This window comes from Cellvibrio sp. UBA7671 (assembly GCA_002483145.1).
Taxonomy (GTDB): domain Bacteria; phylum Pseudomonadota; class Gammaproteobacteria; order Pseudomonadales; family Cellvibrionaceae; genus Cellvibrio; species Cellvibrio fibrivorans.
In genome coordinates, this window is the sequence record DLHJ01000014.1 from 57,672 (window position 1) to 288,357 (window position 230,686).

General features: G+C 47.2%; 199 protein-coding genes, 3 tRNA genes, 1 pseudogene and 1 riboswitch (2 of these 204 only partly in view). Of the genes and pseudogenes, 87 read left to right on the top strand and 116 right to left on the bottom strand.

The features are described from left to right. The 11 genes from lpxK to B4E62_RS12075 form a co-directional block, all read left to right on the top strand. Positions 1-344, top strand: partial view of a tetraacyldisaccharide 4'-kinase gene (gene lpxK / locus B4E62_RS12025; RefSeq protein ID WP_331352227.1) — the end only. Its footprint begins 748 nt before the window's first position; only the last 344 of its 1,092 coding nucleotides appear in the window; its start codon lies off the left edge, out of view; it ends in the stop codon at positions 342-344. A gap of 23 nt (positions 345-367) precedes the next feature. Then, positions 368-1,129, top strand: a complete 762-nt coding sequence (gene kdsB / locus B4E62_RS12030) for a 3-deoxy-manno-octulosonate cytidylyltransferase (RefSeq protein WP_310071173.1) — start codon at positions 368-370, stop codon at positions 1,127-1,129. A gap of 16 nt (positions 1,130-1,145) precedes the next feature. Continuing rightward, on the top strand, positions 1,146-1,622 hold the full coding sequence (locus tag B4E62_RS12035; protein ID WP_310071171.1) for a low molecular weight protein-tyrosine-phosphatase: 477 nt from the start codon (positions 1,146-1,148) through the stop codon (positions 1,620-1,622). A 50-nt stretch (positions 1,623-1,672) separates the two neighbouring features. After that, entirely contained in the window at positions 1,673-2,695 is a 1,023-nt protein-coding gene (murB, locus tag B4E62_RS12040; protein WP_310071170.1) for a UDP-N-acetylmuramate dehydrogenase, read from the top strand. Positions 2,696-2,931: 236 nt separating this feature from the next. Then, entirely contained in the window at positions 2,932-3,585 is a 654-nt protein-coding gene (locus B4E62_RS12045; protein ID WP_310071165.1) for a response regulator, read from the top strand. Between the two features lie 39 nt (positions 3,586-3,624). Then, the gene (gene uvrC / locus B4E62_RS12050) at positions 3,625-5,463 is read left to right on the top strand and encodes an excinuclease ABC subunit UvrC (protein ID WP_331352228.1); all 1,839 of its coding nucleotides are present in this window, start codon (positions 3,625-3,627) and stop codon (positions 5,461-5,463) included. A gap of 109 nt (positions 5,464-5,572) precedes the next feature. Then, complete coding sequence (gene pgsA, locus B4E62_RS12055; protein WP_310071159.1) at positions 5,573-6,127, top strand: CDP-diacylglycerol--glycerol-3-phosphate 3-phosphatidyltransferase; 555 nt, start codon at positions 5,573-5,575, stop codon at positions 6,125-6,127. Between the two features lie 116 nt (positions 6,128-6,243). Further along, a tRNA-Cys gene (locus tag B4E62_RS12060) sits at positions 6,244-6,317 on the top strand. A 36-nt stretch (positions 6,318-6,353) separates the two neighbouring features. Beyond that, positions 6,354-6,440 (top strand) — tRNA-Leu (locus B4E62_RS12065). Positions 6,441-7,554: 1,114 nt separating this feature from the next. Beyond that, on the top strand, positions 7,555-12,819 hold the full coding sequence (locus B4E62_RS12070) for a discoidin domain-containing protein (RefSeq protein WP_331352229.1): 5,265 nt from the start codon (positions 7,555-7,557) through the stop codon (positions 12,817-12,819). Between the two features lie 90 nt (positions 12,820-12,909). After that, complete coding sequence (locus B4E62_RS12075) at positions 12,910-14,844, top strand: TonB-dependent receptor plug domain-containing protein (RefSeq protein ID WP_331352230.1); 1,935 nt, start codon at positions 12,910-12,912, stop codon at positions 14,842-14,844. 109 nt (positions 14,845-14,953) lie between these two features. Here B4E62_RS12075 and B4E62_RS12080 read toward each other — a convergent pair whose 3' ends face one another. The 5 genes from B4E62_RS12080 to B4E62_RS12100 all read right to left on the bottom strand — a co-directional run bounded on the left by B4E62_RS12080 (position 14,954) and on the right by B4E62_RS12100 (position 21,085). Further along, entirely contained in the window at positions 14,954-15,553 is a 600-nt protein-coding gene (locus B4E62_RS12080) for a DUF1566 domain-containing protein (RefSeq protein WP_331352231.1), read from the bottom strand. A gap of 142 nt (positions 15,554-15,695) precedes the next feature. Beyond that, a complete protein-coding gene (locus B4E62_RS12085) occupies positions 15,696-16,181 on the bottom strand; it encodes a hemerythrin domain-containing protein (protein WP_331352232.1) in 486 nt (161 codons plus the stop codon). Positions 16,182-16,340: 159 nt separating this feature from the next. Next, on the bottom strand, positions 16,341-17,507 hold the full coding sequence (locus B4E62_RS12090; RefSeq protein ID WP_331352233.1) for a zinc-dependent alcohol dehydrogenase: 1,167 nt from the start codon (positions 17,505-17,507) through the stop codon (positions 16,341-16,343). Between the two features lie 67 nt (positions 17,508-17,574). Continuing rightward, the gene (locus tag B4E62_RS12095) at positions 17,575-20,019 is read right to left on the bottom strand and encodes a catalase (RefSeq protein ID WP_331352234.1); all 2,445 of its coding nucleotides are present in this window, start codon (positions 20,017-20,019) and stop codon (positions 17,575-17,577) included. A 163-nt stretch (positions 20,020-20,182) separates the two neighbouring features. Beyond that, complete coding sequence (locus B4E62_RS12100) at positions 20,183-21,085, bottom strand: SDR family oxidoreductase (protein ID WP_331352235.1); 903 nt, start codon at positions 21,083-21,085, stop codon at positions 20,183-20,185. A 257-nt stretch (positions 21,086-21,342) separates the two neighbouring features. On the opposite strand from B4E62_RS12100, the gene B4E62_RS12105 reads away from it, so the two are divergent. Beyond that, the gene (locus B4E62_RS12105) at positions 21,343-22,236 is read left to right on the top strand and encodes an AEC family transporter (RefSeq protein WP_331352236.1); all 894 of its coding nucleotides are present in this window, start codon (positions 21,343-21,345) and stop codon (positions 22,234-22,236) included. Positions 22,237-22,305: 69 nt separating this feature from the next. Continuing rightward, the gene (locus B4E62_RS12110; RefSeq protein ID WP_331352237.1) at positions 22,306-23,691 is read left to right on the top strand and encodes an HD-GYP domain-containing protein; all 1,386 of its coding nucleotides are present in this window, start codon (positions 22,306-22,308) and stop codon (positions 23,689-23,691) included. A 31-nt stretch (positions 23,692-23,722) separates the two neighbouring features. On the opposite strand, the gene B4E62_RS12115 is transcribed toward B4E62_RS12110, so the two are convergent. The 4 genes from B4E62_RS12115 to xseA form a co-directional block, all read right to left on the bottom strand. Then, positions 23,723-24,526 (bottom strand): thiazole synthase, encoded by an 804-nt coding sequence (locus B4E62_RS12115; protein WP_331352238.1) that lies wholly within the window; start codon positions 24,524-24,526, stop codon positions 23,723-23,725. 1 nt (position 24,527) lies between these two features. After that, positions 24,528-24,734, bottom strand: coding sequence for a sulfur carrier protein ThiS (gene thiS, locus B4E62_RS12120; protein WP_310071129.1), 207 nt, complete (start codon positions 24,732-24,734; stop codon positions 24,528-24,530). Positions 24,735-24,747: 13 nt separating this feature from the next. Continuing rightward, on the bottom strand, positions 24,748-25,851 hold the full coding sequence (locus B4E62_RS12125) for an FAD-dependent oxidoreductase (protein WP_331352239.1): 1,104 nt from the start codon (positions 25,849-25,851) through the stop codon (positions 24,748-24,750). Positions 25,852-25,892: 41 nt separating this feature from the next. Then, positions 25,893-26,010, bottom strand: a riboswitch (TPP riboswitch). 45 nt (positions 26,011-26,055) lie between these two features. Further along, complete coding sequence (gene xseA, locus B4E62_RS12130; RefSeq protein WP_331352240.1) at positions 26,056-27,411, bottom strand: exodeoxyribonuclease VII large subunit; 1,356 nt, start codon at positions 27,409-27,411, stop codon at positions 26,056-26,058. A 144-nt stretch (positions 27,412-27,555) separates the two neighbouring features. Here xseA and guaB point away from each other — a divergent pair, with 144 nt between their 5' ends. Together guaB and guaA are read left to right on the top strand one after the other, a co-directional pair. Then, a complete protein-coding gene (guaB, locus tag B4E62_RS12135) occupies positions 27,556-29,034 on the top strand; it encodes an IMP dehydrogenase (RefSeq protein ID WP_331352241.1) in 1,479 nt (492 codons plus the stop codon). A gap of 122 nt (positions 29,035-29,156) precedes the next feature. Then, on the top strand, positions 29,157-30,734 hold the full coding sequence (guaA, locus tag B4E62_RS12140) for a glutamine-hydrolyzing GMP synthase (RefSeq protein ID WP_331352242.1): 1,578 nt from the start codon (positions 29,157-29,159) through the stop codon (positions 30,732-30,734). A 274-nt stretch (positions 30,735-31,008) separates the two neighbouring features. Here the strand turns inward: guaA and B4E62_RS12145 are convergent, their stop codons facing one another. Next, the gene (locus tag B4E62_RS12145; RefSeq protein WP_331352243.1) at positions 31,009-31,353 is read right to left on the bottom strand and encodes a hypothetical protein; all 345 of its coding nucleotides are present in this window, start codon (positions 31,351-31,353) and stop codon (positions 31,009-31,011) included. A 22-nt stretch (positions 31,354-31,375) separates the two neighbouring features. On the opposite strand from B4E62_RS12145, the gene B4E62_RS12150 reads away from it, so the two are divergent. Beyond that, the gene (locus B4E62_RS12150; RefSeq protein ID WP_310071113.1) at positions 31,376-32,425 is read left to right on the top strand and encodes a succinylglutamate desuccinylase/aspartoacylase family protein; all 1,050 of its coding nucleotides are present in this window, start codon (positions 31,376-31,378) and stop codon (positions 32,423-32,425) included. An 80-nt stretch (positions 32,426-32,505) separates the two neighbouring features. On the opposite strand, the gene B4E62_RS12155 is transcribed toward B4E62_RS12150, so the two are convergent. The 3 genes from B4E62_RS12155 to B4E62_RS12165 form a co-directional block, all read right to left on the bottom strand. Then, a complete protein-coding gene (locus B4E62_RS12155) occupies positions 32,506-33,045 on the bottom strand; it encodes a PEP-CTERM sorting domain-containing protein (RefSeq protein WP_310071110.1) in 540 nt (179 codons plus the stop codon). Positions 33,046-33,193: 148 nt separating this feature from the next. Continuing rightward, a complete protein-coding gene (locus B4E62_RS12160) occupies positions 33,194-33,655 on the bottom strand; it encodes an EVE domain-containing protein (protein WP_310071108.1) in 462 nt (153 codons plus the stop codon). A gap of 35 nt (positions 33,656-33,690) precedes the next feature. Continuing rightward, a complete protein-coding gene (locus tag B4E62_RS12165) occupies positions 33,691-35,688 on the bottom strand; it encodes a VacB/RNase II family 3'-5' exoribonuclease (RefSeq protein WP_331352244.1) in 1,998 nt (665 codons plus the stop codon). A gap of 209 nt (positions 35,689-35,897) precedes the next feature. On the opposite strand from B4E62_RS12165, the gene B4E62_RS12170 reads away from it, so the two are divergent. The 3 genes from B4E62_RS12170 (at position 35,898) to B4E62_RS12180 (ending at position 40,912) form a co-directional block, all read left to right on the top strand. Beyond that, positions 35,898-37,637, top strand: coding sequence for a potassium/proton antiporter (locus tag B4E62_RS12170; RefSeq protein WP_331352245.1), 1,740 nt, complete (start codon positions 35,898-35,900; stop codon positions 37,635-37,637). Between the two features lie 8 nt (positions 37,638-37,645). Continuing rightward, the gene (locus tag B4E62_RS12175) at positions 37,646-39,109 is read left to right on the top strand and encodes an NAD-dependent succinate-semialdehyde dehydrogenase (RefSeq protein WP_331352246.1); all 1,464 of its coding nucleotides are present in this window, start codon (positions 37,646-37,648) and stop codon (positions 39,107-39,109) included. Between the two features lie 147 nt (positions 39,110-39,256). Beyond that, positions 39,257-40,912 (top strand): methyl-accepting chemotaxis protein, encoded by a 1,656-nt coding sequence (locus B4E62_RS12180; protein ID WP_331352247.1) that lies wholly within the window; start codon positions 39,257-39,259, stop codon positions 40,910-40,912. Between the two features lie 80 nt (positions 40,913-40,992). On the opposite strand, the gene B4E62_RS12185 is transcribed toward B4E62_RS12180, so the two are convergent. Then, on the bottom strand, positions 40,993-41,463 hold the full coding sequence (locus B4E62_RS12185) for an Lrp/AsnC family transcriptional regulator (protein WP_310071099.1): 471 nt from the start codon (positions 41,461-41,463) through the stop codon (positions 40,993-40,995). A gap of 291 nt (positions 41,464-41,754) precedes the next feature. Between B4E62_RS12185 and adk the strand changes: the two genes are divergently transcribed. The 5 genes from adk to B4E62_RS12210 all read left to right on the top strand — a co-directional run bounded on the left by adk (position 41,755) and on the right by B4E62_RS12210 (position 46,960). Continuing rightward, positions 41,755-42,408, top strand: coding sequence for an adenylate kinase (gene adk, locus B4E62_RS12190; protein WP_310071098.1), 654 nt, complete (start codon positions 41,755-41,757; stop codon positions 42,406-42,408). Between the two features lie 93 nt (positions 42,409-42,501). Next, on the top strand, positions 42,502-43,209 hold the full coding sequence (tsaB, locus tag B4E62_RS12195) for a tRNA (adenosine(37)-N6)-threonylcarbamoyltransferase complex dimerization subunit type 1 TsaB (RefSeq protein ID WP_331352248.1): 708 nt from the start codon (positions 42,502-42,504) through the stop codon (positions 43,207-43,209). Between the two features lie 35 nt (positions 43,210-43,244). Further along, the gene (locus B4E62_RS12200; RefSeq protein ID WP_422653148.1) at positions 43,245-44,564 is read left to right on the top strand and encodes a M18 family aminopeptidase; all 1,320 of its coding nucleotides are present in this window, start codon (positions 43,245-43,247) and stop codon (positions 44,562-44,564) included. A gap of 252 nt (positions 44,565-44,816) precedes the next feature. Continuing rightward, entirely contained in the window at positions 44,817-45,845 is a 1,029-nt protein-coding gene (locus B4E62_RS12205) for a cyclic nucleotide-binding domain-containing protein (protein ID WP_331352250.1), read from the top strand. Positions 45,846-45,949: 104 nt separating this feature from the next. Next, a complete protein-coding gene (locus B4E62_RS12210) occupies positions 45,950-46,960 on the top strand; it encodes a tryptophan--tRNA ligase (RefSeq protein WP_331352251.1) in 1,011 nt (336 codons plus the stop codon). 83 nt (positions 46,961-47,043) lie between these two features. Here B4E62_RS12210 and bioA read toward each other — a convergent pair whose 3' ends face one another. From bioA to B4E62_RS12225, 4 genes and pseudogenes are all read right to left on the bottom strand, one after another. Next, positions 47,044-48,348, bottom strand: a complete 1,305-nt coding sequence (gene bioA, locus B4E62_RS12215) for an adenosylmethionine--8-amino-7-oxononanoate transaminase (RefSeq protein WP_331352252.1) — start codon at positions 48,346-48,348, stop codon at positions 47,044-47,046. Positions 48,349-48,449: 101 nt separating this feature from the next. After that, positions 48,450-49,514 carry a methyl-accepting chemotaxis protein gene (locus tag B4E62_RS12220; RefSeq protein WP_374725262.1) on the bottom strand — a complete coding sequence of 355 codons (1,065 nt, stop codon included), beginning with the start codon at positions 49,512-49,514 and terminating at the stop codon, positions 48,450-48,452. A 177-nt stretch (positions 49,515-49,691) separates the two neighbouring features. Then, positions 49,692-50,021, bottom strand: a pseudogene (locus tag B4E62_RS21410) (PAS domain-containing protein); the annotation flags it as partial. Positions 50,022-50,172: 151 nt separating this feature from the next. Then, positions 50,173-50,988: a flagellar brake protein gene (locus tag B4E62_RS12225; protein WP_310071082.1), complete on the bottom strand. Its 816-nt coding sequence runs from the start codon at positions 50,986-50,988 to the stop codon at positions 50,173-50,175. 286 nt (positions 50,989-51,274) lie between these two features. Between B4E62_RS12225 and ttcA the strand changes: the two genes are divergently transcribed. Beyond that, entirely contained in the window at positions 51,275-52,180 is a 906-nt protein-coding gene (gene ttcA / locus B4E62_RS12230; protein ID WP_331352253.1) for a tRNA 2-thiocytidine(32) synthetase TtcA, read from the top strand. A gap of 72 nt (positions 52,181-52,252) precedes the next feature. On the opposite strand, the gene B4E62_RS12235 is transcribed toward ttcA, so the two are convergent. Together B4E62_RS12235 and gloB are read right to left on the bottom strand one after the other, a co-directional pair. Next, the gene (locus B4E62_RS12235; RefSeq protein WP_331352254.1) at positions 52,253-53,803 is read right to left on the bottom strand and encodes a lytic transglycosylase; all 1,551 of its coding nucleotides are present in this window, start codon (positions 53,801-53,803) and stop codon (positions 52,253-52,255) included. Between the two features lie 289 nt (positions 53,804-54,092). Next, positions 54,093-54,881, bottom strand: coding sequence for a hydroxyacylglutathione hydrolase (gene gloB, locus B4E62_RS12240; RefSeq protein ID WP_331352674.1), 789 nt, complete (start codon positions 54,879-54,881; stop codon positions 54,093-54,095). A 146-nt stretch (positions 54,882-55,027) separates the two neighbouring features. Between gloB and B4E62_RS12245 the strand changes: the two genes are divergently transcribed. The 7 genes from B4E62_RS12245 to msrA all read left to right on the top strand — a co-directional run bounded on the left by B4E62_RS12245 (position 55,028) and on the right by msrA (position 62,023). Next, entirely contained in the window at positions 55,028-55,900 is an 873-nt protein-coding gene (locus tag B4E62_RS12245) for a methyltransferase domain-containing protein (RefSeq protein WP_331352255.1), read from the top strand. Between the two features lie 51 nt (positions 55,901-55,951). Further along, a complete protein-coding gene (gene dnaQ / locus B4E62_RS12250) occupies positions 55,952-56,665 on the top strand; it encodes a DNA polymerase III subunit epsilon (protein ID WP_310071077.1) in 714 nt (237 codons plus the stop codon). Positions 56,666-56,878: 213 nt separating this feature from the next. Then, positions 56,879-58,582, top strand: a complete 1,704-nt coding sequence (locus B4E62_RS12255) for a pilus assembly protein (protein ID WP_310071075.1) — start codon at positions 56,879-56,881, stop codon at positions 58,580-58,582. Between the two features lie 2 nt (positions 58,583-58,584). Then, positions 58,585-59,460 carry an NAD(+) diphosphatase gene (nudC, locus tag B4E62_RS12260; protein WP_310071073.1) on the top strand — a complete coding sequence of 292 codons (876 nt, stop codon included), beginning with the start codon at positions 58,585-58,587 and terminating at the stop codon, positions 59,458-59,460. A gap of 27 nt (positions 59,461-59,487) precedes the next feature. Next, a complete protein-coding gene (locus B4E62_RS12265; protein WP_310071071.1) occupies positions 59,488-60,141 on the top strand; it encodes a cation/multidrug efflux pump in 654 nt (217 codons plus the stop codon). A gap of 51 nt (positions 60,142-60,192) precedes the next feature. Next, positions 60,193-61,278, top strand: coding sequence for a protease SohB (gene sohB, locus B4E62_RS12270; protein WP_331352256.1), 1,086 nt, complete (start codon positions 60,193-60,195; stop codon positions 61,276-61,278). 103 nt (positions 61,279-61,381) lie between these two features. Continuing rightward, the gene (gene msrA / locus B4E62_RS12275) at positions 61,382-62,023 is read left to right on the top strand and encodes a peptide-methionine (S)-S-oxide reductase MsrA (protein WP_331352257.1); all 642 of its coding nucleotides are present in this window, start codon (positions 61,382-61,384) and stop codon (positions 62,021-62,023) included. 60 nt (positions 62,024-62,083) lie between these two features. Here msrA and B4E62_RS12280 read toward each other — a convergent pair whose 3' ends face one another. Together B4E62_RS12280 and B4E62_RS12285 are read right to left on the bottom strand one after the other, a co-directional pair. Then, positions 62,084-63,736 carry an electron transfer flavoprotein-ubiquinone oxidoreductase gene (locus tag B4E62_RS12280; RefSeq protein ID WP_310071063.1) on the bottom strand — a complete coding sequence of 551 codons (1,653 nt, stop codon included), beginning with the start codon at positions 63,734-63,736 and terminating at the stop codon, positions 62,084-62,086. A gap of 7 nt (positions 63,737-63,743) precedes the next feature. Continuing rightward, on the bottom strand, positions 63,744-64,682 hold the full coding sequence (locus tag B4E62_RS12285; RefSeq protein WP_310071061.1) for a LysR family transcriptional regulator: 939 nt from the start codon (positions 64,680-64,682) through the stop codon (positions 63,744-63,746). Between the two features lie 109 nt (positions 64,683-64,791). Here B4E62_RS12285 and B4E62_RS12290 point away from each other — a divergent pair, with 109 nt between their 5' ends. The 9 genes from B4E62_RS12290 (at position 64,792) to B4E62_RS12330 (ending at position 72,421) form a co-directional block, all read left to right on the top strand. Continuing rightward, positions 64,792-65,541 (top strand): electron transfer flavoprotein subunit beta/FixA family protein, encoded by a 750-nt coding sequence (locus B4E62_RS12290; RefSeq protein WP_331352258.1) that lies wholly within the window; start codon positions 64,792-64,794, stop codon positions 65,539-65,541. Then, a complete protein-coding gene (locus B4E62_RS12295; RefSeq protein ID WP_331352259.1) occupies positions 65,538-66,470 on the top strand; it encodes an FAD-binding protein in 933 nt (310 codons plus the stop codon). The genes B4E62_RS12290 and B4E62_RS12295 overlap by 4 nt, the downstream gene beginning before the upstream one ends. A gap of 24 nt (positions 66,471-66,494) precedes the next feature. Further along, entirely contained in the window at positions 66,495-67,271 is a 777-nt protein-coding gene (locus tag B4E62_RS12300; RefSeq protein WP_331352260.1) for a ferredoxin--NADP reductase, read from the top strand. Between the two features lie 468 nt (positions 67,272-67,739). Further along, a complete protein-coding gene (locus B4E62_RS12305) occupies positions 67,740-68,342 on the top strand; it encodes an energy transducer TonB (protein WP_310071050.1) in 603 nt (200 codons plus the stop codon). Positions 68,343-68,432: 90 nt separating this feature from the next. Beyond that, the gene (locus B4E62_RS12310; RefSeq protein ID WP_331352261.1) at positions 68,433-69,404 is read left to right on the top strand and encodes a MotA/TolQ/ExbB proton channel family protein; all 972 of its coding nucleotides are present in this window, start codon (positions 68,433-68,435) and stop codon (positions 69,402-69,404) included. 80 nt (positions 69,405-69,484) lie between these two features. Further along, positions 69,485-69,901 carry a biopolymer transporter ExbD gene (locus tag B4E62_RS12315; RefSeq protein ID WP_331352262.1) on the top strand — a complete coding sequence of 139 codons (417 nt, stop codon included), beginning with the start codon at positions 69,485-69,487 and terminating at the stop codon, positions 69,899-69,901. 26 nt (positions 69,902-69,927) lie between these two features. Further along, entirely contained in the window at positions 69,928-70,347 is a 420-nt protein-coding gene (locus B4E62_RS12320; protein WP_331352263.1) for a biopolymer transporter ExbD, read from the top strand. 56 nt (positions 70,348-70,403) lie between these two features. Then, positions 70,404-71,666, top strand: a complete 1,263-nt coding sequence (locus B4E62_RS12325) for a tol-pal system YbgF family protein (protein ID WP_331352264.1) — start codon at positions 70,404-70,406, stop codon at positions 71,664-71,666. 194 nt (positions 71,667-71,860) lie between these two features. Continuing rightward, entirely contained in the window at positions 71,861-72,421 is a 561-nt protein-coding gene (locus tag B4E62_RS12330) for a hypothetical protein (protein WP_331352265.1), read from the top strand. A 12-nt stretch (positions 72,422-72,433) separates the two neighbouring features. On the opposite strand, the gene B4E62_RS12335 is transcribed toward B4E62_RS12330, so the two are convergent. Further along, positions 72,434-73,159, bottom strand: coding sequence for a phosphoadenylyl-sulfate reductase (locus tag B4E62_RS12335; protein WP_331352266.1), 726 nt, complete (start codon positions 73,157-73,159; stop codon positions 72,434-72,436). Positions 73,160-73,341: 182 nt separating this feature from the next. On the opposite strand from B4E62_RS12335, the gene thrH reads away from it, so the two are divergent. Continuing rightward, positions 73,342-73,959, top strand: coding sequence for a bifunctional phosphoserine phosphatase/homoserine phosphotransferase ThrH (gene thrH / locus B4E62_RS12340; RefSeq protein WP_310071032.1), 618 nt, complete (start codon positions 73,342-73,344; stop codon positions 73,957-73,959). 97 nt (positions 73,960-74,056) lie between these two features. Here the strand turns inward: thrH and B4E62_RS12345 are convergent, their stop codons facing one another. The 3 genes from B4E62_RS12345 to pabB all read right to left on the bottom strand — a co-directional run bounded on the left by B4E62_RS12345 (position 74,057) and on the right by pabB (position 78,471). Next, positions 74,057-76,120: a M13 family metallopeptidase gene (locus B4E62_RS12345; protein ID WP_331352267.1), complete on the bottom strand. Its 2,064-nt coding sequence runs from the start codon at positions 76,118-76,120 to the stop codon at positions 74,057-74,059. Positions 76,121-76,193: 73 nt separating this feature from the next. Next, entirely contained in the window at positions 76,194-76,946 is a 753-nt protein-coding gene (locus tag B4E62_RS12350) for a dienelactone hydrolase family protein (RefSeq protein WP_331352268.1), read from the bottom strand. A gap of 85 nt (positions 76,947-77,031) precedes the next feature. Further along, the gene (gene pabB, locus B4E62_RS12355) at positions 77,032-78,471 is read right to left on the bottom strand and encodes an aminodeoxychorismate synthase component I (RefSeq protein ID WP_331352269.1); all 1,440 of its coding nucleotides are present in this window, start codon (positions 78,469-78,471) and stop codon (positions 77,032-77,034) included. 158 nt (positions 78,472-78,629) lie between these two features. Here pabB and B4E62_RS12360 point away from each other — a divergent pair, with 158 nt between their 5' ends. The 12 genes from B4E62_RS12360 (at position 78,630) to B4E62_RS12415 (ending at position 92,144) form a co-directional block, all read left to right on the top strand. Beyond that, complete coding sequence (locus B4E62_RS12360; protein WP_331352270.1) at positions 78,630-79,259, top strand: DUF4230 domain-containing protein; 630 nt, start codon at positions 78,630-78,632, stop codon at positions 79,257-79,259. Between the two features lie 10 nt (positions 79,260-79,269). After that, a complete protein-coding gene (locus B4E62_RS12365; protein ID WP_331352271.1) occupies positions 79,270-82,095 on the top strand; it encodes a DUF2339 domain-containing protein in 2,826 nt (941 codons plus the stop codon). 14 nt (positions 82,096-82,109) lie between these two features. Further along, positions 82,110-83,516 carry a DUF3999 family protein gene (locus tag B4E62_RS12370; RefSeq protein ID WP_331352272.1) on the top strand — a complete coding sequence of 469 codons (1,407 nt, stop codon included), beginning with the start codon at positions 82,110-82,112 and terminating at the stop codon, positions 83,514-83,516. Positions 83,517-83,533: 17 nt separating this feature from the next. Further along, positions 83,534-83,962, top strand: a complete 429-nt coding sequence (locus B4E62_RS12375) for a hypothetical protein (RefSeq protein WP_331352273.1) — start codon at positions 83,534-83,536, stop codon at positions 83,960-83,962. Beyond that, entirely contained in the window at positions 83,944-84,381 is a 438-nt protein-coding gene (locus tag B4E62_RS12380) for a hypothetical protein (RefSeq protein ID WP_331352274.1), read from the top strand. The genes B4E62_RS12375 and B4E62_RS12380 overlap by 19 nt, the downstream gene beginning before the upstream one ends. An 84-nt stretch (positions 84,382-84,465) precedes the next feature. Next, on the top strand, positions 84,466-85,221 hold the full coding sequence (locus B4E62_RS12385; protein WP_331352275.1) for a ribonuclease H family protein: 756 nt from the start codon (positions 84,466-84,468) through the stop codon (positions 85,219-85,221). Continuing rightward, the gene (locus B4E62_RS12390; RefSeq protein WP_331352276.1) at positions 85,221-85,802 is read left to right on the top strand and encodes a hypothetical protein; all 582 of its coding nucleotides are present in this window, start codon (positions 85,221-85,223) and stop codon (positions 85,800-85,802) included. The genes B4E62_RS12385 and B4E62_RS12390 overlap by 1 nt, the downstream gene beginning before the upstream one ends. Before the next feature lie 240 nt (positions 85,803-86,042). Then, on the top strand, positions 86,043-86,693 hold the full coding sequence (locus tag B4E62_RS12395) for a Crp/Fnr family transcriptional regulator (protein WP_331352277.1): 651 nt from the start codon (positions 86,043-86,045) through the stop codon (positions 86,691-86,693). Between the two features lie 88 nt (positions 86,694-86,781). After that, positions 86,782-88,227 (top strand): hypothetical protein, encoded by a 1,446-nt coding sequence (locus tag B4E62_RS12400; RefSeq protein WP_331352278.1) that lies wholly within the window; start codon positions 86,782-86,784, stop codon positions 88,225-88,227. A 59-nt stretch (positions 88,228-88,286) separates the two neighbouring features. Then, positions 88,287-89,132, top strand: coding sequence for a hypothetical protein (locus B4E62_RS12405; RefSeq protein WP_331352279.1), 846 nt, complete (start codon positions 88,287-88,289; stop codon positions 89,130-89,132). Between the two features lie 434 nt (positions 89,133-89,566). Further along, positions 89,567-90,856: a DASH family cryptochrome gene (locus B4E62_RS12410; protein ID WP_331352280.1), complete on the top strand. Its 1,290-nt coding sequence runs from the start codon at positions 89,567-89,569 to the stop codon at positions 90,854-90,856. A 145-nt stretch (positions 90,857-91,001) separates the two neighbouring features. Further along, on the top strand, positions 91,002-92,144 hold the full coding sequence (locus B4E62_RS12415) for an AraC family transcriptional regulator (protein WP_331352281.1): 1,143 nt from the start codon (positions 91,002-91,004) through the stop codon (positions 92,142-92,144). 70 nt (positions 92,145-92,214) lie between these two features. On the opposite strand, the gene B4E62_RS12420 is transcribed toward B4E62_RS12415, so the two are convergent. Next, positions 92,215-93,582, bottom strand: coding sequence for a family 16 glycosylhydrolase (locus B4E62_RS12420; RefSeq protein WP_331352282.1), 1,368 nt, complete (start codon positions 93,580-93,582; stop codon positions 92,215-92,217). Positions 93,583-93,855: 273 nt separating this feature from the next. Here B4E62_RS12420 and B4E62_RS12425 point away from each other — a divergent pair, with 273 nt between their 5' ends. Together B4E62_RS12425 and B4E62_RS12430 are read left to right on the top strand one after the other, a co-directional pair. Beyond that, positions 93,856-94,713: a DUF1080 domain-containing protein gene (locus tag B4E62_RS12425; RefSeq protein WP_331352283.1), complete on the top strand. Its 858-nt coding sequence runs from the start codon at positions 93,856-93,858 to the stop codon at positions 94,711-94,713. 456 nt (positions 94,714-95,169) lie between these two features. Further along, entirely contained in the window at positions 95,170-95,619 is a 450-nt protein-coding gene (locus B4E62_RS12430; RefSeq protein ID WP_310070993.1) for a hypothetical protein, read from the top strand. A gap of 152 nt (positions 95,620-95,771) precedes the next feature. Here the strand turns inward: B4E62_RS12430 and B4E62_RS12435 are convergent, their stop codons facing one another. From B4E62_RS12435 to B4E62_RS12465, 7 genes are all read right to left on the bottom strand, one after another. Continuing rightward, a complete protein-coding gene (locus B4E62_RS12435) occupies positions 95,772-99,272 on the bottom strand; it encodes a HEAT repeat domain-containing protein (RefSeq protein WP_331352284.1) in 3,501 nt (1,166 codons plus the stop codon). Between the two features lie 184 nt (positions 99,273-99,456). Then, entirely contained in the window at positions 99,457-100,812 is a 1,356-nt protein-coding gene (locus B4E62_RS12440; protein ID WP_310070987.1) for a copper oxidase, read from the bottom strand. After that, entirely contained in the window at positions 100,805-102,325 is a 1,521-nt protein-coding gene (locus B4E62_RS12445) for a TolC family protein (RefSeq protein WP_331352285.1), read from the bottom strand. Before B4E62_RS12445 ends, B4E62_RS12440 begins: the two co-directional genes overlap by 8 nt. A gap of 107 nt (positions 102,326-102,432) precedes the next feature. Beyond that, the gene (locus tag B4E62_RS12450; RefSeq protein ID WP_310070985.1) at positions 102,433-102,831 is read right to left on the bottom strand and encodes a hypothetical protein; all 399 of its coding nucleotides are present in this window, start codon (positions 102,829-102,831) and stop codon (positions 102,433-102,435) included. 13 nt (positions 102,832-102,844) lie between these two features. Beyond that, positions 102,845-103,303, bottom strand: coding sequence for a Cu(I)-responsive transcriptional regulator (gene cueR / locus B4E62_RS12455; protein WP_310070984.1), 459 nt, complete (start codon positions 103,301-103,303; stop codon positions 102,845-102,847). A 5-nt stretch (positions 103,304-103,308) separates the two neighbouring features. Next, positions 103,309-105,561, bottom strand: a complete 2,253-nt coding sequence (locus B4E62_RS12460) for a heavy metal translocating P-type ATPase (RefSeq protein ID WP_310070982.1) — start codon at positions 105,559-105,561, stop codon at positions 103,309-103,311. A gap of 11 nt (positions 105,562-105,572) precedes the next feature. Beyond that, a complete protein-coding gene (locus B4E62_RS12465) occupies positions 105,573-105,782 on the bottom strand; it encodes a heavy-metal-associated domain-containing protein (RefSeq protein WP_331352286.1) in 210 nt (69 codons plus the stop codon). A 147-nt stretch (positions 105,783-105,929) separates the two neighbouring features. On the opposite strand from B4E62_RS12465, the gene B4E62_RS12470 reads away from it, so the two are divergent. From B4E62_RS12470 to B4E62_RS12485, 4 genes are all read left to right on the top strand, one after another. After that, on the top strand, positions 105,930-106,907 hold the full coding sequence (locus B4E62_RS12470; protein ID WP_310070978.1) for an HPP family protein: 978 nt from the start codon (positions 105,930-105,932) through the stop codon (positions 106,905-106,907). Between the two features lie 150 nt (positions 106,908-107,057). Further along, positions 107,058-107,867, top strand: a complete 810-nt coding sequence (locus B4E62_RS12475) for a peptidylprolyl isomerase (RefSeq protein WP_310070976.1) — start codon at positions 107,058-107,060, stop codon at positions 107,865-107,867. A 24-nt stretch (positions 107,868-107,891) separates the two neighbouring features. Continuing rightward, positions 107,892-108,257, top strand: coding sequence for a hypothetical protein (locus tag B4E62_RS12480; RefSeq protein ID WP_310070974.1), 366 nt, complete (start codon positions 107,892-107,894; stop codon positions 108,255-108,257). A 213-nt stretch (positions 108,258-108,470) separates the two neighbouring features. After that, on the top strand, positions 108,471-109,475 hold the full coding sequence (locus B4E62_RS12485) for a right-handed parallel beta-helix repeat-containing protein (RefSeq protein ID WP_331352287.1): 1,005 nt from the start codon (positions 108,471-108,473) through the stop codon (positions 109,473-109,475). A 111-nt stretch (positions 109,476-109,586) separates the two neighbouring features. Here the strand turns inward: B4E62_RS12485 and B4E62_RS12490 are convergent, their stop codons facing one another. From B4E62_RS12490 to glgC, 8 genes are all read right to left on the bottom strand, one after another. Beyond that, positions 109,587-110,276, bottom strand: a complete 690-nt coding sequence (locus tag B4E62_RS12490) for a response regulator (RefSeq protein WP_310070969.1) — start codon at positions 110,274-110,276, stop codon at positions 109,587-109,589. Positions 110,277-110,344: 68 nt separating this feature from the next. After that, on the bottom strand, positions 110,345-111,877 hold the full coding sequence (locus tag B4E62_RS12495) for a sensor histidine kinase (RefSeq protein ID WP_331352288.1): 1,533 nt from the start codon (positions 111,875-111,877) through the stop codon (positions 110,345-110,347). Beyond that, complete coding sequence (locus tag B4E62_RS12500; protein ID WP_310070964.1) at positions 111,874-113,325, bottom strand: TrkH family potassium uptake protein; 1,452 nt, start codon at positions 113,323-113,325, stop codon at positions 111,874-111,876. The genes B4E62_RS12495 and B4E62_RS12500 overlap by 4 nt, the downstream gene beginning before the upstream one ends. A gap of 128 nt (positions 113,326-113,453) precedes the next feature. After that, a complete protein-coding gene (locus tag B4E62_RS12505) occupies positions 113,454-116,552 on the bottom strand; it encodes a glycoside hydrolase family 15 protein (protein WP_331352289.1) in 3,099 nt (1,032 codons plus the stop codon). A 206-nt stretch (positions 116,553-116,758) separates the two neighbouring features. Beyond that, positions 116,759-117,121 (bottom strand): hypothetical protein, encoded by a 363-nt coding sequence (locus B4E62_RS12510; RefSeq protein ID WP_310070959.1) that lies wholly within the window; start codon positions 117,119-117,121, stop codon positions 116,759-116,761. Positions 117,122-117,180: 59 nt separating this feature from the next. After that, the gene (gene malQ, locus B4E62_RS12515; RefSeq protein WP_310070957.1) at positions 117,181-118,695 is read right to left on the bottom strand and encodes a 4-alpha-glucanotransferase; all 1,515 of its coding nucleotides are present in this window, start codon (positions 118,693-118,695) and stop codon (positions 117,181-117,183) included. Between the two features lie 67 nt (positions 118,696-118,762). Then, positions 118,763-120,493 (bottom strand): glycoside hydrolase family 57 protein, encoded by a 1,731-nt coding sequence (locus B4E62_RS12520; protein ID WP_310070952.1) that lies wholly within the window; start codon positions 120,491-120,493, stop codon positions 118,763-118,765. Then, entirely contained in the window at positions 120,486-121,751 is a 1,266-nt protein-coding gene (glgC, locus tag B4E62_RS12525) for a glucose-1-phosphate adenylyltransferase (protein ID WP_331352290.1), read from the bottom strand. The genes B4E62_RS12520 and glgC overlap by 8 nt, the downstream gene beginning before the upstream one ends. Before the next feature lie 110 nt (positions 121,752-121,861). Between glgC and B4E62_RS12530 the strand changes: the two genes are divergently transcribed. The 3 genes from B4E62_RS12530 to glgA are packed head-to-tail and all read left to right on the top strand — an operon-like array spanning position 121,862 to position 125,808. Beyond that, the gene (locus tag B4E62_RS12530; RefSeq protein ID WP_331352291.1) at positions 121,862-122,110 is read left to right on the top strand and encodes a hypothetical protein; all 249 of its coding nucleotides are present in this window, start codon (positions 121,862-121,864) and stop codon (positions 122,108-122,110) included. Positions 122,111-122,129: 19 nt separating this feature from the next. Beyond that, positions 122,130-124,337: a 1,4-alpha-glucan branching protein GlgB gene (gene glgB, locus B4E62_RS12535; protein ID WP_331352292.1), complete on the top strand. Its 2,208-nt coding sequence runs from the start codon at positions 122,130-122,132 to the stop codon at positions 124,335-124,337. Positions 124,338-124,359: 22 nt separating this feature from the next. Continuing rightward, the gene (glgA, locus tag B4E62_RS12540; protein WP_331352293.1) at positions 124,360-125,808 is read left to right on the top strand and encodes a glycogen synthase GlgA; all 1,449 of its coding nucleotides are present in this window, start codon (positions 124,360-124,362) and stop codon (positions 125,806-125,808) included. A 45-nt stretch (positions 125,809-125,853) separates the two neighbouring features. On the opposite strand, the gene B4E62_RS12545 is transcribed toward glgA, so the two are convergent. The 4 genes from B4E62_RS12545 to B4E62_RS12560 are packed head-to-tail and all read right to left on the bottom strand — an operon-like array spanning position 125,854 to position 130,851. Next, complete coding sequence (locus B4E62_RS12545; protein WP_310070940.1) at positions 125,854-127,467, bottom strand: ABC transporter ATP-binding protein; 1,614 nt, start codon at positions 127,465-127,467, stop codon at positions 125,854-125,856. Positions 127,468-127,470: 3 nt separating this feature from the next. Further along, positions 127,471-128,361 (bottom strand): ABC transporter permease, encoded by an 891-nt coding sequence (locus tag B4E62_RS12550; RefSeq protein WP_374725259.1) that lies wholly within the window; start codon positions 128,359-128,361, stop codon positions 127,471-127,473. Between the two features lie 3 nt (positions 128,362-128,364). Beyond that, positions 128,365-129,300: an ABC transporter permease gene (locus tag B4E62_RS12555; protein ID WP_331352294.1), complete on the bottom strand. Its 936-nt coding sequence runs from the start codon at positions 129,298-129,300 to the stop codon at positions 128,365-128,367. A gap of 3 nt (positions 129,301-129,303) precedes the next feature. Continuing rightward, a complete protein-coding gene (locus tag B4E62_RS12560) occupies positions 129,304-130,851 on the bottom strand; it encodes a peptide ABC transporter substrate-binding protein (RefSeq protein ID WP_331352295.1) in 1,548 nt (515 codons plus the stop codon). Between the two features lie 341 nt (positions 130,852-131,192). On the opposite strand from B4E62_RS12560, the gene B4E62_RS12565 reads away from it, so the two are divergent. Both B4E62_RS12565 and B4E62_RS12570 read left to right on the top strand, forming a co-directional pair. Next, positions 131,193-131,810 (top strand): histidine kinase, encoded by a 618-nt coding sequence (locus B4E62_RS12565; RefSeq protein WP_310070931.1) that lies wholly within the window; start codon positions 131,193-131,195, stop codon positions 131,808-131,810. Positions 131,811-131,875: 65 nt separating this feature from the next. Then, complete coding sequence (locus B4E62_RS12570; RefSeq protein WP_310070929.1) at positions 131,876-132,790, top strand: diguanylate cyclase; 915 nt, start codon at positions 131,876-131,878, stop codon at positions 132,788-132,790. A 62-nt stretch (positions 132,791-132,852) separates the two neighbouring features. Here the strand turns inward: B4E62_RS12570 and B4E62_RS12575 are convergent, their stop codons facing one another. The 9 genes from B4E62_RS12575 to topA form a co-directional block, all read right to left on the bottom strand. Further along, entirely contained in the window at positions 132,853-134,721 is a 1,869-nt protein-coding gene (locus B4E62_RS12575) for a SurA N-terminal domain-containing protein (protein WP_310070926.1), read from the bottom strand. A 196-nt stretch (positions 134,722-134,917) separates the two neighbouring features. Beyond that, complete coding sequence (locus B4E62_RS12580; RefSeq protein ID WP_039914522.1) at positions 134,918-135,190, bottom strand: HU family DNA-binding protein; 273 nt, start codon at positions 135,188-135,190, stop codon at positions 134,918-134,920. A gap of 215 nt (positions 135,191-135,405) precedes the next feature. Further along, positions 135,406-137,826: an endopeptidase La gene (gene lon, locus B4E62_RS12585; protein WP_331352296.1), complete on the bottom strand. Its 2,421-nt coding sequence runs from the start codon at positions 137,824-137,826 to the stop codon at positions 135,406-135,408. A 159-nt stretch (positions 137,827-137,985) separates the two neighbouring features. Then, a complete protein-coding gene (gene clpX / locus B4E62_RS12590; RefSeq protein WP_310070915.1) occupies positions 137,986-139,284 on the bottom strand; it encodes an ATP-dependent Clp protease ATP-binding subunit ClpX in 1,299 nt (432 codons plus the stop codon). Between the two features lie 137 nt (positions 139,285-139,421). Then, positions 139,422-140,060: an ATP-dependent Clp endopeptidase proteolytic subunit ClpP gene (gene clpP / locus B4E62_RS12595; RefSeq protein ID WP_331352297.1), complete on the bottom strand. Its 639-nt coding sequence runs from the start codon at positions 140,058-140,060 to the stop codon at positions 139,422-139,424. 176 nt (positions 140,061-140,236) lie between these two features. Further along, positions 140,237-141,550 (bottom strand): trigger factor, encoded by a 1,314-nt coding sequence (tig, locus tag B4E62_RS12600; RefSeq protein WP_331352298.1) that lies wholly within the window; start codon positions 141,548-141,550, stop codon positions 140,237-140,239. A gap of 74 nt (positions 141,551-141,624) precedes the next feature. After that, positions 141,625-141,709 (bottom strand) — tRNA-Leu (locus B4E62_RS12605). Positions 141,710-141,857: 148 nt separating this feature from the next. After that, a complete protein-coding gene (locus B4E62_RS12610) occupies positions 141,858-142,379 on the bottom strand; it encodes a DUF6586 family protein (RefSeq protein ID WP_331352299.1) in 522 nt (173 codons plus the stop codon). A 63-nt stretch (positions 142,380-142,442) separates the two neighbouring features. Further along, complete coding sequence (topA, locus tag B4E62_RS12615; protein WP_331352300.1) at positions 142,443-145,064, bottom strand: type I DNA topoisomerase; 2,622 nt, start codon at positions 145,062-145,064, stop codon at positions 142,443-142,445. Between the two features lie 335 nt (positions 145,065-145,399). On the opposite strand from topA, the gene B4E62_RS12620 reads away from it, so the two are divergent. Further along, on the top strand, positions 145,400-146,101 hold the full coding sequence (locus B4E62_RS12620; protein WP_331352301.1) for a hypothetical protein: 702 nt from the start codon (positions 145,400-145,402) through the stop codon (positions 146,099-146,101). Here the strand turns inward: B4E62_RS12620 and B4E62_RS12625 are convergent, their stop codons facing one another. Then, the gene (locus tag B4E62_RS12625) at positions 146,102-146,605 is read right to left on the bottom strand and encodes a hypothetical protein (RefSeq protein ID WP_310070901.1); all 504 of its coding nucleotides are present in this window, start codon (positions 146,603-146,605) and stop codon (positions 146,102-146,104) included. Positions 146,606-146,680: 75 nt separating this feature from the next. On the opposite strand from B4E62_RS12625, the gene B4E62_RS12630 reads away from it, so the two are divergent. Continuing rightward, a complete protein-coding gene (locus B4E62_RS12630; protein WP_331352302.1) occupies positions 146,681-147,139 on the top strand; it encodes a universal stress protein in 459 nt (152 codons plus the stop codon). A 29-nt stretch (positions 147,140-147,168) separates the two neighbouring features. Here the strand turns inward: B4E62_RS12630 and B4E62_RS12635 are convergent, their stop codons facing one another. Beyond that, on the bottom strand, positions 147,169-149,094 hold the full coding sequence (locus B4E62_RS12635) for an ATP-binding cassette domain-containing protein (protein ID WP_331352303.1): 1,926 nt from the start codon (positions 149,092-149,094) through the stop codon (positions 147,169-147,171). A gap of 218 nt (positions 149,095-149,312) precedes the next feature. Here B4E62_RS12635 and B4E62_RS12640 point away from each other — a divergent pair, with 218 nt between their 5' ends. After that, a complete protein-coding gene (locus B4E62_RS12640) occupies positions 149,313-151,313 on the top strand; it encodes a transglycosylase SLT domain-containing protein (RefSeq protein ID WP_331352304.1) in 2,001 nt (666 codons plus the stop codon). A gap of 86 nt (positions 151,314-151,399) precedes the next feature. Here B4E62_RS12640 and B4E62_RS12645 read toward each other — a convergent pair whose 3' ends face one another. After that, positions 151,400-152,338 carry a chemotaxis protein CheV gene (locus B4E62_RS12645; protein WP_331352305.1) on the bottom strand — a complete coding sequence of 313 codons (939 nt, stop codon included), beginning with the start codon at positions 152,336-152,338 and terminating at the stop codon, positions 151,400-151,402. Positions 152,339-152,565: 227 nt separating this feature from the next. On the opposite strand from B4E62_RS12645, the gene B4E62_RS12650 reads away from it, so the two are divergent. Beyond that, positions 152,566-153,804 carry an EAL and HDOD domain-containing protein gene (locus tag B4E62_RS12650; RefSeq protein ID WP_331352306.1) on the top strand — a complete coding sequence of 413 codons (1,239 nt, stop codon included), beginning with the start codon at positions 152,566-152,568 and terminating at the stop codon, positions 153,802-153,804. Between the two features lie 8 nt (positions 153,805-153,812). Here the strand turns inward: B4E62_RS12650 and B4E62_RS12655 are convergent, their stop codons facing one another. The 6 genes from B4E62_RS12655 to B4E62_RS12680 all read right to left on the bottom strand — a co-directional run bounded on the left by B4E62_RS12655 (position 153,813) and on the right by B4E62_RS12680 (position 160,720). Beyond that, positions 153,813-154,061 carry a glutaredoxin family protein gene (locus B4E62_RS12655; RefSeq protein WP_331352307.1) on the bottom strand — a complete coding sequence of 83 codons (249 nt, stop codon included), beginning with the start codon at positions 154,059-154,061 and terminating at the stop codon, positions 153,813-153,815. 61 nt (positions 154,062-154,122) lie between these two features. After that, the gene (locus B4E62_RS12660) at positions 154,123-155,427 is read right to left on the bottom strand and encodes a DUF5610 domain-containing protein (RefSeq protein ID WP_331352308.1); all 1,305 of its coding nucleotides are present in this window, start codon (positions 155,425-155,427) and stop codon (positions 154,123-154,125) included. A gap of 74 nt (positions 155,428-155,501) precedes the next feature. Then, positions 155,502-156,383 carry an FHA domain-containing protein gene (locus tag B4E62_RS12665; RefSeq protein WP_310070878.1) on the bottom strand — a complete coding sequence of 294 codons (882 nt, stop codon included), beginning with the start codon at positions 156,381-156,383 and terminating at the stop codon, positions 155,502-155,504. Between the two features lie 88 nt (positions 156,384-156,471). Next, positions 156,472-157,194, bottom strand: a complete 723-nt coding sequence (locus B4E62_RS12670) for a HAMP domain-containing sensor histidine kinase (protein WP_331352309.1) — start codon at positions 157,192-157,194, stop codon at positions 156,472-156,474. 2 nt (positions 157,195-157,196) lie between these two features. Then, positions 157,197-158,843: a response regulator gene (locus tag B4E62_RS12675; RefSeq protein ID WP_331352310.1), complete on the bottom strand. Its 1,647-nt coding sequence runs from the start codon at positions 158,841-158,843 to the stop codon at positions 157,197-157,199. A 95-nt stretch (positions 158,844-158,938) separates the two neighbouring features. Then, positions 158,939-160,720, bottom strand: a complete 1,782-nt coding sequence (locus tag B4E62_RS12680; protein WP_331352311.1) for a bifunctional diguanylate cyclase/phosphodiesterase — start codon at positions 160,718-160,720, stop codon at positions 158,939-158,941. Positions 160,721-160,879: 159 nt separating this feature from the next. Here B4E62_RS12680 and cmoA point away from each other — a divergent pair, with 159 nt between their 5' ends. Together cmoA and cmoB are read left to right on the top strand one after the other, a co-directional pair. Beyond that, on the top strand, positions 160,880-161,614 hold the full coding sequence (gene cmoA / locus B4E62_RS12685) for a carboxy-S-adenosyl-L-methionine synthase CmoA (RefSeq protein ID WP_331352312.1): 735 nt from the start codon (positions 160,880-160,882) through the stop codon (positions 161,612-161,614). Positions 161,615-161,637: 23 nt separating this feature from the next. Further along, positions 161,638-162,606 carry a tRNA 5-methoxyuridine(34)/uridine 5-oxyacetic acid(34) synthase CmoB gene (gene cmoB, locus B4E62_RS12690; protein WP_331352675.1) on the top strand — a complete coding sequence of 323 codons (969 nt, stop codon included), beginning with the start codon at positions 161,638-161,640 and terminating at the stop codon, positions 162,604-162,606. A 54-nt stretch (positions 162,607-162,660) separates the two neighbouring features. On the opposite strand, the gene B4E62_RS12695 is transcribed toward cmoB, so the two are convergent. Beyond that, positions 162,661-163,203 carry a flavodoxin gene (locus B4E62_RS12695; protein WP_331352313.1) on the bottom strand — a complete coding sequence of 181 codons (543 nt, stop codon included), beginning with the start codon at positions 163,201-163,203 and terminating at the stop codon, positions 162,661-162,663. Between the two features lie 159 nt (positions 163,204-163,362). Continuing rightward, on the bottom strand, positions 163,363-163,866 hold the full coding sequence (locus B4E62_RS12700) for a Spy/CpxP family protein refolding chaperone (protein ID WP_331352314.1): 504 nt from the start codon (positions 163,864-163,866) through the stop codon (positions 163,363-163,365). 189 nt (positions 163,867-164,055) lie between these two features. Between B4E62_RS12700 and B4E62_RS12705 the strand changes: the two genes are divergently transcribed. The 3 genes from B4E62_RS12705 (at position 164,056) to B4E62_RS12715 (ending at position 167,391) form a co-directional block, all read left to right on the top strand. Further along, the gene (locus B4E62_RS12705) at positions 164,056-164,763 is read left to right on the top strand and encodes a response regulator transcription factor (RefSeq protein ID WP_331352315.1); all 708 of its coding nucleotides are present in this window, start codon (positions 164,056-164,058) and stop codon (positions 164,761-164,763) included. Further along, the gene (locus B4E62_RS12710; protein WP_331352316.1) at positions 164,763-166,160 is read left to right on the top strand and encodes an ATP-binding protein; all 1,398 of its coding nucleotides are present in this window, start codon (positions 164,763-164,765) and stop codon (positions 166,158-166,160) included. Before B4E62_RS12705 ends, B4E62_RS12710 begins: the two co-directional genes overlap by 1 nt. 298 nt (positions 166,161-166,458) lie before the next feature. Next, entirely contained in the window at positions 166,459-167,391 is a 933-nt protein-coding gene (locus B4E62_RS12715; protein WP_310070852.1) for a GGDEF domain-containing protein, read from the top strand. A 68-nt stretch (positions 167,392-167,459) separates the two neighbouring features. Here B4E62_RS12715 and rluB read toward each other — a convergent pair whose 3' ends face one another. The 5 genes from rluB to B4E62_RS12740 form a co-directional block, all read right to left on the bottom strand. Beyond that, complete coding sequence (gene rluB / locus B4E62_RS12720) at positions 167,460-168,377, bottom strand: 23S rRNA pseudouridine(2605) synthase RluB (protein WP_331352676.1); 918 nt, start codon at positions 168,375-168,377, stop codon at positions 167,460-167,462. A 227-nt stretch (positions 168,378-168,604) separates the two neighbouring features. Then, positions 168,605-169,540: an SMC-Scp complex subunit ScpB gene (scpB, locus tag B4E62_RS12725; RefSeq protein ID WP_331352317.1), complete on the bottom strand. Its 936-nt coding sequence runs from the start codon at positions 169,538-169,540 to the stop codon at positions 168,605-168,607. Beyond that, complete coding sequence (locus B4E62_RS12730) at positions 169,537-170,355, bottom strand: ScpA family protein (protein WP_310071346.1); 819 nt, start codon at positions 170,353-170,355, stop codon at positions 169,537-169,539. Before B4E62_RS12730 ends, scpB begins: the two co-directional genes overlap by 4 nt. A gap of 230 nt (positions 170,356-170,585) precedes the next feature. Next, positions 170,586-171,212, bottom strand: a complete 627-nt coding sequence (locus B4E62_RS12735) for an L-threonylcarbamoyladenylate synthase (protein ID WP_331352318.1) — start codon at positions 171,210-171,212, stop codon at positions 170,586-170,588. Positions 171,213-171,281: 69 nt separating this feature from the next. After that, entirely contained in the window at positions 171,282-172,118 is an 837-nt protein-coding gene (locus B4E62_RS12740) for a PHP domain-containing protein (RefSeq protein WP_331352319.1), read from the bottom strand. Between the two features lie 71 nt (positions 172,119-172,189). Between B4E62_RS12740 and B4E62_RS12745 the strand changes: the two genes are divergently transcribed. The 6 genes from B4E62_RS12745 to rlmB all read left to right on the top strand — a co-directional run bounded on the left by B4E62_RS12745 (position 172,190) and on the right by rlmB (position 176,215). After that, positions 172,190-172,927 carry a VC0807 family protein gene (locus tag B4E62_RS12745; RefSeq protein WP_331352677.1) on the top strand — a complete coding sequence of 246 codons (738 nt, stop codon included), beginning with the start codon at positions 172,190-172,192 and terminating at the stop codon, positions 172,925-172,927. Positions 172,928-172,989: 62 nt separating this feature from the next. Further along, on the top strand, positions 172,990-173,289 hold the full coding sequence (locus B4E62_RS12750) for a YciI family protein (protein ID WP_310070841.1): 300 nt from the start codon (positions 172,990-172,992) through the stop codon (positions 173,287-173,289). Between the two features lie 36 nt (positions 173,290-173,325). Then, the gene (locus tag B4E62_RS12755) at positions 173,326-173,985 is read left to right on the top strand and encodes a TIGR04211 family SH3 domain-containing protein (protein WP_331352320.1); all 660 of its coding nucleotides are present in this window, start codon (positions 173,326-173,328) and stop codon (positions 173,983-173,985) included. Between the two features lie 11 nt (positions 173,986-173,996). After that, positions 173,997-174,650, top strand: a complete 654-nt coding sequence (locus B4E62_RS12760) for a peptidylprolyl isomerase (protein ID WP_331352321.1) — start codon at positions 173,997-173,999, stop codon at positions 174,648-174,650. Beyond that, entirely contained in the window at positions 174,637-175,407 is a 771-nt protein-coding gene (locus B4E62_RS12765) for a pyridoxine 5'-phosphate synthase (protein ID WP_331352322.1), read from the top strand. Before B4E62_RS12760 ends, B4E62_RS12765 begins: the two co-directional genes overlap by 14 nt. Positions 175,408-175,441: 34 nt before the next feature. Further along, positions 175,442-176,215: a 23S rRNA (guanosine(2251)-2'-O)-methyltransferase RlmB gene (gene rlmB, locus B4E62_RS12770; RefSeq protein ID WP_331352323.1), complete on the top strand. Its 774-nt coding sequence runs from the start codon at positions 175,442-175,444 to the stop codon at positions 176,213-176,215. 81 nt (positions 176,216-176,296) lie between these two features. Here the strand turns inward: rlmB and B4E62_RS12775 are convergent, their stop codons facing one another. Beyond that, complete coding sequence (locus tag B4E62_RS12775; RefSeq protein ID WP_310070829.1) at positions 176,297-177,610, bottom strand: ammonium transporter; 1,314 nt, start codon at positions 177,608-177,610, stop codon at positions 176,297-176,299. Positions 177,611-178,021: 411 nt separating this feature from the next. Between B4E62_RS12775 and B4E62_RS12780 the strand changes: the two genes are divergently transcribed. Beyond that, positions 178,022-179,020 (top strand): glycosyl transferase, encoded by a 999-nt coding sequence (locus tag B4E62_RS12780; protein WP_331352324.1) that lies wholly within the window; start codon positions 178,022-178,024, stop codon positions 179,018-179,020. Here the strand turns inward: B4E62_RS12780 and B4E62_RS12785 are convergent, their stop codons facing one another. The 15 genes from B4E62_RS12785 to gyrA all read right to left on the bottom strand — a co-directional run bounded on the left by B4E62_RS12785 (position 179,021) and on the right by gyrA (position 198,063). Beyond that, complete coding sequence (locus B4E62_RS12785; protein ID WP_331352325.1) at positions 179,021-180,910, bottom strand: nucleoside-diphosphate sugar epimerase/dehydratase; 1,890 nt, start codon at positions 180,908-180,910, stop codon at positions 179,021-179,023. A 124-nt stretch (positions 180,911-181,034) separates the two neighbouring features. After that, positions 181,035-181,328 (bottom strand): integration host factor subunit beta, encoded by a 294-nt coding sequence (gene ihfB / locus B4E62_RS12790; RefSeq protein ID WP_310070822.1) that lies wholly within the window; start codon positions 181,326-181,328, stop codon positions 181,035-181,037. 122 nt (positions 181,329-181,450) lie between these two features. Continuing rightward, positions 181,451-183,130, bottom strand: coding sequence for a 30S ribosomal protein S1 (gene rpsA / locus B4E62_RS12795; protein WP_310071340.1), 1,680 nt, complete (start codon positions 183,128-183,130; stop codon positions 181,451-181,453). A 325-nt stretch (positions 183,131-183,455) separates the two neighbouring features. After that, positions 183,456-184,796 carry a UDP-glucose/GDP-mannose dehydrogenase family protein gene (locus B4E62_RS12800; RefSeq protein WP_331352326.1) on the bottom strand — a complete coding sequence of 447 codons (1,341 nt, stop codon included), beginning with the start codon at positions 184,794-184,796 and terminating at the stop codon, positions 183,456-183,458. A gap of 42 nt (positions 184,797-184,838) precedes the next feature. After that, positions 184,839-186,257: a mannose-1-phosphate guanylyltransferase/mannose-6-phosphate isomerase gene (locus B4E62_RS12805; protein WP_310070817.1), complete on the bottom strand. Its 1,419-nt coding sequence runs from the start codon at positions 186,255-186,257 to the stop codon at positions 184,839-184,841. A 108-nt stretch (positions 186,258-186,365) separates the two neighbouring features. Then, positions 186,366-187,259 carry a UTP--glucose-1-phosphate uridylyltransferase GalU gene (gene galU, locus B4E62_RS12810; RefSeq protein WP_310070814.1) on the bottom strand — a complete coding sequence of 298 codons (894 nt, stop codon included), beginning with the start codon at positions 187,257-187,259 and terminating at the stop codon, positions 186,366-186,368. Positions 187,260-187,284: 25 nt separating this feature from the next. Then, complete coding sequence (locus B4E62_RS12815) at positions 187,285-188,637, bottom strand: phosphomannomutase CpsG (RefSeq protein ID WP_310070812.1); 1,353 nt, start codon at positions 188,635-188,637, stop codon at positions 187,285-187,287. A 139-nt stretch (positions 188,638-188,776) separates the two neighbouring features. Beyond that, on the bottom strand, positions 188,777-189,448 hold the full coding sequence (gene cmk / locus B4E62_RS12820; protein ID WP_310070809.1) for a (d)CMP kinase: 672 nt from the start codon (positions 189,446-189,448) through the stop codon (positions 188,777-188,779). Between the two features lie 36 nt (positions 189,449-189,484). Next, entirely contained in the window at positions 189,485-190,186 is a 702-nt protein-coding gene (gene pyrF / locus B4E62_RS12825; RefSeq protein ID WP_331352327.1) for an orotidine-5'-phosphate decarboxylase, read from the bottom strand. Between the two features lie 110 nt (positions 190,187-190,296). Next, a complete protein-coding gene (locus tag B4E62_RS12830) occupies positions 190,297-190,614 on the bottom strand; it encodes a ComEA family DNA-binding protein (RefSeq protein WP_331352328.1) in 318 nt (105 codons plus the stop codon). Between the two features lie 191 nt (positions 190,615-190,805). Then, the gene (gene cysN, locus B4E62_RS12835; protein WP_310070803.1) at positions 190,806-192,224 is read right to left on the bottom strand and encodes a sulfate adenylyltransferase subunit CysN; all 1,419 of its coding nucleotides are present in this window, start codon (positions 192,222-192,224) and stop codon (positions 190,806-190,808) included. Positions 192,225-192,275: 51 nt separating this feature from the next. Further along, entirely contained in the window at positions 192,276-193,184 is a 909-nt protein-coding gene (gene cysD, locus B4E62_RS12840; protein WP_310070800.1) for a sulfate adenylyltransferase subunit CysD, read from the bottom strand. Positions 193,185-193,322: 138 nt separating this feature from the next. Next, positions 193,323-194,237, bottom strand: a complete 915-nt coding sequence (locus B4E62_RS12845) for a prephenate dehydrogenase/arogenate dehydrogenase family protein (RefSeq protein ID WP_310070797.1) — start codon at positions 194,235-194,237, stop codon at positions 193,323-193,325. A 6-nt stretch (positions 194,238-194,243) separates the two neighbouring features. Then, on the bottom strand, positions 194,244-195,353 hold the full coding sequence (gene pheA, locus B4E62_RS12850) for a prephenate dehydratase (protein WP_310070795.1): 1,110 nt from the start codon (positions 195,351-195,353) through the stop codon (positions 194,244-194,246). A gap of 43 nt (positions 195,354-195,396) precedes the next feature. Beyond that, the gene (gyrA, locus tag B4E62_RS12855) at positions 195,397-198,063 is read right to left on the bottom strand and encodes a DNA gyrase subunit A (RefSeq protein WP_331352329.1); all 2,667 of its coding nucleotides are present in this window, start codon (positions 198,061-198,063) and stop codon (positions 195,397-195,399) included. Positions 198,064-198,443: 380 nt separating this feature from the next. On the opposite strand from gyrA, the gene B4E62_RS12860 reads away from it, so the two are divergent. The 4 genes from B4E62_RS12860 to B4E62_RS12875 are packed head-to-tail and all read left to right on the top strand — an operon-like array spanning position 198,444 to position 201,951. Then, on the top strand, positions 198,444-199,781 hold the full coding sequence (locus tag B4E62_RS12860) for a TRZ/ATZ family hydrolase (RefSeq protein ID WP_331352330.1): 1,338 nt from the start codon (positions 198,444-198,446) through the stop codon (positions 199,779-199,781). A 21-nt stretch (positions 199,782-199,802) separates the two neighbouring features. Further along, positions 199,803-200,507 (top strand): bifunctional 2-polyprenyl-6-hydroxyphenol methylase/3-demethylubiquinol 3-O-methyltransferase UbiG, encoded by a 705-nt coding sequence (ubiG, locus tag B4E62_RS12865; protein ID WP_310071337.1) that lies wholly within the window; start codon positions 199,803-199,805, stop codon positions 200,505-200,507. After that, positions 200,507-201,175 (top strand): HAD-IA family hydrolase, encoded by a 669-nt coding sequence (locus B4E62_RS12870; protein ID WP_331352331.1) that lies wholly within the window; start codon positions 200,507-200,509, stop codon positions 201,173-201,175. The genes ubiG and B4E62_RS12870 overlap by 1 nt, the downstream gene beginning before the upstream one ends. Positions 201,176-201,198: 23 nt before the next feature. Continuing rightward, the gene (locus B4E62_RS12875; protein ID WP_331352332.1) at positions 201,199-201,951 is read left to right on the top strand and encodes a YciK family oxidoreductase; all 753 of its coding nucleotides are present in this window, start codon (positions 201,199-201,201) and stop codon (positions 201,949-201,951) included. Between the two features lie 91 nt (positions 201,952-202,042). Here the strand turns inward: B4E62_RS12875 and B4E62_RS12880 are convergent, their stop codons facing one another. The 15 genes from B4E62_RS12880 to flhA all read right to left on the bottom strand — a co-directional run bounded on the left by B4E62_RS12880 (position 202,043) and on the right by flhA (position 218,447). Then, positions 202,043-202,429, bottom strand: coding sequence for a DUF2802 domain-containing protein (locus B4E62_RS12880; RefSeq protein ID WP_310070780.1), 387 nt, complete (start codon positions 202,427-202,429; stop codon positions 202,043-202,045). Positions 202,430-202,491: 62 nt separating this feature from the next. Further along, a complete protein-coding gene (locus tag B4E62_RS12885) occupies positions 202,492-202,977 on the bottom strand; it encodes a chemotaxis protein CheW (RefSeq protein WP_310070777.1) in 486 nt (161 codons plus the stop codon). Between the two features lie 133 nt (positions 202,978-203,110). Then, complete coding sequence (locus tag B4E62_RS12890) at positions 203,111-204,121, bottom strand: chemotaxis protein CheW (protein WP_331352333.1); 1,011 nt, start codon at positions 204,119-204,121, stop codon at positions 203,111-203,113. Then, positions 204,118-204,954, bottom strand: coding sequence for a ParA family protein (locus tag B4E62_RS12895; RefSeq protein ID WP_331352334.1), 837 nt, complete (start codon positions 204,952-204,954; stop codon positions 204,118-204,120). The genes B4E62_RS12890 and B4E62_RS12895 overlap by 4 nt, the downstream gene beginning before the upstream one ends. Positions 204,955-205,293: 339 nt before the next feature. Next, entirely contained in the window at positions 205,294-206,133 is an 840-nt protein-coding gene (locus B4E62_RS12900; protein WP_331352335.1) for a hypothetical protein, read from the bottom strand. 109 nt (positions 206,134-206,242) lie between these two features. Beyond that, complete coding sequence (motD, locus tag B4E62_RS12905; protein WP_331352336.1) at positions 206,243-207,121, bottom strand: flagellar motor protein MotD; 879 nt, start codon at positions 207,119-207,121, stop codon at positions 206,243-206,245. A gap of 20 nt (positions 207,122-207,141) precedes the next feature. After that, positions 207,142-207,888 (bottom strand): flagellar motor protein, encoded by a 747-nt coding sequence (locus B4E62_RS12910; RefSeq protein WP_310070767.1) that lies wholly within the window; start codon positions 207,886-207,888, stop codon positions 207,142-207,144. Beyond that, positions 207,888-209,018 carry a chemotaxis response regulator protein-glutamate methylesterase gene (locus B4E62_RS12915; RefSeq protein WP_331352337.1) on the bottom strand — a complete coding sequence of 377 codons (1,131 nt, stop codon included), beginning with the start codon at positions 209,016-209,018 and terminating at the stop codon, positions 207,888-207,890. Before B4E62_RS12915 ends, B4E62_RS12910 begins: the two co-directional genes overlap by 1 nt. Positions 209,019-209,103: 85 nt before the next feature. After that, positions 209,104-211,365, bottom strand: coding sequence for a chemotaxis protein CheA (locus B4E62_RS12920; RefSeq protein ID WP_331352338.1), 2,262 nt, complete (start codon positions 211,363-211,365; stop codon positions 209,104-209,106). A gap of 27 nt (positions 211,366-211,392) precedes the next feature. Beyond that, positions 211,393-212,196 (bottom strand): protein phosphatase CheZ, encoded by an 804-nt coding sequence (locus B4E62_RS12925; protein ID WP_331352339.1) that lies wholly within the window; start codon positions 212,194-212,196, stop codon positions 211,393-211,395. A 34-nt stretch (positions 212,197-212,230) separates the two neighbouring features. After that, on the bottom strand, positions 212,231-212,614 hold the full coding sequence (gene cheY / locus B4E62_RS12930; RefSeq protein WP_039914554.1) for a chemotaxis response regulator CheY: 384 nt from the start codon (positions 212,612-212,614) through the stop codon (positions 212,231-212,233). Positions 212,615-212,814: 200 nt separating this feature from the next. Beyond that, the gene (locus tag B4E62_RS12935; RefSeq protein WP_414633269.1) at positions 212,815-213,534 is read right to left on the bottom strand and encodes an RNA polymerase sigma factor FliA; all 720 of its coding nucleotides are present in this window, start codon (positions 213,532-213,534) and stop codon (positions 212,815-212,817) included. A gap of 119 nt (positions 213,535-213,653) precedes the next feature. Next, a complete protein-coding gene (locus tag B4E62_RS12940; RefSeq protein ID WP_310070750.1) occupies positions 213,654-214,478 on the bottom strand; it encodes a MinD/ParA family protein in 825 nt (274 codons plus the stop codon). Between the two features lie 170 nt (positions 214,479-214,648). After that, on the bottom strand, positions 214,649-216,211 hold the full coding sequence (gene flhF, locus B4E62_RS12945) for a flagellar biosynthesis protein FlhF (protein WP_331352341.1): 1,563 nt from the start codon (positions 216,209-216,211) through the stop codon (positions 214,649-214,651). Positions 216,212-216,233: 22 nt separating this feature from the next. Continuing rightward, positions 216,234-218,447: a flagellar biosynthesis protein FlhA gene (gene flhA / locus B4E62_RS12950; protein ID WP_331352342.1), complete on the bottom strand. Its 2,214-nt coding sequence runs from the start codon at positions 218,445-218,447 to the stop codon at positions 216,234-216,236. Between the two features lie 155 nt (positions 218,448-218,602). Here flhA and B4E62_RS12955 point away from each other — a divergent pair, with 155 nt between their 5' ends. Further along, a complete protein-coding gene (locus B4E62_RS12955) occupies positions 218,603-218,848 on the top strand; it encodes a type II toxin-antitoxin system CcdA family antitoxin (protein WP_331352343.1) in 246 nt (81 codons plus the stop codon). Then, positions 218,848-219,162 (top strand): CcdB family protein, encoded by a 315-nt coding sequence (locus B4E62_RS12960; RefSeq protein ID WP_310070741.1) that lies wholly within the window; start codon positions 218,848-218,850, stop codon positions 219,160-219,162. Before B4E62_RS12955 ends, B4E62_RS12960 begins: the two co-directional genes overlap by 1 nt. A 2-nt stretch (positions 219,163-219,164) precedes the next feature. Here B4E62_RS12960 and flhB read toward each other — a convergent pair whose 3' ends face one another. From flhB to fliI, 14 genes are all read right to left on the bottom strand, one after another. Continuing rightward, positions 219,165-220,319 (bottom strand): flagellar biosynthesis protein FlhB, encoded by a 1,155-nt coding sequence (gene flhB / locus B4E62_RS12965; protein WP_331352344.1) that lies wholly within the window; start codon positions 220,317-220,319, stop codon positions 219,165-219,167. A gap of 9 nt (positions 220,320-220,328) precedes the next feature. Continuing rightward, positions 220,329-221,114 carry a flagellar biosynthetic protein FliR gene (gene fliR / locus B4E62_RS12970; RefSeq protein WP_310070735.1) on the bottom strand — a complete coding sequence of 262 codons (786 nt, stop codon included), beginning with the start codon at positions 221,112-221,114 and terminating at the stop codon, positions 220,329-220,331. Positions 221,115-221,143: 29 nt separating this feature from the next. Further along, entirely contained in the window at positions 221,144-221,413 is a 270-nt protein-coding gene (fliQ, locus tag B4E62_RS12975; RefSeq protein WP_133684121.1) for a flagellar biosynthesis protein FliQ, read from the bottom strand. A 16-nt stretch (positions 221,414-221,429) separates the two neighbouring features. Further along, positions 221,430-222,290 carry a flagellar type III secretion system pore protein FliP gene (gene fliP / locus B4E62_RS12980; protein WP_310070732.1) on the bottom strand — a complete coding sequence of 287 codons (861 nt, stop codon included), beginning with the start codon at positions 222,288-222,290 and terminating at the stop codon, positions 221,430-221,432. Between the two features lie 8 nt (positions 222,291-222,298). Then, positions 222,299-222,814 carry a flagellar biosynthetic protein FliO gene (fliO, locus tag B4E62_RS12985; RefSeq protein WP_331352345.1) on the bottom strand — a complete coding sequence of 172 codons (516 nt, stop codon included), beginning with the start codon at positions 222,812-222,814 and terminating at the stop codon, positions 222,299-222,301. Positions 222,815-222,824: 10 nt separating this feature from the next. Then, on the bottom strand, positions 222,825-223,229 hold the full coding sequence (gene fliN, locus B4E62_RS12990; protein WP_310070726.1) for a flagellar motor switch protein FliN: 405 nt from the start codon (positions 223,227-223,229) through the stop codon (positions 222,825-222,827). Continuing rightward, positions 223,219-224,289 carry a flagellar motor switch protein FliM gene (gene fliM, locus B4E62_RS12995; protein ID WP_310070723.1) on the bottom strand — a complete coding sequence of 357 codons (1,071 nt, stop codon included), beginning with the start codon at positions 224,287-224,289 and terminating at the stop codon, positions 223,219-223,221. Before fliM ends, fliN begins: the two co-directional genes overlap by 11 nt. Before the next feature lie 10 nt (positions 224,290-224,299). Further along, entirely contained in the window at positions 224,300-224,869 is a 570-nt protein-coding gene (locus B4E62_RS13000) for a flagellar basal body-associated FliL family protein (RefSeq protein ID WP_310070720.1), read from the bottom strand. 227 nt (positions 224,870-225,096) lie between these two features. Next, positions 225,097-226,650: a flagellar hook-length control protein FliK gene (locus tag B4E62_RS13005; protein WP_331352346.1), complete on the bottom strand. Its 1,554-nt coding sequence runs from the start codon at positions 226,648-226,650 to the stop codon at positions 225,097-225,099. A 181-nt stretch (positions 226,651-226,831) separates the two neighbouring features. Beyond that, positions 226,832-227,164, bottom strand: coding sequence for an Hpt domain-containing protein (locus B4E62_RS13010; protein ID WP_310070714.1), 333 nt, complete (start codon positions 227,162-227,164; stop codon positions 226,832-226,834). A 55-nt stretch (positions 227,165-227,219) separates the two neighbouring features. Continuing rightward, the gene (locus B4E62_RS13015; RefSeq protein ID WP_310070712.1) at positions 227,220-228,929 is read right to left on the bottom strand and encodes a fused response regulator/phosphatase; all 1,710 of its coding nucleotides are present in this window, start codon (positions 228,927-228,929) and stop codon (positions 227,220-227,222) included. A 51-nt stretch (positions 228,930-228,980) separates the two neighbouring features. After that, positions 228,981-229,286, bottom strand: coding sequence for an STAS domain-containing protein (locus tag B4E62_RS13020; RefSeq protein ID WP_310070709.1), 306 nt, complete (start codon positions 229,284-229,286; stop codon positions 228,981-228,983). A 192-nt stretch (positions 229,287-229,478) separates the two neighbouring features. Beyond that, a complete protein-coding gene (fliJ, locus tag B4E62_RS13025) occupies positions 229,479-229,934 on the bottom strand; it encodes a flagellar export protein FliJ (RefSeq protein WP_310070707.1) in 456 nt (151 codons plus the stop codon). A 67-nt stretch (positions 229,935-230,001) separates the two neighbouring features. Further along, positions 230,002-230,686 carry the 3' portion of a flagellar protein export ATPase FliI gene (fliI, locus tag B4E62_RS13030; protein WP_310070705.1) on the bottom strand. It continues 701 nt past the right edge of the window, so only the last 685 of its 1,386 coding nucleotides appear in the window; its start codon lies beyond the right edge, outside the window; it ends in the stop codon at positions 230,002-230,004.

Consider the following 230,686-nt stretch of genomic DNA (forward strand, 5'->3'; position numbering starts at 1 on the left):
GTGAAAAAATTTCTGCGGCCGAATTTAATTCAACAAGTGTTCATGCAGTTGCGGGTATTGGTAATCCACAGCGATTTCAGGATACATTAACCCAATTAGGTATAACTGCAGAGTTGCACGCGTTTCCTGACCACCACACCTACAGTGCAAACGATTTACAGTTTGCTAATAATGTCCCGGTGGTGATGACGGAAAAAGATGCGGTTAAATGCCGCGAATTTGCACAGCCCCATTGGTTTTACTTACCGATTGCGGCCAATTTGCCCGAGAGTTTTTGGCAAGCACTGCTGCAAAAACTGGAGCGGATTTGCGAGCAGAAAAAAACCATTTTTAAATCGAAATAGACTTTATTTGATGGAACCCCAGTATGAGTTTCTACGTCGTTATTCCCGCGCGTTATGCTTCAACACGCCTGCCTGCCAAACCCTTGAAGGACATTGCCGGCAAGCCGATGATCCAACACGTCTACGAGCGCGCGTGTGAAAGCGCGGCGGCACAGGTTATCATCGCCACTGACGATGCACGGATTGAGGCAGTTGCCAAATCTTTTGGTGCGCGTGTGTGTATGACATCCGCTGCGCATAACTCAGGCACTGATCGCTTGCAGGAAGTGGCAGCGCAGCTTGGTTTAACGTCGGATGATATTGTCGTGAATGTGCAAGGAGATGAACCCTTGATCCCCCCGGCAGTGATTAATCAAGTTGCCGCCAATCTCGCCGCGAATAATTACGCAAGTGTTGCGACACTGAGCGAGCCTATTCATAGCCTGGATGATTTTCGCAATCCAAATATCGTCAAGGTAGTCGCCGATCAAACAGGAAAGGCCTTGTATTTTAGTCGCGCACCCATCCCATGGCCGCGCGATCATTTTGCCAAAGCAGCTAGCAATAGCTTGCCCGATAATTTTCCGGCGCAGCGCCATATTGGTATTTATGCTTATCGCGTGGCCCTGCTCAATCGTTTTATTACTTGGCCACAAGCGCAACTTGAGCAGATTGAATCGCTTGAACAATTGCGCGTATTGGCCAATGGCGAAGCTATCCACATCGCTGAAGCCTGCGCTGCGGTACCCGGTGGTGTAGATACCGAGGCAGACCTGTTGCGTGTAAAGGCGATTTTGGAAAATTGAATCTAGTGAATGCAAAATGACGAAAGTATTATTTGTTTGTCTGGGCAATATTTGCCGCTCGCCCACCGCGGACGGCATTTTTCGCGAGCTGGTGGCGCGCGAAAAATTGGATCAAAAAATTCTGGTAGATTCGGCTGGAACCGGCGATTGGCACATCGGCAAAGCACCTGATTCGCGCACAATTGCCGCCGCGCGCCAGCGGGGTTACGACTTATCGGTATTGCGTGCCCGTCAAGTAAGTGCGCGGGATTTTGCAGAATTTGATTATGTATTGGCGATGGATAAATCCAATTTAATGAATTTGCAGCGCATGAAACCATCGACCTATACCGGACACTTGGGTTTGTTTCTGGAGTTTGGTTCGCGCGGCAATTATCTCGAAGTGCCCGATCCCTATCACGGCGATAGAGACGATTTTGAGTTGGTGTTGGATTTGGTAGAGGATGCTGCCCAAGGTTTGCTAAACCATATCTGCAATAATGCATTGCGCTAAGCTGCCATAAAAAATAGTGTAAGACTTTCAACCAATCAGGTAATTCTGCTGTGCCACTTTTTTTGCCTCATTTCAATTTGCAGAAATTCAATACGCTCGCTGTTCCTTCGCTGGCGCAGTATTTTGTCAGCGTAAAAACGGATGATGAATTGCGCGAGGCGCTGGCGTTTGCGCGTACGGAAAATTTACCGCTGCTGTTATTGGGTGGCGGTAGCAATATTGTGTTGCGTGCTGATTTTCCCGGTTTGGTGGTGCAGATAAAATCCCAGGGCAGGGAAGTGGTTGATGAAAATGAGGAGTTTGTTTGGTTGAAAGTGGCCGCCGGTGAAAACTGGCATCAGCTGGTGGTGTTTTCGCTCGATAATGCGCTTTATGGTTTGGAAAATTTATCGCTCATCCCCGGCAGTGTTGGCGCTGCACCCATCCAGAACATTGGCGCTTATGGGGTGGAGATTAAAGAGCTGGTGGCTGAATTGTCTGCGCTTAATATCCGCTCGGGTTTATCGGTGACTTTTACTAATGAAAGCTGTCAGTTTGGTTATCGCGACAGCATTTTTAAACAGTCACTTAAAGACCAGTACGTGATTACTTCGGTGACGTTTCGTCTGCGCAAACAGCCGCACCTGAATCTCACTTACCCCGCACTACGCGCGGCGCTGGCTAACACGCTTGAGGAGGACATTACACCGCAGCAGGTCAGTGCAGCAGTCATTGATATCCGCCAGACAAAATTGCCCGATCCGGCAGTTATCCCGAATGTAGGGAGTTTTTTTAAGAATCCGGTTATCAATCAACAACAATTTGATGCTTTGAAAGCTGAAAATCCGACGATTGTTTCTTATCCCGCTGCCGCTAATCAGGTCAAGTTGGCGGCGGGCTGGTTGATTGATCAGGCAGGTTGGAAGGGTAGGGAAGTCGGTGGCGCAGCTGTCCATGAGCAGCAGGCGCTCGTGCTCACTAATCCACGTAAATCCTCGGGTCAAGCGGTGTTAGCGTTGGCCGATCTGATCAAGCAATCGGTGTTTGAGCAATTTGGTGTGATGCTGGAGATGGAGCCCCGAATTTATCCCTAGTTACCCTATAAATTAGAGCTTAAATTCGACACCATTCTTATGAATTTTATGACTATTACTGAAAAGGCAATAAAAACAGCGACATAATCGATCAATGGCATTTAACCAGGCGTAATCAGCACATTAAATAGTGGTAGTTTGTGCAGAGTCTCACTACAATCATTAAAAATGTGCCAGCGGTATTGTGGTGGTTATAACAACAATGTTTTGTATCCGATTTCGGATTGGGGGCTAGTTTGACAAAGATTCTCGTAGTCGATGATCACGATCTAGTTCGCATGGGGATAGTGCGTATGCTAGCCGACATAGACGGCTATCAGGTGGTTGGGGACGCCAAGAGTGGCGAAGAGGCGGTGACAAAGGCGCGAATTTTAAAGCCTGATGTTGTCTTGATGGATGTAAAAATGCCGGGGATGGGCGGCCTTGAAGCAACTAAAAAATTATTGACCGTAAATCCGGTTATCAAAATTATTGCAGTGACCGCATGCGATGATGACTTGTATCCAACTCGCCTGATGCAAGCAGGTGCCGTTGGCTATGTCACCAAGGGCGCCGAGTTCACTGAGATTACTGATGCGATCAATAAAGTGATCCGCGGTGATCTGTACATGAGCAACAGCATTGCGCAACAGCTTGCACTCAGAACATTTTCGGGTAATAACAATCAGGAATCGCCGTTTGAGAAGTTATCCCAGCGCGAGCTGCAGACGGCAATGTTGATTGCCAATGGCCAAAAGGTAAATGATATCGCCAATACCTTTTGTGTCAGTCCAAAAACAGTTAACTCCTATCGCTATCGTATTTTTGAAAAATTGGATATCAATAGCGATGTTGAATTGACACTGTTGGCGGTGAAGCACAATCTTCTCGATCCGGAAGCAGTCGTTTAATCGACTGCTTTTGTTCCATCTACACAGATACTTTTTCTGATGACGCACGCTAGCGCTGATCTGTTTGATCATTCCCGTTTTCTCGCCAATACCACCCAGCAGCCAGGTATCTACCAAATGTTTGGTGGTGATGGGGAGATTCTCTATGTGGGTAAAGCAAAAAACCTGAAGGCGCGACTGGCGAGTTATTTTCGCAAAACCGGTTTGACCCCCAAAACGCAAGCGCTGGTGTCACGCATAGCACGCATTGAAGTGACAGTGACAGCGAGTGAAACAGAAGCGCTGATTCTTGAGCAAAATCTGATTAAATCCAATCGTCCGCCGTACAATATTTTATTGCGCGACGATAAATCCTATCCCTATATTTTTATTTCCAGCGGTGAAGATTATCCACGGATTTCGTTTCATCGCGGCGCGAAGAAAAAGCGTGGTGATTATTTTGGACCCTTCCCCAATGTGGGTGCAGTAAAAGAAAGCCTGCATTTTCTGCAAAAAACCTTTCGCGTGCGCCAGTGTGAAGACAGCGTATTTAAAAATCGTACACGTCCTTGTTTGCAATATCAAATCAAACGCTGTACTGCACCCTGCGTGGAATTTATTTCACCTGCTGATTACAAAACTGACGTGTACCACACCAGCTTGTTCCTAACTGGCAATGCGGACAAATTATTGGGCGAGTTGGCGGATAAAATGGATGTTGCCGCACAGCAATTAGCCTTTGAAAAAGCTGCTGCTTACCGCGATCAGATTACTGCATTGCGCACTGTGCAATCGCAACAAGTGATTGAGGAAGGGAATGGGGATATTGATGTAATCGCGGCAGAAATGCGCGCAGCTGCGATTTGTGTGCACGTATTGTTTATTCGGCAGGGGCGAATTCTCGGGAGCCGCAGTTTTTATCCATCGGCCACACTGGCAGAAACACCTGCAGAAATTCTCGCTGAGTTTATCCCACAATTTTATCTCGCCAGCAGCGGCCGTGAAATTCCGCGCGAGCTTATTGTAAGTAATCAATTAGAAGAGTCTGAGTTGCTCAGTGCCGCCTTGCAGCAATCGGTTGGGCGTCAGGTATTAATCAATCACCAGGTGCGCAGTCATCGCGCGCAATGGTTACAAATGGCGGCAACGGCTGCACAACAAAATTTAATTGCCCATATCAATAATAAGAAGAATTCGCTCGATCGTTTTATCGCATTGCAGGAAGCGCTTAATCTGGATGAAACACCGCAGCGTTTGGAATGTTTTGATATCAGCCACAGTAGCGGCGAACTTACCGTTGCCAGTTGTGTGGTGTTTGATACCAATGGCCCACTCAAGTCTGATTATCGCCGCTTCAATATTGATGGAATTACGCCCGGTGATGATTACGCGGCAATGGAGCAGGCGCTTACGCGGCGCTACACCCGCTTGCAAAACGGTGAAGGCAAGTTGCCTGATATTTTATTGATCGATGGTGGCAAAGGGCAGTTGGGCAAGGCGATAGAAGTGCTTGCTGAGTTGGGTGTACAAGGTGTGCAGTTAATTGGTGTCGCCAAAGGTACAACGCGCAAAGCAGGTTTTGAAACTTTGTTCGATGGTGAAACTGGTGCAGAGATAGTATTGCCCGGCGATTCACCTGCATTGCACTTGATCCAGCATATCCGCGATGAGTCGCATCGCTTTGCCATTACCGGTCACAAGCAGCGGCGCGATAAAAAGCGCAAGACGTCGACCCTGGAAGATGTCCCCGGTATTGGCGCTAACCGCCGCCGCGAGTTGTTGCGTCACTTTGGTGGTTTACAAGAGGTACAAAACGCCAGTATCAATGATTTGGCGCGCGTCAATGGCATTAGCCAGCGGCTTGCCGAAGAAATCTATGCCTTTTTCCACAATGATTAATCCTCCTCGACACATACTCCAATTGTTTCAGTAATATAACCAAAGCGTGTTAATAGCTTGTTGCTGGTGTATTATCGCGCCCGAACATACAGTCTCCCGGGAACCGCTTATGACCCTTGCCAACCAACTTACCTTGGTGCGGATTTTTTTAATCCCGCTCTTTGTAGTGGTCTTTTATTTACCCTTTGGCTGGGCTTACATAGTCTCTTCATTGATTTTCAGCGTCGCCGCCATTACTGATTGGGCGGATGGTTATGTTGCGCGCAAATACAATCAAAGCACACCTTTTGGCGCCTTTCTTGATCCCGTCGCCGATAAGTTGATGGTGGTGATTGCGCTCCTGTTGTTGGTCACGCTGCACCATGATTCAGTCTGGTTTGTGGTTGCCGCCGCAGTTATTGTTGGGCGTGAGATAGTCATATCGGCATTGCGTGAATGGATGGCCGCGGTAGGGCAGCGGGCAAGTGTGGCTGTATCGAGTATTGGCAAAATCAAAACAACGCTACAAATGACAGCCATTATTGTATTGCTAGCTAATATCCCGATACTGCTTCCTATTGGTTTTATTGCCTTGGCGGGTGCTGCAGTGCTGACACTCTGGTCAATGATTCTTTATTTGCGTGCCGCCTGGCCTTATTTGTTACCAGAGTCGCCTGAAAAATAACGCCTTTTTGATCGACCTGCACAGCATTTAGTCAACTGTCAAAAAACCTTCCTGCGACCTGGATAAAAGACTAGGATTTTCAAAATGAGTCCGCTAGAATTGCGGCCTCTCGAAATGGCGCGATAGCAAAGCGGTTATGCTCTGGATTGCAAATCCAGCTAGTCCGGTTCGACTCCGGATCGCGCCTCCATTTTTCCCCTTTTACGTACCGACGTAAAAGCACTCCGCCCGAGTGGTGAAATCGGTAGACACAACAGATTTAAAATCTGTCGATCTTTTGGTCGTGCCGGTTCAAGTCCGGCCTCGGGCACCATCTACAAATCGCAAGTTATTGCGATCACCTCAAAGCCCTGCAATTGCAGGGCTTTTTGTTTTCCATAAGCAATTTCTTATTGATTAATAATCGGTGAGCTTCTGGCTCAGAGACTTATTTCAATCCTTTGTTGGCAGTGAGCGCTGGGTTTAGCTAGCGTCAATGAGTTTTAAAATACTTGCTTTATCAGTGTTGCAGGAAATGATTTTTTAGGTGATACCAACTTCTTGAAAATTATAAGAATATTCTGTGGTGATTTGCACTTCCACTCGAATACCTCAGCCAAGTGGGAAGCAAAGTGTCTGGCGCCATAATCGGAGCTAAAATATCCTACTCCAATTTGGTCGTATTTTCTTTTGGATCTATCGATACACTATTGTTTACAGTGTCTTTTTCAGAGCGGCCTACGGAATCTATTTTGGCTGCTCGATTTCGTAGAATCATCGCTACGATACCGAAAATAATAGAGCTGAAAATACCGCTACCAACCATAAGTTATCTTCAGTAACCGACATAAATTACTCCACAGTTTCCCCTGATTGCACTCCCAAATGTGTTTGACCATAGACTTAGGCTAAAACAGTGTCGGTGCAGATGCGAACATACGGCAATCACATTCAATAAATTGCAAATGCTTGCAAAAGTGAGTAGAGATTTCCCGTTAATTTTTCGTCGCACTATTTGTGTGAGGTGCATCTCTTTATTGTGGTCGTTCTTTTGGAGCAAGCCCGTACGGTTGAATAACACCAACCGTACGAACCATTTTGGCCATTCGTATCCTCGGTAATCAATCCAATTTCGCTATCAAAAACATCTGCCTAGTGTGACCTATTTGGCTAAAAAACAGCTGTTTAATCCCATGTTTCTGCAAGTCGCCAAAGTGAGATGAGTTTTGCTCCAGTGGTTCCTATCATAGGCTGGCTCAGTGAACCCTATAACTCTCCGTTTAATCACAAGTAAGAATAATAAGTAGCAAGGTTTTCAGTGGGCAATCAACTGTGAGGTTATTCCGTAATTTCATCTCCATTTTTTAACTTCCACGCAGCACACCGTACATAGCAAGTAATGCTTTGGCGTCGCACTGCGTCATTCCGGTTCTATTGGAGGCAACTCAATGAACACCTTTATAAATATAATTAGGTGGTGCAGAAGTATTCACAAGCTGTGTTACGCGCTTGCGGTAGTTATATCTGCGCTGTTTGTCGCTGCATCAGCAACGGCGCAAGCTCCCAAGTCCACTGATTTTCAGCGGACGGTGGTAGCGGAGGGATTGGATTTACCCATGGAGTTTGAAATTTCTGCCGATGGCCGCGCATTTGTCGTGAGCAAGTGCGGCAAGTTTTACGGTTGGAAATTGGATGCGGGTATCGCTACTGTCACATCTACTGTACCGAATGTGCGCTGTGTATTTGAAGACGGATTACTGAGCGTTGCGCTTGATCCCAAATTTACCCAAAACGGATTTATTTATTTCCAATACACCTCGCCGGGGAGTAAAACCCGAGTGTCGCGTTTTACGGTGAATGCCAACAACGCGCTGATTGCCGGCTCTGAATCCATTTTGTTGGAGTGGATTACTGGTAATGAAGCGCATGGCCATATGGGCGGCAGTTTGAAGTTTGATAAAAACGGCAACCTGTTGATTACCACTGGCGATAACAACGCGGCGAGCGGTTATTTCTCCGAAGGTGCGCAAGCGACGTCAGGCAACACCAACGATTTGCGCGGTAAAGTATTGCGCATTACGCCGACAGCCGATGGCAAATACACCATTCCGGCAGGCAATTTATTTCCCGCTAGTGCAACCCATCGCGCTGAAATTTACGGAATGGGGTTCCGCAATCCCTTCCGCATTAATATCGATCCGCTGACCGGTTATGCATACCTCGGCGATATTGGCCCGGATTCTTCTGCTGCGAGTGCTGAGGGCCCCGGTGGAATGGATGAGCTGAATGAACTGCGCACGGCAGGAAATTATGGCTGGCCCTACATTGTTGGTTTCAACGAGCCTTATGCTGGCTTTAATCCGAATAACATTGTTAATAATCACGCCCGCAATACCGGTGCAAAAAATTTACCGGCGGCTAAACCGGCGCTCTGGACTATTCGCCACCAGGCGACCATGGCGGGGCCGGTGTATCGTTTTAATCCAGCGATTACCAACGAATTTAAATTGCCTGAGTATTACGATGGCCGTTTGATTTTTTGGGATTTCAACAGCAGCAAATTTTCAACGATTAATTTGGCAGCGGGTGGCAATCCACCCGTTGCTGAAGATTTTCCGTTGAACACGGCAAATTTTCAGGGTGCGATTGATGTAGAACTTGATCCTCGCACCCATCAACTTTATGTATTGCAATGGGGTTCAGGTTGCTGCGATAAGGAGCCCTTTGGCAACGGTGTTTTGTATCGTTTTGATTATATCGGCGACCGCGATAACGGCACCAATGTCGCGGTGGGTGGTGTTGCAAATGCAACGACAGAAACCGGTGGAAATCTCGCGGCCTATGCGATTGATGGCAACCCGGCAACTCGCTGGGAAAGTACCGCTGCAGATCCACAAAGCCTGACCATTGACCTGCGCACACCCACAACGATCGCGACCATTATTATTAAATGGGAAGCCGCATTCAGTTCCAAATATATTATTGAAGCTTCAGTCAACGGCACAACTTGGGAGCGCTTGGTCACTAACAATAACGGCACCGGTAATGCCGAATTGCATATGATCAATTCAACCACGGCTTACCGTTATGTGCGCTTGACCGGAACGGCGCGTGCGAGTGCCTATGGCCACTCAATCTACGAGTTTGAAGTATTCGCAGGTGCACAGCCGGAGCAACCGCTCACGCAATTTGCCTATTTGAATATGCCTAAAACGCTGGATGCCAGTTTCACCGGCGTGCCCAAGTTGTTGTCGCAAACTGGCGTATTCAGCAACACGCCGAATATGACACCGATTGCGAACCTTGTTCCCTTTGCACCTAACAGCCAGCTCTATTCCGATAACGCCACCAAGGCGCGTTGGATATCGTTGCCGGCTAATACCAAAGTGAAATGGGATGCGAAAGAAAACTGGGTTTATCCGCAAGGCACAGTAGTGGTGAAAAATTTTGAATTGCCCACTAATGCAAATAATCCTGCAACTAAAAGACGTCTCGAAACCCGTTTGTTGGTCGTCAAGGCCGATGGCAAAGTTTACGGTGTTACTTACAGATGGCGTGCTGATAATAGCGATGCGGATTTGTTGACCACCGGCGCGCAGCAAAATGTCAGCATCACCAATGCGGACGGCACAACAACAACGCAAACCTGGACTTACCCAAGCCCGACGGAATGTATTGATTGCCACAACGCGCAATCTAGCCAGGTTCTTGGTTTGAGTACGCGTCAGTTGAATGGCAATTACACTTATCCCAACGGAGTGACAGAAAACCAATTGGTGAATTGGAATAATCGCAATTTGTTTGCGCCTGCGTTTATCAATAGTCAGGTTTCCGGTTTTGACAAAATGGTCGCACTCGGTGACACCAGCGCTTCGTTGGAAACCCGGGTGAAATCCTATCTCGATGCCAACTGTGCGCATTGCCATGGTACGGGTAATGGTGGATCGCAATGGGACGCGCGCTTTAATACGCCCTTGAGCCAAATGAAAGTCGTGAACCTCGCGACTACCGGTATTCGCGATTACCTCGCGGACTACGGTATTACCAATGCAAAAATCGTTGCCGCTGGCGCGCCGCGGCAATCGGTGCTGTACATCCGCGATAAGAGCATCAACCCGAATGACCGTATGCCACCCATTGGTCGCTCGTTGGAGCATAAGGAATACATCGCGGTATTGGAGCAGTGGATCGCCAGTTTGTCGGGCACTCCGCCACAACAAGGCAAGACGTTATTGTCAAAAGGCAAGCCGGTGACTGTCTCGTCATTTGAAGGTGGTTTTGTTGGCTCCAATGCTGTTGATGGTGATGTGTTAACCCGTTGGGGCAGTCAATTCTCTGATCCGCAATGGATCGAAATCGATCTGCAATCGGCGCAAAACATCAGTGAAATTAAGCTGGTGTGGGAGGCGGCTTACGGCAAGTCTTACACCATTCAAGGATCGCTAGATCGCAACCAATGGACCCCGATAGTGACCAAAACCAATGGCACTGGCGGTGTTGAAACCCATACCAATTTGTCCGGTTCCTATCGTTATATTCGTTTGAACGGCACTGTGCGCGGAACTGGCTACGGTTACTCGCTATTTGAGTTTGAGATCTGGGGCGGTACGGGTACTCCGCCGGTTGAGCCACCTGTGGAACCGCCGGTACAAACGCCAGTGCTGATCTCGCAAAACAAAACGGTTTCAACCTCGGCAGTAATTGGCGGCAACAACGGCGCGGCAGCGGTCGATGGCAACATGGGCACGCGTTGGGAAAGCGTGTTTGCCGATAACCAATTTATCCAGATCGACCTGGGCAGCAAGATGAAGATCACCCAGGTAGTGCTGGAGTGGGAGGCGGCTTACGGCAAAGGTTACGTGATTGAAGCATCGGATACCGGAACCGGCGGCTGGACTGAATTGTTCCGCACGACTACCGGTAATGGTGGGCAAGATGCCTTGACCGTCAATGGCCAGGGGCGTTATGTCCGCTTGACCGGTATCACACGTGGCACCCAGTACGGTTTCTCGCTGTGGGAATTCCGTGTCTACGGCACTTCTCTGGATGTCGTGACCACGCCAACCATTAGCATTGCCGCACCAACAGCGGGCCAACAGTTTGTGCAAGGTAACAACGCCAGCCTGCAAGTGACGATTAGTGATGCGGCCTGGTTTAGCGCGGGCGGCAGCTATCGTTACTCGCTCAATAATGCAGCGGCAGTCAGGGTGACTAATGCAGCTCCCGTCAATCTGGGGGCTTTGCCAGTCGGTGATCACAGCGTTTCGGTCACCTTGCTGAATGCACAGAGCCAGGTCGTGGGGGTAAGTAACTCAGTCGGTTTCAGTGTTAGATCGACCGGTGTTACACCCACTACACCAAGCCCGGCAAAACTCGCGCCGACGGGATCAACCGCCTCCAGCTTCCTCGGCGGTAATACCGTGGCAAGTGCGCATGATGGCAATGTCGCGACCCGTTGGGAAAGTGCCGAAACCGACACCCAATATATCCAGCTGGATATGGGGAAAAGTGTGCACTTCACCCGCGCGGTGCTGAATTGGGAAGCCGCTTATGGCAAGAGCTATGTAATCGAGGTATCTGAAAATGGCAGCACCTGGGAAATCGTCAACACCACCACTAACGGTGACGGCGGTATCGATACTCTGATACTGGATGGCCAAAAAGGGCGCTATATCCGTATGCGCGGAATACAGCGTGCGACTGGCTACGGTTATTCCCTGTTTGAGTTTGAGGTTCACGGTGTTCCCGCTGATGCAAACCTCGCGCTCATCAGCTTCCTGTCGCCGGCAAATGATGCGGTGATCGCGCAGACTGAGGCAGTGAAATTCCGTGTTGCCATTACCGATGCCAATTGGTTTGCGAGCGGTGGTTATGTCTATTACCTGGATACCAACCAAGGGGTGCGTGTTAACAATCTCAATGAAATAAATCTGGGGCTGTTACCGACTGGCCAGCACAGTTTGCGCATCAGCTTGGTGAACAGCAGCGGTGTGGAAGTCAGTGTGCCCAAGGTGCGCAAATTCCGCGTGAGTTGCGGAACGACTTGTCCGAAAGTGTTGGTCTTCTCCAAAACCTCGGGCTTCCGCCACGACTCTATCGCGGCCGGTATTGCGATGGTGCAGCGTATCGCGCAGGACAATGGCTACATAGTCACGACCTCGGAAGATGCGAGCCTTTTCACCACTGCAAATCTCGCTCAGTACTCCACGATTGTGTTTATGAATACCACTGGCGACATCTTCACTGCTGCGCAGGAAGCTGCATTCAAAACCTATATGGAAACCGGTGGCGGTTTTGTCGGTACTCACTCGGCGGCGGATACAGAGCACGGTTGGCCCTGGTATACCGGAACCCTGTTTGCCGGTGCGGAATTTATTCATCACGGCGATGGAATCCCGCGCGCAAAAGTGAAGATCGAGAAACTGGAAAATCCGTTGGTGAAACACATCGGTGCTGAGTGGATGCTCGGTGATGAATGGTATTTTTGGAAAACCAATCCGCGCGGTGTAGGCAATGTGGAAATCCTGGGCACGCTGGACCGCACCAGTTACACCTCGAATTATCCGGTTGCCGATCATCCGGTGATTTTCACCAATACTGTCGGTACAGGCCGCATGTTCTACACCGCCATTGGCCATGTCGATGCCAATTTCTCCGATCCCAATATGGTGGAAATGATCCGCAAAGCAATTGAGTGGACGTCTGCCAATTAATTAGCAATCAATTATTAAGTTTCATCCTCGCTTCTCCGCGCTGTTAATACAGCGCGGATTTTTTCATGCAGCTTTGGTGTCGAAAACGTTATGAACAACAATAAAGTAAAAAACCGATTTAAAAATATTTCACATCTTTCAATGAATGTATTGCCGACTGCTTTGTTATTGAATGCAATGCCGCTTTTTGCACAGCAGAATGCTATCGAGCAAATTATTGTTACGGGAACATACAACCCACTCACTATGGAACAAGTGTCATCCAGCTTGAGCGTGGTTGATCGGGAAATGTTGGGGCAATTGAATAAAACCAATCTGGCCGAGGTACTGCAATCGATACCCGGCGTATTGATTGAGCGGCAGGGCGGTCCCGGTGGGTTAGCGGTGGCATCCATTCGCGGTGGAGAATCAAATTACACAGTAGTGATGATTGATGGCATCGCGATGAATGATCCAGGCAACAGCCGTGGTGGTGCATTTGATTTGGGCAGCATCAATGTGGATTCTATCGAGCGCATTGAAATAGTACGCGGCCCGCAGTCTGCTATTTACGGTGCGGATGCACTTGCCGGTGTTATTAATATTATTACGCTGCGCCCGCAACAGGGCCATCAGCAATCGATATCTGCCAGTGTTGGCGATGAAGGTTTTCAGCAAGCGGGTTTTAGTGCGCTGGGTGCCGGTGATAAAACCGATTATGCAATTCAAGCGCGCGTGCGCGACTCGGGTGAGCCGGTTGAAGGAAGCAGGGCAGAAGACAGTGAAATTAATTTACGTTTGGGATGGCGACCAACAGACGCACATTCTATAACCGCAAGCGTCCGCTATTTTGATGGTGACCGCAGCAGTTATCCAGAGCAAAGCGGTGGCCCGCAATTCGCTACATCCCCTGCATTGGACTACACCGACTACACCGATAAAAGTGCAGCTCTGGGTTGGCAATTCCAGATCGCCGAACAATGGAAAAGCCATTTGCAAGCGACACATTACGAGCGCAGTGAATTATTTGATTCGCCGGGTATTGCCCCTTACAACGCAATTCCTCCCAATGGTGCTGACACCGAATTTAAACGTCAGCAAATATCCTGGATAAACACCCTTGGCGAGCAAGGAAAGTTGTGGGCGAATGTCGGTTTGGAAAATCGTAAAGAAGAGGGCGATAGCCGCGGTTATCTGGATTTTGGTTTTGTAATTCCTACAGATTTTGCATTGGATCGCTCCACCGACAGTGGTTTTATTGATATCAATGCGCAACTGAATGAAAAACTATTATTGCAGGCCAGTGTGCGCAATGACGATACCGATGGCTTTGGTGGCGAAACATCAAACAGACTGGGGTTGCGCTATCAATTATCTGAATCTATTGCGCTACGTGCGAATCGCGGTGACGGTTATAAATTACCGAGTTTTTTTGCTCTCGGGCATCCATTAGTGGGTAATGCAAATTTAAAACCCGAAAAAGTTGATAGTTGGGATGCAGGAATTGCATGGCAATTGTCAGATCAACTCAACACCAGTATCGATTATTTTGCCAACGATTTTCGTGATCCCATTGATTTTGACAGCGAGCTTTTTACCAACGTCAATCGTGAGCAAATCAAAACCAGCGGTGTTGAGTGGCAAGCGCAATGGAGCAGCGTGGATAATCGTGTAGGGTTGCGTGGTAATGTGACCTATACAGATATTGATGTGAAAGATAGCGTTTCAGTTTTGACGGGTAGACCCCAATGGCGCGCGGGAATAGCAGCGCATTGGCAGCTCAGTGAGAGTTTGCGCACCAGCCTGGATTATCAGCAAGTGGGTGAGCAGTTCGCAACCAGTCAGCACACCGGTGATGCAACCTTACAAGTATTAGATGATTACCAACGGTTAGATGCCACTTTGTTTTGGTCGGTGAGTGATTCATTGGGTATGACTGTGTCAGTAGAAAATCTATTTGACAGTGCAGCGTCTACAGCTGTCGGTTTTCCGGCACCAGGTTTATTGTGGCGGTTTGGGTTACAGTGGAAAACGGGACAGCAATAATTATGGATACCCGCGTTCGCGGGTATGATGAAAGTGCAATCTGTTGGATGTTTCTTTATTCGTCACTCCTGCGAACGCGGGAGTCCAGCATTGTATATTTCTCACTTATTTATTTTCTATTTCCACGCACCAAACGTAAAGGTAAGCGATCACCACGAAAGCCGTTGTAATAATTCGATGCACCTGTGGCAAAATCAACCGTTTGCGCATGTTCAGGATAATTTTGATAAGTGGATACGGACCAGTAGGGGGCTTCCAAGGTTAATTGAAAAATTTCAGGATTAACTGTTGTTTTTTCGGCTGTGTTGGTTGCCAACGTCTTTAACTCATCAATAGTTGGCACTCGCCAGTCATCAAAACCACATAGCTTTTCAGTATTGGTTGCATTGAGCAGGCTATTCCAGTCATCAAAAAAAATCGATCCAGTTTTTTCTGCACCATTGCCGCCCCAACGATAAACATTGTCTTTATCGTGAGCACTGGCGTCATCGGTTTTTAGTTCCCATGTTAAACCAGAAGTGAGAATAGTGGCGCAGCGTGCATGTGCGGTGACGGTTTTGCCTTGTGCATCCAATAATGTGTACGATCTTTTGTCTGCTGAGGTTGATGCAGTCACAGGTTCAGTTGCATCGCAGTTTAAAATTAAAATATTGGTGGTAATAAAAATGGTTAGTGTTGCGGTTGATTTCAATCGTTTTATCAAATGCATGGACTATACCTCTGTGTGGGCATTTTTATTATATAGCAAGCTGGTTGCTGTGCAGAAGGTGATTTTTAAGGGTGACAATGTAGGGCTGTTGGGTAGTGCTGAGAGGAGCTTTAAGAGAATTCCTTTTCTCTTGAGGCCAATGTTACTTCTGGGCTAAAAGCTCTTCTTTGCGTTGTGTCAATTGTTCACCAAGGGCATACATGTCCAGTTTGCTCGCCTTGGCTTTTGGGAATATTTCATTTTGCTCTTCTTTCACGTGGTGCTTAACGTATTCAGAAAGTACTTTTACTTTAGCGTCATACATTTCGTCGTTCGGCTCACCTTCCTCTATTTGGGCAATTAGCTCTTTAAGCGTTGCGTGTTCCACCGTTGCTTCAGGAATTAATTCCTTGTCCTTTAAGGCTGCCTTTACTTGAGGATAGAAAATCTCTTCTTCGATTTGCGCATGCACTGTCAATTCAGTACAAATTTGGGAGACTATAGCCTTCTTTTTGGTGGATGATTTGGCGCTTTCATATTGCTCAAATAACAAATCCACTGCTTTGTGGTCTGCTTTAAGCAATGCAGTAGCTTCCTGCGCCTTAGGGGCCTTCTCTGTGCTAACTGATTTCTTTTGTGCGGTTGCCATATCAATCTCCAAGGTTTTGTTTAAGTGACAGCTCAAGTTCGAGCCTTGCTTATTTATAAGTCAATAGCGACGGCATCTCGGTGCTACACCTAACATACAGAGCGAAAAGTTTCTTACACTTATTGGTTCAATATAAATCCTGCTTTGCGCAATATTGCCTTAGGGTCGTAAGATGACTTTTCTGCAAGCATCTTCCTTCTTATCAAAAATTCGATAACCATCGGCGGCACTTTCAAGGCTTAGGCGATGGGAAATAATAACTTCCGGATGTAAATCGCCTTTCAAGATATGTTCAATAAGGGTGGGCAAATATGATTGCACATGTGTCTGACCCGTTTTAAAGCTCAGGCCTTTCTCAAATACATCACCGAAGAGAAAACCATGGATAAAACCGGCGTATACGCCGGGCACGCTGATAGTGCCTCCACGCCTTACGGCTGCTATACATTGACGCAGTGCTGCACCACTACTGCCTTCCATTTTTAAAGCAGTGAGGGCGGTTTCCAAGGTGCTTCCTTTTGCTTCAAAACCCACTGCGTCTATTGCCGCATCAACTCCACGATAGCCGGGTGTCTGTTCAATAATTGCGGATGCCGGGTCATCTATGTCATCAAAATTAATGGGAATGACACCATAATTACGCAGCGCGAAATCCAAACGGTATTGATGGTGATCAACCATAAAGATTTGCTGGGCGCCTAACAGACGAGCGCAGGCAGCGGCCATAAGTCCTACCGGGCCTGCACCATGAATAACGACACTGCTGCCGGGGACAATTCCGGCGTTAAGGGCAGCTTGATATCCAGTCGGAAGAATGTCGGAAAGAAAAAGTACTTTTTCGTCATCCATTCCTTCAGGGATTTTAAATGGCCCAACATTGGCTTTGGGCACGCGCACATACTCTGCCTGGCCACCCGGAATTCCACCGTAAAGATGACTAAAGCCAAACAATGCGGCACCTGGTGGTATTTGTTTTTTATTAAGGATTGCACCGCGCCCAGTGTTAGTTGTTTCGCATGCGGCTTGCAAATTCATCGAGCAGAAAAAGCAGTTACCGCATGCGATGACAAAAGGAATTACCACGCGGTCGCCCTTTGCGACCGCCGTTACACCACTACCGACTTCTTCAACAATACCCATAAATTCGTGACCAAAAATATCGCCATCTTTAGTCTCGGGAATTTTTCCGCGATAAAGATGTAAGTCAGAACCGCAGATAGCAGTGGCAGTTACTTTCAAAATAATATCGTCAGCTTCTTGAATAACAGGGTCGGGCATATTATCTACCCGAACATCATTACTGCCGTGATAAGTGAGCGCGCGCATAATGAATCTCCAGTCCAGTGAAATTACTTACCCTTTTTTTCGTGCTTCATGCTTGCCGCCTCAGGTTTCACACCGGGCATGGATCTTTTTCCCGTTCAAATGAACGGTGTCCGGCTAACGCGTTTTTAAATTGCGTGAGCGATGCGTCCTGGATTTTTTCCTGGTCAACGATGACAGCTGGGTCGGGAGTGCCATCAGCAAAAGTTGAAGGAACGCCTGCTACGGCTAACAATATCCCACCGCCAATTGAATATATCGGCTTACAGTGGCGATATTGTTGACGTACAAAATCGAGCGCGTCGGCGTTGTGTTGGAGTGAGCCATCGCCCTGAACAATGATCACACCATCGTAGAGTACCGAAGGGCCTGCCTCTAATGTGATTTCAATATCCAGCGCGGCGCCATCGGCAGTTGTTACTTTACCCAGACGGGTACCCACGAGCCTCGGCACGGCGCCATCTTTAAGCAAATCTTCGTAAAGAGTGGATACGCATTTTTGGTCAATACCATTACTGATTAGTAGCGCAACACGACGTGTGGCGATACCAGTAGTGCCCGGTCTGGTTAACAATGAGAGCGCAGGAGAGGGCGGATAAGTGGGAATTGGCAAATTGGATGCGAGTGGCATCGCCGGAGGAAGCTCAATACCCAAACCATCTGCAACGCTACCGGCCAATAACTCATTCACATTGACTAATAGGGAAAGGACGCGCGCGCGGATGGCCGGCGTTTGTACGCGTGTCAGTTCAAAACGAAATGCATTGATAATGTGGGTTTGCTCTGCGGGTGATTGGCTTTGCCAAAATAATCTTGCCTGCGAATAGTGATCGGAAAAAAGTTCGGGATTCCCACGCACCTTATCTTCTGCGATTGGTTCTGGATAACTTTTGTAACCCGACATTCCCGCCTGGAACGGGCATCCACCTGCAAGCGAATTTGGCTCGTAGTTAACGCGACCGCGATTGATCGCTTGGCGATGCATGCCATCACGTTGATTATTGTGCACTTGTGCTACAGGTGAATTGATTGGAATTTCGTGGAAGTTTGCGCCTCCCAAGCGACTAATTTGTGTATCAACGTAGGAGTGAATTCTGCCTTGCAATAGTGGATCATTCGAGAAATCGATTCCCGGTACAACATGCGCGGTACAAAACGCGACTTGCTCGGTTTCTGCAAAAAAATTATCCGGATTTCGATTCAATACCATTTTCCCAACCGGTGTAATCGGAACCAATTCTTCCGGCACTAATTTGGTAGGGTCGAGCACATCAAAAGGAAACGTGTTCGCGGTATCTTCTGTAAATATTTGTAGCCCTAATTCATATTCCGGAAATACACCTGCTTCAATGGCTTCCCATAAATCGCGGCGATGAAAATCCGGATCGGCGCCAATAATTTTGGCCGCTTCGTCCCACACTAATGAATGCGTCCCAGCCAAGGGTGTCCAATGGAATTTACAAAATACCGACTGACCTTCAGCGTTGACCAAACGAAAGGTATGTACACCAAACCCTTGCATAGTGCGATAACTGCGCGGAATAGCGCGATCAGACATTTGCCACAACAGCATATGTGTTGATTCCGGCATCAGCGAAACAAAATCCCAAAAGGTATCGTGTGCGCTCGAAGCTTGTGGCATAGCGTGATGCGGCTCGGGTTTAACCGAATGCACAAGATCCGGAAATTTCATCGCATCCTGAATAAAAAACACGGGAATATTATTGCCGACTAGATCCCAGTTGCCTTGATCGGTATAAAATTTCACTGCAAAACCGCGTACGTCACGTACTGTATCAGCAGAGCCACGTTCACCGGCAACCGTTGAAAAACGTGTAAACACCGGCGTGCGTTTTCCTTCTGCACTAAAAGGCGCCGCCGTAGTAAATTCTGTTAACGCGCGATAGGATTCAAAATAGCCATGCGCAGCAGAGCCTCGCGCGTGAACTACACGTTCCGGAATGCGCTCATGGTCAAAGTGAGTAATTTTTTCACGCAGAATAAAATCTTCCAGCGCTGTTGGGCCGCGTAATCCAATTTTTAATGAGTGTTGGTTGTCGGCAATTCTCACACCTTGATTCGTTGTTAACGGCTGATTACTGCTATCAACTCTCACGCGGTCCAGGGAATCCACGGTAGGGTTTGATCCTGGAAAAAGTATTCCTTCACCTGTTTTTGGTGAAGCAATAATTTCTGAAGATGTACTGCTACCGGCTGCGGGGGAGGTAGGCTCAACTATCGCTCCGGTAAGGGGAGTGCGCGAAGCTTCGCCATACTCATGTGGCTTATTAAGATTCGATGATATTTTTTCAGCCAGCTCCTGACCTCCTAGTGTTTTGTCTAACAAGCGTTGCTTAACTGGATCATCTGATCCAAGTGTTTTTGGCGGTTGGTTGGTTGAGGGTCCAGAAACGGTACTTAAGACAGAGCCTGCACCTGCTGTATCTTTATAGGTGTCACTGGATTTATCTTTTTTACTGACTTTACTGTCATTTGTTTTTGAAGAGTTGCTCATAAAAATATCCTTACAAAATATTGCATTGATCGAAAGGGATGTTTATCCACGCGGATTTATCGATATAAATCCGGTGGAATGGGTAAGGACAATGAAGCTGGAAAACAGGTAGCCTGAACAATATTGGCTGAAAATTTATCTGTTTTTTTGCCATGATTAAAACTCATGGCAAATGCGCCCCTCCAGTAACCCCGATAACTTCGGCAGTGATGTAACTGGATTCCTGGGATGCAAGAAAGACAAAGGCCGGTGCTACTTCTGCGGGTTGCCCTGCGCGACCGATGGGAACTTTGTCTCCAAAATGTTGGAGTTTTTCATCGGGTTGGCCTCCACTTTGTTGCAATGGTGTCCACACCGGACCCGGAGCAACGGCATTCACGCGAATGCCTTTTTTAATTAACATTTTTGCCAAACTTTTGGTGAACGCGGTGATTGCACCTTTGGTGGATGCGTAATCCAATAACCCGGGTGATGGCTGGTAAGACTGGATTGAGGTTGTATTGATAATGCTGGCCCCGGGGGGCATATGTGGCACAGCAGCTTTGGTGATCCAAAACATAGCAAACACATTTGTGGCATAGGTTTGTGTAAATTGTTCGGTAGTTAGATTTTCCAACTCTTCAACAAATTGTTGCTTGCCCGCATTGTTCACCAGAATATCAATTGATCCTAATGCTTCGACTGTTTGCTGAACGAGCGTTTTGCAAAAAACTTCGTCGGTAATATCACCTGGGACCGCAATGGCTTTTTGCCCTGCTTGTTGGATCATATTCAAGGTTTTCTGGCCGTCGATTTCTTCGCTGGGTAAGTAATTGATGGCGACAGCGGCACCTTCGCGTGCAAATGCAATTGCCACCGCGCGGCCGATACCAGAGTCGCCCCCGGTAATAAGTGCCTTTCTCCCCGAGAGACGATTTGCGCCACAATAACTTTCTTCGCCATGATCAGCTTGCGGTTTTAAAATGGCGTCCAATCCGGGTTCCGGTTGTCGGTCGTCGGATTTCCCTTGCGCTTTGGGGTATTGGGAGCGCGGATCTTGCATAGTGTATTGATTGAAGTTCGACATAATACCCTCCTGAAATTGCTAACAGATGCGAGGAGGTTGTTCTCAAACCAGTACATAATCTGTGCGGTGAGTAACTCAGTACAATATTTATGCGGGATTTCGCTATTTGATTTAAATCTTGCCTCAGTTATAGTCAGTAGCCTCTATCCAGTCATTTAAATCATTTAATCAGGTCAATTAGTTTTAATACTGTTCTTGCTCTCCGCTTATTTATGGGATTTGCGAGTTGGCTACCTGTCCTCTGCCGCAGAATATTCATGTCAAATATCGCCGTTGTTGTTATCGCGTTGATCATTGGATTGTTATTACAACGAGCCAAACGGTTTCCTGAAAACGCCGCATCTACCTTAAACCTTTACGTGATTTATGTTGCTTTGCCTGCGTTAATTTTGGCGGAGATTCCCAAGCTGTCGTTTAGTCATGAGGCATTGATTCCAGTTGTTGCCGCCTGGGTAATTATGTTGCTTAGTGCATTATTGACATGGTGTACGGCACGGCTGATGAAATGGTCGCGCGCGTTAACCGGTGCATTAATGTTGTTGGTGCCTTTAGGTAATACCGGATTTGTCGGCATTCCACTTATTGAGGCGCATTTAGGTTCTAAAGCAATTCCCTATGCGATTCTTTATGACCAATTGGGTACGTTTGTGGCCCTGAATACTTATGCAATTGTGGTTGCCTGTTATTACTCGTCTGGTTCTACCTCTGCAGTAAAGATTTTGCGCAGCATTCTGATTTTTCCACCGTTTATTGCACTGATTTTGGCCTTTGCAGCGAGTGCATTTGTATACCCGGAATGGTTGGCGGAGGCGCTCGCGAGAATCTCATCTACACTTGTACCTGTGGTCATGGTTGCCGTGGGTTTGCAGTGGCGTTTGACCCTTAGTCAGGAGTATTTATCGCCGCTAATAGTGGGCTTGGTGTATATCCTGTTGGTCTCGCCTGCGCTGGTCTGGTTGGGATTGTGGTTGTTGGGTATTGAAGGATTGGTTGCCCAGGTGGTGATATTGGAAGCGGCCATGCCCGCGATGATTTCGGCAGGTGTGTTAGCGATAAGCCATAATTTGGTACCGCGGTTTGCATCATCTTTAGTGGGTTACAGTTTGCTGATCGGCTTGGTCAGCGTATGGCTGTGGCGATTGGTGATTTAGTAACCGGTTAAAAAACAAAACTCTAAAAATTATTCAGTTAAAAATCAATTGCACGGATGGTTTTTATGTATGTCGCGTGATCAACAGTCATTCGTGTCAAGTGAACGTTCGCCTGTGTGGAGTCCATTGCAGGTCGGCGCTTATGCTGACTATCTTGCGCTCTTGTCTGCGACTAATCCGGTTGTAGTGGTTGAAGACATTCTAGCGCGTGATGGTGAATTACTGCTTACTCAAGCCAGTTTGCTGGATCAAAAAAGCATCGTGCGCTTAAAAAATAAAATGCTGGCCCGGCCACTGGCAGATTCCATCCGTATTGAAAAAACCATTACGGCTGGAGATTTATTACAGCACCTGCTCGACACTATTCGTTCGACCGAATATTTTCAATCGCTGGCTGAGCGGAAACACCCTTTAAGCTCGCTTGAGCCTGTTTGTGCGATGCTGTCGGATTTGCCGTTGGTGCAGCAATTTTTGACGGTGATGGCGGCGCAGATGAATGACTTGTATCACCGTACGCTTTGCGTGAGTCTTTGGTCGCTATACATCGCACAAGAAATGCGTTTGCCTGCGCATGATTCGGGCGAGATTTTTTTGGCTGCGCTTACCCATGATGTGGGCATGCTGCATCTTAATCCACAAATTCTCCATAAAGCGGATGAATTGACTGCAGATGATTGGCAACACGTGCAAAGTCATGTCGATATATCAACAAAAATCTTACGTGATATTCCCGGCGTGTCACCAGCGATTGTTACGGCTGTTATGGAGCATCACGAGCGCTGTGATGGCACAGGTTACCCGTTCGCAAAAGTCGAAAGTGAACTTTCTATACCGGGGCAGATCCTCGCCGTTGCAGATGCCATTGTCGGTATTTATTTTAATCGTTTTAAAGCGCAAGGGCGGCGCTGGCGCGAAGTAATTCCCGTGTTGGAAATGAACAGAGCCGCTTATTTGTACCGCAGCTGCGATATCGTAACCACCATGATCCTGCGCAGCGAGTTACCTCTGCCCAATCTTGTGAGTGGTAGTGGGGTGCCTGAATTTGCCGAGCGTATGCTGCAACAAAATTTGCATTTGCAAAATTGGTTCACGCAGCTGCGCGAGTGTTTGACCTCAGTGGGTTACACCCATGGTGACCGCAAGTTGCACGCATTGCAAAACGTTGTCTTGCACATTGCGACCACGTTTAAAGGTAGCCTTTTATTCAAAGAGGATTTGCGTGAATCCTTAGAATCTATGGCGAGTGAGGAGGCTGACAGCATCAGCAAAGTAGTTGCCGATGCATCGCTTGTACAACAGGAAATGGCGTTCCATTTGCAACGATTAAGTCGAATGATGCAAATGTATATTTCGTCGGGTGAGGGCAAGGATCCAAAAATCACCCAGCGGTTACAGGATGGTTTTACAAAAATCAGCGGCTATATTGGAAGTTCCACCAATACGCCGCAGTCTTGATTTGTGCCTATCTTGATTTTCTTTATATAGTTTATTGTTGATGCCAAAATGGCTGGCCGATAGTCGGTGTGCTCGGACTGGCGGTTTGGCGTTTCTGCATGAGCCCCGCTTTATAGGCTTTTCTCCCCGAATCAATTGCATCGCCAAAGGCTTCTGCCATCATCGGTGGATTCAATGCTTTGGCTACAGCGGTATTCAATAAAATTCCATCAAAACCCATTTCCATTGCTTCAGCTGCTTGAGATGGCGCACCAAGCCCTGCATCGATAATCATAGGCACATCTTTAATGCGCTCGCGCAGTGTGCGCAAGTTGTAGCGATTTAATAAGCCTTGCCCGGTACCGATAGGTGCTCCCCAAGGCATAAGTACTTCACAGCCGACATCGAGCAGCCGCTTGCACAGGATTAAATCATCAGTGCAATAAGGCAATACTTTAAAACCTTTTTTAATCAATATTTCCGATGCCTCAACCAAACCAAACGGATCGGGTTGTAAATTGTAATCATCGCCGATGACTTCCAGTTTGATCCAGTCTGTATTAAAAATTTCGCGTGACATTTCCGCTAGTGTCACTGCTTCTTTAACGGATTTACAACCGGCAGTGTTGGGCAGCAAACGACAGCCGCTTTCCTGGATAAATTGCCAAATCGCATCACCGTCGCGATTGGCCGGGTTTTGGCGGCGCAGGCCGAGAGTGACGATTTCACAGCGCGATTGGATAATGGAGTCGCGCATTAATTGTGGCGATGCGTAAAGTGCAGTGCCCAATAAAAAGCGGCTGGAAAAAGTTTCGCCGTAGAGCGTGAAATCTTTTTCGGGTTTGTTGTAATTCATATCAACCTCCACCAACCGGTTTGACGATATCGATTTGATCGCCATTCAATAATTCGCGCTCGGTGTAAGTCGAGCGGGGTACAAATTCGCCATTGATGGCCACGGCGATTTTGCTTTCGCCGTAGCCCCATTGTAGTAAGGCGTCGCTGAGTAATGTCTTGCTGGTCAGCGATATGCTTTCGTTGTTTACACTCAGTTCAATAGTCATAAGCTCGTGCTTTTTAGTGGTGATTCAGCAGTGCAGAAAAAACCGGATCAGTTTTTTTGAAGATGTGTGCCAGCACATTTTCAACTACCGCTGGCGCTAATAAATAGCCGTGGCGAAATAATCCGTTGGCGGTAATCAATCCATCGACGATGGTCACTTTTGGCAAGTTATCCATAAATGCCGGACGTAAGTTCGTATCCATTTCAATAATGCGCGCTTCCGCAAATGCCGGAGAAAGTGTGTAGAGTGCACTGCTTAATTCCAGCGATGATTGAAGCGTGACCGGCGTTCTGTCTTCGCTTTCAATTTGCGTCGCGCCAATAATAAAACGGTTATTCGGTTTGGGTACCACATAAAGTTGGTAGCGCGGGTGCATCAAGCGTACCGGGCGCCGCAAATGGATTTCTTTGGTTTCCACATGCAAGGTTTCACCGCGCACACCACGCAAATTACGCAGCTGTTTTTTTGCACCCAGCCCGCGGCAATCAATTACCAAATCAAAATGTTCTTCGCTGCTATCGGTAACAATCTTTCCTGGAAGTGCCTCGACTGAGGTGAACTCGCGGATCGTCGTACCAAGTTTCAATAATTCAACGCCAATCAAACGCAAAAACTCGCGATTATTCACATGACCTTCTTCGCGTAAAAAAATTCCGCTGTGAAAGTTGGAATGCAAATCAGGTTCGAGCTGGTGAATCTCATGTTGGTTAACATGTTGATAGCCTTTGCAGCCGGGCAATATAAATCCAAGCTCGCGCTCAAATTGGTCGAGTTCGCTTGTATCCTGTTGATGCGCGACCACGAGACTGCCATTATTAAAAAACAGCGGCGTTTCGTTCGCCGGTAATTGTGCAATCCATGTGGGCCATTGCTGCAGTGCAAAAATGCCCATGCGGTATACACCTTCGTCAGACACAACGGCTTCGCTCAGTGGCGCGACCATCCCGGCCGCAGTAAAGGCGGCGGCGCGAAGGCTTTGTGGTGCGTCCGGCGTAAAACTGCCCGCTTCAAATAGGGTGATATTGATTCCGGCGCGCTGCAATTGCCAGGCGAGCAAGCGCCCGAGTAAACCGGCACCGGCGATAGCAATTGTTTGTGGGAATTTATGGTTGGTCACATTGCCTCGGAATTGTGAGGCGGAGGGCAGGGAATAGCCGCAGCTATAAGCACCTTGTTCCCTCCGCAGGTATTAGCCTGTTCAGGTTCCACGGATTGGGCCGAACCCATCTCAGCCTTCGTGCAGACAATGTCTACCAAGGCGCTCCGACAAGAAAGTGGCCAATATACTGGCCACGAATTTACTTCGCAATCTATACGCAGGTTATTTGCTGATGGATTCCACCCGGCATACAAATTCCCCCTGTGCAACGCGCGCATTAATCACTGTGCCTATTTTGACCTGATTACTGCTAGTAATCACTTTTTTGGTGTGTGCGTCCGTAATTAATCCATATCCGCGTTCGAGTGTGCTCAGGGGATTCAACGTATTTAACATGCGCACCGTTTCACCAAGTGCTTGTTGTTTACGCTCAATCAACCGATGTTGCGCTGTTTGCAAGCGTTGGTGATGCGCTGCAACGCGCTCCCTGAGTTGTTGCAATCGCACTTGCGGATGATGTGGCTGTTGGCGGATCTCCAATTGGCGGATATGGTTTTTAAAATCGCTCAGCAGGTGTTTGATGTGGTTTTTCAAGCGCAATTCGAGGTTATCCAACCGCTGCGACTGCTGTTCCAATCGCTCACGGGGATGGCGCAAACGCTGGCGCAGGTTGAGTAAATGTTTCTGCCATTGCTGGAGCCGGCGCAGCATGGCTTCTTCAAGCAACACTTCAAAACCGATAAATTTATCGAGCCAGTCATCGGCATCGGGCACCAGCAACTCTGCCGCAGCCGAGGGCGTGGGCGCACGCAGGTCGGCAACAAAATCGGCGATGGTGAAATCCACTTCGTGGCCAACGGCGCTGACGATGGGCAGCTCGCTGTTAAAGATTGCGCGGGCGACTATCTCCTCGTTGAATGACCAGAGGTCTTCCATCGAACCGCCGCCGCGCGTAAGCAGTAGTACATCAAATAAACCGGCGCGGTTGGCGAGATCTATAGCTTTAACGATTTGCGGGGCCGATTCTTTACCTTGTACCGCAACGGGAATCACTGTTACGGGAATGCCGGGAAAGCGGCGTTCCAGCACACTCAATACATCGTGAATCGCGGCGCCTGTGGGGGAGGTGATAACGCCGATATGTTTGGGGAGGCTGGGCAACACTTTCTTGTGCGCCTCATTAAACAATCCCTCCTGGGAGAGTTTGTGCTTGAGTTCATCAAACGCGCGTTGCAGGGCGCCGCTACCGGCTTCTTCCATGTGCTCGGCGATAATTTGGTAATCACCGCGCCCCTCGTAAAGACTGACTCTTGCCCGTAATAAGACGTGTTGCCCCTGCTGCGGTTTGAACCGCACCAGCATATTGCGGTTGCGGAACATGCAGCAGCGCACTTGGGCCTGGTCGTCTTTAAGGGTGAAATACCAGTGCCCGGAGGAGGGGATGGATACGTTGGAAAGCTCACCTTCTACCCACAATAATGGCAAATGAGTCTCCAATAGCTGCCGGGCCTGGCGATTAAGCTGGCTGACACTGAAGATTTCACGCTCGGGGGTTTTGCTAAACAGATCGGTAGTCATGGGCGCATTCTAGGGGAAGCGGGCTCGAGGGTATAGCCTCAGCTTTGCCCTTAAACACTAGATATTGTGGTTTTTGGTTTACCCGAGGCGCCCAAGTCGCTATAATTTTGCGTTTATTTTTCCCCTGCTTTGAGGTTGGTTGGTATGTTGCGGATTGCTGAAGAAGCCCTCACGTTTGACGATGTTCTGCTGGTGCCCGGTTATTCCGATGTGACCCCTAAAGACGTGTCCCTGAAAACCCAATTGACACGCAAAATTCAATTGAATATCCCGCTGATCTCCGCCGCGATGGATACCGTTACCGAAGCGCGTTTGGCGATTGCTATCGCGCAAGAAGGCGGCATAGGCATCATCCATAAAAGCATGACCATTGAGCAGCAAGCTGCTGAAGTGCGCGCCGTTAAGAAATTCGAAGCCGGTGTGGTGAAGGACCCAATTACTATCGACGCTAGCGCGACCATCCGCGATTTGATCGCATTGACCCGCAAAAACAACATTTCCGGTGTGCCGGTGCTGAGCAAGGGAGATCTCGTCGGTATTGTGACTGGCCGAGACGTGCGCTTTGAAACCAATCTGGATGCCAGTGTTTCCAGCATCATGACGCCAAAAGAGCAGCTCGTAACTGTGAAAGAAGGCGTGTCTGCTGAAGAAGTGCGCAACTTGCTACACAAACACCGCATCGAAAAAGTATTGGTAGTTAATGATGCGTTTGAATTGCGCGGTCTGATTACCGTAAAAGATATTAACAAAGCTGAAAAATACCCGAGCGCATCGAAAGACCCTGAAGGTCGTTTGCGCGTTGGTGCCAGCGTTGGTACTAGCCGCGATACCGATGCCCGTGTTGATGCCTTGGTGGAAGCCGGTGTGGATGTGTTGGTAGTTGATACCGCCCACGGCCACTCCAAAAATGTATTGGATCGCGTACGAGCAATCAAATCCAAATATCCTGATGTGCAAGTGATCGGCGGCAATATCGCCACTGGCGCCGCGGCACTTGCGTTGGTTGAAGCTGGTGCGGATGCGGTAAAAGTCGGTATTGGCCCAGGTTCAATTTGTACTACCCGTATCGTTAGTGGTGTAGGTGTTCCGCAAATTTCCGCAATCGCTAATGTGGTTGCTGCGTTGAAAGGTACCGGTGTTCCAGCCATTGCTGACGGTGGTATTCGTTATTCAGGCGATATCGCGAAAGCCATCGTTGCAGGTGCGCACGCCGTCATGATGGGTTCCATGTTCGCCGGTACTGAAGAGGCTCCGGGTGAAGTGGAACTGTTCCAGGGGCGCACTTACAAAGCTTACCGCGGCATGGGTTCATTGGGTGCAATGGCGCAGACCTCTGGCTCAAGTGACCGTTACTTCCAGGATGCGAGCCAGGGTGCAGAGAAACTTGTGCCGGAAGGTATCGAAGGCCGTGTGCCATACAAAGGTTCATTGACCGCAATCGTGCATCAAATGATGGGCGGTGTGCGTTCCGCTATGGGCTACACCGGCTGTGCCGATCTGGAAACCATGCGCACCAAACCTGAATTTGTACGTGTGACCTCTGCCGGCATGGGCGAAAGCCATGTGCACGATGTGCAGATCACCAAAGAAGCGCCCAACTACCCAATAGGTGGCGGGCGTTAATCACTGACTTGTTTGGTGCTTACAAAAACTCGGGTAAAGCCCGAGTTTTTCGTTTAAACAGAATTCATTTTTCGTTTTTCTTTTTCTTGTTTTTTTATTCTACTTTTTGAGCAGGAACCAGCATGCCTCACGATATTCACGCACAGCGAATCCTTATTCTCGATTTCGGTTCACAGTACACCCAATTAATTGCGCGACGTGTGCGCGAGATTGGTGTCTTCTCTGAAATTCGCGCATGGGATATGAGCGAAGAAGAAATTCGCGCGTACAACCCCAAGGGAATTATTCTCGCTGGTAGCCCTGAATCAACCACTGAAGCAGGTTCGCCGCGCGCACCGGAAGTTGTGTTCAATTTAGGTGTTCCCGTGTTTGGTATTTGTTACGGTATGCAAACCATGGCCATGCAAATGGGTGGTTTGGTTGAAGGTTCAAACATCCGTGAATTTGGTTACGCGCAAATTAAAGTGAATGGCCAATCCTCACTGTTAAACGATATTAAAGATCACGTTGATCACGACGGTAGTGCTTTGTTGGATGTGTGGATGAGCCACGGTGACAAAGTGACCAAAATGCCGGAAGGGTTCAGCTTGATGGCATCAACTCCATCATGCCCGATTGCAGGTATGTACAACGAAGCTAAAAAATTCTACGGCGTGCAATTCCATCCTGAAGTTACTCATACATTGCAAGGCAAACGCATATTCGAGCATTTTGTTTTGCAAGCCTGTTCGTGTGAACCGCTCTGGACGCCCGCAAACATTGTTGAAGATGCATTGAAAAAAGTGCGTGAACAAGTCGGCACTGACAAAGTCTTACTGGGTCTTTCTGGCGGTGTAGATTCATCCGTCGTTGCTGCGCTGTTGCATAAAGCGATTGGCTCACAACTGACCTGCGTGTTCGTTGATAACGGTTTGCTGCGCAAAAATGAAGGCGATCAAGTAATGGATATGTTCGCCAAAAATATGGGCGTAACAGTTATCCGCGCTGATGCTCAAGATCAATTTTTAACTAAATTGAAAGGCGAAAACGACCCCGAGAAAAAACGCAAAATTATTGGTGGAACTTTTATCGATGTGTTTGATGCTGAAGCGACCAAGCTCAAGGATGTTAAATGGTTGGCACAAGGAACCATTTATCCGGATGTAATCGAATCTGCCGCTGCCAAAACTGGTAAGGCGCATGTGATTAAATCGCACCATAACGTTGGTGGCTTGCCAGACGATATGGCGTTCAAGTTGGTTGAACCGCTGCGTGAGTTGTTTAAAGACGAAGTGCGTGCGATAGGTTTGGAATTGGGGCTGCCGTATGACATGGTTTATCGTCATCCATTCCCTGGCCCAGGTTTGGGGGTACGTATTCTCGGTGAAGTGAAAAAAGAATATGCCGATATTTTGCGTGAAGCCGATGCTATCTTTTTGGAAGAGCTGCATGCGTCTGGCTGGTATCACAAAACCTCACAAGCCTTTGCGGTATTTCTGCCGGTGAAATCAGTCGGTGTAGTGGGCGATGGTCGTCGCTATGAGTGGGTGATTTCATTGCGTGCGGTGGAAACCGTAGATTTTATGACGGCACGTTGGGCGCATCTTCCTTACGAATTATTGGAAAAAGTGTCTGGCCGTATCATCAATGAAATCTCCGGCGTATCGCGCGTTTGCTACGATGTATCAAGCAAGCCGCCTGCAACGATTGAATGGGAATAAGTTTTACAGGATTTTTGCGGCACAGGGATGTGCGTGTTTGTTTGCGGTTGTGAGTTATTCTTCTAATAAGGCAACAAATACAACGAGACGCCGATCATATGCGCCACACGCCTGGAATCAACCATCAAGAATCAATCAATCATCACGAGCTAGGCAACATTAACTCATCCGTTTTGCTTTTTGTTCTCTTTTTCTTGTGCGTGTGCTCTAGCTTTGCACAAACAGAAATCCCTCCTGCAAACGAATCATTGGTTAGCAGTCTAAGTGCCAGCAGTTATCCCGCTACTATCGATGCTGCGCAATCTTCATCAACTAATAACTTGCAGGATTCAACACTTGAGGTTTCTCCTTCTGTCTCGTCCATAGCATCAGCAAGTGTGTCTGTGCTTGCGGTTGAAGAGACTTCACAAGCGCAATCGGCGATAGACACATCGTCTGCATTTTCTTCGGCCGTGGCAACAGTTTCATCTTCAACTGCAAGTGACATTTCATCTGCCAGCGGCGATTTATCAGCAGAGAATTCATCGGTCAACTCATCGCTGCATAACGAATTATCAAGCGCGGCTGATGTTGCGACCTCCGTTGAACCTTTATCGCTTTCTAAATTTATTCTGGACACGGAAGTTAAACCTGGAACGTCGGTGCGTCTGACATGGAATTCGGAAACTGCTGTTGGTGGTTTCAGTGAGGCCACTCCTATTCTTGTCGTGAATGGGGCAACCCCAGGCAAAACACTGTGTTTAACTGGCGCTGTTCATGGCGATGAATTAAATGGAATCGAAATGGTTCGCCGTGTTGTATTTGACATAGATCCGGCCAAGTTGACGGGAACAATTATCGGGGTGCCCGTCGCTAATATTATGGGCTTTCGCCGCAACTCGCGTTATCTTCCCGATCGCCGTGACTGGAACCGCTATTTCCCCGGTAATACCCATGGCAGTTCGGCATCGCGTTTGGCGCACTCATTTTTTACCAAAATAATTATGCATTGTGACTCGTTGGTAGATTTGCATACCGGCTCATTTCATCGTACTAATTTGCCGCAATTGCGTGCAGATCTTGCGGATGAAAATGTTGCGCGGCTCGCACAAAATTTTGGTGTGATTGCTGTGCTTAATGGGCGCGGCAATCCGAATTCCTTACGAGCAGCTGCAGTGCGCGCAGGTATTCCCGCCGTAACCCTTGAGGCCGGCGAGCCTATGGCTATGCAAAGTGAAGTCGTGGAGGAAGGGGTTAAGGCGATCAATACTCTGCTTGCAAAAACGGGTATGTATGGGAAACAACAGCGCTGGACGCGCATCGCTCCGGTTTATTATCGCTCGGCGTGGGTGCGTGCCAATCAAAGTGGAATTTTATTTAGTAAAGCTACGCTCGGGCAGCGTGTAAAAGAAGAAGATATCTTAGGCACAGTAACTGATCCAATTACTAACGCGCGCACCACGATTAAGTCTCCCTACAACGGCCGCATTATCGGTATGGCGCTCGATCAAGTAGTGCTCCCCGGCTTTGCCGCCTACCACATAGGTATCCAGACACCGGAAGCTATTTTGATCGAAGAAAGTCAAATGAACGAAGGCGTGTTGGAAGAAGATGAAGAAGACGGTGATGATTCCGGTGTGGATTCTTCCGATGAAATCGATGAGCCCGAAACCGGCGTGAGCAAGGCGCAAGATCGGATGGCGGATGAGTAGTTGTGTTAAGCAAAAGGAGTGATTGTTAAAAAGAAAAGGCCAGCAATTGCTGGCCTTTCTCATTAATACATTCTCTGGTATTAGATTTTAAGACGGCGGCGCATAACGCTCAGCCCTATAAGCCCTAATCCAAACAACAATAAACCTGATGGCTCGGCGACACTGGTGAATTTTCCAAACTCAGTAACATGACTAATTGTCGTATTTCCCAAATCTTTAAATTTGAATCCACTATTGAGTTGTGAAAAGTCAATCACCCCCCAACTGGCGTTGGCATTGTTTTCAAAGAGTGCCCACCACTTGGCATTTTTTACTAAAAAATAACCAGGTGTAGCTGCCAATTCAAAAGCATATACGTAGCTGGATTCCGTCGTGGCGTAAATCTCGACGCTATTGGTTTTGGTGACATAGGTAGTGTCTGGGTTTAGTAAAGAGTTGACCCAGTTAGTTTCAGAGGTGGGGTTGCTATTGCCTTGCATGAGGGTTTGCCCAAGCAAGGTATCCAAGCTGCCCACATTCGTCCCTGCATAGATTTCACCTGCTTTAATCGTATAAGCGGACGCTGGCGTGCACACCGTAATTACTGCGGTAACTAACAGTGATGAAATGAGTTTTTTCATAACAACTTCCTGTGGGGTTGTCGTGTTCGGGTGGCAAAAATTAAGCCTTAATCTTAAATTGATGTAAATTATTTCGGTCTGCTGTTTAAGGGCTTATTGACGTGTTTCTGCTGGGGTCTAATGCGTTAGCAGTTTGATCAAAAAGTGACTACAGCAAATCGTTAATGAGTTTCCACTCATCAACTGTGACCGGTTGTGTTGATAAGCGACTCTGTTTTACCAGTATCATATTTTCTAATCGCGGTTGCGCTTTGATTTCCGCTAGCGCAATCAACCGCGGGAATACTTTAGTGAGCTTAATATCCACCGAAACCCAACGCGGATTTTCTGGTGTTGATTTGGGATCGTAATAATCGCTTTCCGGATTAAATTGGGTTGGGTCGGGGTAGGCGGTTTTTACGACTTTAGCGGTGCCGACTATGCCGACATTTTTGCAACTGCTGTGATAGATAAATACTTCATCATTCAATGCGACTTGATCGCGTAAAAAATTACGGGCTTGGTAATTGCGGATGCCATCCCAGCGGCCGATTTTATCGGGCGCAGCCGCGAGATGGTCGATACCGTAGATGTGTGGTTCTGCTTTAAATAGCCAGTATTTTTTTGCCATCACTCACTCCTTAATCATCTACGGATTTATGATTGCTACAGCCATGCACTCAAACGCTGTGCTGTTTCTTCGGTTACTAATTCCAAGCTGATTTTGCGCTTCTCAACATCAACGTCGTTGATCACCACAAATACTTTTTCATCGAGTTTGTAAGTCTTGCCTTCAATTGTCAGGCTTAGGCGACGTGAATCAAATTGTGCTTTAATGTCACTCTCTTTGGGAGCTAGTAGTGCATAGCCTTCCAAACCCCAATCTTCCATTTTTACGCCGATACCAAACGAGTTAACCAAACCGATACTGGCGGGATGCACACTCCCAATGTGCTGCTTCGCATATTGGCAACCGAGCCAGGTTTCCGCATAGCGACATGCTTGGCGGCCAGTGTTGAGTTGGTTTTGTAACTGTTCGGCAAATTGTTTTTTATTGCCCACATTTTCTGCTGGCAAGCCGCGCAATATGCGTTTAATCGCAAGATGGTTAAACAGATCGTTATAGCGGCGAATAGGTGAGGTCACCATCGCATAAGCTTTAAAGCCCAAACCAAAATGCGGAATGGGATCAAAGGTTAATGAGCCAGCTTGCAGCATGCGTTGTAAGAGTGAATGCAGGCTCGCGCTTAAAGGATTACCTGTCGGGTTTGAGCGCAATTCGCTAAATAATTTTTGGAAGCTATCCAACTGAGTTAAGTCGCCAATGGTTAAATCCGGGCGGTCTTCCTGAATCAGTGCGACCGCATCATTGATACGTTCCGGGCGAAACCCGATGTGACTGGAAAAAATACCGTAGCCGGGATGCTGCAAAAATAATTCGCCTGCGCAGAGGTTAGTAACCAGCATTGCCTCTTCAATCATGCGGTGCGCGATATTACGTTCGCGTTTTTCTACGTGATCAATTTTTCTTTGGTCATTGAGAATGTAGGAATAGTCGGGGCGCTCCTCCATCACCAACGCATTCGCTTGGCGATATTGCGCACGCGCTTGCGCAAATCCTTTCAATTCGACGAGCATATCGTGGATAAACGCTGGTGCGACGAGTAGTGATTCGCCGGTACTCATCAGGGCATCGAATACACCCTGGTAACTCAATTTAAAATGCGAGCGAATTTGCGCTTCAATAAATTCAAATGTGCTGATAGTGCCATCGTGCAAAATTTGCATGCGGCATACCAGCGCAGGGCGTTTTTGCTCCGGTACTAATGAGTAAGTATCGTGCGATAAATCGACCGGCAACATAGTCACCGTTTGGCCGAGTAAATAAAGCGTACTTGCACGCGCACGCGCGGATTGTTCCAGCGGGCTATCAAAACTGATGTGTTTGCTGGGATCGGCAATAGCGGTAATTAATTCCCAGCCATTTTCGTTGGGTGCGATATAAATAGCATCATCCATATCGCGCGTATTTTCGGAATCTATAGTGACGAAGGGCAGGTGGGTTAAATCCAGTTCACCATTTTCAAACGTGAGTGGCGACCAATTAATTCCGCCTGCTTGAGTTTGCGCGGCCGGTTGCCATTCAAACGGAATCTGGAATTTGGCGATGCTGTAACGGCTTTCTACACCAGGCTCTTCCAAGGTGCCGATTCGGTTGCGAATATGAATCTGGGTTTTGCCTTCACTATTGAACGGGTGACGGGCAACTTCGCAGTGAATTAAATCGCCGACTTTATAACCTTTGCGCTCTTGCGGTGGAATAAATAACCAGCGATTAAAATTGTTTACGTCTGGCTCCACAAAATCGGTGGTGCCTTTGTTCACGTAGCGGCCAACAAATTCGGTCAGGCCGGGTTTGATCAGCTTGATTAATTTTGCTTCAAATTGGCCTTTGCTGTTGGTGGTAATTTCCGCTTCGACGCGGTCATCAGGCAGTACGCGCATCATTTGGTCGGGGTCGATAAAGGCTTCGCGGCCGTCGTCGAGAATCAAAAAACCAAAGCGTTTGGTGGTGGCGCGAACCAGGCCTTGTGCGACATCTTTGGTTACAGCGATAGCGGACTTTAATTGAGCGAGTTGCTGCAGGGCATCTTTATTGAGCATGTAATACAACTTATAGGTAAGGATTATGGCGCGATTATAGCTCGATTTAACTGCCCTGTTGCGCAAATCTGGGGCAGCTATTTTTTTGGTAAAAATAGTCTTTACTGATTGTTAACGGTAATGCTTTTGACAGTCTTGGGCGCCATCGGGTTACAATCGCCTTAATGTTAGTTATTGTTTTTATTGAATTTCTGGATAAGGGTTAGGTTTTGGACGCAGTTACCATCAACAATATTTTGCTCGTTGGCGCCCTTTTGGTCGCCGCGAGTATTCTGCTGAGCTCTATTTCTACCAGGGTAGGTGTGCCAATTCTGGTGATTTTCCTCGCGGTGGGGATGCTTGCGGGAGTGGATGGCCCCGGCGGAATTGTTTTTAATGATTACTCTACTGCTTATCTGGTGAGTAACCTCGCGCTGGCAATTATCCTTTTGGATGGTGGTATGCGCACCCGCGCAGCAACTTTCCGTGTTGCGCTTTGGCCTGCGCTGTCATTAGCGACTGTCGGTGTGATGATAACAGCAGGTTTAACGGGCTTTGCAGCCGCTTGGTTGTTCGACCTCTCCTTACTTGAAGGCTTGCTGATCGGCGCGATTGTGGGTTCGACAGATGCCGCTGTGGTATTTAATTTATTGAATGGCAAAGGCCTTAATGAGCGTGTTGGTTCAACGCTGGAGATCGAATCGGGCAGTAACGACCCCATGGCGATGTTCCTGACGGTGACCTTAATTGCCATGCTTGCCGCCGGTGAAACCAGCTTCAGCTGGGGCGTGCTGACCAGTTTGGTGCAGCAGTTTGGGATAGGTATCGCCCTGGGGTTGGGTGGCGGTTGGTTGCTATTGCAACTGATCAATCGGCTGTCGATTGCCGGTGGTTTGTACCCGCTATTAGCCGTTAGTGGCGGCATTATGCTCTACGCGATTTCTGGTGCTATCGGCGGCAGCGGTATCCTGACGGTGTATGTGTGTGGTTTGCTGATCGGTAATCGACCAATCCGAAACCGTCATGGCATCCTCCATATGTTCGATGGCCTCGCCTGGTTGAGCCAAATTGGTATGTTTTTGGTGTTGGGGTTGTTGCTTACGCCCAGTGAACTTTTGCCCATCGCGGTGCCAGCATTGTTGCTGTCGCTTTGGATGATTTTATTCGCTCGTCCTCTTTCCATTTTTGTCGGTTTATTACCCTTCCGCAGTTTTAACTTGAAAGAGCGCACATTTATATCCTGGGTTGGTTTGCGCGGTGCGGTGCCTGTTATTCTCGCGGTGTTCCCATTAATGGCGGGGCTTCCTAATGCGCAGCTTTTTTTCAATGTAGCGTTTTTTATTGTGTTGGTGTCCTTGCTGGTGCAAGGAACGACATTAAGCTGGGCCGCCAAAAAAGCCAAAGTTGTTGTCCCGGCTGTGCCTTCGCCATTTTCACGCGCTGGGTTGGAAATTCATGTCACCAGCCAGTGGGAATTGTTCATCTATAAATTGGGGGCTGAGAAATGGTGTATTGGTGCCGCATTGCGCGAGTTGCATATGCCGGAAAATACCCGCATAGCAGCATTATTTCGCGATAAAGAATTATTCCACCCATCTGGTAGTACGCGCTTGATGGCGGGTGATGTGCTCTGCGTAATCGGCCATGAGCAGGATTTACCAGCGCTCGGAAAATTATTTAGTGAAGCCCCAAAACGTACACTGGATTTGAGTTTCTTCGGTGATTTTATTATTCAGGGCGATGCAGAGTTGCGCGATCTGGCGATGCTGTATGCGCTGGATATGAAAGGCTACGAAGAGCATAAAACACTAGGCGAGTTGATTGGGCAAATGGTGGGCGGAAAGCCGGTAGTGGGTGATCAAAGCGAATGGAGTGGAATGCTCTGGACAATTGCCGAAGTGGAAGGAAACAGCGTACGTAAGATCGGAGTTAAACCCGTGGTTAAAAAAAATATGCCATCCAATGATTAGTGCAGCCGATGTTTAATCTACGTAATTCATTGCTCTTGCGGACGCAAGCATTTATCGACGGTGAATGGTGTAACGCCGATACGCATAAAACCTTTGCAGTAAAAAATCCTGCGACTGGAGAAATTATTACCCAGGTTGCAGATTTGGGTGTTACTGAAACCCGCAGGGCGATAGTTGTAGCGGCTCGAACACAGCAGGTATGGGCACAAAAAACGGCAAAAGAACGCAGCCAGTTATTGCGCGCATGGTTTGACCTGGTAATGCAACATCAGGATGATCTCGCGCAGATCCTTACTATTGAGCAAGGTAAACCCTTGGCAGAAGCGCGTGGGGAAATTGCTTACGGCGCAAGTTATATTGAATGGTTTTCTGAAGAGGCCAAACGTATTTATGGGGACGTGATTGCTCCGCCCAGTGTTGATCAGCGGATTTTGGTGATCAAACAACCCGTCGGTGTTGTTGCGACAATCACTCCCTGGAATTTTCCCTGCGCAATGCTAGCGCGAAAAATTGCTCCCGCATTAGCAGCTGGCTGCGCCGTCGTTGCTAAACCTGCTGCAGAAACACCGTTATCTGCGTTAGCTCTGGCATTTCTTGCACAGCATGCGGGTATACCTGGGGGCGTGATTAATATCGTCACGGGAGCTGATTCTGCTGCAATTGGTGCGGAGTTAACCGGCAATCCACTCGTGCGGAAGTTGTCGTTTACGGGCTCGACTGCCGTGGGTAAACAATTAATCCACCAATGTGCCGCTGATGTAAAACGCATCACCTTGGAGTTGGGTGGTAACGCTCCGTTTATTGTGTTTGATGATGCTGATTTGGATGCGGCTGTTGCTGGTGCAATGGTCTCTAAATTTCGCAATGCTGGGCAGACTTGTGTTTGTGCCAATCGTTTTTATATACACCGCTCGGTTTACGCCCAATTCAGTGAGAAATTAATCGCCGCAATGAATTTGCTGTCGGTCGGAAACGGAATGGGAGAGGGTGTAAGTGTTGGTCCGTTAATTTCGTTAGCCGCGGTAAAAAAAGTGCAAGTGTTGGTGGATGATGCGCTCGCAAGAGGTGCACATATCGCATATCAAGCCACACTTGATCTAACTGAAGCGGCGCAAGGCAATTTTTATCCACCGACGTTATTGTTGAATGTTTCTCCTGATTCAGCGTTAACTTGTCAGGAAATTTTCGGTCCGGTAGCAGGATTGATTGCATTCGACACCGATCAACAAGTTATCGCATTTGCGAATGACTCTGAGTTTGGTTTGGCTGCTTATTGTTACACGCAGAATGCGAAACGCATAAAACATCTATCCGAAGTGCTGGAAGCAGGGATGCTGGGGATTAATACCGGCATCATCTCCAATGAAATGGCCCCTTTCGGTGGTATTAAACAATCCGGTTGGGGCAGGGAAGGTTCGCTTTACGGTATCGATGATTATGTGAGCGTAAAATACCTGTGTGAGCGTTTTTAATTACCAGCCTTCTATTGTTTTTTCCTTCATCTGTTAAATCTGCAACAAATTTCTGCAGCATAAAAGCCTGTCCGTAGCTAAATTCCGAATCCTTACTAAACTTGAACGTATCAGTATCCATATCTGATACATCACAATAGAAAATTAATGATGAGGTTTGCCATGTTTGGCTGGTATCAAGGATTAAGTTTACGTTGGAAGCTCACACTTCCTTTGCTTCTGTTGGTTGTGCTGGTGTTGTATATGGGCTTGCATGCGATCAGTACGAGTAAAATGCTGGGCGGGAATGCGGCGACTATTGCGAAGGTTAACTTGCCCGAAATTCAATTGCTGATACAAGCTGATCGGGACCTTTATCAATCGCTGCTTGCTGAGCGAGCGTTGTTGCAGCTCGATAGCAGCAAGCATCAAGACTTATTCACGGAGCAAGGCGACAACGCCAAGCAGGCGCAGGATCGGGTTTATCAATCGCTTGACCTTTCTGATACGGCTACTGCTGCCGAGCGGGAGGAGTTTACCCGGCGCTACAATGCGTGGAAAATTCAGGCCGCCGACGTTATCAATTCTGCACGCCTTTCCGATGAAGCCAGCCGCACAGCTGCGCTACAAAAATCCTATGGTAGCGCTGCCGACGCTTTTGGACATTTGCGTGATTATATTGATGAGCTACAAGAAAAGCGCTTGGCTCATGTCGATCAATTCACTGTTCAAATCGATGAAAACCAATCAACCAGCTCTGCACAGTTACTAGCGTTAGTGGTTGTTGGAACGCTCGTGAGTTTATTGGCAGCTTATTTTTTGCCGATATTGGTTGCCAATCAAGTCCGCCAGATCAGTCATCGTATTCAAAATATTGCGGAAGGCGATGGTGATTTAACGGCTCGCTTACCTGTCAACACCAATGATGAATTGGGGCAGCTGGCTACTAACGTCAATCAATTTATTGAAAAACTACAGCGCATCATTGGCAGTGTATTAGCGAATGCGGCAGAGGTTTCCAAGGCGGCAGAGTCTTTGTTGGTTGTATCCAGCAATAGCCAGTGCGCTGCAGATGACCAATGCCATGCAATTACCATGGTAGTGACCGCCGTGAATGAGTTGACCATGGCGATTCAGGAGGTTGCGCGCAATACCAGCAATACTGCGCAAAATACCAAAGAAGCGACGGCAATTACTGATCGCGGCCAAGAGCGTATCCATCTTGCCGTTGAACGTGTACAAGGTTTGGCTACACGGATTAGTGAAACCGCAGAGTTTATGTTGCGCTTGGAAGGAGAGGCGAAAAATGTAACTTCCGTTATTGATGTCATTCGCGGTGTTGCTGAACAGACCAATTTATTAGCGCTCAATGCGGCAATTGAAGCCGCGCGTGCGGGTGAACAAGGGCGAGGTTTTGCGGTGGTGGCTGACGAAGTGCGTACGCTGGCTAGCCGCACACAGCAGTCGACTACTGATATCCACGGAATGTTGAGTAAGCTGCAGCAGGGCGTCCAACATGCGGTGGATGCAATGGGTAGTAGTGCAGCTATGACTTCAGAAGCGGTTACCTCTGCCACTGAGGCAGGGGATTCATTAACGGGAATAAGCACGGCAGTAAAACAAATTTCAGATATGACTTTGCAAATCGCCACAGCAGCAGAAGAGCAGAGTTCAGTTACATCTGAAATTGATAAAAATTTGGTGCAGATTAATTCGTTGGCAATGAATAATGCAGAGGGCGCGTCCAAAACTGCAGTGGAAAGTCAGCGTTTGAATGAATTGTCTATCCAGTTGCGCCAATTGCTGATGCAGTTCAAGGTGTGATTCTAGCTTTATTGTAGAGATACAAAAAAACCGGGTGTTGACGCCCGGTTTTTTATTGCTTGAGCAATTTGATTTAAATACTAGATCGGTAGCTGCGTAGTAAATTTCACTTGCTTCAACGCAAACGCCGAATTGATCGAGCCAATATTCGGCAAATGGATCAGGGTTTGTTTCATCAGTCGTTCGTAGTGCTCTACGCTTTCCACCACCACCCGCAAGACATAATCTTTTTCACCGCTGGTTGAGTAGCACTCAACTACTTCCGGTATTGCCTGCACCATTTCCTCAAAGGCTTCTAGTGAGCTGGCATCGTGGTTTTTAATCGTGATGTAGGCGTGGACAGTCACCCCCAGGTTAAGCAGTTTGGGGTCAAGCAGGGTCACTTTACCGCGAATCACTCCTTCTACTTCCAGCCGTTTAAGGCGGCGCCAGCAGGGCGTGTGCGACAGGCCAATCATATTGCCTAAGTCTGCCATCGAGTAATCGGCATTCTCCTGAAGGGCGCGCAAGATCTTGCGATCATATTCATCGAGTTCTACTGACTTGGCCATGAAAAAGTAATCCTGAAAAGCATGATTGATATTGAGGCATTCTAGGATGAAAATTTTCATATGACAATAAATTGAGGATGTATTTAACAGTAACGTCCTAATTAACTCGGTGATATATTAAAAATTGCCATCTTATGGTGCTTTTCTAGGAAGAGGCTCAACCGGCATATTGTGATTGGGGTCATGGGCGTGTATCGTAACGCCTCTTTTGTTGGGCATTTTGTGCCGTGTTCGAGGACAAGGGTATTCCCCATTTGGCCCGATAAAAATAATGCTGAGGAGCAATCCGAGATGAGAGTGATATTGTTGGGCGCGCCCGGTGCTGGTAAGGGTACTCAGGCGCAACTGATCATGGAGAAGTTTGGCATTCCGCAAATCTCCACTGGTGATATGTTGCGTGCCGCTGTAAAAGCAGGCACATCCTTGGGCTTGCAGGCGAAAGACATTATGGCCGCTGGCGGTCTGGTACCGGATGATCTGATTATCTCCCTGGTAAAAGAGCGCATTGCCTCCAGCGATTGCACCAATGGTTTCTTGTTTGATGGTTTTCCACGCACCATCCCCCAGGCGCAAGCGATGTTGGATGCCGGTGTCGATATCGATCACGTGATTGAAATTCATGTGGCAGATGAAGAGATTGTGTCCCGCTTGAGTGGCCGCCGAGTGCATGAAGCCTCTGGCCGCGTGTACCACGTTATTCACAATGCACCTAAAGTAGCCGGGCACGATGATCTGACGGGTGAGCCGCTGATCCAGCGCCCTGATGATACCGAAGAGACCGTGCGCAAGCGTTTGGGTGTATACCATGACCAAACTGAACCACTAGTCGGTTTCTACCAAGGCCTTGCGGCTTCAGGTAAAACCAAAGTGCCCAAATACACCCGTATTAGCGGTATTGGCAGCGTCGATTCAATTCGCCAGCAACTGCTGACTGTATTGGGTTAATCTAAATCAATACAGCAAAACTAGGCTCTACGGAGCCTATTTTTTTGTCCCGTGTTTCATTGTGTTTACTGTCAATTTTTCTGTGTTCCTCCTATGAGCCTGATTCTCGCCCTGGATTCTTCGACTGATGCTTGCTCTGTCGCACTCTATGCCAATGGACAACTGGATGTCCGGTTTGAGCTGGCCGCCAAAAGCCATACCCAACGGTTGTTGCCGATGGTGGATGAGTTGCTGGGCGACAATAGCCTCAAGTTACATGACCTTGATGCTATTGCCTTTGGCCGCGGACCGGGTTCATTTACCGGATTGCGGATTTGTATGGGAATAGTGCAGGGCTTGGCATTTGGTGCGCAGTTGCCAGTGATCCCTGTATCCACTTTGGAGGCAATGGCATTAGGTTATTACCGCGCAAATCCTGAGGTTAGCTTGCCTGTATTAGTGTCGTTAGATGCTCGTATGGATGAGGTTTACTGGGGCTTATTTACCCGTACAGGGGATTCAGTCTCGGCCTTGAGTGATGAGTTTGTAATGAAACCTGAATTGCTGTCTGAGCAAGATGTTATCCGTTCGCTGGCAGGGCAGTTTATCGCTGCTGGACCTGGATGGCATTATCCGGCAATGCAGGTGCTGGCCGCATCCACTATAGTGGTTGATTCCCAACCCCAAGCTGAAGATATGGCTTTAATTGCCGCGCAAGTCTGGTCTGCCGGTGGTGCGATTGATGTACTCGATGCCCAACCAGTGTATTTGCGCGATACTATCTCCTGGCAAAAGCGCCAGCGTATTCGTAATCCCAACTAGATTTTGGTGAGTTTATTATGACTGCCTCTTGTTCCATGGTGGATTTCAACACCGGTTTGCTCGAGTTCCTGTACTCATCCCCCACAGCTTTTCATGCCACTAAAAATATCGCAGGCAAATTGTTGGCGGCTGGTTTTATCCCGCTTTATGAGGGTGATATCTGGCAGCTTGAGCCTGGCAAGCGCTATCTGGTGATGCGCAATGATTCATCGATTATTGCGTTTGTGTACGGTAAATCACCGTTGTTGGACTCAGGTATCCGCATGCTGGGTGCCCACACCGATAGCCCTTGTTTGAAAGTGAAACCGCGTGCAGAGCTAAATCGTCGCGGTTATTTTCAGCTGGGTGTGGAGGTCTATGGCGGTGCTTTGTTGGCTCCTTGGTATGACCGTGATTTATCCATGGCGGGGCGGGTGACATACCGCGATCAATCCGATCAAATCGCCAGTGCATTGGTTGATTTTGAGCGCCCTGTCGCGGTGGTACCGAGCCTTGCCATACATCTGGATCGCGAAGCCAACAATGCCCGTTCAATCAATGCGCAAAAAGATATAGTGCCGCTGTTGTTGCAGCTTCCCGCTGAAGATGCGGCCTTGCCGGACTTTCGCGGATTGTTGCACGCCGAGTTGCTGCGCCAGCAACCGGATCTCGCAATCAAACAAGTGCTGGACTACGAGATCAGCCTTTACGATACCCAGCCACCGGCCATAATTGGTTTTGAGCAAGATTTTATCGCCAGTGCACGGCTTGATAATTTATTGAGTTGTTTCATTGGGTTGCAAGCTTTACTTGAAGCTGATGATCAAGTTTCCAGCCTGTTGATTTGCACTGATCATGAAGAGGTTGGCAGCGCTTCTTGCTGCGGAGCCAAAGGCCCGATGTTGCAACAGTTTCTTGAGCGGCTATTGCCCGATGGTGAAACGCGCGCGCGCGTAATTGAGCGATCGATGATGATATCGGCCGATAATGCCCACGGTATTCATCCTAACTTTATGGATAAGCACGATGAAAACCATGGCCCGCTGTTGAACCGCGGCCCGGTTATCAAAGTCAACGCTAACCAGCGGTATGCAACGACCAGTGAAACCAGCGCCTTCTTCCGCCTGCTGTGTGAAGCGGCGGAGGTGCCGGTGCAAGAATTTGTGGCGCGTACTGATATGGGTTGCGGCAGTACTATCGGCCCGGTGGTGGCATCAGAGGTTGGAGTGAAAACGATTGATGTTGGATCGCCCACCTTTGCCATGCACTCCATCCGCGAGCTCGCAGGTGCCCGTGATGGCTGGTATCTCTATAAAGCGGCAGTTGAATTTTTTAGCTATAGCAAAGCACCTTTTGCCTTAATTTCCCGCAGCTAATGGGTGTGCAGAAACTTTGAGCAAGTCTTTTTGGCTGAGCGGTTGTATTATTGTGATGAAAGTGCAATCGCTCGCAATCCGGCTGTGATCCAGTACTAATACTGACGACAAGCCTGACTCTTGTAGCTGTCGGCTGTTTATACTCGCGCATATTTCTCTAATAAAAAACAATTTATTATTTTATCGATAGTCAGAATTAAGCCTTTGTGATTAGCGTTGAATGATCCTGATTAGAGTTTAGTGGAGTCGAAAATGGCGATTAGCCTTGATGTATTAGCGTCTTTTGCGCCTTTTAATACCCTCAATCATGAATATTTGGTACAGGTTGCCGAGAAAGCCGCACTACGGGAAATCACCAAGGGAGCGATCATTTTTAAACGGGGTCGCCCGTTTCCTGAAAAAGTGTATTTGGTCAGTGGTACGGTAGATCTTATTGATTCCAGCTTTCAAGTGAATACCATCAACCCTGCGAGTGAATCACGTCGTTCGCCGCTCAATATCACCCAACCAACCCAGGTCTCTGCTGTCGCCAAGTCCGATGTCACCCTCTTGTCGGTTGATAGCGATTTTCTCGATCTGGTGCTTGCCTGGAGTGAATCCAGCGATGAAGAGGCTGATTTATCGGGTGTGAGCCTGCACGATGACAGCGATTGGATGTCATCGCTATTGCAGTCCCCATTATTTAGTCGCTTACCTCCGGCGAATATTCGCCAACTGTTTATCCGTTTCAAGGCGCAAAAAGTATTGGCCGATGAAGTTGTTATCAAGCAGGGCGAACGCGGTGATTATTTTTACGTGCTGGAATCCGGTAGTGCGATGGTGATGGATACGGCGGGAAAGATTTTGGCGGCGCTGCGCCCCGGTCATTATTTTGGTGAGGAGGCATTGGTTGGTGATACCACGCGCAATGCCACCGTAAAAATGATTACTCCCGGCAAGGTAATGCGCTTGGATAAAGAAGATTTCCGTGAGTTGCTGCAAGAGCCGGTGCTTAAATATGTGAGCGCCGAGGATCTCAAAGCGCGTGCGACGGATCTACCTGCTTATCAAATCCTCGATGTACGTTTGCCACTTGAACGGCGTGCCCAAGCTGTTCCTGATAGCCGCAATATCCCGCTCAACCAATTGCGCAACAATCTCAAAAATCTGGATGATACAGTGACCTATGTAATCACCGACGATTCCGGCCGCCGCTGCGACGTAGCCTCGCACCTGTTGACCCAGGCAGGCTTTGACAGTTGTATCCTGCGCGATTCTGCTCGCTACTACTCTGGTTTGTAATGCCGGCTCAAGCAAGCTGCAAATTTTTGTGGCTTGCCTGTATGATGGCGCCCTGATTTTTATCGCCACACCAACTGGCTATCCATCGATAGAGATAGGGCATCATGAGTAAACAACGCGTATTAACCGGCATTACCACCACAGGCACTCCGCACCTCGGCAATTACGTTGGCGCCATTCGTCCCGCTATTCAGGCGAGCCAAAGTGCAAATGTGCAGTCCTTTTATTTTTTGGCGGATTTTCATGCGCTGATCAAATGTCAGGATCCGGATCTGGTTCATCAATCCACCCGTGAAATTGCCGCTACATGGATGGCATTGGGGCTGGATACCGACAACGCGATTTTTTATCGCCAATCTGATGTGCCTGAAATTCCCGAGCTGTGTTGGGTTCTTACCTGCAATGCAGCGAAAGGGTTAATGAATCGCGCCCACGCCTATAAAGCATCAGTTGATGCAAATCTCGAAGCCGGTGAAGATACTGATTACGGTATTACTATGGGGTTGTATTCCTACCCGATTTTAATGGCCGCCGATATTTTAATGTTCAATGCCAATAAAGTTCCTGTAGGTCGCGACCAAATCCAACACATCGAAATGGCCCGCGATATTGCCGCACGTTTTAATCATCACTACGGTGAACATTTTGTGTTGCCAGAGGCGCAAGTGGATGACAATGTGAATGCGGTATTACAAGGGTTGGATGGCCGCAAAATGAGCAAGAGTTACGGCAATACCATTCCGTTATTTTTGCCGGAAAAACAACTGAAAAAATCGATTAATAAAATCCTTACCAATTTACTTGAACCAGGTCAGGCAAAAGATCCTGATACTTCCCCGGTATTTCAAATCTGGCAGGCATTCGCGACACCAGAACAAACTGCGCAGATGCGCCAACAGTTTGCTGAAGGTATTGCCTGGGGCGAAGCAAAACGCCAATTGTTTGAATTGATCAATGGTCAGTTAGCGGAGGCGCGTGATAAGTATGAATCGCTTTTGGCAAACCCCGTCCATATTGAAGAAGTGCTGCAAAAAGGCGCCGCAAAAGCGCGAGCTTACAGTCAGCCGTTGCTGGAAAAAGTGCGCGAGGCTGTTGGGATTCGCAAAATAAAATAATTGTATTTTGTGCAATAAAAAATCCCCGCACGTGTAAACGGCGGGGATTTTTTATTGTGTTGTTAGTGTTATTGTGGTGATAATTACTTGGTTAGTGTCGCCACCACTTTTAATACTGCCGAAGTCAATTTGCTTAATTGATCTTTGCTGATAATAAACGGTGGCATTAAATAAATAACATTGCCGAATGGTCTTATCCATACGCCCAACTCTACAAACATTGGCATTAACTTGCTGGTGTCCACCGCATTCTCCAGCTCGACCACGCCAATCGCACCCAGTACGCGCACATCGCTAACGTAGGAAAAATCCTTGCAGGGCGCTAATTCTGCGCGCATTTGTTGGCCGATATTGGCAACGGTCGTTTGCCAATCGGAGTTGAGTAATAAATCGATACTGGCGTTGGCAACAGCGCAGGCGAGTGGGTTGGCCATATAGGTGGGGCCGTGCATAAAAATGCCGTTCTCGCCCTTGCAGATACCGTTACTGATTTTATCGTTGCAGAGTGTCGCTGCGAGGGTGATATAGCCAGCGGTGAGCGCTTTGCCGATGCATAAAATATCCGGGCTGATGCCCGCGTGTTCACACGCAAATAATTTTCCCGTACGACCAAAACCGGTGGCAATCTCATCGACGATCAACAAAATTTCGTTTTTATCGCAGAGTTCGCGCACGCGGCGCAAATAATCCGGTGAATAAAAACGCATGCCGCCAGCGCCCTGGACAATGGGTTCGAGAATTACTGCTGCAATTTTTTGGCGATGCTGCTGGATCATCTGTGCAAATTTTGCGATGTGTGATTCTTGGAATGGATCATCAAAACCGCAGGGTGGAGCTTCGGCAAACAAATGATGTGAGAGTGCATGATGAAACAAGTGGTGCATTCCCGATTGCGGGTCGCATACTGACATAGCGCCAAAAGTATCGCCGTGGTATCCGCGTTTCAAGGTCAAAAACATGGTGCGCTGCGCTTGGCCCTGTGAATGCCAATATTGAATTGCCATTTTGAGCGCAACTTCGACGGCGACTGAACCTGAATCTGAAAAGAAAACTTTGTTCAAACCCTCTGGGGTGATTTTGGCGAGGGTAGTGGCGAGTTTTACCGCGGGCTCGTGAGTGACGCCGGCAAACATCACATGCGCCATTTTGCCCAGTTGATCAATGACTGCCTGATTTAATACTGGATGATTGTAGCCATGCAATGTGCTCCACCAAGAGGACATGCCATCGATTAACACTCGACCGTCGGCCAAATGTAATTCCACGCCTTGCGCATGGCTCACTGCTGTGATCATGCCCGGTTGGGTAAACGAGGTGTAGGGGTGCCACACATGGGCGCGGTCTAAACGCAGCAAATCATGGTTGGCAATTTCTTGGGTGTATATCATGGGAATTCCACATCATTCGCACAAAATAATTATCTGCCTTGCCCAAGCTTAACGAAATTTTTTGCAAAAAGCTGAATCAATTTCATTTATTAGGCTGGGTATTAATTAAATCTGATGATCAAATCCAGTTGTTTATGCGAGAGTTTATCCATTTCGCTATTCAGCCCGTCAGCAATACTGATCTCTTGTTGTGTTTGATCGGAAATGCGCGCAATCGATTGAGTGTTGCGTTCAATTTCCAATGCCATAGAAGATTGTTCTTCTGCCGCTGTGGCAATTTGGTGGGACATCTGGTCAATCGTGTTGACTGAGTGAGAAATCGAATCCAGCGCAGTACGGACATTGCTCATTTCATGCACGCTGCGATCGGCTAGATCTAAACAATTTTTCATGTTGAGACTGGCGTCTTCAGTGGCTTTGCCCAGGTTGCCGATGATTTGTTGGATGTCACCGGTGGATTCTTGCGTTCTCTGCGCCAGCGAGCGCACTTCATCGGCCACTACCGCAAAGCCCCGCCCCTGTTCACCTGCACGCGCGGCTTCAATTGCTGCGTTCAGTGCAAGTAGGTTGGTTTGTTCGGCGATCCCGCGAATCACATCAACCACATTGGCAATTTTGCTACTGTCTTCGCTCAATTTATTGAGCACACTACCGAGGTTGCCAACGGTTTTTGATAAATCATCAATTGCGTGGCGGGCACCTTCAATAACAAGATTGCCTTTGTCCACTTCTCCAATCGCCGCTCCGGTCGCCATCGATGTTTGGTTTGCGCCGCTTGCGACCTCTTGTACCGCCAACGCCATTTGCTGCATTGCGGTGGCAACACCGGCGGTCTCTTGTTGCTGGGCGCTCATACCTTCGTAGGTTTTGCGCGCGTGATGATGAGCTGCCCCTGCTTTGTGTTGCAGCTCTTTGGCTGACTCACCAAAGCGCCCGAGTGCAGTACGCAAGCGCGATTTTATGGCGTGTTGCGCCAGTTCAATTTCACCCATAGCATCGCAGCGACCGGTGTAAATATAAGCGGCAAAAGGATCGTTGATGGTGTTGCGGGCCTCTTGTAATGCCTGTGCAATACGGTTTTGTTGCAGCACTTGCGCAGTGCCGCCGATGATAACTGCGATTACGGCAGTAGCTATGACTGAGGTGATTGAAAGCGAAGCGAACATGCCGGTAGCGACAAGTAACAATATCCAGCTTGTCAGTGCAATGAGGGTGCTACCGCCAAAGTCACTCCAAAATTTTTCCCAGGACGAATAGGGTGGTTTACCTTGGTTCAAGCGTTCATAGACATATTCCGCACGGCGAACCAGATTGGGGTCTGCTTTGGCGCGCACGGATTCATAGCCATACACCTGACCCTTTTCGCGCAGTGGGGTGATATAGGCATCGACCCAATAATGGTCACCATTTTTGCAGCGGTTTTTAACTATCCCCATCCAGGGCTTACCGGCTTTTAATGCTGTCCAGAGCATACCGAATGCCGCTGGCGGCATTTGCGGGTGGCGCAAAATGTTGTGCGGTTGGTTGAGCAATTCTTCACTGCTGTAGCCGGAAATGCGGCAAAACGTTTCGTTGCAAAATTCGATATCGCCGCGCAGGTTAGAGGAGGAGACGATTTCTTCGTGGTTGGAAAGGTGTACTTCCCTGCCGGTTACATGACCATTATTGCGCATGAGTGAATTCCTGAAATATCGACAAAAACTTGATCTTTCGTGCCCTGTTTTTGTCAAATTGCAAAAAACTCACGAGCAGATCATCTATCTTGGTTTTTCAAGCCTAGTCCAAAATTGGCGAATCTCTAGTTGCCTTATAGCCATTTAGTTTTCAGGCGGCTCGGGTGTTGGTTGACTGGGGAGCGTAGAGTTTGCCATGGACGAGTTGCGATTCGCGCAGAAATCGGGCGAGAGCGGTGCGCGTCTCTTCCTCCATATCGATAAACTCGACACTAATTTGAGTGTGGCGATAAGGGCTACGGCCGATACGAAAGGCGCAGATACGCGCGCGGCAGCGGATCTGTAATTCATCGTTGATATCGACTTCGCACATAGGCAAGAGCGCGCCATGGCGCAAGTAGGGAAGCATGTTGCCTGCTATTATCAGGCGCAGGCCGCCTGTGGAAATATCTTGCAGGGTGCCATAGCTTGGCTCCTGCCCGAGGGTACGAATTTTTACTGAGAGCGGTGATTGGTGGCCGATGATATAACGCGGGGAGCTGCGTCTGGGCATGTAGTAGACGAATTCGGGCAGGGTGATTGCAAAGCCAGAAGCATTATATGTTGAACCCATGGCGACAATATGTGCACGAATGACAAGTTGCTCGCCATTGCGGTGATGGCGCAAAGTGATCTCGTCACCCGCGTCCAATATATGCTGTTGGGGAAACAGATCGTCCAGCCATAACAGGCCGCGCTCAACATCAATTGCCAGGATCATACTTTGATAAACGCGGCTGGCGCCTGTGATTTTTACCTCCAGCAGTTGTCGTTGTTTTAGCAGCTCCCAGAGTGGGAGATACTGGTCGGGAATATGACTCTCCGGAGATATGCCGTCCTGCTCCGTAAGCGGATTTTTTAGCTCTGGGGTCTGGTGTGTGACAGAAGAGCGAAAACTTTTCTTGAACAGTTTATCGAGAAACGACATTACTACCTCCTCGCGGCAAAGATTCTCCCCTGGCGCTAATTTCGGCGGGGTTTGATAGGGGTAGGAGCAAGCCCTATGCCAGATACTTGAGATGCCAGTTTGATAAGGTGTGCGGGCGGGGCTTGCTGCTATTTCAACCATTTAGCCTGCAATTCCAGAATTATAGACCGGCAATGCCTTGCCGCGTTCCGGTGATTGATTTCAACTTGCGCGCAAAATCCGTACAATGCGCCGCTCGCCGACCCAGTCGCCGTTTGATCTACCCTCCCGCACGAGTTATGAGTCCATGAAAGAGTTACACGAACGCAAAGATCGCCTTGAATTTAACAAGCTGCAAAAGCGTCTGCGCCGCTTGACCGGTTCAGCGATAGTCGATTACAACATGATCGAAGATGGCGACAAGGTGATGGTGTGCCTATCGGGTGGTAAGGATTCATACACGATGCTGGATGTCTTGATGAGTCTGCAAAAGACCGCGCCCATATCGTTTGAGCTGGTTGCGGTCAATATGGACCAGAAACAACCGGGTTTCCCTGAGCACGTTCTGCCTGCCTATCTTGAGCAGGTGGGTGTGCCTTACCATATCATCGAGCGCGATACCTACAGCATCGTCAAAGAAGTGATTCCGGAAGGCAAGACTACTTGCGGACTCTGTTCGCGTTTGCGCCGCGGTACGCTCTATGGTTTTGCCGATGAGATAGGCGCGACCAAAATCGCGCTTGGCCATCACCGCGACGATATTATCGAAACCCTATTTTTGAATATGTTTTTCGGTGGCAAATTAAAAGCCATGCCGCCCAAATTATTGGCGGATGACAAGCGCAATATCGTCATTCGCCCGCTGAGCTATTGTGCCGAAGAGGACATTGCGCACTTTGCCGAATTGAAAGGTTTTCCCATTATTCCGTGCAACCTTTGCGGGTCGCAGGAAAATTTGCAGCGCCAAGTGGTGAAGGATATGTTGCAACAGTGGGAACGCCAATTTCCTGGCCGTACCGAAACCATTTTTTCCGCAATCCGCAATGTGCAACCATCGCAATTGGCAGATTTGAATTTATTTGATTTTGTAAATCTGAAAACCAGCAAAGATGCATCTGTTGATGATTCCGACGCGGATTCTTGCAGCATAGTGCCGCTGGCCCCCCGCACTGACAATTCGGTTCAGTATGTTGATGTGTTGGATATTCATTGAGAAAAGTTAGCGATATCCGTGAAAAAGGCCTGATTGAAAAATCAGGCCTTTTTCATTGTAAACTAATAAAAATTAATTTTTGGCGGTAAGATAAATCGTTAATTCTTGACCTGGATGAATGTAGCTTTCATCTTTCACTTTATTCCAGTTCAAAATATCTTTTTTGGATACATCAAATTTGCTGGCAATTTTGTGTAGGGTATCGCCGCTTTTAATTTGATAAGTGATTTTGTTATCTGCAGGTTGGGTAGCAGATTTATTGACCACTAATAATTTTTGTCCCGGTTTTAATTTTGCGTTAGCCGGTAATTCATTCCACTTCAGCAAATTCTTAACGCTGGTATCGTGTTTTCTGGCGATGGTCCAAAAACTGTCGCCCGATTCGATGGTGTAGTAGGTGCCGGTATTTTCTTGTGAGCGCTGGGCTATCTCTTGTTCTGCTTGGATTGCATAGGGCGAGCTCATCGGCGACTGGCCGGGAATGCTTAAACTTTGGCCAACTTTTAATTGTGATGATTTGAGATTATTAGCGGATTGAATTGCAGCAACACTGGTTCCAAAACGTTTGGCGATGGCACCAAGAGTATCACCGGATTTTACTTTGTAATCGCCAGCTACTTGCACGGTGGCGATTTTGGGAAGCTTGTCGAGGTTCAGAGTAAATTGCGCGGCATCGGCAACAGGCACAAGGAGTTGGTGCGGACCAGTGGGATCAGTGATCCATTTGTTGTAGCCCGCATTGAGATTGCGCAGCTCTTTAGGGTCAATCTCCGCCATGCGTGCCGCTTGGGCAAGGTCAATTGGTGCGCTCACGTTCACAGTGGTGAAGTAGGGGTTATTGGAAATTTCACCCAGTTCCAGATCATATTTTTCGGGGTTAGCTATCACCTTGGAGAGCGCGAGTAATTGCGGAACATAGGATTGGGTTTGTTGTGATAACGGCAGCGACCAGAAATCTGTCCCCTTGCCTTGTTTGCGGTTTTTTTCAATCGCGCGGCGAATGGTGCCTTCACCTGCGTTGTAAGCGGCGATGGTCAACAGCCAATCGCCATTGAACATGGTATTCAGACGTTTGAGGTAGCGTACGGCGGCATCGGTGGAAGCAACTATGTCGCGACGACCGTCATACCAGTGGTTTTGCTTGAGTCCGAAATTGCGCCCGGTCTGTGGCATAAACTGCCAAACGCCAAGAGCCTTGCTGGGTGATGAGGCAAAAGGGTCATAAGCACTTTCAACGATGGGAAGGAGCGCCAGTTCCATTGGTAATCCGTTTTCACGCAGTTCATTCGCAACATAATAGAGGTAGGGTTTGCTTTGTTCTGTTACTCGATCAAGGTAGCGCTGGTTGTTGGAAAGCCAGCGCAGATTTTTGTTGACCTTGGCATCACTGATTTCGGGAAAGCTATACCCATCTGCAATTTCTTCCCAGAGATTGCCGTAATCACCGGTGTGTTCTCGGAGTTTTGCACCCAGTTCGGATTCTTCGGGTGGAGTGGCGGGTTCTGTGGTGCTGGTATCAGCAACGGGTTCATCGGTCTTTTTCAAGGTGCTACAGCCAGCCAACGCAATAATCCAGGCAAAGCAGATGAGTAGCAACAGCGGGGAGCGGTTTTGATGGTTCATAGGGTCACTTGTCAGGGTTGCTTTTCCACCCCGAAGGGTTGGAAAATCCGGTTGATTTTGGCCTTCTTTATTCTTGCGTCTTAGGATTTTCATCCTATTAATTCGCCAAATAACGGCTATTTAGTGATTACCTTCGCCCTCCCTGGGGCTGTGGATCTCGGATTCTAGGTGCAGGCGTCGCATGGGTCAACGCCTAATTCGGAATAAGGGCAGCCGGTCACAACCTGCTTGAGAGCTGATCGGGAATTTGTTTGCGGTGCTTATCCTATTTAGTTTGGCAAAGCGTTTTTCAATTGGGCCAAGTGTCTTTGATTAGACGCAGAGCACCAAATATCTCTGCTGATGTTTCCGGTATTTGGTGCATTTCGTTTTCAATGAAGATTTTGATGCCAGGGTGTTGACAGCGCAAAAACGGATTTGTTCGTTTTTCCAGCAAAATATTCGAGGGCAGGGTGATACCGCCTTGCGCTCGGGTCTGTTTGACCTGCTCAAAGCGGGTGCAAAGTTCCTGGTTATCAGGCTCTACCGCGACGGCAAATGCCAGATTGGCTTGGGTATATTCGTGGGCGCAATAAATTTGGGTGTCGTCAGGAAGCGCTGCAAGTTTTTGCAAGGAATTCCACATAATTTCAGCAGTGCCATCAAATCGTCTTCCGCAACCACCTGCAAAAAGTGCGTCACCGCAAAATAGTAGCGGAGGTGATATTTCATTCCATGAAGACGAGAAATAGGCAATATGTTCCCAAGTATGACCAGGCACGCCAATGATCCTGAATGTAATTCCTGCTAACTGCAGTAAGTCGCCATCGTTGAGTTTGTGGGTTACTTGTGGGATGAATTCTGAGTCAGGGCCGTAAACGGGCACTGGCCACCGCTCCAGCAAACCTGCGATTCCCTGAATATGGTCGTGATGACGATGGGTGATAAGAATGGCAGCCAGTGTTAACTGATTGCGGACAAGGTAATCGATAACCGGCGCGGCATCACCTGGGTCTACCACGTAGACAGCGTTTGTATCAGCGCTAGGCTGAATCACCCAAAAATAATTGCTGTCGAGTGCGGGAATCGGGGTAATCATTAGCACGCTGGCGCCTCGCTAAAATGGTGCCCACTATTCTACGCCTCTCCTGCGGTATGTTTTAACGCTAATTTGTCCCTGGCTCTTGTGCTAGATTGTTGTCAGCCTTATATAAGAGCACTTGCAGTAGATGATGAGCGCGAAAAATGCATCGTAAGTTGATCAAAGCACCGCATCGATTACTAATCCGTTTTTCCGCCATCTGGAAAAAGCGTTTCGGTGTATTGCCCATGCGGGAGTCTATTGTTGACTTGACTGATTGGTTTGAATCTCCGCTTGGGCGTGCATTGCTGGAAGAAGAGCAGGAGGCAATTTCCGATGGTTTGCAGTGTGTGTTTGGGTACCATCTGTTGCAACTCGGAATCAGTGGGCGAGTGAACTTGACGGGAGAGTGCCGTATCTCCCACCGCTTTGTATTGCATCCCCAACTTGAAGATACGCTGCACAAAGATAACCAGCAGCTGGGTGCCTTGGCAGATTTCAACCACTTGCCGCTTGCGGCCGAATCCATCGATGCGGTCGTGCTCCACCATAGTCTCGATTTCAGCCAAAGCCCCCATCATTTATTACGCGAGGCAACACGCATCGTTATTCCCAAGGGGCACTTAATTGTGGTTGGATTTAATCCCTGGAGCCTCTGGGGATTGTGTGCGAGTCTTACGCGTATTGTGAAATCCCAACCGCGCTGGCGCTTTCAATATTTGCGTTTAGGTCGTTTGATGGACTGGTTGAAGCTGTTGGATATGGAGCCGATTGCGGTCTACCAAGGTTTTTTCCGGCCGCCGTTACCACAGGAAAATGCGATTAAACATTTGCATTGGCTGGAGCGCTGGGGTAAAAGGCTGCGCTTGCCTTGGGGTGGATTTTATATGGTGGTCGCGCGCAAGGATCATATCCCGCTGATCCCCATTAAACCTGCATGGCAACAATACCGCCCCTTGCGCGGTTTGGCGGTGACACGGATCCTCGGCCCCGCGCCCGGTTTGCGTTCGCACTTTCGTCTTTTGTCGCCACGATGAATACACCCAACCACAGGGTTACTTTTAAGACCTGACCTAAGGTTTAAGAACATGCGTCAAATCGTACTGGATACTGAAACTACCGGCTTGGAAACCTCCCAGGGGCACCGGATTATTGAAATCGGCTGCGTAGAGTTATTCAATCGCCGCCTCACGGGCCGCCACTACCATCAATACATAAAACCCGAACGTGAGATAGATGCAGGCGCACAGGCTGTGCATGGTATTAGCAACGCCATGTTGGAAGATAAACCGGTGTTTGCACGTATTGCAGATGAGTTTTTGCAGTTTATTGGCGATGCGGAATTGATCATCCATAACGCCGCGTTTGATATCGGCTTCCTCAATTACGAAATGAATATGCTGCGCCCGGGTTTTGGCAGCATCAGCGACCGCTGCCATGTCATAGATACTTTGTTGATGGCGCGCGCCAAGCATCCCGGTCAGAAGAACAACCTGGACGCGCTCTGCAAACGCTATGGTGTTGATAACTCCCAGCGCGAGTTGCACGGCGCTTTGCTCGATGCCGAAATTTTGGCCGACGTCTATCTTTTAATGACCGGCGGCCAGACTGCCTTATCCCTTGGTGGTAACCAATCCAAAAACGAAGATGGCGGCGACCAAAATGAGCTGCGTAGACTGGCGCCCGGTCGCAAGCCCTTGCCGGTTATTTTGGCCACGGAAGAAGAGCTGGTATTACACGAACAAAAATTGGCGGTGATTGCTAAAAGTAGTGGCGACAATTGCGTTTGGCTGCGCGAATAAGCAGCGGAAAAATTCCGTTGGCATACCAAGTAGAAAAAATGATCAAGTGAGAGATGTTTGGCAATCTCCCGGACTTGCCCCGCTTATTTGTGCGGCAGCGGTGAAATAAGGCCAAACATGGTATAGAGTCAATGTGACTTGTATGTATTGCTTGGCTTGCCGCCGTTGTGTGCGAGCCCCAACCCGTTAAGAGACAAACGCCAGGATGTTATTGTGAGCACAACAGAAACCTTAAATCTCGCCTCCCTCAAAATGGTTCAGGACGAACTGGTTGCCACCATTGAGCAATCGGCCATCCGCTTGGAGCAGTTTTCGCAAGATCGCAACAACGGCGAGCTGCTGCAAAACTGTATTGATGGTATCAAACAAATTCGCGGCATCCTCAGTTTGATCCAGCTGCGCGGTGTGGATTTGTTGGCCGAAGAGCTGGTCATCCACATTACCGATATCACCTTGGGTGAAGACGAAAAAACTGATGCGAAATTGGAGTTGCTGACATCCAGCTTTTTTATCCTGCCGCGCTATCTTGAATACTGCACACAAACCGCGCGCAGCATGGCGATGCTGTTGATTCCCCACATAAATGAATTGCGTCTGGCCCGCAAGGTGGCGCCGCTGCCGGAAAGTTATTTTTATCCGTTGCCCTCTGTAAAAGCGAACCGCAGTTTGGTTGCTGCGCAGCAATTGCCGGAAGATTTGAGTGTGCTGGTGCGCCGCTTGCGCCACATGTACCAAACCGGTTTATTGAACGTCCTTAAAAATGTGCAAACAAAAGCCTCGCTGGGCATGATGACCCGTGCATTGCAACGCTTGGAAGCTGCTGCCGCTGGCAGTGTGCTCAGCAACTTCTGGTGGTTGAGCAGCGCTACACTGGCAGCACTCGCTGAAAAAAATATGCGCCTGACCAAAAGCCGCAAAATGCTTCTCAGTGCAATCGAGCGAGAAATAAAGCGGTTTCAGTTTGAAGGTAAAGCTGTCTTCACTCGCGAAGTAGAGCCAGCGTTGCAAAAAGAATTGGTTTACTTGCTTGCGCTCTCTCATTCTGAGCAGGAGGTTTCCAAAACCGTTTTGTCTGCTTACGGTATGCCATCGTTAAGTTACACCGAGGCAGAACTTGCACGTGAAATGGAGTTCCTCAATGGCCCCAGCGCCAATACCATCAGTTCGATGGTCGCTGTGTTAACCGACGAGTTGCACAGCACCAAAAATATTCTCGAGCGCGCTGCGCAGGGCGGCGCTGAACTTTTGAGCGAATCGCCAGAATTATTGGAAACCCTTAAAAAAGTGGCCGATATTTTATCGATTGTGGGTCTGGTATCGCCAAGCAATAGCCTCAAACAAGAAATCGAAAAGATCGCTGTATGGCAAGCCAATCATACACCTGTCACACCCGATGAATTGCTGGTGGTTGCCGATACCCTGTTATACGTCGAAAGCACTATTGCCGGATTGCATAACGCCAATCTGTCTGATGAAAAAGTGGCACAGATCAATGCGCTGTCGCGCGATGCGGCAATGGCCAATAACCAAATCGCTGAAGCTGAAAAAATCGTTATAGATGAGGCGGAAGCTGGTTTGTCGATGGTCAAGCGTGCGCTTACCGCATTTGCAGAATCCAATTACGACAAAGGCCATATCCGCAATATTTCCGGCATACTGGATTCAGTGCGCGGTGGTATGTTCTTATTGGGGTTGTCGCGCGCGGCGAACGTACTTGCAGGTTGCATGCGTTTTGTCGATGAGGATTTATTGGCTTCGGATCAGCATCCCGCAGTGCAACATCTGTTAGAAACTTTTGCCGATGCAGTTATCAGCCTTGAATATTATCTCGATGCAATCAAGCTTGATAAAAATGCTGATACCAGTGTATTGCAAATTGCCGAAGAGAGTTTGCAAGCGCTGGGCTACAACGTCTAATCATGTCTTTCCGTTTTGATCCCGCTTCATTTGAATTTCACGCCTCCACTATAGCGCCGGTTGTTTCCCGCAACCGGCGTTTTATTATTGTCGCGGCATCGCCTGCTTATCGCTGCGACCAGCTGCTTTGCGATACCTATGGTCATTTGTTGCTCGCCAATGAATCGCATCTGCAAGACTTTGGTTTAACTCTCGCAAGTGAGCACTATTTGGGTGTCCTCAACGGCGAGGATTTGTGGGTCAAGGTATTTGCTTCCGGTGTTTTGCCTGGGGAGTATCAGTGGCTCGGTTTGCGTTCGCAGCTAGAGATTTTATCGGCAAGTGAATTTCAGTTGGCGGGGCGCGCCCTGCAGGTCGCGCAATGGTTTTATGATCATCGCTACTGCGGCCGTTGCGCGCGCGAAACTTTGCAGGATGATGTCGACCGGGCCAAAGTCTGTAGTGCGTGCGAACTCCGTTTTTACCCGCGCATATCCCCTTGTATGATCGTACTGGTTACTCGCGGAGAAGAATTGTTGCTTGCACATCATCAACGCTCTACAAGGGTGATGTATTCAACTCTGGCAGGATTTGTGGAGGCAGGGGAAAGTGTCGAGGAGTGTGTTCGCCGCGAAATTTTGGAAGAGGTAGGTGTAACAGTCGGCAAGTTGGAGTATTTCCGCAGCCAACCTTGGCCATTCCCCAGCCAATTAATGCTCGGCTTTTTTGCAGAATATGAGGGGGGCGATATCCATATTGACCCTACGGAAATTGTGGATGCGAAATGGTTCCGTTACGACCAGTTGCCTCAGACGCCAGCACCCGCTAGTGTAGCGGGGCAATTGATCGCTCATCACATCGAGCGCTTGCGTCAAATCAACCCTCACCATAAACAATAACAAGCTGTTAACACAGGTAGGACATTTATGATTTTTACCTTACTGGCGATTCTTATTGGTCTTATTGCTGCCTATCTAGCGTATAACGCGGTGAGCCTCCTCTGGAAAAATTCCTGGTTTGTCGGTTTTTGCCGGGGGATGTTTGGTTTGGCATTGCTGGCTGCAGGCACACTAGTGGCGCTAACTGCTTATGATGTCTACAGCTACAAGCAAGTCTTGCAAGAGCAGGTGGTCGCCACCATTAACTTTGACAAGATCGAAGACCAGCATTATTTTGCGGTGCTCTCCGATAAGGATGGCAAAGAGCAGCGTGTTGAGATACGCGGTGACCAATGGCAACTGGATGCGCGTATTGTGAAGTGGAAAGGGTATCTTTCTACCTTTGGTCTCAAGCCCGCATTCAGGCTCGAACGTTTGAGTGGCCGCTATTACGATATCGAGCAGGAAACCACCTCCAAGCGCACCGCTTACACCGTGCATGACAGCTTGTACGGTGTTGATGTTTGGAAAATTTTTCATTCCAATCCTGGATGGGTGCCAGTTGTTGATGCCGTTTACGGCTCAGCTACCTACTTGCCGATGAAAGATGGTGCTTTGTTTGAAATCAGCCTTTCCAATACCGGTTTGGTGGCGCGCCCCATAAACGAAGTTGCCCGTGAAGCAGTGGCAGAATTTAATTAATTTTTGTTGTCCCCGATTCATTTCATTTAAAAGTTGTACGGAGTTTACCCTTTGGAATTTTTAACAGAGTACGGTTTGTTTCTCGCCAAGACGATCACCTTCGTTGCGGCCATTGTTGTCATAATTACAGTTGCGGTATCAATGGGTGGGCGTAACAAAAAGTCAGATAAAGGGCATATTGAGGTGACCAAACTCAATGAGAAGTTTGATCACCTGCGCGACTCCTTGCGCGATGCCATGTTGGATGACGAAGAGTACAAAGAGTTTGAAAAAGCGGAAAAGAAACGCTTAAAAGAAGAGAAGGCACAAAAGAAGAAAGCTGCCAAAGAAATGGCAAAAACCAAAACTGACGAAACCGCCAGTGATGCCGCAGAGACAACGAAAAAGCGTATCTTCGTGTTGGATTTTTACGGTGATATTAAAGCTTCCGAAGTGGAATCGCTGCGGGAAGAAATCAGCACCGTCTTAACCCTCGCTAAACCTACTGATGAAGTGGTCGTAAAAGTAGAGAGCGGTGGTGGCATGGTGCATAGTTATGGTTTGGCATCGAGCCAGTTGGCGCGTATCACCAACAAAAATATCCCGCTCACAGTATGCGTTGATAAGGTTGCTGCCAGCGGTGGTTATATGATGGCCTGCGTGGCCAATAAAATTGTTGCCGCACCTTTTGCAATCCTTGGATCTATCGGTGTAGTTGCGCAGCTACCCAACTTCCATAAACTGCTCAAGAAAAACGATATTGACTATGAAATGTTTACCGCTGGCGAGTACAAGCGCACAGTGACCATGTTTGGTGAAAATACCGAGAAAGGTCGCGCAAAATTTGTAGAAGAACTGGAAGACACTCATGTTCTGTTTAAAGAATTTGTGAGTGAGCATCGCCCACAGGTTGATGTGGTGAAAGTCGCTACGGGTGAGGTGTGGTTCGGCCGTCGCGCCATAGAAGTGAACCTAATTGATGAAATGCAAACCAGTGATGAGTATTTGTTCGCTCAAGCTGAGAATGCGGATATTTATGAAGTTGAATTCACTTACAAAAAATCCCTGCCTGAAAAATTGGGCTTTGCTGCGCAAGCTGCAGTGGATCGGTTATTAATGACTTGGTGGGAGCGGTTGAATATCAGCCGCTGGTTCTAACCAAAAACTTTATAACCATGAGCGGTGCCTGAGGGCACCGTTTTTGTTTGTACACCTTTTTGTTTGTATAAAAGTATTTGTCTGAATATGACGGGAGCAATCAATGATTTTCTCAACCACCAAACTCCAAATGCCCACGCGCGACCAAGCCTTGAAGGGGAGAGAAGATGTTATGCGTGTTGATAATCAACACGCAGTAAAGAATGCGACGATCAAGCCGCCGTTTCCCGATGGGCATGAACGGATTGTATTTGGCTTGGGTTGTTTTTGGGGCGCGGAGCGCAAGTTTTGGCAGCAGCCGGGGGTTTATACAACGGCGGTGGGGTATGCAGCAGGTTATACGCCAAATCCAACCTATGAAGAGGTGTGCAGTGGTTTAACCGGGCACAATGAAGTTGTATTAGTGGTCTTTGATCCCAAAGAAACGTCGCTGGAAAAATTGTTAAAAGTATTTTGGGAATCGCACAACCCAACCCAAGGGATGCGTCAGGGTAATGACCGTGGCACCCAGTACCGCTCCGGTATTTATTATTTTAATGAAGCACAGCGCGAATTGGCTGAGCAGACAAAAGCGGCTTATCAGGCTGCCTTAAATGAAAAAAATATTGGTGAGATAACTACCGAAATTTTACCTGCCAGCGAATTTTATTACGCTGAAACCTATCATCAACAATACCTGCATAAAAATCCCGGTGGCTATTGTGGTTTGGGCGGCACAGGTGTTTGCTACGCTGACGATTTTTAATCGTGTTAAATATCATCGTCATACCCGCGAGCGCGGGTATCTATTACTGTTGAATAAATATTACATCGCCTCGTAATAGGGGCCACTGCCACCCTGAGGTGGCACCCAGGTAATATTTTGTGTGGGATCTTTAATGTCACAGGCTTTGCAGTGGATGCAATTGGCGGCATTGATTTGCAAGCGCGATGTTTTATCTTTTTCGATAATTTCATACACGCCCGCCGGGCAATAGCGTTGTTCAGGTGCTGCATAAAGCGCGAGATTCGTCGCAATCGGTATAGTGGTATCGGCTAATTGTAAATGAACTGGTTGATCTTCCTCGTGTTGGATATTGGCTAAATAAATTGACGCCAAACGATCAAAGGTGATTTTCCCATCTGGCGCAGGATAATTAATGGGCTGCGCATCTTTTGCCGCAACCAGTGTTTCATGATCCGCCTGTTTATGTTTTAACGTCCACGGAAGGGTAATGCCAAGTGAGTGCAGCCACATATCCACACCACCGTATAAAGTCCCTCCAATATTCCCCCATGCCGAAAGCGCCGGTTTGATATTGCGCACCTTATATAAATCTTTCCACAGCCATGAGGAGCGAATTTTTTCCGGGTACGCATGCAATAGCGGCTCGTATTGGTCGTGCGCCAGAGCGGCAATAATAGTGTCCGCCGCGAGCATGCCGGATTTCATTGCATTGTGTGAACCTTTAATTTTTGGCACATTGACAAAACCCGCGGAACAACCAATCAACGCGCCACCAGGGAAGATTAATTCCGGTAGCGATTGCACGCCGCCTTCATTAATGGTGCGCGCGCCATAAGAAAGTCGTTTGGCATTCTGTAATAAAGGTTTAATGGCCGGATGGGTTTTAAAACGCTGGAATTCCTCAAAGGGATTTAAATAAGGATTGCGGTAATTTAAATGCACCACAAAACCCAGCGCAATTTTATTGTCAGTCAGGTGATACAAAAATCCGCCGCCGCCGGTGTGGTTATCCAGCGGCCAGCCCTGTGTATGCAGCACCGAGCCTTCATTGTGTTGGCTCGGGTCAATACTCCAAACTTCTTTAAACCCTAAGCCGTATTTTTGCGGCTCGGCATTCGCGCGCAAATTAAATTTTTGCTCCAGCGATTTTGCGAGTGATCCCCGTGTACCTTCTGCTATCAACGTATAGCAAGCATGTAATTCGATTCCGGCAGAAAACGTATTCTTATGGCTTCCATCGCGTGCAACGCCCATATCGCCGGTGATAATGCCTTTAACACGGCCATCATCACCATAGAGAATGTCGCTGCCGTTAAAACCAGGAAATAAATCTACGCCTAATTCTTCTGCTTGCGTTGCTAACCAACGGCAGACTTGCCCAAGGCTTACAATATAATTGCCGTGATTATTCATTAGCGGCGGTAAGACCGCAGCGGGAATTTTGTAATGGTTATTTTCAGTCAGCCATAGGAATTGATCCTGTTTCACCTCTGTTGTGATAGGTGCGCCTTTGCTTTTCCAATCGGGAATTAATTCATTCAATGCTATAGGGTCAATCACTGCGCCGGATAAAATCTGCGCACCGACTTCAGCGCCTTTTTCCAACACGCAAACACTCAGGTCGCGCCCCTGGTCACTGGCAAGTTGTTTCAAACGAATGGCAGCAGCAAGGCCCGCAGGGCCGGCACCGACAATCACTACGTCATATTGCATTTGATCGCGTTGGGTCATAACAAACTCAGACAGAAGAGGTGATAGAAGACGTTAAACGTATTTCGTCACTGCGTTTTATATTGGCGGTGAGCGTGCGGCAATAATCGAGAAAGGCAATCATCGCTGGTGTTTGGTAACGGTTTTTATGCCACACAAACATAAATTGGCGACGCAAATCCAACATGGGTGTTTTAATTTCTACCAAGCTTCCGCGCTTGAATGCATCACGCACGGCCAAGCGTGAAATGCAACCAATGCCCAGTCCGGATTCTACCGCGCGTTTAATTGCCTCAGTGTGTTCCAGTTCCAAACGAATTTTTAATTGAGGTAAATAGTGGCGCAATGCCTGATCGAAGGTTTCGCGAGTACCCGAACCTTGCTCGCGCAATATCCAGGTGGCCGCTAACAACTCATCTATTGTTGCTGCACTTTTAGTGGCGAGCGGATGGGAGGGTGCGCAAAATACCGCGAGCTCATCGTCAATCCAGCTTTCTGCTTGCAGCTCTGGGTGATGGCAGCTGCCTTCAATTAATCCTAAATCTAATTCATAGCCTGCAACCTGCTGCAAAATCGCCTGGGTATTTTTTACCTGCAGCGCGATATGGCAATCCAGATGATTCTGCATAAATTCGCTGATGATCATAATTGCCAGATAGTTGCCGATCGTGAGGGTCGCGCCGACATTCAAATCCCCCAGCGCCGACTTTCCCTCCAATAGCTGCTGGATTTCGCCCGCTTGGGTGAGCAAGCTGCTCGCAACAGGTAACAGGGTTTTACCCAAAGCGTTGAGTTTAAGCAGCTTGCCGTTGCGGTCAAAGAGTTGGCAATCAAACTGCCGCTCCAATTCGGCCAGCGCGGTGCTGGCGGCGGATTGGGATAAAGCGACCATTTCTGCCGCACGGGATACGTTTCCGGTGCGGGCGATGGCCACAAAGATCTCTAGTTGGCGCAGCGTATATCTCATATCTACTCTGTGAATATATAAAATATGGATTATCAATTTAACAAATATGCTAGCGCGAAATAGAATGGACATCAACAAGCATCTTGCTGACTTTTGATGGAGGCTCGCAGTGAAAGTATTGATCGCGGTTAAACATGCCATTGATTACAACGTAAAACCCAATATCCATACCGAAACCGGGCAGGTAGAGCTCGCCCAAGTGAAAAAGGCGATCAACCCGTTTGATGAGATCTCACTGGAAGAAGCGGTGCGCTTAAAAGAGCGCGGGCAGGTGAGTGAGATCATTGCGGTATCAATTGGTGGTGCTGAGGCTAAAGACAGCTTGCGCCATGCCTACGCTTTGGGCGCTGATCGCGCGCTCTTGATCGAAACTGACGCGCAACTACAACCCCTTGCGGTAGCCAAACTATTAAAAGCGATAGTTGCTCGCGAGCAACCACAACTTATCTTCCTCGGTAAACAAGCGGTCGGTGAGGATTACGGCCAAACCGGGCAGATGCTCGCGGCATTACTCGGTGTAGGTGTGGGTACTTTTGCATCAACGATTCAGCTTAATGACGATCACGTTGTAGTGACACGTGAAGTGGATAAAGGAACGCAAACCCTCTCGGTAAAACTACCAGCAGTTGTTACATCGGATTTACGTTTGAATGAACCGCGCTTTATCAAATTACCCAATTTGATGATGGCCAAGAAAAAAGCGATTGAAACTATCGCGGTGAGCGAGTTGGATGTTGATCTCGTGCCACGCTTTAGTGTCATTAGCTCGCGTGAGCCACAACAAAAACCCGGTGCAATCCAATTGGCCAATGTGCAGGAATTGGTTGCGAAATTGCGTCAAGCGGAGGTGTTGCAATGAGTGTATTAGTGTTGGCAGAACGCGAAGGTAAGCAATTAAAGCCATCTACCTATCAAGCGGTGACCGCCGCTGCGGCCTGGCAATTGCCGATAGATTTATTAGTGTATGGCGATGATGTGGAAGCTGTTGCAGCAGAAGCAAAACAATTGGCTGGTGTGTGCCGTGTACTGACTGCACAAGCAGGGCACTTACTGCATCCGCTAGTGGAAGATGTGCAGGAATTGGTTTTAAGCATTGCTAAGCAATACACTCACATCCTCAGTGCACACAGTGTGCTGGGTAAAAGTGTGGTGCCGGGCATTGCTGCACGTTTGGATATCGCACCCATCACCGATGTTATTGAAATTAAAGCTCCCTCAACTTATGTGCGCCCCGGTTATGCGGGTAATATTTTATCCACCATTAAAAATCATGAGCCTGTGCAAATTATCACTGTGCGTGCGACTGCGTTTCGCGCGAGCAATCGCGGTGGAGATGCGGAGATTTTTACTATTGATGTGCCGCCAGCGCGCGAAATCAGTCAATGGATTAGCGAGCAACTTACCCATTCTGAACGCCCTGAGTTAAATTCGGCGCGTGTTGTGATCGCTGGTGGCCGCAGTTTAGGCGAGGAATTCAATGCGTTGCTGGACCCTATCGCCGTGCAGTTAGATGCAGCAATCGGTGCAACTCGCGCGTGTGTTGATGCAGGATTTGCTGCTAATGATTTACAGGTGGGGCAGACGGGCACCATCATTGCGCCTGAGTTATACATCGCAGTTGGGATTTCCGGTGCAATGCAACACCTTGCTGGTATTAAAGACAGTAAAATAATTGTGGCGATTAATCACGACCCAGATGCTCCCATTTTTAAGCATGCTGATTATGGTTTGGTGGCAGATTTATTTACGGTCTTGCCTGAATTGAATTCGGCGTTACAACAAAGCTAACTATTCGATGGTAGGAATTTTTTAATGAGCGCATTTAATACGCAAAAGGTTTTGTCGGTTACTCACTGGAACGATAGTTTGTTTAGTTTTACTACAACCCGCGATGAATCATTTCGTTTTGAGAATGGCCAGTTTGTCATGATTGGTTTGCAGGTAAATGATAAGCCGCTGCTGCGAGCTTATAGTATCGCCAGTCCCAATTACGCCGAGCATTTGGAATTCTTTAGTATTAAAGTTCCCAATGGGCCGCTTACATCGCGTCTGCAAAATATTAAAGTGGGTGATGATATTTTGGTTGGGCGCAAGCCAACAGGGACATTGCTGTTGTCAGATTTAAAGCCCGGTAGGAATTTATACTTCTTATCAACGGGAACTGGTCTTGCTCCTTTTATTAGTCTGATTCAAGATCCGGAAGCCTACGATAAATTTGAAAAAATTATTCTTGTGCACGGCGTGCGCAAAGTGGACGACCTTGCTTATCGCGACTTCATCACCAAAGAATTACCGAACAATGAATTTTTAGGTGATGATGTAAAGCAAAAATTAATTTATTATCCGACTGTCACACGCGAAGCGTTTGAAAATGAAGGTCGGTTAACGGATTTGTTAGCCAGTGGGAAATTGTTGGCTGATATTGGCTTGCCGCCACTGAATCCGAAAACTGATCGTGCAATGCTTTGCGGAAGTCCCGGTATGCTGGATGATACTTGTGTGTTGTTGGATGGTGCGGGTCTGCAAGTGTCTCCGCGTATTGGTATCGCGGGCGATTATGTTATTGAACGTGCGTTTGTGGAAAAGTAATTTTCTCTATCTTCTTTGATAAAAATAAATCCGGAAAATAATGATATGTTTTACGGATTTTTTATTCTTCACTTCTTCATTTCTTCATTTCTTCATTTCTTCATTTCTTCATTTCTTCATTTCTTCACTTATTTATTCTCTTTTTTCTACTTTTTATTGGCTTTACTCCTCGTTTACCGCAAATTTGATTTTTTGTGTTTTTCTATTTACGCAGTTTTTACGCGAAAAATATTTTATGGGAAATTTATTTCACGTTTACGGCTTGTTAACGATGTAAAAAATTAAACGTAATACACTGATTAAAAGTTAAGGAAATAATTTTTATATATCGCTTTTTATTGGTGTAAAAAATCCGTTTAACAGGCGTTAATTCGACGTTAATTTCCCGTAAAGAAAATATCTGGTTTTATAGCTTAAACGGTATAGAAGTAAATATTGTAGATCTCTAACTTTAAAGATGTATTGGCTATGACTTATAACGCAAATAAAACGGTTTTAGAAAAATCCAGCGGATTAATCTTTGTTGCACTCTTTCATGCGGTCATCATCTATGGACTTGCAGTGGGCTTGGGGCATGATCCAATGAAGCTGGTTAAGCAGCAAATTGATGCAAAAATTATTGAAGATGAAGCGCCGCCAGAAGAGGAGGCGCCACCGCCACCTCCGCCGGATTTTGTACCTCCACCACCGGATTTTGTGCCGCCCCCGGATATTGATTTTGCACCGGATGTAGCACCTGCGAATGCCAACGCGATTACTGTTTCTACCAAGCCCGTAGAAGTAAAAGCTACGCCAGCACGTTCACCGAAAAAAGGTCTGAGCAAGCCACCTTACCCATCTGGATCGCAGCGTTTGGGGGAGGAAGGTGTAGTCGGTTTGGCGCTTTATCTCGGTGAAGACGGCAAAGTTATGGATGGAAAAATTGATAAGTCCAGTGGTTTTGAGCGCTTGGATGCATCAGCACTGAAGCACGCAATACGCGCTTGGAAATTTGAGCCTTGCACTAAATCGAACCAACCGGTTGCTTGTTGGCATCGCATTAATTTCCGTTTCAAACTCGATCAAAAATAGTGAACGCATGGCGCTGCAATAAATGCGGTCGCCAATCAGTTTAAAAGTAATCCAAATAGTCATCGTTTATTTACATTGGGGTTTTTAAAAATGAAAACAAAATTCTCTACATCCATTGTTTTACAACTGGTGCTGTTATTGGGGGCACCCCTGTACGTGACAGCAGTTTATGCGCAAGACACAACAACCGATGTCTCTGTCACTGTAGCTCCTGTCGATACCAGCGTTCAGCCCGGGGATTCAGCAGCGGAAGCAACAGCAATTGATGCCAGCATGGTGACACCTGAACAAGCAACCGATGGAGCTGCCAGTATTGACACCAGTTCGGTAGCAACATCTGACGCGGCTGCCAATGCCGCGACAACCGCAGAAGCGGCCACGGCAGAAGCGCACAGCCAATATGGTTTGGGCGCGCTATGGGCGCAGGGCGATGTTATTGCGCGCGGCACGTTGATTATTATGATTCTGATGTCGGCGGCAACCTGGTACGTGCTGGTAACCAAATTAATTCAGCAACAGGGTTTGCTGTCGCAAGCAAAAGCCAGCCGCAAATTCTGGGAAGCCAAAGAAATGGCTGAGGGTTTGAATACCTATAAATCCGATAGCGCATTTCGTGCAGTGGCAGAAGACGGAATCCTCGCGGTGAAACAACACAACTCCCGTAACGGTGAAAAAATTGAATTGCCTGAATGGCTTGCCCTGCAATTGCAACGCTCTGTTGAGCGTGTGAGCGGCCAGCTGCAAAACGGTTTGTCACTGCTGGCGACTGTCGGTTCATGTTCACCGTTCGTAGGTTTGTTTGGAACCGTGTGGGGTATTTATCACGCCTTGATCGCGATTGGTTTGGCCGGTCAAGCAAGTATTGACAAGGTGGCCGGCCCTGTAGGCGAAGCCTTGATTATGACGGCGATTGGTTTGGCGGTCGCGGTACCTGCGGTGCTGGGTTACAACTGGTTGGTGCGCCGCAATAAAGTGATTGTCGATTCATTGCGTAACTTCGCAGCCGATATGCACGCAAATCTCGCGATGGGTGTGCGCGGCGGACAAAATAACCAAGCCTGATGTCAATATTGTCCGCGCCTGCATACTGCGGGCGCGAATAAATAAATGGCTATCAATACTGACTGTGAAGTGAGAATTATATGGGCATGAATATTTCGTCTGGCGATGAAGAGCAGCTCAATTCAACAATCAATACCACACCCTTGGTCGATGTGATGTTGGTGATGTTGATTATCTTTTTAATCACGATTCCCGTAGTGATTAAAACGGTACAAGTTGATCTGCCCAATGTGTCTAACACGCCGACACAAACCAAACCCGAAAATATTGTTATCGCTGTTACCAAAGATGGCGAATATTTTTGGAATGAAGCACGCGTTGCCGATAAAGCGGCGCTGTTAGTTAAATTGAAAACCATTTCCGTTATGCATCCGCAACCAGAGGTGCATATTCGCGGCGATTTGAATGGTCGTTATGAACATGTTGGCCGCCTGGTTTTATATTGCCAGCGCGCGGGTATTAGCAAAATAGGTTTTATCACCATACCAACGCGTTAATCACATACTTTAAAGAGGTTTAAGCCATGGGCATGAATATTGGCAATGGTGGGAATGATGACGTGATGGTGGAGATGAATACCACTCCACTGATTGACGTGATGTTGGTGTTGATTGTGATGCTAATCATTACCTTGCCCGTTCAGACACATGCAGTAAAAATGGATATGCCGGTAACAAATTCACCACCACCGACCGAGCTGCCGGTGGTGATCAATATTGAAGTCGATTTCGATGGAACCATGCGTTGGGATGGCAGCGTGATTCGCGATGGCGAAATGTTAAAAAATTACATGCTTCATGCCGCCAATATGGAACCAAAACCAGAGCTTCATTTAAAGCCGCATAAGCTCGCCAAGTATGATGTGGTTGCAAAAATACTTGCCACTGCGCAGCGTTTGGGGTTGACCAATATTGGTATTGTCGGCAATGAAAAACTGGAATAAACATTTTCTTCCACTTTTATTGCCTAAAAATCACATCGTTAAAAATGGTTAAAGTTATGAATCCAACAACAAAAATGATTCGTCTTTTACGTGTTGCTGTGCTGGGCGTTTGTTCCTGTGTAGCAATTGCCCCGCTGGTTAGCCAGCACGCATTTGCCGCCAAGGCGGCAGAAACTCAACAAGTCAGTGCCAAGGTGGGCAAGCCGTTAAAAAAAGCGCGCGAGTTTATGGATGCAAAACAATGGAAAGAAGCGCTCGCCAAAACTAAAGAAGTAGCAGCGATGCCAGGGAAAAATTCGGCTGAAGAAGCGATTGTCAATGAGATGCTCGCGTACTGCATGATGAACCTGAAAGATTATGCCGGCGCAGTCGGTGTGTACGAAACCATGTTGACGGCCGGGCAGTTTAAAGCGGAAGAGATTCCCAAACGCCTATTGACCATGTCGCAAATTTATTTTGCACTGAAAAATTATCCAAAATCCATCCAATATGGTGAGCGCTATTTAAAAGAAGCAGGCGCAGATTTGGAAGTCTTTCGTCAGGTTTCGCAAGCTTATTATTTGCAAAATGATTTCGCACATGCAGGTGAGTATGTGCAACGTTTGATCGATGCCGCGAAAAAACAAGGCAAGCCAGTTGAAGAAGATTGGCTGAAATTGTTGATGAGCACGCAGCATAAACAAAACAAAAAAGTAGAGGTAGTAGCTACCCTTGAACGTTTGCTTGCCACATATCCGAACGATCAATATTGGTCAGATATGTTTACCTACTTATTGCAAGGTTCATCGTTTAGCGATGGTGAAAATATTATCTATTTGCGGTTAGTCCAACAGGCCAATTTGTTGCAAGCCAATGAATATGTGGAATTGGCAGAATTATCACTGGCAATAACAAATCCTGGTGAGGCCAAAGCTGTTTTAGAGGAGGGCTTTACTAAAGGTGTGCTGGGCAAAGATGAATCCAAAGATCGCGATTTGAAATTATTGGCGATGGCAAGAACCCAAGCGGCTGAGGACTTAACCTTGCTGCCCTCAATTGAGAAAGAAGCTGCCGCTAAACCTACCGGTGAAGCATTGGTGAAAGTGGGTGAGGCCTATTTGGGGCACGGAAAATATGAAAATGCGATTGCGGCGTTTACGAATGGGCTGGCAAAAGGTGGAGTCAAAGATAAGGATGAGGCCAGTATTAATCTGGGCATTTCGTATCTGCGTTTGAACAAATCTGCTGAAGCAATCAAGGCATTCAATTCAGTTCCTGCTTCATCGAAACTGGCTCTTATGTCGCGCCTCTGGGTAATTCAGGCGGGCAAAAGCCAATAAGTTGTTGTCGTAACTGCGGTTAATCCCCCATTTCTCCCGTACGGATGCGGGTCAAGTGGGTTTTTTCTGTTTGCAGCGCTGTAATGTGCTGTTATTCCTTCTTGTTGGTTGTGTGTGTTTAGATGCCAGTGTGTTGTCGCCCTGGCTATTGAGTTCAATGCCTGCGGTAGTTTTTCAGCCTGAGGTATTGATGCATGTCGCCGCTTCCCAACAAAACCCGCCTGTACGAAGCCTTAGGACAGATAGTGGTGTCGTTCAAAACCTTGGAGCAGGGCGTTGATGGCCTTATTTTGGCCTGCATGAAATCGCCAGCAACCGAGGGCAAGACCATTCTTATTGACCAGATACCCTTCGCGCACCGGGTCAGTAGCGTGAGCGAGCTGGTTAGGGAATTGCACCGTGAATATGAGCTGGGTGCATTGAATCAAACCTTAACTGCGTTAGTGGAGCGCTGTGTTAGCTGTGAGCAGCAACGCAATAATTGGATTCGCTCTTACTGGGTGCCGGAAGTAGAAAGTGCTGTAGGTACAGTGATGCGCTTGCGGCGCTCAGGTGACACCTATGGTGTGAGATTGGAGCCAGTTGATATCGTTGAGTTGGAAAATTTTATTGTGGTACTGAATGCGACAGTTGCCTATCTATACGGATTCCATCAAAAACTTGCTGTTAATTTCAAACGTATTGAGGGCGTTCAACATCACGAGATTTTTTTAAAAACACCCAGGCTTTTAGATGGCCTGGGTGGTAGTAATTGATAGTCGGAAAAATTACTTTTCAACATTCGCTGCATGTAACCCGCATTCTTTTTTCGTGGCTTCTTCCCACCACCAGCGACCTTCACGCTCGTGCTGCCCCGGCGCAACCGGGCGCGTGCAAGGCTCACAGCCGATGGAAACAAAACCGCGCTCGTGCAATTCGTTGTAAGGCACTTCGCACATGCGGATGTAATCCCAGACTTCTTTGGATGACCAATTAGATAGCGGATTAAATTTCGTGAGTTTTCCGCCGGGGCGTGCGAATAATTTATCGTCTTGAATAACCGGAATTTCGGCGCGGGTCGGGCTTTGGTCCTTGCGTTGGCCGGTGATCCAGGCATCCACAGTCAGCAATTTTTTGCGCAGTGGCTCAATCTTGCGGATGCCACAGCATTCTTTGTGGTCATCTTCATAAAAACTGAACAGGCCTTTCTCCTGCACTAGTGCGCGCACTGCTTCGCCATCGGGTGAAATCACATCAATCTTGATGCTGTAATGCTTGCGTACTTTTTCGATAAAACGATAAGTCTCTGCATGCAAGCGGCCAGTATCGAGACAAAAAACTTGTACATCCGGGCGATAGTTGCGGGCCATTTCGATCAGCGCCACGTCTTCCGCACCGCTAAAGGAAATAGCAATATTGTCGAATTGGCTGAGCGCATACTTGATGATCTTTTGCGGGCTTTCCTGTTGCAGCTTGGCGTCGAGGTCGATGAGGTTTATCTGGTTGTCGGTCATGTTGGCTACTCACGGTCATTCGTTCTGGTAGGTTCTAGGTATGGGTGGCAGGATACCAGAGGAGGGCATGCCAGCCCAAGCAATCCGGCCGGTTTGAGTTTGCTTTAGCCGGTTAAAACGGGTAGATTGCCGCCACTCTTTTGGGCTTATTAGTCTATTTATTAACCGTTTTGGAGGTTGTTGTGGAATTAGCATGTCTTGATCTGGAAGGTGTACTTGTCCCGGAAATCTGGATCGAATTCGCGAAAGTTACCGGCATTGAAGAACTCAAAGCCACCACCCGCGATATTCCTGATTACGATGTATTGATGAAGCAACGCATTCGCATCCTGGAACAACACAAGCTCGGCTTGAAAGAAATCCAGGATGTCATCGCAACCCTTAAACCACTCGATGGCGCTGTTGAATTTGTCGATTGGTTGCGCGAGCGCTTTCAGGTCATCATCCTGTCAGATACTTTTTATGAGTTCTCCCAACCGCTGATGCGCCAACTGGGTTTCCCAACCCTGTTATGCCATCGTTTGAATGTGGACGAGCGCGGTATGGTAGTGGGTTACACCCTGCGTCAACGCGATCCAAAGCGTCAGTCAGTATTGGCTTTGAAAACCCTTTACTACCGTGTAATTGCAGCAGGCGACTCCTACAACGACACCACTATGCTGGGCGAGGCAGACCAGGGCATCCTGTTCCACGCACCGCAAAACGTGATCGAACAATTCCCGCAATTCCCTGCGGTTCATACTTACGAAGACCTGAAGAAAGAGTTTATTAAAGCGAGCAATCGTGAATTGAGTTTGTAATTCTTAGCACGATAAAAATGCAAGCAATAAAAAAGGGTCGATTGTTCGACCCTTTTTTATTGGTAGTTAGATGCTCAATAAAAATCTGTTTTTCACCCTACCAAATCTTCACCCGCACTTTCTCATCGCGATACATCCCATCACCCGCTTTCACGTCATATACCTTATAAAACTCCGGCATATTCGACAGTGGTCCCAATACGCGATACATACCGGGTGAGTGGGGGCCGTTGATGACTTGGCGGCGCAAAGCCTCATCGCGGTATTTGATTCGCCATACTTGCGCCCAGCCCATAAAGAAGCGCTGTTCAGCGGTAAAGCCATCAATAGTTTTGCCGGATTTTCCCGCGAGTGAATTTTTAAAAGCCCGATGGGCGAGGGTGACGCCGCCGAGGTCGGCAATGTTTTCGCCTAAACCCAAGGCGCCTTGCAGGTGCAAATCATCAATCGGGTTAAATGCGCTGTACTGATCGATCATTAATTGCGCGCGGGATTTAAATTGCGCAGCGTCTTGTTCAGTCCACCAATCGCGCAGATTGCCATCGCCGTCCGAGTGGCGACCTTGGTCGTCAAAGCCGTGGGTGAATTCGTGGCCGATGACCGCGCCAATTGCACCGTAGTTAACCGCATCATCCGCTTGCACATTAAAGAACGGTGGTTGCAGGATTGCAGCAGGGAACACAATCTCATTCATGCTCGCGTTGTAATAGGCATTTACGGTTTGTGGTGTCATGCCCCATTCAGTGCGATCAACCGGTTTGCCCAGTTTTGCAACCGCGCGCTCGTGTTCGCATGCTGCTGTGCGGCGCAAATTAGCGATTAATTCTTTTGCATTGATATTAACGCACTCGTAGTCGCGCCATTTATCCGGATAGCCAATTTTGGTGGTGAATTTTGCAAGCTTTGCGCGCGCTTGCGTTTTGGTTTCCGGGCTCATCCAGGTCAGCTCATCAATTGATTGGCCGTAGGCGATGCGCAGGTTTTCAATCAATTGATCCATGCGCGCCTTGGCATCTGGCTGGAAATGTTTATCCACGTATTTTTTGCCGACGAGAAAACCCAGTTGGGTATCGGCCAATTTCGCCGCGCGTTTTTCGCGGGGGCGCTGCTCTTGCACGCCGCTTAATGTCTTGCCATAAAAATCAAAATTGGCATCGACAAAGGCTTTGCTCAAATTACCTGCGTCGTTATTGATCAAATGGAATTTCAAATATTGTTGCCACTGAGCAACAGGAGTTTGGGCTTGCAATTTGGCAAAGGCGTTAACGTAGGTGGGTTGGTTAATCACCACTGCGTCAATATTGCCTAACTGCGCCGCTGTGAAAAATGCGTTCCAATTCAAACCGGGTGCTTGTTTATTGAGTTCAACCAGCGTCATTTTGTTGTAGGTTGCTGTGCGGTCGCGATTTTGTACGCGGGTCCAATGCAGATTGGCGATTTTTTTCTCCAGCGCGACCACATCAGCGGCAGCTTTTTCTGGTTTAGGTATTCCGGCCAAACTCAATATTTTGGCAATGTAAGCCTGATATTTTCCGAGCAGTTCAATAGAGACCGCATCGTTTTTTAAATAGTATTCGCGATCAGGTAACCCTAAACCCGATTGATAAGCGCCGGTAATATACTGATCGGATTTTTTTTCATCCTGGTCGATATAAAGTTCAAGCGGAATGCCGATACCGTAGGCTTGCCATTCGCCCCAGAGCACGGCCAAATCGGCGTGGGATTTAAGTTTATCGATCTGTGCAAGATTGTGTTTGAGTGGTGTTAAACCCAATTGCTCAACCAAAGTCTCATCCAAAAATGATTTATACAAATCCGCAATTTTTTGCTCATCCGATCCAGCAATTTGTTGGGCCGCCGCAAGCTCTTGAATTAACGCGCGCACATCATTTTCTGCATTTTCGGCCAATGAGTCAAAACTGCCCCAGCGCGCTTTATCGGCAGGGATTTGCGTGTTGTCTACCCACTTGCCATTTACATAGCGGAAAAAATCCTGCTGCGGTGCAACGCTGGTATCCATACTGGCCAGATCAATACCTGAGCCAAGGGGCACGCCTGCTTGCGTTGTTGATGGATCTTTTTTGGGCGAGCTGTTATTGCTGCAAGAGCTAACCCCCAGCGCGAGCGAGATACCCAATGCAATTGCGGTCATTTTTTTCATTGCGGTTTCCTTTGAAGTTTATCTATCTTAGTCGCCTGATTGTTTTTAAAAATGAATAGAGTAAGTTTTCAACTTAGTAGAGCACACGTTTGAACATGCCCAGCGCCGTTTGGTAGCCCCATAATTGCAATTCAGCATCGTAGCGGTCACCTTCATCGCGCATAAACGCGTGTACACCATTCACTTCATGCCAGGTAAAGTTCACATTGCAGGCAACGAGATTGGCATACACTTTTGCGCGGCCTTCCGGTGGAATATGCGGATCTTGTTTGCCCCAGATCATTTGCAGTTCGCCTTTGATCTCGCTGGTGCGAGTCAAGCTTTCATTGCCGGGTTTTGATGGCGTTAAACCTGAATGGATATCGGTCGCGTAAAAACAACTGGTTGCACTGATGGCAGGATGAATTGCCGCGCGATAGGCCAATCCACCGCCTAAACAAAAACCCATAGCGCCGATCTTGCCGGAGTAGTAGGGCAGGGTTTGCGCGTAGTCGATCATCGCTTGCGTATCGGTATCGTGTGCCTCCAATGTCTTGGCGACTTTGTCGGCATTGCCTTTATCGCGGCCGGCATCGTCATAACCCAGTACAGTGCCGATCGGATTTAATTCATGGAACACTTCCGGAACAATTACGATAAAGCCATGGCCCGCCATAATTTGTGCGCTGCGGCGAATGGGGGAGGTTAGTTGGAAAATTTCAGAGTAGAGAATAATGGCGGGAAATTTTTTGCCGGCAGTTTCAGCGGTGTCTTTCGGGTGATAAACAAAGCAACGCATGATGCCAGTCGGGGTGTTGAGGTCAACCTGGTGATTCTGAATAAGCACGTTTCTCTCCTCGAAATTAATTGTTGCTCGAAATTGACTGTTGCTCGAAATTGATTGTTACCCGAAATGATTTGTTAATAAATAATTAAATGTCTGTTCCAAATTCCCGCTCAAGCGTATCCATCAATACTTTAACTTTGGCGATAGACTCGCGGTATTCCTGATCTGTTTCCGAATCGGCGATTATGCCACCACCACCCCAGCAGTGAATCTTATTGCCATCGCACACCAGCGTGCGGATCGCGATGCTGGTATCCATTTGGCCATCGGCACTGATGTAACCCAGGCTGCCGCAATATAGCGAGCGACGGGTGGGTTCCAGTTCTTCGATAATTTCCATGGCCCGGATCTTCGGCGCGCCGGTAATACTGCCACCGGGGAAGGCATCGCGCAGCACATCAATTGCACTCGCATTCGCTTTTAATGCCCCCGTCACGGTACTGACCAAATGATGGACATTGGCAAAGGTCTGCAGTTCACAGAGCTTAGGTACGCGCACATTGGCGCAATGTTTACTTAAATCGTTGCGCAGCAGATCGACAATCATCACATTCTCAGCGCGATTCTTCAGGCTGTTTTGCAGCCATTGGGCATTGGCTGCATCTTCCTCAGGGGTGATGCCGCGTTTGATCGTACCCTTAATCGGTTTGGTTTCCACCTCACTGCCGCGCACCTGAATAAATCGCTCAGGCGATAAGCTCAGCACCGCGCCCGTTTCCAATTGCATAAAGCCGGAGAAAGGCGAGGGCAGCGCATCGCGCAATACCAGGTAGGCGATAAACGGATCGCCGCTGAATTCCGCACTGAAGCGCTGGGCAAAATTTACCTGATAACAATCACCCGCGCGGATGTACTCCTGGATTCTTGCCAGTGCATCGCGGTAGTCGCTTACATTAAGATTGCTCTTGAAGTCACTGATTTCAAATGATTTATCGCCACTCTTAAGTGCTTGCTTTAAGTCGTGGAACACAGTGTTTTTAGCCTGCGCCGCGCACAATTGCTCAATATCCAAAAAGTTATAAGCGCCGCCAAGGGTTTGACTGAGTCTTTCATTGATCACCAACCAGCTCTGTTGCTGGCTGTGATCCTGCAGTATCGCCCAAGGGTAGATGCCGACCGACATGTCCGGAAGGGCAACATCATCCAGCGCAATGCTTGGAATAACTTCCAACCGGCGGCCAAGGTCATAACCAAAATAGCCGAGCGCTCCCCCGATAAAGGGAAGTGGATTGTCTTGGGAAGTTTGATCGATGGGGAGCAATTGTTTGAGCAGATAAAAAGGATCTTGCGCGGATTCTTCAGCGCGTCCGCTGGCGTACTGAATCAAGGTGGTAGCGCCGCGTGTCTGCAGTGAACATTGTGGTGCGGCGGCGATAATATCGAAGCGGCCATAGCTACTCCCGGGGTGCCCTGAGTCTAACCAGATGGCATTGGGTAAATGGCGTACAACCGCAAACCAATGGGCCGAATCTGGTTGATAAACAAGCGGAATAATGCGTGGCTCTTGATAGGCAAATTCGTGCATGAAATCTCGTCGGGCAGTGCCGTTACGGGGGCTGTATTCTACCCCATCACGCATGGCCTGCGGCAAATAGACTTTGGTGCCAAGCCCGTTTAAGCTGGCCGGACTTTTTTGTTTGCTTGTCTGCCCCACCGCTTCTTTGACCCAGTAAGGATTTCACGATGGATGTGCTCGTCTTTATTCTCGCCATGTTTCTGGGTGGCATTGCCGCCTGGCAAATCTTTAACTGGTACTACACCAAAAAATTCAAAGCACCCAAGCAAGATGTTGCCACTGAGTCCCTCGTATTACTTGAGCGTATAGAGAAGGTCTTTAAAGTCGTGTTAGCCGAAGGCTATTTCACCGAGATATACGACCACAACACCAAAAAAGATTTCTTCGGCATTTTCAAAACCAATAGCAAAGCATTGGTGGTCGCCAAAGCCAAAGTCTCAGTAGGTTACGATTTTTCCAAAATGAAATTCCGCCGCGATCACAACAGCCGCACCTTGGTGATTGAACATTTTGCCGACCCGGAAATTATCTCCATCGATACCGACTACAAGTTTTACGATATCAACCAGGGCATCCTCAATAAATTCGATAACGAGGACTACACCGCAATCCTCGCCGAAGCCAAAAAGTTGATGCAAGAAAAAGCGCAGGAAAGCGAGCTACCGGAGATAGCGCAAAAACAAGTGCAATTGATGATGCAACAACTCTGCGCCTCTGCCGGATGGCAGTTGGAGCATGAGAAAGTATTGGAACCGCTGAAAACGGTTCAGGTCATTACCGGCGACAATAATAAATAAGGAATTCAAAATGGCACTACTCATTATTTTTACGCTGGTCGGTATGGGCATTGGCGAAGCCGTGTTTTATAACAACGGTTGGATCATCGGCGGCGCACTCGGCTTTTTAATCACCAAAATTTTTCAAATGACCAGCACCATCAATCGCCTTGAGCGCGATGTGAAAATACTGCAAACCCAAGCCGAAAAATCGCCCCCGCCAATTGTGCAACCCGTTCAGCAACCGGCGGCGCCTGTTGTTGCCGAACCAGCGCCAGAAAAAATTCCATTGGCCGAGCGCTTGAAAGCCCATGGAATCGAATTGCCGCCAGAAGTACCGCAAACACCACATACACCTCAAACAGAAAGTTCTACAGCCAATAACGATCTACCCATCAACGATGCGGAGCTTGAAAACCTCGCCATGGCGACCGCGCAACCTGCCGCTGAGCAAATCACACCCGCTGTTGCGTCTGTCCAATACAAACCGCAAGCGCATGTCCCCGCAGAACCTAACGCATTTGAAAAAGGTATTGCTTATGTGAATCGCTTTTTTACCGAGGGCAATCCCATTGTGCGCATCGGTATGGTGGTGATGTTTTTCGGTTTAAGTTTTTTAGTGAAATACGCGTCCAACCAAGGTCTGTTGCCAATTGAGTTGCGTATGGCTGCCGTCGCAGCAGTGGCGATTGCATTAATCGGTTTAGGCTGGAAAACCCGCTTGAAAGAGGGCGGTTATGGATTGGTGTTGCAAGGCGGTGGTATTGCCGCACTCTATTTAACTGTATTCGCTGCGGCAAAAATGTATTCGCTGATGCCGACCGGTGCCGCCTTTGCGCTGATGTTTATTATTGTGATGCTCGGTGCCGCGCTTGCGGTATTGCAGAACGCACAAGTGCTTGCGCTTATGGCCACTGCCGGTGGTTTTCTTGCGCCCATACTTACGTCCGACGGCTCCGGCAATCATGTCGGCCTATTCAGTTTTTATCTGCTGCTTAATATCGGAATTCTCGCCATCGCCTGGTTTAAAACCTGGCGCTTGCTTAATTGGGTTGGTTTTGTGTTTACCTTTGTGATTACCTCGGCTTGGGGTGTGCTGGATTACCAGCCGCATTTGTACGCAAGCACTCAACCGTTTTTGCTCGCATTTTTCGCGCTTTATTTAACCGTTTCGATTTTGTTTTCGCTCAAGCAACCACCGAATTTGAAAGGTTTGGTAGATGGCAGCCTCACCTTTGGTTTGCCTATTGTCGCTTTTGGTTTGCAAACCGCATTACTTAAACACACTGAATACGGCTTGGCGATTAGTGCGTTGATCCTTTCATCTATTTACATTGGTTTGGCGCGTTTGCTCTGGGCTAAATACCAAACTACACATCGCGTATTGATCGAATCCTTTCTCGCACTCGGTGTTACCTTTGCCACCTTAACCATTCCGCTCGCGTTGGATGCGCAATGGACATCCGCCACCTGGGCGCTGGAAGCAACCGGTTTGATTTGGGTCGGTTTGCGCCAGCAGCGTTTCCTGCCGCGTTTTGCCGGCTATTTATTGCATATCGCAGCGGCCTTTTCGTTGATCATTCACGGCATAGATGCGGGTGCAATTCCGCTGATCGCAGGCGATTTTATTAGCCTCTTGATTTTGGCAGCGTCGGCCCTGTGCATTTCCTATTTACTCACGCGCTTTGCTGAACACAGTAATCGTTTTGAAAAGCCCTTCGCACAACTCACGCTAATCATTGGTTGGTTGTGGTGGTTACTCGCCGGTTATATCGAGATAGAAAAGCATATTCCCGGCGAACAACACTTCCCGTCGCTGATGTTATTTTTCGCAGGCTCGGTTGCAGCGCTGGTGTTATTAAGTGCAAAAGTGCAGTGGCAGCAATTAGCCCGCGTCGGTTTCTGGTTGTTGCCGTTAACCTGTGTATTGGCCATGAGCAATTTCGGCGAAGGCCTATTTATTGGTTACGACGTTTATCCATCGCAAGGTTGGGGTTTACTTGCGCTGCTGGCATTTGTGTTGGTGCAATATCGCTTTTTGTGGCGCCAACGCGAAATAAGTTCTTGCGGTTTACTCAGTGTGTTCCATGTGTTGACAGCCTGGTTTTTATTTAGCCTTGTGTATTGGGAGGCTAGCCATTGGCAAAATGAATTGCAGTGGTACGGTACCAGTGCAGCGGTATTGTGGTTTGCCTGTTTGGTAGTGCCTTTGGTTGCCTTGTTGAACCTCACCAATAAATCCATTTGGCCGTTTGCAAATTACCCGGCGGATTACAAAAACTTAATTCCTGCACCACTATTGTTTGGATTATTGCTCTGGTTTATTTATGCCAGCCACTATTCCGGTATTACCGATCAATTCTATTTGCCTATCTTAAACCCGCTTGATATTGCACAAGCGATGGTGGTGTTGATTTTTGCCTGCGCAATCGTCCGCGATTTTATCGGATTGAGTAAAGCACCTGCAGAGTTGCGTTATGGCGCAATCGGTTTATTGGGCTTTGTGTGGATTAACATTGTATTGCTGCGTGCAATTCACCAATACGCCGATGTTGCCTATGTATCCCATGTAATGTGGGATTCCGTCATCGTACAAATGGCGCTATCGATCCTGTGGGCGATCTGTGCATTAGTCATCATGAACCTCTCGCGCCGCTGGCAAGAGCGCAAACTCTGGATGCTCGGCGCCGGGTTATTAGGTTTAGTGTTGCTAAAACTTTTTACCAAAGACCTAACCGGCACAGGCACACTCGCGCGCATAGTCTCGTTTATGGTGGTAGGTGGTTTGATGTTGTTGATTGGTTATTTATCGCCAATTCCGGCGAAGGCGAAATCAACAACAGATGAAGAGGTTTGATTGTGGAGTTAGCCATGCAAGTTATTAAAAAGCGTTTCCTATTGTTATCGTGCTTACTGGGTATGACGACCAATGCCGAAGTGATCCCCGTTTACCAAATAAACGAAGCGCCCGGCACTTATGTGCAAACTACACTCACGCATGATGTTTATCGCTACAGCGCGGACACGCAGCTAAATGATTTGGTAGTGATCGATGCGCAAGGCAATAAATTGCCCTACCGCATTACGGCGCCCAGTACCCAAGTGAATGAGCAATCGCAATTAGCCGATGCGCGTTTCTTTCCCGTTGCCGTCGGCGCTCCGCCAGAGGCGTTAATCGCGTTAAGCAGTGCATCTATTCGTTTGGATGCAAATGAAATATCGGTCAGCGTAGAAAAAACCACTAACGATAAACTGCAAGACCAAAGTGCACCGGTTGATTTTTATGTGGTGGATGTAAGTGATCTCAAAACCCGCATCGATAAATTGGTGGTGGATTGGCAGGTAACGGAAGCTAACCAATATCTTGAGGTGCAAGTCAGCGGCACTAATGACCTCACCACTTGGTCGAACATCGCACAAACCACACTGGTGCAACTGCAAAAAGAAGGGCAGTTGCTTACCCGCAATAAAATTTCAATCAATTTGAGCGAAAAACAATACGCTTATTTGCGATTGAAATTCACACGCGGCAATGAGAATTTGCAGCTCAGAAAAATCCAGATTGAAAACACCGATAAAGTCGCCAATGCCCCAGTGGTAGATAGTTGGGAAGTAAAAGGCGCACTCGCTGAAGATCAGGATTCAGAACTGCGCGCAGGCAATCACACCACGGCCATGCCAGTCGCTGCATGGGAATTTGCGCGTGATGATATCGCGCCCGTTGCCAATATCAGCCTCAACCTCGGCACCCTTATGTATGGCGATAACATCAAAGTGTTTTCGCGCAATACGGAAAAACAACCTTGGCAATTGCTCCATCAAGGTATTTGGTTTAACACCCAAGTCGGTAGCGATTGGCAGCAGAGCGATGCAATCAATATCTACAGCAATAGCGATATCTACTTGCGCGTCGAACTCAACGAACTGGTACGCACCACACTCAATCCCACCTTGGTTTTCCATCGCCAACCACAAATCCTGCAATTTATTGCGAATAACGCACCACCTTACAAAATTGCGATAGATGATCAAGCTGCACCCAATAGCCAACAAACTAGCACACAAATTTTTTCGCAGTTGGTGAGCGGTAAAGAATTGCAGTGGGGGCAGGTGGCGTTTACGGAATTAAACCCAAGTATGGATTCGTTTGCTCGTCATGGCATGCAGATGAGTTGGAAGACGCTGTTGTTTTGGGGGATTTTGATTTTAGCTGTGGCGGTGTTGGTGGGTGTTGCGATTCGGTTGATGGGGCAGATGAATGCTAAAGTTAAATCTTAGCGAAGGATATTGCGAATATGATCAAAGATACCATTAATGCTCTTGGTTTACGATTTTGTTGTGATGATATTGACACGTTGCAAAATAAAATTTCGTATTTGCATGGCAGTGGGAAATACGATCGTCTTATAAGAGAGATGCATAAGGAGAAAGATGTCAATAACTTCTATTCGAAAATTTTTGAGGTATCTATAGCGCAAGCCATTGAATATGCAGGTCTGATTTCATTATATGAGGTTAATGTAAGAGAAAATGATAATTCAAATATTGATTTTAAAATCAGTGATGATAGTGGGTTTTCATTGTTTCTTGAGGCAAAGCTTTTACAAGATGTAAAGTCGAAGGACGAAATAGAGCAGCAGTTAAAAAATGGCGACTTCTATTCAATTTTAATGGATGGCGAAAGACAAAAAAAGAGATTTTCCGCTTGCAGAGTGACATTCTAGGCAAAATTCAAAAAAAGGATGGAACTATAATAAAATTTATCGAGCCGAGCCGAGAATGTGCAAACGTAGTTGCAGTTGATGTAACTGATCTATTTCTCGATGGTGTCGATTCTGATGATTGCAGTCTTGCATGTTACGGCGATAGTGGTGTAGATGAAGTTTATTTAAAGCAAGGGGTGATTGGTATATTTGAGCAGTCGCCCACCACTAAAGAATCAGTGGAAGGTGATTTAAAAAATATATTTAAAAATGCTCAGCTCTTATTAAATGGAGTGGTTTTTCTATTCAGGCCGCGGAACTCTAGCCGAATTAATACTAATATAAGTTATTTTTTTGTGTGTAATAGAAATTTAACATCAAGCGAGAGCGAAATAAGAATAAGATCAATTTTTGACAAGCTCTTCCCAAAATATTCATAGCTGAAAGGCAATGCTGTCATGGTTGTATCAGTAGTCTAATCGCTTTATACAATCCTCAATCGTCAATCAATTAAAGAGTGTGTAATGGCTTCAAAATTTTATGTGGTATGGGCAGGGCGGGAGACGGGGATTTTTACGGATTGGCCGACTTGTAAGAAGCAGGTCGATGGATTTGTGGGGGCGCGTTATAAATCGTTTTTAACACGCGAGGAAGCCGAAGCCGCTTTTGGTAGTGCAAAAGCCACCGCTGGAACCGGACGTGCTGCCGCCGCTAGCGGTGCCAAAATCAAAACCTATAATGCCGCTGAAGTAAACGCATTACCCGTCGATGTAAAAATATTTACCGACGGTGGATGCGAACCAAACCCCGGAGAGGCGGGTTCGGGTTTAGCGGTTTATCACGATAATAAAGTGGTTGAGCTTTGGTATGGCTTGTATAACCCCATGGGTACTAACAACACCGCCGAGTTAAATGCGTTGCACCAAGGTTTATTATTGGCAAAAGATGAAATCGCCAAAGGCAAAACTGCAGCGGTTTTTTCTGACTCCCAGTACTCCATCCAATGCGTTGTGCAATGGGCAGTTGGTTGGGAAAAAGCGGGTTGGAAAAAGAAAGGCGGCGAGATTAAAAACCTCGAACTGATTAAAGAAATTTATTCCCTGCACCAAACCCTGAAAGACAAAGTGCAAGTGTTGCATGTGAATGGCCACGTTGGTGTACAAGGCAACGAACTCGCTGACCGCATGTCCATTCTTGCTATCCAGTCCCGCGAAACTGAATTTGCACTCTACCGCGAGCCGTTGGATATAACAGCAATTTTGGCAACACGTGCAGGTTGATGAGTAGAATGAAATTCGGTGTATGCCCTTGCTGCAGATCGCGCAATTTAAAAAAGATTCAAGGGGAGCAATTCACCTGTTTGGATTGCGCGGCACCTTTGCGTTTCACATGGAATTGGCTGCACTGGGCTAGCATCATTGCCTACATATTGTTGTCAAATTATTTGGATGAAGTTCCCGTAACTATTCGCTTCAGCATTCTTGCTGTGGTGCTGGTGGTGTTGCTGATTTTATATTTTCGCCTTCGCCAGTTTCATTTGGATGAATTTAAACTTGATGAAGAGCTCACTGCGGCCAAGAGCGAGTTGTATCAGATAGACAGATTTGTTGGCGGCAAAATTGGTGTAATCGACTTTATTAACGAAGTGGATGAGTTAAAAAAGACCTATGCGAAAGAGCCTGCAGTACGGTCGCTTGTACAGAATCATTTTAACCGTGTCGGTGGTTTGAGTATTGAGGAGCAGGCACTCAGTTTTACATCAATTCATCCTTATGTGGATCTTAAAAAGATCGCGCTTCAACAGCAACACGAGACCCGTAAACGAATTGAGCGTTTGAATGCCTACAAATTACAAATCTAATGCAAATAATCATCTCATTCAGAAAAACATTGGTATTCCCGCCACTAACTGCTTTAATCCCATCAGCAACACAAATGGCAGTCTAAGGCTGCCCACATACGATAATTATCGTTTACGCGGTTAAATCCGTCTCTTTACAAGCCACTTATGCCAAAAGCCCTGAACAAAGACACAAAACTCCCTAACCCAAAATTAAATCACATACTCGCCTCGCTCCCTGCCGCGGACTATGAACGGATTTTGCCCGACCTCAAACTAATCGATATGCCTCTCGGCTGGACTATGTCTGAATCGGGCGATCATATTAGTTACCTGGATTTCCCGATCTCGGGCATCGTCTCTTTGATGTATAACCTCGAAGATGGCTCAACCAGTGAAACAGCGCTGGTAGGTTGTGAGGGTATGGTGGGGATATCCATTTATATGGGCGGCGAGAGTATGCCCTCCAGTACGGAAGTGCAGACCGCCGGACAAGCCTATCGCCTAAGCCGTAGATTAATGAAGCGCGAGTTCGCTTTGGGTGGAGAGTTACAACATTTATCCTTATTATTCGCCCAGGCCTTAATTTGCCAAACATCGCAAACGGCAGTTTGTAATCAACATCACTCTGTCGAGCAACAAATGTGTCGCTGGATGTTGATGTCGTTAGATAGATTGAAAACCTCTGAATTATTGATCACCCAGGAAGCCGTTGGCCGACTCTTAGGTGTAAGGCGTGAAAGTGTGACGCAAGTCGTGAGCCTGCTGCAAAAAGACGATTTGATAGAGCGCGGCCGTGGCCGTATTAAAATTCTGGATCGCGTCAAGTTGGAAAAACGTGCCTGTGAATGTTACGCAGCTGTTAAGGATGAGTACGAGCGTTTGCTTCCAGGTAGTTTGAATTTAGAATAAGCAGAGCAATATAAAATTTAACACTGGGCAGGAAGGGCAAGGAGCTGCATATATCCCGGGTAGATTTTTATACGTTTTTGGCAATATTATGAATAACACTGTGTCTGGTTTTTTCCCCCGTTATTTTCACAACACCTCATTTGCCGTTTTTGCCTTTCTATTATTTGGTTTGTTGTTGTGGATACCCTCGCTTTTTATTCCCTTTTGGGGCGATGATTATTTTTTCTTAACGCAAGCACGTGAAGCTCGCTTAAATGGTGATTCCTGGTGGTTGCCGTTTGTAACGCAATCGCAAACCGGTTTCTGGCGGCCGTTAAGTATGGATACCGGCTGGCGGTTTGTAGAACAAGTGCTGCAAGGCGATGTCATATCCGCGCATATTTATTCCTGGTGTTTAACACTCGTATCGCTACTGGCCGTAGCTTGGTTCGCGTATGAATTTGCGCGGGCGATGCACTGGCCGCAGCCAAAACTGATTGCACTACTCACAGCGGCTATGCACGCGGTACATGTGGCTACTTATTTGCCGTTGCATTGGGTCGCAGCGATGAATAGCCCGACGCTGGTGTTTTTTATGAGCGCAACGCTCGCCTTGTGGATTGCATTGCCGCGTTTGCAGGGCAGGGTTCGCTGGCTGGCTTTACTGATGCTCCCCGTGCTGCAATTGCTGGCATTGTTTAGTAAAGAGTTGGCAATTTTAATTCCTGCATTAGTGGTGGTGCTTGCGATATTTTTGCGCGACAAACAAAGCTACCAAAGAGCGGATGTAGTTGTTTTGTTGGTGTGTGTAGTGATGTGTTTGGTGTGGTTGTATTTCTATAAAGAGTTCACACCCAGCCGCCATTCCGCTTATGGTTTGACGCTGGGCGAGAATCTGGTGATTAATACCCTGAGTTATTCCGCATGGATTTTTAATGTGCCGCGCGAAGCCTTGCGTATGATCGTTATGGAGCGATACTTGTTGGGGGTTGCATGGGCGGCTGCCTGTTTTATCCCCATGGCTATTGTGTATTGGCTAAGTATTCGCGCGTTAAAACCTTCACTCACCATTGTGCAATGGCTCGCAGGTTTGGCTTTTTTAATTATCGCTTACGGCCCCTATTTTTTATTGGCTAACCAATCTTATGAATATTATGCCGCTGTGGCGATAATACTTCCCCTGCTGTTGGTTGCGCGCGCGCTGGTGATGACTGATCGAATTAAGATTGGTTTGTTACTGATAGGTTTTTCATCATTAATAGCAGTGCAGGGCACACGCTCGGCAGCTTACCCTGCGGTAATTGATCGCGCCTTTTGGGCGGAACGGCAAATAGAAACATTGCAACAAGATACGATTGTCTCGCCCTTATTGGTCAGTGTTGCTAATGAACATCAGTTTGCCGCTATAGGTGTGCGTGGCTTGGAGTGGCGATTGGGGTTGCCAATAGGCAGTGTAATCCTCACACGGGATTGTTATCGCAACGGTGAAAAATTAGCACAGAGAATTCTGGTGCAAAATACTGCTGGGGATTTTGTGTGGGAGGATTGCAATTGATCGCAGCAAAACAGATTTGTCTAAAAACAATTTTAACTACATATGCTGATGAACTTGCTTTGATCATCGGCAATGGCATCAATCGTTACAACAGTGATAGTGGCCTGAATTCGTGGGATGCAATGTTGTTGGATTTATGGATTAAACATACTGACGATGACCCCAAGGATATTCCGCTCGGAATATCACTCACTGAATTTTATGACGCACTGGATTTAAGTAGCACCTCTAAAACCAAAAACCTACAAAAAGAATTTTGCGATTTTCTTGTTGGTTGGAATGCAAAAACGCATCACCAAACGATGATGGCTTGGGCAAAACGCCATTCAGCCCCGGTATTGACGACTAACTTTGATGAGACCTTGTCAGATTGTGCCGCGCTGGAATTACACCATGCCGATGCTGTGCGCTTTACGGATTTTTATCCCTGGGCCAGCTATTTTGCAGCGGGAGAAATTAAAAACCCTGCGCAGGAATTTGCGATTTGGCATATCAATGGCATTAAGCGCTATTCGCGCAGTATCCGCTTGGGGTTAAGCCACTACATGGGCTCCGTTGAACGTGCGCGCACCTTAATCCATAAGGGCGGGGAGGGGCGTTTATTTGCCGATGCCAAACATGGCAAGTGGAATGGTCGCGATACATGGCTACATATTATTTTTAATAACGACTTGTTGTTTATCGGTTTGGGATTGGATACTTCTGAAATATTTTTGCGCTGGTTACTGATCGAGCGCGCAAAATATTTTAAAACTTTCCCCGAGCGCGCCAAAAAAGCCTGGTATGTTCATGCAGGGCGAGATTTATCACAAGGACAAACAATATTTTTGAAAAGTGTCGGCTGTGAAATTATCAAAGAAGAGAGTTACGACGCGCTTTATGGGAATAGTTGGTCAGTCCTTTGACTCCGATCGCTTAGGCCGCTCGTACATTTATCTGTGCGGTCTTAAATGATCGACAGATAAACAAGAGGGTTTCACGCGTTTGAATATCGGTTACCGTTCGTGCGACCGCGACGGCAGTTTCAAAATCGTGTTTCAGGCACAGGCATCTGACTTCACGAATCAATTCAATGTCTTTCCTAATCAAATCCATCTTCTACCTCATTGTTAGTTGAAATCTCCGTGTGGGAATCACACTTTTCTACCTGCTCCGCAGGCACCGTTGTAAGTATCGCGTAGGCTCGCAAAAGCTCCAATCCGATAGGTCTGGTTTGCTAGATTAGATTTTCATAACAGGAATTTTGCTAGCACTTTCACGCCTAATAAGCCCCCACAGAATGATACAAAACCGTCTTCAGATCGTATTGGTGAACACTAGCTTGCCAGGATCTTTACAAATGAAAACAGCAATTTATTGGTTCAGATATGACCTGCGGTTGGCTGATAACCCCGGTTGGACGCAATTGGTTGCCTCCTGCGACTCTGTGGTGGGTGTGTTTGTATTGCCCAAACGCTGGTTTGTGCCGGGGCGTTATCAAAGCAAGGGCATAGAATCCCATCGTTTGAGGTTTTTGCTTGAATCACTTGTTGATCTGCGCTCCCAGTTGCGCGCCTGCGGTAGTGAATTGATCGTACTTGATGGCGATCCTGCGCACGAGCTTGCAAGCTTCGCGGAGCATTTGGATGTGGGGGCAATTGGCGTGGGGCAGCATCCGGGCAGTGACGAGTGTGATGACGTGGTGCGTGTGCAAAATCGGATCGATATTCCGGTCAAGTCCAGTGAGAATTTCACGCTCTTTGATCGCGCCGAATTACCCTTTGATCTGCAAGACTTGCCCGATATTTTTTCGCAGTTTCGCAAGCGTGTAGAGCAACAGCCGCCAAGCCGTGCACTCTCTGCGCCACAGCGCTTGCGTCAGAGTGTGATGGTTGATCATTCAGCTTGTGTACTGGACAAGTGGTGCGCGATTTTGTCAGCGCAGCGTATGGCCAATCCAGTACATCCACAGGCTCTGGCTTTTTCGGGCGGCACCAAGGCAGGTGTTGAACAATTACAATATTATTTGGAAGGTTCACACAACATTGCATCCTACAAAGAGACGCGCAATCAACTTGATGGCTGGGATTTTTCATCCAAGTTATCGCCTTGGTTAGCCTTTGGTTGCATTTCTGCGCGGCAAGTTGCCGAGGCTATTCGGCACTACGAAAATAAATATCAGGCCAATGATTCCACTTACTGGCTGTATTTTGAATTGCTCTGGCGTGAATACTTTCAATGGCTCGCGTTTCGTTACGGCAAAAAAATGTTTGCGCTGCGCGGCATACAAAATAAAAATCCGCTGTTGAGTTTTTATTCCGCTGAGTTTACTGCCTGGTGTTACGGTAATACCGCCAGTGATTTTGTGAATGCGTTTATGCGGCAGCTACTTAACACGGGCTGGATGTCGAATCGCGCCCGCCAGATTGTCGCCAGCTATTTGATTAATGAATTGGGTGTTGATTGGCGCTACGGCGCTGCCTGGTTTGAACAGCAACTTATTGATTATGATGTGGCCGCCAATTGGGGTAATTGGCAGTACCTTGCCGGAGTGGGCACAGATCCGCGTGGACGGCGGCATTTTAATATTGAAAAACAGCGGCAGACTTACGACCCCGAATCAATTTTTATCGAGCGCTGGGGAGCATAAATCTAACTGCTGCGGTGGTGTAGCAAATACTGATGGTGCGCGGGATTTTGTGATTAATTCCTGCAGAATCGTATTCTGTATCGCGCCTGATCTGTAATTCCCGGTTTATACTATCGCCAATTTATTATTGGTATGGTGTAAGTCGATGGATACGCCGATTTTTAATATTCACGATGTCATTTTGATTATGACATTTGCTGTTAGTGGTGCATTGGCGCTCATGCAGCCTGTAGTGCCTGATTCCAACCGCTTGGCAAAAGGCGTGTTGGCGATATTTTATATCTGTATTGCCATCGACGCCGTGTGTACTTTGTTGCTCTGGAATGATCAAATCCACCACAGTGAATTTACTTCTTATGTTATTGCCTATTTTTTTGTGTTGGCCTCTCTCATCAAAGGCGCTGCACTGTATTTTTACATTCTGGCGATTACCCGCGAAAATTTTTCATTGCAGCTGACTGATGCGCTGCACCTGGTCCCTGTCTCGTTGTGTTTGTTATTGTTAGTGGCGCTTAGAGTCAATACGGATGTATTGCGTTTTGATCTCGATGAGATTAGTCCCGCATTTGAACGGGCCATTCATGGCATTTGGTATTTTATTAAGATAATGCCGGTGGTTTATGCGGTGGCGGCACTGGTGGGGTTGCGTTGGTATCGTCAACAGTTGCGCGAGCGTTATTCGTCTATTAGCGATGTGCCGATCGATTGGCTGAACTACTTGGTGATAGGCTTTTTATTCTCATGGATGTGGACGCTGGCGGCAAATATTTTGGGTAACATTTCCAGTTTATCAACCGCAGAAGTGGTTGGGCTGGCAAATAACTATATCAATTTCGTTCTGGCGATTGCGCTATTTGCCTACAGTATTGCCTATGTCAAAACACTTTTAAGGGCAGGGGCCGATAACCAATCGGCTGAAATGCCTGATAAAACCAGTGAAATACTGCTTGAAAAAATCCGTTCAGGCATCGAGCTGCAAAAACTCTATTTGAACCAAAGCCTCACAATTGAAGAGTTTTCCAATGAAATAGCCGCTCCTTATCGAGAGGTTTCCAATACCATTAATAAACACTTTAATACCAATTTTTTTGAGTTTATTAATCGCTACCGGGTGGAAGAAGCCAAACGTATGTTGGCTGATTCTGCTTATGATTCGCTAAGTATATTGGAGATATTGCACGAGTCCGGGTTTAACAGTAAGTCTGCCTTCCAACGGTTTTTTAAACGGCTAACGGGTGTTTCTCCGCGTGCCTTTAGAAAAAATCCGATGAGCGTAAAAACCGACTAGTGTAAAAACATAATGGCGTAAAGAACAAAAAGGGCGCCTGTGCCAAGCGGACATCAGTCGCCTTTTTTAGTTAGGGTTTTTGGTAAATACGCACATGCTCAATTTCAAATGAGCGCGGGAATATAGAATCATCCACCGCCCCGCCCATATCGCCACCAATAGCAAGATTCAACAATAAATATTGCGGTTTGTTGAATGGCCATGCGGCTATTCCAGAGCCAGTATTGTAATAGGTGTGATACACAATGTTATCCACCGCAAATACAATCTTGTCGGCAGTCCAGGTCATTTGATAATTATGGAAGTTGCTGCAAGCATCGGGAATTTGGATGGATTTGCTATCGCCCCATGTGCTTTCGGTTGCGGGTGTCCAAATGGTTCCATGCACAGTCGTAGGATCCATACCCACATGCTCCATGATGTCGATCTCGCCATTGGCTGGCCAGGGGTCATTGACGGTGCCGAGTGTCCAGATTGCCGGCCAGGTTCCTTTGCCGCAGGGCATTTTTGCGCGAATTTCAAAATGCCCATACGTCCAACTGGCTTTGCCATTGGTGATTAAACGTGCAGAGGTATACTGCTGGCCACCGTAATCAGCTGCTGAGGTGAGCGCCTCTTTGCGTGCAGTAATAATTAATTTTCCATTTTTTACTTCAGAGTTTTGTAAACGCGCTGCTGCATAATATTGTTTTTCGTTGTTGTACCAACCGGTTTGGTTCGCCTCTGTGTCGTATGCCCACTTGGTGCTACTTGGTAAGCCAGCAATATCAAATTCATCTTGCCACACCAAATTGTAGCCAGCCGGCACGCCATTGTTATTGGATGCTGAACTGGATGATTTTGTTGATGAGGCGACGGAAGATTTAACTGAAGAAGAGGATTTACTCGATGAGGATGATTTGATCGATGACGAGGATTTGCTTGAGCTAACTGCACCATTGGGAATGACTTCGATCCAATTAAAATTCCAACCCGCCGTTTCGGCATAGACCCCAAGCTGATAAGTCCCTGCTGCGATAGTGGTAGTGAACGAAACGGTCTTCCAATTTTGCCAGCCGTTGGTCGCCGATATTGGAACACTTCCCAAATAAATTGACCCGGCATTCAAATCGAGCGCAACGCGCGCACCGGTTGGACTGGCCACACGCAGGTTGATGGTATAGCTACCACTGCTGGGGATCACCAAATTGCTATAGGTGAGCCATTCATTGGCGGTGATCCAACCCAGATTAAAACCGCCATTGGTATCCAGCGTTTTTTCGATATCGACATTATCTGTGCGATAGGTGCCGCCGGTATTACCGGTGGTGGAATCGTAATAGTAGTTATAGTTCTCCGCTTGAAAAACAACTGCTTGCGCCGGAGCGCATAGCATCCCGGATATCAACAAACCAGCGCCGCCACAACAGGCGTTATTGAAAATATGTCGAAGCTTCATACTAACCTCATTAATTATTCGTGGATGATTAGGCTCGCCCAGGCGAGACCACAGATGAATATTTGCGTTTGGCTGGGGCTAAGTCGCTCCACTTTTCGCCGGGAGAAAAATCAAACGTCCCATTCGAGTGTGCGGAAGTGGGTTGTTGGAGAGGTTTGTGCGTTGGTTCGCAGCCACAGGGCGACCAGGGTTTGGTTTTGTAAATTCCTTGTTATTTATCTGATAATTGGGTTAGATTTGCCGGATAAACACTAATAACAGGATGATTTACTGATGACTAACCTACGCTTATCCCTGACGACTCTTATAGTGTCTCTTCTTTTTAGCTCTGCAGCCCATGTAGTGTCCGCCGCTGCGCCAACGACGGCACAGAATCCGGACCAGGAAGAGTGGATCGATTTATTTAACGGCAAAGACCTGAGCAACTGGTCGCCGAAGATCCGTGGTTTTGCGCTGGGTGAAAACGCATTTAATACGTTTCGTGTTAGCAACGGTATTCTGCAAGCGCGCTACGATGAGTACACCGAGTTTAAAGAGCGTTTCGGCCATATTTTTTACAACGGAGGGCCGTTTTCCCATTACAAAATCCAGGTGGAATATCGTTTTGTGGGTGAACAAGTGAAAGGGGGCCCAGCCTGGGCATTGCGTAATAACGGTATCATGTACCACACGCAAGATCCTAAGACCATGGCAGTGGAACAGGATTTTCCGGGCAGCATGGAGTACCAATTATTGGGTGGTAATGGCAAAGACCCGCGCACCACCGGCAACCTTTGCACTCCGGGCACACATGTCGTATTCAACGGAAAATTTACTGAAGACCATATTATTAATTCCAGCAGCGACACTTATCATGGCGACCAATGGGTCACAGCAGAATTAATTGTGCACGGCAGTGAAAAAGCCGAGCACTTTATCAATGGCAAAAAAGTATTGGAGTACACCGGTTTACAATGGGATGACCGCACGCCCAATGGCAGTGGTTTTATTGCTTTGCAAGCAGAGAGCCATCCAACCGATTTCCGTAAAGTGCGGCTGTTAAATCTGGAAGGTTGTATGGATAAAAAAGCGAATAACTACAAAAGCTACTTTGTAAAAAACAAACCTGATACCTGCCAATACAACAAATAACCCTCATGTCACACCCTACTGGTAATTGTATTAACGGTACGTCGCTGAGTATGTGCTGGATGATTTAAAGCAAGCCTGATCATTATTGTTGCTTATTGCATTCGAATAACCTTGCGAGTGTTGTTAAAGCCAGCTCATAACGAGCTGGCTTTTTTATGGGCATCGCCGTAGTGCGGTTTTTTAGGGCAATCGAATGCCCTACGTAACGACAATTTATGTTGTGCAACGAACAGACGCTCAGCATATATGGGTAGATACTTTAATTTTAACGTAATGTTTATCTGTTGGCTCAGGTGAAACAGATTCCGGTTGATTGGAGCAGTTGTGGATGTGCAAGTGACGGATTTTCAGGATGTCACAATAAGCAAGAAGCCATTAGTTGGATGGCACCCTTATCCAAAGCGCTAAGGTTCGAGAGTGATATAGCTTGTAAGGTCAAGACATGAGGCAGATGACATGGAAATTAAAACTTTTTCAGATTTGATTGGCTGGACTCGTCAGCTGCATAGCTACTTGGCAAAATATCTTGCGGATTGCTCATCAAAAAATGAAGAAGAGCGAGCTAGATTACTACTCGATTATCTGGCCGAGCACGAATCCAAAATGGAAAAAATGGTGGCAGCGTTCGAAAGGCAGGCCGAAGCCGAAGTGATGAACACTTACATTTACGACTATTTATCTCATCAACCTATCCAATCAAACGAGATACCCTACGTGCAACTTGGCTTTGATAGTATCTGCCAAGAGGTGTTTGATTATCATCAGCAGGTCATTGAGCTCTATCGCGATCTTGAAGAAAAAGCCGTAATTCCTGAAGCGAAGGATTTGCTTGGTTCCTTACTGGCGATGGAGCAGCACGAGGCTATGCTGCTTGTCCGGCAAACAGGACGAATGAACGATCTTTGAGAGGTGAAGCTTCACTGCTCCACCTTTTATGCTGTGCACAACGGGGCATGAAATCATCTGCCATGTTTCAGTTTTTGTGTAGCTGAATTCGGCGCGGTGCCAGTTTTTACATTCAGTGAATTTGTACTCTTCCTTGAGTGTCCAGTAGTAAGTTAATGTCCTTCGTGCACTTCTTCTTTTAAGGTTGAAAGGTAAGCAACCAGATCGCGTAACTCCGCCTTGGTGAGCCCCAAACCCATTGGTGGCATAGGGGAAATTCCGCCGAACTCGAGTTTTTCAATTTCTGTACGCGCAATCGTTTTCGCTTGGTTGTTTGTGGTAATTGTCACGTCTGTTTTAGTTTCTGCATCAAACGAACCTTCAATCCTTTCACCTGTTTTTAATGCCACGGTGACACGGCCAAAACCGGGAGCGATTCGAGCTGCGGGTGCAACCAGTGCTTCCAGCATTTGTTCTGGTGTAATGCGGGTGGCAATGGTGGTTAAATCCGGCCCCACTTTGTTTCCGCGTGTACCTACCATGTGGCAACGAACACATTGGGTTGAGTTGCTGTAGCGAAATAGTTTGACACCTTCTTCTGGATTGCCACCGTAAATAGATTCGCGGTAAATATCGAGTGGATTGTTTTTATCCCTTTTGCTTTCGTAAGTGGCCAGCAGTTGTTTAAATTCCGGTGTGCCGATTTTTTCCACCGCCGTTATTAGTTCAAGCTGTACTTCCGGTGCAATTTTTCCATCGATCAAGAGTGCCATTTGTTCGGCGAATACCGCTGCAGCTTCCGGTGCTTTTACATTCGCAAGTGAAAGCAGCGCTGCTTGTTGTTCGCCCGTAGTTCCATTTTTTAGCAAAATGCTGTGCATCTCTACCACTTGTGCGATGGGCAGGTTCAATTCAGGAACCAGTGCGAGGGCCTTCATGCGTACCGATTGGGATTTGTCTTTCAATGCGATAAAAACCAAGTCGCCGATATTCGCAGGGTTAAATTTTTTGAGTGTGTGCAGCGCGGCGATACGCACGGCATCCGATGAATTATGTTTGAGTAATTCAACCAGCTGGTCATTGGCTTTCTGGATATTTAATTCGCCCAAGGCTTTAACCGTGGCCTCGCGCACGTTGCTGTCTTTGTCGGCCAATAATGTGCTGTAGCCGCCACCAAGCGCTGCAATTGCTTCTGCCTTCTGACGGTTGAGTGGGCCGCGATACATTCCAGTAACACGGTCGTAGTTAGATGACTCTGCCCATACCGATACTGCTTGAATTGCTTCTGCGCGCAACTTTCCCGAGATATTTTTTTGTTGTGCAAATTGGATCAGACGGTTGGCATTTTCTGCGCTATTGCCCCCGGCATAAACGTTAGCGTTGATGGCGCGGCGCAACAAAGGCTCATTGGTAAACACGGGCTGTTCAATTAATTTGGCCAGTGCAGGCAACGCATCGACAACCAGATTGTCATCATTAATCGCCCGTGCGGCATTGGTGACAACAAATTCGCTTTTATCATTTAAAAATAAGGCGAGGGCAGGGCTTTCCATTTGTTTTAATGCAACCACTGCGGCGATCCGCACGGCTTCGGATGGATGTGTCGAGAGTTTACTTAATGCTTCCTGATTGCCAATACGTCCCAATGCGATAGCACCTGCGTGACGCAAATACACATCTTGTTCATTATTGGCCTGAAGCATATCAACCAGCGGTGCTATGGCCGATTCTGCGCGGATGCGCCCCAAGGCTTGGGCGGCATAGAGTTGCGCACGCGGATTTTTATCGGCAAGCAATGGCAATAATTTTTCTGTAGCCGCTGTGGTATTGGCATCGCCTAAAACCTTGGCGGCTTGCGCGCGAATTTCAGAATCGGCGTCTTGCAGTAGATTGATTAATACCGCGTGCTCGGTCGGATTTTTACGCAGGATTTGCCCCAGGCCCCAAATAGCATGAATGCGCGCGAGCTGGTTGCTCGATGAAATGGCGATGGTCTGCAAGGGTTTTAATTGCTGGGTTTCCACCAATGCGAATTGTGCTTTTTGGCGCACACGCATATCCACATGGTTTAACAGTTCGACTAATTTCTCAGTGGGTTCTTTACGCAGGTCAGCAGCAAGCAATGTTTTGGTTTCTGTGCGGATAGCATTGCCAGCCGTATCAGGGGTGTCCAATTTCCACACTCGGCCTTTTTGTTTTAACCCCCAGCCTTCAATCCAATCACTCATGTAGAGCGCACCGTCAGGCCCGAAATCCAAACCGGTTGCTAACACGCCGCGGAAAACATTTTTGTCACTAGCCAATTCAAAACTTGCACCTTTTGGTTTCAATGTGAATGCGTTAACGCCTGCGCGTGTAGCCGAACCGACAAATTCCACCACAAAGAAATGATCTTTCCATTGGTCATTAAAAGCAGTGCCGGGGTTGTATGTCATACCCGCCGGGCCTGCGTGATAAGGCGCTACGGGTGGCAGTACATGCGCAGCCTGGCCTTTGAATTGCGGCTTGTAATATTCCTCATCCATCCAGACTTTGTAATTATTGTTTTTAGGGTCTTTGTATTTTCCGAGCTGCCAATTAATTCGCCAGCCGGTATCTGAGCCTTCAATTAAGTGCACTACGCGTTCATATTCGCCAACGTGATCACCATCGTTATCCACACTGATAAAATTGCCGTATTTATCAAATGAAAATTCATAAATGTTGCGCAGGCCTGCGGCGAAGACTTCAAAGTTACTGCCATCGATTTCACTGCGCACAATCACGCCTTGATTTGGGTAGTGCCATTTTTTACCGGTGCTGTCAGTAACGCTGGTGCCTACGTCGCCCATGCTGTAATACATTTTTCCATCGGGGCCTAGCAGCGCGCCGGAAAGGCCGTGGCCACTAAAACCAATGTGCACACCGTAGCCATTGGCGAGTGAGGTTTTGCTATCCATTACACCGTCGCCGTCGGTGTCTTTTAATCGCCAAAAATCCGGGGCGACATTCACAAATAATTCATCGCTTTGATCGTTATAAAACATTCCTCCGATAACATCGGTCACTTCGGTATTAAAATCTTCTACTGCTGTTTGTGCAAAATCCGCTTTACCTGTGCCCTGCGTGTCTTCCAAACGAATCACTTTTTCTTTTACAACAGCAAGATCGCGCCAATCGTGGCTGCCATCGTTATTACGATCAGGAATGCGTTCGTTTTGTGCACTTTTTTCCGGCGCGAGTTCACTGTGTAGAAATGCTCGGCGATCTTCAACCGTTGTGAATGCAACTGAAGGGTGTTCCCAATCGGGATAGGCGCGGATATCAAATTCAGAATTGTTACTGCGCTGGGTAATACCTGCCCAGATACGCCCTTTGTCATCCACATGGATGGCCACTGTATCGCCCAATAATTTTTCTGATGCCCAGAGTTCGCGGGTAATGCCATCGGCCAATGTCATGGGAACTTGCTGCTCAATAGTCTGTGCAGTTTGTTTTGCCTCATCGGGCGTGATGCGGGTGATGTCGAGCGCCGCGCTACTTGCTGCGGCACTTGCTTGTGTTTGTTGAGCTTCAGATGTGGGCGACTCTTTGGAGCAACCACCGATAATAATCAGTGAGCCGATAATAGGGGCAATCAAATAACGGGATAAAGGGATTCCAAGCGGGCATTGTTTCAGCGTAGATTGTTTCATGGTCAGCTCACAGCTATTTATGATTATTAGTCACAGGGGACGGACTTGTAGTTGTGTAGAATTATAGGTGAGTCAGTGAACGGCCGCGTGCAAATTGACGCTTGTGAACATTAATTAACACTTGGAGAGGAGCGACAAGGCAGAAGTGATGATTATTTCTGCCTTGTCTGAACTACATCCTTTTTTATACCGGTATTCCCGCAGGTACTGCAGAGACTTTTTTCGCTTGCGTACCTTCTGGTGCTTCATATAAATCGGCGACCGAACCTAATTGATCGCGCACACGTATCATGGAAAACATACCGCCCATTTCCAATTTTCCGTGACGGCCTTCGCCCATCATCATTGGCAGGGTATTTTCCGGCCCCGGCATATGGCCCATATCGGTATGCACCTGATGTTCTGCCATTCCACTTTCACCCATCGCCATATAGCCGGGCAACACTTTATTGATTTGCGCTTCCGGTTGTTGGGCTCCGAGCATATTGGGTACACCGTGCCCCATGGCATTCATGGTGTGGTGGCTCATGTGGCAATGGAACGCCCAGTCACCGGGTACAGCAATAAATTCCAGATCGCGTGTTTGGCCTACGCCAACAATTTCAGTGACTTCTTTGCGCCACTGCGTTTGTGGCCAGCGCCCACCATCTGAACCGGTTAATTCAAATTGCACACCGTGTAAATGAATCGGATGATTCCACATCGACAAATTGCCCACGCGAATTCGCACGCGCTCACCGGTTTGCGCGACCATGGATTCAATCGCAGGAAATACTTTGCTGTTCATGGTCCACAAATCAAATTCACTCATCACACTGGGATCGGGTTTATAGGTTCCCGGATGGACTGCCCAATTGTGCAGAAGCACCGCGTAGTCGCGATCAACTGCCGGTGTGGTTTGTTCTTTGGGGTGAATGATAAACATGCCCATCATCCCCATCGCCATTTGCACCATTTCATCGGCGTGCGGGTGATACATGTGGGTACCGTGTTGGACGAGTGTAAATTCATACACAAAGGTTTCGCCCGGTTTTATAGGTGGTTGTGTTAAACCGCTAACGCCATCCATTCCCCACGGCAGTAAAAGCCCATGCCAATGTATGCTCGTATGTTCTGGTAGTTTGTTGGTAACGTAAATACGCACGCGATCCCCTTCGACTGCTTCAATCGTTGGGCCTGGTGTGCTGCCATTGTAACCCCAGGCTTTTATTGTGGTTCCCGGTGCGAATTCGTGTTCAACTTCTTCGGCGATTAAATGAAATTCTTTTACGCCATCATTCATGCGATAGCCAAGCGTGCGGCCATTAGGTGTAATGACCGGGCGATAGCCTTGCGCGGTCGGCTCCATTTTTTTTGTGCTGACAGCAGGAATATTTTTGGTGGTTTTCGCCACCCGTTTTTTTGTGGTGGTATGTTGTGAGTGATCAACACCGGCAGTATTTTTCTGATGAGCTGAGTGATCTTGCTGCGCGCCCAGCGGCAAACTGGCCGCAACCAAACCTGCTGCGCTGCCCAATAAAAGAGTGCGACGATTAATCATGGTTGTGCTCCTCATGTTCACTGGTCGTTTTATCGACGGATTCTGTAGGCATATCGTCTTCATGAAGTTGATGCGCTGAATGATCATCTGCTTGTTGATGAGTGCTGTGGTCCATTTTGCTGTGGTCCATTTTGCTATGGTCCATTTTGTCGTGCCCCATCTTGTTATGATCTACAGCTGGCGGCGGTACAGGAAGTGCACGCCCAATTGCCAATTCAAGTTGCGTGCGTGCTTGCCAGTAATTTTTTAATTCGCTGGTATAGTCGTGCGCTAATTGAATTTGTTGCCGTTTAATATTGAGCAATTCAAAAGGGCTGCCCAGCATAAAATTGACTTCGCGGTTGGATAGGGTTACGCGCTTTTCTGCCACCTGTAAACTTGCGCTAATTAAATCGAGCTGTTCGCGCGCCAACTGCATTTGGTTTAACGCTTGGGCGATTTCAGTGTCGACATCTAATAGGGCTTGTGCGAGCTGCGCTTGCGTTTTTGTGGTTTGTGCATCGATTGCGGCAAGCTTGCCTTGATTGCGGTTAAAAATGGGCAATGCAAATTCGATTTCGGGGCCGACATTGGTTGCCCCATCAAATTCGCGCTCGGCATTGATGCCAATGCTCATATCGCGCCAACCGTTTTCCTTGCGTATCAAACTGCGGCGATTTTCTAATTGAGCCAATTGTTGTGTGGTGATTTTTATATCTAGGCGGTCATTTTGTGCTTGTTTAAGCAGATCCGCGTGCGTTAATTTTTCTGTGGGCAATACCGGTAACTGATCAGGCAAGGTGATTGCCTGATGAGAGTTCATGCCCAACATATTCAGCAGCGTAAGATACTGTTCATGCGCATTACGTTTGCGCTTTTTGACTTGCTGCTGCACACGGCGCAATTCATTGTCGTAATACAAAAAACTATTTTCCGACATGTTGCCCGCGCGGTAGAGGCTGTTGGCCAATTGCTGGCGGGCGAGGGTGGCATCCAGCATTTGCTGCTGTACTTGCAGATGCTGACGCGCTGCAATCGCGCTGTAATAAGCATCGCCAGTTTGTGCAATCAAGGTTTGCAGGCGCGATTGCAAACGCAATTGCACACTGAGCAAATTATCCTCGGCAAGTTGGCGGCGCAGTGGACGGGTAAATAATTCCAATAGTGGTTGGCTTAAGCCGACGTCCAATTGCCAGCGCCCACCATCTTCCGGTTTTAATGCACCGATCGATAAATGCGGATTGCTGATTAATTCCGTTTGAAGGCGCTGCGCATCGGCAATGCCCAGCTGCGCCATTTCAATACGGACTTGTGGGGATTGGCTAAGTAAAAGTTGGATCGCTGATTTCAGATCAATTGTGTTGTCATCAATGTGCGCCGGCACAGAGGATAAACTGGCACCGGGATGCGTTTGACTAAGTTGTTCAGTGGCCAACGCCACTGAATTTTGTGTTGGTGTAGTGGTACAGGCACTGAGCAGCAGGCTTACGCAAAAGAGTAAGCCGCTACGAAGGAGCAGGTTAGTGGAGTTCATTTTTAAATGTCCTTAACTATTGACCGAACGTAACAACATCGGTGCAGCAAGTTAACAGCGAAAAATCGATTAAACCGAAAGGTTTATCAGTGTTGATCAGTAAAAATTTAACGGTAAAGTCGCGGTGGCCGCTGCGGCATCGCTAGTAGAGGTTGTGCAGGGGAGGGGGAGGTAAATTGTGTATAGAGGATGAGAATGTCAAAAATAGGCTGAGTAAATTCGCGCAGTACTAATGCTGAGTGCCAAGTACAAGAAAACTGGCAGTGTTTGCAAGATTGCGTATCGGCTGAATTGCCTTGGTCAGTGTTTGATGCTGGATAATCCGCTTGTGTTTCTACCGGTGTATCGTGGCAAGAAAAATGTGGCGTGGCTTCAGGTGATTCATCCGCCTGCATCAAACTAGCGTCCAGTTGCGCACAATGCAGCCATTGCCCCGCAATTGCCTGCAGCGGTAGCCACAGGCAAAGAGCGATCACAATAAGATGCAAGTTTTTACGCGCAATCATAAAAAATATTCCGCTAGTGTTTGTGAGTGCAGGCGAGTCCATCCAAAATCGGGCAATCAGGCCGATTATCTCCGTGGCATTGCGCTGCTAAATCGCTGAGCGCCTGACGCATCTGCTGCAACGATTTTATACGCTCATCCATGTCACTGATATGTTCAAGTGCCAACTTTTTTACTTCTGCACTACTGCGCTGCGAATCTTGCCAAAGACTGGCGAGTATTGCTATTTGTTTCATCGAAAATCCCAAATCCCGCCCACTTTTTATAAAACGCAGCAAGTGGATGTCACGAGTTTGGTAGACGCGATAATTGGCATAAGTACGATCCGTCGGTTTGACTAGTCCAAGGGTTTCATAATGGCGAATCATTTTGGCGCTGACACCGGTAATTTTCGCAGCTTCCCCGATGCTGTGTAGCCCTTGGGCGTGAGCATCCGCCAATTCCAGTACCGGTTTGTGGGCAAATCGACTCATGATTTTTACTCCGTAGCGGTTTTCCAATTACGTAAGCGTAGTGCGTTGGTGACAACAAAGACGCTGGAGAGTGCCATGGCGCTAGCGGCCAACATAGGCGATAAGAGTAATCCAAAAAATGGATAAGCAATACCAGCGGCCAGCGGAATCAATGCAACGTTGTAGGCAAACGCCCAAAATAGATTTTGCTTGATGTTGCGCATAGTGGCGCGCGCCAGGGCAATGCTTTTGGGGACACCCTGAATATCGCCACTCACCAGTACCAGGTCGGCGCTTTCAATTGCAATGTCCGTGCCTGTGCCAATCGCCAAACCTAAATCGGCTTCTGCAAGCGCGGGCGCATCATTAATGCCATCGCCAACATAGGCAATTGCGCCGTGTTGTTTGCGCAATTCTTTCACCGCCGCTACTTTCTGATTGGGCAACACTTCAGCAATCACCAAATCGATGCCCAATTGTTTTGCAATTACGTTAGCGGTACGTTGATTGTCACCGGTGATCATGGCGATTTTAAAATCGAGTGAGTGTAGGGCTTTCAACGCAGCAACGGTTCCGGGTTTTATGGTATCGGCAAGCGCCATCACTGCGGCAATGTGATTGTTGACGGAAACATAAATTGGCGTTTTACCCTCAGCCGCTAGTTGCTGTGCAGTTGTGCTAAATACATCAAGATTGATACCGAGTTTTTCAAACAGGCGATCAGCACCTATATGGATTTCTTCGCCAGACACCTTCGCTTTTAATCCATAGCCGGGAATTGCTTCAAATGTTTCCAAAGTGCCAAGCGCGATTTTTTCTGCCGCCGCAGCGTCTACCAATGCATTTGCAATCGGATGTTCAGAGTGTTGCTCTGCCGCTGCAGCTAAGGCCAGCACTGTATTTTTTTCAAATCCGGATGTAACAATAAAATCGGTAAGTTTGGGTTTGCCAAGTGTCAGGGTGCCAGTTTTGTCAAAGGCGATGGTCTTCACTTCTGCAAGTGTTTGCAATGCTGTGCCGCTGCGAAATAACAACCCCAGACTCGCTGCACGACCAGTTCCCACCATTATCGATGTCGGTGTTGCCAACCCCATGGCGCAGGGGCAGGCGATAATCAACACAGCTACTGCATTGACTAACGCAAAGCTCAGTGCAGGCTCGGGGCCGAAGAACAACCAAACCATAAAGGTCAGCGCAGCTATCAACATCACCACCGGCACAAACCAACGCGTAATTTGGTCCACCAGCGCTTGTATCGGCAACTTTGAACCTTGCGCTGTTTCCACCAACTCAATGATCTGCGCCAGCAGCGTATCTTTGCCGGTTTTGGTAACACGATAGGTGAATGAGCCCGTGGTATTGAGCGTGCCACCAATGACTTCAGCGGCGACCGTTTTACTGACAGGGATGGGTTCACCGGTCATCATGGATTCATCGATAAACGAACTGCCCTCAATAATTTCTCCATCGAGCGGAATTCGCTCGCCGGGGCGAACGAACAGCAGATCATTGCGTTGAATCAACGATAGTTCTACAGTTTCTTGCTTACCATCGCGCAAACGAGTGGCGTTGCGAGGTTGGAGTTTTACCAGGCGGGCAATCGCATCGCTGGTGCGACCACGGGCGTTGGCTTCCATCAATCGGCCCAGCAAAATCAGTGTGACTATTACCGCAGCTGCTTCGAAGTAAACGTTCACCGTGCCAGCAGGGAGAGCGTCAGGCGTAAAGGTTGCAACTAAGGAATAGCTCCAGGCGGCCAAGCTGCCAAGAGCTACCAGCGAGTTCATGTCCGGCTGTAAACGCACCAGCGCTGGTAAACCCCTTTGATAAAAGACCCAGCCGGGACCAAACATCACCAGAGTTGTCAGCGCCGCTTGTATGATCCAGTTCCAATTTTCCAAATTAGCCATTAGCCAGTGATGCAGTGCAGGAATTAAATGACTGCCCATTTCCATGGCGAAGATGGGCAGTGTAAGAATCAGGCTGAAAAGAAATTTTTGCTTAAGATCGACTCTTTCCTTCTCGCGTTTTGCGGCGTTTTCTTCTTGATCTGAAACTTGGGCGGGGCGTGCCTGATAACCCGCTTGTTCTACTTTTTGAATTAAATCGGCAATAGGAACGCTATGTGAAAGCATTAAGTGCGCACGCTCTGTTGCCAGATTTACGCTGACACTACTGACTCCATCCACTTTTGTTAGCGCTCGCTCAACGTGGGCGACGCAGGATGCGCAGGTCATCCCCTCAATCGCTAAATCCAGTTCTTGCATGGTGGTGCTCATGGCCTTTTCCTCTATGAGTGGGTGGTCTCGAGTTGAGCTGGATAACCTGCGTCACTCAATAGTGAGAGCAACTGCTCGCTGGATAAAGCTGACTCAACTTCTATCCTACGGATAGCTGGAGAGGCTTTTACCTGAGCAAGCTTGTCAGCGTTGTTAATGGCGCGATTGATAGCGGCGGCGCAGCCCTGGCAAGTCATATCCTGAACAGTAAATCGGTACATGATGAACTCCTACTTGGTTGACGTTAAAGCCAGACTAAGGCTTACCATCGTGGGAAGGTCAACATTTTATATTCTAGTCTTTATCAATTGCGGTCTGTGCGTTGAGCTACTAGTATCACGCACTTTATTGGTGCGACAGGATCTGCCATGACGATTAAACACCTTCTGCATGAAGCTCGTTTGCTCTTGGGTATAGAGCGTAATACCACCCGCAACGGCGAGAAAATCATATCGGCGGTCGGCGCTTTTTTCGGCATACTGGCGGTTTATTGGGGCACACGTTGGTGCTTCCCCGATGGCTTTATGCATACCGCAGGCACCTTGATTATGGTGACCTCTATGGGAGCGACAGCGGTGTTACTGTTTGCGGTACCGCAAGGCGCTTTGTCCCAACCCTGGGCGGTAATTGGTGGGCATTTGTTATCTGCCTTTGTCGGAGTGAGCATCCAACAGTTATTTCCCGATCAGACTTGGACGCCAGCATTGGCAGTGGGTTTGGCGGTGGGCGTAATGCATTACTTGCGCTGCATGCATCCACCCGGTGGAGCGACGGCTTTAGCGGCGGTGATTGGCGGTGCAGAAATTTACCGGTTGGAGTACTTTTATCTGGTGATGCCGATCCTGATTAACGTGGTCAGTATTATGTTGATGGCTATCGCCTTCAATGCCTTTTTCCCCTGGCGTCGCTACCCGGCACATCTCACCCGCCGCAAGCTCGCAAAACCGGCGGTGGCATCCGAGCGGCAATTCGAATTAACCCAGGAAGACTTTTCGGCAGCCATGGAGCAGCTCAACTCCTACGTGGATATCACCAGCGAAAACCTTACCCAATTGCTGGAGCTGGCAAAACAGCATGCCGAAAAAAACATCACCCACCCGGAGCATATTATCGCGGGGCATTTTTACAGCAACGGCAAGTTGGGCAACTTATGGAGTGTACGTCAGGTCGTAGATGCCGCTGACAACCAAAACGCCAGTAAAGATCAGGTGATTTACAAGATAGTGGCGGGAGCGGGCGGTTATGCCACCGGGATTTGTCTGCGGGCAGAATTTCGCCAGTGGTCACGCTATGAGGTTAAACAGCAACCCAATGGCCACTGGAAAAAAGTCACTGATGAAGATTAGCGGCACACCGACTGTCGCTGTATTACAAATTCCAACAAATTTCAGGTGTTTAGGGGCTAGTAGTCAGGATAAGATGCGGCAATCCTGGCTGGGCTCCAAGGCCTTGTTGGCAAAGTATCCTATCTATTTATAACTAGAGGTTTATCGTTCATGCGTTTATCTACCCAGTTCACATCTCCCGCCAAATGGCTCAAGCACTCATTTTCTGTAGCATGCTTGGGCGCAAGCTTATTAATGACGCAAGCAGCTAATGCGACTACCGTGCAATTCCAAACTGTGATGGGTGATTTTGAAGTAAATCTCTTTGATAAAACCACACCAAAAACCGTTGAAAATTTTCTGGCTTACGTAAAGGCTGATGCTTACAAGAACACTATTGTGCATCGTTCTGTGCCGGAATTTGTGGTGCAGGGTGGAGGTTACCGATACACAGGTCAATTGCCTTTGATCATGATCCCGCAAAACCCGAAAGTGATCAACGAGCCTGTCTACTCCAATCTGCGCGGAACTATCGCTATGGCTAAATTGGGAAGCGATGCCAATAGCGCCACAAACCAGTGGTTTATTAATTTGAGCAATAATGCATCAAATTTGGATAAGCAAAACGGCGGATTCACGGTGTTTGGCCAGGTAACCGGTAACGGCATGGCGATTCTTGATGCAATTGCTGCGCTCAATCGTTTCACATTGGGCAGCCTTCAGGGGTTCCCTTTGAGAAACTACACGGCGCAAGATAATACAAACAATGTGGCAATCACCGACTCGCATTTGGTGCTTATTCAAAATATTGTGGTATTAAATGCTGATCCTGATACCGCAGCAAACTTGAACCCGACCAAAAATACCCTTATCAACGAAACCGACAAAGATGATGGCGGCAGCGGCAGCATGGGTTTAATCAGTTTGCTGATGTTAGGTTTGCTTGCGTTGGGGCGTAAAAGTCTATTGAATAGGAAGTAACTTTTACTTCCAGAGGGACGTCTCGTGATTACTTATTTGTATTGGATTGCCGTTGTCAGCGTTGCCATTTTTGTGTTTTGGGGAGTAGGCCGCTACCTGAAGTGGAAAGCTGGTTTAATTGGCGGTTTGGCGATATTAATCATCGGTTGGGGGATGTACTTCTTTCATTACGAACAGCATTTCGTCAAAAACTTTGGCGGTGTTATGTCGATTGACGTCCCCAAAGGCCAAATGCATATGCAAGCCACCTGGAAAGACGACAATCTCTGGGTCGAAAATTATGACCCGGAAACCAACAGCTGTATTTTCAGCGAATATTCAAAAGGCAGTTTGTTAGAGGGTAGGGTAACGATTAAGAACTGTAATCCGCTTATGCCAAAAACCGAGTAGTTAGTTGAATATCATTACGTAAATGCCACAAAAGGGACCAATGGTCCCTTTTGTGTTTCTGGAATACCCAACACATAGCTCCAAGGATTTGAACGCAGCAAGCAATTAGATTTTTTTTGGCTAAAGGGAATTTTTTCGTTGTTGCTGCCTGTTTAAGAGCTAGGCTTCAGGTAAGCGGAGTGAAAAACTCTAGCGTTCGAGAGAGGCCGGACTATGAAAATCACTCATAGAGCACATGTTGTCTTGACGCTGCTTGTAACGTTTATGACGGGTAGTGTTATATCGGTCAATGCGACCGAAATTATTAAAGAAAAAACCTGCGATGCGATCCAAAATGCTATTAACCAGTTGCCGCCAGAGGGTGGTGAGCTTGCCCTTTTACCCGGCACTTATACCTGCACCCATCCCGTCGTTATCGACAAAAATAATGTCACGTTAAAAGGAACAGGGCCAGCAACACTTCTTCGCCTTGCAGATAATGCCAATGCGCCGGTCATTATTATGGGGCTCGCTGAAAATGTTCCCAGCCGCTCCACTCGCCATGTGCGCGTTGTTGATTTAATGATAGATGGCAATCGAGCCAACCAATCTTCTGAGTGTATGGGGGGGCCTTGCAGTGATGCGTTTCCATTGCGCAATAACGGTATCAGTATTCGTCGCTGTGTTGATTGTACGGTGCAATCGGTCACTGTCTACGGCGCTATGTCGGGTGGTTTAGTGACAGAGTTGGGGTGCCGCCGTTTAACAATTCGTGACTACACCTCTTACGATAACGAGTTTGATGGTCTGGCGGGTTATGAAACGGAAGACAGCACCTTTTCCGGTATTCATCTGTATGGCAACAAAGCGGCAGGTATCTCAACCGATATCAAGTTTAATAATAATAAATTCTACGATATCACTATCTCCGATAATAAAACGGTGGGTATCTTCATGCGTGATTCGCTGGATAATTCATTCACTAATTTACATATCCGCGATAGCGTCCAGCACGGTATTTTTCTTGCGCAAGTCAATACTGACCCAAGTACGGCAGCAACTGGCAATACGTTTACGGGTGTAGTGATTTCCCGCTCTGGAGGCATGGGGATTTTGGCGAATGATGCATCCTGCATCAATAACATGATGGTTGGTGCGCAATTCATTAATAACAAGCATGGGTGTATTAGTGAGGCTGCATCGGGGTTGGTAGAAAATGTAGGGGCAATTTGCCGCTGAAAGAGTTGGTGTGGCAGGTTTGCTAACAGAGCTATTGCAGATGTGTGTGTACCAGGATGTATCGTTTAGGTAGCTCGCGATCCTATTTGATCGCGAGCTTTTTTATGACGGTTAATTTTCTACGCTGGGTAAAAATCGATAACCTACACCAGGTTCAGTTTCTATGTAGCGCGGATTGGATGGGTCATCGCCCAATTTGGTACGCAAGCGTGCGATAAAAATGCGTAGGTAATGCGTATCTTCCACATGGGTACCACCCCAGATTTCACGCAATAACTGTTGCTGGGTAACCAACCGGCCAGCGTTATTGATCAGGCGTTTTAATAATTCAAATTCTTTGCGCGACAGCTTGGCTACTTCACCATCCACACTGAGCTTCCGCTCTTGCAGATCAATGAGCACCCGCTCATCCTGAAATTTTTGTACGCTTTCCACGCTTGGGCCAAATGCTTTTATTAAGCCGCGAATGCGCGCCAATAACTCCTGTATACCAAAAGGTTTGACTACATAATCGTTGGCGCCCACATCCAGTGCCTGCACAATTTCTGACTCACGGTTGCGTACAGACAGGACGATAATAGGTTGGTGGAAAAAATCGCGCAGTTTTTTTAGCACTACCTGGCCATCGAGGTCAGGCAAGCCCATATCCAGAATGATGAGATCGGGTGTTTCCTCTGCTGCCAATACCAAACCTTGCCTGCCGGTATCGGCTTCCAGAATGACATAGCCTTGGGCAGTCAGGCCTATTTGTAAAAAACGACGAATCTGGGGTTCGTCGTCAATAATTAAAATTCTGCTCATAAGGACTCCATTTTTTAGGGAGTATAAACAGATGGAGTGTGCCCCTGCGTCATATCCCTGTTAAATCTTTATTCTGCTGATGTAGGGAGTTCATGCTGTTCTTGTTGGTTATTAATGGGCAGCTCTATACGCACACAGCAGCCAGGATAATCTTTATCACCTATGCGCCTGGGGTTAGCGTGAATGCTTACATTACCACCATGCGCCATAATCATACCCTGGCAGATGGTTAGACCAAGGCCGCTTCCCGATCTGCGCCTATCGCCTTTTTCAGCTGTATGGAAGCGTTCAAACACTTTTTCCCGCTCATCTTCAGGAATGCCGGTGCCCTGATCGCAAATCGCGATGATTATTTTATCCTCCTCTTTGGTGCATTCAATATCGATACTGGCATTGGTTGGCGAGAACTTGATTGCATTGTCGATCACGTTAAATATCGCCTGCTCCAATAAGGCCGCGTGTACGTACAGTAAGGGCAGGTTGGGGTTGATGTCCTCCTTCAAAAAATTATGAATCAACAGCGGCCTTAAACGCTTTTTCACCACGCTCATAATTTCTTCTACGCTGACCCAGTTGCACTCCAATTGCAGTTTGCCAAATCCAAGCCTGGTCATGTCCAACAAATTTTGTGTGTAACGGTTAAGACGTTCCGCTTCTTCCAGTACGGTATTTAACAACTCCCGGGTCTGTTGTTTATCCAGATGCTCACCAAACTCAATCACCGTTGAAGTGGCGCCGATCATTGTTGTAAGCGGCGTACGGAAATCGTGCGAAACTGAAGAGAGCAGGGCAGAGCGAAGCAATTCATTTTCTTTGGCAATTTTTTCTTTTTCCAAATCTGCGGCCAAACGGGTTCGTTCAAGTGAAATATTAACCTGGTGCAATAACAGCAGAAAAATATCTTTAGGTAAGTGTTGAATGTTAGCAGTCGCGATGCGCAACAAACCTATTACCTGTTTTGAACTATAAAGAAAGTAGACGTCATGTTCTTGCTCAAGTTGCGGAATTTTTGCAATCACTTCTGGCGTTAAACGCAACTCAAGCAATTCTTCCAAATAAGTTTTGCGTAGATTTGTTAAACGCCGAATCATCGGGTGCGTCGCCCAATTATCGCCATGGGTGATGAGTACACAATTTTCGTACCAGGGTTTTAGTGCATCACGTAGTGCGGCAACGACATCTTCAGTATCAATCGCTTTCGGTAGGCGTTCCAGTAGTTCCAGTTCAATATCGGTCATGAATTCGCGCATGCGAATTTTTTGTATGTTGTGTTTATGTTTGGTTGCCATGTAACCAACCAGTACAGACGTGAGCAAGAATAACAATATTGTCAGCAAGTCTTCGTCCTGATGGATCATGATTGATCCATAGGGTTCGGCAAAAAAGAAACTGAAAGCAAAAAAACTGGAGAGCGCGTTAATGATGGCAAGCTCGACAGTGACGTTAATGGCGATAAACACCACCATCACGATGTAAAGCAAGGGCACATTGGCTTTGGGTAGATAATCGGTGATTAAAAATGCTATAGGCGTGAGCAACCATGGAAATAAAATTCCAATGGGATACGCAAATTTGCGGAGAATTTTTTCAGCATTCATCATGCGCGCCAAAATGCAGGAGTGAAGAGCACCAGGATAGTTAAAAACTCCAGACGACCAAGCAACATACCTACAGAAAGCGCCCATTTAGCGGTATCGCTTAAACTGGAAAAATTTCCGGCAGGGCCGATGATTGGGCCCAACCCGGGACCTACGTTCATTAGTGCGGTAGCCGAGCCAGTGACACTGGTGACTAAATCCAATCCAGTTAGAGCAAGAATAACTGCGATAACAACCAAACAAGCCGTCATTAAAAACATGTAGGAAATTGATGAGGCGATTATTTCCGAGCTGATGAGGCGATTATTGTAGCGGCGGCTGATAATGGCGCGAGGATGAATTGCTGTCATGATTTGCTCTTTCACCAGCCCACCAAAGATTTGCAAACGAAACACCTTTATGCCACCAGTTGTGGAGCCAGAGCAGCCGCCGACAAAGGTAACAAAGAAAAATACAATTAACGATAGTGCTCCCCAGAGTTGGTAGTCACCTGATGCAAAACCCGTGGTTGTAATAACTGAAACGAGATTAAAGCAAGCCATGGTTAGGGCTCTAAAGGGATCCATTTGATTAGTAAGGATGAGTTGTGCAGTTAATATTAAGGTGGTCACTGCCACAATCCAAAGTAGACCGCGTACTTGGGTATCCTTAAATATAATAAATTTTTTGTTTACCAATAAACGCACAAATAAAACAAAAGGAAATGCGCCCGCCAACATAAATATGATAGCAATCCAATGTATTAACAAGCTGTCAAATTGGGCAAATGAACTATCAGAGGTAGAAAAACCACCAGTAGATACAGTGGCCATCGCATGGTTAACTGCGTTAAAAAAATCCATCCCCGCTAACCAAAATGCCAAGCAGCAAATCAAAGAGAGTGCTAGGTAGCAATAAATAATCATCGCCATCAAACTTTGTGCACGCGGCATAGCCTTATCTGACCAGTCTGATGATTCCGTCTTAAAGAGACGCATTCCACCCACGCGCAAAAATGGCAGGATCGCAATCGCCATTCCGATAATCCCCACCCCGCCAATCCAATTGAGCATGGAGCGCCAGAGCAAAATATCTTTAGGTAAGGAGTCCAATCCGGCCATCACTGATGAGCCTGTTGAGGTAACTCCTGATACCGCTTCAAACACGGCATCGGCGAGAGTAAGGGGGTGGTCGATAAGGATGAAAGGTAATGCGCTGAATAGTGATACACCGGTCCAAGCGCTGGTGGTGATCAGAAATACCTGCCGTGGCTGCATAAAATCCAAGCGGGATTTTTTGCCGATCAACAAAAACCCAATACCGACCAAGCTGGTAATAGCCGCGGAGGAAAAAAAAGCTATTTGATTATCGCTGTTGTAAGCGATGGACAGCGCCAAAGGCACCAACATAAACAAAGCAAGGATGTTCAGGATTGCGCCCAAAATCAGCAGCGTAGGCCCTAATAGTTTCATAGTACTCAACTTATGGGAGATGCGTCGGAATTGGCCGCATTCTAAACGCTACGCTGGCGGGAGCCTATGGGGGGGCGATATATATTTCGTAAAACCCTTGCGCCCGGATGGGCGTTTCCCACATCAACTCAATAAGGTTGGGTTATTTCGGCATAAATAAGGGTTACATAGAGATTCACAATGTGCGGCGATTGCTGCATAAAGACAGTCAAGTCAGTCTCTATACCCAAGCTGCTCATCTGCGCCCTGCGCTCACTCATATAACGTACCGCTGCACGTTCAAGCACTTCACGAAAAACCAGAGGTTTTTGAAAGCGCATTTGTGGATTATTAATACAAAACTGAGTATAGGCATAGAGTGCCTCTACCACTGCACTTTTGTAATACGCCGGGTAGAGTTGATGGGTAAGCTGATCAATTAGATGGGCAAAACTTTCTTCCCCAGGGGTCATTGATTGGCGAATGGTTTTGCAATCCAAATGAAAACTTCCGCCACTGGCGTTACTAAATACCAGCGATTGGGAAAACATCAAGCTGTGCCAAATATCTTTGAGGAAGTTTGCATCAAAATGGGTGATTAACCCACGTGCGGTGCGCCATTCCAACCAGTCGGTATCCATTGCATCGGAAAGTACCGGATTTTCATCTTCAATATTTTCATTGTGATGGATTTTATAGGGAGTGATATGGTTAATGCCCTGGGAGAATACTTTCTTGCGCGAGGTAAGGATTGAACGGATTTTTTTGTACAACTTGGCCGGCGATTGTAAGCCAAGCCATTCAAGCATACTGACATCTTCAGCATCGCCTTTATCCATAGCGCATAACAACATAAAGTTACGCAATTGCACAGAGTGTAATCCGTCGAACAGTTTTGGTTCAGAGCGAATTAAAGAGCCAATCGCTGAAATTAATTCCTGTACCAAGGTGCGCTCAAGCAAATCGGGAAATAACTGCCGTACACTTTCAAAATAAGTGGCATTTGAAAACGACTGATCCACTTTGATTTCAGTATGGTTATTATCGCCAACAGTAATCGTTAAGTTGCGTGCAGCTAGCAATGTCAAGCTGTCAGACAAATCTGTGAGCGTGTAATTTAATTGGGAAAAACAAAAGCGCGATAACAGCCAGTAGTTCACTTTTTGTGAACGGAAGAAAAAGTCGCGGATCAGATCTTTGACTGTGATGGTTGCACCATCAACGCCAATGATATCGGTTAATTTGCGATTTTTAACGTAAAGCGAAAACTTGCGGTATGTAATGATATCGCTCTCGGTATAGAAATGTTCCAGCATAGCTGCTGCAACAGGTTCCAATTGCGCCGGCTGAAGTGCATCGTCACCTGAGGTTGCAGCCAGTATTTGGTTGTTCATTGATGGAATGTGGAAATAGGGGATTGATAAGCTATTCACCCTCGATGCGCGATAAGCAAGGTTTGCCGAGGCATAACCTACATATTCATGCTCGCTACGCAATTGATAATCGCGTAGCGTTGCAAATAAGAGCTCCGCATTAGGTACCTTATATAATCGATGATCCATCATTAATGTAAATACTGCCACCTCTGAACTGAGCCAGTTTTTATAAATAAACTCAATTTCCTGCGTCAGATTTTCTATCACCCATTGTGCGTCATAGCGGCGATAATCTTCGCGCTCACTTTGTAGCCATGACAAACTCAAATAGACTTTGTTGTTGATTTCATATGTCTGCGATGTAGCCAAGCTTTGTACGCGTCGACGTGGTCGCCCCGACAAGCCGAGAGATTTATTTTCACCTACATGTGCATATGCCTCCATCAGACTGGATGCAGATACTACGCCCATGGGTTTAATATCCTGCAAACTTTCAGCAATCACACCGTGTTTAGCAAGATGTTGTTTAATTGTGTCATTTTCTGCCAGTACCACGAGTGCAATATTGGATTTGATAAAGCGGGTAGAGCGACGCCGCATTTTTAATGGATCAAGGTCATCTGTACTAACCAAGCCTTCATCTAACATTAAACCGGTTAAATATAAACTTTGCGCCCAAACCAAAGGAACGTTTTCGTTAGGTATGCGTGTTTGCGAGCGAGGATTTTTCTTTTCCGCTTCAACATTTTCTAATGGCAAATAATAAAGCTCTGGCAATAAGCCAATGCCATCCACACTTACCATTAATGATTCAAGTTTTTTCCGATAATGTTTTGCAGTAGCTTCACTGCCATCAAACAATGCCGTGATATATAAATAGGTGAAGAAAAGAGGCCATTCTGATTCGACGTTCGCAAAATTACCCAGCTCATCGTGTTCGTAATAAATACGCGAGCTTTCTTCAAGGACGGTCTGGTGTCCGTCCCATAAAAAACGTTTGCAACCGTAATTGCCGCCGAGTTTCGTCAATACTGAATCGCGCGTTTGTGTTGCCAGGGTTTCTTTACCCACCGCAAAAGCGGGAAAACCAATAATGCTGAGCAATGCGCTGTCTGTTTCTTTGGAAAGTGACTCGCGCGGTAGCAGTGAGGCGAGGGTGGTTCTTGCTAAAGAAATTGCATCGGCAATTACATGGATTACCGCCCTTTTATCACCGTGTTTACCAAATAGATTAAAGCCATCCAAGGCTTGCAATGCAGCCTTAGCCATACCAACTGAGCTCGCATTGATTTCAGTCTTACCATTGTTAACTTTATTTCCGCGCTCCCAAATCCCGTAATCCGGCGTGCGGTAAGCGCTGGCAATGTAATACACAAGATTTTGGACGAAATCGACTTCATCGTGCGTGCAAACAATACGCAAGCCAGATGCGCTCATTTGCGCCAGCATCAGGAGGAAAACTGAGGTTGCATCAATCTGGAGGTGACCCCAGGCATCGTCTGCTACCACGGGTAACCCGGTCGCCGTATCGTATTTGGCGTGAAGCGCATCGCCGTTTTCCAGGGAATGCTTAAACTTCTCAACTTTTTGCGCCTGCCGCATCATTGATTGCAGCAAACCGCGCATCAGCTTGATAGTGGATTGTTGTAGCTGGTCGCTCTTGTGATCTTCACCTTGGTGCTTGAAGGCCATGCCCAAAGTCCACACACAGACGATGGAATAAACGTTATCGCGCACCCATGCATCGGTGTAATCACCGTGATTATTAATCGCTGTACTTGCAGGCAGCAGTCCGGTAACCGGGTGCTGTTTACTGAGAATGACTGTTTCGACTTCAGCGTATAGACGCTCTAACAGTTGTTTATGCTTCATAGAGCAATTGCCATCGGATGGAGTAGTACAATGCCTTGCTTGAAAAACAAGGAAGAAAGTGAGTTGGGGGGTAAGTTATTGATATTCATAGAATACGCAATTTAACATAATATACATTATGCGCAATTGCATAAAAATCCAGCCCAACTCATTTACTCCTCGAAATTCAATCAACACGCTAAAAGATGCTTTTTGTCACAACGACATCAAGCACTTGCAACCATATCAAACAATTCACTTTCCTGTGGAGTTTCTGGTGATGCGCGCAGCATTTCCGCCAACTGATTGCCGGCATCTTCACCCAGTGCATCCAGTTCGACACCAAAGCCGTGGTCGGTGGTGTGCATAACAATTGAGTCAAACCTGTAACGCTGCAATTTCTGTGCACTTCGATACACCAGTACTTCTATACCTAATTGTTGCAACGGCTTTACATCTGCCAAATCTGATTCGATATATAAACCGTAGCGAGTGCCGTTTTTGATGCGACCTATGGCTACCGGAATGTCGTATCGGTAAATCAGGATTTTAATGTCGGCTGTATAGCGCGCGCTGCATCTATGTTCCATAGCGGTTCCTACGTAAAGTTGAGTGATTAATGTTCTATAGCCTTCGGCTTACAGCGCAGCTAGCTCAAACGGTTATAGGTTGTTAATAACTGCCGAATACGTTCAGCAAGTGTGGGGTCAACTTGATCCCACGAAAACGTCCACACCCAATTTTTATCCGTTGTACCGGGCATATTCATCCTGTGCCCTCCATCCAGCTCCAAAAAGTCCTGCATGGGAATAATGGCCATGCGCCCTACCGATGCCAGCGCTGCTTCAATTAACAACCAGGGCATTTCATCTGCGGAATTAAAACAGTATTGCTTTACTTGTTGGCGATTCGCATCTGATAAAGTGGCGAACCAACCAACTGTCGTATCGTTATCATGAGTTCCTGTGTAAATCACATCATTGCGTGTATGGTTGTGCGGCAAATGTGGATTACTCGTGTTGCCGTCGAACGCGAACTGAAGCACCAACATGCCCGGTAATTCAAATTGATTGCGTAGCGCTTCAACCTCATCGGTAATCACACCAAGATTTTCTGCCACCAAAGGTAGGCCTGGATAAGCTTCAAAACACGCCTGCAAAAAAGCCTCGCCCGGCGCTTTAACCCATTTACCTAAACGTGCATCGTGACTTTTGCCTGGGATCTCCCAATAGGCTTCAAACCCACGGAAGTGATCAATACGGATCAGGTCAAACAACTGTAGTTGCGTTCGCAAGCGTGCTAACCACCACTGGAATCCATCTGCCGCCATGACTTCCCACGCATAATGCGGATTCCCCCAATGCTGCCCAGTCTCAGAAAAATAATCGGGTGGAACACCAGCAACCGTGAGCGGATTACCTTCTTCATCCAATTGAAAATAATGTTGCTGCGCCCAGACATCAGCGCTGTCGTGGCCAACGAATATTGGCATGTCACCGAACAAACTAACTCCTTTTTCATTTGCATATTGTTTTAGTGCTTGCCACTGGCTAAAAAAAGCAAACTGCTCAAATAATACGGTATCAATGGCAGCTTTAAGTTGAGTGCGAATTTTTTCCAGTGCTTTACTGTTACGTTTGCGCAAATCCCACGGCCATGTATTCCACGATGAGCCATTAAATTCTGTCCGCAATGCACTGAACAGCGCAAAATCATCTAACCAGTAATTCTGTTGTGAGCAAAAATTCTGAAATAATTGTCGTGTGCTTGCCCCTGCCTCGCTCTCTATATATTTGTGAAAAGAAATTGCGCCCTGTTGACGTGCATGGGACAGCGATTTTTCACCAACTGATTGCATATCCCCTGCCGTAATCCAGCCTTTTTCGAACAGTGAATCTAGACTAATTAAGTCTGGATTACCCGCATGCGCTGAAATAGATTGATATGGCGACATATCCGCTTGAGTTGGGCCGGTAGGTAGCATTTGCCAAATGGTCAGGCCTGCTTGGGCAACAAGATCTATAAAATAATAGGCGTCTTTTCCTAAAGTGCCGAATGCTTTTTTATTATTTTCACCCCAACAAGTTTCTGAGCAAGGTAAAGAGGTTGGATGCAACAAAACACCAGCAGTGCGTCGTTGAAAAAGTGGTGATTTGTCTGCCATCAATGCCCTTCCCTTTAAATAAATTACAAAAAACAACTACGATCTTTTTACAGTACTACAGGGATTGTTAATTTGCATGGCCTTGGCGCATCACACCACCGGTAGCTGGATCACCGCCCCCAACGCTAATAACTTGATGTAAATAAGCGGGCGCTGGTTGTTCGATAAGCGAATACAAATTCATTAAGTGGCGGCGAAAGAGGTATTCAAAATCGCTGACACTTTGTGATGGGTTGTAATCACCAAACCACCAGAACCAATCGGATCCTTCACAAAGGGCGAGCTGCTTTTCAATTTGTGCTAATTGTGCAGGGGAAAAACTGCGTTTGCTGAGTGCGTGATCCACTTGCTGCTTGGCATCGCAAAGCATGTCCCAGCCGCGATTTTTATCTTTGTCGCCGATCCAGGTGGAGAAAGTCCCATAAACCCAGCTGCCGGCAACAAGGTGGGGCATAGCAACAGGAACAGGTTGCTGCTGATCAAGCACCTCACTGTAAGTTGCAAGTTCAAGTTGTGGATGTGTTGTTAACCGTTCATAGAGTGTATGTAAAAAATGGTAGGCATTTTCAGGGAAATATTCCCATGCATTTTCGCCGTCCATGATCACTGAAATAACCGTATTTTTTGTATCGTTACTAGCGTTGGCTATATGCACCATGTGATTAAGTAGATCGCCAACAGCGTCATCCGAATGCCAGGTGGCGTATTTAAATCCAATCAAGTCGGACAAGCCGTCATCGCGAAAAAAGGTATTGATTTTGATATTAGCAAATTCATATGCGCGATGCAGCGATTGGTTGTCGCTGCGGATTTGTTCGGCAACACTTCTATTTTCGAGTGCACGCAGGCTGTTGTGCAGCACAGAGTCGCCCGTTGCAGCCCAATCAAATTTTGCCTCATGCAATAATTTTAATGTTTCATCGCTCAATGAACCTTCAGAAGCCCAGCATCCGCGTGGGCGCTTGCCAAAATACTGCTCGAACGTTTTAAAGCCCTCATGCAGATGCCATTTGGCACGATTGCGCCCATCTGGATAAAACAATGCATTAGGTAAATTGACATCCGGCATTGCCTCTTTCGCACTATTTAAATCGATCAATAAAGGAATAATAGGATGTGCATAAGGGCTCATGCACAATTCGATTTGACCGGACTCGGCAAGTTTGCGATAGCGCGGGCCAATCGATGCAATCAACTCACCGATGATGCCCAATAATTCGCGGCGATCCTCCAGAGAATAATTACGCTCTTTTTGTTGCAAGCGTTGGATGCGCTCATCTGACCGGCGCGGAATTTCAGCCAGCCAACTGATGTGATACCAAACCCCCAAATCTATTAAAAACTGTTCATTCAGATAACGGCTGATAAAGGGTTTCTCATCAAATGTGCCAACCACATTAGCGAGTTCATGATAGGCAGGAAAGCGTTCAATCATCCGCTCACGATTTGCGCGTAAATATTTTTTAGCGAGATCGGTAAATGCCATAGTGCCTGGTGCAGGTAATACTGGCTCGACCAATGAAGCAAGTACTGCGTCTTTGATTTTTTTACTCTGGTCTTTTAAATGCGCAGCAATTTGCTGCGCATAGTCATCTAACTGCTCCAACAATATAGGCGCAAAGTTCACCACAGCTTTAGCAGCCGGCTGCGCTTCTATGTGCGCAGCCATATCCACATAATCTTTAATGGCGTGAAGATAAGTCCAGGGAAAATAATATTCACCTGTCATAATGTCGCGATAATCGGGCTGATGCATGTGCCAGAGAAAAACGACCTTCGTTTTGCCATTATTAGCCATTGATTTCATCCTGTCCTAGCATGTCGGGTGTCACCAGCACTACACCTTTGGGAGAAATATGGAAGCGTTTTCTGTCAGCTTCTTCATCGTAACCAATAATAGTGCCTTCGGGAATTTTGCAGCGGCGATCAATCAGCGCTTTGCGGATTTTACAGCGGCGTCCTACTTCCACACTGGGAAATAAAACCGAGTCTTCAATCTCGCAATAGGAGTGAACACGAACGCGCGGGAATAACAACGAATGTTTTATTGCCGAGCCGGAAATAATACAACCACCGGCAATTAATGAATCAACGGCATAGCCACGACGGCCTTCGTCATTAAATACAAATTTTGCTGGTGCCACTTGCTCTTGATAAGTCCAAATTGGCCACGCGGCGTCGTATAAATCCAATTCAGGGGTGATGCCGGTTAATTCAAGGTTAGCTTCCCAGAGTGAATCAACCGTTCCTACATCACGCCAGTAAGCATCTCCACCGGAGACTGGATCGCGAAATGGAAATGCTGTGACGCGATGAGATTTAATCATAGACGGAATAATATCTTTACCAAAATCGTGTGAGGAGTTTGGATTGTCGCGATCTTTTAGCAGTTCGCGGAACAATACTTTGGTGCTGAAAACATAAATGCCCATTGAAGCCAACGCTTTATCGGGCTTGCCGGGCATAGATTCGGGATGCGCCGGTTTCTCAGTAAATTTTACAATGCGATAGTCTTTGTCCATATCCATCACACCAAAAGCATGTGCAATTTCCAGCGGAACTTCAATACAACCAACAGTAATGTCAGCACCGCGCTCCACGTGCGCCGCAATCATGGTACCGTAATCCATTTTATATACGTGGTCGCCCGCGAGGATTAATACATACTCAGGGTTGTGGCGACGAATGATATCGATATTTTGTAAAACCGCATCGGCAGTGCCGGCATACCAGGATTCGCTCAAGCGCTGTTGCGCGGGTAATAATTCAACGAACTCACCGAGTTCCCCTCCTAGGAACCCCCAACCGCGTTGTACGTGACGATCCAATGAATGCGATTTGTATTGGGTCAACACGCTGATGCGGCGAATGCCGGAGTTGACGCAATTGGAGAGAGGGAAATCGATAATGCGGAATTTGCCACCGAAATGTACTGCAGGTTTTGCGCGCCAATCTGTTAGTTGATGTAACCGAGAACCTCGTCCACCTGCAAGAATTACCGCCAATGTTTCTCGCGTAAGACGACTAACAAAACGACCCGATGTTGGTGTACTCATTACTACTTATTCCTTATGGCTATTGTGTCTGAACGATGAATTTTGTGTGACGGTTATGCGTAGAGTAAGAGCAATATCAATGCCAATAAATTGATCTGGCGCAAACTCAAGTGAAACACAAAATTTTTTATGGTGCATTTAAAAACACCCACTTGCTCGCTTTAAATGCAAAACTAAGTGTAGCTTCAAGTTTGGCACCGAATCTGCAAATGTCTTTCACGGATGTTATTTTTTGCAAAAAAATGGTGCAACAAAAGAAAGCGATAATGGCTAAGCTAGTAGAGCTTGGCCGTATGACAATTTTATGTAGCCCGAAATGGGGCATAATCTGCAATATGCAAAATCAAGTGCCAAAATAATCACTTAGGAATCGATTCAATGTTGAATGTGAAGCAGGACAAACCCTTATCCCACGAGATGTTGCGTATAGTTACCGCTACTCACCACGACCCTTTTGAGGTGCTTGGACGCCATCCGTTAGGTGCCACCTCAACGGCAGCAGCAGACACCTTTGTGCGCGTTTACTTACCTGGCGCCCGTACCGCTACATTAGTGATTAACGAGCAACATCACGCCCTGAAACGCATTGAAGGCACTGATTTTTTTGAGTGGTACGGTTTGGCAAAAATATTACCGGAGCATTATTTGGTGCAGTGGTACGACCGCCACAATACCATGCACACTGAATTTGACCCCTACTCCTTTGCACCACAATTGGGCGATATTGACATGCACCTCTTTGCGGAGGGGCAACATTGGAACATCTATCAACACTTGGGTGCGCACCCGCGCACAGTTGATGGCATCGAAGGTGTGCTGTTTGCCACTTGGGCGCCCAATGCCGAGCGTATCAGTGTCGTTGGTGACTTTAATGACTGGGATGGCCGCCATCACCCCTTGCGAGTACGCGGCGGCAGCGGCCTGTGGGAGGTGTTTATCCCCGGAATTAAGGCAGGGGCTTTATACAAGTTTGAAATTCGCAATCGTGCGACCGGTGCCGTTTTTCTTAAGTCCGACCCTTATGGACAGGCATTTGAATTGCGCCCCTTGACCGGCTCAATAGTTAAAGCCCCCTCCGATTATGAATGGCAGGACGGAGACTGGCTGAACAAACGTGCCCACTGGGATTGGCAATCATCGCCTCTCTCGGTTTACGAGATGCACCTCGGCTCATGGCGCCGTGGCTGGGTGGGTGAGTTTATGAATTATCGCGAACTCGCCCATCAAGTTGTCGATTATATAAAGCCGCTGGGATTTACCCATATCGAAATTATGCCTGTTAGTGAGCATCCGCTAGATGACTCATGGGGTTACCAAACTACTGGCTACTACGCGCCGACGAGTCGCTTCGGTACACCGGATGATTTTCGCTACTTTGTCGATTATCTCCATCGCCACAATATCGGGATCATCCTCGATTGGGTGCCCGCGCACTTCCCGAAAGATGCGCATGCCCTCGCCCGTTTTGACGGTTCAGCGCTTTATGAGCACGAAGATCCACGCTTGGGTGAGCATCGCGATTGGGGTACCTTGATATATAACTATGGCCGCAATGAGGTGCGAAACTTCTTATTGGCCAACGCCCTCTTCTGGTTAAAGGAGTACCACCTTGATGGTTTGCGAGTTGATGCTGTCGCTTCCATGTTGCATTTGGATTATTCGCGCGAGCCGGGCGAATGGATACCAAATATCCATGGGGGGAATGAAAATCTTGAGGCTATGTCGTTTTTGCAAAAGCTGAATGAAGTTTGCCATGGGCAACACCCTGGCGCGTTGGTGATTGCAGAGGAATCTACTGCCTGGCCGCAAGTCACTCGCCCCACCTGGGTGGGTGGCTTGGGCTTTTCAATGAAATGGAATATGGGTTGGATGCATGACACCCTGGATTACATCAGTAAAGATCCTATCCATCGCCAGTATCATCACAATCAATTAACTTTCGGCATGATGTACGCTTTTACCGAAAATTTTATGCTGCCTTTTTCGCATGATGAAGTGGTGCACGGCAAAGGTAGTATGATCAATAAAATGCCCGGCGATGACTGGCAAAAGTTTGCTAATCTGCGTTTACTTTACACCTACTTGTTCACTTATCCGGGAACTAAATTATTATTTATGGGGAGCGAATTTGCGCAGTGGAGTGAGTGGGCGCAAAGTCGCACACTCGACTGGGATTTACTCGACTACGCACCGCACCAGGGTATGCACACATTGGTGAAAGATTTAAACCACTGCTACACAAGTATGCCTTCACTTTATCAGCGCAATTTCCGCGGCGATGGTTTCGAGTGGATTGACTGTCATGACAGCACTCAATCTATCGTGAGTTATATTCGCAAGAGTGATCACGACTTCAGTATAGTGATTTTAAATTTCACCCCTGTGACACGTACCAATTACCGTATCGGCGTTCCGGTCGCTGGTGCATATCATGAAATTTTAAATTCCGATTCAAGTTTTTATGGCGGTAGCAATTGGGGTAATTCCAATCCAATCTATTCCCAACCCGTACCCTGGATGAATCATCAACAGTCATTGGAAGTAAACCTTCCACCTTTGGGTGCACTTATTTTAAAACTGGCTTAATTGTTACGAAGAAGGATCACTCATGCAGAAAATTTTATTTGCAACCAGTGAGGTTTATCCACTGATCAAAACTGGTGGGCTTGCGGATGTAGCAGCAAGCCTTCCACGTGCGCTGCTAAAACTGGGGCAAGATGTAAAAATATTGCTACCCGCCTATGCGAGTGTGCTGGAGAAAGCCAAAAACGTCGGCATCAAAGAGATTGCACAATTAGAGATTGAAGGCTATTCAGTATCATTAAGACAAACTCGCTTACCCGGCACAAAAGTGATTGTTTTGTTAGTGGATATTCCAGAGTTTTTTGAACGCGAAGGAAATCCCTACTGCGGCCCTGATGGCAATGACTGGTTTGATAACCACAAACGCTTTTATGTATTTGCCAGAGTTGCTGAACTCATTGCTTTGGATCAGGTGGGATTGAATTGGCAACCGACAATTGTGCACTGCAACGATTGGCAAACAGGTTTGATCCCGGCATTGCTTTCCCTCCACCCCAATCATCCGGCCTCTGTGTTTACCATCCACAACCTGGCTTATCGTGGTCTATTTTCCTATCAAGCGTTTGCCGAATTAAATTTGCCTGCAGTATTTTGGCATCATGAGCGATTGGAATTTTATGGTCAAATGTCCTTTATAAAAGGCGGATTGGCTTTTGCGGATTTCATCACCACAGTCAGCCCTAGTTACGCGAAGGAAATTCAACGCCCGGAGTTTGGCAATGGCTTGGATGGACTAATACGCTATCGCAGCGATGCGGTTGCCGGAATTTTAAATGGTATAGATACCGATGAGTGGAATCCGGGAACTGACCCTCATTTAACCTGCAACTACAATCGTCGCACCCTTGGCAACAAAACCAAAAACAAATTGGCATTGCAAGAAGAGCTTGGCCTTACTGTGAGTTCTGACATCCCTTTACTCGGATTTGTTGGCCGACTAGTTGACCAAAAAGGCGTGGATTTAATTCTGGAACAAATGAACCAGTTGTTAACCCTGGATTGCCAACTAGTGATTTTAGGCAACGGATTCCCCCATTATGAAAAAGCGTTAAAAAATATTGCCGAACAATACCCACAAAAAGTTGCTGTCACTCTTGGCTATAACGAAACCTTTGCTCATCGTATTGAAGCGAGCAGTGATATTTTTCTGATGCCATCCATCTTTGAGCCTTGCGGCTTAAATCAATTATACAGTTTGCGTTACGGCACGCTGCCCGTTGTGCACGCCGTTGGTGGGCTACGTGATACCGTTTTTGAACAGACGTTGGAAAGTGAGTCAGGCGAGGCCAATGGTTTTGTGTTTCACGGTGCCACTGCAGGAGAGCTACTTGCTGCGATTCAACGAGCTATTTCGCTCTTCAAGCAAAAAGATCGCTGGAAGCAGCTGCAACTGAATGCAATGAGTAAAGACTTTTCATGGGACGCTAGCGCCAAAGAATATTTGGCGATTTATGATCAGATTGTTTCAGCCTGAATCCAGGAAAAAAATGGGCATTGCTGCCCATTTTTACATCTGCATTTACAGGGTAGGAATTGCCGCGAGCAGTTGCCGTGTGTATTCCTGCTGTGGTGCGGAAAATAACTGCTCCGTTATCCCCTCTTCAATTAACATCCCTTTCTGCATAACTACCACGCGATCACATAGATAACGCACCACAGACATGTCGTGAGAGATAAACAGCATCGTCAAATTGTGTTTTTGTGTTAACTCCAATAACAATGCCAATATTTGCGCACGGATGGTTACATCTAGCGCGGATACTGGTTCGTCAGCAACTATCAGTTTTGGTTTCAATGCAATCGCACGTGCGATAGCGATACGCTGACGCTGACCACCTGAAAACTCATGGGGATATTTGCGGATAAAACGCCGATCCAAACCGACATCATCCATTAGCTCATTGACTTGATCCAGCACAGTAGACTTGGTGGCAAGGCCATGCACCAGGAGCGGTTCAGCCAGCGTGTCAAATACCGTCATGCGTGGGTTTAATGAAGCATAAGGATCTTGAAAAATCATCTGTATATCGCGACGCATTTCTGTGAGGTTTGCGGGGGACAAACCTAATAATTCTTTACCGTTAAAAATCACTTCGCCCGACTGCGCATTCACCAAACGAATGATACTTCTACCCAGCGTAGACTTTCCCGAGCCTGATTCACCAACCAGCCCAAGTATTTCACCACGATAAATATTAATGCTTACATCATCAACACCACGTGCAAACTGCTTAATACGATTAAACAGAGAGCCTGCGTGCGACGCGTAACCCACCTGAAGGTTTTTTACATCCAGTAACGGTGCCTCATCCATTTTGGCTGCACTGGCAACGGGTTTTGCTGTGGCTAGTACAGCGCTGAGCAGTTTTTTTGTGTATTCCTGAGTTGGATTTTTAAATATTGCTTCGGTTGTGCCCTGCTCTACCAATCGCCCCTTTTCCATTACCAACACATCGTCTGCCATTTGCACTGCCACACCTAAATCGTGGGTAATAAAAATTACAGCGAGCTTATGGCTTTTTTGAAGACCTTTAATAAGTGCGAGAATTTGTGCCTGGACAGTTACGTCCAATGCAGTCGTTGGCTCATCTGCAATCAGTATTTCAGGCTCTCCAAGGAGCGCCATAGCGATCATAACGCGCTGCCGCATGCCACCCGAAAATTGATGCGGATATTCATCAATACGTTTAGTTGCATTCTGGATGCCAACTTCAACCAGTGCAGCGATTGATTTTTCCCGCGCCTCTTTTTTACTCATTTTTTTGTGTTGCAACAAGACTTCGATAAGTTGATCTGCAACGCGCATATAGGGATTTAAACACGTCATCGGGTCTTGGAAAATCATGGCGATTTTATGCCCGCGCACATGGCGCAATTCGGATTCAGGCATTTGCAATAAATCTTTGCCATGAAATAGTGCGCGGCCTGATTCAATTTTCCCCGGGGGTGACGGAATTAATCCCATCAACGCATAGCATGCGACCGACTTGCCTGAACCTGACTCACCTACAATGCCCAATACTTTTCCCGCTTCAAGTGAAAAACTTAAGTTTTCCACCGCTACTGTTTGGCCATTACGGGTATTAAACAATACCCGCAAATTTTCAACATTGAGTAATTTTTCGCTGGTCATGAGTTAATCCTTGGATGCTCGTGGGTCAAGTGCATCGCGCAAGCCATCGCCGAGAAAATTGAGTGAAAACAAGGTGATTGTTAGAACCAGACCTGGGAAAATCAGCAGCCAGGGATATTCTTCCATGGTCTCGACCCCACCAGAAATTAACGAGCCCCAGGAACTTGCAGGCGGTTGAATACCCAAACCTAAAAAGCTTAAAAAAGATTCCAATAAAATAACACTGGGAATAGTGAGAGTTGTGTAAACAATTACGGGACCGAGCACATTAGGGATTAAATGCCGCGAAATAATTCGCCACGGCGATAACCCCATAGAAATCGCTGCCTCGACAAACTCTTGCCGCTTAATAGTTAATACTTGCCCACGAACAATCCGTGCCATAGTCAACCACTCAACTGCACCGATTGCCAAGAACAGTAGCAACATACTGCTGCCAAAAATAACAGTAAGCAAAATAATAAAAATCGTGAACGGCAATGCATAAAGTGCATCGACGATCCGCATCATCACCGCATCAACACGCCCCCCAAGAAAACCAGCTATCGCGCCCCAAAGTACGCCTATTGTTAATGCTACAGCAGTAGCAATAAATCCAACCATCAACGAAATACGGCTACCGTACATAATGCGCGTCAACTGATCGCGCCCCAAGGTGTCGGTACCCAACCAATGTTGGGCAGAGGGAGGGGACGCAGCTAATGCCAGATCTTGTTCGTCATAACTGTAGGGGGCAATCCAGGGGGTCATGATTGCAATCGCAATCAGCAGCAATAAAAAATATAAACTAGCCATCGCCATTTTATTTTTGCGCAAGCGCGCGGCTGCATCCTGGCTTAGTGAGCGGCCTTTTTCCAGCGCGGAAATATCCAAGGTTTTTATAAACTCTGTCACGCCTTAACCTCTCTCTTCCAGTTCTTGCCGCAGCTTCGGATTCAACCAAACCTGAACTATGTCGGCGAGCAAATTAAACAAAATGATCAGGAAGGCAAAGAAAATAGTACAGCCTAGAATCATTGTGTAATCACGGTTAAATGCCGCTATAACATAATATCGGCCAAGTCCTGGAACCTGAAAAATTGATTCAACGACAAATGAACCTGCTAGTAGACCCGCAACAGCAGGGCCAAGGAAAGAAATTACTGGTGTGATGCCACCACGCAATGCATGCACCAAGACAATACGAATGGTTGAAAGGCCCTTTGCCCTCGCTGTGCGGATATAATCCTGAGAAAGAATTTCCAGCATTCCGCCGCGACAAATACGTGCGATATACGCCGCATAAACAGAGCCAAGCGTAATTGACGGCAATATTTTATCACCGGGAATTTGCCCCCAACCCGCTACAGGTAACCAGCCAAGCCAAATACCGAATACCAATAACAGAATGGGCCCAAGGACAAATGTCGGCATACAAATTCCGATCATTGCAGTAGACATAGGTACATAGTCAAGCAAGGTATTTTGTTTGATCGCTGCCAGCATTCCAGTAGGCAATCCCACAAGCAGCGCAAATAAAATGGCATAGAACGAGAGTTCTAACGTGGGGAGTAACCCGGCTGCAATCAGTTCAGTTACCGAATGGCTGGCAAATTTGAACGAGGGTCCAAAATCGCCCTGAATAATACTGCTCATGTAATCCATATATTGCTTCCAGAGCGGATCATCCAGATGGTAACGTTTATTGAGCTGCGTCAGCACTTCCGGAGGTATCGCGCGGTCTTTATCAAAAGGCCCCCCGGGTGCTGCGCGCACCATAAAAAATGTTACTGTCGCGACCAGCAACAATACGGGAATAGCTTGTAAAACACGTTTGAGGATAAACAGAAACATAGATTACTCTGGTTGGGGTGTACTGGATTCAAGATACAGTTTTTTGTAGGAGTAATAATCCAGAATATTTTGATGATAGCCTTTTAGTTGTGTGGAGATAAGATTGTTGGTGGTGTAGTTGTAAAGTGGAATTAAAGGTGCCTCCTCCAGCAACAAGGCTTCAGCTTGTTGAAAAACTTCATATCGCTCTTGTTTGTCCGCAATGGTCGCTGCTTTTTTTATGAGCTCATCATACTTTTTATTTTTCCAACCCGTTTTATTGTCACCACTATCGCTAGTAAAAATTTCTAAAAATGTGTTGGGATCTACATAATCGCCGACCCAAGCCATACGGGCTACGTTGTGATGCAAATTTTTAATTTCATGCAGATATACCTTCCACTCCTGATTCCTAAGCTTGATGTTAATATTCAGGTGATTTTTCCACATTTGTTGTATTGCCTCGGCAATTTTTCGGTGGTCTTCGGAGCTGTTGTAGGTCAACTCAACACTGGGGAAATTTTTACCATCGGGATAGCCTGCTTCCGCAAGTAATTGCCGTGCTTTTTCTACATTGAATACAATCTGGCTCCTTGATGTGTAGCCTAATGTATCGGGTGGCGTTAGTGCGCCGGTTGCGCTTTGTACACCGTTAGTCACACTATCCACCAATGTTTTCCTATCTATAGCAAAAGCCAGGGCTTGACGTATACGCACATCATCAAAAGGTGGTTTTGTTACATTGAAACCATAAAAGTAGGTCGCCAAATAGGGATAATGATTGTATTCGGGGTCCTTGTTCGCACGGTAGACCGGAATTTTTGCGTAAGGCATCCATTCAGTCCGATGTAAATGACGCGCTTTAAACATTCGCTCTTCAACCAATAACTGGTCTATAGGCATGAAATGAATTTCATTAAGGCGAACATTTTCGCTATCCCAATAGTAAGGGTTTTTCTTAACAACCAAGGAACGGCCAGGAATCCAATCTTTTAAAGTGAAGGCACCATTGCCGACGAAATTTCCCGGCTTTGACCAAGGGTTTGTTGGGTCATCAAGTTCGCCAAATTGTTTCATACTGGCAGTATGCAGTGGAAATAACGCTAGATAATCGAGCAACTGTAGGAAATAAGGTGTGGGGTTTTCCAGTTCTATTTTTAAATACCGATCGTCCAGTGCTTTAAAACCAACGAGGGAGAGGTCGGTAATTTCTTTACGGTAGTATTTTTCAGCATTTTTGAAGACAAATAGCGACGTAACCGTCTCGTTACCCAGTGCAGGCATCAATCCGCGCAACCATCCATTCACAAAATCATGGGCAGTTACAGGATCGCCATTAGACCATCGTGCAGTTTCCCTGATATGAAATACGTAGGTCATGTGATCCGCTGAAACTTCCCAGCGATCTGAAACAGCAGGCACAACTTCAAGAGTGCGTGGGTCTTTGCCGACCAACCCCTCGAACAGCGCCGCAATAATGCGTCCTTCTGGCATACCATTGGTTCCGTGAGGGTCTACACCCGTGACATCCGTACCATTCCCAAAATACAGTATTTGCTGCTCAGTCCCCACATCCACCAAGGTTTTGCGCTCGCAGGCCCACAGCCCTAACATCAGTATTGCCAACACCAAAGTTCTTGTTGCCATAGTTATGGTCATTAATTTTCTCTCCGCCAGCATGAGGTCTATCAGTGCCTTTTTCCGAATGGTAGTACACTTTAAATACCAAACATAGCTATATAAAAATCATTATTAACAATAACTTAGGCTTTTTTTAGCGGTTTACTTGCATGTTGAGGCAGGCCCTTGGGTAATAACTGCCTCACATCGCAACATGTTTCCCTACAAATTTATAGATTGCTGCTAAGCTTCAGTTAAATGCACCTCGGACTGACCATAACAAGATCTGAACTATGCGAGATTATTTGCTCACCGAAGATCAGCGCGATTGCCTTCAGGAAATCACCAATGTTGCCATGGGGCAAGCCGGCTCCCATCTGGCTCGCCTGCTAGACGTTTTTGTGGTGTTATCCATCCCACACGTTAGTGTCCTCAACCCTACCGATATTGCCATGGCGTTACAGTCGCTCAACCGGGAAAGTCGCAATGACATAGTGCACGGTGTGTGCCAAGGTTTCATAGGAGGTGGCATTGCCGGTGAGGCCATGCTGATATTTCACGAAACTGACTTTGATGATCTTGCCAAGCTGCTGAAATATGATCGCGTTACAGATGAGCAGGCGCAGTATGAGCTACTAATGGACACCGCCAATGTATTAAATGGTGCATGCTTGCGAGGATTGGCGGAGCAGTTGGATACTCACTTTAGTTTTGGCCCACCTATGTTGTTGGGACAGCACTGCAATATTACTGACTTGCTACAAAACAATAATATGAAGTGGAAGCAGGCGTTAGTCGTTGAGATCAACTACTCTATTGAGAACCATAAAATTAATTGTGATTTATTATTGGTTGTAGCAGAACACTCTATTTTCGGTCTGACTGAAAAACTTAACTACCTACTCGATTAGGTTGAACCATAACGATGGCAATTAGCGAAGATCTCAGTAAAATTTTCAAGGATGTCCACTGGCAAATGGATATCCTCCAAAATATTGATGTTGGCCTTGTAGTAATGAGCCCGGACTACACGATTGAAGTCTGGAATAGTTTTATGCAAAACCACAGTGGCAAGGCGCCGGAAGATGTACTTAATAGAAGTATATTTACCGTTTTCCCTGAACTGTCGGAACAATGGTTTAGGCATAAATCACAGTCTGTTTTTGTTTTACAAAACACCGCGTTTACTACTTGGGAGCAACGCCCCTATTTATTTCGCTTCCCTCATTATCGCCCTATCACTGGCACTGCTGAATACATGTACCAAAACAGTACCATCATCCCCTTGGTTGATACCAAAGGCGAGGTGGGTCACATCTGTTTGGTAATTTATGATGTTACAGATTCGGCAGTTAATAAAATTGCGCAGCAACAAGCCAACAAACAATTGCAAAACCTAAGCCGCACCGATCACTTGACCGGACTTTTTAATCGCGGTTACTGGGAGCTTCGTCTAATACAGGAATTTAAACGCTATGATCGCTATGAGCAGGCATCCAGCCTGATTATGCTCGACATAGATCACTTCAAGAAGATTAATGATAAATATGGCCATACTATAGGCGATGAAGCAATCAGAGGGGTAAGTCGCGCAATTAAAGAACAGGTACGGGATTTGGACATTGCCGGCCGTTACGGTGGCGAAGAGTTCGGGATTGTCCTTACCAATACCAATGGTGATGGTGCCTGTGTCTTTGCTGAGCGGCTGCGCTCCGCTATTGAGCAGCTAACAATCTACACTGAGGGTCACGAAATAAAATTCACTGTCAGTTTGGGCGTGGCAGAGTTAACCGATAAAATTCACGATCACCGCAACTGGATTGAAAAGGCAGATCAAGCGCTTTACAAGTCTAAAGAGGGTGGCAGAAATCGCTGTACTATGCTTTCGTAGCCCCCTGACTGATGAAATAAAAAAGGCTCCCGCAGGAGCCTTTTTTATTATTACAGTAAAGATTATTGAACTATATCAGCTGCATCTTTCAGGAATTTTTGATAGCTCGAGAAATCATTCTTCCCGTAAATACTACCCAATTGAGCAGTAATTGCTGTTTTTTGTTCTGGGGTTACTTTCTCATAACTACCTGGCGTAACAGCTTCTAAGGCAACTACCGCCAAATCACCAGCAGCAGTCATTACCTTGTCAAATGTGGGCGAGCTTGAAGATGGTTTAGTCATAGTAAATGCATGGCGCAGGACATCTGAATCAATGTCAGCACTGCTACGTGTAGCAGCTTTTACCTGTTTAAACTCAACACCTGCGGCCTTGCTTAATTCAGAAAAACTACCACCCGATTTTAAGTCGGCAATCAACCTGGTAGCTTGCTCATCAAGCAGTGTCTTGGCTTTCTGATCTTTCAGGGTATTAGTGATTTGTTCTTGAACACTGGCAAGTGGTTTAACCTGGCTAGGTTTGTAATCGGTTTTTTTCAATACAACCACATTGCTTGAATCGATTTCAATCACATCACTACTATTACCTTCCTGCAAAACTTCAGTAGAAAAAGCAGCTGCAACCACTTTGGGATTGGCCATTAAATCTTTACCTTTGCTGCGCTCAAACAGGCCAGAGTTCTCAGCTTTAAGATTTAGTGCTTGAGCCACCTCTTGCAAGCTTTCTGCGTTGTAAGATTCTTCACGTAATTTTTCTAATTGAACAACGAACAAGTTCTCAGCTTCCGCACGTTTTAATTCATCTTCAATGCTTGCCTTTTGTTCTTCGAATGAAGGTGGTTCGGAACCTTTTTCTGCTAAAAGTTTGATGAAGTGTGTACCAGCATCAGTTTTAACCGCAGAAGAAACCTCTCCTACTTTTAATGTGGCAAGTGCTGATTCAAATTCTGCAGGGAAGGCATCGCCTTTAGTGAAACCCAAATCCCCGCCCTGCTCCTTACTACCTAAATCGTCAGAAAATTCTTTAGCTAATGCAGCGAAGTCATCACCGGCAGCAAGTTTGTCAGCGATAGTTTTAATCTTATCCTGATTATCACCCTCTACAAGAATGTGGGCTGCCTGGCGCTCTGGTGCAGCAACAAAAGAAGCTTGGTTTTGTTCAAATTGTTTGCGTACTTGCTCTTCTGTAACGCTGATGTTTTTCATCAGATCCGCTACATTGAGGCTTATGTAATCGACCGCAACTTGCTCTTCACTAGTGAACATTTGTTGATTTGCATCGTAATAGCTTTGGATCTCTGCTGTTTCAACCTGAATTGTTTCACGCACTTTTGCCGCGGGCAATATAACGTATCCGAGATCGCGTGATTGAAAGCTAAGCGCAACTACATCATCCAGTTGCGAGGGGGTTGCAAAAGCTGTTGCGCTGACACCCGCTTGCAACTGATTAATAACAATTTCATCAGATAAAATTTTAGCGTAAGTGCTATGGGTATATCCCATGTTTCGCAACACTTGTTGATAGCGATTGTTATCAAACGCTCCGGCTTCATTTTTAAATTGGGGCGCAGTAGCGATTTGCTCACTGAGATAAGTATTGCCCACTGCCATGCCTGATTTTACTGCAGCTTGCGACAACACCATTCGCTGGACCAAATTATCAATTACAGGCTTACGCAAATACTCATCTGTGAGAAATTCTGCAGGTATTTGGTCACCATAGGTATTCAGCATTTGCTGCTTCTGCATACCAATAGCTCTGGCCACATCCATTTCAGTGACTTGCTCGCCATTTACTTTGGCGGCCTGATTGGCAGATGTATCCCAATTGAATAATGCCTCAACACCCGTAAGGGCAAAAATGATCACCAAAAACCCAATCAAGATAAAAGAGATAACACCTCTGGAATTGTCTCTGAGGTTTTGTAACATTTTAAACTCCTAGCAGGATGAAGGTGCCTTGCGCAGATAAACTGAGACTACATAGACAACTAAATACTTAATTATTCGATGTTTGAATAGGCACTTGGCCTTGTTTTTTAATTCGCATTTTACTAAAAAAAAAGCGCACCTAGATGCGCCTTTTTATGCTTTAACATTTCAGATTTGTATCTGAAAAAAGCACTTATTAGTTGACAGCATCTTTCAATGCTTTCCCCGGTTTAAACCCAGGAACTTTGGCAGCAGCAATCTTGATTTCTGCACCAGTCTGAGGATTGCGACCGGTACGTGCAGCTCTCTCTTTCACTGCAAAAGTACCAAAACCCACCAGAACCACAGAGTCACCATTTTTGAGGGCACCAGTGATACTTTCAACGACTGCATCCAAGGCACGTCCGGCAGCAGCTTTAGGAATATCCGCAGACGCGGCAATGGCTTCAATCAGTTCAGTTTTGTTCACACTTAACCCCTTTTGATTATTTGTTTCTAAAAACACAGTGCAAATTAATGTCGCTATTAATCTGCGTTACCCGTGCAGCAAATGAATTGCGATTTATACCAACAGAGCTTCTGGGGGTCAAGGAAAGCTTACAGCTTTACACAAAACCCCTTTGAATCTGATCAGAAAACAAGCAGTTCCTGCCAGATCTTGAATCAGGTCACAGCAGCGCTTGTTCAGTGAGTGCTCAGACGATTATCGCTCTCCGTGGTCTTTTGTGCGGCCTTCTCCAGCGCTCTATATTCCTCATCACTCAAGGGCTTGGGGCTGGATTGCAATGCAATGGCCAAGACCTCATCAATCCACTTCACTGGTTTGATGGAAAGGTCTGCTTTGATATTATCTGGAATCTCTTTTAAGTCTCGCTCATTTTCCGCTGGAATGATAACCGTTTTAATTCCTCCCCTGTGCGCGGCAAGCAGTTTTTCTTTCAACCCACCAATACGCAAAACCTCTCCGCGCAAAGTGATCTCGCCAGTCATAGCAACATCTGCCCGTACCGGTATTCCTGTTTGTACTGACACTAAGGCTGTGCACATAGCTATACCCGCGCTAGGGCCATCTTTTGGTGTTGCACCTTCAGGAACATGAATATGGATATCCACTTTTTCGTGATGATCGGGAGCGATGCCCAGTGCCTGGCTGCGCGAACGAACAACAGTTAAAGCTGCCTGGATAGATTCCTGCATTACATCACCCAGTGAACCGGTTTTTATGATGCGCCCTTTACCAACAACAGCTGTTGCTTCAATCGTCAGCAACTCCCCGCCCACTTGGGTCCACGCAAGCCCAGTCACCTGCCCTATTTGATCCTTACTTTCTGCTTTGCCAAAATCAAATTTGCGCACACCCAACAAATTCTCTAAAGACTCCGAGTCTATTAAATCAGCGCTGGTTCTATTGCCTTTGACATGGCAAGTTACAACTTTGCGGCAAATTTTTGCAACTTCTCGCTCCAATCCTCTAACACCTGCTTCACGGGTGTAGTAACGGATGATGTCGCGAATCGCATCGGAACCAATATTAATTTCAGTATCTTTAAGACCGTTTGCCTTCATTTGTTTTGGAATTAAGTAGCGCAATGCGATATTTAATTTTTCATCCTCGGTATAACCTGGGATGCGAATAACCTCCATACGGTCCAATAGTGGGCCAGGAATGTTCATTGAATTGGATGTGCAAACGAACATCACATCCGACAAATCATAATCGACTTCGAGATAGTGATCGCTGAAATGGCTGTTTTGTTCCGGATCCAAAACTTCCAGTAATGCAGATGCTGGATCGCCGCGATTATCCATGCCCATTTTGTCAATTTCATCCAACAAAAAGAGCGGATTTCGCACACCCACTTTGGCCATCTTCTGAATAAGCTTCCCGGGTAATGAGCCTATGTAAGTTCTTCTGTGCCCGCGAATTTCAGCTTCATCGCGTACACCCCCCAAGGCCATGCGTACAAACTCACGATTAGTGGCACGCGCAATCGACTCACCCAGGGACGTTTTACCTACACCAGGCGGACCAACCAAACACAAAATGGGGCCTTTTACTTTTTTGACGCGCTGTTGTACCGCGAGATATTCGAGAATGCGCTCTTTTACTTCCTCAAGTCCGAAATGATCTTTGTTGAGCACTTCTTCAGCGCGTATAAGGTCATGGCGAACTTTACTTCTCTTACTCCAAGGTACTTTAATCATCCAGTCGATGTAGGCGCGCAGTACGGAAGCTTCCGCAGACATCGGTGACATCATTTTTAATTTGTTTAATTCTGTGCGTGCCTTTTCCTCGGCTTCTTTAGGCATTGCAGCTGCGATGATTTTCTTCTCCAGTTCATCCGCTTCACTAACTTCTTCACCTAATTCACCTAGCTCTTTTTGAATAGCTTTTATTTGCTCATTCAAATAATACTCGCGCTGGCTTTTCTCCATTTGCTTTTTAACGCGACCACGAATTTTCTTCTCGACATGAAACAAATCCACCTCAGCATCCATCAGGTCTAGAAGATGCTCTATGCGTGCATGTATATCAGCCATTTCCAAAATGGATTGTTTTTTGGGAAGGTCGAGCGACATGTGTGCAGCTATGGTATCCGCTAAGCGGCCAGGCTCATCAATGCCTGACAACGAGGTGATCACCTCTACAGGTACTTTTTTGCTGAGATTGACATACTGCTCAAACTGACCGATTGCTGAGGCAACCAGTGCACGAGCTTCAGCGCCTTCTATCGGCGGACTGGAAATAACATCTACAGTTGCCTTGAAGAAACCGCCAGCCTCCTCAATGGACTCGATATTGGCTCGCTCGCGCCCTTCTATAAGCACTTTTACTGTGCCATCAGGTAATTTGAGTAATTGAAGGATCGAAGCAATCGTTCCTATGCTGTATAGATCTTCAGCTTGTGGTTCATCCTGCTGTGGATTTTTTTGCGCCACCAGCAAGACTTGCTTGTCGCTGGCCATCGCACGTTCAAGTGCTTCTATGGATTTGCCCCTGCCAACAAAGAGCGGAGTAACCATATGCGGATAAACAACCACATCGCGCAAGGGCAGCAAGGGGATTTCAGTGATATGGGATTCATGCAGAGTTTCAGCGACCATTGGTTCCTCTCTATTTCAAGAAGGCAACAACTACCTTGCCATGAAAACAAGATTGGGGTCTAAAACTGGGAATTACAAGTTATTGAAACATAAAAAACAAAAAGAGCGCACAGGTGCGCTCTTTTTGTTCGTTGTGCCCAAAGGCTAGCCGTTAGTCGTCTAATCTTCCGCAGCTGCTTTTGCAGGTTTATCAGTATTTTCATAAACCAACAAAGGCTCAGACTCACCTTTTATTACAGACTCATCCACCACGACTTTAACCACGTGCTCTTCAGATGGAATCTTGTACATGGTGTCCAGCAACACGGATTCCATTATTGATCTCAATCCTCGCGCGCCAGTCTTGCGCTCAAGTGCTCTCTCCGCGACGGCATCCAAAGCATCTGTACGGAAATCGATTTGTACACCTTCCATTTCGAACAATCTTGCATATTGCTTGGTGAGCGCATTACGCGGCTCCGTTAATATTTGGATTAACGCGGCTTTATCAAGCTCATCCAGGGTGGCAATGACTGGCAGGCGACCTACAAACTCGGGAATAAGCCCATAGCGAACAAGATCTTCTGGCTCTAGATCTTGCAATGTTTGTCCAAAATTACGCTTTTCGTCCTTGCTTTTAACTTCTGCGCCAAAACCAATGCCGCCTTTTTCAGAGCGATCGCGAATGACTTTATCCAGTCCGGCAAAAGCTCCACCGCAAATAAACAAAATATTTGAGGTGTCGACCTGCAAAAATTCTTGTTGCGGATGCTTGCGACCACCTTGCGGAGGCACGGAGGCAACTGTGCCCTCAATTAGCTTCAAGAGTGCTTGCTGCACACCTTCCCCTGAAACATCGCGGGTGATTGACGGGTTGTCAGACTTGCGGGAAATTTTGTCTATTTCATCAATGTAAACAATACCCTGCTGGGCTTTTTCTACATCGTAATCGCATTTCTGCAGCAGCTTCTGGATGATATTTTCAACATCCTCACCCACGTATCCTGCTTCTGTAAGCGTAGTTGCGTCGGCAATGGTGAAAGGAACATCAAGCAGGCGCGCCAGGGTTTCAGCCAACAAAGTCTTACCGCTACCTGTTGGCCCAACTAGTAATATGTTACTTTTGCCCAGCTCAATCGGCTCTTTTTCCTTACCACCTTTATCGCCGAAACGAAGGCGCTTGTAATGGTTATAAACAGCAACCGCCAGTACTTTTTTGGCGCGTTTTTGGCCAATAACATACTGATCGAGAATGGCGGAAATCTCGTGCGGCTTGGGAAGTTTTTCTGAGCTACCTTCGGAAGCGCTTTCCTGAATTTCTTCGCGGATAATATCGTTGCAAAGGTCAACACATTCATCGCAGATAAAAACCGATGGCCCGGCAATCAGTTTGCGGACTTCATGCTGACTTTTACCGCAGAAAGAGCAATACAGCAACTTTCCGTTTTTATCACCTGCGTCACTGGTGTGATCGGTCATTTAACCCACTCCATCTAAATTTCTATAACAATTGTCAGGTTAAAAAAACAAATTTCAAGCGGGCGGACATTATTTTGTAGGATCCACTCGCATTGCGATGGCTGATCCGAGCTTGGTTTTATTCTGACAAACAAACATTATTTGGCTGGCTGAGTACGCTTATCGATAACAGTATCGATCAACCCGTAGTCTTTTGCCTGTTGAGCCGACATAAAATTATCGCGCTCCGTATCAATTTCAATCCGCTCTATCGACTGCCCTGAGTGATATGCCATTAGCTCATTCAACCGTGCGCGAATTTTCAATATTTCTTGTGCCTGAATATGTATATCTGATGCCTGTCCCTGTGCTCCACCACTTGGCTGGTGAATCATCACGCGGGAATTTGGCAGGCAAAACCGCTTACCTTTAGTGCCAGCATTCAGCAGAAAAGCTCCCATGCTGCAAGCTTGACCGATACACATAGTGCTTACATCAGGCTTAATGAACTGCATGGTGTCATAAATTGACATACCCGCAGTAACTGAGCCGCCAGGTGAATTGATATAAAGATGAATATCTTTGTCTGGATTTTCAGCCTCAAGAAATAAAAGCTGGGCCACTACCAAATTTGCCATGTAGTCCTCAACAGGACCAACCAAGAATATCACGCGCTCTTTGAGCAAGCGGGAATATATATCAAATGATCGTTCACCTCTTGCCGTTTGCTCAATAACAATCGGAACAAGGCCGCTATTAATAAGAGATAACTGGGAGTTCATGTGTTCGTATGACATCGTGCGTTTTTGTCCTTAAGCGGGCTAATAGCGTCGCCAATATTGAAAACTAAGGTTTTTTGACACTAGAGAGCTTAACCCGTGATGGGATTATATGCCAGTCAAATGAGGTAAATTGGGAGGTATTCGAAGAAGGGAGAGCCGCAAAACAGGCGTTTTGCGGCTTTTTTAAACGATTAGCGTTGTGCGTTGGCCTTGATGATTTCGTCATAGCTGGTTTCCACTTCAGAAACCTTGGCTTGCGACAAAATGTGGTCAACTACTTGATCTTCCAGCACGGCAGATTCCACGCCAGCCATCAGTTCCTGATTGCTGCTGTAGTACTCAACAACCTCTTTAGGCTCTTGGTAGGTGGAGGCGATTTCTTCAATCATCGCTTTCACGCGCTTTGGGTCAGGCTTGAGCTTGGCGGATTTTACGATCTCTCCAACGATCAGTCCCAAGGTTACGCGACGAGAAGCCTCGTCCTGGAACATGGTGTCAGGCAGCAAGGATTTAGCATCGAAGTTTTGTTGCTGGCCACCAAAACGCTGCAGCATCTGATTGCGTAAAACCTGAATTTCATTCGCAACCAATGCTTTAGGTACTTCAGTGGTGTGCGATGCGATAAGCGCATCCATAACCTGAACTTTAACCTTGGCTTTTAACGCATTGGCTAACTCGCGATCCATATTGGCTTTTACTTCTTTGCGGAATTGTTTTTCTCCGCCTTTTTCAACGCCAAACTTCTGGAAAAATTCTTTCTTCAGCTCTGGTAGTTGAGCTTCTGAAACACTGTTCACAGTGATTGAGAACTGAGCCGCGGCGCCTTTCAGTTCCTCTGCTTGATAGTCTTCAGGGAAGATTACTGAAATCACTTTTTGCTCACCGGCTTTTAACCCAGCAATACCCTCTTCAAAACCGGGGATCATTGATTTGGAGCCAAGTACCAAGTTGTGGTTGTCTGCTTTGCCACCGGCAAATTCGACACCATCTTTGGTGCCAACAAAGTTGATATTAACCTGGTCGCCGTCAGCAGCCGCGCGCTCTACTACAGACCAAGTGGCTTGATGCTTGCGCAATACTTCGATCATGTTGTCAACATCAGCTTCAGTCACTTCTGCTTTGAAACTTGTAAGTTCAAATACAGAAAGATCGCTCAATGCGACACTTGGATACACTTCGAAGGTGGCAATATATTCAAGATCTTTTCCTGCAGCCAATTGTTTGGGCTGGATAGATGGTTGACCTGCTGGCTTAACATTTTCTTTTTGTACCGCGGCATAGAAAGAACGGCTAATGACATCGCCAACAACTTCTTGACGAATACCGGCACCAAAGCGCTGTTTTACAACAGACATAGGCACCTTGCCCTTGCGGAAGCCTTTGATGCTTACGTTGCGCGCCGCTTGCTTCAAGCGATTTTCAACTTCGTTTTCTACTTGCTCTGCGGGTACGCCAACTGTCAAGCGGCGCTCCAATCCAGAAGTCGTTTCGAGTGAAACCTGCATATATGCCTCGTGAAATAACTGAAAGTGTGTAGCAGTTGATCAGGTACCCTGAAACACAGGATACCGGGGGAATTTGGTGCGGACGGAGAGACTCGAACTCTCACACCTTGCGGCGCCAGAACCTAAACCTGGTGTGTCTACCAATTTCACCACGTCCGCTTGGGTCGCCTTCAACTCTGCGAAGGCACTGACTTAGTTTTATCGCGCTCTAACCTGTTGATTTTTAATGTTTTTTATAAAAATCAAAAGCCCCAGTACGCGAAGGGTGCTGATTGTGCCACAGTCATTCTGCGGGTTCAACTTTTTATCAATACTCGGCGCTTGTGTCTCGCTGACGAAGAACCAAGGCGCGGAAACTCTCCAGCCATGAAGCCAGGAGCTCAGGCGTCAACTTTAACAGGGGTGCTTCATCCGCTTCATTCAATTCCACCAACTCAATCAGATTTTCCTGTCCAAATGCCTTCTTCGCTTTGGGTTTCCAGGGGGATTTGGAAAGCTGCGCATAATAACCAGTTAACTGGTTCAACCAGGTTTCGTTTGTTTCGGTAAGCGATAGCAATTCGGATGACTCTGACGAAGTACTATCAGACTGCTGCAAAGCTGCGACCAAATCCTGCACCGAATCAATTGCCGATAAATCTTTGATTCGATGATGCTCAGCCAGCTCACGCAAATAAAAATGCAGTCCCATTGCCAAATGAAATACCGCCGCATCAACAAGCGCTTGGTGCTCAAGCGGTTGGCGAGCTGGGTATTCATTTAACAGCCTGATAATAGCACTGGCATAGGCCAGCTTTTGGTTAACCAGCGATAGATGACTAATAGACATAATTAACTGACTGGACTTTTTGAGGGGACATTAGCCATCCAAATGGATGGCTTCTGCAAAACCTTACTTTTGTACCTTCCACTTGCCGCCTTCATAAAACGCTTTCCAACCAGTCGCCTTGCCATTGATTTCAGTTTGGACGTACTGCTCTTTGGTTTTGCGACTAAAACGAATAATCGCTTTATTGCCTTCAGGATCTTTTACTGGTGCAGACAATAAAAAGTGGTATTTCGGATCTATTTGATCTTTGTAGGGTAACAACTCTTCAACCAAGGGGGCACGCGTTTCGCGATTTTTTGGGAACTGGCTTGCAGCAAGGAACAAACCTGCTGCGCCATCGCGCAGTACATAGTGGTCGTCCACTTTTTCACAACGCAGCTCCTGCATCACAATTGGATCGACTTTTGGCGGTGCAGCCTCGCCACTTTTGAGCAGTTTGCGGGTGTTTTTACATTCGCTATTGGTGCAGCCAAAGTACTTGCCAAAACGACCGGTTTTAAGCTGCATTTCGCTGCTGCATTTATCGCATTCGATCGTCGGGCCCTCGTAGCCTTTCAAACGATAACTGCCTTGCTCTACCTCGTAACCAGCGCAATCGGGATTGTTGCCGCAGATATGCAACTTGCGGCTCTCATCGAGCAAGTAGGAATCCATTGCCGAGTTGCATATTTTGCAGCGATGCTTGGCGCGCAACTGCCGTGATTCAGCCTCTTCATCCGCATCCGCATCGATGACTTCATCGCCGGAAACCAGGTTCATGGTGTTTTTGCAGCGTTCTTTAGGCGGCAGTGCGTAACCGGAGCAACCCAAAAATACGCCCGTGCTACCAGTGCGGATCTGCATATGTCGACCGCATAAGCTACAGGCGATATCAGTATCAGTAGGATCATTCGCGCGCATCCCTTTGGCGCTACTGGAGGCCAGAGTCAGTTTTTTGCTGAAGCCTGCATAAAAGTCATCTAATAGCGAGCGCCAGTTTTTACCACCCTGTGCTACCACATCCAAGGACTCTTCCATGCTGGCTGTAAAACCATAATCCATAAGATCGTCAAAGCTTTCAACCAGGCGCTCAGTGACTATGTCACCCATTTTCTCAGCATAAAAACGGCGATTCTCCTGACGGACATAACCGCGCTCCTGAATAGTGGAAATAATAGAAGCGTAAGTTGATGGGCGGCCGATAGCGCGTTTTTCCAGTTCTTTTACCAAGCTGGCTTCGGTATAGCGCGCTGCAGGTTTGGTGAAATGTTGCTGTGGATTGAGCTTCACCAATGGCAGCACCTGGCCGACTTTCATATCAGGCAAAACTACATCTTCGTCTTTTTTCGCAACTTGTGGGCTGACTTTGGTGTAGCCATCAAAACGGATTACCCGGCCGCGGGTGCGCAGCTCATAGTCTCCAGCCGCAACCACCACGCTAGTGCTTGTATATTCCGCGGGTGTCATTTGGCAGGCGACAAACTGCTGCCAGATCAAACCATAAAGACGTTCTGCATCGCGCTCCATTCCACTCAATTGATTGGGCAATGCGCCAACGTTGGATGGGCGAATTGCTTCATGCGCTTCCTGTGCACCGTCTTTGCTTGAGTAAATGGTGGGTGACTCTGGCAGATAACGCTTACCGAAATTTTCCAGAATATAGTCGCGGCAGGCTTCAACCGCTTCTTTACTCAGGTTGGTAGAGTCAGTACGCATGTAGGTGATGTAGCCAGCTTCATACAAACGCTGCGCCATCATCATAGTTTTCTTTACCCCAAAGCCTAAGCGGGTACTTGCCGCTTGCTGCAGAGTAGACGTAATGAAAGGAGCTGAAGGTTTCGATTGGGTTGGCTTGTCCTCGCGGCTGATGACTTTATAAGCCGCGCCTTGCAAGGCTTTGACGGCGGTCATCGCCTGGGTTTCGTTGATTGGTTTAAATGCCTCATCGCCTTGCTTTTTCACTTCGAAGCTAGCGATTTGGCTTTTATCGGCCTGCAAATCGGCAAAGAGTGTCCAATACTCCTCGGGTATGAAGGCGCGGATTTCGCGCTCGCGCTCAACTACTAAACGCACTGCAACTGACTGTACGCGCCCGGCCGATAGTCCTCGTGCAACTTTTTCCCACAATAAGGGGGAAACCATATAACCCACAACACGATCCAGAAAACGTCGCGCCTGCTGGGCGTCAACACGGTTTTGATCAATAGGGCCAGGAGTTTTGAACGCGTTTTGGATTGCTGTTTTGGTGATTTCGTTAAACACGACTCGACGATAACGTGATTCGTCTCCGCCAATAGCCTCGCGCAAATGCCAGGCAATAGCCTCCCCTTCTCTATCCAAGTCGGTTGCGAGATAGACCATATCGGCCTTCTCGGCAAGCTTCTTCAGCTCATCGACCACTTTTTCTTTGCCCGGGAGAATCTCGTATTGCGCCTCCCAACCATTTTCCGGGTCAATACCCATGCGGTTGATCAGTTGGCTTTTACTTTTTTTGGCTTGATAAATAGCTTTTTCTTCAGCCGACATTTTGCGTGTCGCCGCTGCTTGTTTGGCGCGCTCTTTGGCATCCACAGGCTTGGCACCGCCGCTGGTAGGCAAATCACGAATATGACCAATACTGGATTTAACGACAAAATCGCTCCCCAGGTATTTATTAATGGTTTTCGCCTTGGCAGGCGACTCAACGATAACTAAGGATTTACCCATGGTGGTCAGAAATATCTCTATAAAAAGAAGGCTGTATAAGGGGTTGAAATATGCGCCAAACTATTACAACAATGCCCCTAAGACGGGTTAAACTAACAGTGAAGGTGCGCATATATAAGTCTTGAATCCCAAGGGGTCAAGCTATAATTTCCTGCATGACTTATAGTGGAGCCTCAGTAGATATGCAAAAGTTAGTAGTAAAGGAGAGAGATTTGCACTTTAAAAAATGCTCATATGTATATGTTATTTAACAGTTTTCCGTTTGCTAAATACTTAGGGACAAGAATCAGATAAAAACCCGAAACCCAACGTCCCTTGCCCCAGTAGATTCCCGCATGACCTTGATTGTGATTCTTGTTTTTTTGATGCTGATAACACTTTTTGCGGTGAGTGCGCTCCATGGCATACAGCAGCGTCAGCGTCAGCGTCGATTGGAGCAGCGTCGTTTACGCATCCAAGTTGAAGAGTTGACCGAAATCGTAAATTGCCTCGAGCAGACACTGCCCAACCGAACCATCACCAAACATATCAATGACATGATTATCGCAATACAACATCAAATGTTGGCACTGGAGGATAAAAATCGTGAGCACCTGGAGGCGGCCATCCAGAAGAGCGAACAGTATTCTGAAGAATTACTCAACCCCAAAAACCGACACAATATTAGTTATCAGCGGGAAAGCGATGCACAAATTGCCAAAACCCAGCTGCATCTGAACGAAACCATGCACCTGGTCACGCAACTTGCCGCACCTGGCACTATCAACGAAATCGAATTGGATGCCTATTTAGCGGAGTTGCGTTGGGCTTATTTAATGGTGTCAGTGATGTCCTACATTGGCCAAGGCGATAAATCCATGGCTATAAGCGACCGCTTTTCTGGATTGGCGTTTTATCGCAAGGCGCAACAACTGCTAATAGAGTCAATGCATCAAGACCCACGCCGGATACAAATGATCAAAGAGTTGAGTGAAATGGTTGATGGAGACCGCATCGGGCTCAGTCGCAATTTGCGCGAATCAGCTTCGGCGGTCTGATTAATTGATCATAGGGTTATCAACTTTATGCAATTTGGTTAGTATTTCGATCAGTAAATCCAGTATCTCAACACCTTCTTTCTCCATCCAAAACACACTGACCCCAAGATTGCTGCAACTAATAGCCAGCACTGATGCGGGTAATTGCGGCAGATAAGCTTTAAGCAAGCTGCAAGTTGCATCACTTGGGCGAACATCTGTTTGCCAATCCCACTCCTGATAAAAATTTCCGTCGTGGACGTATTTGGTGCGCATCAGTATCCACTCTGGCACTTCCCGCGCGTTGGGTGTTGGTGGTAAATAATAGACTGGTGCAGTCGCCGGTTGATCCATGTCAGTTTTCAATACCGGCAGCCGCCGCATACTAAAGCGCACACCCTGCTTGCTGGCATGTAAGCGTAATTGCTCTTTACGCTGCTGGGCAGGGCTTGGCCTGAGCATTGAAATTGGGCCTATGACGATTGCAAAGGCCAGAATCAAAATAATAAAAAACCAGATATTCATCGAAATCCTTAAAACTTTATGTGAGAGCAACTACTCTTAATCTAGCGATATTCACTTTTGCCGAGGATGGGAATCATGACAGAAGCTATCAATTACAAACATATTATTGTTGGCGTGGATCTCTCTGAGGATTGCCCGCCCGTGATTCGCCGCGCTGCTGCGATAGCCCAAGCCTGTAATGCCAAGCTCACGCTCGCCCATGTGCTAGAGCCAATTGCGTTTGCTTATGGCGGCGACATGCCGGTGGATTTAACCGGGGTGCAAGAACAGCAGGTGCAGAAAGCAGAAGCTGATTTGGCGTTGCTGGCGAAATCAACCACCTACCCCATCTTGCAGCAACATGTTTTGGTTGGCCAGCCCGCCGCCGAACTGCATTATCTCGCCGAGCAGGAATCGGCTGATTTAATAGTCGTGGGCAGTCATGGCCGGAAAGGTTTTGCGCTACTACTCGGCTCCACACCCAACAGTGTCTTGCATGGGGCGACCTGCGATGTGCTAGCTGTGCTGGTAAAAAAACAAACCGGTGAGGCCTAGGCTTCACCGGTAGCGATTTAAAACTCCTACTATTCCTGCTGCATATCTTCCAATTCCGCCCAGCGCTCGAAACAATCGTCGAGTTGTTGTTGCACTTTAGCCAGTTCCTGTAACTTTTCCTCTACTACTGCAGCGGCTTGGCTGTAGAAGTCACTGGCAGTTGTGATGGACTGCAACTCATTTAATTGCTTTTCAATTAATTCAATTTTTTGGGGCAGCTCATCAAATTCTTTTTGAAATTTGTAACTGAGTTTTTTTAGTTTGGCTGGGGCTTTAGCACTGACAGTTTCCACCACCTCCGCTTTTTTTAATTCAGCAACCGGTGCATTAGCAATCGCCGCTGGTAGCTCATCTGCCTGGGTCCATTTACCGCCCTGACGGATCCAATCGTCGTAGCCCCCGACGTATTCAAGTACATTGCCGCGCCCTTCAAAGGCGATAACACTGGATACGATGTTATTCAAAAATGCCCGGTCATGGCTGACCAGTAACAGTGTGCCAGTATATTCAGTGAGGATATCTTCCAGCAGCTCAAGTGTTTCTACATCCAGGTCATTGGTCGGCTCATCCAACACCAATAAGTTCGCGGACTTACTGAATAATTTGGCGAGCAATACGCGGTTGCGCTCACCGCCCGACAACGCGCGTAGCGGTGTACGCGCACGTTCACCGCTAAATAAAAAATCGCTCAGGTAAGAAAAAATATGTTTTGATTTTCCGTCGATATCTATAAATTCGCGTCCACCCGCGATGTTATCGACCGCATTTTTGTTGAGATCCAGTTGATCGCGCAGCTGATCGAAATACGCAACTTCCAAATTGGTACCCAGTTTCACGCTGCCCGATTGCGGTTGTAATTCACCGAGAATTAATTTCAGCAGTGTGCTTTTTCCTGCGCCATTGGCGCCGACTAAACCAATACGATCACCGCGCATAATGCGCGTCGAAAATTGGTTGACGATTTTTTTATCGCCCCATGAATAGGAAACATCCACCAAATCGGCAACCAACTTGCCCGAGTCACCTCCGGATGCCAGTGTAAAATTGGCTTTGCCGACAACTTCACGGCGCTGCGAGCGGGTTTCGCGCAAAGCCTTCAAGGCGCGCACGCGACCTTCATTGCGGGTGCGACGGGCTTTAATGCCTTGGCGAATCCAGACTTCTTCCTGCGCGAGACGCTTATCAAATAATTCATTGTGACGAGCTTCATCGGCAAGGGCCTGCTCTCGATACACCAAAAAGCTGGAGTAATCACCTTCCCAATAGCGCAGATGACCGCGATCCAACTCGGCAATATGCGTCGCCAATGCCTGCAACAATGAACGGTCATGTGTGATAAACACCAAAGCACCGTTGTAATTGAGCAATTGTTTTTCCAGCCACTCGATCGCAGCAATATCCAAGTGGTTGGTTGGCTCATCGAGCAAAAGCACATCGGGTTCGATAACCAGTGCGCGGGCAAGCGCCACGCGGCGGCGCCATCCACCGGAAAGTTCGCGCATGTAACGCTCGGCCGGCAAATCGAGGCGGGAGATAATTTCATCCACTTTCTGCTGCAATGCCCAACCGTCATTGGCTTCAATTTGATGCTGCAAATCTGCCATTCGCGCCAATTGGCTATCACTGATGTCATGCGCATGGGAGAGCAAACGATATTCTGCCAGCAGCTCTCCTACCCCTTTTGCACCTGCAGCAACTGCATCAAACACTAACCGGTCATCTGCTTCTGGTAAGTCTTGCTCCAGTCGGGCGATGCGGATTCCGGTCTGGCGGATGACCTCACCCTTATCCAGATCAACTTCGCCGTCGAGCACTTTGAGTAAACTGGATTTACCCGTGCCGTTGCGTCCAATCAAACACAGGCGCTGACCGCGCTCAATACTGAGTTCAACACCATCGAGGAGTACTTGCAGGCCATAACTGAGCCCAGCTTTTTCAATTTTAATCAAAGACATAGAAGGAATAATTCAGGTAGTTTTTCAACGAAAATGATACTGGCAGAAGCACCAATGGGCTGTTATTCTCAAATGAGATTTAGCTAACGGCTAAAGTGGTTCATATGACTGGCGACATTATCACGACGCCCGCCCAGCAGGCGCAAAAAGTGCCGCATCATATCCCACCAGAAAGGCATAACCAACCCGCCCGGGTTTGATAATAATTTGAGGTATCCATGAGGTTTTCAAAAATACTTTGGCCGGTAGCGTTGAGTGCCAGCGTATTCGTTGGCAGTACAGCTGTGACTGGCGCCCAAGCCACAACGGCGTCGGCAACCAAAACAACCGCCAAAACAGCGCCCGCAAAACCAGACCCACGACAAATCGAACGGCAAAAATACACGCAGGCACAAAAAGCTCTGAATGCAAAAAGCATGACGGAATATCGCAGTTTGCTTAAACAGCTGCAGCATTATCCGCTGCTACCCTACCTTGAATATCAGGAGCTCACTCCGCGCTTGATCAATTTACCCAAGCAGGATGTTGATACTTTTTTTGCACGTTACCCCGACTCTTTCCTGTCCGAGCGATTAACGCATCGTTGGTTGCGCACTCTGGCACAGCGCGAGCGCTGGAGCGATTATCTGAAATACTACGACAACCGTCTCACCGATCCGGAGCTGGCGTGCCTACATTTGCGCGCGCGTCTAGCAACTGGCGATAAAACAGCACTTAATGATGTGGCGCCGCGTTGGAACATCGAGCAAGCACAATCCAAAGCCTGCGACCCGGTGTTTGCAGAATGGAAAAAAGCTGGGCTGATGACTCCCGACTTAATTTGGGAGCGCCACCTCAAGGCAGTAATTGCAGCCGACAAAGGGTTAACCAGCTATTTGACAAATCTGTTGCCGGCGGTTGATCGCCCTATGGCAGCCTTGTTGCAACAAGTCGATGCCAACCCTCGCTTGTTAAAACAAACAGGAAAATTTTCCAAACAATCACCAAAAATGAAGACCGTCATCTTGCATGGCTTGGAAAAATTAGCACGCACCAACGCCAAAGAAGCACTCGCACTTTGGCACACGTATGATGCGCAGCAATTATTTGATGACAATGATCGCGTTAATCTCAAATATCACATAGCGCTGCGTTTACTTTATCAGGACCATGAAGTTGAAGCTGAAAAATTAGTGGCGTCCACGCCTAATTTAACGCGGGTAGATTTGCTTGAATGGTTGCTGCGCGAATCTTTGCGCAAGCAGGATTGGGAGCGTGTTAACGAATGGCTTGCACGTTTGCCGGAAGATGCGCGCAAAACCGAGCGCTGGCGCTACTGGCAAGCCCGCACAATGGAAGAGTTAGAAATAAAAGAAATCAACGGCGAAACCCCTGCCAGTATTTATAGTAGCGTAGCACCAGCCAGAAGCTTCTATGGATTTTTAGCGGCAGATAAAACCGGGGTGAATTATCATTTGTTAGATCGTCCGATGACATTCACCAATGAGCAAATTGCGGAAGTAGAAAATGCTCAGGGAATTTTGCGCGCACGCGAATTTTTTGCACGCGGTGAGTTGGGCGCAGCCAACCGCGAATTTTTCCACACTACGCGCCGCATGCCCTTGGAAAAAATGGTGATTGCTGGGCGGTTGGCTGAAAAACTGGGCTGGTATCGCAACGGCATTCAGGTGATGGCAGATGCGCAATATTGGGATGATTTACAGGTGCGCTTCCCCATCGTATACAAGGAGCATGTAGCAAAAGCAGCGAAACAAACTTCTGTAAACCCACTTTTTATTTTTGCGGTAACCCGCCAGGAAAGTGCGTTTGTACATGATGCAAAATCAACCGCTGGCGCCGTTGGGTTAATGCAACTATTGCCAGCAACCGCCAAACAAACAGCACAAAAAAATGGTTTGAGTTTTACGCTGCAAGATTTGGTGACGCCGGAAAAAAATATCGCACTGGGCAGCCGATATTTGGATCACTTGCTAGGTGTATTTGATGGCAACCGGATACTCGCTGCCGCCGCCTATAATGCGGGGCCAACCCGGGTGAAAAAATGGCTAAATAAAGATAAAGGCGCACAACTACCTTACGATGTCTGGATCGAAACCATTCCTTACAAAGAAACTCGTGGTTATGTCCAAAACATATTATCGTTTTCGGTTATTTACGCCTATCGTTTAGGACAAGAAACTAATTTTGTAACGCCGGCGGAAGCAAGTCGCCAATTGTGACCCCGCTGATAAGTGTGATAATAAAAAGCCGCTCCTGAATTTCTCGGTGCGGCTTTTTTACAATCAATGTTTTTACTCGGCTCAACTTATTTTTTTAGATATTCACGTAAGCGTTTTTGCACAACTGCGGCCAAATCATCGGGCTGAAACTTGGATAGAAAATCATTACAGCCCACTTTTTCAACCATCGCCTTGTTAAAACTGCCACTGAGTGATGTGTGCAATACCACATGTAAATTTGCCAATGCCGGGTCTTTACGCACCTCCGCAGTCAACCGGTAACCATCCATCTCCGGCATTTCAGCATCGGTTATCAGCATTAAAATTTCATCGGTAACTTTGCGCCCGGAGGCAGTCCACTGCTGCAGCATTTTCAAAGCTTGCAAGCCATCCTGAACCGACAACACTTCTACTCCAATATTGCTTAATGTTTCCTTTACTTGTTTCACCGCCGTTGGTGAATCCTCTGCGAGTAACACTTTTAATTTGCGCTTTTTTGCCTCTGCAGCCAAATCAGAGTCCAGCACTTCATCGGAAACGGTAGTGTTATAGGGAACGATGTCGGCAAGCACCCGCTCAACGTCTAGGATTTCTACTAATTGTTCATCGATTTTAGTGATGGCCGTTAAGAAATGACTGCGCCCCGTTCCTTTTGGTGGAGGCAGAATTAGCTCCCAATTGAGATTCACGATACGGTCAACTGCACCAATTAAAAATGCCTGAACTGACCGATTGTACTCAGCCACAATCAGATTGGCATTCTCCAACTCTTTCAATTCACTCATTCCAATCGCAGCACGCAAGTCTATTACGGGAACGGTTTGGCCGCGCAAGTGCGCCACACCGCGAATATGGGGATGGCTATGCGGTACATGGCGCAGGGTTGGAACCTTAACTACTTCCTGCACCTTAAAGACGTTAATGGCAAATAATTGCCGTCCGCCCAAACGAAACATAAGCAGCTCAAGGCGGTTTTCGCCCACCAAACGGGTGCGTTGATCAATAGAATCTAATAACTTGGACATGGTTGTTACCATCAATTTTTACAGTTTCTGCAAAGAAACTTGCCATAAAACACTATGAGTATAGGCAAAGTTTTGCGGTGAGCTTGAATTTCAGCGCCGCCAAATAAGAGAGATTCTTACCGCTACAGTTGTAAGCTGACGGTTGCCAGCTACACTTCCTAGTGAGTTGCGCAGATCGCCGGAAGCGGATCTTTCCAAACACAACAATTAATCAATCCGTCTATTCTATGACCGAAGCCATCCCTCTTCTCGCTCGTCAGCCTATTTTTGATGGCAATATGCAAGTCGTTGCTTACGAGTTACTTTGTCGCAATAGCGATTTAAAATTTATTGCTTCCAGTGATGGCGATGCAGCCAGTTCTCAAGTATTGCTTAACGCATTTACTGAGTTATCCATCGAGCAGGTAGTTGGCACACACAAAGCGTTTGTTAACTTTACGCGCACTCTGCTCAATTCTCCCCCACCGTTTAATCGCCAAAAATTGGTTATTGAAGTGCTTGAAGGCCAGCGGGTTGATGCCTCTATGCTGCATTCACTGAAACAATTGCGCGAACAAGGTTACACCATAGCGCTGGATGATTTTGAGCTGGACGAAAATAGCGAAAGCCTGGTGGCCTATGCAGACATTATCAAATTGGATGTGTTGAGCTTATCGCCTGAAAAACTGCAACACCATATTGATTACCTGAAACCTTTTGGTATCACCTTGATTGCAGAAAAAGTGGAAACCTATGAAATGTTCGAACAATGCAAAGCATTGGGGTTTGACTTGTTTCAAGGTTATTTTCTAGCCAAACCCCGGGTTATTACCGGGCGAAAAATTTCAGAAAACAAACAATCGGTATTGCAATTGTTATCTGCATTACACGACCAGGATGCGCCGCTCGAAAAAATTGAACGAATGATCGCGCGCGATACCCTCTTGAGCTTTAAATTATTGCGTCTGGTTAATTCAGCAGCCTTCGGTTTATCGCGCGATGTAGAGTCATTGCGGCAGGCAATTATGCTGCTCGGGTTAAATAAACTGAGGAACTGGGTCAACTTGTTAGCTCTTTCCAATTTGAGTGGCAAGCCACATGAGCTTAGTGTGGCGGCATTAACACGTGCGCGCATGTGTGAAACTATAGCCACTAAAATGAATCAGCGAAATCGACCAGACTCTTTTTTCACGGTGGGGTTATTGTCAACGTTGGATGCTTTTCTCGATACACCACTGAAAGAATTATTAGGTAATCTTTCGCTCAGTGAATCGCTCAACCAAGCGATGCTAACGCATGCCGGTCCGGAGGGGTTGGTGCTGCAGGTAGTGCAAGCACACGAGCAGGGCAACTGGCAGGATATTGACTGGGATCATCTGGAAGAGCTGGGGCTAACCCCGGAGCTCATTGCAGAGATTTATGTGGATTCATTACATTGGGTGGCAGAAACCATGAATACTTTGGGGCTGGCACCTGGCGGAAAATAACAATTCACTCAAATAGTAATTCGTGCGAGAAAGTTAGCGGCCTGATTTGAATCAAAGGGCCAGCCTAGTTCATCGATGTGGCGCGGAGATTTCAATACCGGAATTCTTACCCCATAGCGCTCGATCAACTCATCCGATTCAGCGATGTCAATTTCTTCCAAATACAGCGAGTAATTACTCAATAAGGGGGAAACAATCTCCCTGGCCATCTCGCATAAATGACAGCCAGGGGTTGAGTAGAGGTAAATTGATTGCATACACAACACCGCAGAAAAAATGGCAGTGTATCAGTTCAGGGGCGTGTAATTCACTGAAAAATTAACCCAGATCCAGCGCAAATATTTGCTCCATAAAATCGCGGAAACGTTTGCCTTGCTGTTGATCTACCTCGGTCTCTTTACCGGTCACTTTTTCTGCCATATTGGCCAAGAGCGATTTCGGCTCATTGAACTCAGCAGCACGGTCCAAACTGGCAAGCAGATCCTTGATAAAATTACCCAATGGCAATAACTTATCCGCTAACAATTCTGGCTTACCAGAATTACCGTCTGCACGGTTTGGCTCAAAAGTTTGATAGGCTTGGGTTACTTGCTGGATTTCTGCTTGCGCCAAATTTAGCGCGAAGCTGCCAATTTGTTCAGCGTCGTAACCTAAATTCATTGCCTGATCAAACGCAACATCCAAATCACCCTCAAAAAATTCGCTGGCAAGATCATTTACTCTTCCAAGTAAATCATTAATTGCACCCAACTCATCTTCATTCAATTCGCCTTCAATAGAGAGAGAGAATGATTGGCTGGAGCTGTAACTGGCATTGAGTGCACCAACTGAATTATTGCCACGTCCCGCACGTGCCGCCTCGACTGCCAAGCCCTCGCTGGAGGTAGCTTTGATAGTCACTTTATCGCCTTCTTTCGTGGTCAGTTCAAAGCTGAATTCACGCGCACGCCCATATTCGTAATTGCCGTAGCCAAGATAACCACTGGTCGCCGGTAAAAATTCTGGTACATCGAGTTTGGCTGGTGCCTTTTTAAGCTCCGCTGTTTTCAATACTTCTGCGGGTTGATTGGATACGGGTTGGTCGGATTCAACCTCAGTTGACTGGATAAATTTGGAGCGCAATTCATCGACACCTTCCAGCACCAAATCGTAGGTTTTGCCGATATCTGCTGTTATCTCAGGGGATAGTAAACTCAGCGCTTCGAGTTTCTCGCTTGCTTCTGCAAAGCCTTTTTTGAACCCGGCCAAGCCAGCATCAAGACGCGCGTGCAGCTCTTCCTGGCTTGCTCCTTCGGCGACATCCAACTGCAACCGCCGCTCGATAAAACCAAGGATGTTATTGGCCACCTTTTCCGCTGTTAGCGGCTCAAACGTTTCGTACTCGGCACTGGCTGCCTGGCCGCGTGAGCTGATTTTTTCATAGGCCATGGTCAGCGTGCGGTTGACGATTTGCAGGGCTGTTTGCCGTTTATCGTACAAACTGGAGGAATCAGCTCCGCTCACCTCTGGTGCTTTGTACGAATTGCCTTGGGTGGCTGTATTGACCGTATTTATCTGCGGAAGATGACTGTCACTACGCCCTGGGTTATTAACAGAGGGGTTGTTAAGCGAGGAAATATTCATAAATTCACCTGTGTGCAGCCATAGCTGTCTGTAGCATCACAGGTTATCGACTGGTTCCTGCAAAGCTTCAATACTTATTTTCGCGTTAAGAACAGGGCTGTTATAACCACAACGGCCAGAACACCCAGAAAAATAAGACCGTATTTCCCCTTACTATTCTCCTGCGGAGCCGTTTTAGGCTGACTACCTGCGGCTGCGCGGTTAGGAGAGGAGGCTCTGGTTGGCGCTATAGCTTTTTCACGCTGGCTGGCTTTGGGCTTGGCTTCTACAACTTCTACTTTGACCGGCACTTTGCGAACGGTTGTTTTGGCCATGTCATCGGAGGGACCCATCACCCCAAAGGTGAGCGCATCAAAACGCAATTCGTCACCACGTTTAACCCGCGCTTCGGCAACCCTTTTACCGTTGAGGAAGGTGCCATTGGCTGAATCCAGGTCTTTTACGAACAGCATTCCATCAATAATTTGTAATTGCGCATGACGACGGGATAAATGCGCAGCAGCCAAACTGATATCACATTCGCTGGCGCGGCCGATGACATTTAACTCTTTGAGTGGGAAAACACGGTTTGCCAAGGCGGTGTGATTAGCTTTAAGTGACCACCCCGTTGTCTTCGGGGCACGTAATTGGGTGACATTAGCCGACTCCTCGGCAATAACCTTGGCCTCACGCTTGGGGTCGATCACAACCAACTCCACTTGGCCAAGGGTGATTTGGTCATCCGGCTTAAGTTCGCACGCTCCGGTAACAGTTTGACCATTAACGATAATGGGCTGGGTTGGAATAAGGTTGCGCAAGGTGAGATGCTCGTTGTCAACCAGCACCTCCATATGTACATCGCTGGCGAGAGGATCATCAATAACCAGCGCATTAGTCGCTGAACGGCCTATGGTGATCTTGGGCTCCACCAGCCATACCGCATTGTATTTATTATCTTTAAAGCGGATTTTAAGCATAAAATTTAACCTGAAAGCAAAAACCGAAACGGGCTGTGATAATGCAATAGCCGCACTGTGATTTCAACACCTCAATCAGGCAGCGCCATCACGGTAAATAGAGTTTTAACACCCCTCCCCCTAAGGGACCGTTGTTGGCAATTGTCATATAGCCCTGCCCCTTTTTGGATTTATGTAATTCCAATACTTTGCGTGTAAATAACAATCCTAACCGTGTATTGCCTGAGCTAAATGACACAGGTGTTTGCGGCAAGGATCCCATCAGCATGTTGTCCGGATAACCCTGTCCGTCATCCGCAACAGAAATACACAAGAAACCATTTTCTTCTGTTGCACTCACCAACAGTTGCTTACGGCTATAGCGCGCGCAATTTACGATTAAATTATTCAGCACTCCACCAATCAATTCATTATCAAAATACCAAATCAAGTCGCTGTCACAATTCACCTGCACGTCAATATTGCGGGACTTCAACAAGGTATCGTTGCGTGCAATTTGCTCATCGATAATATCGATCGCATGGTGTTCATCAATCACTACCGACATAGTGTTCTCATCCATACGATAGAGCGACAGCAACTGCACCAACTCGCCATTGATGCGCGCTGCCTCGTATTCCAACACCGAAAAAAAGCGCGCCTGTTCTACATCTTTCGGCGGTGAACTGGTCATCATGGCGGACAGGGTATTTAACAACATCCCCAGCGAGTTTTTCATGTCATGTACACTGGAGGCGAGGACAAATGAAAAATCAATGGGTGTTTGCCCATAGTTTTCATTACCGTTTTTTTGTTCAGATGGTGAATTCACAATTAACCTCGCTTGTCTTTTTCATAAGCCCTAACCAGACTGTTGTACACATCATTCAACTGGCGATAACGCTGGAATTGCGGATGCTGCTGGGAAATGATGGCGCTGGTTTTAGTAAAGGTTTGTTGAATTTTTTCACTTACACTGGATTCAAAGCGGGTTTTTAACTTATCAATCATGGCCTGCACGTAGTTCAAACGCAGTCCGATATGATTCGGTAGTTTTTGCAAGGCAGTTTTGAATGCATCAGCGGCGGCAGTGAAATCTTTGGCATTATAAAAAGCGATTCCCTTTTTGTTTATCTCTGCCACCATGAGTTTATTTTTCTCGCTGCGCGGCTCATCCAACAGTACATCCAAACGCTGCAATTGTTCTTCCTTACCGGCATAGCGATGCAGTAAATCGCCCAACAGCCGTTGGGCATCGTCAGTTTTACCGATAAGACGGAGAGTACGCACCAATTCAATCTGAACCGATAGCGCATCTTCATCTTTTGTATCGCCTAGTGATGATTGCGCGCTTGCCAATGCATCTTGCGCACGGCGCTGGTCACCAGCGCACACCTGCAATTGGCTTTCTAGCAGTAAGGATTCAACTTTGCGCAAATTAGTTTTGCCGAAGTTCTCTTCAAGGTTGTTAACACAGGCTATGGCTTCACGGATTAATGGTTTGGCCAATTCTTTATCAATTGAAAATAAATCAATCGTCGTCTGTGCAAAAAGCGAGTGAACCTCAGCTTTGTCAAAGCAGGAATTTTCCCCGAGCTTAACAGCGCGTTTAAGGGCGTTGGCGGCGGTGACCAAATCATTATTTTGTTGTGCGACATCCCCCAATGCCTGCTGGCGCAGAATGGAAAGCGGGGAAATATCAGTAGCTTTCTGCAATACATTTTGCAAACCTTCCGAATCGTTTTGCAGCTTGTATAAATCGGCTTGCAAATCGTATGCTTTCATACAAAGTGGGTTTGCCTGCAAAATATTTTCCAACCATTGCTGTGCACCTAGCAGATCATTCTGCGCTAATTTGGTTTTCACCATACCTAATTGCGCCCACTCCAGCTCGCGATTATCGAGCACTGCGCGATAAACTGCTTCAGCTGCGGTCAAATTATTTTTTTTTAGATATAACTGCCCCAGTAATTTTTGACAGGCATTGGCGTAGCGACTACCTGACGCAACGAGCTCTTTGCAAAGCGTAATTGCCAGTTCGTCATCCCCCGATTTCTGGGCGGCATGCACTGCTTTTAACTCCACACGCTGTTCAATCAAACGGCCAAGGCGCTGATCCAGTGCCTTAGGAGTAATGGGTTTGGCGAGATAGGCATCCGGCTCATAGTCGTAAGCCGCCATAATGGTGCCTTTGCTATTTTCTGCGGAGACAAGAATAAACAAGCTGTCCGAACAAGGGTTGTCAGTAGAGCGCAATTCTTCCAATACTTGCTGGCCACTTTTGCCCTTGCCTAAATTGTTATCGCACAAAATTATGTCGTAACTACGCGCTTTGCAAAAACGTAGCGCCTCTTCACCACTGGCTGCCGAATCGGCGTTGCCAATTCCCAGATCCATCAGCATTTTGTAGAGAGTTCCGCGAAAATTCTCAAAATCATCGACGATTAGCGCGTGCATCTTGTAGTAGCCAAGATCAGCCATTAGTCCACCTCCATAACGAAATTAGACTAAGAATAGCCCAGGATTTTCAGGCTGCTACAGATTTTTCCCGTCGGTCTACCGCCTCCCTCCCCTGTTTAGTCAGTACGTGCCAGCTGCGGCTTGCGTCGGCGAGATTGGAAAAGATTATTGCCGCCCTGCATTTTGGCGCTGTGTTTTGCCTCGGCCAGCAGTTGGGATACCTGATGATGGGTTTTACAAAACTCCAGATCGGGCGCTACGCACCCTATTGCCAGGGTTAGCGCACCAAATTTTTGGCGCTGCCCCTGCCGATCAACACTCCAGTATTCTGTGGATTCGAGAGGAAGAAATTGGCTGCTGGCCGCCTCAAACCTGACCAATATTTGCGCGCAGCGCTGCTGCCAGTCCGCGCTACCAAACACTAAAATAAAATCGTCGCCACCGACGTGACCGACAAAATCGCTGGCTGTGTCTACGCAGTCACACAGTATTCGGCTCAGCTGCAAAATGACTTCATCACCCGCACTATAGCCAAATGCATCGTTAAACGGTTTGAAATGATTTATATCGCAATAGGCCACCACAAATTCTTTTTTGTGCAGCAGTAAATGATCAACCCACTCATATAGCGGTACATTGCCCGGCAATTGCGTGAGCGGATTGCTATGCCGGGCGACACGCAATTTTTCTTCGGTAATCGCACGCAATAGGTCGCGCACTTTGCCAACACCGAGATATCGATTGGCGTCACTCACAATAAAATCGACACTCAGGTTTTGCTGCGGATCTTCACTGATAAGCTGCCCCACTACTTTTAGATCAGTCCCTACATCAACAATGATGGATAGCGGACTAATAAAGTCGCGGATGGGTTTTTGTGCATGCAACTCATGGGCAAATCGGCGCGAAAAAATATTGAGGATTTCTGCCCGGCTGACCATGCCCAACGGAATATCGCCATCAACCACAGGAACACAGGCTAAACGCACGTCGGCGCGAAACATTTTCACCACAGTTTCAGCATTAGTTGTCGATGTTACCTGTACAGAATCCATTACAATTTCGCGCACAGTGCGAGTGAAATGGTCCTGGTAACGTCGTACGGAGTTACCGGCGTATCCTGCAATGGCAGTGGGCAATTCGAGCGGCGGTAATGCCTGCGGACGCGCAATAAAATAACCTTGCGCATACTCGACACCCATAGTGACCAGAGTGGCATATTCCGCGCTCGTTTCGATTCCCTCTGCGATGGCTTTATGTCCCATGCGATGTGCTATATCCAACATCGCGCGCACAAACTCGCGCTTGACCGGATCTTTGTCAATTCCGGAAATAAAATGACGGTCAATTTTGACGTAATCAGGACAGAGTTCACTCCACACACGCAGCCCTGCATAACCCGCCCCCAAGTCATCCAGCGCTACAGCAAAGCCTTGCCGCTGGAAGTGATCAGAAGCCGCACGCAATAAATCCAGCTCATCAAGCGGTTGGCTTTCGGTTAACTCAAATACCAAACGTTCCGCACTTAAACCGACGCGCTGTAAAATTTCACGCGTGACGCCATCGCGATATTGGCTATCGGTAAAACTAATGGGGCTCATATTAAGAAAAAGTTTGCCGGGCAAACTCAATGCGGCAAAACGCTCGCAAGATACTTCCCGGCAGGCAAATTCCAATGCAGCCAGTAGACGTGACTCCCGCGCAACCGCGAACAGTACATCCGGCTTATGCAGGGGGCTATCTTCAGGTCCGCGAATCAGGGCCTCATAACCAATAATACGCGGATTCTCCACCGCGATTATCGGCTGAAATACCGGAGTCAGAAGTTTGAATTCAATTAAACGGCGTAATTCCTTTTGCAGGGTGGTTTGATTAAACACAGGGTTCTGCAAAGACATAAGATGACAACTTGATATCGACTATGGGTGAGTAAGCTGAATATTCCTGCGGAAATATGACAGTTTTATGAATTTCTCAATTTGTTGTCACAATCAATGAAGGTTACAATGCGCGCACCTGTTTTACCTCGCTCACTACGCCATTAACCAGTCACGAATATGCACGATATAAACCCCGATACCATTTATGCCAATCCGCTGGCAGAGGTCAGTCGCTTCGCATTTGATCAGCGCGTGGTAGATGTATTCCCCGATATGATCAAACGCTCTGTGCCCGGTTATGCCACCATTATTAATATGATTGGCAATCTCGCTGAACGCTATGTACAAGCCAATAGCCAGTGCTATGACCTGGGCTGCTCATTAGGTGCAGCGACGCTCGCGATGCGCCACCGTATTCAGGCAGCGGAATGTAAAATTATTGGTGTGGACAATTCAGCGGCAATGATCGCGCGCTGCCAACAAGTGATTGCGGCAGATAGTGGTGAAGTTCCCGTTGAATTGGTAGAAGCGCAAATTCAAGATGTGGTATTGCACAACGCATCAATGGCTGTGCTCAATTTCACCTTGCAATTTATTCCCGTTGAAGAGCGACTGGAAATGCTGCGCAACATTTGTGCGGGATTAAATTCCGGCGGCGTATTAATTATTTCGGAAAAAGTCGCGTTTGATGATGAACCCCATCAACACTTGATGACCGAATTGCATCACAATTTCAAACGCGCCAACGGCTACAGCGATTTGGAAATTGCACAGAAGCGCGCCGCGATTGAAAACTATTTAATTCCCGAAACACTGGATGCGCACCGCCAACGCTTACGCCAAGCGGGCTTCAGCAGTGTTGATGTGTGGTTTCAATGTTTTAATTTTGCATCGCTGATTGCAATTAAATAGAGTAAGTAAAGGCTGTGACACAGATTAATTACGATCAATTACTGAATGCACTTAAGGATTCGCCTCTTGCTGGTTGGGCCGAGCAACTGCCTGCGCAAATCGCGGCCGGACTTTGTGAAAAACGCTACGGCGATTTAGCTGGTTGGAAGCAATCGCTCGCAAAACTTCCGACCGTAAAAGGCTCACGGATTGCGCTCACTGAAGAGGTGCGCATCGGCCACAGCAGCGATTGCGATGAAACAACACGTGCAGAAATTCGCAGTGTCTTGCAGGAATTAATTCCCTGGCGCAAAGGCCCCTACTTTGTTCACGATATCCATATTGATACCGAGTGGCGCTCGGATTGGAAATGGGATCGCGTATTACCGCATCTTGCCCCACTAAAAGATCGTTTGATTCTCGATGTTGGTTGCGGCAACGGCTATCACTGCTGGCGCATGCTAGGCGCAGGGGCAAAACGCGTGATTGGAATTGATCCATCACCGCGTTTTATTGTGCAGTTCCACATGATCAAACATTTTGCCGGTGCTGATTATCCTATCGATGTTCTGCCTGTCGGCATTGAAGATGTTCCGGAAAAACTGCAGGCATTTGATACCGTTTTTTCCATGGGCGTTTTTTATCACCGCCGCTCGCCGATGGATCACTTGCTCGAACTAAAGAATACCCTGCGCCCTGGCGGACAGCTAGTGCTTGAGACCTTGGTGATTGAAGGAAAACTGGGTGATGTATTGGTACCGGAAGGCCGTTACGGCATGATGAACAATGTATGGTTTTTGCCGAGCTGCGACACCATGTTGTCCTGGCTGCGAAAGATGGGTTTTAGCAATCCGCGCGTCGTTGATGTATGTCCCACAACAACGGAAGAACAGCGTGCAACAGAATGGATGCGTTTTCATTCGCTTCCGGAATTTTTACATCCAGAAGATTCGACATTAACAGCTGAAGGTCATCCGGGGCCGATTCGTGCGGTGTTTGTCGCAGAAGCTTGACCTAAAAAAACAAAGGGCGCTGAGTGCGCCCTTGGTATTCGATAATATTGCGGCTTAATCTTCCAACATATTAAGCGGTGTATCCAGACCAAATTCGACGTGAATTTGTGTACACCAGCGATTCAATCTACCTGCACTTAAATTTTCCTGCTGATCTTCATCCAGCGCCAAACCGACAAACATCCCCGCACCGGGAATTTCTGCCTTTGAGGCCTCAAACTCGTAACCTTCAGTAGACCACTGGCCGACAATTTCCGGACCGGTTTGGATGATTACATCGTGCAGCATACCCATTGCATCGAGAAAATAATCGCCGTAACCGAATTGGTCACCCAAACCAAAAAGCGCCACTTGCTTGCCGGAGAAATCCACTGCCGCTATATCATCCCAAAACTCTTCCCAATCCGATTGGATTTGGCCAAAGTCCCAGGTGGGAATACCAAGGATAATCTTGTCGTAGTTGGCAAAATCCAACTGGGTTACGTCGGCGATATCACGTACATCGACGACATCAGCCCCGAAACGCTGTTGAATACGATAGGCGACGCGCTCAGTATTGCCTTCGTCACTGCCAAAAAACAGACCAATCTGGGCCACGATAACCTCGGGATACAGGGAAAATAGGGATAGGGAAAAACGGCGCGGATTTTCCCAAGATTAGCTCGCGCAAGCAAGCCCACATTTTGCACCCTGAAAATAAATAACCCCGGCAAGCCGGGGTTATAGGTGAAACCAGGAGTATTCCTGGCCTGTGATTTAACTTTTAGCTGCTTCGCGTGCCTCTTTGCGTTCGGCCTTACGCTCCAAACGCTTGGTTTTCGCTTCTGCCAAGGTTTGTTTTTGCTCCTCCGTCAGCACGGCTAAGAACGCTTTTTTCGCTTTAGCACCTTCCAGTGCCTGTTCGGCGTGCAACTTGCCCAAGCTATCAGCCAGAGCATTGAGTTCGGCATCGTTGGCACCGGCATCCACAGCTGTTGCCAATGCACTGCGCGCATCCGCCAGTTTTGTATGAAGGGCTTCGCGTGCAGATTCATTAGCTTCACGTTGTGCCTTCAAAGTTTCCTTTTGCGCATCTGTCAATGTTAACTCCTGGCCGAGATGCCTGAATTCGCGGCCTGCAAAACCGTCATGCTCAGCCCATTTGGCCGCATGATGCTTGCCCTCACAGTTTTTCCCTGCGCCACCGGCTATGGTCGGCACAGCTATACTGGCAGCACTTAACAACAACAGACCAGCCACTAATGCTTTGTTCGATTTCATATCAATATCCTCTGAATACTTTGGACTAATTAAATAGATCGCTTATACGCAGACTCCAGAATCAGAGCCAGTGAATTCATTATGGTGGCTATAATGTTAAGATTGGTTAATGAAAACCAAAGAATCATGACTCTCATCGGGGGCTGGTGCACACTCACCGCCTTCCATCATCGGGGACTGTAAATCGCTATGCTTAAAGTTCTTCTCATCGACGACGACAAAGAACTCAGTCAATTACTGAGCGAATACCTGCAAACGGAAGGTTTCGCAATTGATACCGCTTATGACGGCCAAACGGCGTTAGAGCTTGCACTCAAGCAACCCTATTCAGTTATTGTGCTGGATGTGATGCTGCCCATCCGCAATGGTTTTGATGTGCTGAAAAATTTACGCCAACACAGCCAAACGCCTGTGATTATGCTCACAGCCAAAGGCGATACAGTTGACCGCGTAATTGGGCTTGAAATCGGTGCCGATGATTATTTATCCAAACCTTGCGACCCACGCGAATTGGTTGCGCGTATTCGCGCTATTTTGCGCCGCGCCAATCAAAAGGATGTAACGCCCAGCAGTATTGAGCGCCTTGCATCGGGCAAGCTATCCCTGCATTTAGGTACACGCACAACCACTTGGGACAACTATGAAGTTCCGCTCACTGGAACTGAATTCAGCGTGCTGGAAATTCTTGTTCGTCGCGCCGGCCAAGTGATCAGCAAAGATGATATGACTGAGCAGGCGCTCAATCGCAAACTCACGCCTTACGATCGCAGTATCGATGTGCATGTAAGCAATATCCGCAAAAAAATTACAGCTGCAGGTTCATCAAAGGATTTGATTATCAACGTGCGCGGCGCTGGCTATATGCTGACCATGAATGATGATGAATCCATAAATTAATGACCCGTCTTTATTTAAAAATCTTTTTTACTTTTTGGTTAATTACGGTGGCGATTATTATCGGCACCAATATTGTTGTGCATTGGTTTGATATGGCGCCGGATGGCAACCTGCAACACAGCAGTGAAGCCAGTGACGATGATCCAGCCAAGCGTTTGCTGTTTCAAATGGTGGGTAATGCCGTTAACCGCAATACCCGGCAATTGATTCAGGATTTGCGTGCAATGCCCTCATGGTCAACTCGTTTTGTGTATGTTATCGATAAAGAAAACCGCGACCTGCTCGACCGCCCTCTTCCACCTGGCGTTATGTTTCTCGCGCCGCGCCTCACATTCAAACATCCGTTCGATAAGGTACAGGACCGCAACCGCAAGCTCTTTGGTCGCTACATCACCCTGAACGATGGTAACAGCGTGAAATTAATTACAATTTCTGCCGGGCGCGACGAGGGGCAGGATCGCGATATTATTTGGGAATTATTTCTCGATAATATTTGGCCGCTTTTACTCGTTTCTATTTTGGTCAGCGGCTCTGCGTGTTTTTTTCTTGCACGCCATTTCACCCGCAGTATCAATACATTACAAAAAGCTACTCATCAAATTGCACGGGGTGATTTGAGTGTGCGCATCAGCGAACAATTTCGCGGCCGCAACGATGAAATCGCCGCACTGGGGCGCGACTTTGACCATATGACGGAACGCCTCGAAAAATCCATGCAGGAACAGAAGCGTTTAATTAAAGATGTGTCACACGAATTACGCACGCCGCTCGCTCGCTTGCAAATTGCACTGGCACTGGCGCGGCAGCGCAGCAATGGAATTGTTGACCATGAATTAAACCGTATCAAACAAGCGGCCGATTATCTCAACGACATCATTACCGATATTCTCACCCTGCCAGTACAAGGCCAGGACAGTTGGGTGTTGGATGACGTGTTGGATTTAGTGAGCCTGATGCAAACACTCATGGACGATTATCAGGCAGAAGCCTACGCAAAAAATGTCAACATTCGCTTTAAATGTTCGCTGGAAGAAGCACTGGTTGCTACTCACGGCAATATGCTGGTTGGTGTGTTTGAAAACACCCTGCGCAACGCCCTGCTCTACACACCGGAAAATTCCGAGATTTGCATCGCCCTGACTGAAACGGGGGACGGAGAGCATTACCGCGTAGACATAATGGACCAGGGCCCCGGGGTTCCTGAAGATGCACTGGAGGATATTTTCCAACCCTTTTTCCGCACTGACCAAGCGCGCGCGCGCGAAAGCGGTGGTTACGGCCTTGGGCTGGCCATTGCCCAGCGTAGCGTCTCTTTACACCGTGGGCGTATTTGGGCTGAAAACCGCCCTGAAGGCGGCCTCAGCTTGGGTATATTACTGCCACAAATTAAAGGCTAATGCCTACTTAACCCACATTTCTCCGCACGAGTACTACCGCCATTATTGGATCAATTCTTGCCGACAAACTTTTGGCTAGCGGCAAACTCTTTCCGCCAGTACAAAAAATCCACGCTATTTTTTTGGCGAAAATATCTACAACTGACTTTAGACTAATCGCCTATCTATATGATAGATAAAGGTATTTACAAATAAAAAGTAGATGGCATGAATTTCGCTAAATGTCTGTCACAGGCGCCTGAATAAGCAAAAGCGGCAAGTGGGCGACGAACAACTTTTAACGTGACAGGTAAAGATTATGCGGGACATGACCATGGTGACCAATGCCCATAAGGCAAACGGCGCAAGCACTATCCCTCTCATCCCACTGACCCCGGAGCAGGAACTCACTACCCGCATTCGCCTTGCACAAGCGTTGCAAATGAGTTTGGACCCGGCAGAAGTACTCAATCTGTTTTACACACATATCCAAGCCATTGTCAGCCTGTCCGGCATTCTTTTTAAATTTGGCAATGGCAGCAGCGAGCTGAAAATTGGACGTGAATGCTTACATCATTGCGACTATCGCCTTACAACTGATGAAGGTTATCTGGGCGAGATTATTTTTAGCCGCAGTAAACGCTTTGCGGAGGCAGAGCTAATTACCCTGGAGTTTTTACTCAGTTCACTTATCTACCCATTGCGTAATGCCATCCGCTATCAAACAGCGATGCGTCTTGCCTTGCTCGATCCTTTGACACTACTTGGTAACCGCGCCGCACTGGACACCGCCCTGCGCCGCGAATTACAAATGGCTGAGCGCCATCAGCACGAGCTATCGCTTTTGATGGTAGACGTAGATTTCTTCAAAAAAATTAATGATGAATACGGCCATCACCGCGGCGATTTGGTGCTGTGTGAAATTGCCAAGGGAATCCAATCGGCTTGCCGTGGTTCAGACATTACTTTCCGCTACGGCGGTGAAGAATTTGTAGTGGTGCTGGGAAAAACAGACGCTGAAGGAGCAAAAATTATAGCTGAACGTATTCGCCAGCAAATTGCTGAAAGCCATATCAAATATAATGGAAAGACCATAGATACTACGGTGAGTATCGGCATAGCAACACGCCACAGCAACGAAAAAGAACATATCAATGATTTATTTGAGCGCGCAGACAAGGCACTTTATATCGCTAAAAACTCAGGCAGAAATTGTGTTATTAGCAGCGATGAAATACTCATCAAATCGTAATGGATTAATCACTCTGGAATAAAAAACCACGCTTACTCAGCGTGGTTTTTTTATTGCAGATAACTAACTTATTCCACTATAGGTGGACGTTTGCGCACGGGGACTTTCGGGCGGCGCGGCGCGGCAGAAGCGGCGCGCAATTTTTTATCGTGACGCTCACGCTGCGCTGCTTCATCGCGTGTTGGTTCCATCATGCGGGTATAGGTTGAGCTATCAAAACCTGCTGTCATGCACAGGTCCTGAATTTCGCGCTCGGTAAGATCAGTCCACTGGCCAACGCGCACGTGCGACGGAATAAAAATATTGGCGTAGCGAACACGCTTCAAGCGACTGACTTTTACACCTTGCGATTCCCACAGGCGGCGCACTTCGCGGTTACGCCCCTCCATTACCACACAATAGAACCAGCGGTTTTTGCCTTCGCCAGCACCATCGACGATATCGGTAAAGCGCGCAACACCATCATCCAACGCTACACCTTTTAACAGGTTGGTGCGCATATCATCCGTTACTTCGCCTTGAATACGAACCAAATATTCGCGGTCAATAACGGAAGATGGATGCATTAATTTGTTAGCCAACTCACCATCGTTGGTAAACAACAGCAAACCACTGGTATTGAAATCCAAGCGCCCCACTGAAATCCAACGCTCACCTTTTAACGGCGGCAAGTGGTCATATACAGTCGGGCGGCCTTCAGGGTCAGAGCGCGAACAAATTTCACCTTCGGGCTTGTTGTATAAAATTACCCGACGACGCGTTAGCTCACTGCGCAACACCACCCGCTGACCGTTCACGAAAATTTTGTCTTGTGGCATGACGCGATCGCCCAATTTGGCGATTTTATCATTTACTTTTACTTGGCCAGCCTCAATCGCACGTTCCATTTCACGGCGTGAACCAATACCGGCACGAGCGAGCACTTTCTGCAATTTTTCATCACCGGGTACTGCTACTGATGTCTTTTCATCTGCAGCTTGGGTCACTTTTGTTTTAGGTGACGCGGCAGATTTATGTGCAGGTTTTCCTGCTGTTGATTTTGCAGGGCGATCAGTTAGGTCGCGCTTGTGAGTCGCATTAGGTTTTGCTGGTTTAGCGGTCACTGCTTTTTTGTCGGCAGATTTCGCTTTTCCAGCAACTACTGGCTTCACAGCCTTGGTAGGTTTTTCAGGTTTATCCCGGTTGATTTTCTTCACCATAGGTTATTAAGCAGCTAATCGCTGCGGGGTTCTTCTTCATTGTTTATTGCCTCTGTATCTGAAGTGTCAGCGGCAGCTGCATCTTCCTCTACATCGACAAAAGCATCTTCACCATCAACAAAACCTTCTTCGTAAAAAGCGGCTTGTGTGTCTACTGGTTCAGCATCAACTTCACTGGTAGCAACAGGTGGATTTTCATCTGGAATTGGCGGATCTGTATCTTTCTCGCCCAAACCTGCCTCACCTAAATCCAGCACCGGATTTAATTCATCCAGATCGCGGATTTCACTTAGCGACGGTAATTCTTCCAAGCTTTTTAAATTGAAATAATCCAAAAATTGGCGCGTGGTCGCAAAGAGTGATGGACGGCCGGGAACATCGCGATGCCCGACTACCTTGACCCAATCGCGCTCCAACAAGGTTTTCATAATGTGCGAGCTAACAGCAACGCCGCGAATCTCTTCAATATCACCGCGTGTAATTGGCTGGCGATAAGCAACCAGGGCCAAAGTTTCGAGCAATGCGCGCGAATATTTTTGCGGTTTTTCTTCCCACAGACGATTCACCCAGGGCGCAAGGTTATCGCGCACTTGAAAACGCCAACCAGAGGCCACTTCTTTTAATTCAAATCCGCGCTCGGCACTTGCCGCCTGGATATCAAGCAATGCAGCGGCAATCTCATCTTTGCTCGGCGCCACTTCCTCATCAAATAATTCCAGCAAACGTGCAATAGTCATCGGCTGGCCTGCAGCCAAAATCGCGCCTTCAATAATCTTGCGCAGCAGTTCTGCATCAACCGGCATTTGAGTGACGGGAACAGTTGCGGACTCTTCGGTATCAGACTCTTCGTGCAGTGCACGCGACTCTTCACCGGCTTCCTCACCCACTTCGGTAGATGAATCCAGATCCTCATCAAGAGTATCTTCTGCGATATCAATTTCGTTTGTCATTGTGTTCTGGCTTTTACGTGAATAGGTGCAAAGGATTCGCTTTGAACAATTTCCACCAGCGATTCCTTAATCAATTCCATCACCGCAAGAAAGGTGACGACAACCCCAAGGCGCCCTTCTTCCGCCTTGAACAGGCTGACAAAGGGAACAAAATGTTGATGTGCCAATGTATCCAGCACCTGAGCCATGCGCTCGCGCGTGGAGAGCTTTTCCTTGGAGACATGATGGCTTTCAAACATATCAGCGCGGCGCAATACTTCCGAGAGCGCCAATAATAATTCCTGCAATTCCACATCCGGATCGAGCCTCGTCAAGCTGCGGTCAGGACCTGCGGCAGTAACCGGAAACACATCGCGGGATACACGCGGCACATGGTCCAAATCAACCGCCGCCTGCTTAAAACGTTCATATTCTTGCAGCCGGCGAATGAGCGATGCACGTGGATCCTCCTCTTCTTCATGCTCTTCCGAAGAGCGCGGCAATAGCATGCGCGATTTAATCTCGGCAAGCATAGCCGCCATCACCAAATACTCTGCCGCCAGCTCGAATTGATGCGCTTCCATCAAATCAACATAGGCCATGTATTGAGAGGTAATTTCCGAGACATTGATATCGAGGATGTCGATGTTCTGGCGGCGAATCAGGTACAGCAATAAATCCAAGGGGCCTTCAAATGCCTCCAGAAATACTTCCAGTGCATCGGGCGGAATATATAAATCCTGTGGCAACTGGGTGTAGGCCTTGCCGTGAACCATGGCAAAAGGCATTTCACCTTGCTGGGGCCCTTTTTGTACATGCGCACTCGCTGGTTCCACAACTAGCTCTTCATTGGTGACTGCACCGGCTTCAGTTATTGCCTCTGGTGGTGCAACAAGATCCGAAGACGTAGAGGTTTCGAGGGTTTCACTCACGCAAGGTAACTCACAGGTTAGTCAGTAGGATCAGCGGCCTCGTCGTAGCACCGGATAACAAGGGCGGCATTATAGCCATTTCACGAGGCGCCGGACAGCATGCTGGCCCGACAACCAACTTCTTTATAGATCAATTAGTTAGAATCAAAAGGTGAGAAGTCACCCTTCCCTTGGCGCACCAGTTGCGGCAGTGGCTCGGTAAGATCGATAACAGTGGTAGGCTCAAGTCCACAATAACCCCCATCGATCACCAACTCTACAAAGTGCTCCAGGGTATCGCGGATATCATAGGGATCGGTCATAGGAAACTCTTCACCTGGCAACAACAGGCTGCTGGTCATCAAGGGCTCCCCCAATTCTTCCAGCAAAGCCAGCGCAATTGGATTATCCGGCACACGCAAACCAATGGTTTTGCGCTTCGGGTGCATCAATCGCCGCGGGACATCGGCAGTCGCCTCAAGGATGAACGTATAGGCACCAGGCGTATGGTTTTTAATTAGCCGGTATGCTTGGTTATCAACGCGCGCATAGGTGGCGATCTCGGAAAGATCGCGGCACATCAGCGTAAAGTTATGGTTTTTATCGAGCCTGCGCAGTGTACGAATGCGCTCCAGTGCATCTTTGTCTCCTATATGGCAGCCAAGTGCGTAGGCAGAATCGGTTGGATATACCACCAATCCGCCTTTACGGACAATGTCAGCGGCCTGAACAATTAAACGATGCTGCGGGTTTTCGGCATGTATTTGAAAAAACTGGGCCATTGCAATGACTCCTTACGACACTCGCCCATCACACGGAAAGACTGGGCAGAGGAAAATATTTTATTAGTGTTATGGGTTATAGCCCAATAACTCCCACACAGGTTTGGCATGAGCCGGAAGCTTGCCAAAGCTACCCAACTCCTGCCATGGTTGATCAGGAAAGTGGAAATCCGAGCCACAGGATGCATAGAGTGAACGGGCATTTGCGATACGCAATAAATCCTCAGTCAAAGCAGCAGGCTGCAATCCACTAATCACCTCCAGCGCATCGCCTCCAGCCGCGGCAAATGAGTCGATAAGTGCGCACATTTTGGTGCGCGTCAGTTCATATTTGGCCGGATGCGCCAGCACAGCTACACCACCGGCCGCATGAATCCACTCAATTACTTGATCCATCAATGGCCATTGGTATTTAACATCTGCAGGCTTACCCGCCCCCAGATATTTTTTAAAAGCCGCATTGATGTTTTTTACTGCGCCCACCGCAACCAAATATTGCGCGAAATGTGGTCGCCCCAGAGTAGCATTACCTGCAATCTCCTGCGCCCCCAACAGTGCGCCGGGAAACCCGGCTTTGGATAATCGATCTGCAATTGCCAGTGCGCGTGTCTTACGCGCTTGCTCTTGAAACTCCAGGGCGGCAATCAGTGCAGGAGAATTTACATCAACCCCCAACCCGACAATATGTACACCACCCTTTCCCCATTGACTGGAAAACTCTATACCAGAGATCAAGGTGATGCCTGCATCCAACGCGGCTTTTTGTGCAATCCCCACAGCAGCTATGGTATCGTGATCCGTAATCGCCAGCACTGCAACGCCGCGCTCTTTCGCGCGCGCGATCACAGCTTCCGGGCTAAGCATCCCGTCAGAAAAATGGGTGTGGCAATGCAGATCAAAAATCACTCGAACTCCAAACAACAAATACATCACCAGGATTGGTCATGACCGACAATAACTCTGAAAAGAATGTGAGCATGTTAGCCGATAAACCGCCCGCAGAGCCCGCAAATTCGCAGCCCAAACCTAAAAAAGAAAGTTTTTTAGCCAATCTGTTAATGAACATTGTTATCCCTACGCTGATTTTGACCAAACTCAGTGGAGATGAACATTTGGGTGCAACCTGGGGGCTCATCGTTGCACTCGCATTTCCCATCAGTTACGGGTTGCGCGATTTTCTTATCAACAAAAAAATTAATGTTTTTTCTGCTTTGGGTATTGTCAGTGTATTGCTCACGGGAGGCCTAAGCCTTTTGCATTTGCCCCCCCAATATTTTGCGATTAAAGAAGCTGCAATCCCCGGCATTCTTGGCATTGTCACACTGATCTCAATAAAAACGCGCTATCCGCTCGTAAAAACCTTTATCTATAACGACAAAGTACTGAAGATTCATAAAGTCGATTCAGCCCTGCAACACTACGGTACACACAAACAATTTGAGCGGACATTGAACAATGCATCGCTGATGATTGCCGCGTCGTTCTTTTTGTCATCGGCATTAAATTACATTTTGGCCAAAATTATTCTAGTCAGCCAACCAGGAACAGCAGAATTCAACGCAGAATTAGGTAAAATGACCGCCCTGAGCTACCCCGTTATCGCACTGCCAATGATGATCATTATGATGGGGACGTTATTTTATGTATTTCGCAGTATTCGCCTGCTGACCCATCTAACACTGGAAGAAGTGATTAATGATGGCAGTGAGAATTAACCGCCAGACGAATTTTATTTTTTCAAAAAATCCGTTACCGACTTTAGCCAAGAGAATGTTTCATGCTTTACGCCATTATTAGCGAAGATATTTCAAATAGCCTGGAAAAACGCAAACTAGCGCGCCCCGCTCACCTCGCCCGCCTACAACAATTGAATGACGAGGGCCGCCTATTTGTTGCTGGCCCGCACCCGGCAGTCGACAATAGTGACCCAGGTGAAGCAGGCTTTACTGGCAGCCTGGTTATTGCTGAATTTGGATCCCTTGAGCAAGCGCAATCCTGGGCAGATGCAGATCCTTATGTAGCGGCTGGTATTTACGCCAAGGTTGTTGTAAAGCCATTTAAAAAAGTTTTGCCTTAAGTCTTTTTCTTTTCATTTTTAAGGATCGGAGCAACTGTGAAAAAAATATCCCTGCTTGGCTGTACGCTATCGCTTTTCACTTTGTCATTAATCAGTGCACCTAGTATCGCCGTCGATAAATATGTTTCTGACGTTATCTATATTCCTGTGCGTAGCGACAAAAATCCGCAAGCCAGTATTTTGCAACAAGGATTAGCGAGCGGAACCAAACTCAATTTTATCCGCGAAGAAACCGGCACTGACAATAATCTCTGGTCACTTGTTATAACACCTGATGGCACCGAAGGTTGGGTACGCAGCCAAAATGTCACTGACAAGCCAACAGCTGCACTTCAGTTAGCAGCCCTATCAAACTCGTCACGTGATATTTTGGCATTGCAAACTGAAAATGCTCAGCTCAAAGAACAGCTCGCAAAAGTTCAGCAAGAGCATCAACAACTATTGGCTGACACAGAAGATATGCGTCAGGCTGCAACTACAGCATTTAATCTGGAAGAAGAACATCAACGCATGCTCAAAGATAACCAACTGTTACAAACCCATGCTGATGTACTCAAAGCGGAAAATGAAAAACTCAAAAATACCGACCGTTTTAATCACTGGATTTACGGTGGTGGTTTAGTATTTGGTGGTGTTTTCCTTTCTTTTATTTTGCAAGCCTTCGGTCGTCGCAAACGCAGATCAGAATGGCGCTGAGAGTAGCTAACATGTTAAAAAAAATCGCGCATTTATTATTAGGTTTTAGTCTGGCTACAAGCATCAACGCTTATGCTGCTGAAAACACCCTGGTGGCCATAAAGACCGACTTGGGAACATTTGTCGTAGAGGTGTATTCCAAAGCTGCACCGGTGACCGCGAAAAACTTTCTTGGTTATGTAGATGCCAAGTTTTATGACGGCACCATCTTTCACCGTGTGGTACCTGGCTTTGTTGTTCAGGGTGGCGGGATGACATTCGATTTTGCTGAAAAAGAGACCCGCAAACCTATTGTGAATGAGTCGGTGAACGGCTTGAAAAATGATTACAAAAGTGTAGCTATGGCGAGACAACAAGATCCTAATAGCGCAACAGCCCAGTTTTATATCAACCTGCAGAACAACCCCGGCTTGAATGCAACCGAGACCAAACCTGGCTACACCGTATTTGGTAAAGTCGTTGCTGGAATGGATGTGATTGAAAAAATTGCACAAGAACCGCGTGGAATGTATAAAGCCTTTCCAGAAGCGCCTAATTATGCCGTGCGTATATTGAGCGCAACACGAACTGATGCTAGCAGTTTAGATGCCCTGATAGAGTCGCAAAATACCCCCAAACCATCCAGCATTAAAGATGCATTGGTACCCATTAATGACCCCCAGTAACAACACTGCTCTCAGTGTCAATTTAAATAAAATTGCACTGATCAGAAATTCCCGTCCAGGAAATTACCCGAGCGTAATTAGTCATGGCGAGATCTGCATTCAATCAGGCGCAGACGGGCTTACAGTTCACCCCCGCCCGGACCAGCGCCACATTCGACCACACGACGTTTATCAACTCAGTGAGTTGGTCAAATCCCACGTGGGCATTGAATTTAATATCGAAGGAAACCCCTACGCAGAATCGCTGGGGGATTTTCCCGGCTTTATTAAATTAGTACAGGACGTGCGCCCACACCAATGCACATTGGTGCCCGACTCCAATGATCAACTTACATCTGATCACGGCTTTAATTTAATAGTGGCTGGAGAAAAATTACGCCCACTGATTCGTGAATTGCAGGATCTCGGGGTGCGCGTCAGTTTATTTATGGATCCGGATATAGAACAAATCTCACTGGCCAAAGAGCTGGGGGCTGATCGTATTGAGTTATACACTGGTCCTTATGCCGACGCATTCAAGCGCCAAGATGAAAACTTTCACGCATTGTTCCAAACCTATATCGATGCAGCAATCCACGCGCAAAAAATTGGCATTGGCTTAAATGCCGGGCACGATTTAAATTTGGAAAATCTTACCCTCTTTCGTCAAGTGTCCGGGTTGCTCGAGGTATCCATTGGTCACGCACTGATAGTAGACGCAATCGCAATGGGATTGCCGGCAACGGTGCAGGCATACAAAAAACTCTGCTCGGCATAATCCTACCCCCCCTCACTAATGCAAGAAACCCAGTATGAACAAACCCCGTGATGACAGCCCCGCTTATCTGGAAAAGAAGCGTTTTTTTGATTCATTAATGACTGTCTATGGACGAAAAACTGTTCTTGAAGCACTGCAGGATCCAGCGACATTTATTTATCGCCTGCATCTGGCCAGCAGCAATAAATCAGCGGATATTCTTGACGATATTATTTCGTTGGCAAAAGCAAAAGGGGCAGAGATTATTTATCATGAGCGGCAAGCATTATCGCGCATCTCTAAAAATGCATCACAAGATCAAGGGGTGGCAGCAGATTTACAATTGCGCGGCTATAAACTCTACGATGAGTTTCTTGCAGAAAACAAGAAAAAAAATTATACCCTGCTGGCACTTGATGGAGTACAAAACCCACAAAATCTGGGCATGATTATTAGGTCGGCTTGCGCTGGCAATATCGATGGAATATTGCTGCCCCAAAAAGGTAATGCTCAAATTGACCCGCTTGTTATTAAAGCGAGCGCTGGCACTGTATTTCGAGCTCCGTTATTGCGCTGTAAAGATCTCCCCCAAGCTTTGGGTGACTTTAAGCAAGCAGGTGTAATTGTCTGCGCCCTATCGTCACACTCCGCAACAGAACTTAAAAAATTCACTCCTGATGCCCCATGCATTTATGTACTAGGTAATGAGTCTGAAGGGGTTTCACAGGAAGTTACCACGCTGTGCAACGAGCAAATCTGTATTCCAATGAATAATGGCGTTGAGTCATTAAATGTTGCAGTTACGGCAGCCTTAATTGCCTTTAAATAATCGATATTGAATTCCTACGGCGACAAAATAAAAAAGAGGAGCATCTGCTCCTCTTTTTTGTTGGATTTGACACGCACTCAATTAAAGCTTGTAGCCATCCTCTTCATGCAGGCTCAAATCCAAACCAACACTTTCCTCTTCTTGGGTTACACGTAAACCGGAAGTAAATACACCGGTAACTTTCAGTAAAATATACGTTACAACGGCGGTATAAATAAAGGTAACAACGACGCCCAGCAATTGCACACCTAACTGCTCACCCATAGAGGTAATGCCACTGGCGAAACCTTGCCCGCTAAATACACCAAGTTCAGTAGATGCAAATATCCCGGCGAGAATTGTGCCCAACACACCACCGACACCATGCACAGGGAAAACATCGAGTGAATCGTCGATTTTCCACACGCGCTTTATCAGCTGAGTCATGAAGAAACAGACAACGCCTGCCGCCAAGCCAATCACTAACGCACCGCCAGGGCCAACATATCCAGATGCGGGGGTAATAGTGCCGAGCCCCGCGACCATCCCGGTCACAATACCCAATACACTCGGCTTTCTGAAGCGCATCCATTCAATAGTCATCCACGCCAAGGCACCTGCTGCTGCAGAAATATGAGTCACCAACATTGCCATAGCTGCATTGCCATTGGCAGCCAGCGCGCTACCAGCATTAAAACCGAACCAACCTACCCACAGCATACCTGCACCGGTAACCGTCATCGTCATATTGTGCGGAGGCATTGCGGTTGTGGGAAAGCCATTGCGCTTGCCAATTACTATGGCTGCAACAAGCGCGGCCACACCCGCAGTGATATGTACGACTGTACCGCCCGCGAAATCCAACAACCCCTTTGCGAATAGCCAACCTGACCCAGCCCACACCCAATGACAGACAGGGATGTACACAGCAAACAACCAAAGTGCAGAAAAGATCAGCATGGAGGAGAACTTCATGCGCTCTGCAAAAGCGCCAACAATCAGCGCTGGCGTGATAATGGCAAAGGTCATTTGATACATTGCATGCAGGCTAAGCGGGATATCTCCCGCCAACGCGTCCTCGGTGATGTTGGCCATGAACACCATACTCAAATCACCAATCCATGCATTACCAGTTCCAAACGCCAAACTGTAGCCTGCGATCAACCATAGGATTGAAACCAAACAAGCAATCGCAAAACATTGCATGAGTACCGACAAGATATTCTTTACACGCACCAAGCCACCATAGAACAATGCCAACCCAGGCAAGGTCATAAAGAGAACCAATGCTGTTGAGGTCAAAATCCAGGCTGTATTAGCACCATTAATTGTCGCCTCTTGGGCAAGTGCGCCCTGACCATAAACAGTCAGCAGCCCCCCTAATAGCGCAAAGAGTTTGAAATTTAGCTTCTTCATAGTGACCCCATGATGGTTTTTTTGGTTAAGAGGATGTGATCCGATTGCATTTTAATTTTTGTGGTGAACCTTGCTCTGTTTTGATACAGGGCCAATCTACTGATTGCACAAAGTGTAGGAAATATCATCCACCCCATAAAACAATCGCACCAGATAAAGGCAAAAAAAATCCATTTATTAGGTAATAATTAAAATGAATCAGAGAAAAGCAAATTTTAAACCATAATTATTTTTTATATATTTTTCATATACATATCGCCTTTAGCACCAAGATAAATCATCATAAATGCACCACACAAGAACATATGAATATTTTATAAGTCTATTTTGGTGCAAAAATAATGAAGGATCGTATCCCGGCAGCCTAAGATACAATTCACTACCTCAAACCACTCAACAAAGGATCATACATTGACCAAGTGGCTCACCCTTTGCGTGTTACCTGTGTTTGTTTCACTACTCCTCTCGCGATTATTGATCCATCATTTCGGGAAGCGCCTGCTAGACATGCCCAATATTCGCAGCTCCCACCAAACTCCTACCCCGCGAGGTGGCGGTATAGCCATAGTTGGCGGCGTGATCATCGCAGCATTAACAGCATTGAGCCTGGGCCATATACCCTTCACACCTGTTTACTGGTTGATGATTCCAGCCGGACTCATGGCAATTCTTGGGATCTGTGATGATTTATTCAATCTGAATGTAGCCATACGCCTGACCATACAGTTTTTGCTTGCCGGTTTAGGCATCTATTTGATTGGGATCAACAATGAGTTGCCAGCCCCCATTCAATTGTTAATTACAGGCGCCTTGATTTTATTTATTGTATGGATGACAAATTTATACAATTTTATGGATGGAATTAATGGTTTGGCAGCACTTGAAGCAATCTGCGTGTGTATGGGTATGGCGTTAATATATTGGATAAAAACCATAAACACAGACGCTATTTATTTATTGATAATTATCTCGGCAAGCGCTAGTGGGTTTTTATTTTGGAATTTCCCTAAAGCAAAACTGTTTATGGGGGACACAGGCAGTCTTTTTCTTGGCCTTGGCCTTGGCCTACTTGCTACTGGAAGCATAACTGACGATTTCCGCATTTTTTCCGCCTGGCTAATTATGCTTGGTGTATTTATTGTAGATGCCAGTTACACACTTTCTTCCCGCCTCCTTACCCGACAAGCTGTTCACCAGGCGCATCGAACTCACGCCTATCAAAAAATTGCAATCAAATTAAATTCACATACTTACGCAACACTCGCAATTGTTGCCATCAATCTGTTCTGGCTTCTACCTATCGCAATTGCAGTCACAACAATTCAGATACATTTTTCTGTTGCATTAGCGATTGCCTATGCCCCCTTACTACTGATCGCACATAAATTTCGGGCAGGCTGTATGGAGTAATCAATTAACCAGCAAAACTTTATTTTCCTCAGGCAACTCTGGCGCATCGATTAAATAACCTGCAGGAACCTCGAACAACAATGATTTAATCAAATCACTGTTATTCGACTCACACGCAATAGCCAAACGCTTCAGAAACAACTCCATCTCTTGCCATGATATAAACTGTTCCATAGCACGAAAAATTCTACTGTGCTCTGTGGGAGCAACATTGTCACCAATAAGAAGCTCTTCAAACAATTTTTCACCAGGACGCAAGCCTGTGTAACTAATGGCAATATCACCATCGCGGTCATGCTCGTCGCGAACAGTAAGTCCCGAAAGGCTTATCATACGCTTTGCCAAATCCACGATTTTTATTGGCTCTCCCATATCCAATACAAAAACATCGCCCCCATGCCCCATCGCGCCGGCCTGTATGACCAACTGGGCAGCCTCACGAATTGTCATAAAATAACGAATGATGTCAGGATGAGTTACGGTGACGGGCCCTCCCTCTTTAATTTGCTTGCGAAAGAGTGGAACTACAGAGCCAGATGAACCTAACACATTGCCAAATCGAACCATCACAAACCGAGTTGATGATTCTTTTTGTGCAAGACTTTGCAAGATTAGCTCAGCTAATCGTTTCGATGCCCCCATAAGATTTGTGGGGCGCACGGCTTTATCCGTAGAAATAAGTACAAATAGCTCTACGCCGGCATTAATAGCAGCCTCAGCACAAAACTGCGTTCCAAACACATTATTTTTCATTCCCTCGACGCAATTGCTTTCAACCAAAGGGACATGCTTATAGGCGGCAGCGTGATACACAGTTTGAACTCTATGCTCCACCATAACAGAATCAAGTAGGCGGGAGTTTTGGACGGAACCAAGCAATCCAACAACATTAACCTGATCTACATTTTTCCCTGCAAGTTCGCGCTCAATGCTATAGAGACTAAACTCATTGTGATCAATTAAGATTAATTTTCGCGGCTTTAACTCAATAATCTGCCGACAAAGCTCACCGCCAATCGACCCACCCGCCCCCGTAACCAAAACAACCTTATCCAGGACAGAGGATTCCATTAAATGCTGCATTGGTTGAACGCTATCGCGCCCAAGCAGATCATCAATATCAACATCACGTACATTTTCGATTCTCGCCTTACCAGACAAAATATCGGAAAACTCGGGAATGGTTTGAACATTGATGTGATATTTTTCGAGCTTTTTAATAATATCAAGCCTGGCGCTGTGCGAGGTTCGCCCCAGTGCAAGCAGAAGCTTGCTTGCACCTGTCGATGAAATTAATTTGGGAATAGATTTTGGCGAATAAATTTTTATGTTAGAAAGCAAGGTGCCGTGCAAAAATTTATTATCATCAACAAAGGCAGCTACACGGTATCCCGTATCCTGCAGCGCTTGCAATAATTGATGCCCTGTCCTACCCGCACCGTAAACAATCACCGGAATAGCTTCTCTTGCTGGCAATGCCCCCAACATTAAAATGATATGACGCACCAACAATCTCGGCCCCCCTATCAGCAAGATCATCAATGCAATATAAATAAAAGGGACTGAGCGCGGTATTTTTGAATATGTCAGAAAACCGGAAATCGCCAATGTGGCGCCGGACAAGAACACACAGATTACGATAGTCACTATTGCCGGTTGAGTCATATACCTGAGAATGGCTCGATACATGCCCATACGGATAAAAATAAACAAGCTGGAAACAATGGTTATCAGTAATGCGGCTAATTCTTTTGAGGTGATCACTACATCAAAGGTGCCCAACCTAAGACAAATTGACAGATAGACACCCAGGGTAATAGCGAGTGCATCATAGGATAATGAGATCAAGCGCTTAGCAGGTCTCGATGCTTCAAACAATTTCGTAAACATAGATAGCAACTCGGCGAATCACAAAGAGATCGCAAGGAATAACGTAAAGCGGAGAAGAATATCGGAAGGGAGGGTATAAAAACAGTATCGTTTTAGCAAACGACATCAGTAAGAAAGTGCTAGCTCATAACTTGGAAATGCTTTCGTTAACACGATCACGCATTTCCTTACCTGGCTTAAAATGAGGAACATACTTACCCTCAAGGACAACAGCATCCCCCGTTTTAGGGTTTCTACCTGTACGAGGTGCGCGGTAATGTAAAGAAAAACTACCAAATCCACGAATCTCAATACGCTCACCTGATGCGAGAATATCGGACATATAATCCAGCAAAAGCTTTACCGACATTTCAACATCTTTAATAGTTAGTTGGTTTTGTTTTTCAGTAATATATTCAATCAATTCTGACTTTGTCATAACCTGATCTCTGTTATTAAAAAACGCTCAAACAACACCACTGGATACGCATCAAATACAAAAAGACACAACAACACAGTATATCGGTGACCAGAAAACTGGCCACCGATTCGCAAGAAAGATTACTCTTTACTTTGCATTTGCGCTTTAATCAGATCACCCAAAGTGGTTGGAGAAGCCTGATCAGATTGCTTGCTAGAAAGTTCTTTCATAGCAGTCTTCTCTTCTTCTACATCTTTGGATTTTACTGACAGGCTAATGCTGCGATTTTTGCGATCTACAGCAATAATCTTGGCTTCAACTTCGTCACCCACTTTCAGCAGGTTACGTGCATCTTCCACTTTCTCACGGCTCAATTCAGAGGCCTTGAGAACAGCTTCAACGTCATCTGCCAAGGTGATTACTGCAGCTTTAGCTTCAACTTCTTTAACGATACCTTTAACAACAGCACCTTTATCATTTACAGAAACGTATTCTGAGAATGGATCGGTTTCAAGTTGTTTGATACCCAAAGAAATGCGCTCGCGCTCTGGATCGATGGCCAATACCACGGTCTCCAGTTCATCGCCCTTCTTGTACTTGCGAACAGCTTCTTCGCCAGCTTCATGCCAAGAGATGTCAGACAAGTGAACCAGACCATCAATACCACCATCCAAACCGATGAAAATACCGAAGTCAGTGATTGACTTGATTTTGCCGCTGATTTTGTCGCCTTTGGCGCAAGTGCGCGCAAATGCATCCCATGGATTCTCTTGGCATTGTTTCAGACCGAGAGAGATACGACGACGCTCTTCGTCGATATCCAATACCATAACTTCGATTTCATCACCCAGTTGAACAACTTTAGAAGGATGAATGTTCTTGTTAGTCCAATCCATTTCTGAAACGTGGATCAAACCTTCAACGCCTTCTTCCAACTCTGCGAAGCAACCGTAATCAGTCAAATTGGTTACTTTTGCTTTCACACGAGCGCCTTCTGGATAACGCTTGGTGATTTGTATCCACGGATCTTCGCCCAATTGCTTCAGGCCAAGAGATACACGATTACGCTCACGATCAAACTTCAATACTTTAACGTCAATTTCATCACCAACGTTTACGATCTCACCTGGGTGCTTGATGCGTTTCCACGCCATGTCAGTGATGTGCAACAGACCATCAACACCACCCAAATCAACGAATGCGCCGTAGTCGGTAAGGTTTTTAACGATACCTTTCACAGCTTGACCTTCTTGCAGTGTAGCAAGCAGTTCGTCACGCTCAACAGAGTTAGCTTGTTCCAACACCGCACGGCGAGAAACAACTACGTTGTTGCGCTTTTGATCGAGCTTGATAACTTTGAATTCCAGCTCTTTACCTTCGAGGTGGGTAGTTTCGCGCACAGGGCGAACATCAACCAATGAGCCAGGAAGGAAGGCACGGATACCAGCAACGTCAACGGTGAAACCACCTTTAACCTTACCGTTAATAACACCTTTGATAACTTCTTCAGCAACATGTGCTGCTTCAAGAATTTTCCACGCTTCAGCGCGCTTGGCCTTCTCACGTGACAGTTTGGTTTCACCGAAACCATCTTCTACGCTTTCCAGAGCCACTTGTACTTCATCGCCGATTTGGAGTGTCAATTCACCCAATTCATTGCGGAATTGCTCAGCAGGAATCACACCTTCTGACTTCAGGCCGGCGTGAACAGTCACCCAGTCCTTATCAATATCAATTACTACACCGGTAATAATAGTACCCGGAACCATATCAACGGTTTTTAAACTTTCTTCAAATAACGCAGCAAAGCTTTCGTTCATACTCATGGTATTACCTATAGATTAGAGATGCAGACGTTAAAACTCGCCCCATCTATTCCGCATGGCCAGTCATACGGGTCAGTTAAAGTAAAATGGAAGCTCCCTCAGGCTGGGTTTGACAGATTCCACTACTGCTAAAAATGTATCCAAGACGCAAATCAAAGCATAGAAAATCAGCAGGTGCGCAAGGCTAGCAGAATGCCCCATATTTTTCAATAGGTTAGCTATGTTTGCGTCGAGAGCAAAGGGCAGGAACGAGTTGTAAAGGGAGGGGAAATGAGTGATCGCCAGAAAACATGGCAACCACCCATTAAGGATTTAAAAATCAGCGCCTTACGACACTTAGGCCACGTCCCACAGCATAATACTCAAAACCCAATGAAGCCATTCTGTCTGGTTCATAAAGGTTGCGCCCATCAAAAATGACCGGATTACGCAGGGCAGATTTGAGCATATCAAAATTCGGCGCACGAAAATTTTTCCATTCAGTACAAATAATCAGTGCATCCGCGCGCTCAAGTGCAGCCTCTTTCGTACCCACCAGCTTAAGATCATCACGCAAGCCATAGATGTGCTGCGTCTCTTCCATTGCGACCGGGTCATAAGCCTGAACCTTGGCACCTGCAGCCCAAAGGGCCTCTATCAACACCCGGCTTGGAGCCTCGCGCATATCATCGGTATTGGGCTTGAAGGATAAGCCCCACAAGGCAAATACCTTACCTTTCAGATCATTGCCAAAATGACGGGCCAAATAGGTAAATAATTTGCTTTTCTGCGCCTGATTAACCTTATCGACCGCCTCCATAAGACCAGCTTTGTAATCCACATTGCGCGCAATATTGATCAGCGCCTTAACATCTTTTGGAAAGCAGGAGCCGCCATAGCCACAACCAGGGTAAATAAAGTGATAGCCAATTCGCGGATCAGCACCTATGCCATTGCGCACTTTTTCAATATCAGCACCTAGCAACTCTGCCAAGTTAGCCATCTCATTAATAAAGCTGATTTTTGTTGCAAGCATCGCGTTTGCTGCATATTTAGTTAACTCTGCGGAGCGGACATCCATAAAAATCATGCGATCATGGCTGCGATTAAATGGTGCATAAAGCTCGCGCAACAATTGCTCGGCCTTTTCACTATCAGTACCCACCACAATACGGTCAGGCTTCATAAAATCATTAATAGCAGCCCCCTCTTTAAGAAACTCCGGGTTGGACACAACATCGAAGGGGATGCTAACCCCACGCTTACCAAGCTCATCAGTAAGTGCCGCATGGACTATCTCTGCCGTACCTATTGGTACAGTTGACTTATTAACAACCACTCTATAATCAGTAATACGCTGGCCAATTGTTTTAGCTACCGCAACCACGTATTGCAAATCGGCCGAGCCGTCTTCACCAGACGGAGTTCCGACAGCAATAAACTGCAGCTCGCCATGCTGAACTGCAAGATCCATACTGGTGGTAAACTTCAGCAACCCATGTTGAACCGCCTGTTTAACAATTGCCTCCAGCCCTGGTTCATAAATCGGAATAATCCCTGCATTCAGGTTATCCACTTTTTTCTGATCGATATCAACACAAAGAACATCATGACCAACGTCTGCGAGGCAAGCGCCAGTTACCAAACCAACATAGCCAGTTCCAAATACCGTGACTTTCATTAGAAACTCCCTAGCCTGTTAAAAATAGATTGATAAGCTTTCTTAAGATCGACCATAACTATCTTCGTAACGAATTACATCATCCTCCTCTAGATACGGACCTGACTGCACTTCAACAATTTCCAAAGGTATTTTTCCAGGATTGCTTAATCTATGTTTCGTGCCAACTGGAATGTAAGTAGATTCATTTTCGGACAACAAAAGCGTTTCTTCGCCTTTTTGAACAAGAGCTGTTCCTTTGACAACTATCCAATGTTCTGCACGATGGTGATGGACCTGCAGTGACAAGCTACCTCCAGGTTTTACGCGTATACGATTTACCTGATAGCGATCACCAGTATCTATCGCGTCATAACAGCCCCATGGACGATAAATTTCACGATGCTGAAGATGCTCAGAACGGTTCTGCTTTTCGATGTGGGTAATAATTGACTTAACCTGTTGCGCTTGGGATTTATCAGCCACCAACACGGCATCCGGAGTGTTGATAATCATTAAATTATTAACACCTAATGTGGCCACCAATTTATCTTGAGAGAAAACCAACGTATTGGTTGACCCTATATCGATACTGTCACCAATCAGACTATTGCCTGCAGTATCTTTGTCAGAAAGATCCCAAAAAGATTTCCAATCCCCCACATCACTCCATCCGGCATCGAGCGGGACACAAACTACATTTCGGCTTTTTTCCATAAGCGCATAATCAATCGAAATATTGGGTGCTTGCGCAAAAGATTCTTTATCAACACGAATAAAATCCAGATCCTGCACAGCCCAGGCTTTTGCTTGCTCAGCAGCAACAACAACATCCGGGCTCTGGCTTTGAAGTTCACGCAAAAACACCTCTGTCTGGAATACAAACATCCCGCTATTCCAATAGTAACAACCTTCGGCAAGATACTGTTCTGCGGTCGCAAGATCAGGCTTTTCTACAAACTGGGCTACGGGGAAAAACGCCGCGGCCTCAGTGACTGCTCCATTCAGGGTTTTAATGTATCCGTATCCTGTTTCAGGGCGAGTTGGCTGAACACCAAAAGTAGCAAGATGTCCAAGCTCTGCCGCTTTAATGGCATCAGCAAGTGCGGCCTGAAATACTGCAACATCACTAATCATATGATCAGCTGACAACACCAAGAGAATGGGGTTATCGCCTAATGTTCGCGCATGAATAGCAGCAAGTGCCAATGCAGGCGCAGTATTGCGGGCAATAGGCTCTAAAATTATTGACGATTTTTGCTGGCCAATTTCATGTAATTGTTCCGCGACCATGAATCGATGTTCTTCATTGCAGACCACAATGGATGGAGCAAGGTGTGGCACGCCTTGCAAGCGCAGCAATGTTTGCTGCAGCATGGTTTTATCGCCAAACAATTTCAGTAATTGTTTTGGGTAATGTTTACGCGACAAAGGCCACAGGCGCGTTCCTGAGCCGCCAGCAAGTATTACAGGTATAATCAATTAATTCTCCTTAATGAAAAATGTCGCACCTTAAGCCATTTATCAGAATAACTTACTGCTCACCTAAAAATGGCTTCTCGCAGCAAGCAGTTCGAGCCTCATCTATAGTTAAACTTTGTAGCGATCTTTTAAAAATATTTTAAATTTACTGCCGATATCACTGTGACGTTCGCCATAAATAACATTCGCCATCAGGTAACCAATTTTTGTTCCACAATCATGGCTGCGCCCCACCAATTGATATGCTTCAACAGTTTCTTGACCGAGAAGCGCATCCAAAGCATCAGTAAGTTGAATCTCCCCGCCCGCCCCTGGCATCGTTTTCGCCAACAAATCCCATACAGTTTTTGACAAAACATAGCGACCAACGATTGCCATATTTGAGGGAGCTTCATCTACAGGCGGCTTTTCTACCATTGCTTTAATAACTGCTGTTTTTCCAGGTGGAATTTCTACGCCAGAGCAATCAACCACACCGTATTTATCAACTTGGTCATGAGGCACCTGCTCTACCAAAATCTGACTATTACCAGTCTCTTGGAAACGTTTGGTCATGCCAGCCAGGTTGTCTTGCTTCAGATTACACTCTGCATTATCTACAATCACATCGGGCAACAAGACAGCGAACGGCTCGTCACCTACAACTGATTTAGCGCACAGAATTGCATGCCCTAATCCCTTTGCTTCGGCTTGGCGAACAGAAATAACTGTAAGTCCAGGGGGCGTAATGGAGCGCACCTCCGCTAATAGTGACCTCTTCAAACGCGACTCAAGTTGCGCCTCTAATTCAAAACTTGTATCGAAGTGATTTTCGATCGCATTTTTACTTGCATGAGTTACTAATACGATTTCTTTAATGCCTGCTGCGGCTGCTTCTTCGATCACATATTGAATCAATGGCTTATCAACAACCGGCAGCATTTCTTTCGGAATTGCTTTGGTTGCCGGCAACATACGTGTTCCGAGACCCGCTACTGGGATAACCGCTTTCTTAACCTGCATAACTGTACCCTTCTAAATTTTTATTTTAGCTGTTGAGTAAATTCAATACTTCCGTTGTTTTTTGATCAACCAACATTTGGTTGTTACGACTTTCCACATTTAAACGCACTACAGGTTCCGTGTTTGACATCCGTAAATTAAACCGCCAATCATCAAACTCCAGACTAATTCCATCCGTCTTGTCAATAAACTTGGCAGCCGAAACGTAGTGATTAAATACTTTGTCTATGGCAACTTTTGCATCGGCAACGTGGCTATTAATTTCGCCCGGTGACGGAAACTTGGCAATACGATCTTCTAGCATACTGGATAATGTTTGCTGCTTTCGGCTCAACAGCTCACACACCAATAACCAGGGAATCATGCCGCTATCGCAGTAAAAAAAATCACGGAAATAATGATGCGCACTCATTTCACCGCCATAAACTGCATCTTCCTCGCGCATACGCTCTTTAATAAAGGCATGACCAGTTTTGGATTGAATAGCCAAGCCGCCATTTTGTTTAGCAATATCCAATGTATTCCAGGTTAACCGTGGATCATGAATAATTTTTGCCCCTGGGTTTTTGAGCAAGAAAGCCTCGGCCAACAAGCCAACAATGTAATAACCTTCTGTGAATGCACCCGTTTCATCAAAGAGGAAGCAACGGTCAAAATCTCCATCCCATGCAATTCCCATATCCGCTTTATGCGCAATAACTGCGGCAGTAGTAGATGCACGGTTTTCTACCAATAATGGATTGGGAATTCCATTGGGGAACGTACCATCTGGCTCATGATTAATTTTAATAAATTCAAAGGGAAGATATTTTTCTATGGCATCGATAACATGACCTGCAGCACCGTTACCGGCATTGACGACCAATCGCAATGGCTTTAACTGCGCGACATCGACGTAAGACATTAGATGCTGAACATAAGCGTCTAAAGTACTGAGTTCACGGATACTGCCACGTGCCGCAAAATTTACAGGAGAAAAATTATTATCCTCAGCTAACCGCTTAATATCATTCAACCCTGTATCACCACTAATTGGCTTTGAATTGGCGCGCACCAACTTCATACCGTTGTAATCAATTGGATTGTGGCTTGCTGTAATCTCAATACCGCCGTCAGTTTTTAAATAACTGGTTGCAAAATAAATTTCTTCCGTTCCAGTCATTCCTATGTCTATGACATCGACACCCTCATCGCGCAAACCATTACTTAATGCATTTTTCAATGTTTTACTTGTCAGGCGTACATCACCACCCACAACTACACTTTTAGGCTTTAGAAACTGCGCATAAGCACGACCAATACGATAGACGATATCTTCATTGAGCTCGTCACCCAATTTTCCACGGATATCGTAGGCTTTAAAGCAAGTCAAGGTCATATTCTAATCTCATCTTGAGTGGAGGATATCTTGGAGTCCGATGCTGTCATGTTAAAAATATTGTTATGAAGAAAATATTGTGTGCAAACTAGTTGAGCATTCTTACCGTTTGTTGACACAGATCGAGGGAAGTAAGGAATCATGTAATTGCTGCCAGCATTTTTGTAAAAACTTCATCAATAGTCATAGTGGTGCTATCAATAATTACCGCATCCTTTGCTGGTTTGAGCGGGGAAATGGAACGATTGGAATCGCGCTCATCCCGCTCACGTATATCTCGAACTAACTCGGCCATATCAACAATCTCTCCTTTTTTGCATAACTGCTTGTAGCGACGCTCCGCACGAGCCTCCGCACTTGCGGTCAAAAATAGTTTTACATGTGCTGTCGGAAATACTGTAGTCCCCATATCGCGGCCGTCAGCAATCAGTCCTGGCGAAACTGCAAAAGAGCGCTGACGATCAAGTAAAGCTGCCCTTACACTTGGGTAGGCTGCCACTTTTGATGCAGCCATGCTCACCGCTTCCTGACGAATTGCATCAGTCACCTTTACTCCCTCCAGCAAAATCTGCGCCGAGTTGTCATTTTCAAGGCTAAATATCACGTCCAGCGCTGCTGCTACCTGACTTACTTCATCTTCGCTGTTTAAATCAGTGCCTTTTTTCATCGCTGCCAGTGCAACCAACCGATAAAGCGCACCACTATCCAGCAAATGATATCCCAAATGGCGAGCCAACATCTGGCTGAGGGTGCCTTTACCGGAGCCACTTGGACCATCAATAGTGATAACAATAGGGGCAGAAACATTCATATCGCGCACCACATTCCTTAATAACAGCGTAAAGCATTAGCACAGGGTTTGAATAATAGACTTGCAAGTCTCAGCCGGATCAGGGGACTGGGTAATCGGTCGCCCAATCACTAAATAACTACTCCCGGCGACAAGTGCAGCAGCGGGTGTCAAGGTGCGTCGCTGATCATCAACGGGTGATGTATCCAGGCGAATACCTGGTGTAACAAGGCAAAAATCCTTCCCAAACTGGGTACGCATTAAGGTCGCCTCCTGAGCCGAACAAACAATTCCATCAAGACCACAACTGTGGGTCAGGCGAGCTAACCTCATAACTTGTTCTTCGGGGCTGCACAAAATTCCCACCCCGGATAAATCACTTGCCTCCATACTGGTCAGCACTGTGACTGCAATCAACAACGGCGGCTTACCCGCACGCCGTTCCAATATCTCACGCGCCGCAACCATCATGCGCTCTCCGCCGGATGCGTGTACATTGACCATCCATACACCAAGCTCAGCGGCGGCTTTAACAGCTTTGCTGGTAGTGGTGGGAATGTCATGGAATTTAAGGTCGAGAAAAATCTCAAAACCCGACGCCATTAATTGTTCAACTATTTTTGGCCCGCACGCAGTAAAAAGCTCTTTACCTACTTTCAAGCGGCAATCCAGTGGAGATAATCGTTTTGCAATGGCGAGACATTGATCAGCATTGTCAAAATCCATTGCAACAACAATGCGCGGATCCAGAGTGGACATTTCTTTACCTCACAAAAAAGAAGAGCCCGAGTTACTAAACTCGGGCTCCCATTAAAACAAAAAACAACGCAAAATTCATTCGTTAACGCCCGCAGGGCGCCACCAAATACCTAAATACGAATATTTTCGCGATTTTGAGCAAGAGTTACCTCCCCGATTCCCTTCACCTCCAATAACTGATCCACAGTTTTGAAGTTGCCGTTCTCCTCGCGCCACGCAATGATAGCTTCGGCCTTCTTCACACCAACCCCTTTCAGTTTGGTTAATTCCTGTACATCCGCAGTATTGATGTTAATTGCTTCTTGAGTTGTCACTGCCTCCACCTTTGCAACTGGAGCCTTAGTGGCAGACACCTCCGCTGCGAATGCCAGTGAAGAAGTACCAAAAGATAAAATGACAATTGAGGCGAGCGAAAGAATAAACTTCATGAAATAACTCCTTATTAATTGATATTGAAAATACGCTGCTTTCCATTCGGTGCGCGCAGGTAGAGAATATTGGCCCGACGGCGTGTTAAAAAGCAGACAATCACCATATTGAATGTGCGAGATTTCTTACAAAAAACAGCAAAAAAAAAGCCCTGATTCTCATCAGGGCTTTCTGAAGGGTGCTTTATTTATCACTTAAGCAGCTTTTGCAAATCAGCAGCATTCCAGTGAGGGAAGTGTTTTCGGATAAGTGCATTCAACTCCAATTCAAACTCACTGAAATTCGTTGCTGAAGTGGCTTTTGCCGCTAATTGCTCAATTACCATACCTGCACCGACAGTGATATTCGTCAGGCGATCAATCACAATAAATGCACCCGTTGCGCGATTATTGCTGTACTGGTCGGCAACCACCGGCTGGGTCAATAAAATATCAACAACAGCGATATCATTCAGTTGTAGCTGATTAACTATTGAGTGTTCTTGTGTATTTACATCAATGCGATAATCGATAGCTTCAACGATACCACTTACCACTTTGCTAGCAAATTTGAACAAATACTCAGAATTAGCCTCGGTTGTTTTTTCTGCCATCCAGACTATATGCGCTTTAAGATGATTTGACTGAGGCACCGAATCTTTTGCTAACACCAACATATCACCGCGGCTTACATCAACCTCGGTTGTAAGCGTTAATGTTACTGCCTGACCGGTAAAAGCTTCCGCTAGGTCGCCATCGTAAGTCACGATAGACTTCACATGGCTAGTTTTTCCTGAAGGTAATACACGAACTTCATCACCAACTTTCACTACGCCAGAGGCGACATTGCCACAGAAACCACGAAAATCGAGATTAGGGCGATTGACATACTGCACGGGGAAACGAAAATCCGAGAAATTTTTATCGCCTGCGATAGGTACAGTTTCAAAAATTTCCATCAAAGTTTGACCTTGATACCATGGCGATCGCTCAGAGCGATTGACAACGTTATCGCCGTCCAGCGCGGAGATAGGTACAAACATTACATTCTTCATGCCGAGCTTTGCGGAGAAATCAAAATAATCCTGTTTGATTTTTTCAAACACAGCCTGATCGAAATTCAACAAGTCCATTTTGTTTACGGCGACAACAATATGTTTAATACCTAGTAGCGAAGCTATGTAACTGTGACGACGAGTTTGCGTCACTACACCGTAGCGTGCATCGATCAAAATAATGGCAAGGTCGCAAGTAGATGCACCCGTTGCCATATTGCGCGTGTACTGTTCATGTCCTGGAGTATCCGCGATAATAAATTTACGTTTCGCGGTAGAAAAATAACGATATGCAACATCGATAGTAATGCCCTGCTCACGCTCTGCTTGCAAACCATCAACTAACAACGCCAGATCAATTTTTTCACCAGTTGTACCGTGCTTGACGCTGTCGGAACGTATTGCATCCAATTGATCTTCGTAAATCATTTTGGAGTCGTGCAACAAGCGGCCAATCAGGGTGCTTTTTCCATCATCCACACTGCCGCAGGTTAAAAAACGCAGCAATTCTTTTTGTTCATGTTGCGCGAGATATGCGTTGATATCCTGTGCAATTAATTCGGACTGATGACTCATAAGGGTCTCTTTGCAATCAGTAAGATGTGATAAACATTGTGTTAACGGACTTTAGAAATAGCCTTCTTGCTTTTTCTTTTCCATGGAGCCGGAACTGTCGTGATCGATAACTCTGCCCTGACGCTCTGAGGTAGTGGTCAGCAGCATCTCTTGAATAATTTCCGGCAAGGTGGTCGCCTCGGATTCAACAGCGCCAGTCAGCGGATAACAACCGAGTGTACGGAAACGCACCATTTTCTCTTCAATTTTGTCGTTCGGGCCAATAGGCATGCGATCATCATCAACCATAATAAGCGTGCCATCACGCTCAACAACAGGACGTTTTGCCGCAAAATAAAGAGGGACAATGGGGATATTTTCCAGATGAATATATTGCCAAATATCCAGTTCCGTCCAGTTGGATAACGGGAACACACGGATGCTTTCACCTTTATCTACGCGACCGTTATAAATATTCCACAACTCTGGGCGTTGATTTTTTGGATCCCAGCGATGATTTTTGTCGCGGAAAGAATATACACGCTCTTTCGCTCGCGACTTTTCCTCGTCGCGGCGTGCACCGCCAAATGCAGCATCAAAACCGTATTTATTCAACGCCTGTTTCAAACCTTGGGTTTTCATGATATCGGTGTGTTTGGCACTGCCGTGAACAAAAGGGCTAATCCCCATATCCACACCTTCTTGATTAATATGCACAATCAAATCCCATCCCAGCTCCTTGATGCGCTGATCACGAAACTCGATCATTTCACGAAATTTCCAAGTGGTATCCACATGCATCATAGGAAATGGTGGCTTACCGGGGAAAAAGGCTTTCATAGTGAGGTGCATCATCACGGCAGAATCTTTACCCACAGAGTAAAGCATAACCGGCTTATCAAATTCAGCAGCCACCTCGCGGATGATATGGATGCTTTCAGCTTCTAGCTGTTTGAGATGAGTCAAGCTGTAGTTTGACATTCAATAGTTACCAGATTGAGTACGCATTGGTGATTGGTGCAGTGTTAGAAAAACAGCAGCGATTATATAGCACCAACGCACAAGGTTTAATGACTAAATAATTCTAAGTTTATTGCTTTTAGTTTGGATGCAACCGATTTAATCCTCCTTAGCGGCTGCATGACGCTTTGCCAGCATGAGAGTGAATTCATCGCGTGCTTCTTTAGCGCGACTAAATACACTGAGTAAATAACTACTGTCCTCATGCTCTATTCCGCTACGCAACCGTGAGAGATTATCGATAAATAAATCCATCGATTGCAAAATCGCAGTTTTATTTGCCCGCATAATATCGTGCCACATTACCGGGTCGCTGGAGGCGATGCGGGTAAAATCCCGAAAACCACCGGCAGCATAACGAAAAATATTAGGGTTCTTAATATCTTGCGCCAAGGTATCCACTAATGAATAGGCAATTACATGGGGCAGATGGCTGGTTGCGCCAAGAACTTCATCGTGCTCCGCTACTGACATGCTTAACACTTCTGCACCAACAACCTGCCACATACGGGTAACCAGATCAAAATGCTGGGTAGAAGTATTTTCCAGCGGAGTGAGAATGACGCGATGATTTTCATAAAGATTTGGATTCGCAGCAGTAACACCACTTTTTTCTGAACCAGCAATAGGATGTCCAAGCACAAATTGTGGTGGCACTACTCCAAACACAGCTTCAGCAGCACGTTGCACACTGCCTTTCACGCTAGCGCCATCTGTGATGGTTACAGAATCAGCAACGCAGCTTTTAATTTCATCCAGAACAGCACTTACCGACAGTGTCGGTACCGCGATAAAAATCACATCGCCCTGTCCTAATTCACCAGCAATATCACATAAAGAAGTATAGGCGCGATCAACTACTCCATGATTAACTGCCTCAGTGCAGGTATCGGATTTGCGCGCAATTCCAATGACTTCCGCACAGGCGCCACGCTGTTTCAAACCAGTGGCAAGGCTGCCACCAATTAAACCTATACCAACTACAACAAATTTATTGATTAAGGGTTGGGACATAAGTAATCACAACACCGCTTTGGGATAGGAGCCGAGCAATTTTAAATCGGCGCAACGGCTGGCGACTTCTTTCATCACATCGCTGATCAAAGGCTCATCGACATGCCCAGCGAAATCGATAAAGAAAACGTAAGTCCAGGCACCTGTGCGCGATGGACGTGTTTCTACGCGAGTTAAATCAATATTGTGACGATGGAAGGGTTCCAATAATTTATGCAATGCGCCCGGTTCATTGCGCATAGCGACAACGATAGAGGTTTTATCAACGCCACTTTGCGGAACCGCTTGTTTACCGATAATTAAAAAGCGCGTTGAATTATCTGGCTGGTCTTCAATTTTTTCGGCAATCATTTTCAAACCGTACAGTTCTGCTGCCATAGAGCCCGCAATAGCAGCTGCATTCCACTCACCTTTCAAACGTTTTGCTGCTTCAGCATTACTGCTGACGGCGATGCGCTCGGCGTTAGGATAATGCGCATCCAACCACTTGCGACATTGTGCAAGTGATTGGGAGTGGGAATAAATACGGGTGATACTATTAACGCTGGTGACATCTGACACCATCAAATTGTGATGAATACGCAATTCAACTTCACCGCAAATTTTCAGGTTGGAACCCATAAAATTATCAAGCGTGTGGTTTACTACACCTTCGGTAGAATTCTCTACCGGAACTACGCCGTAATTTACCGCACCGGCTTCCACTTCACGAAACACTTCATCAATCGCAGAGAATGGCAATACAACTGCCGAGTGGCCGAAATGTTTTAGCGATGCTTGTTGGGTAAATGTTCCTTCCGGGCCGAGATAAGCGACTTTAATTGGATTTTCCAGCGCCAAGCAAGCCGACATAATTTCACGAAACAAGCGCGCCATTTCTTCATCGCTAAGCGGGCCTTTATTGCGCTCCATCGCTTTGCGCAATACTTGTGCTTCGCGCTCGGGGCGATAAAACAAGATTTTGGCATCTTCAGGCAGATTCGCTTTTTTCACATCCGCAACTTCTTGCGCGCATTCTGCGCGCGCCGAAATCAAGCGACCGATTTCTTCATCAATCGCATCGATTTTGTTGCGCAATGCAAGCAGCTTTTCTGCTTCAGTTTGGTCAGTGCTCATGTGCCCACTCAATTTACTAATTGGTCATTTAGCTATCGATTGATTACTCGTCGGCTACTTCATCGGCCGCGTCATCGACGATATCGTCTGAGACATCATCTGCAGCTACACCATCTTCAAGCGCTTCTTCACCTTCGGCTGCCTCCGCACGTGCCAATTCACGCTTGGCATTTTCATCAACATTCTCTTCAATGCGCTCCAAGCCTTGCATGCGCTCGCCTTCTTTCAATTTAATCAGCCGCACGCCTTGGGTATTACGGCTCAGCACAGAGACTTCATCGACGCGTGTACGAACCATAGTGCCCTGGTCAGAAATTAACATGATTTCTTCACCGTCAAACACTTGTACCGCACCAACCAGTTGCCCGTTACGCTCGGTAGTTTGCATACCGATAACACCTTGTGAGCCACGACCTTTAGCAGGGAACTCGCCTACTTCGGTGCGTTTGCCATAACCATTTTCACTGACTGTCAGTACCTGGCCGTTTTCCATCGGGATGACCATGCCGACTACGCGCTGACCTTCAGCTAAACGAATACCGCGTACGCCACGCGAGGTGCGCCCCATCGCACGCACTTGCGATTCGCGGAAGCGCGCCGCTTTACCAGAGCTTGAGAACAGAATTACATCGCATGAACCGTTGGTGATAGCGGTGCCCACCAAGGTATCACCTTCATCCAATTCGATTGCACGCAAACCGACGCTGCGTTGACGCGAGAATTGAGTGAGCGCAGTTTTCTTCACTGTACCGTTAGCGGTGGTCATGAAAATAAACTTGTCGTCATCGTAAGATTTCACCGGCAGGATCGAGGTGATGCGCTCACCCTCTTCCAATGATGGCAACAAGTTGATAACTGGACGGCCACGTGATTGGCGACCAGCGACAGGAATCATATAAACCTTCAGCCAATACACTTTACCGGCGTTAGTAAACAACAGCACTGTATCGTGGGTGCTGGCGATCAATAAGTGCTGAACATAATCTTCATCTTTTACAGCGGTCGCAGATTTGCCCATACCGCCGCGACGCTGCGCCTGGTAATCATCAAGCGGTTGGCTCTTCGCATAACCACCGTGAGAAATTGTCACAACGCGATCTTCCACATTGATCAAATCTTCAGTGGTCAAATCAAGTGTTGATGCCACAATTTCTGTGCGACGCTTATCGCCGTAGTCATTAATAACTTGCGTTAATTCTTCACGGATAACTTCCATCAAGCGCAGGGCATTGCCTAGAATTTCGAGGAACTCGGCTATCTGAATTAATTTTTCGTCGTATTCGGCGAGCAGCTTGTCGTGCTCCATGCCGGTCAAACGATGTAGGCGCAATTCGAGAATCGCCTGCGCTTGTGCGGCTGACAAATAATAATGTCCATCGCGCATGCCGAACTCGGGACCCAAATCTTCCGGGCGGCAAGCATCGTCACCGGCGCGCTCAAGGTAAGGCGCCATCTCAGCCGCATTCCAGCCACGCCCCATCAAACTATCTTTTGCTTCGGCGGGCGACGCCGAGTTTTTAATCAGCGCAATAACTTCATCAATATTGGAAATGGCAACCGCCAAACCTTCCAGAATATGGCCGCGCTCACGCGCTTTGCGCAACAAATATACGGTGCGGCGAGTCACCACTTCACGGCGATGCTTAACAAAGGCCTCAAGCAATTGTTTGAGGTTGAGAATTTTTGGCTGGCCATCATCCAACGCAACAATGTTGACGCCGAAGGTGGTTTGCAATTGGGTTTGTGAGTAGAGATTGTTGAGCAATACATCTGCTGCTTCGCTCTTCTTCACTTCGATCACAATGCGCATACCGTCTTTGTCAGACTCATCGCGCAACTCGCTAATACCTTCGATTTTCTTCTCTTTTACCAACTCGGCGATGCGTTCAATCAGGCGCGCCTTATTTAATTGGTAGGGAATTTCGTGGATCAGAATGGTTTCACGGCCGGTTTTTTCATCACGTTCAATTTCTGCTTTGGCGCGCACGATAATGCTGCCGCGGCCAGTGCGGTATGCCTGCACAATTCCTGCACGGCCATTGATGATAGCGCCGGTCGGGAAATCTGGCCCCGGGATAAATTCCATTAACTCATCGATGGTGATATCCGGGTTATTGATTAACTCTAAACAGCCCTGCACCACTTCTTTTAAGTTGTGCGGCGGAATATTGGTCGCCATACCTACGGCGATACCGGAGGAGCCATTAACCAACAGGTTGGGAATACGGGTTGGCATTACTGCCGGAATTTGTTCAGTGCCGTCGTAGTTGGGTACAAAATCGACGGTTTCTTTGTCGAGATCCGCTAACAGATCGTGGGCAATTTTTGCCATACGGATTTCGGTATAACGCATGGCTGCTGCACGGTCACCGTCTACGGAACCGAAGTTACCCTGGCCATCGACCAGCATATAACGCAACGAGAAAGGCTGAGCCATACGAACGATGGTGTCGTATACGGCGGTATCACCGTGCGGGTGATATTTACCAATTACGTCACCCACCACACGGGCAGATTTTTTGTAAGGCTTATTCCAATCATTGTTAAGTTCGCTCATCGCAAACAGCACGCGGCGATGCACGGGCTTCAAACCATCGCGCACATCGGGCAAGGCGCGACCCACGATTACACTCATGGCGTAATCAAGGTAGGACTGTTTGAGTTCGTCTTCGATACTTACTGGTGATATTTCTTTGGCGAATTCGACCATGGGAATACAGCTTTCCTTTCTTATATAAAGCTATGGGCTTAAAAAGCGTAGATTACGGACTGCGATTACAAACAATTAAACCGATAGCGCTTGTTTTGCGCACCAATCAAATACAAGCAAAAACCGCTACCCTACTACCGGCCAAACAAAAGGCTGGCTAAAAATGCATCTAACGCTTAATTCAGGGGCGCGATGGTAGCATAAAATCTGCTGGATAGGCACTTGGCAGATCCGTATCACTATGAAAATACGGACGAATTCAACCGTAAAAGAAGCGCAGCCAAAGCAATAAACCGCTGCGCAAATCTGCCATGGCTGAGCAGAGGCTTTGCAGTATACTGGGCTCCCCTTTTTGCGACCAAAGCCGCCAGTTTACGCCTATGTTTACGCCTACCCCTGAACCTCATCCGATTGATTTGATTATCAAAGCCCGCTGGATTATCCCTGTGGTACCCGAAAATCGCGTGTTGGAAAACTGCGCAATAGCAATCGATAAGGGGCGAATCCTGGCAATGATTCCCAGCGATGAAGCCGGGCGCCGTTTTACTGCTGCCGAAACAATCAATCTCGGCAGCCACGTATTGATTCCCGGGCTTGTCAATGCGCACGGTCATGCGGCGATGAGCCTGCTGCGGGGTTATGCTGACGACCAACCGCTGCACACCTGGCTTAACGATCACATTTGGCCAACGGAGAGCCGCTGGGTGGGAGAAGAGTTTGTACGCGATGGCACCCAGCTTGCCATGGCAGAAATGATTAAGACCGGCACCACCTGCTTTGCCGATATGTATTTTTACCCGGAGCAGGCCGCCCAAGTCTGCCTGGATGCCAAAATGCGCAGCCAAATCAGTTTCCCAATTTTCGACTTTGCCACCTCGTGGGGTTTGGGTGCTGACGATTACTTCGCCAAAGGCCTCAACCTGCACGACAGCTTGCGCGCAACAGACCTTGTCAATATTGCCTTTGGCCCTCATGCGCCCTACACGGTATCGGATGCGCCGCTGCAAAAGATTGCTGTGCTTGCACAGGAAATGGATATGCCAGTGCAGATCCACCTGCATGAAACTGCGTTTGAAGTAGAAGAATCGCTCAATAAATTCGGCAAACGCCCAACCCAGCGATTGATGGAGCTCGGCTTGCTCTCACCACTCACACAATGCGTACATATGACGCAGATTACTGATGTGGATATAGTACTACTACAACAAACCGGCGCACATGTTGTGCACTGCCCGGAATCCAATTTGAAATTGGCGAGCGGCTTTTGCCCGGTCGATAAATTATTAAAGGCCGGAATTAATGTTGCACTCGGTACCGATGGTGCCGCTAGCAATAATGACCTGGATTTATTTAGCGAATTAAAAACGGCTGCATTACTTGCTAAAGCGGTTGCCGGTGATGCCGCCGCATTGGATGCCCACACCGCATTGCGTATGGCCACACTCAATGGCGCAAAAGCCCTGGGCATGGAGGAAAAAATCGGCAGCCTGGAAACGGGGAAATTTGCCGACATTACCGCAATTGATTTAAGCGGACTAGGAACGCAACCTTTATATAACCCCGCATCGCAACTGGTTTACACCCATTCAGGTCAAGGTGTCACCCACGTATGGGTGCAAGGCAAAGCGTTACTCCTTAATCGCCAGTTACAAACGCTGGATGAACGCGAAATATTAGGTAAAGCCAATTGGTGGCGAAAACAAATCGCCACTCACTAAATCTACGAGATGGAAAAAATTATGGCCAATGTCGATACTGCCGAAATTGCAAAATTTGAAGCCCTCGCCAGCCGCTGGTGGGATAAGAACAGTGAATTCAAACCATTGCATGATATCAATCCACTGCGTGCTAATTTTATTGACGAACGCTCGCCGGTTGCACAGAAAAAAATTATCGACGTGGGTTGCGGCGGTGGCATTCTCGCCGAATCACTTGCACAGCGCGGCGCGGTAGTAACGGGCATCGATATGGGGGAAGCCCCACTTGCCGTTGCGCGCTTGCACGCACTGGAAAGTGGTGTTGAATTAACTTACGAGCAAATCACTGCAGAAGATAAAGCAGCGAAAATGCCCGGCGAGTTTGATGTTGTTACTTGTATGGAAATGCTGGAACACGTACCCGATCCCTCATCGGTAGTACGCGCCTGTGCGCAGCTGGTAAAAGAAGGTGGTGATGTATATTTCTCTACCATCAATCGCAGCCCGAAAGCCTATGCATTTGCCATTCTTGGTGCAGAATATATTTTAAAATTGCTGCCCAAGGGCACACACGAGTACAGCAAATTTATTCGCCCCTCTGAACTGGCGCAATGGTTGCGCGCAGCAGGTTTGGAATTGCAAACCATTACCGGTATGACTTACAACCCGCTGACCAAACACTACAAGCTCAATCCAAATGATGTCAGCGTTAATTATCTGTTGCATGCTAAAAAGGTTAGCGATTAATGGCAAAATCTATTCGCGCAGTGATGTTTGATCTGGACGGGACTTTATTGGATACCGCGCCGGATTTTATTGTCGTCGTCAACCAATTACTCGCTGAACAACAACGCCCTGCCCTCGCTGCAGAAACTATTCGCGCAGGCGTATCAAACGGCTCCAAAGCATTGATCAAACTTGCTTTTGCTATTGACGAGAGCAACGAGCAATTCGAGCCGCTACGCCATCGACTATTGGAATTGTATCTGGCGCATATCGCGGTCTATACCACTCCATTTCCCGGCATTAATGATTTACTCGATAAATTGGCCGATAACAACATCGCCTGGGGCATAGCTACCAATAAACCGGCAACCTATACCTTACCCTTAATGGCCGCACTGGACATACACCCTGCGCCGCTCAGTGTGATTTGCCCCGACCATGTAGCACGCAGCAAACCCGATCCTGAATCTTTATTTCTCGCCAGCAAACAATTGGGCTGCACCCCCGATGAGATAATTTATATCGGCGACCATAAACGCGATATCGACTGCGGCAAAGGCGCCGGTAGTATCACTATCGCTGCGGCTTATGGTTATGTAGATGAAGGTGATGATCCGGCAAGCTGGAATGCGGATTACTGCGTAAACCACGCTAATGAAATTTGGCCAATCATTGAAAAATATTTGTAAAACCATTTGTTAAAGGCATAGCCATGCAAACTCCTCACGATTACACCATTAAATCTGACGCACTGAGTGGAAAAATTATTCTCGTTACGGGTGCTGGTGCAGGCATTGGCAAAACGGCAGCAATAACGTTTGCTGGGTGTGGCGCGACCGTCATTCTCTGCGGGCGCACACTGGCCAAACTGGAACAGGTTTATGATGAGATTGAAGCGGCGGGCCATCCACAGCCCGCCATTTACCCTATTAATTTCGAAAGCGCCGTTGAAAAAGATTACGACGATATGTGCAACGCACTTGAAGATACGTTTGGGCGATTGGATGGAATCCTGTTTAATGCGGCAGATTTAGGTGAGCGCACACCTATCAGTAATTATTCAGTTAGCGCTTGGTTGCGCTGCATGCAAATCAATGTGAATTCACCGTTTATGATGACGCAGGCTTTGCTGCCATTGCTAGAGCGCTCAGAAAACGCGAGCATTTTATTTACCAGCTCCAGCGTTGCATTTAAAGGCCGTGCATTTTGGGGCGCTTATGCTGCATCCAAAGCGGCGACCGAAAATTTTATGCAGACGCTACACGACGAACTGGAAGGCGCGACTCGCATTCGAGCCAATAGTATCAACCCCGGCGCGACACGTACTGCTATGCGCGCAGCGGCTTATCCTGCAGAAGATCCGGAAACGGTAAAATCACCAGAAGCATTAATGTCGTCTTACGTATATTTATTAAGCGATGATTCTGTTGGTGTTAGCGGGCAGGCATTTCATTATCAACAATAATTTCATGCTGCCAAATTCACGCAAAAAAATGACGCAATAAAAAAGGAGATCAATGGATCTCCTTTTTTTACACTCACGCTTGATGCTATTGTTAGTGACTGGATTTTTGCATCATCTCCAATAGCGAGGCTTCCGCGCGCGACAATCCACAGCGCCGCGCTACCTCATCGCAATCCATACCCATCTTAAACATTTGTGCCGCTTGTGAATAAGGCTGGAATTCGTCGTCATTGTAGTAATCAATTTTTTCCGGCTGTTTGGCCGCATTGGCTTGCAACCGCTTTTCCATTGCCAGCAAACGCTGCCCCATGCCGACGGAACCACTGCTGGACGCCGCCACTTCACGCATCAATTTTTGAATCAGTTTTTCATTTGCGTCTGCTTGACGGCGCACGTGCTTCAAACTGAGCACGGCAATCACCAGTGCGATAACACTGACAATTGCAGATGCCGACAAACCTATTTCCAACACTGTCATGGGAGTTTCTCTGCGTCCGATTCCATCAATGACCGCCAGCTTGCCCTAAGTGGTTTAACAACTCAAACATCTTCCAGTTCTGACCACTCTTCACTGGTCAGCAGTTTATTTAAATCGATCAGGATTAAGAGTTCGTTGTTTTTGTGGCAAACCCCCTGGATAAATTTAGCGCTTTCCTCATTGCCAACATTGGGAGCCATTTCAATTTCTGATTGGCGCAGGTAAACCACTTCGGCCACACTGTCCACCAAAATACCAATCACATGGCGGTCAGTTTCGATAATCACGATACGGGTATTATCGGTAATCTCGCCGCTGGATAAATTAAAGCGGTGGCGGGTATCAATCACCGTTACTACATTGCCGCGTAGATTGATAATCCCCAACACATAGGATGGCGCACCCGGTACCGGGGCTATCTCGGAGTAGCGCAGCACTTCCTGCACTTGCATTACGTTAATACCGTAAGTTTCGCCATCCAGTCGAAAGGTTACCCACTGCAGTACGGGATCATCACTACTCTTATTCTTTGCTGCATCAGTTGCCATCGTCTAATTCCTCTATAGCCGCCTCCGGTGGACGGCAAATCACATAAATGTCGTTATAACTATAGCCGAGGACTTTTCCTATGCCACTTTTGTTTAGTCATTGAGGCCGGCGTTAATAATCAGTTTGGCGCAATCAGGCAGGTACAAAATTTTTATCCGCATCAACCAGCATTTGACCGATACGGGGGATGTCCAACAACGCGCACATATGATCTTTCACTGTACCAGCAAGCCAAGGGCGATTGCTGCGATCACTGCGCCACTTAACATCATCTGGCATCAAGGTGATAGGTTGATTCACCGAATCAACGGCCAACCCCCAAGGCACTCCGTTGATCGACATAACATACTTTGCGGTTTCCAAAAATCGTGGATCATAACGCTCAGGCATCACAAACTTGGCTGTGTTGACCGTGCGGATTTTACCGGCCGGTGTAGGTTGCAACCCCATAAACCAATCAGCCTGACCAAATAACGGAGTCAGCTCATCCGTTAGCGGCTGTATTTGCCCTAGCGATATCAGCGGCACCGCAAGCGTCAGCCCTGATACCTTAAATAAGAGCACATCAAACCGCGACTGTGCCCATTGCGGACGGCCATTCTCCAGCCATTCCAACCCCTCCATTTGAAAATGCGCAACTTGGGAGATTTCTTCATGCGTAACCGCTGTGATCACCTCTACAGGAACAGCCTCGACAACTGGAGTTTCAATAATCCATTCCTGAATTTCATCAGGATCGCTGACAAATGAGGTTTTTGTCTCAGTCGAAATCTGCGTAGTTACTGGTGTATCCACTAATAATTGTGTTCGCGCCGATTGCAGCAGCCTTTCAAGTTGACGCTTCTGCTCCAGTGTTTGAACGGGTTCGGGTTCAGCAAATGAGGCTATAGGTTTGGGAGCAGATTTAGGCGTTGGCTCAGCGCGCAGGTTGGTTTTTTTAAGTTTTTCTTCCGGATTTTTTTTAGTCGGCAAGGAAACCACACGTGCACCACCGGAGCCGGCAGCAATCGGCATGGGGCGCTCATCCATTGCCGCAAACGCTTGCTCAAGCACATCTTCGCCACCCAGCAAATCATCAAAGTAATTACTCAAGCTGTCGTCAGGCGGCTTGATATCATCGCCGGAATCTTTTCGCTTACTCACGACACGACACCCGCCTTATTGGCGATAACCACTGGCGAGGTCTCGATTTTTGCTTCATCCGCACGTATCGCTTTTTCCAACCAATGCCAGAGAGACTGATAAGCCTCGGCACCGCGGCTGACTGCATCAAATAAATGGGGCGGCACACCCGCTTTACTTGCATCGCGGAAGCGGGTATCGATAGGAATATGGCCAGGCCAGGCCTGTTCAGGATAAGTATTTCGAATGGTACGCAAGCTCGTGACCGATGCTTGGGTACGGCGGTCAAACATAACGGGAACAATAGTATAGGCCAGGGCTTTCTTGCGTGAACGCGACATCATCTTAAGTGTGTTGACCATGCGCTCCAACCCTTTGAGCGCAAGGAACTCCGTCTGCACGGGAATCACCAAATACTGGCAAGCCGCCAATGCATTTACCATCAATACACCCAACAAGGGCGGTGTATCTATCAACACATAATCGTAATCATCGGCGATATGCGCCAACGCCCGGCTTAATACGAGCCCCATCCCATCCTGCCCTATCGCTTGGCGCTCCAGGGTAGCCAAGGCAGTGGTCGACGGCATTACATGAAGATTGGGATAATCGGTGGCGATGATCAGCTTGCGGATAGAATCCCGCGAAAGCTCTTTGCGCTCCTGGAACAAGGTGTAGCTGCTGAGGGTTTGGGAGTCAGGATCCTGACGGAAATAGGTCGATAGCGAACCATGCGGGTCAATATCCAGCAATAGCACACGTTTCCCTGATGAGGCAATTAGCCCCCCAAGCGACACACTAGTGGTCGTTTTACCCACCCCACCCTTTTGGTTTGCTATTGCCAGAACACGCACGTTTGAATCCTCGCTGGCGTCAAACACCAGACATTTTTTGCCCCTATACCAAGCAAAGCAAGCTCTATGCCCACTCGCCTAAAATCAGGATTATCAGTTTTATACTTTGCGGGTTATTGTCGCCTTTATCAACACCGCACGGTAATGAAAATCCCTTATCGAACACTTGCAATGGACAGGGGCGATTATTTTTCAACCAGCCGGAAGTTAATTATTGCCCAGCCTCAAGGAACGTCAAGCTATCGGCATTTAACCGGGAATATTTAGCGAGGATGTAAAGCGCAATTGCGCGCTTACGACAGGGAAAAGATGCGGCAGGTTTTCAATGGTGGCGACCTATTACTGAGGTGCATCACTGAAACTAAAATTACTTAGCGGTATCACGCGGCGATTTGCTTGCTTGAGCATGGATTCAGCCCAGGTAAAGTTCTCAAACTGATGAAACAACGCATCAAAACTGCCATCGTCAACCGCTATTTTCAACCCAAGTGAAAGCCGCTCGGCAAGTAAAGTATTCGATTTGTTCACGTAAAAATACACTGGGTTTTCATAGCGAAGGAGCAGCTCACGCTCCAGTGCCAGCCCTTTATCTGCATAAGCGCGCACTTCAGGCAATACCTGATGGATGCCACGGGAGTAATAATCAAACCGGTTGGAGGCAAGCATCTTGAACAAATTAAAATAACTTAAGCTTAATACCAGTGGCAGTCCGTTTTCTTCCATAACGGACCGATCAGGCCAATGCGAGCCAATACCACCGCGTAAGCGACGCAAGTCTTCTATGGACTTAACCTGAGAGAATCGAGCCTGATCATCTGCGCGAATTAAAAATACACGATGGTCACTCAAATTTTTTAACAGACGAATTTTAATGGGCATTAGCTGCGCTGGTGCATTCCTATTGTAGGGCATCCAGGTGATATCAACTCGGCCCAACTCAATTTCGCGCAGCAGCCGGTTAGTAATTGGCATAACCGGAACCAGTTTAATCTGGTACGGCCCATGAGTAGATGCAGTTTTAGCCAGCGCCAGCTCTAACAACTTGCTGAAGTAATAATCGTCGTGATCAGGTGTGAGTTTGCTTTCGCGCGAAATCACCACCGTCATTAGAGGTTTTACGTCATTAGCGAGAGAACTCACCGGTGCGACCGTCAAATAGAATGCAATAAAAACCAGCATCAGGCATCTGCAGTGCAAATACATTTTACCCAATGCCAATAGACGCATGAATGGCCTCATGGAGTTCACACTGAATGCCCCGACTTTTTATCAATAGTGGGCTAACAGGTTAATTTGATACTGACGAATCAGGTACAGCTTGGGGCAATGGTTTAGCAGGTTCAACACTAATCTTGGGGCGATCCATTTTACGTTTGGCAACCATAATAGTGACTCGGCGATTTTGTGCCCTACCCTGTTCCGTATCATTCGCGGCAACAGGCTGATACTCACCATAACCCACGGCAGACAAACGTTCAGGAGCAACACCTTTACTCGCCAGATACTTCACAATTGCGCTGGCACGCGCAGTGGAAAGTTCCCAGTTGGTAGGGTATTTCACACTCTTGATGGGAATGTTATCGGTAAACCCTTCTACTTGAACCGGGTTTGAATAGCCCTGCAAAATACCCGCAATCTCATCAAATATTTTTTGCGCTTGCTCACTGGTATCTGCACTGCCCGATGAAAACAAAATGCTATCCTTCAACTCAATCTGCAACCACAACTCATTGCTGGAGACCTGGATCATTTGATCATTGATTAGCTGCGTAAATTTTTCAGTCACCAAATCAGAAATTTGTGTGAGTTCATCACTGGTTTTAATTGGTTCATCCGGCTGCGGAATTTCAACGGTAGATTGGCCGCTAATTGCTGAGGCCTGCTCCCCACTCACCGGTTCTACTGCTGTTTGCCCCATATCAATAGGTGCAATGATCGCTGTTGATGGCGAGTTAGTGTCTTGCGGCTCAGAATTTATTTGTGCATCGGTAGGCTGGTTGAATGCTTCAATAAAGGTATCAGATAAGACACGGTATTTACTGTCATTTACTTGGGAAATGGAATACATCACTACAAAAAAAGCAAACAGCAGGGTAATAAAGTCGGCATAGGAAATCAGCCAACGCTCTTGATTAACATGAACTTCTTGCCGTCTGCGACGCACCATAAAAAATGACTACTGTGAACTTAATGAGGATGTAAATACCCGTTTAATTTCATTTCAATCGAACGCGGGTTCTCGCCATCAGCAATAGCGATGATACCTTCGATAATTAATTCACGGTATTGGGAATTTTCATTTACACACATACGCAATTTGTTAGACATAGGAATGAATACCAAATTAGCAAGCGCCACACCATAAATGGTCGCCACAAATGCAATAGCGATTCCAGGCCCAAGAGTGGCAGGATCAGCAAGATTATTCATTACATGAATCAACCCCATTACGGCGCCAATAATTCCGATAGTGGGCGCGTATCCGCCCATGGATTCATAAAATTTTATTGCATCAAAATCGCGCTGCTCATCCACAATCAAATCTGTTTCCAGGATGCGGCGAATCACTTCTGGCTCATTGCCATCCACTAATAACTGCAATCCTTTTTTTGCAAACTTATCTTTTTCCCGCTCGGAAATCGCTTCAAGCCCCAAGAGACCATCCTTACGCGCGGCAGCTGCCCAGCGCACGATATTGGCAACACCTTGTTTAAAGGGAACATAGGGTGGTTTAAAAACCCAACTAATAATTTTTAATGCACGTTTCAAACTATTTTTGGATGTCTGTAGCATGGCAGCACCCAAGGTGCCACCAAATACAATAAAAGCAGCAGGTCCATTGACTAACGTACCCAAGCCTCCCCCTTCCAAAAAATTTCCACCGATAATGGCGGCAAACGCAATAATAACGCCAAGGATGCTGAGTAAATCCATTACATTACCTCTCGCACCAAACGCGGCCCTATGTCTTTCAGGCTAAGTACTTTATCTGTCAGTCCAGCACGCGCGACTGCCATGGGCATACCATAAATCACACAACTTGCTTCGTCCTGTGACCAGAGTGCTGAACCAGCCTCTTTTAATAGACGCGCACCATTGCAACCGTCCGACCCCATTCCCGTCAACACGACTCCCAACACTTTATCACCATAAATATTAGCAGCCGATCCAAAGGTGATATCCAGCGACGGCTTGTAATTAACACGCTCATCATCCGGCAACACTCGCACAGAACCACCATTGCGTTTATCCAGCATCAATTGTTTTCCACCTGGCGCCAGCAGCGCCAACCCCGGTTGTAATTGATCGCCATCAACCGCTTCACGAACACGAATGTTGCATTGTTTGTTTAAACGCTCTGCAAATGCTTTGGTAAAGTTTTCAGGCATATGCTGCACGAGCACTATCGGCAACGGAAAATTTGCTGGCAAGGTAATTAATACTTCTGCCAGGGCGACCGGCCCACCGGTAGATGCACCAATCACTAATATCTTGGGTTGTTTTTTTAAGCGGTAATTATCAGGACCAGATGCTTTTGCTGATTCATCTTGCTGGGAACTTACGGGGGCACGAGCAGGTGCAGATGCACCTGGAACCGGTGCGCGCAAATTAGGTGCTATAGGAATCGATGAAGGTTTCGGTTCAGCAACGGGAACTGCACGTGCTGTAACACCAGCCAGCGTAATTAAACGCTCGTGCAATTTTTTCTTTAGGGATTCTGAGCTGCGCGATACTTCAGCAAAATCCTTGGGAATAAAATCCAATGCACCTGCTGCCAATGCATCCAAAGTCACTTTCGCTCCCTCATAGGTGAGAGAGCTAAACATTAAAATAGGAACTTTACGATTCGCCATGATGAGCTTGATCGCCGTAACACCATCCATCACCGGCATTTCAAAATCCATGGTGATGATATCAGGCTTAAGCTGCTCTGCTTTCTCTACTGCTTCACGGCCATTACTGGCGATACCAATCACTTTTAAATCCGGATGCTCATTAATAATATCTTTCAGGCGATGCTGAAAGAAATTCGAATCATCAACTACCAATACCCGGACAGGCATCTAACTCACTCCGCAGTTGCAACTGCTTTGGAAAATAAAATGGTTGGAGCAACCTTGGGAAAAAGTATTGCCAGCTTAACGACAACTAACTATGACCCCAGCTAGTCGATCCCTTTGCATAGCGACGAAGTAAACTGGGAATATCCAAAATCAATGCGATGGTGCCATCACCGGTAATAGTTGCACCTGCCATACCCGGAGTACCTTGTAACATTTTTCCAAGCGGTTTAATCACCACCTCTTCCTGACCGATCAGTTGATCCACCACAAAACCAACACGGCGGGTGCCTACCGTGACAATCACCACATGTGCATTGTCCGGGCGCTCACCATAGGCATTTTTTACCAACCAATCTTTCATATAAAACAGCGGGATTGCCTGGTCGCGAATAGCAACGCAATCCTGGCCGTCAACAATATGGCTCCTGGTGAGATCCATATGGAAAATTTCATTGACACTCACCAGCGGAAACGCAAAGGTTTGTTGCCCCAGCATAAACATTAACGTTGGCATAATCGCCAAAGTCAGTGGCACTTTGATGATAAAGCGTGTGCCTTTACCTAATTCTGATTTAATTTCCACGGTGCCGTTAAGTTGGGTGATTTTGGTTTTCACCACATCCATCCCCACACCACGCCCTGACACATCCGAAATTTCTTTTTTAGTAGAAAAACCTGGAGCAAAAATTAAATTATAGGCTTCCGTATCTGAGAGGCGATTAGCGGTGTCTTCATCAAACAACCCTTTTTCGACAGCAATCGTGCGTAGCTTAACGGGGTCCATACCTGCGCCATCATCGCTAATCGATAACAGGATATGATCGCCCTCTTGTTCTGCAGAAAGTATCACTTGCCCCAACCGTGGTTTACCGGCGGCTTCACGTACCTCAGGAAATTCAATGCCGTGGTCGACCGAGTTGCGTACCAAATGCACCAAAGGGTCGGCGAGCGCTTCTACCAAATTTTTATCCAGATCAGTTTCTTCACCTACCAATTCCAGATTGATTTCTTTGCGCAAACTGCGCGCCAAATCGCGCACTACACGCGGGAAACGACCAAACACCTTTTTGATCGGTTGCATGCGGGTTTTCATGACCGATGTTTGCAAATCGGCAGTCACCACATCAAGATTTGCGACAGCCTTTACCAAGGCCTCATTAGTAGAACTATTACCTAAACGCACTAAACGGTTACGCACCAAAACCAATTCGCCAACCATATTCATAATATCGTCGAGACGCTGGGTATCGACACGCACAGTCGTTTCAACTTGCGGCGCTTCTTTATCGCTGACAGGTGCGGGAGAGGTCGCTGGTGCAACAACTGGTTTAGGCGGCTCTACTTTTTTGGCTGCAACCGGGGCAGGTTTTGCTACTGCAGGTGCAGGTTTTACTTCAGGTGCTTTTACGTTAGATACGGGTACTGATGATGCAGGTGTAGCTGCTATAACGCCAGGCCCTTTTCCTTTGCCATGAAGTTGATCCAGTAGCGCATCAAATTCATCATCACTAATTAAATCACTGCCACCGCTAGCTGCAGTTGGGGCTGGTGCAGATACCGCAGGCGCTACAGGTGCAGCAGCAGGCCCTTTACCCTTACCGTGCAATTGATCGAGTAATGCTTCGAATTCGTCTTCGGTAATCTCATTACTGGTGGCGGCAGTAGCAGGTGTGACAACAGCTGCCGCGGGAGGCGCTATACCGGGAGCACTCCCTTTGCCGTGCAATTGATCAAGTAGTGCATCAAATTCATCTTCAGTAATTTCATCGTTGCCCGATGTACTGACGGGTGCAGCAGCAACAGATGTAGAAGCAGCCGATGCCGGTTCACCAGCAATTGCATCAAGTAATTGTTCAAACTCTGCATCGGTAATATCACCGGTGGGAGTTTCTGTAACAACAGTTTCACTGGCAGCCGCAATGTTTGCGTTTGCAGCTTCAGCGGCCTCATCCAAATCGGCGCATGAAACCAAACGTTCCAACGCAGCAATTAATGAATGATCTACTGGTGGCAAGGCTTCGCGTTGGGAAACCAATTCAAACTGTTGGTTCACTAAGTCCAACGCTTCTAGCACTACGTCCATTAATTCAGAAGTAACGGCGCGTTTTCCATTGCGCAAAATATCAAACAAGTTTTCCGTCAAATGACAACATTCAACCATTGGGGTCAACGCTAAAAAGCCGGCACCACCTTTTACGGTATGAAAACCGCGAAAGATTGCATTTAGCAAGTCTTTATCTTCAGGGCGCTGCTCCAAGTCAACCAATTGCTGGCTGAGGCGCTCAAGGATTTCTCCCGCCTCTACCAGAAAATCCTGGAGAATATCCTCGTCATCACCAAAACTCATTCAACGTTCCTCGCGTGACCCGCAGACCTAAAAACCAAGGCTAGACAATAAATCATCGACATCGTCTTGCCCGGACATTACATCTGCACGCTCTTTATTAATTTGTGGGCCTTCGGCTTCGACCTTGCGCTTATTCATAATTTCTTTGTCATGATCGAGTGTCTCGCTGTCATTCGAAAGACCAGCAATTTCTTCCACTTGACCCGCAATACGCACCAGACTGACTAGATCTTTTTCAACATCGTTAATTAAACCGATCACGCGTTTTAACACTTGCCCAGTTAAATCCTGAAAGCCCTGCTCCAGTACAATGTCTTGTAGATTTTTACTTAATTGTTCGGTGCCAGTTACCATCTGCTTGAGAAAATCATCCATGCGGTCATAGAGCTGGCGAAACTCATCAGGGCCCATTTCACGGCGCTTAAGCCGCGCCCATTCTGCACGTAAGCTGCTGGCCTCTTGCCCAAGGTTCATCGCAATAGGTGCTGCCTCATCGACCATATCCATGGTTTTTTCAGCTGCTTTTTGTGTGAGATCAATAACGTAATTCAAACGATTGGATGCATCATGAATATCTGAGTTGGCAATTTTGGGCGGCTCTTTGGTTAAGTCCGCGTCCACATTAAAATTGACAATAGCATTGTGCAGACCGCGCGTTAAACGCCCCACCGACTGAAATATATGTCGGTCGCGCGCTTGGGTGATGGTGTGAATCAGCACCGATGCCTCTTCGAATTGATTGCTTTGCAATTTCTCCGTGAGCAACTTGGCGCACTCTTTCAATTCGACAACAAATTCTTCGTTGAAAGATGTTTGGGGTTCAGATGCCATGACAACGCCTTATTTATTATTTGATCGAGCCAAATTAACCTACGCGATCAAAAATTTTCTCGATTTTTTCCTTGAGTGCTTGAGCGGTAAATGGTTTGACAACATAACCATTAACACCCGCTTGCGCTGCCTCAATAATCTGGTCGCGCTTGGCCTCAGCCGTTACCATTAACACCGGTAAGGTGCGCAACTTTTCATCTGCCCGAACGGCTTTCAGCAAATCGATACCCGTCATACCTGGCATATTCCAATCTGTGACTAGAAATTGAAAGTCGCCACTTTTCAGCATCGGCAATGCTGTAACCCCATCATCCGCTTCATGGGTATTGGAAAAACCCAAGTCCCGCAGCAAGTTTTTAATAATCCGTCGCATTGTTGAAAAGTCGTCAACAATTAAGATTTTCATATTCTTATCCAACGCAACCTCCACTCACCCTGACGGGATTTTCATTTAATCATAGTCTAGTAGGAGTTGAAGCTTCGGCCAGTTCCGGCGCATCAATCTTCAACTTTTAATTCGAATCATAGCCCAATTCGCTGAAAACACAGAGTTTTTGATATTTACACTGCAACTTGAACGATGCTTTTTGCTAGATTCGTTTGTTATTTAAACAGTCATCAGCCCGATTGCCAATCTGCCAATTTGTGGCGCAGCCGCGCTGCCGCCTGACTGTGGATCTGGCTCACGCGGGATTCACTGACTCCGAGCACCATACCAATTTCTTTCAGATTTAGTTCTTGATCATAGTAGAGCGCCAACACCATCCGTTCACGTTCGGGCAAGAGGGCTATAGCCTTCACCAGTGCTTTTTTTAAGCCATCGCGCTGGATACCATCGAGCGGGCTGACAAACGCGCTGCTGTGCTCAGATGCATCTATATTGCTGTCTTCCTCGCCAAAAGTTTCTTCATAGCTGAATAGGCGACTGCCATTGGAATCTTGCAGCATTTCAAAATATTCATTGAGTTCCACACCTAACTCGGCGGCGACTTCACTGTCAGTGGCATCGCGACCGGTGCGCGCTTCTACTGCAGCAACGGCCTGGGAAACACGGCGTGCATTGCGGTGCACTGAGCGCGGAACCCAATCGCCGCGGCGCATTTCGTCAACAATTGCACCGCGAATTCGGATACCCGCATAAGTTTCAAAACTTGCACCGCGGGAGGCATCGTATTTTTGGGAGGCTTCGATAAGGCCGATCATGCCAGCCTGGATAAGATCGTCCACCTGCACGCTGGCCGGCATACGCATCATCATGTGATAGGCAATACGCTTTACCAAAGGCGCGTAGTCTTCAATATTGATCTGTACATCAAGTAAGGTTTTTTTATCGTACATGGCTAAACCATTGACTACGGCCATTGAGCACCTTCTTATCAGCAACAACCCTGCGTTTTACCAACGATCTGGCGGCACAACGTATTACATACCTATTTTTTTCTGCATCACACACCAGGCTAGCGCGCATTCGCAGCCTGCAATAAACGTTCTACAAAAAATTCCAGGCGCCCTGTAGGCGAGTTGGGTAGCGGCCATTTATCTACGACTTGTGCAAGTGCACGTATAGCGACAGACGCTTTGGAAGTGGGCGCAAATTCCAGCAGGGATTTTTGTTTTTGTACCGCTTTGCGCACGTTTTCGTCGAAGGGAACCTGGCCGACAAACTGCAAAGTCACATCCAGAAAGCGTTCGCATACGGTATTGAGCTTGTTAAACATATTGATGCCTTCCTGCGGTGTACGCGTCATATTCGCCACCACCCGGAAACGCTGCATGCCGTATTCTTTGTTGAGTAATTTGATCAATGCGTAGGAGTCGGTAATAGATGAAGGTTCGTCGCAGACAACGATAATCACTTCATTGGCAGCACGCACAAAACTCACGACCGTATCGGAAATACCGGCTGCCGTATCGATAACCAGGATATCAACTTGATCCGAAAGATCATTGAAGGCATTGATCAGTCCTGCGTGCTCAGCAGCACTTAGTTCTGCCATGCGCTGTACACCGGATGACGCAGGAACAATCTTCATACCTGCAGGACCACTTACCAGTACGTCCGCCAAACTATGGGTGCCGGCAAGTACATCTGCCAGCGTATGGGTCGCCCTGATCCCCAACAGCACATCGACATTGGCTAAGCCCAAGTCAGCATCCAACAACACCACACGCCGACGCAATTCTGCCAGCGCAATGCTGAGGTTAACGGAAATATTGCTCTTCCCTACTCCGCCCTTGCCGCCGGACACAGCGATCACTTGTACTGGTCGCATTTGGCTCATCTACACATAACTCCAAACCTATTTCTTCGAGTTGTACGCCTGGTTGCCGAATGGGCCTTGGGGTACACCAATGGTGATCTGAGTATAGATAGGGATTGGAATTTCATCCGACTAATTTCAGTTTCACCGACAAATTCCTGTGGTTATAACTGTTGTTTAACCTTCACCGTTTACGAGACAGCCGTTGTTGGATTGGATTTAAGCAATGCAACCGCTTTCGACACCAATTGATGCGCACGCGCCACATCCAAATTTTTGGGAATGTCTTGCCCGTCGGTGGTGTAGGCAATCGACAAGCGATTTTGTATGGCAACTCCCAAGGCTTCACCAATGCTTGCGGTCTCGTCTAATTTGGTAAGGATGCAACCTTGCAAACGCGCAGCGCCATATGCATGGATCGATGCTTTTAACATTTGTACCTGGCTGTTGCATGACATAACAAGATAGGTTTTTACCACTTGCTGCTCAGCCAATGCTTTCAATTGTGCTTTCAGATGCGGGTCGCCGTGGCGGAAACCAGCGGTATCAATTAACACCAGCGAACAATGACGCAGGCTGCGCAGGACTGAATCCAGAGGATTGGCTTCGTCCACCACGCGCACTGGTACACGCAAAATACGCGCGAGTGAACGCAACTGGTCATGAGCGGCGATGCGGTAGGTATCGGTAGTAATAAGCGCGACCTTATCGGCACCATGCTGTAACACATAGCGCGCCGCCAATTTACCAATGGTAGTGGTTTTGCCTACACCGGTCGGGCCGACAAATGCAAACACACCGCCTTGCTCGACCACATCACGCCCATTAATTGGCAATTGGTGCGCAAGGTTCGCCAACGCATCCGGCCAGGCATCGCTTAGAGTTTTGGCTTTAGTGCAGGCGTTGATAACGCTGCTGATAACATCCTTCGGCAAATTCAATCGCTCAAGACGACGCGCAACGCTGGCAAGCACAGGGGAATTAATCGGTGCCGATTGTTGGCCAGTAAGACGATCCAATTGCTGCTCCAGTAAAAAGCGCATATCGGCAATTTCTGCTTGTAGATCGGTGAGCTGTGAGGATTGGTCAACGCTATCCCTGGTTGGGCCTTCAGCCTTGGGCGCTTCTTGCAAGCGCCCCTCTTTCAGCAAGGCCTCGCGGAATGACATTGCCTCTTTGCTGAGTGCTGTCGCTGAAGCTGCTCGCAACGAGGGAGCTAAAGCAGATACCGGAGCTGCATCAACTAACGGATATCTTTCGGCGGCACTCATACCAACCATTGGCTTCTGTGCTGGTGCCGGAGTATTGCGCGGAATCCCTGCGTTCACGACCGTATTTTTTCCCACTAAAAATTCTTTCGCCGAATCTTCTGCTTTGCGCGCAGCAATCATGCGCAAACGCGCTTTTTCAATATCATCGGCCAACTGCGCACCGCTTTTACCTGCATTAGGATGGGCGGGCTGATCAACCGCTCTACTAATCACTGGCGCGGCGCGGCGCGGTTGCGGATTTGCCAAAGCGCGGGGAGAGATATCACCATCACTCAACAGTGGCTCGCTCGGCGCAAATGTGGATTCGGAAAAAGGGCGATTTTGCAATTGCTTGAGTTCGTAATCGGAACCCATGGTAGTCAGCAATTCCACCCCTTCCGGAATGCGATTGCTGGAGAGAATAATGGCATCTGGCCCCAGTTCCTGGCGAACCAATTCCAACGCACGGCGCATATCAGCTGCTACGAAACGTTTGACTTGCATATTCAACTCCTACCCGGTTGGGCTATTTTTTATCGGCACCGACACTTGCATCGATACTGATCTGTTTGTTGTCGGGCACTTCGGTGTAAGCCAGTACCCGCATATCAGGAACACTGTGGCGAACAAAGCGCGATAGCATTGGCCTGAGCGGCGCTGCTACGAGCAATACCAAAGGTTTACCTGAAAGTTCTTGTTTCTGCGCTGCGCTAATCAATGATTGCTGCAGACGATCTGCCAAGCCAGGCTCAATAAAGGCGCTATCATCCGCGCCAGCTTTTTGTGCCTGCTGTACGGTGTTTAGCAACAACTGTTCCAACGTCGGCTCAAGCGTGATAACTGGCAGGTTTCGGTCATTACCCACAATGTTTTGGACAATTTGACGGCATAAGGCCACCCTGGCCAATGCGGTAAGAGCGGCGGGATCTTGACTCTTGCCACCGCTTCCCGCCAAGGCTTCGGCGATGGAACGGATATCGCGGATAGGTACGCGTTCGCGCAGCAAGTTCTGCAACACTTTCAACAGGACATTAATCCCCATCGTGTTAGGCACTAGCTCTTCCACAAGCTTGGGCGATGTCTTGGCTAGCATATCCAGCAGCTTCTGCACATCCTCATGACCGAGCAGTTCAAAAGTATGCTGCTGAAGGATTTGGTTGAGATGAGTCGCCACCACCGTGCTCGGATCAACTACGGTGTAACCCAATGTCTGCGCCTGTTCACGCTGGCTGGGATTGATCCAGATTGCATCCAGGCCAAACGCCGGATCTTTGGTTTTAATACCGTCGAGGGTACCGAACACCTGCCCCGGATTAATCGCCAATTCGCGATCGGGATACACGTCGGCTTCCGCCATCGAAACGCCCATCAAGCTGAGGCGATAACCGGTGGGGTTCAAATCCAGATTGTCGCGGATATGAACTGAAGGAATTAAAAAGCCCATCTCTTGCGAGAGCTTTTTGCGCACACCTTTGATACGGCCAAGCAGTTCGCCACCTTGATTTTTATCGACCATAGGAATCAGGCGATACCCCACCTCCAAGCCGATGACATCCACCGGCTGCACATCATCCCAACCCAGCTCTGGCGACTCCTGAGCACCCGGAGGTAAAGCTGGTGCCGAGCGCTGCGGTGCAATACTGGCACCGCCCGACGGCGCAACCTCTCCCGCAGCACGAGCACCTGCAGGAATAAATGTATTCTCTTCCACTACAGCCGGTTGCTGCTTACGCCAATGGATGTAATACGCCAAGCCAGCACACAACAAGCCCAAGCCCAAGAATGCAAGATGTGGCATACCGGGGACGGACCCCATAATAATCAACATAATAGCAGCGACAGCTAAAGCTTTAGGCGAGGTAAACATTTGGCTTACCACCATTTTGCCCATGTCTTCAGAGCTATTAACGCGGGTTACCAAAATGGCGGAGGCAACCGACAGCAAAAGACCAGGGATTTGCGCCACAAGGCCATCGCCGATAGTGAGGATGGTGTATTTTTCAAAGGCATCACCAAACTCAAGATCATGCTGCATCATGCCGATGGCAAGTCCACCAAAAATATTGATGAACATAATCATGATGCCCGCGACAGCATCGCCGCGCACAAACTTACTGGCACCGTCCATTGCACCGTAAAAGTCAGCTTCGGCAGACACTTCCTGACGACGTGCGCGCGCCTGATCCTGATCAATTAAGCCCGCATTCAAGTCCGCATCAATCGCCATTTGTTTACCGGGCATTGCATCGAGGGTAAAGCGTGCGCTCACCTCGGATATACGGCCTGCACCCTTGGTGATTACCACGAAGTTGATGATCATCAAGATGATAAACACCACGATACCCACAGCGAGATTCCCGCCAATAACTACGTGCCCAAAGGCTTCGATTACCTTACCTGCCGCATCGCCACCATTGTGGCCTTCCAACAACACCACACGGGTGGAGGCTACGTTCAAGCCCAAGCGGAGAAGCGTTGCAATCAACAAAATAGTAGGGAAAGCGGCGAAATCTAAAGGGCGCATGGCATATACAGCAACCAGCAACACCACCAACGACAGCGCGATATTGAAGGTGAAGAACGCATCCAGCAGCAAGGGGGGAATCGGCAATATGATCATTGCCAGAAGCATCATCAGCAGGATTGGAATACCCAGATTGCCACGCCCCATGGCGCGTACTGAGCCAAACGCAGCTTTGCCGTTAAAGTTATTCAACTGGTTAAACGTTGGTAAGGCCATAAGCACGGATTCTTGACAGTTAGGTCATTTTTCCGTGATATCGCAAGAAGCGTACCGATTTACGCAATTACTACAACAGATCTGCAAAGCTGTTTATTATTTGATCTTTAATAAAAATGCGCATAAACTATGCGCATTATAATTGAGCATTAATTATGAACAACATCTACGATCCCAGCGCGCCCAAAAAACCCACAAATGTGAGTATTAACAGTGAGTTATTGCGCAAAGCTAAAGAGTTTGAGATCAATTTATCCGCTACGCTCGAGCAGGCGCTAGTGGAGAAAGTGAAGCAGCGCCAACAGGAGCTTTGGTTATCCGCCAATAAAAGCGCCATCGATGAGTACAACCAATACACCGAACAAAACAGCAATCCCAATGATCCACAGCGGGGTTTCTGATGAGCCAATTCCGCGCTTACAAAAACCACAATCTGGAAAACCACCACGTCCCTTATTTGCTGGATGTGCAAAATGACCTACTTGCAGGCTTGGATACACGCATGGTGATCCCACTCATCCGCGAGTCCAGCTTTAAGGGCAGCGGCATTACCACCCTAACCCCCAAGCTCACCATCAACGGTGAAACGCTGTTGCTGTTAACACCGCAAATGGCGGGTATCAGCAAACATCTGCTAACTGAAGAGGTAGGCAACCTGGGGAATTTTCGCTACGAAATTTTGGCGGCAATCAATTTATTGATAGAAGGGTTCTAAGTTTAATCCAACTTACCTGTAGCGTCGTACCGCAAGTCACGCGGTACATTGATATTGCGTGGATATGCAGGTTTCTCACCTTTTCCTTTACGGAAATTGCGCAGTTGAAACACATAAGCCAATATTTGCGCGACCGCAAGGTACAACCCGGATGGAATTTCCTGATCTACTTCTGTGGTGTAAAAAATCGCACGCGCGAGCACAGGTGATTGGATAATTTCGATTTTGTGGGCGTTGGCAATTTCACGGATTTTTAATGCGGTGTGATCACCACCTTTGGCAATCATAATCGGCGTATCCATATTTTCCGGATCGTATTTCAGGGCCACCGAAAAGTGTTCCGGGTTGGTGATGACGACATCGGCTTGGGGGACATTAGACATCATGCGGCGCTGCGCCATTTCCCGTTGCAACTGACGAATACGGCCTTTTACTTCCGGCTTACCATCCGTATCTTTGGATTCATCTTTTTGATCCTGCCGCGACATTTTTAATTTTTTATTGTATTCGTAAATTTGCAGAGGAACATCAATCGCAGCAATTAAAATCGTAGTCGCAGAAAGTGCGATAGTGGCAAAAATGGAGATTTCCAGGGAATGGATAATCGCGTTGCCAACGCTTTCATCCACCAAGCGAAACATATCCTGCGCGTAAAATTTTAACAGCCAAATAGTCGCACCTAAAATAATCAGTACTTTGCCCAGGGCTTTTAATAATTCAATCAGGGATTTAACTGAAAACATGCGTTTAATCCCCGCCAGCGGATCCATACGACTCAGCTTTGGCTCCATGGCTTTACCGCTGAAGTTCCAACCACCTAAAGCAATCGGGCCGACAATCGAGGCGATTAATAAAATCGCCATCAGTGGCGCAATACTAAAAAGGCCGTCATAAATGGCGCTAGCCAAATGGGCAATCATGGCATTGGGGTCATAAATCGTTGCGCGGTTGAGGACAAAATTGTCGCGTGTAAGGCCAATCAATTTTGCGCCCATAAATTCAGCAAAGAAATAAATACCCAGCGCCGCCAACATTAAAACCGCTGTAGTCGTGAGATCTCTGGAGCGGGGAATCTGGCCTTCTTCGCGCGCTTTTTCAATTTTGCGCGAACTGGCCTCTTCCGTTTTTTCCTGACTGCTGTCGTCTTCTTCAGCCATGACTACACCTTATGGGGTCAATGCCAAAGTACGCAGCACACCTATACCCTCTTCCATAATTTCAAAATACACTGGTAAGAAGTTGGCAAGCGTGAACCACATGAGGATAAAACCAAATATCAGGGTGATGGGGAAACCTACCGTGAATACGTTCATTTGCGGTGCTGAACGGCTCATTACTCCAAACGACATATTCACAATCATTAATGACGTGAACAGCGGCAAAGTAATTAATAAGGCCGCACTAAATAACCAGGAACCCAAATCTACAATCGTCATAAAATGGGCGCTATTCATGCCTGCCCCACCAATCGGAAAGGTGGTAAAACTGTCGATCATTAATTGCAACACTACCAAGTGACCATTACTGGCCAAAAATAATAAGGTGGACACTAATAAATAAAATTGCGATAAAATAGTCACACTTACACCGCTGGATGGATCATTCATCGCAGCAAATCCCAAGCCCATTTTCATTGCGATAAACTGCCCCGCCAATACAAACACATGCAGCACTACCTGCATGGCAAAGCCTAAAGCCAGACCAATCAGCACTTCTTGAATGATCATCATAAAACCTTGCGCCGACACAAACGAAACCACAGGCGCAGGCGGCAATACCGGAGCGATCATGATGGAGGTAAACAGGGTGAGGATAATACGCACACGGGCCGGTACAGTACGCGCACCAATGACCGGCACGGCAAAATAAAAAGCGCTGATACGCAACAACGGCCAGAGGTACTGGCCGATAAATTGCGATAGCTGCTCTTCACTTATGATTAATTCTTGCATTGCTCTGACCGACCCGATGAGGCCCCGTTTTACCCAATAAGAGAAGGTACGCTCGAAAATAATCGATTAAATAAATCCATAAACTTGGTTAACAACCAGGGACCCGCCATCATCAATGTAATCAAAGTAACGATAAGACGCGGCAAAAAACTGAGGGTCTGCTCGTTAATTTGAGTCGCCGCTTGGAACATACTCACGATCAGCCCCACGATCAAACCGGGGCCAATAATAACCAGCAGCATCAAGATCACCAGAAAAAATGCCTCTGCGAATAAATCCATTACTACTTCGGGAGTCATCATAATAAAGCCTCCATCATATGCCGTAGCTAGCGGCGAGCGTGCCTACAATCATCGCCCAGCCGTCGACGAGGACAAACAACATAATTTTAAACGGCAGGGAAATAATCAATGGCGAGAGCATCATCATACCCATGGCCATAAGCACACTGGATACCACAATATCGATTACCAAAAAGGGAATGAAAATAATAAAACCAATTTGGAATGCCGTTTTTAATTCACTGATAATGAATGCGGGCACCAAAATACTGAATGGTGTTTCCTCCGGTGTGGCTATCGGCGGATGCTTGGCGATGCCTACAAACAAAGCGATATCGGATTCGCGCGTCTGGGCAATCATAAACGCATGAAAAGGGGCAGCGGTTTTTGCCAGAGCTTCCTGCGCACCAATCTGCTGGTTAATGTAGGGCTGCAGCGCATCTTCATTCACCTTATTTAATACCGGCTGCATAATAAACAGGGTTAAAAATAACGCGAGACCAATCAAAATCTGGTTTGACGGCGACTGTTGCAAACCCAGTGCCTGACGCAAAATAGAAAACACAATAATAATGCGGGTAAAGGATGTCATCATCATTAATAGCGCCGGTAAAAACGTCAGCGCCGTCATAATGGCGAGGATTTGCAGCGTGACCGTATATTCCTGCGTGCCATCCGGATTGGTTTTAACCGTTAACGCTGGCAACCCAGGAATGGCAGGCAGGCTACCCAGGTTAGAAGGAGTTGTTTGCGTCAATGGTAAATTATTTGCGGCCGTATCCACTACATTAGGGGTATTGGTCTGCGCAGAAACAACCCCCGCAAACACCAGGCATAACAGTGCAAGCAAGATCCGCATAAATACCACTTTGGTATCAACAGCATTATTCAACATGGTATTTCCTAGGGAGCAGAATTGTTTTTATTATTGGAATCTTGCGCGGAGGTTAGCGATGACTTTTGCTGCAGGATCGCCATTAACTTACGGCTAAAGTCAGATGGATTTTCGGTTTTATCATCCACCACAATAGGCGTTTCAAATACATGCAGGGTATTAATATTAGTTGAAGTAATACCCAATAATAATTGCTGCCCACCCGCCTCAATCAGCACTATGCGTTCGCGCGTGCCCAAAGGCATAGCTGACAAAATTTTAATATGGGCGTTAGCTGAAAAAGTCCCTTGGCTAAAACGTTTTACGAACCAGGAAATCGCAAAAATTAAACCGATAATACCCATCAACGCTAGCGTCACATTTACCAAGTGACGGCCACTGCCAATTTGCGCAGTGGGAACCGTAGCCTGTGCATAACTGAGCTCGGTGAAGAACACCAACAACAATACCCAAAAACCTCGTCCTGCAACGGAGAGCCAGTTCCTCGATGAGAAGAGGATTGTTGTTAACAAGACGAGGGTCATTCTTTTATTCCTAACGCAATTTTTTAATGCGTTCCGCAGGGCTAATAACATCGGTCATACGAATACCGAATTTTTCATTGACCACCACCACTTCACCGTGGGCGATCAATGTACCATTGACCAATACATCCAACGGCTCGCCTGCAAGACGATCCAATTCAATTACCGAGCCTTGGTTAAGTTGCAATAAATTGCGAATCGTAATCGAAGTGCGCCCTACCTCCATGGAGATGGAAACTGGAATATCCAGAATCACATCCAAATCCGGGCTGCCCGGCGGTTGTTTAAGCACATCACTTTTTAATTCATCAAACGACACTGTGCTGGCCATGGCTTCATCAACATCAGCCTGCTCTGCCATAGCGGCAGCCCAATCATCGGCCATTGAGTCTTGATCAACATCATCACTTGCCATTTTTTCCACCTTTAGTTGCAGTCACGCGTTCATCTTTAGCGTTAGTTGTTTCATCCGTTTTTGTACTATCGCCTTTAGTACCGGTTATATTGTAAGCACTGCGACGGTCAATAAATTCGCGAATTTTCAAACTGAGAAAACCATTGGTTTGACCTAACTGGGTCCTGAACATGGGAACACCATTGGCGGTCAACACATGGTAATCCGGGAATTCAATGGGAATAATATCGCCCGCTTTTAAATCAACAATATCGCGTAGGGTAATGTCGCGCCGCACAATATCGCATTCCAAATCCACACTTGCCGAAAGCACATCCTCGCGCAAGGCCTTTTCCCAACGCTCATCGTGCTCGTCGCTATCACTTTGTAAACCAGCGTCGAGCACTTCACGAATCGGCTCAATCATTGAATAGGGAACGGTGATATGCATTTCACCACCGCCGCCGTCCAATTCAATATGGAATGTACTCACCACTACAACTTCACTGGGGCTCACAATGTTGGCAAGCGAGGGATTAACTTCTGAATGGACATATTCAAAATTGATGGGGAAAACCGCTTTCCAGGCCTCGGTTAAATCGATAAATGCCTGATTTAATACCATCTGCACAACGCGCAATTCAGTCGGGGTAAATTCGCGGCCTTCAATTTTTGCGTGGCGGCCATCGCCCCCAAAAAAGTTATCCACTAATTTAAAAACCAACCGCGCATCGAGAATAATTAATGCCGTACCACGCAAAGGTCGAAACTTCACCATATTCAAACTGGTAGGCACGTAAAGCGTATGAACATACTCGCCAAATTTTTGGATTTGCACACCACCAACAGAAACATCGGCAGTTCTACGCAATAAGTTAAACATACTGATGCGGGTGTAGCGGGCAAAACGTTCATTGATCATTTCGAGCGTGGGCATGCGCCCACGCACAATACGATCCTGGCTGGTGAGGTCATAGTTTCTTACCGTGCCGGGTTCAGCATCGCCCTCGGTATCTATGTCACCGTCATCAACGCCATGGAGGAGCGCGTCAATTTCGTCTTGCGAGAGTAAATCTTGCACAGCGGTTTCCTTATTGCATTACAAAGTTGGTAAACAACACTTGTTCGACATTCGAGGGGGAAACCTCCTCGCTTTTGCCACTGGTAACCAGTGCCTCTTGTTCTTTTTGCAATTGGCTACGAATAATTTCCAGCGCTTCTTTCCGTAAAATTTCTTTCCCTTCGTTGGTCTGTAACTCTTCAAAGTTTTTGGCACTTAATAGCATGACCAAACCGTTGCGAATTGCCGGCATATGTAACTTTAATAGCTCCTCCAGCAAAGGATCGCGATACAACAAGGTAATTGCCGCCTGTAGATAACGCTGGCGGCCATTCACATTGAAATTAATCGTAAAGTTAGGGGTCATTTCATAATAGAGCGCTGGCGCTAAAGTCGATTCTGCCTGCTCTTCTTCTGCAACCTCACCCTCGGGTGGTGCTGGTGCTAAAAATTTTAACGCCACAATAGTACCGCCGATGGAAATTGCGATCAGCGCCACCGCCAGACCAATGATTAACAACAATTTCTTTTTTTTCTTTTTTGCATCTGCAGCTGCATCAGCGTTGCCTGCATCAGTTTTTGCTTTGGGGGCTGCCGCCATGTCAAAACTCCGTCACTTTCAAAGTCTAAGAGGGTTTGAGCAATACCTATGCCAGTATCGCCTTTGAAAGCTTAGCAGCGGATAGAGGGTTTGCGAGGGCAAGCGTGAGAAAGGTGTTTAGAATGAAGAAAAAAATCTGATGCAAAACAAAGGTGTAGAGAACCTGATCAATCTGATCAGGTTCCCGGCAAAAAAGCTTAGCTTAATTAATGAGGAACAGATTAAATCTATGCGTAATGATCAACCAGACGCATTGAAACAGCTTGGGTGATGGCCACCGGCGCCAACTCCTCTTCATCCAACCCGGCATTACCTGAATTTTTAGTTGACTCCTCCTTTTCTCGCTCGTGTTGGGCAAAGGATTTGTCGGATACATCCACATTCACCAGATTTAATCCCTGCTCGGAGAACATTTCGCGCAGGCGATTCAATTGCTGATCCAGAGCTTCGCGCACCGCTGGATGTGGGCTGGTGAAAGTAACGCTGGCTTGGTCCTGATTAACGCTCACCCTGACTTGCATAGGGCCCAGCTCGGGCGGATCGAGGCGTATTTCAGCAGAGCTCACATTTTGTGCTGCAAGCCATAGGACTTTATCGCCCACTGCTTGACTCCATTGGGGCGTACCGACTGTTACTGGAACTCCCGTTTGAACAACAAACGCGCGCGCAGCAGGTGATTGTGCATCAGCTAATCGTGTCAATGTTTCAACTGCCGCGCTCACCGCTGCGGGTTTTGCCAAATCAGCGGCGGGAGCTGCTTTATCGAGCGTCGCTGCAGTCATGGTGGTTTCGGCCAATTTATTCAGCGCAGCTTTGGAGTTAAGCAGCAGAAAATCCGGGTTTTCTCCGGATTCAGTAGCGGAGCTATCGCCGGTCAATACATCGATTTCACCCTCCGCACCATCCAAGTCCAGTTCACTCACCAAGTTTGACGAGGTTCCTCCCACAGCTAGCAGAGCGGCAGGCTGTGCATCTACAGCAGCACTTGTGATGGTGGGTCCAGCAACTTGACCCGGTGTAACCTGGGGAGTTACGGCTAAGGGTGGTTGATTATTGACTGATGTGCCTAATGCTAGCCCTGGCAATATGGAAGCTTCCGGCGCTACAGGCATAACAGATGGTTGTATTGCCAACACGCCTTGATCAAGCACAGAGTTATCTGATGATAAATCGATATCGCCATCATTTAGCGATTCATCTGCAAGCAACGGCTGCGGGTTCGCGGCATTGAACAAATTTTCAGGCGACGCCAACATCTCATCAACCTTGCCCTCGCCTGATGAGCCGTGAGTAATCAACAAAAAATTATCGAGCGCAACAGGCACTTCATCGGCCGATTGATCCTGCCCCTCACCGGTGTGAGTAGTTCCTGCCTGTGTTTGCGGTTGGCCGTCGGCAGATTGCTCTTCAGTTTGATTATCCATCACAGGTTCATCCACACTTGTATCGCGAACTACCGTCTCTGATTTCTCTACCGGTTTACTAGCAACATCTTGCGCATGGTCGCGCGCTTTAGACGGTGTATCCGTCTTGCGTGTTTCTTGCACTGAATTGCGCTGGGCTGCAGGTTTTGAGGCTTCGCGCGCAGCCGCAGGCTCAGCGGGCGGATTTTCTTTGCGCGCAACCGGTTTGCGGGCGGCAACCTCTGGCCGCACTTGCTCAAGTGCCTGCTGGAATTTTTCAGTCGATTCGGCACGCGCTTTGGCGGCAGATGCTTTAGTCACCACCGGGTTTGCATTGGTTATGCCCAATAAACTATTTAAAAGATTGCCATTGTTCATCTGCTGCTCCTGCTCTTGATCACGGCAAGGGTTTGCCGCTCGATCAGCCAACAATTCGGTTCAGTAGATACTTTGCAAAGCAGGTGCCAATTCGCGGTGACAGCCCCACCCCGGGTCGGGATAGTTGCCGATGAATAAGGCAGGATGAGGAAAGGTGAAATGGGTAAGAATAAATCGCTAATCAGGGCAGAGAACGCAACAGAACCATAACTTGGGCAAACTCTCTTTCGATGGAATCGAGGTCAACGTCCAAGGCTTCCAGTCGCTTTTCCAAGGCCTTTTTTTCCAATGCAGCACACAATGACGACAAATGTGGAGCGCCAATGTTGCTGCTACTCCCCTTAAAGCTATGGGCTGCACGGCGGATCAAATCGGCATCGGTACCCTGGATAACCTCGCGTAAGGTGCTGATACGGTCGGTGGAATCTTGTACAAAGGTATCTATCAGCAACGCAAAATCATCCTCCATGACTTGCTTGAGCGTATTTAAGGTGTCGTAGTCCAGATGTTCCATTGGGCTGCATCTCATTCGTATGGGGGAATGCTCAGGGTTAATTCATCAACATGAATCAATCATCGCTCACCCATGAAAAAGCGACTTCGACGATATTACCGCATCCCAGATAGGTAACGGTACCACAAAGTTTCTCCACCAGCGCAATACCGCGCCCGCTATAACCGAATGACGTCAGATTGTCGGTAGAACGCTGCTGATGATCAAAGCCGTCACCACTGTCTTCAATGCGCACTTTTAATAGCCCGCCATTCTCATTGGTCTTGTGGGAGATATTAATGCGCACAAACCCTTCAGTGACTTGATTAATTCGCTGCTCGCGCAACTCATAATAATCGGAAAAACCATCCGGTGTTTTTTTGAGTTCAGAATCCAGTTTTAATACGCCATGCTCAAGGGCATTGGTGTATAGCTCGGCGAGAATGGTGTAAAGCGTGCTGCTAAACGCGCGCAAGCTGGGCACCTCCATCAGAACATTTAGCAGCATCGGCAGTGGATCAAATACTTTGAAGCTAGTGGGTTTGACTTCAAACCCCATGGTCCATTCAATTTCCGAGTTGCCAAATTTGTCGCTAGCTTCTTTAGCGAAACTATTCACCCGTGCAGGTTCATCCATGCGAATCTCAAGCAAGGATAAATCATCATCTTTTTCACCACTGCCAACAAATTGCTGCACACTTTCAATGATGTCGTTAAATAAAAGTTCGGGGTTGCTGTTGCGACTAAATACCGCCTTCAAGCGCTCTTCACCAAACATATCACCATCTGCATTGCGCGCCTCATGAATTCCATCCGACCAGACAAAAATCCGGTCCTCCTTCTGTAATTCAAAATATTCACAATTATCTTTAAAGGCGCGATTGGATAACACACCGAGCGGCAAATGGGTTGATTTAACTGGGGTGATATTGCCCTCTTGATGGTGATATACAAAACAATCGGGCAAACCACCATTCCAGATTTTCAAACGTTTTTTGCGGAAATTGATATCCATCATGGTGGCGCAACAAAAAATCCCTACCGGTAAAATATTTTTTAATTTGCCATTTATTTCACGCAAGATATCGGTCATGGAAAAGCCTTTCGACACCATACCGTAAAAAGTAGATGCCAAAGGCATAGCGCCAATTGCAGCGGGCAGACCATGGCCAGTAAAATCGCCAAGCAACACCATCATGCTGCCATTAGGACGCATAGCGGCGACCAATACATCGCCGTTAAATACCGCAAGCGACGATAAAAAATAACGGACATTACTGGCATTCAAGCAACCGCTGTGTGCGACATTGTCAAACACGTGTTTTGCAACGGTTTGTTCCTGCAATAAACGATTGTTGTACTGCACGATTTGGTTGCGCTGCGTCAGCATTGTGCTGTGCATCTCGCGCATACGGTTGAAGGATTTTATTTTGGCTTGCAGGATAATGCGGTTGTAAGGTTTGGAGAGAAAATCATCGCCACCAGCATCCAGGCACTGCACCAGGGATTCAGTATCGGAAAGGGAGGTGAGAAATATAATAGGGACTAATTCATCGCCCGCAAGCTCTTTGATTTTGCGCGCCGCACCAAAACCATCAAGTTCTGGCATGAGCGCATCGAGCAACACAATATCGGGTTTTTCAGCGGAGTAGACCTGAATCGCTTCAAGCCCGTTACAAGCGGAAACAACGTGATGGCCTTCTTTGCGAACAATACTTTCAAGGATGAGCCTGTCAGTGTCTGTATCATCGGCAACCAAAATTTTTAAACGCCGGACATCATTCATAAAATCGCTTCCATACATCACTCAACACGCAATTTGGGCATGCATGGCCACCTATTGGATATCAAATAATTGCTCAAAATTGGAAATTAATAAAATCTTTTTCACATCCGGTGCACAATTCACAATCTGGATATTGGATTGTTCGCCGCCCGCATAATCACGCAACAGCAATAACATGCCTAAGGCCGAACTATCCAGATAAGAAGTACCCTGCAAATCGACACGGTAATGAATGGGAGCTTGGGCGAGCTTTTCATACGCTCCGCGAAACTCCTGGTGGGAACTAAAATCGAAACGGCCCTGGATATAAATAGTGACTTGATTGCCATCAGGGGAAACTGTTGACGTGATCGCCATGTCTTACCTCATCAAAAAACTCTGAACATTCCTGATACGAGTCGGCAGGAAGTAACCCACTACCCTGCACCAGCACAACCTAAGGATAGCCTATAAAACTATAGTTGCTGGGGACTTACACAATATAACCAGTAAGCGATAAAACTGCTCTAAATGGCCAATTTACAATAACTATTGCGTTGCGGGTCCGGGTTATTGGCCGTTGTCCGACTGCCGCCGTAACTGCTGCGAGCTTAATTCATCCATTTCTTTCTGCAAGCGTTTATCGAGCAGAAGATTATCTTCCTGCTGCAAGCGAGTGATTAAATCCTCAATAGATTTTCGTTTTTGATGTTTAACGCGCCATTGTTGCTGCAAGGATTCAAGTATCGCTTTGTAACGCTGTACTTTGGCTTCTTGCTCACGGCAGGCTTCATTGAGACGATTGATGAACGTACTGTAATTGATCAACTCGTGGGCAAGAACACCCTCGCGCAACTCCCCCTGCGCATGCAGATACTGGGTGGCATACTCACGCAAATCCGCCAGTTGCATTTCCTCCTGTGCAAGCTGTTCGCGAAACTGGCTGAGTTTTTTGGCTGCTTCATCCTCCTGACGCACAGCCAATGTCAGCACCACCTGCATACGTTTAGCGCGGGATTCAGCCATGACAGGGGCTCGCTGCTAGATAACCCAAGTTAATTTACCTTTTGTTTTTTTATTGGCGATTGGTTTTTTATCGTTGCCGATGTTGCTGCGCCAGCGGGCTGTTAGCTTTGCTATTGGCGGGTGGCTTGAGTAACACTTTTAGATTCGCGATAGACTCCGGCAGACGCACCCCCTGCTTGATCCCCTGCTGGATGAACGCGCGCAAGTGCGGGAAGCGTTCGATAGCCGCATCAGTTTCCGGATCAGCTCCCGGTGTGTAAGCACCAATGGCAATTAAATCGCGGTTCTGTTGATAGCGCGCCAACAGTTGTTTAAACCGTTGCATCATTTTCAAATGGTCGTCATCAACGATATTTTGCATAGCCCGGCTAATCGATGCCTCGACATCAATTGCGGGGTAAACGCCCTCCTCCGCCAAGCGCCGCGATAGCACCACATGGCCATCAAGAATTGCGCGCGCCGAATCGGCAATCGGGTCTTGCAAATCATCACCTTCCGTCAATACGGTATAAAAAGCAGTAATTGAACCCTCACCTTCTGCCGCATTACCGGCGCGTTCGACTAACTGTGGAATTTTCGCAAACACCGAGGGCGGATATCCTTTAGTAGCGGGCGGCTCGCCAATTGCCAGTGCAATTTCACGCTGCGCCTGCGCAAAGCGCGTTAATGAATCCATTAGCAAAAGCACGTTTAATCCCTGGTCGCGATAATATTCAGCGATGCGGCTAGACAACTGCGATGCGCGCAACCGC

What these genes read in the sequence shown, in the direction of transcription:
- kdsB (WP_310071173.1), top strand. Translation starts at nt 368, where the DNA reads ATGAGTTTCTACGTCGTTATTCCCGCGCGTTATGCTTCAACACGCCTG.
- B4E62_RS12035 (WP_310071171.1), top strand. Translation starts at nt 1,146, where the DNA reads ATGACGAAAGTATTATTTGTTTGTCTGGGCAATATTTGCCGCTCGCCC.
- uvrC (WP_331352228.1), top strand. Translation starts at nt 3,625, where the DNA reads ATGACGCACGCTAGCGCTGATCTGTTTGATCATTCCCGTTTTCTCGCC.
- pgsA (WP_310071159.1), top strand. Translation starts at nt 5,573, where the DNA reads ATGACCCTTGCCAACCAACTTACCTTGGTGCGGATTTTTTTAATCCCG.
- B4E62_RS12070 (WP_331352229.1), top strand. Translation starts at nt 7,555, where the DNA reads ATGAACACCTTTATAAATATAATTAGGTGGTGCAGAAGTATTCACAAG.
- B4E62_RS12075 (WP_331352230.1), top strand. Translation starts at nt 12,910, where the DNA reads ATGAACAACAATAAAGTAAAAAACCGATTTAAAAATATTTCACATCTT.
- B4E62_RS12080 (WP_331352231.1), bottom strand. Translation starts at nt 15,553, where the DNA reads ATGCATTTGATAAAACGATTGAAATCAACCGCAACACTAACCATTTTT.
- B4E62_RS12085 (WP_331352232.1), bottom strand. Translation starts at nt 16,181, where the DNA reads ATGGCAACCGCACAAAAGAAATCAGTTAGCACAGAGAAGGCCCCTAAG.
- B4E62_RS12090 (WP_331352233.1), bottom strand. Translation starts at nt 17,507, where the DNA reads ATGCGCGCGCTCACTTATCACGGCAGTAATGATGTTCGGGTAGATAAT.
- B4E62_RS12095 (WP_331352234.1), bottom strand. Translation starts at nt 20,019, where the DNA reads ATGAGCAACTCTTCAAAAACAAATGACAGTAAAGTCAGTAAAAAAGAT.
- B4E62_RS12100 (WP_331352235.1), bottom strand. Translation starts at nt 21,085, where the DNA reads ATGTCGAACTTCAATCAATACACTATGCAAGATCCGCGCTCCCAATAC.
- B4E62_RS12105 (WP_331352236.1), top strand. Translation starts at nt 21,343, where the DNA reads ATGTCAAATATCGCCGTTGTTGTTATCGCGTTGATCATTGGATTGTTA.
- B4E62_RS12110 (WP_331352237.1), top strand. Translation starts at nt 22,306, where the DNA reads ATGTCGCGTGATCAACAGTCATTCGTGTCAAGTGAACGTTCGCCTGTG.
- B4E62_RS12115 (WP_331352238.1), bottom strand. Translation starts at nt 24,526, where the DNA reads ATGAATTACAACAAACCCGAAAAAGATTTCACGCTCTACGGCGAAACT.
- thiS (WP_310071129.1), bottom strand. Translation starts at nt 24,734, where the DNA reads ATGACTATTGAACTGAGTGTAAACAACGAAAGCATATCGCTGACCAGC.
- xseA (WP_331352240.1), bottom strand. Translation starts at nt 27,411, where the DNA reads ATGACTACCGATCTGTTTAGCAAAACCCCCGAGCGTGAAATCTTCAGT.
- guaB (WP_331352241.1), top strand. Translation starts at nt 27,556, where the DNA reads ATGTTGCGGATTGCTGAAGAAGCCCTCACGTTTGACGATGTTCTGCTG.
- guaA (WP_331352242.1), top strand. Translation starts at nt 29,157, where the DNA reads ATGCCTCACGATATTCACGCACAGCGAATCCTTATTCTCGATTTCGGT.
- B4E62_RS12155 (WP_310071110.1), bottom strand. Translation starts at nt 33,045, where the DNA reads ATGAAAAAACTCATTTCATCACTGTTAGTTACCGCAGTAATTACGGTG.
- B4E62_RS12160 (WP_310071108.1), bottom strand. Translation starts at nt 33,655, where the DNA reads ATGGCAAAAAAATACTGGCTATTTAAAGCAGAACCACACATCTACGGT.
- B4E62_RS12165 (WP_331352244.1), bottom strand. Translation starts at nt 35,688, where the DNA reads ATGCTCAATAAAGATGCCCTGCAGCAACTCGCTCAATTAAAGTCCGCT.
- B4E62_RS12175 (WP_331352246.1), top strand. Translation starts at nt 37,646, where the DNA reads ATGTTTAATCTACGTAATTCATTGCTCTTGCGGACGCAAGCATTTATC.
- B4E62_RS12180 (WP_331352247.1), top strand. Translation starts at nt 39,257, where the DNA reads ATGATGAGGTTTGCCATGTTTGGCTGGTATCAAGGATTAAGTTTACGT.
- B4E62_RS12185 (WP_310071099.1), bottom strand. Translation starts at nt 41,463, where the DNA reads ATGGCCAAGTCAGTAGAACTCGATGAATATGATCGCAAGATCTTGCGC.
- adk (WP_310071098.1), top strand. Translation starts at nt 41,755, where the DNA reads ATGAGAGTGATATTGTTGGGCGCGCCCGGTGCTGGTAAGGGTACTCAG.
- tsaB (WP_331352248.1), top strand. Translation starts at nt 42,502, where the DNA reads ATGAGCCTGATTCTCGCCCTGGATTCTTCGACTGATGCTTGCTCTGTC.
- B4E62_RS12200 (WP_422653148.1), top strand. Translation starts at nt 43,245, where the DNA reads ATGGTGGATTTCAACACCGGTTTGCTCGAGTTCCTGTACTCATCCCCC.
- B4E62_RS12205 (WP_331352250.1), top strand. Translation starts at nt 44,817, where the DNA reads ATGGCGATTAGCCTTGATGTATTAGCGTCTTTTGCGCCTTTTAATACC.
- B4E62_RS12210 (WP_331352251.1), top strand. Translation starts at nt 45,950, where the DNA reads ATGAGTAAACAACGCGTATTAACCGGCATTACCACCACAGGCACTCCG.
- bioA (WP_331352252.1), bottom strand. Translation starts at nt 48,348, where the DNA reads ATGATATACACCCAAGAAATTGCCAACCATGATTTGCTGCGTTTAGAC.
- B4E62_RS12220 (WP_374725262.1), bottom strand. Translation starts at nt 49,514, where the DNA reads ATGTTCGCTTCGCTTTCAATCACCTCAGTCATAGCTACTGCCGTAATC.
- B4E62_RS12225 (WP_310071082.1), bottom strand. Translation starts at nt 50,988, where the DNA reads ATGTCGTTTCTCGATAAACTGTTCAAGAAAAGTTTTCGCTCTTCTGTC.
- ttcA (WP_331352253.1), top strand. Translation starts at nt 51,275, where the DNA reads ATGAAAGAGTTACACGAACGCAAAGATCGCCTTGAATTTAACAAGCTG.
- B4E62_RS12235 (WP_331352254.1), bottom strand. Translation starts at nt 53,803, where the DNA reads ATGAACCATCAAAACCGCTCCCCGCTGTTGCTACTCATCTGCTTTGCC.
- gloB (WP_331352674.1), bottom strand. Translation starts at nt 54,881, where the DNA reads ATGATTACCCCGATTCCCGCACTCGACAGCAATTATTTTTGGGTGATT.
- B4E62_RS12245 (WP_331352255.1), top strand. Translation starts at nt 55,028, where the DNA reads ATGCATCGTAAGTTGATCAAAGCACCGCATCGATTACTAATCCGTTTT.
- dnaQ (WP_310071077.1), top strand. Translation starts at nt 55,952, where the DNA reads ATGCGTCAAATCGTACTGGATACTGAAACTACCGGCTTGGAAACCTCC.
- nudC (WP_310071073.1), top strand. Translation starts at nt 58,585, where the DNA reads ATGTCTTTCCGTTTTGATCCCGCTTCATTTGAATTTCACGCCTCCACT.
- B4E62_RS12265 (WP_310071071.1), top strand. Translation starts at nt 59,488, where the DNA reads ATGATTTTTACCTTACTGGCGATTCTTATTGGTCTTATTGCTGCCTAT.
- msrA (WP_331352257.1), top strand. Translation starts at nt 61,382, where the DNA reads ATGATTTTCTCAACCACCAAACTCCAAATGCCCACGCGCGACCAAGCC.
- B4E62_RS12280 (WP_310071063.1), bottom strand. Translation starts at nt 63,736, where the DNA reads ATGACCCAACGCGATCAAATGCAATATGACGTAGTGATTGTCGGTGCC.
- B4E62_RS12285 (WP_310071061.1), bottom strand. Translation starts at nt 64,682, where the DNA reads ATGAGATATACGCTGCGCCAACTAGAGATCTTTGTGGCCATCGCCCGC.
- B4E62_RS12295 (WP_331352259.1), top strand. Translation starts at nt 65,538, where the DNA reads ATGAGTGTATTAGTGTTGGCAGAACGCGAAGGTAAGCAATTAAAGCCA.
- B4E62_RS12300 (WP_331352260.1), top strand. Translation starts at nt 66,495, where the DNA reads ATGAGCGCATTTAATACGCAAAAGGTTTTGTCGGTTACTCACTGGAAC.
- B4E62_RS12305 (WP_310071050.1), top strand. Translation starts at nt 67,740, where the DNA reads ATGACTTATAACGCAAATAAAACGGTTTTAGAAAAATCCAGCGGATTA.
- B4E62_RS12310 (WP_331352261.1), top strand. Translation starts at nt 68,433, where the DNA reads ATGAAAACAAAATTCTCTACATCCATTGTTTTACAACTGGTGCTGTTA.
- B4E62_RS12315 (WP_331352262.1), top strand. Translation starts at nt 69,485, where the DNA reads ATGGGCATGAATATTTCGTCTGGCGATGAAGAGCAGCTCAATTCAACA.
- B4E62_RS12320 (WP_331352263.1), top strand. Translation starts at nt 69,928, where the DNA reads ATGGGCATGAATATTGGCAATGGTGGGAATGATGACGTGATGGTGGAG.
- B4E62_RS12325 (WP_331352264.1), top strand. Translation starts at nt 70,404, where the DNA reads ATGAATCCAACAACAAAAATGATTCGTCTTTTACGTGTTGCTGTGCTG.
- B4E62_RS12330 (WP_331352265.1), top strand. Translation starts at nt 71,861, where the DNA reads ATGTCGCCGCTTCCCAACAAAACCCGCCTGTACGAAGCCTTAGGACAG.
- B4E62_RS12335 (WP_331352266.1), bottom strand. Translation starts at nt 73,159, where the DNA reads ATGACCGACAACCAGATAAACCTCATCGACCTCGACGCCAAGCTGCAA.
- B4E62_RS12345 (WP_331352267.1), bottom strand. Translation starts at nt 76,120, where the DNA reads ATGAAAAAAATGACCGCAATTGCATTGGGTATCTCGCTCGCGCTGGGG.
- pabB (WP_331352269.1), bottom strand. Translation starts at nt 78,471, where the DNA reads ATGCACGAATTTGCCTATCAAGAGCCACGCATTATTCCGCTTGTTTAT.
- B4E62_RS12360 (WP_331352270.1), top strand. Translation starts at nt 78,630, where the DNA reads ATGGATGTGCTCGTCTTTATTCTCGCCATGTTTCTGGGTGGCATTGCC.
- B4E62_RS12365 (WP_331352271.1), top strand. Translation starts at nt 79,270, where the DNA reads ATGGCACTACTCATTATTTTTACGCTGGTCGGTATGGGCATTGGCGAA.
- B4E62_RS12370 (WP_331352272.1), top strand. Translation starts at nt 82,110, where the DNA reads ATGCAAGTTATTAAAAAGCGTTTCCTATTGTTATCGTGCTTACTGGGT.
- B4E62_RS12375 (WP_331352273.1), top strand. Translation starts at nt 83,534, where the DNA reads ATGATCAAAGATACCATTAATGCTCTTGGTTTACGATTTTGTTGTGAT.
- B4E62_RS12385 (WP_331352275.1), top strand. Translation starts at nt 84,466, where the DNA reads ATGGCTTCAAAATTTTATGTGGTATGGGCAGGGCGGGAGACGGGGATT.
- B4E62_RS12390 (WP_331352276.1), top strand. Translation starts at nt 85,221, where the DNA reads ATGAGTAGAATGAAATTCGGTGTATGCCCTTGCTGCAGATCGCGCAAT.
- B4E62_RS12400 (WP_331352278.1), top strand. Translation starts at nt 86,782, where the DNA reads ATGAATAACACTGTGTCTGGTTTTTTCCCCCGTTATTTTCACAACACC.
- B4E62_RS12410 (WP_331352280.1), top strand. Translation starts at nt 89,567, where the DNA reads ATGAAAACAGCAATTTATTGGTTCAGATATGACCTGCGGTTGGCTGAT.
- B4E62_RS12415 (WP_331352281.1), top strand. Translation starts at nt 91,002, where the DNA reads ATGGATACGCCGATTTTTAATATTCACGATGTCATTTTGATTATGACA.
- B4E62_RS12420 (WP_331352282.1), bottom strand. Translation starts at nt 93,582, where the DNA reads ATGAAGCTTCGACATATTTTCAATAACGCCTGTTGTGGCGGCGCTGGT.
- B4E62_RS12425 (WP_331352283.1), top strand. Translation starts at nt 93,856, where the DNA reads ATGACTAACCTACGCTTATCCCTGACGACTCTTATAGTGTCTCTTCTT.
- B4E62_RS12430 (WP_310070993.1), top strand. Translation starts at nt 95,170, where the DNA reads ATGGAAATTAAAACTTTTTCAGATTTGATTGGCTGGACTCGTCAGCTG.
- B4E62_RS12435 (WP_331352284.1), bottom strand. Translation starts at nt 99,272, where the DNA reads ATGAAACAATCTACGCTGAAACAATGCCCGCTTGGAATCCCTTTATCC.
- B4E62_RS12440 (WP_310070987.1), bottom strand. Translation starts at nt 100,812, where the DNA reads ATGATTAATCGTCGCACTCTTTTATTGGGCAGCGCAGCAGGTTTGGTT.
- B4E62_RS12445 (WP_331352285.1), bottom strand. Translation starts at nt 102,325, where the DNA reads ATGAACTCCACTAACCTGCTCCTTCGTAGCGGCTTACTCTTTTGCGTA.
- B4E62_RS12450 (WP_310070985.1), bottom strand. Translation starts at nt 102,831, where the DNA reads ATGATTGCGCGTAAAAACTTGCATCTTATTGTGATCGCTCTTTGCCTG.
- cueR (WP_310070984.1), bottom strand. Translation starts at nt 103,303, where the DNA reads ATGAGTCGATTTGCCCACAAACCGGTACTGGAATTGGCGGATGCTCAC.
- B4E62_RS12460 (WP_310070982.1), bottom strand. Translation starts at nt 105,561, where the DNA reads ATGAGCACCACCATGCAAGAACTGGATTTAGCGATTGAGGGGATGACC.
- B4E62_RS12465 (WP_331352286.1), bottom strand. Translation starts at nt 105,782, where the DNA reads ATGTACCGATTTACTGTTCAGGATATGACTTGCCAGGGCTGCGCCGCC.
- B4E62_RS12470 (WP_310070978.1), top strand. Translation starts at nt 105,930, where the DNA reads ATGACGATTAAACACCTTCTGCATGAAGCTCGTTTGCTCTTGGGTATA.
- B4E62_RS12475 (WP_310070976.1), top strand. Translation starts at nt 107,058, where the DNA reads ATGCGTTTATCTACCCAGTTCACATCTCCCGCCAAATGGCTCAAGCAC.
- B4E62_RS12485 (WP_331352287.1), top strand. Translation starts at nt 108,471, where the DNA reads ATGAAAATCACTCATAGAGCACATGTTGTCTTGACGCTGCTTGTAACG.
- B4E62_RS12490 (WP_310070969.1), bottom strand. Translation starts at nt 110,276, where the DNA reads ATGAGCAGAATTTTAATTATTGACGACGAACCCCAGATTCGTCGTTTT.
- B4E62_RS12495 (WP_331352288.1), bottom strand. Translation starts at nt 111,877, where the DNA reads ATGATGAATGCTGAAAAAATTCTCCGCAAATTTGCGTATCCCATTGGA.
- B4E62_RS12500 (WP_310070964.1), bottom strand. Translation starts at nt 113,325, where the DNA reads ATGAAACTATTAGGGCCTACGCTGCTGATTTTGGGCGCAATCCTGAAC.
- B4E62_RS12505 (WP_331352289.1), bottom strand. Translation starts at nt 116,552, where the DNA reads ATGAAGCATAAACAACTGTTAGAGCGTCTATACGCTGAAGTCGAAACA.
- B4E62_RS12510 (WP_310070959.1), bottom strand. Translation starts at nt 117,121, where the DNA reads ATGGAACATAGATGCAGCGCGCGCTATACAGCCGACATTAAAATCCTG.
- malQ (WP_310070957.1), bottom strand. Translation starts at nt 118,695, where the DNA reads ATGGCAGACAAATCACCACTTTTTCAACGACGCACTGCTGGTGTTTTG.
- B4E62_RS12520 (WP_310070952.1), bottom strand. Translation starts at nt 120,493, where the DNA reads ATGGCTAATAATGGCAAAACGAAGGTCGTTTTTCTCTGGCACATGCAT.
- glgC (WP_331352290.1), bottom strand. Translation starts at nt 121,751, where the DNA reads ATGAGTACACCAACATCGGGTCGTTTTGTTAGTCGTCTTACGCGAGAA.
- glgB (WP_331352292.1), top strand. Translation starts at nt 122,130, where the DNA reads ATGTTGAATGTGAAGCAGGACAAACCCTTATCCCACGAGATGTTGCGT.
- glgA (WP_331352293.1), top strand. Translation starts at nt 124,360, where the DNA reads ATGCAGAAAATTTTATTTGCAACCAGTGAGGTTTATCCACTGATCAAA.
- B4E62_RS12545 (WP_310070940.1), bottom strand. Translation starts at nt 127,467, where the DNA reads ATGACCAGCGAAAAATTACTCAATGTTGAAAATTTGCGGGTATTGTTT.
- B4E62_RS12555 (WP_331352294.1), bottom strand. Translation starts at nt 129,300, where the DNA reads ATGTTTCTGTTTATCCTCAAACGTGTTTTACAAGCTATTCCCGTATTG.
- B4E62_RS12565 (WP_310070931.1), top strand. Translation starts at nt 131,193, where the DNA reads ATGCGAGATTATTTGCTCACCGAAGATCAGCGCGATTGCCTTCAGGAA.
- B4E62_RS12570 (WP_310070929.1), top strand. Translation starts at nt 131,876, where the DNA reads ATGGATATCCTCCAAAATATTGATGTTGGCCTTGTAGTAATGAGCCCG.
- B4E62_RS12575 (WP_310070926.1), bottom strand. Translation starts at nt 134,721, where the DNA reads ATGTTACAAAACCTCAGAGACAATTCCAGAGGTGTTATCTCTTTTATC.
- lon (WP_331352296.1), bottom strand. Translation starts at nt 137,826, where the DNA reads ATGGTCGCTGAAACTCTGCATGAATCCCATATCACTGAAATCCCCTTG.
- clpX (WP_310070915.1), bottom strand. Translation starts at nt 139,284, where the DNA reads ATGACCGATCACACCAGTGACGCAGGTGATAAAAACGGAAAGTTGCTG.
- clpP (WP_331352297.1), bottom strand. Translation starts at nt 140,060, where the DNA reads ATGTCATACGAACACATGAACTCCCAGTTATCTCTTATTAATAGCGGC.
- tig (WP_331352298.1), bottom strand. Translation starts at nt 141,550, where the DNA reads ATGCAGGTTTCACTCGAAACGACTTCTGGATTGGAGCGCCGCTTGACA.
- B4E62_RS12610 (WP_331352299.1), bottom strand. Translation starts at nt 142,379, where the DNA reads ATGTCTATTAGTCATCTATCGCTGGTTAACCAAAAGCTGGCCTATGCC.
- topA (WP_331352300.1), bottom strand. Translation starts at nt 145,064, where the DNA reads ATGGGTAAATCCTTAGTTATCGTTGAGTCGCCTGCCAAGGCGAAAACC.
- B4E62_RS12620 (WP_331352301.1), top strand. Translation starts at nt 145,400, where the DNA reads ATGACCTTGATTGTGATTCTTGTTTTTTTGATGCTGATAACACTTTTT.
- B4E62_RS12625 (WP_310070901.1), bottom strand. Translation starts at nt 146,605, where the DNA reads ATGAATATCTGGTTTTTTATTATTTTGATTCTGGCCTTTGCAATCGTC.
- B4E62_RS12630 (WP_331352302.1), top strand. Translation starts at nt 146,681, where the DNA reads ATGACAGAAGCTATCAATTACAAACATATTATTGTTGGCGTGGATCTC.
- B4E62_RS12635 (WP_331352303.1), bottom strand. Translation starts at nt 149,094, where the DNA reads ATGTCTTTGATTAAAATTGAAAAAGCTGGGCTCAGTTATGGCCTGCAA.
- B4E62_RS12640 (WP_331352304.1), top strand. Translation starts at nt 149,313, where the DNA reads ATGAGGTTTTCAAAAATACTTTGGCCGGTAGCGTTGAGTGCCAGCGTA.
- B4E62_RS12645 (WP_331352305.1), bottom strand. Translation starts at nt 152,338, where the DNA reads ATGTCCAAGTTATTAGATTCTATTGATCAACGCACCCGTTTGGTGGGC.
- B4E62_RS12650 (WP_331352306.1), top strand. Translation starts at nt 152,566, where the DNA reads ATGACCGAAGCCATCCCTCTTCTCGCTCGTCAGCCTATTTTTGATGGC.
- B4E62_RS12655 (WP_331352307.1), bottom strand. Translation starts at nt 154,061, where the DNA reads ATGCAATCAATTTACCTCTACTCAACCCCTGGCTGTCATTTATGCGAG.
- B4E62_RS12660 (WP_331352308.1), bottom strand. Translation starts at nt 155,427, where the DNA reads ATGAATATTTCCTCGCTTAACAACCCCTCTGTTAATAACCCAGGGCGT.
- B4E62_RS12665 (WP_310070878.1), bottom strand. Translation starts at nt 156,383, where the DNA reads ATGCTTAAAATCCGCTTTAAAGATAATAAATACAATGCGGTATGGCTG.
- B4E62_RS12675 (WP_331352310.1), bottom strand. Translation starts at nt 158,843, where the DNA reads ATGGCTGATCTTGGCTACTACAAGATGCACGCGCTAATCGTCGATGAT.
- B4E62_RS12680 (WP_331352311.1), bottom strand. Translation starts at nt 160,720, where the DNA reads ATGTCTTTGCAGAACCCTGTGTTTAATCAAACCACCCTGCAAAAGGAA.
- cmoA (WP_331352312.1), top strand. Translation starts at nt 160,880, where the DNA reads ATGCACGATATAAACCCCGATACCATTTATGCCAATCCGCTGGCAGAG.
- B4E62_RS12700 (WP_331352314.1), bottom strand. Translation starts at nt 163,866, where the DNA reads ATGAAATCGAACAAAGCATTAGTGGCTGGTCTGTTGTTGTTAAGTGCT.
- B4E62_RS12705 (WP_331352315.1), top strand. Translation starts at nt 164,056, where the DNA reads ATGCTTAAAGTTCTTCTCATCGACGACGACAAAGAACTCAGTCAATTA.
- B4E62_RS12710 (WP_331352316.1), top strand. Translation starts at nt 164,763, where the DNA reads ATGACCCGTCTTTATTTAAAAATCTTTTTTACTTTTTGGTTAATTACG.
- B4E62_RS12715 (WP_310070852.1), top strand. Translation starts at nt 166,459, where the DNA reads ATGCGGGACATGACCATGGTGACCAATGCCCATAAGGCAAACGGCGCA.
- scpB (WP_331352317.1), bottom strand. Translation starts at nt 169,540, where the DNA reads ATGACAAACGAAATTGATATCGCAGAAGATACTCTTGATGAGGATCTG.
- B4E62_RS12735 (WP_331352318.1), bottom strand. Translation starts at nt 171,212, where the DNA reads ATGGCCCAGTTTTTTCAAATACATGCCGAAAACCCGCAGCATCGTTTA.
- B4E62_RS12745 (WP_331352677.1), top strand. Translation starts at nt 172,190, where the DNA reads ATGTTAGCCGATAAACCGCCCGCAGAGCCCGCAAATTCGCAGCCCAAA.
- B4E62_RS12750 (WP_310070841.1), top strand. Translation starts at nt 172,990, where the DNA reads ATGCTTTACGCCATTATTAGCGAAGATATTTCAAATAGCCTGGAAAAA.
- B4E62_RS12760 (WP_331352321.1), top strand. Translation starts at nt 173,997, where the DNA reads ATGTTAAAAAAAATCGCGCATTTATTATTAGGTTTTAGTCTGGCTACA.
- B4E62_RS12765 (WP_331352322.1), top strand. Translation starts at nt 174,637, where the DNA reads ATGACCCCCAGTAACAACACTGCTCTCAGTGTCAATTTAAATAAAATT.
- rlmB (WP_331352323.1), top strand. Translation starts at nt 175,442, where the DNA reads ATGAACAAACCCCGTGATGACAGCCCCGCTTATCTGGAAAAGAAGCGT.
- B4E62_RS12775 (WP_310070829.1), bottom strand. Translation starts at nt 177,610, where the DNA reads ATGAAGAAGCTAAATTTCAAACTCTTTGCGCTATTAGGGGGGCTGCTG.
- B4E62_RS12785 (WP_331352325.1), bottom strand. Translation starts at nt 180,910, where the DNA reads ATGTTTACGAAATTGTTTGAAGCATCGAGACCTGCTAAGCGCTTGATC.
- ihfB (WP_310070822.1), bottom strand. Translation starts at nt 181,328, where the DNA reads ATGACAAAGTCAGAATTGATTGAATATATTACTGAAAAACAAAACCAA.
- rpsA (WP_310071340.1), bottom strand. Translation starts at nt 183,130, where the DNA reads ATGAACGAAAGCTTTGCTGCGTTATTTGAAGAAAGTTTAAAAACCGTT.
- B4E62_RS12800 (WP_331352326.1), bottom strand. Translation starts at nt 184,796, where the DNA reads ATGAAAGTCACGGTATTTGGAACTGGCTATGTTGGTTTGGTAACTGGC.
- galU (WP_310070814.1), bottom strand. Translation starts at nt 187,259, where the DNA reads ATGCAGGTTAAGAAAGCGGTTATCCCAGTAGCGGGTCTCGGAACACGT.
- B4E62_RS12815 (WP_310070812.1), bottom strand. Translation starts at nt 188,637, where the DNA reads ATGACCTTGACTTGCTTTAAAGCCTACGATATCCGTGGAAAATTGGGT.
- cmk (WP_310070809.1), bottom strand. Translation starts at nt 189,448, where the DNA reads ATGAATGTTTCTGCCCCTATTGTTATCACTATTGATGGTCCAAGTGGC.
- pyrF (WP_331352327.1), bottom strand. Translation starts at nt 190,186, where the DNA reads ATGTCCACTCTGGATCCGCGCATTGTTGTTGCAATGGATTTTGACAAT.
- B4E62_RS12830 (WP_331352328.1), bottom strand. Translation starts at nt 190,614, where the DNA reads ATGAAGTTTATTCTTTCGCTCGCCTCAATTGTCATTTTATCTTTTGGT.
- cysN (WP_310070803.1), bottom strand. Translation starts at nt 192,224, where the DNA reads ATGAGTCATCAGTCCGAATTAATTGCACAGGATATCAACGCATATCTC.
- cysD (WP_310070800.1), bottom strand. Translation starts at nt 193,184, where the DNA reads ATGTCAAACTACAGCTTGACTCATCTCAAACAGCTAGAAGCTGAAAGC.
- B4E62_RS12845 (WP_310070797.1), bottom strand. Translation starts at nt 194,237, where the DNA reads ATGTCCCAACCCTTAATCAATAAATTTGTTGTAGTTGGTATAGGTTTA.
- pheA (WP_310070795.1), bottom strand. Translation starts at nt 195,353, where the DNA reads ATGAGCACTGACCAAACTGAAGCAGAAAAGCTGCTTGCATTGCGCAAC.
- gyrA (WP_331352329.1), bottom strand. Translation starts at nt 198,063, where the DNA reads ATGGTCGAATTCGCCAAAGAAATATCACCAGTAAGTATCGAAGACGAA.
- B4E62_RS12860 (WP_331352330.1), top strand. Translation starts at nt 198,444, where the DNA reads ATGTTTACGCCTACCCCTGAACCTCATCCGATTGATTTGATTATCAAA.
- ubiG (WP_310071337.1), top strand. Translation starts at nt 199,803, where the DNA reads ATGGCCAATGTCGATACTGCCGAAATTGCAAAATTTGAAGCCCTCGCC.
- B4E62_RS12870 (WP_331352331.1), top strand. Translation starts at nt 200,507, where the DNA reads ATGGCAAAATCTATTCGCGCAGTGATGTTTGATCTGGACGGGACTTTA.
- B4E62_RS12875 (WP_331352332.1), top strand. Translation starts at nt 201,199, where the DNA reads ATGCAAACTCCTCACGATTACACCATTAAATCTGACGCACTGAGTGGA.
- B4E62_RS12880 (WP_310070780.1), bottom strand. Translation starts at nt 202,429, where the DNA reads ATGACAGTGTTGGAAATAGGTTTGTCGGCATCTGCAATTGTCAGTGTT.
- B4E62_RS12885 (WP_310070777.1), bottom strand. Translation starts at nt 202,977, where the DNA reads ATGGCAACTGATGCAGCAAAGAATAAGAGTAGTGATGATCCCGTACTG.
- B4E62_RS12900 (WP_331352335.1), bottom strand. Translation starts at nt 206,133, where the DNA reads ATGCTGGTTTTTATTGCATTCTATTTGACGGTCGCACCGGTGAGTTCT.
- motD (WP_331352336.1), bottom strand. Translation starts at nt 207,121, where the DNA reads ATGGTGCGTCGCAGACGGCAAGAAGTTCATGTTAATCAAGAGCGTTGG.
- B4E62_RS12910 (WP_310070767.1), bottom strand. Translation starts at nt 207,888, where the DNA reads ATGGATTTACTCAGCATCCTTGGCGTTATTATTGCGTTTGCCGCCATT.
- B4E62_RS12915 (WP_331352337.1), bottom strand. Translation starts at nt 209,018, where the DNA reads ATGCCTGTCCGGGTATTGGTAGTTGATGATTCGAATTTCTTTCAGCAT.
- B4E62_RS12920 (WP_331352338.1), bottom strand. Translation starts at nt 211,365, where the DNA reads ATGAGTTTTGGTGATGACGAGGATATTCTCCAGGATTTTCTGGTAGAG.
- B4E62_RS12925 (WP_331352339.1), bottom strand. Translation starts at nt 212,196, where the DNA reads ATGGCATCTGAACCCCAAACATCTTTCAACGAAGAATTTGTTGTCGAA.
- B4E62_RS12935 (WP_414633269.1), bottom strand. Translation starts at nt 213,534, where the DNA reads ATGTACGATAAAAAAACCTTACTTGATGTACAGATCAATATTGAAGAC.
- B4E62_RS12940 (WP_310070750.1), bottom strand. Translation starts at nt 214,478, where the DNA reads ATGAGCCAAATGCGACCAGTACAAGTGATCGCTGTGTCCGGCGGCAAG.
- flhF (WP_331352341.1), bottom strand. Translation starts at nt 216,211, where the DNA reads ATGCAAGTCAAACGTTTCGTAGCAGCTGATATGCGCCGTGCGTTGGAA.
- flhA (WP_331352342.1), bottom strand. Translation starts at nt 218,447, where the DNA reads ATGGCCTTACCAACGTTTAACCAGTTGAATAACTTTAACGGCAAAGCT.
- B4E62_RS12955 (WP_331352343.1), top strand. Translation starts at nt 218,603, where the DNA reads ATGAACAACATCTACGATCCCAGCGCGCCCAAAAAACCCACAAATGTG.
- B4E62_RS12960 (WP_310070741.1), top strand. Translation starts at nt 218,848, where the DNA reads ATGAGCCAATTCCGCGCTTACAAAAACCACAATCTGGAAAACCACCAC.
- flhB (WP_331352344.1), bottom strand. Translation starts at nt 220,319, where the DNA reads ATGGCTGAAGAAGACGACAGCAGTCAGGAAAAAACGGAAGAGGCCAGT.
- fliR (WP_310070735.1), bottom strand. Translation starts at nt 221,114, where the DNA reads ATGCAAGAATTAATCATAAGTGAAGAGCAGCTATCGCAATTTATCGGC.
- fliQ (WP_133684121.1), bottom strand. Translation starts at nt 221,413, where the DNA reads ATGACTCCCGAAGTAGTAATGGATTTATTCGCAGAGGCATTTTTTCTG.
- fliP (WP_310070732.1), bottom strand. Translation starts at nt 222,290, where the DNA reads ATGTTGAATAATGCTGTTGATACCAAAGTGGTATTTATGCGGATCTTG.
- fliO (WP_331352345.1), bottom strand. Translation starts at nt 222,814, where the DNA reads ATGACCCTCGTCTTGTTAACAACAATCCTCTTCTCATCGAGGAACTGG.
- fliN (WP_310070726.1), bottom strand. Translation starts at nt 223,229, where the DNA reads ATGGCAAGTGATGATGTTGATCAAGACTCAATGGCCGATGATTGGGCT.
- B4E62_RS13000 (WP_310070720.1), bottom strand. Translation starts at nt 224,869, where the DNA reads ATGGCGGCAGCCCCCAAAGCAAAAACTGATGCAGGCAACGCTGATGCA.
- B4E62_RS13005 (WP_331352346.1), bottom strand. Translation starts at nt 226,650, where the DNA reads ATGAACAATGGCAATCTTTTAAATAGTTTATTGGGCATAACCAATGCA.
- B4E62_RS13010 (WP_310070714.1), bottom strand. Translation starts at nt 227,164, where the DNA reads ATGGAACATCTGGACTACGACACCTTAAATACGCTCAAGCAAGTCATG.
- B4E62_RS13015 (WP_310070712.1), bottom strand. Translation starts at nt 228,929, where the DNA reads ATGAATGATGTCCGGCGTTTAAAAATTTTGGTTGCCGATGATACAGAC.
- B4E62_RS13020 (WP_310070709.1), bottom strand. Translation starts at nt 229,286, where the DNA reads ATGGCGATCACGTCAACAGTTTCCCCTGATGGCAATCAAGTCACTATT.
- fliJ (WP_310070707.1), bottom strand. Translation starts at nt 229,934, where the DNA reads ATGGCTGAATCCCGCGCTAAACGTATGCAGGTGGTGCTGACATTGGCT.